184 protein-coding genes and 3 tRNA genes (2 of these 187 only partly in view) are annotated in these 230686 nt (G+C 45.4%); 92 read left to right on the top strand and 95 right to left on the bottom strand.

The features are described from left to right. Positions 1–928: the final stretch of a DUF7133 domain-containing protein gene (locus tag CPIN_RS23400; protein ID WP_012792321.1), read on the top strand. 1352 nt of this gene lie to the left of the window's left edge; only the last 928 of its 2280 coding nucleotides appear in the window; its start codon lies beyond the left edge, outside the window; the stop codon is at positions 926–928. A gap of 60 nt (positions 929–988) precedes the next feature. Here CPIN_RS23400 and CPIN_RS23395 read toward each other — a convergent pair whose 3' ends face one another. From CPIN_RS23395 to CPIN_RS23380, 4 genes are all read right to left on the bottom strand, one after another. Next, a complete protein-coding gene (locus tag CPIN_RS23395) occupies positions 989–2389 on the bottom strand; it encodes a sigma-54-dependent transcriptional regulator (RefSeq protein ID WP_012792320.1) in 1401 nt (466 codons plus the stop codon). Positions 2390–2952: 563 nt separating this feature from the next. Further along, positions 2953–3489 carry a DUF192 domain-containing protein gene (locus CPIN_RS23390; protein WP_012792319.1) on the bottom strand — a complete coding sequence of 179 codons (537 nt, stop codon included), beginning with the start codon at positions 3487–3489 and terminating at the stop codon, positions 2953–2955. A gap of 13 nt (positions 3490–3502) precedes the next feature. Continuing rightward, complete coding sequence (gene mqnE / locus CPIN_RS23385; RefSeq protein WP_012792318.1) at positions 3503–4684, bottom strand: aminofutalosine synthase MqnE; 1182 nt, start codon at positions 4682–4684, stop codon at positions 3503–3505. A gap of 5 nt (positions 4685–4689) precedes the next feature. Continuing rightward, positions 4690–6828 (bottom strand): M43 family zinc metalloprotease, encoded by a 2139-nt coding sequence (locus CPIN_RS23380; RefSeq protein ID WP_012792317.1) that lies wholly within the window; start codon positions 6826–6828, stop codon positions 4690–4692. A 672-nt stretch (positions 6829–7500) separates the two neighbouring features. On the opposite strand from CPIN_RS23380, the gene CPIN_RS23375 reads away from it, so the two are divergent. Further along, complete coding sequence (locus tag CPIN_RS23375) at positions 7501–10173, top strand: T9SS type B sorting domain-containing protein (RefSeq protein WP_012792316.1); 2673 nt, start codon at positions 7501–7503, stop codon at positions 10171–10173. A gap of 192 nt (positions 10174–10365) precedes the next feature. Here CPIN_RS23375 and trxA read toward each other — a convergent pair whose 3' ends face one another. Both trxA and dnaE read right to left on the bottom strand, forming a co-directional pair. Continuing rightward, positions 10366–10683 carry a thioredoxin gene (gene trxA / locus CPIN_RS23370; RefSeq protein WP_012792315.1) on the bottom strand — a complete coding sequence of 106 codons (318 nt, stop codon included), beginning with the start codon at positions 10681–10683 and terminating at the stop codon, positions 10366–10368. Positions 10684–10853: 170 nt separating this feature from the next. After that, positions 10854–14498 (bottom strand): DNA polymerase III subunit alpha, encoded by a 3645-nt coding sequence (dnaE, locus tag CPIN_RS23365; protein WP_012792314.1) that lies wholly within the window; start codon positions 14496–14498, stop codon positions 10854–10856. 234 nt (positions 14499–14732) lie between these two features. Between dnaE and CPIN_RS23360 the strand changes: the two genes are divergently transcribed. The 4 genes from CPIN_RS23360 to CPIN_RS23345 are packed head-to-tail and all read left to right on the top strand — an operon-like array spanning position 14733 to position 18633. Then, on the top strand, positions 14733–15377 hold the full coding sequence (locus CPIN_RS23360) for a C40 family peptidase (protein WP_012792313.1): 645 nt from the start codon (positions 14733–14735) through the stop codon (positions 15375–15377). 56 nt (positions 15378–15433) lie between these two features. Further along, a complete protein-coding gene (locus CPIN_RS23355; RefSeq protein ID WP_012792312.1) occupies positions 15434–16570 on the top strand; it encodes a glycosyltransferase family 4 protein in 1137 nt (378 codons plus the stop codon). A gap of 10 nt (positions 16571–16580) precedes the next feature. Beyond that, positions 16581–17696 (top strand): non-hydrolyzing UDP-N-acetylglucosamine 2-epimerase, encoded by a 1116-nt coding sequence (wecB, locus tag CPIN_RS23350; RefSeq protein ID WP_012792311.1) that lies wholly within the window; start codon positions 16581–16583, stop codon positions 17694–17696. Position 17697: 1 nt separating this feature from the next. Next, positions 17698–18633 (top strand): glycosyltransferase family 2 protein, encoded by a 936-nt coding sequence (locus CPIN_RS23345; RefSeq protein WP_012792310.1) that lies wholly within the window; start codon positions 17698–17700, stop codon positions 18631–18633. A gap of 87 nt (positions 18634–18720) precedes the next feature. On the opposite strand, the gene CPIN_RS23340 is transcribed toward CPIN_RS23345, so the two are convergent. After that, entirely contained in the window at positions 18721–20217 is a 1497-nt protein-coding gene (locus tag CPIN_RS23340) for a lipopolysaccharide biosynthesis protein (protein ID WP_012792309.1), read from the bottom strand. 119 nt (positions 20218–20336) lie between these two features. Between CPIN_RS23340 and CPIN_RS23335 the strand changes: the two genes are divergently transcribed. From CPIN_RS23335 to CPIN_RS23320, 4 genes are all read left to right on the top strand, one after another. Next, complete coding sequence (locus tag CPIN_RS23335) at positions 20337–21341, top strand: glycosyltransferase family 2 protein (protein ID WP_012792308.1); 1005 nt, start codon at positions 20337–20339, stop codon at positions 21339–21341. Between the two features lie 120 nt (positions 21342–21461). Further along, positions 21462–22280, top strand: a complete 819-nt coding sequence (locus CPIN_RS23330) for an SDR family oxidoreductase (RefSeq protein ID WP_012792307.1) — start codon at positions 21462–21464, stop codon at positions 22278–22280. Between the two features lie 88 nt (positions 22281–22368). Continuing rightward, a complete protein-coding gene (locus tag CPIN_RS23325; protein WP_012792306.1) occupies positions 22369–23262 on the top strand; it encodes a helix-turn-helix domain-containing protein in 894 nt (297 codons plus the stop codon). 77 nt (positions 23263–23339) lie between these two features. Continuing rightward, on the top strand, positions 23340–23648 hold the full coding sequence (locus CPIN_RS23320) for a hypothetical protein (RefSeq protein ID WP_012792305.1): 309 nt from the start codon (positions 23340–23342) through the stop codon (positions 23646–23648). Positions 23649–23770: 122 nt separating this feature from the next. Here CPIN_RS23320 and CPIN_RS23315 read toward each other — a convergent pair whose 3' ends face one another. Next, the gene (locus CPIN_RS23315) at positions 23771–24697 is read right to left on the bottom strand and encodes a glycosyltransferase family 2 protein (protein ID WP_012792304.1); all 927 of its coding nucleotides are present in this window, start codon (positions 24695–24697) and stop codon (positions 23771–23773) included. 75 nt (positions 24698–24772) lie between these two features. On the opposite strand from CPIN_RS23315, the gene CPIN_RS23310 reads away from it, so the two are divergent. Then, positions 24773–25057 (top strand): hypothetical protein, encoded by a 285-nt coding sequence (locus tag CPIN_RS23310; RefSeq protein ID WP_012792303.1) that lies wholly within the window; start codon positions 24773–24775, stop codon positions 25055–25057. Beyond that, positions 25054–25854, top strand: a complete 801-nt coding sequence (locus tag CPIN_RS23305) for a queuosine precursor transporter (RefSeq protein WP_012792302.1) — start codon at positions 25054–25056, stop codon at positions 25852–25854. Before CPIN_RS23310 ends, CPIN_RS23305 begins: the two co-directional genes overlap by 4 nt. Before the next feature lie 4 nt (positions 25855–25858). Here CPIN_RS23305 and CPIN_RS23300 read toward each other — a convergent pair whose 3' ends face one another. The 4 genes from CPIN_RS23300 to CPIN_RS23285 all read right to left on the bottom strand — a co-directional run bounded on the left by CPIN_RS23300 (position 25859) and on the right by CPIN_RS23285 (position 29233). Continuing rightward, complete coding sequence (locus CPIN_RS23300; protein ID WP_012792301.1) at positions 25859–26308, bottom strand: NUDIX hydrolase; 450 nt, start codon at positions 26306–26308, stop codon at positions 25859–25861. A 22-nt stretch (positions 26309–26330) separates the two neighbouring features. Further along, a complete protein-coding gene (locus CPIN_RS23295) occupies positions 26331–27269 on the bottom strand; it encodes a magnesium transporter CorA family protein (RefSeq protein ID WP_012792300.1) in 939 nt (312 codons plus the stop codon). A 27-nt stretch (positions 27270–27296) separates the two neighbouring features. Continuing rightward, the gene (gene dapF / locus CPIN_RS23290) at positions 27297–28082 is read right to left on the bottom strand and encodes a diaminopimelate epimerase (protein ID WP_012792299.1); all 786 of its coding nucleotides are present in this window, start codon (positions 28080–28082) and stop codon (positions 27297–27299) included. A 272-nt stretch (positions 28083–28354) separates the two neighbouring features. Continuing rightward, the gene (locus CPIN_RS23285; RefSeq protein WP_012792298.1) at positions 28355–29233 is read right to left on the bottom strand and encodes a nucleoside phosphorylase; all 879 of its coding nucleotides are present in this window, start codon (positions 29231–29233) and stop codon (positions 28355–28357) included. Positions 29234–29321: 88 nt separating this feature from the next. On the opposite strand from CPIN_RS23285, the gene CPIN_RS23280 reads away from it, so the two are divergent. Together CPIN_RS23280 and CPIN_RS23275 are read left to right on the top strand one after the other, a co-directional pair. Next, positions 29322–29392: transfer RNA gene (locus CPIN_RS23280), tRNA-Cys, on the top strand. Between the two features lie 236 nt (positions 29393–29628). Then, positions 29629–29699, top strand: a tRNA-Cys gene (locus tag CPIN_RS23275). A gap of 120 nt (positions 29700–29819) precedes the next feature. Here CPIN_RS23275 and CPIN_RS23270 read toward each other — a convergent pair. Continuing rightward, complete coding sequence (locus tag CPIN_RS23270; protein ID WP_012792297.1) at positions 29820–30419, bottom strand: Crp/Fnr family transcriptional regulator; 600 nt, start codon at positions 30417–30419, stop codon at positions 29820–29822. A gap of 35 nt (positions 30420–30454) precedes the next feature. Here CPIN_RS23270 and CPIN_RS23265 point away from each other — a divergent pair, with 35 nt between their 5' ends. The 4 genes from CPIN_RS23265 (at position 30455) to CPIN_RS23250 (ending at position 35979) form a co-directional block, all read left to right on the top strand. After that, positions 30455–30916: a MauE/DoxX family redox-associated membrane protein gene (locus tag CPIN_RS23265; protein ID WP_012792296.1), complete on the top strand. Its 462-nt coding sequence runs from the start codon at positions 30455–30457 to the stop codon at positions 30914–30916. Beyond that, entirely contained in the window at positions 30913–31227 is a 315-nt protein-coding gene (locus tag CPIN_RS23260; protein ID WP_012792295.1) for a hypothetical protein, read from the top strand. The genes CPIN_RS23265 and CPIN_RS23260 overlap by 4 nt, the downstream gene beginning before the upstream one ends. Positions 31228–31494: 267 nt before the next feature. Beyond that, a complete protein-coding gene (locus tag CPIN_RS23255; RefSeq protein ID WP_012792294.1) occupies positions 31495–33045 on the top strand; it encodes an MFS transporter in 1551 nt (516 codons plus the stop codon). Positions 33046–33411: 366 nt separating this feature from the next. Further along, positions 33412–35979, top strand: coding sequence for a BamA/TamA family outer membrane protein (locus CPIN_RS23250; protein ID WP_012792293.1), 2568 nt, complete (start codon positions 33412–33414; stop codon positions 35977–35979). 135 nt (positions 35980–36114) lie between these two features. Here CPIN_RS23250 and CPIN_RS23245 read toward each other — a convergent pair whose 3' ends face one another. Both CPIN_RS23245 and CPIN_RS23240 read right to left on the bottom strand, forming a co-directional pair. Further along, complete coding sequence (locus CPIN_RS23245) at positions 36115–36690, bottom strand: GNAT family N-acetyltransferase (protein ID WP_044222263.1); 576 nt, start codon at positions 36688–36690, stop codon at positions 36115–36117. 93 nt (positions 36691–36783) lie between these two features. Beyond that, a complete protein-coding gene (locus tag CPIN_RS23240; RefSeq protein ID WP_012792291.1) occupies positions 36784–37527 on the bottom strand; it encodes a DUF92 domain-containing protein in 744 nt (247 codons plus the stop codon). Between the two features lie 51 nt (positions 37528–37578). On the opposite strand from CPIN_RS23240, the gene CPIN_RS36950 reads away from it, so the two are divergent. Further along, positions 37579–38193 carry a TetR/AcrR family transcriptional regulator gene (locus CPIN_RS36950; RefSeq protein WP_052306865.1) on the top strand — a complete coding sequence of 205 codons (615 nt, stop codon included), beginning with the start codon at positions 37579–37581 and terminating at the stop codon, positions 38191–38193. An 84-nt stretch (positions 38194–38277) separates the two neighbouring features. After that, the gene (locus CPIN_RS23230; protein WP_012792289.1) at positions 38278–39153 is read left to right on the top strand and encodes an SDR family NAD(P)-dependent oxidoreductase; all 876 of its coding nucleotides are present in this window, start codon (positions 38278–38280) and stop codon (positions 39151–39153) included. 131 nt (positions 39154–39284) lie between these two features. Here the strand turns inward: CPIN_RS23230 and CPIN_RS23225 are convergent, their stop codons facing one another. The 3 genes from CPIN_RS23225 to CPIN_RS23215 all read right to left on the bottom strand — a co-directional run bounded on the left by CPIN_RS23225 (position 39285) and on the right by CPIN_RS23215 (position 41647). Next, the gene (locus CPIN_RS23225; RefSeq protein WP_012792288.1) at positions 39285–39890 is read right to left on the bottom strand and encodes a YjaG family protein; all 606 of its coding nucleotides are present in this window, start codon (positions 39888–39890) and stop codon (positions 39285–39287) included. A gap of 98 nt (positions 39891–39988) precedes the next feature. Continuing rightward, positions 39989–40699: an enhanced serine sensitivity protein SseB C-terminal domain-containing protein gene (locus tag CPIN_RS23220; protein WP_012792287.1), complete on the bottom strand. Its 711-nt coding sequence runs from the start codon at positions 40697–40699 to the stop codon at positions 39989–39991. A gap of 114 nt (positions 40700–40813) precedes the next feature. Next, positions 40814–41647 (bottom strand): AraC family transcriptional regulator, encoded by an 834-nt coding sequence (locus CPIN_RS23215; RefSeq protein ID WP_012792286.1) that lies wholly within the window; start codon positions 41645–41647, stop codon positions 40814–40816. Positions 41648–41732: 85 nt separating this feature from the next. Here CPIN_RS23215 and CPIN_RS23210 point away from each other — a divergent pair, with 85 nt between their 5' ends. The 8 genes from CPIN_RS23210 (at position 41733) to CPIN_RS23175 (ending at position 47923) form a co-directional block, all read left to right on the top strand. Beyond that, positions 41733–42791: an SDR family oxidoreductase gene (locus CPIN_RS23210; protein ID WP_012792285.1), complete on the top strand. Its 1059-nt coding sequence runs from the start codon at positions 41733–41735 to the stop codon at positions 42789–42791. A gap of 24 nt (positions 42792–42815) precedes the next feature. Further along, complete coding sequence (locus CPIN_RS23205; protein WP_012792284.1) at positions 42816–43697, top strand: helix-turn-helix domain-containing protein; 882 nt, start codon at positions 42816–42818, stop codon at positions 43695–43697. 69 nt (positions 43698–43766) lie between these two features. Continuing rightward, on the top strand, positions 43767–44192 hold the full coding sequence (locus CPIN_RS23200; RefSeq protein WP_012792283.1) for an ester cyclase: 426 nt from the start codon (positions 43767–43769) through the stop codon (positions 44190–44192). 237 nt (positions 44193–44429) lie between these two features. Further along, positions 44430–44936 carry a GNAT family N-acetyltransferase gene (locus CPIN_RS23195; protein WP_012792282.1) on the top strand — a complete coding sequence of 169 codons (507 nt, stop codon included), beginning with the start codon at positions 44430–44432 and terminating at the stop codon, positions 44934–44936. A gap of 101 nt (positions 44937–45037) precedes the next feature. Continuing rightward, positions 45038–45343 (top strand): hypothetical protein, encoded by a 306-nt coding sequence (locus tag CPIN_RS23190; protein WP_148230625.1) that lies wholly within the window; start codon positions 45038–45040, stop codon positions 45341–45343. Beyond that, entirely contained in the window at positions 45343–46011 is a 669-nt protein-coding gene (locus tag CPIN_RS23185) for an ATP-binding cassette domain-containing protein (RefSeq protein WP_012792280.1), read from the top strand. Before CPIN_RS23190 ends, CPIN_RS23185 begins: the two co-directional genes overlap by 1 nt. Before the next feature lie 94 nt (positions 46012–46105). Continuing rightward, positions 46106–47017 carry a metallophosphoesterase family protein gene (locus CPIN_RS23180; protein ID WP_012792279.1) on the top strand — a complete coding sequence of 304 codons (912 nt, stop codon included), beginning with the start codon at positions 46106–46108 and terminating at the stop codon, positions 47015–47017. 417 nt (positions 47018–47434) lie between these two features. Next, complete coding sequence (locus CPIN_RS23175) at positions 47435–47923, top strand: ankyrin repeat domain-containing protein (RefSeq protein ID WP_012792278.1); 489 nt, start codon at positions 47435–47437, stop codon at positions 47921–47923. Between the two features lie 68 nt (positions 47924–47991). On the opposite strand, the gene CPIN_RS23170 is transcribed toward CPIN_RS23175, so the two are convergent. The 3 genes from CPIN_RS23170 to CPIN_RS23160 form a co-directional block, all read right to left on the bottom strand. Then, complete coding sequence (locus CPIN_RS23170; protein WP_012792277.1) at positions 47992–49302, bottom strand: Gfo/Idh/MocA family protein; 1311 nt, start codon at positions 49300–49302, stop codon at positions 47992–47994. 152 nt (positions 49303–49454) lie between these two features. After that, positions 49455–50954, bottom strand: coding sequence for a MoxR family ATPase (locus CPIN_RS23165; protein WP_012792276.1), 1500 nt, complete (start codon positions 50952–50954; stop codon positions 49455–49457). A 47-nt stretch (positions 50955–51001) separates the two neighbouring features. Continuing rightward, positions 51002–52102, bottom strand: coding sequence for a vWA domain-containing protein (locus tag CPIN_RS23160; RefSeq protein WP_012792275.1), 1101 nt, complete (start codon positions 52100–52102; stop codon positions 51002–51004). Positions 52103–52458: 356 nt separating this feature from the next. Between CPIN_RS23160 and CPIN_RS23155 the strand changes: the two genes are divergently transcribed. Next, positions 52459–53313 (top strand): sugar phosphate isomerase/epimerase family protein, encoded by an 855-nt coding sequence (locus CPIN_RS23155; RefSeq protein WP_012792274.1) that lies wholly within the window; start codon positions 52459–52461, stop codon positions 53311–53313. A 175-nt stretch (positions 53314–53488) separates the two neighbouring features. Beyond that, entirely contained in the window at positions 53489–54244 is a 756-nt protein-coding gene (locus CPIN_RS36945) for a Zn-ribbon-containing protein (protein WP_012792273.1), read from the top strand. A gap of 273 nt (positions 54245–54517) precedes the next feature. Here the strand turns inward: CPIN_RS36945 and CPIN_RS23145 are convergent, their stop codons facing one another. From CPIN_RS23145 to CPIN_RS23135, 3 genes are all read right to left on the bottom strand, one after another. Then, positions 54518–57748 carry a glycosyltransferase family 117 protein gene (locus CPIN_RS23145; RefSeq protein WP_012792272.1) on the bottom strand — a complete coding sequence of 1077 codons (3231 nt, stop codon included), beginning with the start codon at positions 57746–57748 and terminating at the stop codon, positions 54518–54520. A gap of 190 nt (positions 57749–57938) precedes the next feature. Then, on the bottom strand, positions 57939–58760 hold the full coding sequence (locus CPIN_RS23140; protein WP_012792271.1) for an SAM hydrolase/SAM-dependent halogenase family protein: 822 nt from the start codon (positions 58758–58760) through the stop codon (positions 57939–57941). A 266-nt stretch (positions 58761–59026) separates the two neighbouring features. Then, a complete protein-coding gene (locus CPIN_RS23135; RefSeq protein WP_012792270.1) occupies positions 59027–59827 on the bottom strand; it encodes an SDR family oxidoreductase in 801 nt (266 codons plus the stop codon). Between the two features lie 160 nt (positions 59828–59987). On the opposite strand from CPIN_RS23135, the gene CPIN_RS23130 reads away from it, so the two are divergent. Continuing rightward, positions 59988–60060 (top strand) — tRNA-Lys (locus CPIN_RS23130). Between the two features lie 124 nt (positions 60061–60184). Here the strand turns inward: CPIN_RS23130 and CPIN_RS23125 are convergent. From CPIN_RS23125 to CPIN_RS38195, 11 genes are all read right to left on the bottom strand, one after another. Beyond that, entirely contained in the window at positions 60185–61507 is a 1323-nt protein-coding gene (locus CPIN_RS23125; RefSeq protein ID WP_012792269.1) for a TIGR00341 family protein, read from the bottom strand. A gap of 645 nt (positions 61508–62152) precedes the next feature. Next, positions 62153–63469, bottom strand: coding sequence for a Na+/H+ antiporter NhaA (gene nhaA / locus CPIN_RS23115; RefSeq protein ID WP_012792267.1), 1317 nt, complete (start codon positions 63467–63469; stop codon positions 62153–62155). Between the two features lie 418 nt (positions 63470–63887). Beyond that, positions 63888–64859, bottom strand: coding sequence for a transposase (locus CPIN_RS23110; RefSeq protein ID WP_052306864.1), 972 nt, complete (start codon positions 64857–64859; stop codon positions 63888–63890). Beyond that, the gene (locus CPIN_RS23105) at positions 64852–67536 is read right to left on the bottom strand and encodes a SusC/RagA family TonB-linked outer membrane protein (protein WP_012792266.1); all 2685 of its coding nucleotides are present in this window, start codon (positions 67534–67536) and stop codon (positions 64852–64854) included. Before CPIN_RS23105 ends, CPIN_RS23110 begins: the two co-directional genes overlap by 8 nt. A 145-nt stretch (positions 67537–67681) precedes the next feature. Next, positions 67682–68974, bottom strand: a complete 1293-nt coding sequence (locus tag CPIN_RS23100) for a FecR family protein (protein WP_012792265.1) — start codon at positions 68972–68974, stop codon at positions 67682–67684. A 463-nt stretch (positions 68975–69437) separates the two neighbouring features. Next, complete coding sequence (locus CPIN_RS23090; protein ID WP_012792263.1) at positions 69438–69644, bottom strand: hypothetical protein; 207 nt, start codon at positions 69642–69644, stop codon at positions 69438–69440. Positions 69645–69709: 65 nt separating this feature from the next. Further along, the gene (locus tag CPIN_RS39670) at positions 69710–69844 is read right to left on the bottom strand and encodes a sigma factor-like helix-turn-helix DNA-binding protein (RefSeq protein ID WP_187294682.1); all 135 of its coding nucleotides are present in this window, start codon (positions 69842–69844) and stop codon (positions 69710–69712) included. After that, on the bottom strand, positions 69828–70268 hold the full coding sequence (locus tag CPIN_RS23085) for an RNA polymerase sigma factor (protein WP_012792262.1): 441 nt from the start codon (positions 70266–70268) through the stop codon (positions 69828–69830). The genes CPIN_RS39670 and CPIN_RS23085 overlap by 17 nt, the downstream gene beginning before the upstream one ends. 364 nt (positions 70269–70632) lie before the next feature. Then, entirely contained in the window at positions 70633–71055 is a 423-nt protein-coding gene (locus CPIN_RS23080; protein WP_012792261.1) for a response regulator, read from the bottom strand. Positions 71056–71170: 115 nt separating this feature from the next. Beyond that, positions 71171–71740: a chemotaxis protein CheB gene (locus CPIN_RS23075; RefSeq protein ID WP_012792260.1), complete on the bottom strand. Its 570-nt coding sequence runs from the start codon at positions 71738–71740 to the stop codon at positions 71171–71173. A gap of 138 nt (positions 71741–71878) precedes the next feature. Continuing rightward, complete coding sequence (locus CPIN_RS38195) at positions 71879–72313, bottom strand: response regulator (protein ID WP_083781136.1); 435 nt, start codon at positions 72311–72313, stop codon at positions 71879–71881. Between the two features lie 667 nt (positions 72314–72980). Between CPIN_RS38195 and CPIN_RS23060 the strand changes: the two genes are divergently transcribed. From CPIN_RS23060 to CPIN_RS23045, 4 genes are all read left to right on the top strand, one after another. Further along, on the top strand, positions 72981–73574 hold the full coding sequence (locus CPIN_RS23060) for a hypothetical protein (protein ID WP_012792258.1): 594 nt from the start codon (positions 72981–72983) through the stop codon (positions 73572–73574). A gap of 236 nt (positions 73575–73810) precedes the next feature. Next, positions 73811–74080 (top strand): hypothetical protein, encoded by a 270-nt coding sequence (locus CPIN_RS23055; RefSeq protein WP_148230624.1) that lies wholly within the window; start codon positions 73811–73813, stop codon positions 74078–74080. 230 nt (positions 74081–74310) lie between these two features. After that, positions 74311–74655 (top strand): hypothetical protein, encoded by a 345-nt coding sequence (locus CPIN_RS23050; RefSeq protein ID WP_012792256.1) that lies wholly within the window; start codon positions 74311–74313, stop codon positions 74653–74655. 18 nt (positions 74656–74673) lie between these two features. Next, a complete protein-coding gene (locus tag CPIN_RS23045) occupies positions 74674–75498 on the top strand; it encodes an SOS response-associated peptidase (protein WP_044219522.1) in 825 nt (274 codons plus the stop codon). A 363-nt stretch (positions 75499–75861) separates the two neighbouring features. On the opposite strand, the gene CPIN_RS23040 is transcribed toward CPIN_RS23045, so the two are convergent. From CPIN_RS23040 to CPIN_RS23030, 3 genes are all read right to left on the bottom strand, one after another. After that, entirely contained in the window at positions 75862–76095 is a 234-nt protein-coding gene (locus tag CPIN_RS23040) for a helix-turn-helix domain-containing protein (RefSeq protein WP_012792253.1), read from the bottom strand. 592 nt (positions 76096–76687) lie between these two features. Further along, a complete protein-coding gene (locus CPIN_RS23035) occupies positions 76688–77179 on the bottom strand; it encodes a hypothetical protein (RefSeq protein ID WP_044219519.1) in 492 nt (163 codons plus the stop codon). Beyond that, entirely contained in the window at positions 77176–78084 is a 909-nt protein-coding gene (locus CPIN_RS23030) for an RHS repeat-associated core domain-containing protein (RefSeq protein ID WP_044219516.1), read from the bottom strand. Before CPIN_RS23030 ends, CPIN_RS23035 begins: the two co-directional genes overlap by 4 nt. Before the next feature lie 141 nt (positions 78085–78225). Between CPIN_RS23030 and CPIN_RS23025 the strand changes: the two genes are divergently transcribed. After that, positions 78226–78456, top strand: a complete 231-nt coding sequence (locus CPIN_RS23025; protein WP_245552029.1) for a Fic family protein — start codon at positions 78226–78228, stop codon at positions 78454–78456. 742 nt (positions 78457–79198) lie between these two features. Here CPIN_RS23025 and CPIN_RS23015 read toward each other — a convergent pair. The 3 genes from CPIN_RS23015 to CPIN_RS36935 all read right to left on the bottom strand — a co-directional run bounded on the left by CPIN_RS23015 (position 79199) and on the right by CPIN_RS36935 (position 88722). Next, positions 79199–83584, bottom strand: a complete 4386-nt coding sequence (locus CPIN_RS23015; protein ID WP_012792250.1) for a DUF6443 domain-containing protein — start codon at positions 83582–83584, stop codon at positions 79199–79201. Positions 83585–83677: 93 nt separating this feature from the next. Beyond that, the gene (locus CPIN_RS23010; protein WP_012792249.1) at positions 83678–87646 is read right to left on the bottom strand and encodes a hypothetical protein; all 3969 of its coding nucleotides are present in this window, start codon (positions 87644–87646) and stop codon (positions 83678–83680) included. A 101-nt stretch (positions 87647–87747) separates the two neighbouring features. Further along, positions 87748–88722, bottom strand: coding sequence for a hypothetical protein (locus CPIN_RS36935; protein ID WP_012792248.1), 975 nt, complete (start codon positions 88720–88722; stop codon positions 87748–87750). Between the two features lie 1818 nt (positions 88723–90540). On the opposite strand from CPIN_RS36935, the gene CPIN_RS23000 reads away from it, so the two are divergent. Continuing rightward, positions 90541–93726: a SusC/RagA family TonB-linked outer membrane protein gene (locus tag CPIN_RS23000; RefSeq protein WP_012792246.1), complete on the top strand. Its 3186-nt coding sequence runs from the start codon at positions 90541–90543 to the stop codon at positions 93724–93726. 23 nt (positions 93727–93749) lie between these two features. Continuing rightward, the gene (locus CPIN_RS22995; protein WP_012792245.1) at positions 93750–95531 is read left to right on the top strand and encodes a RagB/SusD family nutrient uptake outer membrane protein; all 1782 of its coding nucleotides are present in this window, start codon (positions 93750–93752) and stop codon (positions 95529–95531) included. A 131-nt stretch (positions 95532–95662) separates the two neighbouring features. On the opposite strand, the gene CPIN_RS22990 is transcribed toward CPIN_RS22995, so the two are convergent. The 4 genes from CPIN_RS22990 to CPIN_RS22975 all read right to left on the bottom strand — a co-directional run bounded on the left by CPIN_RS22990 (position 95663) and on the right by CPIN_RS22975 (position 98852). Further along, the gene (locus tag CPIN_RS22990) at positions 95663–96943 is read right to left on the bottom strand and encodes an MFS transporter (protein ID WP_012792244.1); all 1281 of its coding nucleotides are present in this window, start codon (positions 96941–96943) and stop codon (positions 95663–95665) included. A gap of 379 nt (positions 96944–97322) precedes the next feature. After that, positions 97323–97712 carry a hypothetical protein gene (locus CPIN_RS22985; protein ID WP_012792243.1) on the bottom strand — a complete coding sequence of 130 codons (390 nt, stop codon included), beginning with the start codon at positions 97710–97712 and terminating at the stop codon, positions 97323–97325. Between the two features lie 150 nt (positions 97713–97862). Next, a complete protein-coding gene (locus CPIN_RS22980; RefSeq protein ID WP_012792242.1) occupies positions 97863–98291 on the bottom strand; it encodes a VOC family protein in 429 nt (142 codons plus the stop codon). Between the two features lie 9 nt (positions 98292–98300). Next, positions 98301–98852 (bottom strand): dihydrofolate reductase family protein, encoded by a 552-nt coding sequence (locus tag CPIN_RS22975; protein ID WP_012792241.1) that lies wholly within the window; start codon positions 98850–98852, stop codon positions 98301–98303. A gap of 616 nt (positions 98853–99468) precedes the next feature. On the opposite strand from CPIN_RS22975, the gene CPIN_RS22970 reads away from it, so the two are divergent. Continuing rightward, positions 99469–99771, top strand: a complete 303-nt coding sequence (locus CPIN_RS22970; RefSeq protein WP_012792240.1) for a DUF805 domain-containing protein — start codon at positions 99469–99471, stop codon at positions 99769–99771. 135 nt (positions 99772–99906) lie between these two features. After that, a complete protein-coding gene (locus CPIN_RS22965; protein WP_012792239.1) occupies positions 99907–100287 on the top strand; it encodes an ester cyclase in 381 nt (126 codons plus the stop codon). A gap of 212 nt (positions 100288–100499) precedes the next feature. Here CPIN_RS22965 and CPIN_RS22960 read toward each other — a convergent pair whose 3' ends face one another. Next, positions 100500–101084, bottom strand: coding sequence for a Crp/Fnr family transcriptional regulator (locus tag CPIN_RS22960; RefSeq protein ID WP_012792238.1), 585 nt, complete (start codon positions 101082–101084; stop codon positions 100500–100502). A gap of 122 nt (positions 101085–101206) precedes the next feature. Here CPIN_RS22960 and CPIN_RS22955 point away from each other — a divergent pair, with 122 nt between their 5' ends. Next, on the top strand, positions 101207–102025 hold the full coding sequence (locus CPIN_RS22955) for an alpha/beta hydrolase (RefSeq protein ID WP_012792237.1): 819 nt from the start codon (positions 101207–101209) through the stop codon (positions 102023–102025). Between the two features lie 67 nt (positions 102026–102092). Here CPIN_RS22955 and CPIN_RS22950 read toward each other — a convergent pair whose 3' ends face one another. Next, positions 102093–103919: a T9SS type A sorting domain-containing protein gene (locus CPIN_RS22950; RefSeq protein WP_012792236.1), complete on the bottom strand. Its 1827-nt coding sequence runs from the start codon at positions 103917–103919 to the stop codon at positions 102093–102095. Positions 103920–104370: 451 nt separating this feature from the next. Between CPIN_RS22950 and CPIN_RS22945 the strand changes: the two genes are divergently transcribed. Both CPIN_RS22945 and CPIN_RS22940 read left to right on the top strand, forming a co-directional pair. After that, complete coding sequence (locus CPIN_RS22945) at positions 104371–105462, top strand: ankyrin repeat domain-containing protein (RefSeq protein WP_012792235.1); 1092 nt, start codon at positions 104371–104373, stop codon at positions 105460–105462. A 182-nt stretch (positions 105463–105644) separates the two neighbouring features. Then, entirely contained in the window at positions 105645–107354 is a 1710-nt protein-coding gene (locus CPIN_RS22940; protein ID WP_012792234.1) for a leucine-rich repeat domain-containing protein, read from the top strand. Positions 107355–107485: 131 nt separating this feature from the next. Here CPIN_RS22940 and CPIN_RS22935 read toward each other — a convergent pair whose 3' ends face one another. After that, entirely contained in the window at positions 107486–109402 is a 1917-nt protein-coding gene (locus CPIN_RS22935; protein ID WP_012792233.1) for a helix-turn-helix transcriptional regulator, read from the bottom strand. Positions 109403–109558: 156 nt separating this feature from the next. Between CPIN_RS22935 and CPIN_RS39040 the strand changes: the two genes are divergently transcribed. Beyond that, on the top strand, positions 109559–109729 hold the full coding sequence (locus tag CPIN_RS39040; protein ID WP_187294681.1) for a hypothetical protein: 171 nt from the start codon (positions 109559–109561) through the stop codon (positions 109727–109729). 167 nt (positions 109730–109896) lie between these two features. On the opposite strand, the gene pdxR is transcribed toward CPIN_RS39040, so the two are convergent. Beyond that, the gene (gene pdxR / locus CPIN_RS22930; protein ID WP_012792232.1) at positions 109897–111366 is read right to left on the bottom strand and encodes a biotin biosynthesis transcriptional regulator BioL; all 1470 of its coding nucleotides are present in this window, start codon (positions 111364–111366) and stop codon (positions 109897–109899) included. Between the two features lie 95 nt (positions 111367–111461). Between pdxR and bioB the strand changes: the two genes are divergently transcribed. The 5 genes from bioB (at position 111462) to CPIN_RS22905 (ending at position 116472) form a co-directional block, all read left to right on the top strand. After that, entirely contained in the window at positions 111462–112460 is a 999-nt protein-coding gene (gene bioB / locus CPIN_RS22925) for a biotin synthase BioB (protein WP_012792231.1), read from the top strand. 276 nt (positions 112461–112736) lie between these two features. After that, on the top strand, positions 112737–113654 hold the full coding sequence (locus CPIN_RS22920) for a PNPOx family protein (RefSeq protein WP_012792230.1): 918 nt from the start codon (positions 112737–112739) through the stop codon (positions 113652–113654). 165 nt (positions 113655–113819) lie between these two features. After that, entirely contained in the window at positions 113820–114701 is an 882-nt protein-coding gene (locus tag CPIN_RS22915; RefSeq protein WP_012792229.1) for a helix-turn-helix domain-containing protein, read from the top strand. Positions 114702–114786: 85 nt separating this feature from the next. Next, positions 114787–115668 (top strand): helix-turn-helix domain-containing protein, encoded by an 882-nt coding sequence (locus CPIN_RS22910; protein WP_012792228.1) that lies wholly within the window; start codon positions 114787–114789, stop codon positions 115666–115668. Between the two features lie 66 nt (positions 115669–115734). Then, a complete protein-coding gene (locus CPIN_RS22905; protein ID WP_012792227.1) occupies positions 115735–116472 on the top strand; it encodes an SDR family oxidoreductase in 738 nt (245 codons plus the stop codon). Between the two features lie 27 nt (positions 116473–116499). On the opposite strand, the gene CPIN_RS22900 is transcribed toward CPIN_RS22905, so the two are convergent. Both CPIN_RS22900 and CPIN_RS22895 read right to left on the bottom strand, forming a co-directional pair. Further along, complete coding sequence (locus CPIN_RS22900) at positions 116500–119559, bottom strand: beta-L-arabinofuranosidase domain-containing protein (protein ID WP_044222230.1); 3060 nt, start codon at positions 119557–119559, stop codon at positions 116500–116502. 564 nt (positions 119560–120123) lie between these two features. Further along, on the bottom strand, positions 120124–120468 hold the full coding sequence (locus CPIN_RS22895) for a winged helix-turn-helix transcriptional regulator (RefSeq protein ID WP_012792225.1): 345 nt from the start codon (positions 120466–120468) through the stop codon (positions 120124–120126). Between the two features lie 96 nt (positions 120469–120564). Here CPIN_RS22895 and CPIN_RS22890 point away from each other — a divergent pair, with 96 nt between their 5' ends. From CPIN_RS22890 to CPIN_RS22880, 3 genes are all read left to right on the top strand, one after another. Then, on the top strand, positions 120565–121308 hold the full coding sequence (locus CPIN_RS22890) for an SDR family oxidoreductase (protein ID WP_012792224.1): 744 nt from the start codon (positions 120565–120567) through the stop codon (positions 121306–121308). Between the two features lie 21 nt (positions 121309–121329). Further along, positions 121330–121707 carry a DoxX family protein gene (locus CPIN_RS22885; RefSeq protein WP_012792223.1) on the top strand — a complete coding sequence of 126 codons (378 nt, stop codon included), beginning with the start codon at positions 121330–121332 and terminating at the stop codon, positions 121705–121707. Between the two features lie 318 nt (positions 121708–122025). After that, entirely contained in the window at positions 122026–122265 is a 240-nt protein-coding gene (locus CPIN_RS22880) for a hypothetical protein (protein ID WP_012792222.1), read from the top strand. Positions 122266–122310: 45 nt separating this feature from the next. Here the strand turns inward: CPIN_RS22880 and CPIN_RS22875 are convergent, their stop codons facing one another. From CPIN_RS22875 to CPIN_RS22850, 6 genes are all read right to left on the bottom strand, one after another. Further along, positions 122311–124923 carry an alpha/beta hydrolase family protein gene (locus CPIN_RS22875; protein ID WP_012792221.1) on the bottom strand — a complete coding sequence of 871 codons (2613 nt, stop codon included), beginning with the start codon at positions 124921–124923 and terminating at the stop codon, positions 122311–122313. An 83-nt stretch (positions 124924–125006) separates the two neighbouring features. Further along, positions 125007–125927 (bottom strand): hypothetical protein, encoded by a 921-nt coding sequence (locus CPIN_RS22870; RefSeq protein ID WP_012792220.1) that lies wholly within the window; start codon positions 125925–125927, stop codon positions 125007–125009. A 68-nt stretch (positions 125928–125995) separates the two neighbouring features. Continuing rightward, a complete protein-coding gene (locus CPIN_RS22865) occupies positions 125996–127480 on the bottom strand; it encodes a RagB/SusD family nutrient uptake outer membrane protein (protein ID WP_012792219.1) in 1485 nt (494 codons plus the stop codon). Between the two features lie 10 nt (positions 127481–127490). Further along, positions 127491–130760: a SusC/RagA family TonB-linked outer membrane protein gene (locus CPIN_RS22860; RefSeq protein ID WP_012792218.1), complete on the bottom strand. Its 3270-nt coding sequence runs from the start codon at positions 130758–130760 to the stop codon at positions 127491–127493. Between the two features lie 247 nt (positions 130761–131007). Beyond that, the gene (locus CPIN_RS22855; protein WP_012792217.1) at positions 131008–132159 is read right to left on the bottom strand and encodes a FecR domain-containing protein; all 1152 of its coding nucleotides are present in this window, start codon (positions 132157–132159) and stop codon (positions 131008–131010) included. 111 nt (positions 132160–132270) lie between these two features. Continuing rightward, positions 132271–132831 carry an RNA polymerase sigma factor gene (locus CPIN_RS22850; protein ID WP_012792216.1) on the bottom strand — a complete coding sequence of 187 codons (561 nt, stop codon included), beginning with the start codon at positions 132829–132831 and terminating at the stop codon, positions 132271–132273. A 273-nt stretch (positions 132832–133104) separates the two neighbouring features. Between CPIN_RS22850 and CPIN_RS39205 the strand changes: the two genes are divergently transcribed. From CPIN_RS39205 to CPIN_RS22815, 5 genes are all read left to right on the top strand, one after another. After that, positions 133105–135132, top strand: coding sequence for a family 43 glycosylhydrolase (locus CPIN_RS39205; protein WP_012792215.1), 2028 nt, complete (start codon positions 133105–133107; stop codon positions 135130–135132). A 169-nt stretch (positions 135133–135301) separates the two neighbouring features. Further along, positions 135302–136069: an SDR family NAD(P)-dependent oxidoreductase gene (locus CPIN_RS22830; protein WP_012792214.1), complete on the top strand. Its 768-nt coding sequence runs from the start codon at positions 135302–135304 to the stop codon at positions 136067–136069. Between the two features lie 149 nt (positions 136070–136218). Beyond that, positions 136219–136803: a Crp/Fnr family transcriptional regulator gene (locus tag CPIN_RS22825; RefSeq protein ID WP_012792213.1), complete on the top strand. Its 585-nt coding sequence runs from the start codon at positions 136219–136221 to the stop codon at positions 136801–136803. Between the two features lie 142 nt (positions 136804–136945). Beyond that, positions 136946–137209, top strand: coding sequence for a helix-turn-helix domain-containing protein (locus CPIN_RS22820; protein WP_012792212.1), 264 nt, complete (start codon positions 136946–136948; stop codon positions 137207–137209). A 105-nt stretch (positions 137210–137314) separates the two neighbouring features. Further along, positions 137315–137641 (top strand): helix-turn-helix domain-containing protein, encoded by a 327-nt coding sequence (locus tag CPIN_RS22815; protein ID WP_012792211.1) that lies wholly within the window; start codon positions 137315–137317, stop codon positions 137639–137641. A 4-nt stretch (positions 137642–137645) separates the two neighbouring features. On the opposite strand, the gene CPIN_RS22810 is transcribed toward CPIN_RS22815, so the two are convergent. After that, on the bottom strand, positions 137646–137855 hold the full coding sequence (locus CPIN_RS22810) for a hypothetical protein (RefSeq protein ID WP_012792210.1): 210 nt from the start codon (positions 137853–137855) through the stop codon (positions 137646–137648). 275 nt (positions 137856–138130) lie between these two features. Here CPIN_RS22810 and CPIN_RS22805 point away from each other — a divergent pair, with 275 nt between their 5' ends. Together CPIN_RS22805 and CPIN_RS22800 are read left to right on the top strand one after the other, a co-directional pair. Then, positions 138131–138469: a DUF3140 domain-containing protein gene (locus CPIN_RS22805; protein WP_012792209.1), complete on the top strand. Its 339-nt coding sequence runs from the start codon at positions 138131–138133 to the stop codon at positions 138467–138469. Positions 138470–138537: 68 nt separating this feature from the next. Further along, positions 138538–139110, top strand: coding sequence for a hypothetical protein (locus CPIN_RS22800; protein WP_012792208.1), 573 nt, complete (start codon positions 138538–138540; stop codon positions 139108–139110). Between the two features lie 26 nt (positions 139111–139136). Here CPIN_RS22800 and CPIN_RS22795 read toward each other — a convergent pair whose 3' ends face one another. Then, positions 139137–139568: a VOC family protein gene (locus tag CPIN_RS22795; protein WP_012792207.1), complete on the bottom strand. Its 432-nt coding sequence runs from the start codon at positions 139566–139568 to the stop codon at positions 139137–139139. Between the two features lie 183 nt (positions 139569–139751). Here CPIN_RS22795 and CPIN_RS22790 point away from each other — a divergent pair, with 183 nt between their 5' ends. Then, positions 139752–141596, top strand: coding sequence for a sulfatase family protein (locus tag CPIN_RS22790; protein WP_012792206.1), 1845 nt, complete (start codon positions 139752–139754; stop codon positions 141594–141596). A gap of 107 nt (positions 141597–141703) precedes the next feature. Here CPIN_RS22790 and CPIN_RS22785 read toward each other — a convergent pair whose 3' ends face one another. Both CPIN_RS22785 and CPIN_RS22780 read right to left on the bottom strand, forming a co-directional pair. Next, complete coding sequence (locus CPIN_RS22785) at positions 141704–142588, bottom strand: hypothetical protein (RefSeq protein WP_044219488.1); 885 nt, start codon at positions 142586–142588, stop codon at positions 141704–141706. A gap of 157 nt (positions 142589–142745) precedes the next feature. Continuing rightward, complete coding sequence (locus tag CPIN_RS22780) at positions 142746–143126, bottom strand: DoxX family protein (RefSeq protein WP_012792204.1); 381 nt, start codon at positions 143124–143126, stop codon at positions 142746–142748. 103 nt (positions 143127–143229) lie between these two features. On the opposite strand from CPIN_RS22780, the gene CPIN_RS22775 reads away from it, so the two are divergent. The 4 genes from CPIN_RS22775 to CPIN_RS22765 all read left to right on the top strand — a co-directional run bounded on the left by CPIN_RS22775 (position 143230) and on the right by CPIN_RS22765 (position 144692). Further along, complete coding sequence (locus tag CPIN_RS22775; protein WP_012792203.1) at positions 143230–143571, top strand: winged helix-turn-helix transcriptional regulator; 342 nt, start codon at positions 143230–143232, stop codon at positions 143569–143571. An 85-nt stretch (positions 143572–143656) separates the two neighbouring features. Then, positions 143657–143791 carry a hypothetical protein gene (locus CPIN_RS39480; RefSeq protein WP_272867901.1) on the top strand — a complete coding sequence of 45 codons (135 nt, stop codon included), beginning with the start codon at positions 143657–143659 and terminating at the stop codon, positions 143789–143791. Positions 143792–143858: 67 nt separating this feature from the next. After that, a complete protein-coding gene (locus CPIN_RS22770; RefSeq protein WP_012792202.1) occupies positions 143859–144383 on the top strand; it encodes a GNAT family N-acetyltransferase in 525 nt (174 codons plus the stop codon). A 78-nt stretch (positions 144384–144461) separates the two neighbouring features. Next, the gene (locus tag CPIN_RS22765; RefSeq protein WP_012792201.1) at positions 144462–144692 is read left to right on the top strand and encodes a DUF4287 domain-containing protein; all 231 of its coding nucleotides are present in this window, start codon (positions 144462–144464) and stop codon (positions 144690–144692) included. A 27-nt stretch (positions 144693–144719) separates the two neighbouring features. Here the strand turns inward: CPIN_RS22765 and CPIN_RS22760 are convergent, their stop codons facing one another. From CPIN_RS22760 to CPIN_RS39035, 5 genes are all read right to left on the bottom strand, one after another. Next, complete coding sequence (locus tag CPIN_RS22760; protein ID WP_012792200.1) at positions 144720–146747, bottom strand: serine hydrolase; 2028 nt, start codon at positions 146745–146747, stop codon at positions 144720–144722. Positions 146748–146879: 132 nt separating this feature from the next. Beyond that, positions 146880–147350 carry a MarR family winged helix-turn-helix transcriptional regulator gene (locus tag CPIN_RS22755; RefSeq protein WP_012792199.1) on the bottom strand — a complete coding sequence of 157 codons (471 nt, stop codon included), beginning with the start codon at positions 147348–147350 and terminating at the stop codon, positions 146880–146882. Next, positions 147347–147850, bottom strand: a complete 504-nt coding sequence (locus tag CPIN_RS22750; protein ID WP_012792198.1) for a GNAT family N-acetyltransferase — start codon at positions 147848–147850, stop codon at positions 147347–147349. Before CPIN_RS22750 ends, CPIN_RS22755 begins: the two co-directional genes overlap by 4 nt. 83 nt (positions 147851–147933) lie before the next feature. Next, a complete protein-coding gene (locus CPIN_RS39665) occupies positions 147934–147996 on the bottom strand; it encodes a BBE domain-containing protein (RefSeq protein ID WP_369126337.1) in 63 nt (20 codons plus the stop codon). After that, positions 147993–148130: a hypothetical protein gene (locus CPIN_RS39035; protein WP_187294680.1), complete on the bottom strand. Its 138-nt coding sequence runs from the start codon at positions 148128–148130 to the stop codon at positions 147993–147995. The genes CPIN_RS39665 and CPIN_RS39035 overlap by 4 nt, the downstream gene beginning before the upstream one ends. Before the next feature lie 182 nt (positions 148131–148312). Here CPIN_RS39035 and rpiA point away from each other — a divergent pair, with 182 nt between their 5' ends. Then, a complete protein-coding gene (gene rpiA / locus CPIN_RS22745; protein WP_012792197.1) occupies positions 148313–149020 on the top strand; it encodes a ribose 5-phosphate isomerase A in 708 nt (235 codons plus the stop codon). Positions 149021–149046: 26 nt separating this feature from the next. On the opposite strand, the gene CPIN_RS22740 is transcribed toward rpiA, so the two are convergent. Further along, entirely contained in the window at positions 149047–150090 is a 1044-nt protein-coding gene (locus CPIN_RS22740; RefSeq protein ID WP_012792196.1) for an NAD(P)-dependent alcohol dehydrogenase, read from the bottom strand. 287 nt (positions 150091–150377) lie between these two features. On the opposite strand from CPIN_RS22740, the gene CPIN_RS22735 reads away from it, so the two are divergent. Further along, positions 150378–151253, top strand: a complete 876-nt coding sequence (locus CPIN_RS22735; RefSeq protein WP_012792195.1) for a helix-turn-helix domain-containing protein — start codon at positions 150378–150380, stop codon at positions 151251–151253. Positions 151254–151460: 207 nt separating this feature from the next. On the opposite strand, the gene CPIN_RS22730 is transcribed toward CPIN_RS22735, so the two are convergent. Further along, positions 151461–153080, bottom strand: a complete 1620-nt coding sequence (locus CPIN_RS22730) for a dihydroxyacetone kinase subunit DhaK (RefSeq protein ID WP_012792194.1) — start codon at positions 153078–153080, stop codon at positions 151461–151463. 179 nt (positions 153081–153259) lie between these two features. Here CPIN_RS22730 and CPIN_RS22725 point away from each other — a divergent pair, with 179 nt between their 5' ends. Next, positions 153260–154048 carry a M90 family metallopeptidase gene (locus CPIN_RS22725; protein ID WP_222838145.1) on the top strand — a complete coding sequence of 263 codons (789 nt, stop codon included), beginning with the start codon at positions 153260–153262 and terminating at the stop codon, positions 154046–154048. Between the two features lie 83 nt (positions 154049–154131). Here the strand turns inward: CPIN_RS22725 and CPIN_RS22720 are convergent, their stop codons facing one another. The 3 genes from CPIN_RS22720 to CPIN_RS22710 are packed head-to-tail and all read right to left on the bottom strand — an operon-like array spanning position 154132 to position 159070. Next, entirely contained in the window at positions 154132–154446 is a 315-nt protein-coding gene (locus CPIN_RS22720; RefSeq protein ID WP_012792192.1) for an MGMT family protein, read from the bottom strand. Positions 154447–154473: 27 nt separating this feature from the next. After that, a complete protein-coding gene (locus tag CPIN_RS22715) occupies positions 154474–154863 on the bottom strand; it encodes a hypothetical protein (RefSeq protein WP_012792191.1) in 390 nt (129 codons plus the stop codon). Between the two features lies 1 nt (position 154864). Then, on the bottom strand, positions 154865–159070 hold the full coding sequence (locus CPIN_RS22710; RefSeq protein ID WP_012792190.1) for a DUF6531 domain-containing protein: 4206 nt from the start codon (positions 159068–159070) through the stop codon (positions 154865–154867). Between the two features lie 158 nt (positions 159071–159228). Between CPIN_RS22710 and CPIN_RS22705 the strand changes: the two genes are divergently transcribed. The 7 genes from CPIN_RS22705 (at position 159229) to CPIN_RS22675 (ending at position 164049) form a co-directional block, all read left to right on the top strand. Further along, on the top strand, positions 159229–159816 hold the full coding sequence (locus CPIN_RS22705) for a Crp/Fnr family transcriptional regulator (RefSeq protein ID WP_012792189.1): 588 nt from the start codon (positions 159229–159231) through the stop codon (positions 159814–159816). Between the two features lie 104 nt (positions 159817–159920). Then, positions 159921–160439, top strand: coding sequence for a YceI family protein (locus CPIN_RS22700; protein WP_012792188.1), 519 nt, complete (start codon positions 159921–159923; stop codon positions 160437–160439). A 26-nt stretch (positions 160440–160465) separates the two neighbouring features. Beyond that, a complete protein-coding gene (locus CPIN_RS22695) occupies positions 160466–160684 on the top strand; it encodes a tautomerase family protein (RefSeq protein WP_012792187.1) in 219 nt (72 codons plus the stop codon). A gap of 37 nt (positions 160685–160721) precedes the next feature. Further along, positions 160722–161456, top strand: a complete 735-nt coding sequence (locus CPIN_RS22690) for an SDR family NAD(P)-dependent oxidoreductase (RefSeq protein WP_012792186.1) — start codon at positions 160722–160724, stop codon at positions 161454–161456. A gap of 2 nt (positions 161457–161458) precedes the next feature. Further along, positions 161459–161911 carry a nuclear transport factor 2 family protein gene (locus CPIN_RS22685; RefSeq protein WP_012792185.1) on the top strand — a complete coding sequence of 151 codons (453 nt, stop codon included), beginning with the start codon at positions 161459–161461 and terminating at the stop codon, positions 161909–161911. A 7-nt stretch (positions 161912–161918) separates the two neighbouring features. After that, positions 161919–163001: an NAD(P)H-dependent flavin oxidoreductase gene (locus CPIN_RS22680; protein WP_012792184.1), complete on the top strand. Its 1083-nt coding sequence runs from the start codon at positions 161919–161921 to the stop codon at positions 162999–163001. Between the two features lie 205 nt (positions 163002–163206). Then, positions 163207–164049: an SDR family NAD(P)-dependent oxidoreductase gene (locus CPIN_RS22675; protein WP_012792183.1), complete on the top strand. Its 843-nt coding sequence runs from the start codon at positions 163207–163209 to the stop codon at positions 164047–164049. Between the two features lie 114 nt (positions 164050–164163). Here CPIN_RS22675 and bla read toward each other — a convergent pair whose 3' ends face one another. The 3 genes from bla to CPIN_RS22660 form a co-directional block, all read right to left on the bottom strand. Continuing rightward, positions 164164–165048, bottom strand: a complete 885-nt coding sequence (gene bla / locus CPIN_RS22670; RefSeq protein WP_012792182.1) for a subclass B3 metallo-beta-lactamase — start codon at positions 165046–165048, stop codon at positions 164164–164166. An 89-nt stretch (positions 165049–165137) separates the two neighbouring features. Then, positions 165138–166106 carry an SRPBCC domain-containing protein gene (locus tag CPIN_RS39405; RefSeq protein ID WP_012792181.1) on the bottom strand — a complete coding sequence of 323 codons (969 nt, stop codon included), beginning with the start codon at positions 166104–166106 and terminating at the stop codon, positions 165138–165140. Further along, positions 166103–166423: an ArsR/SmtB family transcription factor gene (locus CPIN_RS22660; protein WP_012792180.1), complete on the bottom strand. Its 321-nt coding sequence runs from the start codon at positions 166421–166423 to the stop codon at positions 166103–166105. Before CPIN_RS22660 ends, CPIN_RS39405 begins: the two co-directional genes overlap by 4 nt. Before the next feature lie 237 nt (positions 166424–166660). Between CPIN_RS22660 and CPIN_RS22655 the strand changes: the two genes are divergently transcribed. Together CPIN_RS22655 and CPIN_RS22650 are read left to right on the top strand one after the other, a co-directional pair. Then, positions 166661–167251, top strand: a complete 591-nt coding sequence (locus CPIN_RS22655; protein ID WP_012792179.1) for a hypothetical protein — start codon at positions 166661–166663, stop codon at positions 167249–167251. A 52-nt stretch (positions 167252–167303) separates the two neighbouring features. Beyond that, positions 167304–168239 carry an alpha/beta fold hydrolase gene (locus CPIN_RS22650; RefSeq protein ID WP_012792178.1) on the top strand — a complete coding sequence of 312 codons (936 nt, stop codon included), beginning with the start codon at positions 167304–167306 and terminating at the stop codon, positions 168237–168239. A gap of 1 nt (position 168240) precedes the next feature. Here CPIN_RS22650 and CPIN_RS22645 read toward each other — a convergent pair whose 3' ends face one another. Further along, complete coding sequence (locus CPIN_RS22645) at positions 168241–168771, bottom strand: hypothetical protein (protein WP_012792177.1); 531 nt, start codon at positions 168769–168771, stop codon at positions 168241–168243. Between the two features lie 47 nt (positions 168772–168818). Beyond that, positions 168819–170015, bottom strand: coding sequence for an acyltransferase family protein (locus tag CPIN_RS22640; RefSeq protein WP_012792176.1), 1197 nt, complete (start codon positions 170013–170015; stop codon positions 168819–168821). Positions 170016–170064: 49 nt separating this feature from the next. On the opposite strand from CPIN_RS22640, the gene CPIN_RS22635 reads away from it, so the two are divergent. From CPIN_RS22635 to CPIN_RS22625, 3 genes are all read left to right on the top strand, one after another. Beyond that, a complete protein-coding gene (locus CPIN_RS22635; RefSeq protein ID WP_012792175.1) occupies positions 170065–170658 on the top strand; it encodes a Crp/Fnr family transcriptional regulator in 594 nt (197 codons plus the stop codon). Between the two features lie 86 nt (positions 170659–170744). Continuing rightward, a complete protein-coding gene (locus tag CPIN_RS22630) occupies positions 170745–171497 on the top strand; it encodes an SDR family oxidoreductase (RefSeq protein ID WP_012792174.1) in 753 nt (250 codons plus the stop codon). Between the two features lie 170 nt (positions 171498–171667). Further along, entirely contained in the window at positions 171668–172420 is a 753-nt protein-coding gene (locus CPIN_RS22625) for an SDR family NAD(P)-dependent oxidoreductase (protein WP_012792173.1), read from the top strand. Between the two features lie 82 nt (positions 172421–172502). Here CPIN_RS22625 and CPIN_RS22620 read toward each other — a convergent pair whose 3' ends face one another. Further along, positions 172503–173396, bottom strand: coding sequence for a dienelactone hydrolase family protein (locus CPIN_RS22620; RefSeq protein WP_012792172.1), 894 nt, complete (start codon positions 173394–173396; stop codon positions 172503–172505). A 221-nt stretch (positions 173397–173617) separates the two neighbouring features. Here CPIN_RS22620 and CPIN_RS36930 point away from each other — a divergent pair, with 221 nt between their 5' ends. The 6 genes from CPIN_RS36930 to CPIN_RS22590 all read left to right on the top strand — a co-directional run bounded on the left by CPIN_RS36930 (position 173618) and on the right by CPIN_RS22590 (position 187806). Further along, positions 173618–175489 (top strand): acyltransferase family protein, encoded by a 1872-nt coding sequence (locus CPIN_RS36930; protein WP_187294679.1) that lies wholly within the window; start codon positions 173618–173620, stop codon positions 175487–175489. 151 nt (positions 175490–175640) lie between these two features. Continuing rightward, entirely contained in the window at positions 175641–179546 is a 3906-nt protein-coding gene (locus CPIN_RS22610) for a hybrid sensor histidine kinase/response regulator transcription factor (RefSeq protein WP_245552028.1), read from the top strand. A 143-nt stretch (positions 179547–179689) separates the two neighbouring features. Continuing rightward, entirely contained in the window at positions 179690–182791 is a 3102-nt protein-coding gene (locus CPIN_RS22605; RefSeq protein WP_012792169.1) for a SusC/RagA family TonB-linked outer membrane protein, read from the top strand. A gap of 18 nt (positions 182792–182809) precedes the next feature. Continuing rightward, positions 182810–184477 carry a RagB/SusD family nutrient uptake outer membrane protein gene (locus CPIN_RS22600; RefSeq protein ID WP_012792168.1) on the top strand — a complete coding sequence of 556 codons (1668 nt, stop codon included), beginning with the start codon at positions 182810–182812 and terminating at the stop codon, positions 184475–184477. Position 184478: 1 nt separating this feature from the next. Continuing rightward, positions 184479–185963, top strand: a complete 1485-nt coding sequence (locus tag CPIN_RS22595) for a glycoside hydrolase (protein WP_012792167.1) — start codon at positions 184479–184481, stop codon at positions 185961–185963. A gap of 10 nt (positions 185964–185973) precedes the next feature. Continuing rightward, complete coding sequence (locus CPIN_RS22590) at positions 185974–187806, top strand: glycoside hydrolase family 35 protein (RefSeq protein ID WP_012792166.1); 1833 nt, start codon at positions 185974–185976, stop codon at positions 187804–187806. A 228-nt stretch (positions 187807–188034) separates the two neighbouring features. Here CPIN_RS22590 and CPIN_RS22585 read toward each other — a convergent pair whose 3' ends face one another. From CPIN_RS22585 to CPIN_RS22575, 3 genes are all read right to left on the bottom strand, one after another. Further along, positions 188035–189918, bottom strand: coding sequence for a hypothetical protein (locus tag CPIN_RS22585; RefSeq protein WP_012792165.1), 1884 nt, complete (start codon positions 189916–189918; stop codon positions 188035–188037). A 1-nt stretch (position 189919) separates the two neighbouring features. Beyond that, entirely contained in the window at positions 189920–190597 is a 678-nt protein-coding gene (locus tag CPIN_RS22580) for a hypothetical protein (protein WP_012792164.1), read from the bottom strand. A 160-nt stretch (positions 190598–190757) separates the two neighbouring features. Beyond that, entirely contained in the window at positions 190758–191414 is a 657-nt protein-coding gene (locus tag CPIN_RS22575; RefSeq protein ID WP_012792163.1) for a DUF1266 domain-containing protein, read from the bottom strand. 137 nt (positions 191415–191551) lie between these two features. Between CPIN_RS22575 and CPIN_RS22570 the strand changes: the two genes are divergently transcribed. Both CPIN_RS22570 and CPIN_RS22565 read left to right on the top strand, forming a co-directional pair. Beyond that, positions 191552–193768: a sensor histidine kinase gene (locus tag CPIN_RS22570; protein WP_012792162.1), complete on the top strand. Its 2217-nt coding sequence runs from the start codon at positions 191552–191554 to the stop codon at positions 193766–193768. Positions 193769–193772: 4 nt separating this feature from the next. Further along, positions 193773–194399, top strand: coding sequence for a response regulator (locus CPIN_RS22565; RefSeq protein ID WP_012792161.1), 627 nt, complete (start codon positions 193773–193775; stop codon positions 194397–194399). A 66-nt stretch (positions 194400–194465) separates the two neighbouring features. Here the strand turns inward: CPIN_RS22565 and CPIN_RS22560 are convergent, their stop codons facing one another. The 5 genes from CPIN_RS22560 to CPIN_RS22540 all read right to left on the bottom strand — a co-directional run bounded on the left by CPIN_RS22560 (position 194466) and on the right by CPIN_RS22540 (position 202662). Continuing rightward, on the bottom strand, positions 194466–195929 hold the full coding sequence (locus CPIN_RS22560; RefSeq protein ID WP_012792160.1) for a redoxin domain-containing protein: 1464 nt from the start codon (positions 195927–195929) through the stop codon (positions 194466–194468). 24 nt (positions 195930–195953) lie between these two features. After that, positions 195954–197384 (bottom strand): RagB/SusD family nutrient uptake outer membrane protein, encoded by a 1431-nt coding sequence (locus CPIN_RS22555; RefSeq protein ID WP_012792159.1) that lies wholly within the window; start codon positions 197382–197384, stop codon positions 195954–195956. An 11-nt stretch (positions 197385–197395) separates the two neighbouring features. Then, positions 197396–200800, bottom strand: a complete 3405-nt coding sequence (locus CPIN_RS22550; RefSeq protein ID WP_148230621.1) for a TonB-dependent receptor — start codon at positions 200798–200800, stop codon at positions 197396–197398. Positions 200801–200848: 48 nt separating this feature from the next. After that, entirely contained in the window at positions 200849–201982 is a 1134-nt protein-coding gene (locus tag CPIN_RS22545) for a FecR family protein (RefSeq protein WP_012792157.1), read from the bottom strand. Between the two features lie 83 nt (positions 201983–202065). Then, on the bottom strand, positions 202066–202662 hold the full coding sequence (locus CPIN_RS22540; RefSeq protein WP_012792156.1) for an RNA polymerase sigma-70 factor: 597 nt from the start codon (positions 202660–202662) through the stop codon (positions 202066–202068). Between the two features lie 346 nt (positions 202663–203008). Here CPIN_RS22540 and CPIN_RS36925 point away from each other — a divergent pair, with 346 nt between their 5' ends. Beyond that, entirely contained in the window at positions 203009–205327 is a 2319-nt protein-coding gene (locus CPIN_RS36925) for a T9SS type A sorting domain-containing protein (protein ID WP_012792155.1), read from the top strand. 80 nt (positions 205328–205407) lie between these two features. Here CPIN_RS36925 and CPIN_RS22530 read toward each other — a convergent pair whose 3' ends face one another. The 5 genes from CPIN_RS22530 to CPIN_RS22510 form a co-directional block, all read right to left on the bottom strand. Further along, positions 205408–211500: a papain-like cysteine protease family protein gene (locus CPIN_RS22530; RefSeq protein WP_012792154.1), complete on the bottom strand. Its 6093-nt coding sequence runs from the start codon at positions 211498–211500 to the stop codon at positions 205408–205410. A gap of 192 nt (positions 211501–211692) precedes the next feature. Then, positions 211693–212868, bottom strand: coding sequence for an aminotransferase class V-fold PLP-dependent enzyme (locus CPIN_RS22525; RefSeq protein ID WP_012792153.1), 1176 nt, complete (start codon positions 212866–212868; stop codon positions 211693–211695). Positions 212869–212929: 61 nt separating this feature from the next. Beyond that, a complete protein-coding gene (locus CPIN_RS22520; protein WP_012792152.1) occupies positions 212930–214723 on the bottom strand; it encodes a hypothetical protein in 1794 nt (597 codons plus the stop codon). 8 nt (positions 214724–214731) lie between these two features. Beyond that, positions 214732–215262 carry an RNA polymerase sigma factor gene (locus tag CPIN_RS22515; protein WP_245552027.1) on the bottom strand — a complete coding sequence of 177 codons (531 nt, stop codon included), beginning with the start codon at positions 215260–215262 and terminating at the stop codon, positions 214732–214734. Between the two features lie 203 nt (positions 215263–215465). Then, positions 215466–215981 carry a hypothetical protein gene (locus CPIN_RS22510; RefSeq protein WP_012792150.1) on the bottom strand — a complete coding sequence of 172 codons (516 nt, stop codon included), beginning with the start codon at positions 215979–215981 and terminating at the stop codon, positions 215466–215468. 125 nt (positions 215982–216106) lie between these two features. On the opposite strand from CPIN_RS22510, the gene CPIN_RS36920 reads away from it, so the two are divergent. Further along, positions 216107–219217 (top strand): AsmA family protein, encoded by a 3111-nt coding sequence (locus CPIN_RS36920; RefSeq protein ID WP_148230620.1) that lies wholly within the window; start codon positions 216107–216109, stop codon positions 219215–219217. A 91-nt stretch (positions 219218–219308) separates the two neighbouring features. On the opposite strand, the gene CPIN_RS22500 is transcribed toward CPIN_RS36920, so the two are convergent. After that, positions 219309–220163: an alpha/beta fold hydrolase gene (locus CPIN_RS22500; RefSeq protein ID WP_012792148.1), complete on the bottom strand. Its 855-nt coding sequence runs from the start codon at positions 220161–220163 to the stop codon at positions 219309–219311. A 286-nt stretch (positions 220164–220449) separates the two neighbouring features. Between CPIN_RS22500 and CPIN_RS22495 the strand changes: the two genes are divergently transcribed. Then, positions 220450–221043: a TetR/AcrR family transcriptional regulator gene (locus CPIN_RS22495; RefSeq protein WP_012792147.1), complete on the top strand. Its 594-nt coding sequence runs from the start codon at positions 220450–220452 to the stop codon at positions 221041–221043. 630 nt (positions 221044–221673) lie between these two features. Here CPIN_RS22495 and CPIN_RS22490 read toward each other — a convergent pair. The 4 genes from CPIN_RS22490 to CPIN_RS22475 all read right to left on the bottom strand — a co-directional run bounded on the left by CPIN_RS22490 (position 221674) and on the right by CPIN_RS22475 (position 225909). After that, positions 221674–222513: an alpha/beta fold hydrolase gene (locus CPIN_RS22490; protein WP_012792146.1), complete on the bottom strand. Its 840-nt coding sequence runs from the start codon at positions 222511–222513 to the stop codon at positions 221674–221676. A 104-nt stretch (positions 222514–222617) separates the two neighbouring features. Continuing rightward, on the bottom strand, positions 222618–224096 hold the full coding sequence (locus tag CPIN_RS22485; RefSeq protein ID WP_012792145.1) for a carboxylesterase/lipase family protein: 1479 nt from the start codon (positions 224094–224096) through the stop codon (positions 222618–222620). Between the two features lie 109 nt (positions 224097–224205). After that, positions 224206–225246, bottom strand: a complete 1041-nt coding sequence (locus CPIN_RS22480; RefSeq protein ID WP_012792144.1) for an aldo/keto reductase — start codon at positions 225244–225246, stop codon at positions 224206–224208. A gap of 66 nt (positions 225247–225312) precedes the next feature. Further along, positions 225313–225909, bottom strand: coding sequence for a TetR/AcrR family transcriptional regulator (locus tag CPIN_RS22475; protein WP_012792143.1), 597 nt, complete (start codon positions 225907–225909; stop codon positions 225313–225315). 1547 nt (positions 225910–227456) lie between these two features. On the opposite strand from CPIN_RS22475, the gene CPIN_RS22470 reads away from it, so the two are divergent. Both CPIN_RS22470 and CPIN_RS22465 read left to right on the top strand, forming a co-directional pair. Then, entirely contained in the window at positions 227457–230618 is a 3162-nt protein-coding gene (locus tag CPIN_RS22470) for a SusC/RagA family TonB-linked outer membrane protein (protein ID WP_012792142.1), read from the top strand. A gap of 11 nt (positions 230619–230629) precedes the next feature. Beyond that, positions 230630–230686, top strand: partial view of a RagB/SusD family nutrient uptake outer membrane protein gene (locus CPIN_RS22465; protein ID WP_012792141.1) — the 5' portion only. 1788 nt of this gene lie beyond the right edge of the window; only the first 57 of its 1845 coding nucleotides appear in the window; it begins with the start codon at positions 230630–230632; its stop codon lies beyond the right edge, outside the window.

Raw genomic sequence — 230686 nt, 5'->3', positions numbered from 1 at the left:
GATCATCGACCATCATTATACCACACTGGTCCCTGCTTTAAGAGCATTGTTACAGCAGAAAGACAGTCTGTATACACAGGCACATGCCCTTTGGACACTGGAAGGTCTGGGCGCTTTGCAAATCACAGATGTGATGGTTTTACTGCACCAGGCCAACCCATATGCGCAGGTACAGGGACTGGCGGCTTTGCCCGCTGTGATCAATGCGGCTAATGGTAAAGCAGTGTTAAGTGAACTGGCGCTTATGCAGAAGAATGTGTTCCTGGCGCCTTACGTGGCATTATTACTGCCGGCACTGCCTACCCAGTTACATACGGAAGTGGAGCAACTGAAAATGCAGCTCGTGGAAGCGTATGCCAACGATCCCTATGTGGCGGATGCGGTGATCAATAGTATGGCCGGAAAAGAGATTGAGTTACAGCAACGGCTGAAGAACTGGAACCCCGACACAACACTGGTGCTGGCTAAACGCCTGAAAAGGGTGATAAAGGATATCGAAAACCACCGGAAGGCCAGTATGGATGAAAGTTTACAAAAGACTTACCCAAGAGGCGCTGTTCTGTTCAAAACAGTTTGTCAGACCTGCCATGGTGCAGATGGTGATGGTATTCAATCTCTTGCGCCGCCATTGAACCAGTCGGAGATTGTAACCGGCGATAAACATAAACTGGCAGCGATTGTGTTGTTCGGACTGACCGGACCTGTAACGGTAGCGGGTAAACAATATAAAGCGCCTGAGATCAGTGGTGATATGCCGGGTATTGGCAGCAATGACGAGTTTTCGGATAAAGACATTGCGGAAGTACTGAGTTATATCCGTGGCGCCTGGAGCAACCGGGCGGCTAAAGTGGTAGAGAAAGATATCCAGGAGGTAAGGAAACAATACAAGGGCAGACAGAAGTCATTTACCATCGGTGAACTGAAATAAGCCTTTTCTATGAGAGCATATTGTAAAAAGAGCGCCGGTCCGGCGCTCTTTTTTATTAATTCACAGGACAATATTCAGTGTATGTAATTTATTGTAAAGTGTTTTCCGGTCAATGTTCATCAGGCGGGCAGCTTCCGATTTATTAAAGCGAACCTGCTGAAGGACGTCTAATATCTTTTTGTATTCGGCCTGCCGGGACACATTTTTCAGATTCTCGTCGCTACCCGGGGGGAGACCCGGCTCTACATCCTGGGGTAATAATTCTTCCGGCAGATTGGCGCTGGTGATCAGAGAATTGTCCGTTGCCAGAAGACAGATCCTCCGCATGACATTCTTGAGTTCCCGGATATTCCCCGGCCAGCAGTAATTATAAAAAGCATGGTAAACCTCCTCCGTGATCTCTCCGCATTCCCTGCCGAGTTCTGCTTCGATGGTTTGTTTGAATGTGGCGATAAACAGTGGTAAATCGTCTTTACGGGCCCTCAGGGGCGGCACATTTACCGTAAATTCATTCAGGCGGTAATAGAGGTCATCCCGGAAACGCCCATTCAAAACAGCGTGTTGGAGGTCTTCATTAGAGGCCACAATCAGCCGGATATCCACCTTTGTTTCCTTGGTGCTGCCTACGGGTCTGACCACCCTTTCCTGTATGACCCGCAGCAGGGCGGTCTGCACTTCATAAGAGAGATTCCCGATTTCATCAAGGAACAGGGTACCGCCATGTGCTTCATGGAATGCGCCTGTTTTGGCCTGTATCGCCCCGGTAAAGGCGCCCTTTTCATGTCCGAATAATTCGCTGCAGGCCAGTTCGGGTGACAGGCTGCCACAATCTATCGCGACAAACGGTTGATCCTTCCGCTTACTCTGACTATGGATCAGGTGGGCAACGGATTCTTTTCCGGTACCGGTTTCTCCCAGGATGACCACACTATAGTTGGTGGGTGCAATCAGTTTGATCTGTACATGGAGTTCCTTGGAAGAATTCCCATTACCGTATACAAACTGACTAAGCCTTCCTTTGGGAGAGACCAGGGTAGAGACAGGTGTTTCGGAAGCAATCGTTGCCGCCGGCAACTGTTCTTTAGAATGTAGTGACTGATGGAGCAGTACTTTCTGTACGAGCAGGATCGCCTGTTCGGCATTCAGCGGTTTGACCACATAATCATAGATACCGCCTTTGATCAGTTGAATAGCAACCCGCACATCGGGGTAACCTGTCATCACAATAATGCCGGTAGCAGGACTGATTTCCCTGATTTTAAGAGAAAGTACGCTGCCGTCGATTTCTTTATCTTTTAAACGGTAGTCGCAGAAGATCACATCGTAGTGTTTCTCTTTTACCATTTTCAATGCGGAGGAACCGGATACGCTGTGGGAAACGTCATATCCTTCTTTAGTCAGGATCTTAGTCAGCAAGGTGCAGATCTGGATCTCATCATCAACGATCAGGATAGTTTTCACATGTTAAAATTAAGAGGTGAATAATATAACGTTTCAGCTAGAGAAACACGAACATTATTACTTGACTTAATAGCGATTGTTGGCCAGGAGATAAATAAGAAGATGGTATTGATTGCTGAGGTTTGTTTCAAATGTTATGGCTGGTATAAAGGTATCGAAATATTGTATTCAACCAAAAATAAAGATCGTTCAGCCAGGCATGGCTTCACCTGTAACAACATACCACCGGATAGATATCCGGTGGTATGTTGTTACAGGAAAGTCTACCCATAAAGTAAAACGCTCCGACAGGTAACGGCACGATCTTGGTAATGTAAAGATGAAAGCATTTATTCCAAATGAACTGAAAATCAGTGTATAGGGACGGATGCTTTCAACGCGGGGATTATTACCGCTTTTTTGACTGTTTTTGAGGTAAAATAGCTAAGGTGATATTGTAAATAACTAACCGTAATTGTATAATAATGAGGGATATATAACATTTAACTTCAAATCTTCGTAAGTGCAAAAAAAGCCGTACACCTTGGATGTACGGCTTCTTTATTCTGACGATAAAAAGTGCTTTATTTGATCTCTTTATAGGCGATTTTATCGCCATACGCGATGTGGTATTTATCGCAAAATCCGGCATTCACTTCAAGCACATACTGTGCTTTTTTGAAGGACGGAAGACTCTCTTCTGAAAGTGGTGTCGTATACTTTTGTACGGACACGATCTCTTTTTTCTCATTCAGATAGACGATGTCAAGAGAGATATAAGTGTCTTTCATCCAGAAGGACTGTTCTTCCGCATGAGGGAAAATGAACAGCATACCCTGGGTGTCCAGCATCGACTTACGGTACATTAATCCCTGCGCTCTTTCCTGATCATCAGTCGCCAGTTCGATATCGATCTGCCGGAGCGTATCGTTATTGACCTTACTGAGAAAATAAAGAACACCTTCTTTCCTGAATGGCGGTCCGCTGTCTGTCCTTGTGCTGATGGTCGCATCCGCAGACGATACATTACTGTTAAAAGCCTGATTGCCATTTCTGTTCTGACAGGAGGCTATATAAATAAGAAGTCCTGCATTGAATAGCAGCCATCGGGAAGCTGACATAAAGCGGTGTTTTTTAACGTGCCATCAATTCCTCTTCTGAGAACACCACATCGGTGTAGTCCTTGATCTCGTTATAAACGGTATCTCTTTCTACCGGTCTTCTGCCTGCCTGTTTGATCAGCATGGCCAGTTGAGCGGTATTCATAGATGGATTCTGTTCTTCTGCACCTGCCATAGAGTAGATTTTGGTGGTATCATCGATGGTACCATCCAGGTCATTTACACCAAAGGACAGGGTCAATTGAGCGGTATTTCTACCCAGCATCGGCCAGTAGGCTTTCAGGTGGGGGAAGTTGTCCATATACAAACGGGCGATCGCATACAGTCTCAGATCTTCCACTACAGATGTTTCTGCAACATGGGCCATTTCATTGTCCTTATTGCGGAATTTCAGCGGAATAAAGGTATTGAAACCTCTGGTCTGATCCTGGAGCTTACGGAGCTGTTCCATGTGGTCTACACGGTGCCAGAACTGCTCTACGTGACCGTACAGCATGGTGGCATTGGTATGCATACCCAGCAGGTGCGCCGTTTTATGGATGTGTAACCAACCTTCAGCGTCTACTTTATCATGGCAGATCTGTGCACGGATATCCGAATGGAATATTTCAGCTCCGCCGCCCGGCATGGACTGGAGACCAGCATCATGCAGGATGCGCATACCTTCCTCTACACTTACTTTCGCCTTGCGGAACATGTAATCCAGTTCCACGGCAGTAAAGCCTTTAAGGTGCAGGTCAGGACGGTGTGCCCTTATTTTCTGCAGCAGCTCAACGAAGAAGTCGAGGTTCATCTTTGGATGTACGCCACCCACGATGTGTACTTCTGTAACAGGTTGACCGTCATATTTTTTCACAATATCCAGCATCTGATCGATGCTCAGTTCCCAACCTTCCTCACGGTTTTTATACAGCTTGGAGTAGGAACAGAATCTGCAGGTAAAGATGCAGACGTTGGTTGGTTCAATGTGAAAGTTACGATTGAAATAGGTTTTGTCACCGTGCAGACGCACTCTGACAGCATTGGCAAGGGCGCCCAGGAAACCAAGTTCTCCTTTTTCAAATAAAAGAAGACCGTCTTCCGTCGTCAGCCTTTCTGCTGACATTACCTTTTCTACGATGGTTTTCAACCCTTTGTCCAATCTTGTATCCTGCAGTAACAATTCTACTGCCGGATGGTCATTTCTGGTCGTCATCTCGCTTAATTCACTTTAGTTATCTTAATAGTCTTGACGTTATTCCTGTATATTAATTTTACAAAATAAATACCATTTGGCTCATTTACCAAATCAAAGATAAAACGGTTACTATTGTTGATTGACGAGCCTGGCTGCTTCGACACCAATTGTCCTAAAGTATTATAGATTCCGATCCATTCCAGATCATTCGGTACTTCCAGGAAGGTGATATACAATTGGTTGGATGTTGGAACAGGTCCGATCACCATCCCTTTTTCCTTGAGATAAGGCAGGGTATTCTTCGTAACGATATTGATATTATCCAGGTAGATATTGTTCTCCGCATTGCTGATATTTCTGAATACCACCCTGAATGCCCCTTTCTTAATGATCGGCGTCAGGTTGATAGAGTCTCTGCGCCATTCTGAAGCCATTGGTACAAATTCGGTCGTTACCGGTACCCTGCGGGTGAGGAGGGAAGAACCGCCTTGTTTATACAGACTGTCGAACGTCTCCCCACAATCAGAAGTGGTGAGCACCTGTAAACTATCCCAGGTCGTATTCGTACCATTCAGACTGGAATATGCTGCCGCAGCCACATCAAAGAACAGGAATACAGAATCTTTGCCTGTCGGATCGAATACCGGCGTCAGGATATCATCCACTGCGCCATTGGTATTATAGGCGAGGTTATGGATAACGATCGATTTGGTGCCTGATTTAGCGGCATCAGCACTCAATTCCCAGCTAAAGCTGTTGTCATAGTTCTTGATCTCCCAGCCGGCCGGCGGGAAGGTATTGCCTTCGAAGCCTTCCAATAACGGGAAGGTCGCATTCGCATAATATTGGAAAGGAGACCAGGCGGTATCGTTGGATCCATCGCCATCTGTCGGATTATTATTGGGTAAAGCCGTATAAACTTTGAGCAGGTGCAGGCCTTCTCCCGGAATACTGCTGTCCAGATCTACCGTATCGCTCTTCAGTGCTGCCAGGTTGCCCGTCCAGTTGTAACTGACCGTGGTGCCTTCGTCTACTACATAATTGATCTTCACAGAGGTCAGTGCATTTTTACCCTGATTTTTCAGTACTACGCGTGGTACGATATTGTTTTCACAGATCTGGTTGTAAGGAGAGATGATGTTCAGTATGGAAGCATCGTTTTCCTGGAGGTTTAACGGCAGACAGGCTTCTGATACCATCAGGGAAGCCCGGTCGTTTTCCAGGGTAAGGCGCATCCTGTCTACCTGGTCAGAGGTAAACAACAGCATACACACATCATCGGAATAGTCCATGAAGTTGTTGAACATGATACCCGGAGAGTCTACCGTACATCTGTCGGTCAGCGGGAAGCGCGGACAGTTATAGGTATAGTTTCCCTGTAAAGGCGTATCGTCAATGCCATCATCTGCTCCACAACCAGATTCATCGCCCCAGATATGACGCAGGGAAAAGAAGTGGCCTACTTCATGCACGGTAGTACGACCTGCATTATAAGGTGAAACAGCAGTACCTGTAGTACCAAAGGCGGTATAGGTGATCACCACACCTTGTTCATCTGCAGGATAACCCTGCGGAAAGGTGGCGATACCCAGATAATTTTCGGCGAGGTTACAAACCCATATATTCAGATAGTTATCGCTGTTCCATACATCAGCGCCACCGGTAGCGACATGTTTTACTGCCGATGCGGAATTGGAGGAAGAGAAAGATGTACGCGTCGTGGTAACCCGGTTAATGCCATTGGTTGGATTATTATCGGGGGTACGCTGCGCCAGACAGAACTGTATATTCGCCTGACCAATCCGGGATTGCCATGCTGCCGGTACACTGGTAATATCAGGTGCCGCGGCGGCGTAATCACGGTTGAGGGCATCGATCTGGGATTGCACCTGTTCATCAGTTACCTGGTCAGGGTTTCTCATCACAATGTGTACAACAACGGGAATGGTAATGGTCGGGTAGATGGTTCTCATCTGTGCCCGGGATTGTTTCACTGAGCGGGTCATCTCCTGCAGGCGCGCTTCTTTGCGTTCACGCACTTTCTGTAAAGCTGGGTTGGAGGCAATGAGTTGCTGCATTGCTTCTTCGGTACCGCATTTACGCTGTGCAAGCGCTGGTATGACATAGAGGACGGCGAGGATAAGAAGGGTAAAATTGCGCAAGGTTCTAGTTTGAGTAGTTAAAATACAGCTTGTCAGCCTATTTTTATTAAAAAGTTACGACGATATCGTTATTTACATGTTATCAATCTTTCAAAGACGAAGTTCGCTATTAAATTAGATTCTTTTATATGGATTGCTTTCAGTATCTTCCTTTAACCATTTTCTCAACTTTTCTATCAGTAAACGCAGTTTAAAGATTTTTCTTATTAACTGTTAGACCCAAACCACTTTATCAGGTTTATTTTCTTTTACAGGTTTTTCCCAATTTTCTATTCAACCAAACCTTATAACAGGTCTGTGTATCGTTTACCCTATTGCCCGGTTTACCTGCACTGGCACAACAAGCAAGTTTCGCAGCCCCTGATACCGTTTGTGTTAATGAACCCGTTAATCGCACGAATACCAACGAGGGTAATTGAAGGGAATGGGAGCATACTTATATATTATATAGACAAGTTACAGTCCGCAGGCAGCTATGTTTAAGGGTAACGTATATCTTTTACGGTGAGACGGAAAAGGTATATCAGCAGAACAGAGCTAATACGCTGGTGAGGTAAAGTACTCATTGGGGTTCATCTATCAAATTAGATATCATTATATTAGCTTCATTCGGTAATTTAGCGACCGAACTGGGACAATCCGCAACGTGTGTATCCCTTACACAAGATATCTATGAGATCATTCATTCTGTCGACCTGTCTAGCCGTACTATTTACTGGCTATTCTGCTTTGGCACAGCAAGCTAGTTTTACTGCTCCGGACACAGTATGTGTCGATGAGCCAATTACCCTCACCAATACATCTACGGGAGGATCGGCGTTTTATTGGAATTTCTGTGCAGGTAACCTCTATCAGACGCCAACTGCCGTCAATTTTGGTAATATAAACGGCGCTTTTGCCACCCCTGTATTCCTGGATATGGCCCAGGAGGGAGCGAACTATTTTGCTTTTGTGACCAATAATGCCGAAAGCCTGGTACGGCTTTCTTTCGGAAATAGCCTGTTAAATACACCAGCAGCAGAGAATCTCGGGAGTTTCGGTGGCCAGATTCCCCGTCAGACGGAAGGACTGAGAATCGTGCAGGACGCAAACGGCTGGCATGTGCTGATTGTCGGTGGGGGGAATGCCACTACGCCCAGTATCGCCATTGTTGATTTTGGAGCAAGTCTGGCAAATACGCCTACTTGTACCAATTGGGGTAATATCGGCAACCTGGCTTATCCTACTGACCTGTTTACATTTCAGGAAGGAGGTAACTCGTACGGCTTTACCCTGAACTCGGATAATAATAGTCTTACCCGCTTCAATTTCGGAACTTCCTTTGCCGCACCGCCTACGGGTGTCAACCTGGGCAACCAGGGTAACCTGGATTTTCCGACAGGTATGTTCATTATCAATGTCAGTGGCAATTGGTTTATGTTTGTAACGAATGGGGAAGGACAGACTATTACGCGAATGGATTTTGGTAATTCTTTGCTGAATACACCTACAGCCGTTAACCTGGGTAACCCGGGCGGTATCCTGAATCATCCCCGTGATATCTATGTCTTTAATGATTGTGGAGGCGTATTTGCACTTGTTGCAAATGGCGATGGGGATGACCTGGTACGGCTGGATTTTGACGGAGGGGTTATCACGGGTAATATCACCGCTTCTTCTTACGGTAATATCGGCGGTTTCCGCTATCCTCATTCTCTTTCGGCAGTCTTCAGGGTACAGGATGATCTGTATACCTTTGTTGCCAATGCATTCAATAATACATTATCCAGGGTAAAATTCAGTGCCTGTACCAGCAGTTCTGTACCATCTTCAACGCAGGCGACTCCGCCTTCTTTTACCTATTCGCAACCGGGTACTTACACCGTTAATATGATCATGGATGAAGGCTTGCCTACCCAGCAATCCACCTGCAGAAATATCGTAGTGGTACCGCTGCCTACGGTGGATCTTGGCACTGATCAGATTTACAGCTGTAACAGTACGCCGGTTACATTGAACGCCGGTACGGACAATACGCATTATTTATGGTCAGATAATAGCACCGCCAATACGCTGGTTGTCCGCTCAGGTGGTACGTATAGTATAGTCGTAAGTAACGGCGGCGCGTGTACGGCAGGTGATCAGGTAGAAGTAATGATCAGTCCTGCGATAGACGCGACGATTCATGTAACGCATATTGACTGTATCAATGCGACGGGTGCTATTACCGTGACGCCTTCCGGCGGACTGGCACCCTTCTCTTATCGTGTGAATAATACAGACATGGGTACACAGCATATTTATACTAACCTGGTAGCAGGTACTTATCATATAGAGATCACAGATGCCATTGGCTGTACTGCTACACGCATAGTAGATGTAAGGGTAGCACCGAATGCTTCCTTTTCTATCACCGCCACACCAGTCGCGCCAACCTGTAGTGGCCTGACAGATGGTGCGATTAATATTACTGTCAACAGCGGACAAGCACCTTTCGAATTTGCTTTGGATGATCAGCCTTATCAGAACATTCCCGCATATGACAATCTTGGTGTAGGTAGCTATAAAGTATATGGGCGTGCAGGCGCTTGTCTGGATAGTGCAATTGTGGCAATTATTGCACCTCCGGTGATCGACCTTGCTGTGACGCCGGCAGATGAAACCTGTAGCAGACAGGATGGCGCTTTGGAAATTAATGCCAGTGGTGGTACCCTGCCTTATACCTATGAACTGAACGGCGCACCCATCACCACGCCGGATATTGAGAATATGGTAGCGGGTGATTATGCTGTAAAGATTATCGATGCGAATGGTTGTGAAGCGACAGCCGATGTTACATTGAATAACCTGGATGTTGCACCTGTAACAATTACAAACAGTGATACCACTATTTCCATCGGTGATAAAGTAGAACTGTATGCAGTCAATGCGGTGGATTACAGCTGGACACCTGCATCTGTTTTAAGCTGCGCGGATTGTGCCACAACAATCGTACAGCCATTAAAGACTACTACCTACGTTGTAACCACACCTTCCGGCAGGAATTGTATTGCCAGCGATTCTGTAACAATCTATGTAGATACAAGACAATCACTTTTCATACCTACTGCTTTTACACCTAATAAAGACGGCGTCAATGATGTATTCAGAGTAAAGGCAAAAGCAGTCGCTGTTTTCAGTATGATGATCTACAATCGTTGGGGGGAAGTGATATTCAGGTCCGCGGATGTTGGCAAAGGATGGGATGGAATTTACCTGGAGCAATTACAGCCAAAGGGTGCTTATGTATATATGATTGAATATGCATTCTATGACAATGTAAAGAAAGTATATCGTCAGCAAGGGACAGTCACGCTGATAAGATAAGCAGACAGGGGGCTCTTTTGAGTGGTTGCTGTTGAAGGTATGCCATAGTTGTCAATGATACATACGCGTGCGTATATTAATTAATCCGCTTGTCTTCTGCAACAAAGCGGGTGCTTATTTGATGACCGGTATAAATGATAAAGCCGGTTCGCTACAAGCGAACCGGCTTCTTTATGCAGTACATACCACCTACTAGAGGTTAGTCTGAATTTTCTTTTCCAGAATGGCTCTTGGAGCAGCACCTACCTGTTTGTCAACTACCTGACCATTTTTAATGAAAAGGATAGCAGGGATGCTTGTGATACCGTAGTTGATAGACAACTGAGGATTCTGGTCCACGTTTACTTTACCCACGTTAACCTTACCCGCATAGTCTTTAGACAAGTCTTCGATAACCGGACCGATAGCGCGACAAGGACCACACCATTCTGCCCAGAAATCTATCACACTCAATTTATCGGAGTCCAACACTTCTGTCTGGAAGTTTGAATCTGTGAATTCTAATGCCATGATATTAAAATTTATGAATTATAGTAAATCAAAGTTCTGTAATAAATTTATAAATGCAAATATATTCATTCAATTTTCGAACCGGATGCAAATTACTGCTTTTTTGACAGCCGGTATTTGTTTGTTAAAAGGCGCCGTTTGACCATGCAAATTAGAGCAATTTAAGACCACTACTTATTGATTGTATCTATATAGGTATCGATGTCTGGTTGCTTCGACAGGAAGTGTGCCAATTCATCGTTCATCTCGATATGTTTATTAAATGTATGCAATTTCACCTGCATGGCATCATCACGATCAATGAGTTGTAAAAACAGCTCACTCGCTCCCGGGTATTTGTTAATGTTGTCAACAAGGAAGTCTACGAGCTCACGTGTGATGAACTTAGGCATGGTTACCAGTGTTACCTTCTTCGTATGCGTCTTCTTCACTTCCTGTAACAGCTGTATACCGTTCACCTTGAACTCATATTCTGCATCATTAAAACGCTTGGCCTTGAAACCACCATTAATAAACAGACAAAGCCCTGTTTTCAGATATGGCGCAAAGCGGATGAAGTCCTCACTCCATAAAGCGAACTCAAACTTACCGGAATAGTCTTCTATCGTCATTATGCCAAACTGGCGGTTGTTTCGCGAAATACGCTCCTGTGCACCGGTCACATAGACAGCCAGTCTGAAGTTACGTTCACGGCCGGATTTAGCATTCCCAGGCGCCTGGAGATCTGCCTGATATTCAACCAATTCCTGTACCGTGTTCATGTTATAATAACGTGATTCGAAACGGTAGTCGTCCAGCGGGTGACCAGAAATATAAATACCCGTCACCTCACGCTCGTTGTTAAGCTTCAGGATCAGTGGCCATGGATCGCAAGGTGGGATCTTTGGTGGTTCTACCTCCGGCATATCATCTGCACCGAACAGGCTGCTCATGGTAGTGGCAGCTCCAGCCGATACCTGCTGACCGAACTTCACGATCTTATCAAGACCGGTGGTATTGTCATTATCCGGTTTATGGAAATATTGTGCACGGTGTAACTCAGGGAAACAATCGAAAGCGCCTGACATGGCCAGGGCTTCCAGTGATTTCTTATTCACTGCACGCTGGTTCACACGTTTAATCATTTCAAAGATGTTCTTGTAGTTACTTCCCTTTTGTCTTTCTTCCAGGATGTTTTCTACCGCTGCTTCACCCACACCTTTCAGACCGGCCAGACCAAAACGGATCTGACCTTGTTTGTTCACCGCAAAGCCTTTGAATGACTCGTTCACATCAGGTGGCAATACGTCGATACCCATGCGTTTCGCTTCTTCCATGAAGAAGGTGATCTTTTCAATGTTACTGGCGTTGTTCAGTACTGCCGCCATGTACTCCGCCGGATAGTGCGCTTTCAGGTAAGCGGTCTGATAAGCTACAAAGGCGTAACAGGTAGAGTGGGATTTGTTGAACGCGTAGGATGCGAATGCCTCCCAGTCCGTCCATACTTTATCACAGACTTTCAGGTCATGGCCGTTAGCGGCGCAACCTTCCATGAACTGTTTCTTCATTTTATCCAGTACCGCTTTCTGTTTCTTACCCATCGCTTTACGGAGTACGTCCGCATCACCTTTGGAGAAGTTGGCCAGTTTCTGGCTCAGTAGCATTACCTGCTCCTGGTATACCGTAATACCATAGGTATCATTCAGGTATTCTTCCATTTCCGCCAGGTCATACACCGTCTCTTCCAATCCGTGTTTACGACGGATGAACAAAGGAATGTACTCCAATGGTCCCGGACGGTACAAGGCGTTCATCGCAATAAGGTCGTCGAATCGGTCAGGTTTCAGTTCGCGCAGGTATTTCTGCATACCGGCGGACTCGAACTGGAACGTGGCGTTCGTTTCTCCCTTCTGATAAAGCTCATATGTTTTGGCATCATCGAGTGGAATATCGTCGATGCTGATATCTATACCGTGGTTGGTTCTGATCAGTTCAAGGGCGCCCTTGATAATGGTGAGGGTCTTCAGACCCAGGAAGTCCATTTTGATTACACCGGCGCTCTCGATGATACTACCTTCAAACTGTGTGACCAGCAGGTCAGAGTCCTTGGCGGTAGATACAGGGATCAGGTCGTACAGGTCTTTCGGCGCAATGATGATACCTGCCGCGTGGATACCGGTGTTACGTACGGATCCTTCCAGTACGCAGGCTTCCCGCAATACTTCACCCTGTAGATCCTGTCCTTTGATCAGTTCACGGAGTCGCTTCACATTTTCAAGGTCTTCAGGACCCAGCCCTTCTTTCTCCGCAAGGCTCTTTTCGCCTTCATCAATAGGGGCGTTGAAAATGCGGTCCAGCTGAATCCCTGGTTTATCAGGTACCATTTTGGCCAGCATGTTGGATTCAACCAGTGGCAGGTCCATTACACGGGCCACGTCCTTGATACTCATCTTGGCGGCCATGGTACCGTAAGTAATGATCTGTGCTACCTGGTTTTTACCATATTTATTTACAACATAGTCAATTACCTTCTGACGGCCTTCATCATCGAAGTCCGTATCAATATCGGGCATGCTCTTACGTTCCGGATTCAGGAAACGCTCAAACAGCAGGTTATACTTGATCGGGTCAATATTGGTGATACCAATACAGTAAGCTACCGCCGAACCTGCCGCCGAACCACGGCCCGGACCGATGAATACGCCCAGATCGCGGCCTGCCTTGATAAAGTCAGATACGATCAGGAAGTAGCCCGCAAATCCCATGTTCTCAATTACACTCAGCTCAAAATTGATACGTTCTTCCACCTCAGCCGTCACTTCTGCGTATTTCTTATGCGCACCCTCCATGGTAATATGACGCAGGTACTGGTCCTGTGTCAGGAATGGCGGTGGAATAGGGAAGTTGGGCAGGAGGATGTCCCGCTTCAGATCCAGCAGTTCCACCTTGTCCACGATCTCATTGGTGTTATCAATAGCCTGTGGCAGATCTTGGAAGAGCGCCGTCATTTCTTCCGTCGTCTTAAAGTAGAACTGGTCGTTATAGAAAGCGAAACGCTTGTTCTTCATGGACACGTCGTCATCAGAGAAATCCTTCATGGTAGGAGTGCTCTTCTTCTCACCGGTGTTGATACAAAGGAGAATGTCGTGTGCGTTCGCATCTGCCTGGTCTACATAGTGGGAGTCATTAGAGGCGATGATCTTTACGTTGTGTTTGCTCGCAAATTTGATCAGGGACTCATTCACTTTCTCCTGTTCGGGAATGCCATGTCGCTGTAATTCAACATAATAGTCCTCCCCGAAGATGTCCAGCCACCATTTGAATTCTTCTTCGCCGGCTTCTTCTCCTTTTTTGAGAATCGCCCTGGGTACGGAGGCGCCCAGACAACAGGTCGTGGCGATCAGTCCTTTATGATACTGAAGAATGAGTTCTTTGTCAATACGGGGGTATTTACCGTACAGTCCCTCGATATAACCAAGGGAACACAGCTTAATAAGGTTACGGTAACCTTCATCGTTTTTCGCCAGTAAGACCTGGTGATTACGGATATCTTTCTCTTCACGGGTAAAAGCGCGTTTGAAGCGGTTTTCTACTACATAGAACTCGCAGCCGACAATAGGTTTTACCTTCAGCCTTTTATCCTTCGGATCTTCGGGATTCAGTCTGTTGTTATAAGCTTCTGCCACAAACTGGAAAGCGCCGAACATATTACCATGGTCCGTGATGGCCAGCGCCGGCTGATTGCTGGCCATGGCTTTCTTGTACAATGATTTGATGTCTGCCGCACCATCCAGCAGAGAATATTGTGTATGAACGTGTAAGTGGGAAAAGATCATTCTACAAAAATCCGACTCTTCGTCCAATTTTGGAACATGTGAGGGTGAAATTTATCCACAAGGGCTGCGTTTAAGACATATACCAGACAAAAGCGCAAAACCGGGCTAACGGGGGACTATACGAGAATTTTCAGGTAAGTCCCTACAAATACGGCTTCCGCCATAAAAGTGAAAACACTTTAAAAACAATTATTATTAGTAACTTAGCTAAAAATTATTTAATCTGAGAGGCTTATGAAAGTAAGAAAGGAGGTCCTTTGGGTAACTGTTGTAATGTGCGCTTTGGGGGCAGTATCCTGTAATTCTACTAAAAAATCTGCCACAAAGAAAAGCAGCAGCGATTCAAGATTTATTGAAGGCATGGTGATCTCCAGGGCTGCGCTGTCAAGTAATGTTGCCAATACCGGATCTATGAAGATTAAGAATTTTACCCCTGCCAGTTCCAACTTGGAAAATGCCGCACTCTGGCAGTTCAAATATGCACAATTGCTGGATGTACGTGTAGAAACCGTATTGAATACTGACCTTTTCCGTTTTATTGAAGATTGGTGGGGTACGCCTTATGTATATGGCGGTAAGAACAAGAATGGGGTAGATTGCTCCGGTTTTGCCAACAGTCTGCTGAATACAGTATTTAAAGTCTCTTCGGGTGGTAGTTCCGCTCAGTTATATGATAAATCTAAAAAGGTAAACAACGGTCAGATGCGTGAAGGCGATCTGGTGTTTTTTAAGACCAACGGTACTTCCGTGTCGCACGTAGGTGTTTATCTTGTGAATGATAAATTTGTGCACGCCTCCACCAGTTCAGGGGTTATGATCAGCGACCTCAATGAAAGTTACTGGAAAAAGTATTACGTAGGCGGCGGCAGGGTAGAATAAATAACTATATCTTCGCCCGGAATTATTTTTGCGATTGAAAAATCCGGTGATTATACATGAAGATAGGTATTGTATCCATTATTAAAGAGCCATGGGGCGGGAGCGAAGAGCTCTGGGCCGATATGGCGGCAGAAGCGCTGAAGGAAGGGCATGAGGTGTTTGTATCCGCCCTGAAATGTGGTCCTCCGCATCCCAAAACCGTCAACCTGCTGAAAAATGGAGCCAAACTTTTCTATCGCCGTGGATTTGTACAACCGGGAATCCCATTCCTGCAACGCATCTTCCGCAAGGGCCTGATCATTCTCGCCAATAAATTACAGAATCCTTTTCATCGTCTCTTCAAAGAGCGTCCTGACGTGATCTTTTACGTGGGTACTTCCTATTCCATCGGAGAAGACGTCCTCCTGCTCAAAGCACTGGACAAAACACCCGCAGCCCTTTATATCAACTGTAACCTGAACCATGACGTACGTGGTTTCGGCGGTACGCGCTATGACCTGATCAAGGCCGCTTATCAGCGTGCAAGGAAGGTCCTGTTTGTATCCGAAGGGAATCTGGAAATAGCCCGCAGACATCTCTGTTCCAACATCGACAATGCAATGGTGATCCGGAATCCGGTGAACCTCGCCAATATCGGTATACTGCCCTTCCCCGAGGAGGAAACCGTGAATTTTGCAATGGTAGGTATACTGGTAACCGATCATAAAGGACAGGACCTGGTACTGGGCGCCCTGCACCAGGAACAATGGCGCGCCCGTAAATGGCATCTGAACATCTACGGTGCCGGTCTGGATGAAGGATATCTCAAACAGCTGACCGCCTTCTACGGACTGAATGACCGCGTTACCTTTCACGGTAAAGTCAACGATATCAAGGAAGTGTGGAAAAAAAACAGCCTTTTATTGATGCCCTCCCGCCAAGAAGGCATGCCGCTTGCTGTAGTGGAGGCCATGGTGTGTGGACGCCCCTCCGTACTGACGGATGTTGGCGGACACCGGGAATGGGTAACAGAAGGACAGCAGGGTTTTATAAGCCCCGGCGCTACCGTCAGGTCTATGGCGGATGCCATGGAAAGAGCCTGGGAGCAACGCGCTGACTGGAAGCAAATGGGTATTGCTGCCAACACTGCCGCCATGGAACGATATAATCCCGTACCTGGTAAAACGATACTGAAACTATTATTAACTGCATAAAGAGCGACACTTGAAGAAGATATTTTTCCTCTTTGGTACCAGACCTGAAGCCATTAAAATGATACCGCTGATCAAAGCATGTGAACAGCAACCCGATAAATGGCAGCCATATATATGTGTGACCGGTCAGCATAGACAGATGCTGGCACAGGTACTGGACTTTTTTGGTGTCACTCCGCATGAGGACCTGGCCCTGATGAAACCTGGACAAACCCTTTTCGATATCACCGCAGATGGTCTGAAACGACTCGATGAAGTGCTGGAAAGAGAAAAACCAGACGTACTTGTGGTTCAGGGTGATACTACCTCCGCTTTCACCGGCGCATTAGCCGCCTACTATAAAAAGATCAAAATAGCGCATATCGAAGCCGGACTGCGCAGCGGTAATAAATATTCTCCCTTCCCGGAAGAAATGAACCGTAAGATGACCGGCAACCTGGCTGATTTTCATTTTGCACCTACTGTTAATTCGCAGCAAAACCTGCACGCAGAAAATATACATGAACATGTGTACGTGACTGGCAACACCGTGATCGATGCATTGCTCATGACAGCAGATATCATCAAAGATGCCGCTGCCTACAAAGAATATTTCAGCTTCCTTGATCCTTCTAAAAAAACGATCCTGGTAACCGGCCACCGTCGCGAGAGCTTCGGACAACCATTCGAAGAGATCTGTATGGCGGTGCGTGATATCGCTATCCGTTACGAAGGAAAAGTACAGATCGTTTATCCTGTACACCTGAATCCACAGGTGCAGGAACCTGTACAGCGTCTGCTGACCGGCGTACCGGGCGTACACCTGATTGAACCGCTGGATTATCCATACCTGGTATGGCTTATGAAACAGAGTTACCTCGTACTGACCGACTCCGGTGGTATTCAGGAAGAAGCGCCTGCATTGGGTAAACCCGTACTGGTTATGCGCGATGTAACAGAACGTACAGAAGGTATTGACGCAGGTACGGCCCGCTTAGTAGGTACCAGCCGCCATGCAATCGTTGAGAACTGCTTTGCACTGATGGACGATGAACAATTGTATCAGCAGATGGCACAGGCCGTAAACCCTTACGGAGACGGTACCAGCTCAACACAGATCATTGATATTTTACACAAAGTATTATAATATGAACGGACCACTGGTCACGATTGTTTTACCTACTTACAACGGCTCCCGTTATCTGAGACAGTCGCTGGATAGCTGTCTCATACAGAGCTATACCAACTTTGAACTGCTGATCGTCAATGACTGTTCAACTGACAATACCGCTGAAATTGCAGCTGAATATGCGGCAAAAGATGCACGTGTACGCCTGATCAATAATGCTGTTAACAAACGCCTGCCCGCTTCACTGAACACGGGTTTTGATGAAGCAAAAGGCACTTATTTCACCTGGACTTCAGATGACAACTACTATGCACCCGATGCACTGGAGCGCATGGTGAAGATATTGGTAGAGAAACCGGAAATTGACCTGGTATACTGCGATTATATCCAGATCGATGATGATAATAAAGAAGTGGGTATCATGCGATTCAATGATATCAACCAGAGCATCATCACCTGGGAAGGTTGTGGCGCCTGCTTCTTATATAAAAAAGAAGTACACCTGCGTAATAAAGGCTACAACGTGTCAGCCTTTATGATCGAAGATTACGATTTCTTCCTGCGTGCTTTTATGCATAGCAAGTTTTACTACCTGCCGGAACATAATGTTTACTATTACCGCGTACATGCGGCTTCGCTGACGGGCACCATGTCTACAGCCGTACAGGACCTGCAGAAAATAGTCGTAGAGAAACAGTTGCCGACACTTGTAGCGCATATCAGTAAGCGGGATGAAATGTTGTACTATAGAAAGTTTGCCGTGTTTTATGCCGTCTTCAAGGAGAATCAGCCGAAGATGAAATTCTATCTTCAAAAGTTATATAAGATGTCGCCTAAACAGGCATTCATTGCATTAGCTTATATTACTTTTAGAAAAACAAAAGGCTCAATTGTTATTCCTTTCTCTTTTGCATTTGCTTTACTGAAGATCATATTTTCCGGCAGCAAAGACTAGTAAGCCTGAACTTGTATATAATGTAACATCCACCTCGTGTAGCGATATAAAAGCTATAAGAGGTGGGTGTAATATTATATCCATATTTTATTCGGGTTTGCCGATGCCCAGTCGCTTTTTCACGGTACGGAATACACCTGTTGCATCTTCAGAAATCTCTAACAGGAGTGTGGTGGAAATAAAACCGACAACGAAAATGACGCTGCGCAAAATGATGTTCAGCAGGGGAGAAGAGAAGTTGATCAGTGTAGTGGTGATCAGCACCAGTACCACCGGTAACAAAATACCATAGACCGTTTTCAGATTAAACGGCTGCATCTTGTAGTTATACCACAGATAAGCAAAACGGATACCATTGAACACTACTACCAGAATGAGGTTGGCCCAACCTGCACCAGGAATACCCATATGTTTGATCAGATAGTAATTCACCGGTACAGATGCTGCCAGTAAAATCATATTGGAATAAGACTCAAACTTCCACCTGCGGGAAGAGATGATAATCTGTCCGCTGGCGCCGGTACCTAATTCTACGATCTTCGCAATGGCCAGCAACAACAATGTGGTCTTACCCATTCTGTAGATCTCCGGCAGTTTCAGGAAGGTCAGCACATCATCAAAATTGATCCATACCAGGCCGAAAAGAAAGGTTGATATCAATAACAGCGTGATGGAAGTTTTTGTATAAACATCCGCCAGTTTGCCCATGTTTTTTTCTTTCCATGCTCTCGCGATGATCGGGAACGCAATACTTACCACACTTCTTTGCGGTACACCGATGGATGTGACCAGGTAGTTGACCAGTACAAATACGGCCGCATATTCCAGTCCATGCATACTGGAGATGGCGAGTCCGTCAAAACTGTCTTTGAATATCAATACGACATTGCTCGCCAGCATGAAAAACACATAAGGCAGCATTTTCGTCCAGAGACGTCTGGTCAGTTTACTGATGTTGAATGTGATATTCATCTCACCGATAGAGATCATGTAGATCAGCAATCCAAGGAAGGAAACACCATATAATAAACTGAACAACATAATGAAGGTCTCGAAGGAGATCCAGTTCAGTATATATACTGCCAGCAGCAGGAGATTGGCGATACGGAAAGCGACTTCCTTGAAGAAATTTGAAATGACCGTCTTGAACAGGTTCCAGGCATGTGCTTCCAGTATATTCAGATAAGTCAGGAAAAAGGTGATCGGCAATGCGAGATAGTAGTAATCTACCAGCAAGGGTGATTTGCCGGAAAACTTGCGACTGATAAAAGGTTTGAGAAAATAAACACCTGTCGAAAGCAGGATGAATCCTATCGTGGTAATGACCAGTGCCAATGTCAGCAGATCGGAGTGTTTTTTCTCCATCCGGTCCTTATAATAAGGATAAAACTTTCCAAGCAGGGTAGGGACACCGAAAGTAGCAAAGGAAGAGAAGAGTACCCCCATTTCCAGGATTACCCGGGTCAGACCGTTATACTCCGGCAGGAGATATCTTGCAGATAAGAATACGTTTATAGCACCGAAAATAAATCCAACATATGTCCATACGATAGAAACTATACTCTTTTTCCGCAGTTCGCTCATATTGCTTAAAAAATAACAGTTGTTGTAAAGCTAAAGGTATTTATTAATTTGCGATTTCAGATGGTACTTTACCATTTTTTCATCATCTGCCCCGGCAGAATTATTGCATAAAATCAGGCATGGATTTATCGATCATCATTGTAAATTATAAGAGCAGCCGCCTCATTCTGGATTGTATCAGTACCATTGTGGCGGAAACAACAAACATCAGTTATGAGGTGATCGTGGTGGACAATGCATCCGGGGATGACAGTGAACAGCAGCTCAAAACGGCTTATCCCTTTGTACAGTTTTTACAGATGGGATACAATGCGGGCTTTTCCCGCGCCAATAATGCCGGCCTCCGTGTAGCACAGGGCGAACAGCTCTTATTATTGAATCCTGATACACTCATACTTGATAAGGCACTGGACCGCTGTGTACAACGCTTTGCGCAGAGTAACCTGATCGCCTGCGGTGTGCAGCAGCTCAATGCTGACCGTACCCTGCAAATATCGGGCAACTATTTCATGAAAGGCGGTCTGAACCACCTGCTGCCTTTACCGTACTGGGGAAAGGTCATCCGCTGGGTGGGGTACCAGCTCAAAACTAAGGTACCCAATGTACAGGAAGCCAGTACAGAACATCATGTGGACTGGATCAGCGGCGCATATCTCATGGTAAAACGCAGTTCTATTGAGAAAGCAGGCTATATGGACGAGGACTTTTTCCTTTATGCGGAAGAAGTAGAATGGTGCAGCCGTCTGCGCCGGCAGGGCGAGTTAGCCATCTACGGCGATATCAATATCATTCATTTACAGGGAGAAACAACCGGCGACGCTTTTGATTCTGATGAAAAAGGCTACTACGGATTATATGACCGTAAAGGGCTGCAACTTATGCTCTCCAATCACGTGAGAGTGCGGAAACAGTTCGGCATTTTGTGGTATTTAACATTACTCCTCAATTACAGCTTCGCCATACCCGTATTCTTTATCGGCAGCATCTTCGAAAATATCTTCAAAGGCCGTAATCCTTTCCGCTTTATGCCACAGGTATGGGGGCTGACCAAAAATGTTTGCCGCTTATGGTGGCTGACGCCAACAATCCTGCGGAATAAACCGCATTTTTATAAAGTACTGTAACCGCCGGTACTCCATTCTTTGAATTATACAAGCAATTATTTGTTACTCCCAAATCCGCGGAGCGCAGCCATGGTACTTTTGAATCGTCAAAAACAATGACAGTATTCAAAAGTTAAAGCCATGAAAAAAACTGTTTTTATTACCGGTGCTTCACAGGGATTGGGAAAGACCACCGCGAAGAGATTTGCCGCTGCAGGCTGGAATGTGATCGCTACCATGCGTTCTCCGGAAAAAGAAAATGAACTGACATTACTGGATAATGTACTGGTTCTCAAGGTGGATGTACAGGATAAAGCGAGCATTGAAGCTGGTATTGCCACTACGATCGCGAAATACGGGAAGATAGATACCTTTATCAATAACGCTGGTTACGGCCTTTTCGGCCCATTTGAACTTGCTACCGAAGAGCAGATCCGTACACAGTTTGATGTAAATGTATTCGGACTGATGGCCGCTACCAAAGCCATTCTGCCTCACTTCCGCGCCAACAAGGCAGGTACCATTATCAATATCTCCTCTATGGGCGGACGGGTATCTTTTCCGATTATCAGCCTGTATAATGCCACCAAATTTGCCGTAGAAGGATTTACAGAGTCCCTGCGCTATGAGCTGGCGAACTTCAACATCCATGTAAAACTGATCGAACCAGGCGTGACGGCCACCAATTTTGATAATGCAGCCAATTTCACCGGCAGCAATGACATCACCGACTATAATGCCTATGTCAACGCCTTCCTGGGACACTGGATGGCCCTCAATGCCAATCCCGCTACCAGCGAAGACGTCGTTGATGTGATCTATACCGCTGCTACTGATGGTAAAGACAAGTTACGTTACATTGCTACGCCTGATGCGCAATTGCTGATCAATGCACGCAACACTAAAACCGAAGAGGAATATCTCCAGCTGATGAAGGACAGGCACGTTCCGCAGTCTTAGTGCAAAACCGGACAGGCTACCGGGACCGCCAGATACCGCCGGCCCCGGTAGGTCATGCCGGATATCGCGAAATCAATATCTTTATAGTATGGAAAAGATGGAATCACTGGAAGGTTTTTACCAGGATAAATTCAATCGCCCGCCTGAGGGATTGAAGCATGACAACATGCACTTCAATCTCTTCAGTTTTGATGATTGCGAAGGAACCGCCACTATCAAATACCGTCGTCGTGATTTCTATAAGGTAACGCTCTCATGGGGCAGGAATATCCTGCATTACGGAGATACCAGTCTGGAAGTCAATGGTCCGGCGCTCGCTTTTTTCAGTCCGGACGTACCCTATACCATCGATCTGCCGGATGGTATGATGATGGGCGACTATTTCATCTTTACCGAAGCCTATTTCAATGCGCAATATCGCAACAGTATCCGCGAACTGCCCGTATTTGCAGCAGGGGCGCGGCCCGTATTCCTGTTGAATAAGACACAGGAGAAGACGGCTAGGGGCATTTTTAAGAAGATGAAACAGGAGCTGGCAACGGATTATGAGTTTAAGCACGACCTTATCCGGAACTATATCGTTGAGCTGATCCATTTTGCCCTGAAACTGAAACCTGTTGATACGGTGTATCAGCAGATGGATGCCAATACGCGTATTACAGCGGTCTTTAATGAATTGCTGGACCGGCAGTTTCCCATAGAGTCCCTGGCACAACGTTTTGAACTACGCTCTGCGCGTGACTTTGCAGATCGCCTGGCGGTACATGTCAATCACCTGAACTATGCCTTGAAACATACAACAGGGAAGACCACCACAGCACATATCCTCAACCGCCTGGCCAGTGAAGCCATGGTGTTACTCAAACATACTGACTGGAGTATCTCTGAGATCAGCTATACGCTGGGTTTTGAAGATGCTGCACACTTTACGCACTTCTTTAAGAAACACACGAATCAGACGCCTACTGCATACAGAAGCTAAGCGTCCTTGCGATTACCGTACATCACTCACCTGTCCCGTCAAGGGACGCTGGCTGCTGCCAGTAAAAATAGCACGATATGCTCCGGATCTGTTTTGTAAATCAGTACTATGTACTGTTGTATGTGCCTGTGCGTGGAGGAGCGGAATGTGTCTTTACATTCCGGAATGATTTTTTACCGGCAGGTATGTTCCGCTATAGTGGACTCTTTCCTTCCACTATCAGCGAACGGCGTTCCTATACGCTCAATGCACGGGAGAATGCCACCGCCAGTGCCATTTTCAGAAAACTGGAAGAAGAAGACCATTCTGATTATCCGTATGCGAAGGAATTACAACGTACCTACCTGATTGAGTTAATGCACCTGTTGTTAAAAATTAGGAATTAGGAATTAAGAATTGGATGTAATAGTCTCCCATATAAACTTGAAGGCGTCCATCATGGACGCCTTCAAGTTCAATATTCATATACAGCGATCTTTGCTGCATTCTAATTCCTAATTGACCATTTCTAATTGTCTTTATGTACCGGTTCCCAGTACCCCTTCAGCACATCGATCCTGAACTGTATCACCGGCCATGTTTTAGCCGGCTTTCCCTGTAATAAGTAGTAACCGCCGATGACAAAGGATGCGCCCAGTTTAAACAGGTATTCCAGGCTTTTCTTATGTACCGCGCCGCTGCCTTTGGTGGTCATACGTACCTTTTCTCCACGGCCGATACCGGAAGCCACCCGGTACATATATTCGGATGTCAGTTTCTTTACTTCTACCACATGGTGTACGATTACCGTAGGATCATAGTAAATGATACCGCCTCTTTCAATCAGTTTATAGAAGAATTCCTTGCCTTCACCACCTACGCGAAGGGTACCCTTTACACCCGGCAGACTGGTATTAAAACCGCCTACGGCGAAGAAGTCATCTCTCCGTACAATCATATTGGATTCCAGCGGATAACGGCCGTTTTCAAATGGTTTGGCCTCCGGACTGTAATCGAAGTTACCTACCAGGGATGACACGTAGTGCGACATCCATTTGGGTTCTGAGGGGATGTACCGTGGGATGATACGTCCACCCAGACCAGTCGCATCCGGATGCTGGTCAAAGAAAGTAATGATGTTCTGCAGATAGCCCGGCATAGCTACTGCATCGTCGTCCATACAACAGATCAATTTACCATGTGACTTTTCAGCGCCAGTATTACGTGCATAGGAAGCGCCCTGGCGGGTCTCCAGGTAGTAAGAGATCTGCATGTCAGGATGTGACTGGATATATTCGGCTACCTTTGCAGCCGTATTATCCTTGCTGTTATTATCCACCACGATCACTTCATAGCATTTTTTATCAATATCCTGTTTATACAGACTATCAATGGCCTCGATAATATAGGCTTCTCTGTTATATGAACAAATGACAACTGATATCGCTATTTCCATGATTTATACAATCCTTTTGTTTAAAATTCTGACCAGGGAAAGCAAAATAACTGTAATTTATCCGAAATTTCAATAATGGGGCGCTTACGATTCTTTTTAAAGCTGGCATTTATCTGTAACATTTGCTTCCTGGCGGCGGAAGCATCTTATTATATTGACTTCAAGGGCCAGGCGCCGGAATTATTGAAATTCATTCTGCCAATGGGTATTATGTTTGCATTCCCGTTGAATCTGCTGGTATTGTTGTTCGCCGTTTTAGCCCTGGGGCGTCGCAGGATCGCCTGGGCAGAACTTCCTCCGTTTGTTTTTATAATGAATATCATAATTTTACTGGTGCAATTTTATTTCCTCTTCAGATGATAAACAACATTCTAAAAGACAGACCAACTAAACTTTTCATCTTCTTCTGTTCCTTTTTCGTGGCCAATGCATTGATCGCGGAGTGTATCGGAGGTAAGATCTTTTCGCTGGAGAAACTGTTCGGCATTCCCGTACATACCTTCGCGCTGTTTGGTCAGGACAATCTATCCTTCAACCTCACCTGCGGCGTTATACTCTGGCCGCTGGAGTTTGTAATGACGGATATCGTCAATGAGTATTACGGTCCGAAAGCCGTAAGACGTATTTCCTACATCGCAGTATCGCTGATCGCGTATGCATTCGTGATGTTTTATGTAGCTATGGGCGTACCTCCGGCTGATTTCTGGATCGGTTCCGGCGTCGATGATGGCATCCCGGATATGACGAAAGCCTTCAATGGTATCTTTGGTCAGGGTATGTGGATCATTATGGGTAGTATCGCCGCTTTCCTGGTCAGCCAGATCGTAGACGTGACCGTCTTCCACCGTATTAAAAGGGCGACAGGGGATAAACACATGTGGCTCAGGGCTACAGGGTCTACGCTGGTATCCCAGCTGGTAGACAGCTTTATCGTACTGTTTATTGCGTTTAAACTGGGCAAGGGATGGAGCTGGCAGCTGGTATTGGCAGTATGCGTGGTAAACTATATCTACAAGTTTACAGTAGCGATCCTGCTGACGCCGGTGATCTATTATGCAGAAAGATTAATTGAAAAGTATCTGGGTCATAAGACAGCTGCCGGTATGAAGGCGGTTGCGATGGGCAAAGAAGAAGAACCCGTGCTGGTGAATGAATAAATAATCAGTAACGGACTTTTACCAGATCTGCCACTACTTTATCAATGGGAAGGGTGACTGCTTCGGCGGAGAATTCTTCCCAGTTGATCCACCTGGCGCCTTCTACTTCCAGTGCGCCTTCCGGTACGTCAAATCCGAAAGGTTTGTCCAGCAGGGGGAAATTAAACGGCGCCAATGGTTTCACCAGGTAATAGATAGAGATGATCTGTGAACCGTCGCCAAAGGCAGATATCTGAAAGAAATCAGTGGTATAGATATGTTCCACTACTTCTACATCCAGTCCCAGTTCTTCCTGAAACTCCCTTACCACACACTGTAAAGTGCCTTCCCCGAATTCCAATCCGCCGCCGGGAAACTTCGTAAAGTATCCTCCTTTAATGAATTCATCTGTCACGAGCACTTGTTTCTGCTCATTGAACATTATACCATATACGCGTACATTGAAACCTTGCATCAGGAAAACGGGTTTAGTAGTATCAGAACCATTTCTTCTTCATAAAGTACCAGCTCATGATCACAGAGATCACGATCGACAGTATGACGGGAATATAGAACGCATGTGTTGAATGCGCAAAAGGTATTTCCACGTTCATACCATAGATACTGGCTACAAGCACCGGGAAGGTGAGTACGATGGTAATGGACGTGAGGCGTTTCATTACCAGGTTCAGGTTATTGGAAATGATGCTGGCAAAGGCATCCATCGAACTGCTAAGTATGTTGGTGTAGACGTTCGCCATTTCAAGCGCCTGAGAGGTATCTACGATCAGGTCATGCAGGAATTCCTTTTCGTCTTCGTTCAGGCCCAGGAAGTTAGTACGTTCCAGTTTCATGAGCAGCAGTTCATTGCTGCGCAATGCGGTCAGGAAGTATACCAGGCTTTTCTGGATACGCATGATGTACAGCAGTTCCTCGTTACGGTTACTGTCATACAGCTTTTGTTCCAGTATATTTCTGCGCTGATTGATCTCTTTAAGGTAATCCAGGAAGTTCATGGTTACCTTTTCGAAGATCTTCAGCACCATCATATTTCTTTTCTCGGGATGACGGTTATGGAAGGTATTCAGGAAGCGGTTAATAGCCGCGTTATCGAATGAGTTAACCGTCAGGATCTGATTATGCGTGAGGATGATTACAATCGGGATCGTGATATAATACGCATCGCTCTCATTGATGGAATTGTTTTCCGTCGGAGTTTTGATGACGATCAGTTTCACATTATCTTCCAGCTCATAGCGGGATTTCTCGTCTATATCGAGCGAGTCGGTCAGGAAGTCCAGCGGAATGTCCAGCTCTTCGGAGAGCTGGGCAAATTCTGCCTGTTTCAGGGGAGGGGTAATATTTACCCAGGCCCCATTCTCAGGTCCCGAAATTTCTACCGTGCGCGAGTCTATATTTTTGAAATATTGAATCATCCGGCCGCAAAGGTAGAACAATTAAAGTTATGGCAATGTGATATTTCCCTCGAATACAAGGGTAGCGGGTCCGCAAAGCCAGATATTGTTGTAGGCTTTTTCACCGATGCGGGTAAAGCGTACTTCCAGTTTACCGCCCAGCGTCTGTACAGGTACGATGTATTCTTTTGTTTCTGCACCGGCAGTCATCAGTGCTGCTGCTGTTACGCCTGTACCACAGGAGTAGGTTTCGTCTTCGACACCGCGTTCATAGGTACGTACGAAGATGCCTTTATCGAGCGATTGTACAAAGTTTACGTTAGTGCCTTCTTTGGCAAAGCGGTCGTTGTAGCGGATCTGTTTACCTTCGTTGTATACATCTACCGCTTTCACATCTGCTACAAATTTCACATAATGTGGAGAACCGGTATTCAGGTAAGAATGAAGGGAATTGATCTCAACACCGCTCACGTCCTGCATTTTCAGGTTCACCCAATCATCGCCTTTTAAGGTCGCTTCATGTGGACCATCCACTGCGAGGAAGCTCAGTTTTTCGTCTGTCAGTCCCATTTTACGGGCAAAAGCTACCAGGCAACGGCCACCATTACCACACATGCTGCTTTCACGACCATCGGCATTGTAATACTTCATACCGAAGTCATATCCTTCCTGTTTATTCAGCAGCATCAAACCATCCGCTCCGATACCGAAACGTCTGTCACAAAGAAAGTGCACCTGTTCTTCTGTAAGAAAATTGTATTCTCCGTTCCGGTTGTCCATGATCACGAAATCATTGCCGGTACCCTGGTATTTGTAAAAATGTATTGCTGACATAAGGAACGAAATTAAGAAATTTCAATAAGGAAAATACCAATTAGGAATCTGGAATTAAGAATTAGGAATTTTGTATCAAAAGACGGCTGAAGAGAAACATCAGGTGACCGGCGTTAAGCAGGAAAGGCTGCATGGGAGAGGGCAAAATACAAGGATGCAGATAACACTGTATCAAACAGCTAGACAAAACCTGATAAGTTCATTTATAAAAGAAAAGAGGCGATTCAGCTACTGAACCGCCTCTTATATCAGGTATTCCTAATTATTAATTCCTAATTCTCTGCTATGATCGCTACTGATTGCTTAATCAGATTGGCCACGGCTGCCGCGCCATCCTTTGTAAACTGCTGACCGATTCTATTGGCGACAATGGCGCTGATGGAAAGGCAATCATGTCCCAGTACACGGCCCAGTCCGTAGATACCCGCCGTTTCCATTTCGAAATTGGAGATATAATGATCGCCATGTCTGAACGCTGTAAGATGTTCTAACAGCTGTGGATGGGAGAGTGGTCCTCTTAATGCGCGACCCTGTGGGGCATAGAAACCCGGACAGGTCACCGTGATACCACTGATATATCCTGCTGTAAATCTCGCTGCCAGGGCAGGTGCTGCGCTGATCAGATAAGGATTGGCACAGCCGGGACGCAGTTCCACCTGCTGATGAAATGCTTCCAGCAGGGATTTTTCTTCCGGTGTATTTTCAAATGCATACCAGGGCAGGAGGTTGTCCAGTCCGACGCCATGAGACGATACCACAAAACTATCCACCGGCACATTCCCCTGTAAAGCGCCAGAGGTACCCAAGCGGACGATCTGTAAACGGGTGAGGGTAGGTTTTACCGTACGGCTTGCAAAATCGATATTAACCAGTGCATCCAGTTCATTCAACACGATGTCTATATTGTCAGTGCCAATGCCCGTAGATACAACGGTCAGTCGTTTTTGTCCGATATATCCCGTGTGACTTACAAACTCCCTGTGCTGGCGTTTTACTTCCACTTTGTCAAAATGCCTGCTGACTTCCGGTACACGATCAGGGTCGCCCACCGTGATAATCGTGCTGGAGAGCTCATCTGGTGTGAGATCCAGGTGGTATACGGCCCCCCGGCTATTCAATATCAGTTCTGATTCTGCAATGCGTGTATTCATCTTTTTTGATATTTTTTTAAAATATATTTGGCAAATATCTAAAATTTCCTACTTTTGCAATCCCATCAAACAATGGGACGAACAAAAAGGTTTCGTGGCCGAGTGGCTAGGCTGAGCTCTGCAAAAGCTCCTACAGCGGTTCGAATCCGCTCGAAACCTCGAAAAGGATTACAGCAATGTAATCCTTTTTTGTTTTATAGCCGGTCCGGAAGATATCTTTTTCATATCGCTTCCCACACTCATTTAGCGGCATCGTTTTTACCAATGCTGATGCTACTAACGCAAACAGATATACGTATATGTCTCATATTTTTTAATCTTATTTTATTTCTCTCTTTGTAGATATCTAAAATTTACTACATTTGTGATGCCATCAGCCCGATGGAATCACAGATGGTTTCGTGGCCGAGTGGCTAGGCTGAGCTCTGCAAAAGCTCCTACAGCGGTTCGAATCCGCTCGAGACCTCAAAAAGGATTACAGCAATGTGATCCTTTTTTGTTTTATAGCTTTAGGAGTATTCCCATTCCCGATGCTATTACCTGACATACGTCAGATTTCTCAATCCCCTCCGCCATTAACTTCGCATTACCCTTTCGGCCGGATCATCTTTCTGATACGACTCAGACTGTCCTGATGGATACACAAAAAGGAGGCGATATACTTCAGCGGAACAGCTCTGATCACTTCAGGCTGTTCTTCTATCAGCTTCAGATAACGCTCTTCCGCACTAAGGCAAATGGCGTCGATCTGCAGGCTTTGCAACCAGCTGAGTAAACGGTCCATAATAGATAATTCCAGCTCATAACCCTGATGGAATTCCTGTTTGAGTGTCTGCATATCAGCTTTGTTCCATTCAAGAAGGTCCACATCGGTCAGCGTTTCAAGCGCACAGGTGGAGGGTACGCCGTTGGCCAGGTACAATGGGGTCGAAATAAAATCGTTGCTTGATATAAGCCCCAGCGTATAATCAACATTGTTATGAATACGGTATAGGCGAACGATGCCCGCATTCAGGAAATAAAGACTTTCCACAGGTTTCCCCTGTTCCATAATAACCGTGTGCTTAGGAATGATCCTGTGTCTGGTCACGGACCGCACAGTAGCCTGTTCAGCCTCATTGATGAAGATACGCCGGGCTTCCAGATACCGGCATATTTTACTGTATGCAGTGTCCTGTTTTTTCATCGGGAATTTCAATGGATCAATAAATATAAAAAATTATGTCAGAAAAACCCTTAAAGGAAGGCTTAACCGCTTTGCTGGTGTCCTTATTTGCTTATGCCGGCGTATCCATACTGCTCGACTATGAGCTTTTCAGAAACCACCTGATATTGTCGCCGTGGCCACTGTTATCGTATACAGCCCCTTATATGGCAGGTACATTACCGGTGATAGAATTGCTGATTGCCATCATGCTTATCATGCCGCGGACACGGATCAGCGGATTATGGATGGCGTTTATGACGATGCTGGCCTTTACCGCCTATGTAGCTGTGTTTTTATTGTCTGACAGGAAACTCCCCTGCAGCTGTAGTGGCGTGTTCAGTTTCATGGACTGGGAATGGCACCTCTTGTTCAATATTATTTTTACCATGCTCGCAGAAACTGCGCTTTTTCTTCATATACCGCTTCCTATAGATTTCACATCCATTTTTAAACATAAAAAACAATATCTCCAATGAAAAAGATTCCCTTTTCCCTGATTGCACTGATCATCGCCTGTACCGGCGCTTTCGCTACCAAAGCCGGCGGGAAAGTCGCATTTGACAGATCTTTTGTCCCTATTGATGAGGATATCACTGTCGCAGCCAATTATATTTATGCCCCTATAGGTACATGTAACGGTTTCGGTACAAGCTTCTGTGGTATTAAAGCGCCAGACATGCAAGGAACTCCTGATATCGGACCAGCATTGCTGCGTGACCTGATCGCAATTAAAAACGGCTCTAACCCTGTATCCAATACTTCAGGACAGGTAAGGTTCTATCAGTAAATCAGTTTTACAGCAGAGGCGTCCTTAAGTAGGGCGTCTCTGTCTGTTTATCCTGTCGTCAACCTGAAGAGAACGTGCGGCTGACAGTCTCTTGTGGAAATGATCACCACCAGCGAAAATATACATATGAAAGCCTACAGCCAACGAACGAGGATAGATTTTTTAATGCTGTTAATCCGCTGCCGGAATCATCGGAACACATGCCGAAATCCACGTTTGCCTGCTGATGCCGCCTCAGGCCAGCTGAATTTTAACTAAATTGCTGTAATGGCAACAGTACCCCTTTCCAGTGCCGCCGGCAGATGGATCATGATCTCCGCAATTATGGCTTCCGCTATGGCTTTTATTGACGGCACCGCGCTCAATGTCGTATTACCCTCTATTCAGAAAAGTATGCACGCCTCCGGTACAGATCTCTTCTGGATCCTGAATGCTTATTTACTGATGCTGGCAGCACTGATGTTGATCGGAGGTTCGCTGGGTGACAGACTGGGCCGCAAAAGAGTCTTTATTGCCGGTATCCTGATCTTTATCGCCGGTTCTGCTGCCTGTGGTATCGCTGGTGATGTTACCTTACTGATATTGTTCAGAATGTTACAGGGTATCGGAGGCGCCCTGATGATACCCGGTAGCCTGTCGCTCATATCTTCTTCCATACATGAAAAGGAGCGGGGTAAGGCAATCGGTACCTGGTCGGCCTTTACGACTGTAGTGACTATTGGCGGTCCCGTATTAGGCGGCGCACTCGCAGATGCCGGCTACTGGCGTTATATCTTTTTTATCAATGTACCCATCGGTATTGTCGCTGTGCTGATCTTATGGCGAAAGGTAAAAGAGAGCGTTGATGATACACAGGATAAGACACTCGATTTTGCAGGCGCATTTTCAATTGCCGCCGGACTGGCAGCAGTGACCTTTGGTTTTCTGCGCATTCCCGATACCGGTTTCAATAACTGGCAGGTCCTGCTTTCATTGGGCCTGGGTGTATTATTGCTGATCATCTTCGTTATTATTGAACGCAGGAGTCCACATCCCATGATGCCTTTATCCCTGTTTAAGAATATGACCTTCTCAGGAGCCAATCTGCTGACTTTCTTCCTGTATGCAGGGTTAAGCGCAGGCATGTTGTTCCTCTCACTGAACCTGGTTCAGGTACAGGGTTATGATCAGTTGCAATCCGGACTGACCTTTTTACCCTTCACCATTCTGATGGTACTGGTAGCCCGTTTTGCAGGTACGCTGGCAGACAGGTATGGTCCGCGTTTGCTGCTGACCATCGGACCAGCTATTGCCGGCGCGGGATTACTGATCTTATCCTTTATCAAACAAACCCCTGGACCTGGGGCCTATTTTACCACCTTCTTTCCAGGGATTGTCGTCTTTGGTTTAGGTATGTCTTTTACCGTAGCGCCGTTGACAGCAACCGTGATGGGCGCTGTGAGTGATCATTATTCAGGCACGGCATCAGGTATCAACAATGCATTGTCCCGTATTGCAGGCGTCTTTGCCAATGCTATTTTCGGTGCGATGGCCGTATTGTTCTTTTCCGGCTTTCTACAAAGAGAACTACCGGCTTTATCCTTGAAAGAACAGGACAGGAAGGAAGTGGTACAACAGGCGGCTGAACTGGGAAATGCCCGCCCGCCTGCTGTATTAAATGAAGCAGATAGCAAAAAAGTAAGGCAACTGTATCACGATAGTTTTATTGACGCTTATGGTAAGATCATGCGCATCTCCGGTGTGCTGGGCTTTCTGGGTGCATTGATGGCGGTATTGTTTGTAAGGAACAGTGCCGTCACAACAACAAAACAGGACTAATCTTTCCCTGTGAGCTAATAACCTACACGGTTGAGTGCAGGTGCTGAGTATCAATCCTACGGCTCAGTGTTCCGCTTTCTAAACATACTAAAAAAGGCATAACAGCTGCTTTTCCTTTAACTGACCGATCTGAAACGGCAGACCGGTACGCCCTTTGTATCAGAGAAACCATGTTTGCCGGACTTGTTTTACTTTGTAAATACAGGCGGCGGCATAAAAGCATAGCGAGGCGAAGAACAATGTTTCTTCTCTTCCTGTTTTTGATAAGTGAATGACCCCGGAGGTGAAAATGGGCTAACTATCCGTTTTTTTTCGTTTCTTCCGTGCAAAATAAGGAAGTACAGCAAAATTTTACAATACAACTGCATGAGCCTATATAGACTTTTTACCACGCTGGCTGTTCTGGCAATTTCCACGGTGCAGGCACAAAGCCCTGCCGGCGACAGTATTACGGTCGCTATTTCTCCTGCCTATGACAGTGTGAGTGGCTTACACCGGACGCTGTTTGGTGAGAGCTATCGTAAATTATGGGCCGCGCCGGTGAAGATGAAAGTCTTTTACCTGGAGAAAGAAAAAGGTGGACTGATCATCGAACAGAGAGGTGGAGGTCTGCAAACCAAGTCACTTCGTTTAAAGGACAAGGAAGGGCATGAATGGGTGCTCCGTACGATTCAGAAATACCCGGAAAGAGGATTGCCCCCCAATCTGCGGGCAACCATCACCAAAGACATCCTCCAGGACCAGGTAGTCACCGCACATCCCTATTCCTCGCTGACAGTACCTCCGCTGGCAGCTGCCCTGGGGATTCCTCATGCCAATCCACAGATCGTATATATTCCTGATGATCCTGCGTTGGGCGAATACAGGAAAGACTTTGCCAATGCGGTTTTCCTCTTTGAAGAAAGAGAGCCTGAAGATGCCGAGCGTACAGACAATACCGAAAAAACACAGCGCAAGCTGGAAGAAGATAATGACGTGCATGTCTATCAGCAGATCGTGTTAAGAGCCCGTTTGCTGGATATGTTGCTGGGTGACTGGGACCGTCACGAAGACCAGTGGCGCTGGGAAAGAGTAAAGGAAGATAAACGCGTGGATTACACACCTGTACCGCGTGACAGGGACCAGGTATACTACAATACCACCGGTCTTTTTCCCTGGATCATTTCTCACCAATGGCTGAAATCCAAGTTCCAGGGCTATCATGATCATATCAGGGATATCAAGGGTTTTAATTTCAACGCCCGTTACTTTGACCGCTACTTCCTGAATGGCCTCAGCGAAGACGACTGGCGGGAGCAGATCCATAATATACAGGTTACGCTGACGGACAGTCTGATAAGACAATCCGTCCGCCTGATGCCGGACACGATCTTCGCACTCTCCGGAGAAAAGATCATCAGTGCTTTTATTGCCCGTCGTGATGCACTGGAAAAGGAAGCGGTCAGCTACTATAAATTCCTGTCTATATATACAGATGTACCGGCTTCCGATAAACATGAGTTTTTTGATATCCAGCGACAAGCAAATGGGCATGTGCTGGTGACCATCAACAAAATGAAGAAAGAAGGCACACTGGATGGTGTTATCTATAAACGTGATTTTGATCCGGCTGTCACCAAAGAGGTCAGGTTGTACGGGATGGATGGACACGATATCTTTTCGGTAAGCGGACAGGAATCTTCTCCTATCCGTATCCGTATGATTGGCGGGGATGGTGTGGATAGTTTTGCTGTCGCAGATAATGTGCCCCGTAAAGGCCGGCTTTATGTCTATGACCGTTCTGACGAAGTGAATCATCTTCCTCCGAGAGGAGATGCAAAGATCCGTACCGGGAAGGATACAGTGGTAAATAGCTACAACAGGCGCAGCTTTCTGTTCGACCGCTTCGGACCCTTACCCTCTATACAATATAACCCTGACCAGGGCTTTATGTTGCGCGTAAATACCATGTATGAAAAGCAGGGATTCCGGAAGGTACCTTATGCGCAACAACATCAGCTGATCGTCAGTTATGTTACCGGCAGACAGGCTTTCCTGTTGCAATACCTGGCGGACTATAAACAACTGATCGGCAAAAATGACCTGCGGATCAATATCCTGTCCCGCGGTCCGCATAACCTGAGCAATTTCTTCGGATTAGGGAATCAGTCTGTTTTTGTCAATGATGACGAAATGGATATTACGTACTATCGTAACCGATATGACCTGGTAAATGGTGATGTGCGATTGTATCGTACGATTGCTCCGCACCTGACCGTCAGTGCAGGTATCGCCGGACAGTATTACACCAGCAGAGAAGCAAATAATAGCCGGAAATTCCTGGGTGCGTACAACAGTGCAGTCCCGGATGCACATGTATTTGACGACAGACTGTATGCCGGTCTGGTGACTGCTATAGAAGCAGATACCCGCAACGGCGTAATGATGCCGCGCAGAGGCATCAACTGGCACGCAGAATTAACAGGTATGCAGCAGACGAACCGTGAGCATAAACGATATGGTAAACTGACGACAGACTTTAGTTTCTATGTACCCCTGATCGGAGATTCTACACTGGTGATGGCGAACCGTATTGCGGCAGGAACCACCTTCGGGGATCCGGCGTATTTTCAGATGATGGCGCTTGGTGGTACACAGGTATTACGCGGGTTTCATACCAACCGTTTTATCGGTAAGACGGCCGTGTATCATAATTTTGAACTGCGGCTGAAACTCTTTGATTTCACATCTTATCTGATTCCTGGTACCGTGGGACTGATTGGCTTCAATGACCTGGGAAGGGTATGGATGCCGGGAGAGACGTCTCACAGGTGGCATGATGGTTATGGCGGCGGCTTGTATATCATGCCGGTAGATCTGTTTTTAATACAGGCCGCAGTGGGCTTTTCGGAAGAAGGAGCGCTGCCTTATATAACTGCCGGCTTCAGATTTTAATTCGCAGCCCCTTTTGTATTGCTGACAAGTGAATGTCTCAGCCAGTCATCAGTATTTTGGCGCCCAGACGTTTGGCAGGCACTATTGTGCGAAAGTAAAATCCCCTGACAACGCCGGAGAATGCAGTGAAAAGGATCATTGATGTGGATCGGAGCGTAGCAGGGAAAACATCAGCATATCATAATGCCTGTTATTCCAATACATCCAATCCCTCAAGGTACCTTCGTGTTTAAACCCTATTTTATGCATCAGGTGGATAGAAGAGGCATTTCCTTCCATAACTTCTGATTCAATACGATTGATATTAAGCGCATGAAAGCCAAAGCTGATGATAGCATGTAAGGCTTCTGTACAGATCCCCCTGTTCCAGTAAGCATATTGCAGGTCATAACCGATATTGGCGCGGTGTTTTGGTGTGAAGTTGTTAAAGCCTACAGTACCGATGATATCCTTCCGGTCGTTCAAACGAATACCCCAGCGGATAGCGGCTTTGGATTCGAAACGCTTCCGGAAATGATCGATCAGCCGGTGAGCGTCATCCGGGCATTCCAGTGGTGTGAGATTATAGAAGCGGGTGACATTGCTGTCGCCGAATAGTTTGTACAGATCTTCCGCATGCGCCTCTGTAATCTGAATCAGTTCCAGATGCGGTGTTCGTATCGTAGGAAATTTGTCAAACACAAGGTCTCTGTTTTCAGTAACGCGGGACATGATGATAAGCTGTTTGATGTAAGGTAACTTGCCGGTAATGAATATAAAGAAAATCACGGACAAAAACCAGCAGCTTATACAGGTTGTCAGGGCTTATCCTGCGTAGAGGATACAGCCATACAGCAGTGCAGCCACTAATGCGGCAAATAAAGTGTTCAGAAAATTCACGGTGTTGTTACCGATCAGGTGCTTACGTTCGAATGCAGCGCCCAGCAGTGAATCGGCCAGATTACCCAGGACGCCGGCTATCAGTACGATCAGACTCAGCTGGCTGAAACCATCATAGATAAGAGAGATAATTGCGGCACCTGCGGCGCCTATCAGGGTACCTTCCAGGCTGATGACGCCATCGAGTCCTTTGGGTTCTTTTTTAAAGCTGAGGATATTGAAGAAATTACGGCCGTATACCATGCCCAGTTCGGAAGAGAGGGTATCGGCGAGTGCTGATGCCAGACTGGCAGCCAGCATCAGTTGATATAAGTGAGCAGGGCCGGGAGCGAACAGGCTCAATAACGCCACAATTGCGGCTACACCGCCGTTCGCGAATACCTGTCCGGCAGTCCTTCCCTGGGGATGGTCGCCTTCCGTACTTATTTTTGCTTTCAGATCTTTCCGGTGAGACGTGGCCCATACACCCAGTACAAAGAAGGTAAACAGTAAAAAGACGCCTTTAGCGCCATCACCAACTGCTATAAATACACCAATCAGCAGGGCTGCAATAGCCGCCGGAAAGGTCAGTTTACCGATACGCAGGCAATAAATGATTACGCCGGCGATAACAAAGTAAAAAAACAGGGTGGCGAAGAAGAGGCCGCTGTCTGGCGTTGGTAATTCCATAGGGCGGCAAATCTATTAAAATAATTCTCAAAGAAAAATTTGGCTACCTACATGCAAGTAGGTATGTTTGCATTGTCAAACAGAGATGATATTATCATGAGCACAGCGCTGAATACGAAAGAACGGATCGTTGAACTGGGAAGGGGGCATATGCAAAGGATTGGCTACCATTCCTTTAATTATAAACAGATCGCGCTGGAGCTGAAGATCAAAAATGCTTCCATACATCACTATTATCCATCCAAGGAAGACCTGGGTATGGCAGTGATAGAGAAGGACAGACAGGATTTCCTGGATTTTATCCAGCGAACGAAGAAAGCAGCCCCTATGGACAAACTGGATGCTCTTATCTGTGCCTATGAGGAATACTTTAAAGGCGGTCAGAAACTCTGTGTGATCAGTACCTTCAGCGCCTCCTTTAACGAAATAACAGAACGGATGCAGCTGGCTATCCGGCAATATTCGGAGATAGTCTCCTCCTGGCTGGCGGCTGTATTGAAAGAAGGCCTGGAATCAGGCGATTTTCACTTCACATCGCCCATTGAAGAAATGACGAATCACTGGATGGCCACCCTGCCTGGCGCATTGCTGGTCGGACGAAGCCGGGGAAAGGAATACTTCGACATGGCACTCCATTCACTCAAAAAAGCAATACAATCCTCCTGAGAGGATTTTTTTTAGACCATGTTACCTACCTGTATGTAGGTAGGTTTTGTAAAGAGTACACTCACCTTAAATAGCAAACAAATAATGAAACAGATTATTCTGACAGGAAGCAGCAGCGGTTTCGGGCTGACTGCCGTGAAGACACTTGCCCTCAAGGGCCACACTGTATACGCTACCATGCGTAATGTCAACGGCGTCAACGCTGCTGTTGCAAAGGAATTGACAGACTGGGCAAAGACGCAACAGGTAAAAGTGATCGTCGTAGAACTGGATGTGACCAGCACGACTTCCGTTAACAATGCCATCGCGGACATCGCAAAACAATCGGGTGGCAGGATCGATGTGCTGATCAACAATGCCGGTATTTCTTTTATGGGTATAGGAGAGGCCCTGTCTATCGAACAGACGGAACTGCTGTACCAGGTGAACACCATCGGACCGGAACGTACCATGAAAGCAGTGTTGCCGTACATGCACCAACAAAAAGAAGGACTGATCATCAACGTTACCAGTGTACAGAGCAGACAGTATTTCCCTATCCTGAGTACGTACAACGGTACGAAAGCCGCATTGGATGCGGTGACCATGGGATATCACTACGAACTGAAGTCATCCGGTATTGACGTGGTAAGCATACAGCCAGGCGCTTATCAGACCACCGATATCACTACCAAAAGTATCAGTGGTAACAATGCAGCGGTAGAAAGTCAGTATGGTGCAGATGTACTCGATTTCAAACGTGCACTGTTTAAATTCTTCGAACCAACTCCTGCAAGTCCTGATCCGAAAGAAGTAGCTGATGTGATGCTGAAACTGGTGGAATTACCACAGGGTCAAAGACCTGTTTCTAATGTAGTCGGCGGTGGTGGCAATACCGACAAGATTGAAGTAATGAATGAGACGATGCGACAGATTGTAGAGGGAACAGTGGAGTTTTTGCCGAAAGCGTTCCCGGCGTGAGATGCCAATTAGGAATTAAGAATTAACAATTAGGAATTATGGCATAATGTTCCTTCAATAAATAGAAAAGCGTCCACAATTCAGTTGCAGGACGCTTTTCCTATAAATTCTTAATTCCTAATTCCTAATTGTCAATTGTCAATTCCTAATTCATTCAGCTGCATCAGCTGCACAAACTCCTGCCTGAACGTAGCGATCTTACCACTCTTCAAGGCTCGTACAGCTTCTATCTGTCTTTGCAGTTCATCCTGATACAGGGCGTGCGATTCGATCTCTTCTTCTTCAGCTATGTAGTCATTTCCTTTCTCTTCACTTAATTGAGTGCTTATCAGGATATCAAGCGTATTACGGATAATATCTATTACTTCGAAAGAGGTATCGATCGGATCTTCTGCGAGTCCGCTGACCGCCATCCATACAGCTGTAGCAGCGTTTTGTGCGGAAGATGCCAGGGTAGAACGCCACACTGATTCGAAGATCTCCATATGATTGTCGAGGTTCGGGATCTGGTCCTGCGCCATTGTATCTAACTCTTCAGCAGTCGTGTCTTTCAGTTGACCGGCTACCAGTAACCATGCCTTATCAAAAATGACGTCTGTCTTTGCGAGATCACCGTCAAATTCTTTTTCGTAGATCTTTTTAAAGGTCAGCCATAAAGTCTCTGCAGCTGCGAGGCTGAAGCGGGAAATATCGTTGGGAGAAAGTGATTCGAGTTGCTCCTCCAGTTGTTCTGTCATGTGTCGTTGCTACTATTTTAAAGTTTTTTACAGTCAGTGATCCTGTAAGGCTATTGTAAAAGAACCCGATAGCAGCTGCAAGATAAACAATTACACTACTAGATCCTCATTTCCGCCTCAAACGGCGTAGCAGGGTTAAGGATGAACAGTTGTCCGGGATTGATCCCATTCAGGATACGCTGAAAGGTCATCTTTACAATCACCCTGTCATCCGGAACATTAACCATCCCACTTCTGGCAATCATTTCTGCATTTGCGAACAGCGGAATAAACTCACCATGCTCCCGCACATAAGTAGCCAGCATCAGGTCTTTGCTATCTTCCATTTTGTGTGCGAGGGTAAAGACCTCACAGTCTTTCATCGTTTCGATCAACTCCTGACGGAACCGCTTTTCGTCAAACCATTGTTTCATGACCTTCTGTTGCAGTCGGGCGGAATTGTCTTTGTGATAGAAGGGAAGATTATGCTGACGAACGTAATCGGTCAGTTCCGGATTCGTCACACCGGAGGTATAATAGATCTCGGTATCGCTCATAAACTGGGACTTGATCATCCAGGTAATCTCCTGTATGGAGTCTTCGTCTCCCTGGTGGTCGATCGCCAGTACCAATATATGTGCCTTGGATGTGTTGTTGTAAGCAAAGCCGAAATAAGCGGCTGTCACAGCAGCTTCTGAACTGAAGTAGCTGACCAGGTCATCTACAAAATTTCTGTCCGCTGATAGTGGTGTAGGCGTGGTCGCGCTTGTTGCTGGTACAGTTGTTTCGGATTCAGTAGGTTTTTTCCTGAAACGGTCAAATAATTTCATACGGATAGGGATTTAGAATAGTCGCCGGCATATGTCAATGCCAATAGTCACAGGCGAGAACATATCGTATACAAATATAATATTTAAAGATACATATCCGAAAAAAAGCCCGCTTTATTTATTCCGGTAGGCGGATGGGTTGGTCTGGTGGTAGCTCCGGAAGAACTTATTAAAGTGACTCAGGTCGGTAAAGCCTAATTCCTGGCTGATTTCTTTGAGTGATAATGAACTGTATTTCAGCCGGTTTTCGATGATGTGCAGTTTATAGCGGTTGATATAATCCCGTAGGGCCACGCCGGTATGCTCACGGAAGAAAGCGCCCAGGTGTCTTTTGGAAAGACCGAATAAGGCGGACAGGTGTTCCTGGCGTACCAGTTCCGTTTCGTAGATATGCTGGTGTATATAATGGAGCATGGCGGTCAGTTTTTCATCCTGCTTCACGACTGTTTCCAGTGGTTCGTGTACATTTCTGCGAAGGATGGACGTGACCGTCTGTAAAAGAAAGAAGATGGTTTCGCTGGTTTCATTCTTTGTTTCCTGCCATTCTGCGACCAGCAATCGTATCAGTGCATCTGTTTTATCTGCATCGGCGGCTGATTTCAATACGGGGAACTGCTGTCTGCGGCTACAGATCAGGAGTTCGTCGATATGCCTGTTCCAGCGATGTTCTTCCGGTAAATGTCCAACCTGTGTGACATAGACATTGGTAAACTTGATAAAGGTAAAAGTAGTGGGCGTGGTGATTTCAAAACTGTGGTAATCGGCAGGCGCCAGCAGGAAAATAGACTTTTCCGTATAGGGGTGACGGATACCGGAGAGACAATGAAAGCCGCTGCCTTCGTGTATGAAGATCAGTTCGAAATGGTTGTGGTTATGCAATGGGTGTTGCCATTCCGTCGTCGTGAAGTGAGAAACTTTAAGAAATTCGTGTTGAACATACCGCTGCATACGACACAAAATACAAATAATCCCTGCCAATATACAAATGCCGGACCTGCCGCTACAAGTAATTTTGAGACATAAATCAACACATATGAACGGACACCGTAAAGTAGCGCTGATAGCGGGCGCACAGGGAGTAATAGGCAGGAATCTCGCAGATCACCTGGATGCAGCAGGGGATTGGGATATTATCGGACTTTCCCGCAGGGGTGGTGAAGCCCAAGGAAATATCAGGCATATAGCGGTCGATTTACTGGATAAAAAAGATACAACTGATAAACTGGGCGGTCTGACTACTGTGACGCATATTTTTTATGCCGCCTATGTAGATGCGCCAACCTGGGCCGCATTGGTACCACCTAATATGGCGATGCTGGAAAACCTGGTCAATGTGGCAGAACCTGTTGCAAAAGGCTTACAGCATATCAGTCTGATGCAGGGATACAAGGTATATGGTGCACATCTCGGATCTTTCAAAACACCGGCCAGAGAGTCTGACGCTGGTCATATGCCGCCTGAATTCAATGTAGATCAGCAGGTATTCCTGGAAAAGCGACAAGCGGGTAAGTCATGGAGCTGGTCCGCTATCCGGCCGTCTGTAGTCGGTGGGTTTGCCCTGGGAAATCCCATGAACCTGGTGCTGGCTATCGCTATATACGCGTCCATTTCAAAGCAACTGGGACTGCCTTTGCGCTTTCCCGGCAAATCAGGGGCTTATGATAAACTGATAGAGATGACAGATGCTGGTCTGCTGGCAAAGGCAACTACCTGGGCCGCAGAGAGTCCCAAGGGCGCGAATGAGGCATTTAATATCAACAATGGGGACTTATTCCGCTGGAATGAAATGTGGCCGGAAATAGCCCGTTATTTTGAGCTGGAAGTGGCGCCACCCTTACCAATGACCCTCAATGTGATCATGGCAGATAAGGCTGCGCTGTGGCAACAGATACAGGAACAATACCAGCTGGCCGCTATTCCTTATGAGCAGTTATCATCCTGGGGTTTTGCAGATTTTGTGTTTTCCTGGGATTATGACATGTTTGCGGATGGCAGTAAGGCCCGCAGGGCAGGATTTCATGAATACGTCGATACGAAGGAAATGTTTTTCCGCATCTTTGACGATTTCAGGCAGCGTCGTATCATTCCCTGATCCTTTTTTGTGATCTTTGCAGGAATGAATGTCATCAATCTTCCTCAGGATCTCAATCCGGCGCAATACCGCGCGGAAGACCGGATACTGATCCGGCCATATACTTCTCCCTGCAATACTAAAAAGAATCGTGTGATCCTGCACAGGAACATGATTAATTTACTGATAGAAGGACGTAAGACGGTTATTTACGGCGGACAAACAACCACCGTCAATGACAATGCGATCTTATTCCTGGCAGCCGGTAGTTGTCTGACGACAAACGTAAAATCGGATAACGGCAATTTTCAGTCCGTACTCCTGTATTTCAGCGATGACGCCCTCCTGGATTTTTACATGAAATACGACCGCCTGGTACAGGCACAACAGCAGGATAAGCAATTACCGGCTGCTTCATTCATCACTTTTGAAAAAGATGTTTTTCTCCGGAACTATATAGAGTCAGTCAGACATTTATTACAATTGGGACAGCCATTGCCCCAGGAAATCTGTATCCTGAAGTTTGAAGAGCTATTGCTGTATCTGTTACAGACTGCACCGGAGACGCTATTACAACTGAAGGCCAATGCGACGGGGAGTATGCAGGATTTTGAGATCAGGAAGGCGGTGGAAGGGAATATCACCAGACCGGTGACTGTGGAGGAACTGGCTTTTCTGTGCAGTATGTCGCTGTCTACTTTTAAACGCAGGTTTACGAAGATCTATGGCACTTCTCCGCAGCGCTGGTTACTGGAGCAGAAAATGCAGGTGGCCGCCCGTTTGCTGCTGGATCAGCAAGCCAAACCAGGCGATGTATATGACCAGGTGGGATATGAAAGTCATTCCAGTTTCACGAAAGCCTTCCGCCAGGTATTTGGTATGACACCATCGGCTTACCAGGAACAAAATATGAACGTCCAGGCATAAATTCTGGACGGTGAGGACTAACAGGAAGGGCCTGCTGCGGACTACTTTTGCTGTATAAAATCAAAGTATATGACAGCACAGAACAAGGCCGTGGTAAGGCGATTTAACAAGGAAATCATTGAGGAAAATAACCTGGAGAGCTTCAAAGAAATCATGGATCCTGCGTTTATCAATCATACCGCTATGCCGGGGATGGATAAAGGAGCAGCCGGTATGTTACACACCTTCAACAATATACTGCGCCCTGCATTTCCCGACCTTAAAGTAACGATCTATGAGCAGGTGGCAGAAGGGGATAAGGTGACCACTTTCAAGATTATTTCAGGCACCCACAAAGGTACTTTTATGGGTATACCGGCTACGCATCAGCCTGTAAGTATCAGGGTGATGGATATGGTCACGGTACGTGACGGAAAGTACTATGAACACTGGGGCGTAAACACAATGGCAGCGCTGGTAGCGGAATTAAAGGCAATAAATAGCGCAGAAAAATAGTATCCAAAGTATTTCTTCCAACCCTGTTTTTTTTGACTAAATTTTATTATATTTGTTACCCCCCCTAACTGAAGAGGGTGGTGAGCAGAAGGCTGACCTGGTGATGTTGAGAATGCTGACAATGAGTTAATTTATTAATTATATCGTTTACAGTAGGAGTTCTCCGGAACTCAGAATTAAAAGCCTTCTGATGCTCAGGAGGCTTTTGTGTTTTCTATAAACAAAAATAAACGAGGTATGTTGGAAATTGTAGCAGTAAAAAAAGAAGATGTTAAGACGCTGGAACAGGTGAAGTCCCTTTTCCGCGAGTACGCCAACTGGTTGAGTGTAGATCTTAGTTTTCAGGGCTTCGAAGAAGAACTGATCAGTTTACCTGAACCCAATTATGTAGCGCCCGCGGGAGCATTGTTTATTGCCCTGGTTGACGGACATCCGGCGGGTTGCGTCGGCATAAGACCGTTTGAAAACGCTACCTGCGAAATGAAACGGCTCTTTGTACGCGATGCTTTCAAAGGACATGGCGTAGGCAGAGCGCTGGCCATCAAAGCTATTGAAGCCGGAAAGGAACTGGGCTATAAACGTATGTTGCTGGATACGCTGGCACATATGCGCCCCGCTATTGAATTGTATACCAGCCTGGGTTTCCAGCCTATTGCTGCGTACTACGACAACCCTATCAGCGACGCTGTATACCTTTCAATGATGTTAGAAAAGGAAAGTGAAAATGCCGGTACGGCTATTTAAGCACTGATTTTAACAATTATTTGGCAGTGCGGCTGGTGATAACCAGCAATAAATATTGATAAATTGTAATGAAGGATGGCCAATCATCCTGTGTACAGTTTATGGCAAGAATACGCGGTTTGTTCCTCTATTACCGTTCGTTTTTCCTGGTTCCCGGAATACTGCTGATCCTTTGTGCCTGCTGGGTGTATCATAGCAATGCTACGAAGCACCTCGGCATATTGCCTGCGATCCTTAGTCTGAAAGCCATTGCTTTTGGCATGACCGCCTATGTTGCCCATCAGCGGAAAGAAAGATATTATTTCTTCAATCTTGGTCTCGGCCCTTACCTGCTGACAGGGACTGCCTTTGTGATAGATTTCCTGTTGTTGTTTACTGCGCTAACCCTCACTTCATTTTATAGTTAATGGATATACTGGAAACGGATAGCGTGACGCTATCTTATGGAACAAAGATGGTTATCAGTGGCGGCTATATGAAGATGATCAGTGGTCGTATTCATATACTGGTAGGCCGGAACGGCTCGGGTAAGTCCAGTTTGATGCGCGTGATGTTTGGTGCACAGACTGCGGAATTCAGTTTTGTGCAATACAACGGTAAGAAGTTAAGCAGGGCTGCATACAAAGTACCGGGACTGGTCAGGTATCTGCCACAGTTCCCTTTTGTACCGGCTCCGCTGAAAGCAGGCGCATTTGCCCGGTCTTATGATGTACCCTGGGAACGGGTAACGGCCTGTTTCCCGGAGTTTGAAGGAAAAGAGCAGGCAGCGGTGAAATCGCTTTCCGGCGGACAAATACGTATGCTGACCACTATTGTGCTGATCTGTTCTCCGGTAAAATTTGTGATGCTGGATGAACCATTTACGCACATCATGCCATTGCATATTGATACGATCAAAGACCTGATACGCGAGGAAGCTGCGAAAGGAAAAGGCTTCCTGATCACGGATCATATGTATGATCATGTACTGGATCTGGCGGATGCGTATTATTATATGGAATGGGGCGTGACGATTACGATGAACCGGGCAGAGTTGCTGGAGAAGGATTATTTTCTGCGGATGCGGTGCGAGTGAGAAGAACATATTGTTAAATCTGCTGAATGGGGCGGAAATACGCCCGGAATATGCAAATTTCGCGCCTTGTCCTGTGGGCATTAAAGCGTGTTTTATGCAAAGAAGATCATTGTTCAAACGATTTGGCGGTTTACTATTAGCTCCGGCTGTATCACTGCCATCTTTCGCAGCTGATGCGGAGAAGAAGCCTGTATTACGTGTAGCGCATATTACAGATGTGCACCTGTATGATAAAGCAGGCGCGCCTGATTTTTTCAGGAAATGTCTGCATCATATTCAGTCGCAGCAGCCGAAGGTAGATATGATACTGAACGGTGGCGACATTGTGTTTGATATGAACAAAGAGAACCTTTCGACCATCGATGTACAATGGAAATTACTGCATACGATCATGAAGGAGGAGTGTAGTCTGCCGGTACATTATGCCCTGGGTAATCACGACATCTGGTGGAGTGAAAACAACAAAGGGCAGGCGGTGTACGGTAAGCAATATTCGCTGGATCAGTTACAGCTGAATTCACCTTATTACAGTTTTACGAAAGGCGGCTGGAAGTTTATCGTACTGGACAGTGTACACCTGGATGTAGACGATACCTGGTATATCGGTAAACTGGGAGAGGCACAGATGATATGGCTGTCAGATGAACTGAAAGCAACGGATGCACAGACGCCGGTATGTGTGTTGTCACATATTCCGATCCTGACGGCCACCCTGATGGTACAGGATAATATTGTGAACAGGTGGGAAATGCTGGGTGGCGATATGCATACGGATACGGCGGATATTATCCGGTTGTTTTACCAGTATCCGAATGTGAAATTATGTCTGAGCGGGCATATACACCTGAAGGATAAAGTGGTATATAACAATGTGGCGTATCTGTGTGATGGAGCGGTGAGTGGCGCGTGGTGGAAAGGAAATAACAGGGAGACGGCGCCTGGTTATGGATTACTGGAATTGTTCGCAGATGGCAGTTTTACTGAAAAGTACGTGCATTATCAATAAAGGGAACATTTGATGATATGTTTCCCGAAGGAGAGGAGGGATATGTTGATTGATTTCACACCTTCTTATATATATTCTACATTAGGTAGATGAAGGGAAGCAAGCAGAAGAAATTGCCGCCACTGATGAAATAATTGCTGCTGGACAGGGAAAGAAGTTATAAGACATTTGGCAGTAACAGGTTTATTGATTGATTTTCAATTTGATACAGCTGTTTAATACTTTGGCGCGCGTCTGAATAGCACAGAATGATAGTAGGATTAGTGATGCTTGAGTGCATTAACGCTGGCACGTGTGTATGGTTTGATAAAGCGGCATTGATATTGAATAGCTAAAATAAAGCGCCGCATTGTGTGCCTGGCAGGCAGTGCAGGATGCTTTATCATTCAAAGCGATAAACCCAATTAATCTATTCCCATGAGTGCAATTGTCAATGAATTTTTTAATGCGGCAAGAACCGGCGACATCACTTTTTTGCAGGAAAACATCAGTAAAATAGAGGATCTGAATGTTCGCGACAGTCGTGGATATACACCCCTGATCATTGCCACCTATAATAACCAGATCGAGGCAGCTGCATTATTGCTCGAAGCAGGTGCAGATGTAAATGCGGCAGACTATGGTGGAAACACTTCTCTGATGGGCGTAAGTTTCAAAGGTTATCCGGAAATAGCAACGTTGCTGATTGGTTATGGCGCTGATCTGAACTTGCAACATGGCAATGGCGGTACTGCGTTGATGTTTGCCGCGATGTTTGGAAGGAATGATATGATAAAGCTATTGCTTGATTTTGGTGCGGACATCAATATCCGGGAGAATAGAGGGATGACTGCCGCTGATCTGGCAGCACAACAGGGAAATGCAGCAGGAGTGGAAATGCTGGAGGCAGCAGGAATTGAAAAGTAGTAAACTATAGTGTTAGGTTGATAAATGACAAAAGGCGTTCTGCTTCCAGCGGAACGCCTTTTATCGTATTACTTCATGGTTGACTTAGGCAGTTTATAACCATTGTGATATTCAGGTGTGAGGTATTTGTTGGCCTCTTTTTCAGTGAATCCACCGGTAGCGCCATTCCAGTGTAGCTTCTGGCTTGTTTTGTAAGCGATATTTCCCAACTGGGCAATAGTAGCGACGTGTGCGCCGGCTGACAGTGGCGTGTTCAGGTCTTCCAGTTTGCGGGACTTAATTACTTCCAGGAAGTTGGTGGCATGTTTGTCCAGGCCATTGTCCACGGACTTCTGACGTGGCACTGCTTCCATTTTATCTTTTTCAGGGATCACTTCCCATCCGCCACGATCCAGTACCAGTGTACCGTTATTGCCGATGAAGGCAATACCGTGATCACGGCCGTAAGGACCGCCGTCTATGCCGATAGCGTGTTCCCATTGTATATTGAAGCCGTCGAACTGATAAACTGTTGTCAGTGTATCCGGTGTTTCAGCCGCATCATCAGGATAAGCGAATTTGCCGCCGGCAGCCATTACTGACTGCGGGTGCTGTGCCTTCATGCCTAACAATGCATAATCGAGCAGGTGTACGCCCCAGTCGGTCATCAGTCCGCCAGCATAATCCCAATACCAGCGGAAATTGAAATGGAAGCGATTAGGATTAAAAGGGCGCTTTTGCGCAGGACCTAGCCAGGCAGCGTAATCTACACCTGCAGGGGGATTACCATCTGGTTGTTTTGGAATGGAGTGCATCCAGCCCATATAGGCCCAGGCTTTGACCAGGCGGACTTGTCCGAGTTTACCGGAATGTACGAAAGCGATGGCGTCTTTAAAGTGTTGCTGACTACGTTGCCACTGACCTACCTGTACGACACGTTTGGTGTTTTCCTGGGCATACAGCATGGCTTTAATCTCTGCAATAGAGTTACCGATGGGCTTTTCGACGTAAACGTCTTTCCCTGCGGATACGGCGTCAGTCATCTGGAGGCAGTGCCAGTGATCGGGCGTACCGATGATCACGGCATCGATGGATTTGTCCTCCAGTAATTTACGGTAGTCGCCATAGGTCTTTACTTTCTGGCCCTTCTTGTCCAGTTCTGCGGCCCGTTTATCGAGTACATTTTTGTCAACATCACAGAGGGCGACGCATTGTGCGTACGGGTTTTTGAGAATAGCGGTGAGGTCTGACCAGCCCATTCCGTTGATGCCGATAGCGGCGACATTGATCTTATCACTGGGGGCAACTGCGCGGAGAGCGGAGGGCAACGCACCGACTAATCCAGCTCCTGCGACAAGGGTAGAGGCAGAGCGGATAAAGTGTCTTCTTGAGTTGTTCATAACTGTAGTTGATAGTTGTTTTCAATAAACGCGGCATATATAATGCAAAACGCGGAATACTGAAAGATAGATACTTCGGCTGTAAGATGCAACAGCAATTTGAGTATATATCGTCCAATATTCCGCGTTTCCGTTACGGAAGGAAGTATGGTTTAGAATTCGTCGTTTTCTTCTTCTGTACCGGAACCGAAGTTCATCATGGTACCAAGGAGATCACTGAAGCGGGTCTCGTTTTCCACCACCTTTTTACTGATGAGGGAGTAGGAAGCGAGGCCGTGTAATACGAATTCCATGAGCAGTAACTGTTCTTTGTTATTGGCATGTGGGAATTTCCCTTTGATCAGCTCTTTCAGACCATCTACCTTCTGAAGGGATGTCTCGTATTGCTTATCATTTACATCCTGCAATAACTGTACGGCATTGCCTTTATCAAACCATTGGATAACCGCCCTGTAAGGATTCTCGCCAGCAGCGCTCTGTTTACGTTTTTTGAAGGAATCCGGGTTCGGGAAGTACTGGGAGAAGACGCTGCGGATGGCCTTGTCGAGGAGATTTACGGCCACCTGTAACGGCCCTTCCTGTTCGCCTTCATATACCAGCTCTATTTTACCGGTAATGGCCGGAATAATACCCTGGAGGTCGGCTATACGTACGTAAGTTTCTTTTTCCTTGTTGATGATGGCTCTGCGTTCGCCTGCGCTCACTGCGTTTTCATAAGCGGCGATGGTCAGACGGGCAGATACACCGCTCTTTTTGTCAACGTACTCACTGTTACGCGCTTCAAAAGCCACCTGTTCGATAAGGCGCTTGATCATATCGCTGATATGTACATGGCGTTGTTCATCATGTACATTGGCTTCCTGTTCGGTAATGAGCAGGGAGTTTTCGATATTCTTCGGATAGTGTGTAATGATCTGGCTTTCTATACGGTCTTTGAGTGGCGTTACGATGGAACCACGATTGGTATAGTCTTCCGGATTTGCAGTGAACACGAAGAGAATATCCAGTGGCATACGTACTTTAAAACCACGGATCTGGATATCGCCTTCCTGGAGGATGTTGAACAGGGATACCTGTATACGGGCCTGCAGGTCGGGCAATTCGTTGATCACGAAGATGCCTCTGTTGGAGCGTGGAATGATACCGAAGTGGATCACACGCTCGTCTGCATAGTTCAGTTTCATGTTAGCAGCCTTGATCGGGTCGATATCACCGACGAGGTCAGCTACGGATACATCCGGCGTAGCGAGTTTTTCGCTGTAACGCTGGTCACGGTGTACCCATGAGATAGGCGTGGCGTCACCCAGTTCGGCAACGATATCACGTGCGTGACGGGAGAGTGGTTCGAAGGGACTATCGTTCACTTCAGAACCTTCCACGATGGGAATGTATTCGTCCAGCAGGGAAACCATCTGCCGGGCCATACGAGTTTTTGCCTGTCCGCGGAGACCGAGGAACAGGATATTATGACGGGAGAGCAGGGCTCTTTCCGTATCAGGAATAACGGTGTCTTCGTAGCCGATGATACCGGGGAATGCGTTTTCTTTTTGCTGGAGTTTACGGATCAGGTTTTGTCTGATCTCTTCTTTAACGGATTTAGGTTTATATCCACTCTTCTTTAATTCACCTAACGTACTTATGTTGATATTCATGTTTGTATTAATGGATTATTCTATCAATGATATGATTGCGATGCCTGTTAAAGCATTTTTCTTTTTCCGTTCTCGAAGTCGAAGAAAAGGAATTGTCCCAGTTTGTCCAGACCAGAGAAGAAGGCTTTCCCGTTGTTGGTTTCTGTAAACTCTGTTACGAATTTTTGCAACCACGGGTCGGTAGCTACCATAAAGGTGGTGATCGGAATTTTTAGTTTCTTGCATTGAGCAGCAAGATTGAGCGTACGGTTGAGGATTTTGCGGTCCAGTCCGAAGCTGTTTTTATAGTACTCTTTCCCGTTCTTGAGGCAGGTTGGCTTACCGTCGGTGATCATGAAGATCTGTTTATTCGGGTTGCGTCTGCGTCTGAGAATATCCATGGCCAGTTCCAGACCCGCAACAGTATTGGTATGGAAAGGGCCGACCTGCAGATAAGGGAGATCTTTAATCTCTATCTGCCAGGCGTCGTTACCAAATACAATAATGTCGAGCGTGTCTTTCGGGTAGCGGGTTGTGATAAGTTCACTAAGGGCCATGGCTACTTTTTTGGCCGGCGTGATACGGTCTTCGCCGTAGAGGATCATGGAGTGGGAGATATCGATCATCAGGGCGGTGGACGTCTGGGTTTTGAAGTCTGTTTCCTGGATTTCCAGGTCGTCCTGATGGATGGAGAAGCTGTCAATACCGTGATTGATCTGGGCGTTGCGGATGGAAGCTGTCATATCGATCTGTTCCAGTGCGTCTCCAAACTGATAAGGACGGCTATCAGCATTCAGTTCGTCTCCCTGACCGGATTTGCGGGTATTGTGATTACCGACGTTGTTTGATTTCTTCAGTTTTCCGAAGATCTCTTCCAGTGCTCTTTTGCGGATACTCTGTTCTGTCTTGCCGGTTATCTGGATGTTTCCGTTTTCTTCATTTTCACGGATATATCCTTTTTCTCTCAGTTCCTGTATAAAATCTCCGATGCCGTAATCTTCATTGGTAAGTTGGTACTCTTTGTCCAGTTCGGTCAGCCATTGTAATGCTTCACTGACATCTCCGCTGGTGTAAGTCAGCAGTTGAGTGAATACATCCAGTAACTTCTCAAAGGGCGATTTTCCCTGCTGCTCATCGGGTTCAAATTTGGAAAAATGTATGCCTCTCATAATATTTAAAATTAGGCAATTTAGTGGTATGATGTATATACATACTCTATAGCCGGTAATTTCATAAAAACATAACGAAGAATGTCGATATGATATAGTTGGTTATGTATGTGGTATATTTTAATATAAGAAAACAGGTTTATTTTTTAACAGGTTATAATATCTTGTCCTATCATCAGGGAGTCTGAAAGTCGGGAAAATGTGGTGATTGGGTGAAGTGTTTGGATGGAAACCGCTGATTGTGGGTCCGCTAACAGGCAGATGTGACCGGTCAGCCCTGATTGTTTGTATTGTTCGTAGAAACGAGGTATTTTTCACACAGGTCTTTACTGATTACCAAATTAAAACTATTGCAGATGATTAAAAAATTGAGCAGCGTGCTGTTCCTGGCCGGTGTATTGGCCGGAGCGACGATGACATCCACGTTAAGTTTTGCGCAGGGAAAAGCCGCCGATAAGCTGGGCTGGAAATTAGGAGCACAAGCTTATACCTTTAACCGTTTTACATTGGGACAAGCCCTTGAAAAGATGGATAGCGCGGGTATTGAGTATGTGGAGTGTTATAACGGTCAGACGATCGGGGATGGCATTGATGGCAAATTCGACTGGAGAATGGATGCCGCAAAGCAGGCGGAAGTAAAAGCTATGTTTAAGGCAAAAAAGAAGAAACTGGTGGCTTATGGCGTAGTATCGCCGGCCAGCGAACTGGAATGGGAGCAGGTGTTTAAATTCGCGAAATCTATGGGCATCCAGGTGATCACTGCGGAGCCTAAACGCGAGCATTGGGATGCAGTATCTGCATTGTGTGATAAATACAAGATTAAGGTAGCAATTCACGACCATCCGAAACCAAGTCATTACTGGCATCCCGATAGCGTACTGGTCGCGATTCAGGGACGCAGTAAGTACATGGGCGCCTGTGCGGATATCGGTCACTGGGTACGTTCTGGCATGGAGCCGGTTGATTGTATTAAACAGCTGAAGGGGCATGTATTGCACCTGCATTTCAAAGACCTGAATGAGAAATCCCGCGATGCGCATGACGTGATCTGGGGTAATGGTGTTTGTAATATGCCTGCTGTACTGGCTGAGCTGAAAGCACAGGGCTTTAAGGGCATGTTCTCTGTAGAATATGAGTATAACTGGGATAACAGCGTACCGGATGTGAAAGAGAGCGTAAAGTTCTGGTGGGACCAGGTAGGAAAATTATAATAGTGTTCAGATGTTTGATAAGGAAACTCCTGCATTTGCAGGAGTTTCTTCATTTATAGGGATCACTGCGGTGCTATGTCATTAATAACCAGGTGGCAAGGTGCAAAAAGAGACACTTTTTTTAGTGAAAGTATTTAGGTATATTTAATATATCCTATTATGAATACTATATCCTATGTTCATCTATCAGATCCTGTTTGCAAGGGCTATATGGCCTCAGGCGGAAAGGGAGGCATTTCTCCATGACGCCGACTTCTTTATCCGTTCCCTCCGTTCCAATGGTCAGTTAGTATCCCGAAATCATGTATTTCTTTTCCAGGAAGATGCGGTGTCCCTGCATGTGCAGTGTCTAAAAAAGGACTCGCTGGAAGAGCGTTATAACAGCGATTATGTCAATCAATGGATTTCTGTGCTGATGGAACGATATGGCGTGACGGTATCCTATCAATACCTGGGTGAGCATCTGGTGCCGGTACCAACGGCGGAAGTGGGTGCGTCCAGTTCGTTTATTCTTTACTGGGGCGGGCCTTCTCCTGTAAGATCGGGAGATACCTTTGACCAGATACCGCTTTATCATTTGCCGTATACGAGTGTATGGCAGCGGAATTATGAGGACATCAATTCCTGGTCGAATAGTTACGCGGAGATTGACGGACTATGGTTCCGTGGATCGATGGGAGAAAAACACTTTCATCATTTTTTATCGGATATTAATAGTCCGCTGACGACGCAGGGACGTAGTATCTGTAACCGGCTGGAGCAATTGACGGGTAAACCGAGTTATTACTACCTTTTTAATGCTGATAATAAGGACTCAGGGCATCATTGTCCGTCATGTGGCGGAGAATGGCAGCTGGAGAGTAAGTTACTGGCGAAATTTGACCTGAAGTGTGATCATTGCAGGCTGGTGTCGGGGAGAATTAGGAATTAAGAATTAAGAATTGGGGATAAGTGCTTTTCTCTTAACTAATTGTCCTTATGCAGTTTTGTCTTATACTTATATCTGCTTCATCTTACGTTAAAGCTGTACGTTTTTAGCGTAGGATTAACCTAAGATGAGGACAAGATGACTACAGAAAAAGGCTTCGAACATTCACGAAGGACTTTTTCTATAAATTCTTAATTCCTAATTCTTAATTCATGATAATGCAGAAGGGCGATCACTGTGCAGTGATCGCCCTTCTTATTTTATACCATTTGTCGGTTATTTTGTTTGTGCACCATCAGCTTCCGGCTCAACAGTGTCAATATTGACACCACCCGGTTGCTCCAGTGACTGGCGGCGTTCAGGATGTGTAAAATCTTCCTTCATACGCTGCAGCAGGGTGATGAACTGTTCAGCCATCTGCATATCACGCTGCAAACCATTCATTTTAGAAGGTGGCAGGCAGCGATAGTATTGTAACTGCTGTGTACAATCTTTGATGATCAGCTGAGAGATCTCGTCTGCTTTCTTCGCATCGCCAGCCAGGTAGTAAGCGTATACAGTCTGCATAGAGCTGTAGTTGTGCATCTGTCCTGGCGTGGTCATTGCGTAAGGGAAGTTACCCTGCAGGAGGTTTTTATCGCTCTTATTCAGTACTGCGAGTGCGGAATCTTTGTCACCGGCCAGGGCCATAGCGGTACCCAGTTTAGTGTAAGCGTTACGCAGGTATTGCAGCAGTTTACGGTTAGGTTCGTCGAAGTAAGTACCTGGAACGTTAGCACCACCGAAAGCGAATTTTTCCATCAGGTTTTTGTACATCACAGGGATGTTAACGTTATTGTCGGCACCCATCGGATCGTTGCTTTCTGTCTTAGCCAGCGGCACGAGGCGGTAGGTCAGACCATCCGGACGGAGGTAGTCGTTCAGACCGAGATCGGTTGGGCTGGTGAAGTAGATAGGACGTTTCCAGTCGTTAGCGGCGATGATGTCGTATACCGCCAGGTCATTTTTCAGCAGGTAAGATTTGCTGATCTGGAATGGCAGCTGTGGCATTACACGTGCGCTATCGTGGATATCAACGGTACCGTTTTTCAGCACTTCTGCTACGTTTACCGGTACGAAGAGTTTTTTAGCAGGCAGGTAGTTGATCTGTGAACCGTCGGTAGTAGACAGTTTAGCACGAGGATCATCAGAACCCATGAATGCCATTACTTCTCTCAGGTTATAGAATTTATCCTGCGGGAAGCTACCGCCATCATAGTATTGGATGTAGTTGCGGTTTTCGCCCTGGTATTTATCAGGAGTCCAGGACATTGGAACGCCTGCGCTCTTGTTAACCATATGACGTTGCTGATCGATATACCAGTCTACACCGAGGAGGCTGAGGTTGATCACACGAACATCAGGACGGATACCTTCTACTTCCTGTGCATACCACAGCGGGTAGGTATCGTTATCGCCGACGGTGAACAGGATTGCATTTTCAGCACAGGAGTTCAGGTAGTCAGCAGCAACATCACGGGCGATGGTTTTGGTAGAACGGTCGTGGTCATCCCATTCCTGGAAGCCCATCAGGACAGGCACTGCCAGCAGACAAACGAGTGCAGCTGCCGGAGCGGAGATCGCTGATTTAGTCTTTTTCTTCAGGAATTCAGCCACAGACAGTACACCCAGACCGATCCAGATGGCGAATGCATAGAAGGAACCTACGTATGCATAGTCACGTTCACGTGGCTGGTTACCCGCCTGGTTCAGGTAGAGCACGATGGCAAAACCGGTGAAGAAGAACAGGAGGGAAGCGACCAGTGTATCTTTACGGTGATTGTTATACTGATAGAAGAAACCAATCACACCCAGTACGAACGGCAGGAGGAACAGGGTATTGTGTCCTTTGTTGTTCTTTAAGCTGTCCGGCATCATGGATTGGTCGCCGTACATAATATTATCTATAAAGGAGATACCAGTGATCCAGTTACCGTCACGTTTGTTACCGTAACCTTGTGTATCGTTTTGTTTACCGGAGAAGTTCCACATAAAGTAGCGGAAGTACATGAAGTAAACCTGGTATGTCACGAAGAAGCTGACGTTATCTTTAAAGCTAGGACGTGCGTTGGCATCGAGCCCCAGCCAGTCGCGGTAGTAATCCGCATGCCCCTGATCGTTGCTGGCGTCCCAGACACGCGGGAACAGCATTTTATCTTCAGCAGCGTAAACAGGAACCTGTTTTTTACCAGCGATCTCATATTTGTCTTTACCACGTGCGTAGATGTTTCCTGCATCTTCATAAGAAGTAGGGCGGGCAGTGAATACCTGACCATAGATCAGCGGGAAATCACCATACTGTTCACGACCCAGGTAACCTACCAGGGAGATCGGGTTGTCCACGTTGTACATATCTACAGATGGATTCGCGGTAGAGCGGATCATTGTAGTAATATAAGTGGAGTAACCGAGCAGCAGGAAGATGATAGAGTAGATGGTTACTTTGATAGCGTGAGTAAAGCTGGATGATTCGATTTTAACATCGAACAGTTTTACCAGATAAGGTATAAATACGATTGCGGCTGAGATGATCAGCTTTAATATTTTGATACCAGCACCTGAAGCGTCGTTAAAGGCAGGGATGACGATAACGGAAGCGATCAGGATCAGTGGCGCGTAGAGACCGAATTTAGGATTTTTCAATCCGTATAACAGGACTGCAGCCAGTGCGAGGAAGTAGAAAGCGAAGCCACTGTAGAATGGCAGGCCGAGGCTATTCACGAAGAATACGTCCATCAGACCGGAAGCCTTAACGGTATCCTGGATAACGAACTTCTGCACGAGACCGGTGATAGCGCAACCAATGATAAATGCCCAGAAAGTACCGATAGGCGTTACTTTAGGAGAGCGTTTGAAGTAGTACACCATTACGATAGCCGGGATGGTGAGGAGGTTCAGCAGATGGACACCGATAGAGAGACCCATTGTGAAAGCGATGAAAACGATCCAGCGGTCAGCATATGCTTCATCTGATTCGTGTTCCCATTTCAGGATCGCCCAGAATACGATGGCGGTGAAGAGGGAGGACATTGCGTACACCTCGCCTTCAACGGCAGAGAACCAGAAAGAGTCAGAGAAGGTGTAAGCTAATGCACCTACTGTGCCGGCGCCCATGATGGCGATCATTTTTTCGCTGGAAATAACTTCTCCGGCTTTCACCATCAGACGACGAGCGAAGTGTGTGATGGTCCAGAAGAGGAAGAGGATAGTGAATCCGCTTGACAGTGCAGACATCAGGTTTACGCCGATAGCTGCCTGAGAGGGCGGAAACGGAATGGTAAACAATCTACCCAACAGCACAAATAAAGGAGCTCCCGGAGGGTGCGGAACCTGTACCTTGTAGGCACTAGAAATAAACTCGCCGCAGTCCCACAGACTTCCGGTGGCCTCCATAGTCATAATGTAGACAGTGCAGGCAATGATACAGACAACCCAACCTACAATATTGTTGGTCCTTTTAAAATTCATAAGGATGTTTTAGGTCCGACAAAAATAGAAAAAGTAGCAAATTATGATAATTAGCGATAACAGTTTTAACTTTTTCTTTAATAAGAGGAAATATTTAAAGATGCCAGGGTGAAAAGTCGCTATAGGAAAGGAATTGATTAACAAACAAATATGTTGGGATTTAGGCATGGGGAGCCTTGTTCCGGCGGAATCAGCCGAAGATGATACGTATTGTCTGATAAAATGCCAGTTTCTGGAAGCCGGATACCAGTTGATCGCGGCTGAAGCCCTGAAGACCAAACAGGCCGGCGGCGTTACCTTTATTAATTGCGATTTCGAGATAGCCGGCGGCGTTAAAGAGGGCCAGTTTATGGCCTTCGGGTACATCGGCGTAGGTTTCACAAAGTTGTGTAATCACCTCGTCGCGGCGGAAGAAGATGGAGAAGGGTCTGCCTTGTCTGTGTTCTTCGAACTGCTGGCGGGTGATATTTACGACTACGTTCTCGAAGTTATCGATATGAATGATCTGGCCATCAATATAATCCTGACCGGTCATTGGTTGCAGGTTATTCTTGATGACGAAGTCATTAGCGGGTTCGCCGATCTGTTCGAGTGTTTTACCACTCTGAAGATCTTTATAAGCTTCTGCGAATCGTCTCAGGATGGTAAAGGTATCCTGGGGTTGGTCTTTATATAATTGTAATCTTACGACTTTATCGGGAGTACCGTTTGCTATCATCGTCACCAGTCCGTTATCAGCGCAGGCGATATATTGTCCGTTATGTTCTGCCAGTAATACATGATTTGCTTTTCTGTCGAAAAGGTTGATCAGTACAATATGGAATGTACGTGGCGGGTAGTAAGAGAAAGCGCTCTTACATATATATGTAGCCTGTGGGAGGTTGAAGGGGGAGATCTGGTGAGTGATATCCATGACGGGGGCACCAGGACAGTGTTGCCACAGCTGCCCTTTGATGGCGCCTACCAGGTAGTCCTGCAAGCCGATGTCGGATGTCAGTGTAATTATGGACATGTTATCAATGAATACCACTTTCCCAAAAAGAATGCCATTGAGCTATTGACGGCATTTTGTCTGCAAAGAAATATAAAATATATATGTTGCTGTATTGAATTTGTCAATAACTTGTTCAGATGTGCATAACTATAAATAGGCCGGGGTAGGGGCTTTGGGGCGTATAACATCGGCAAGAAAGGTGACAAAACCTGAAAGATAAACGTTAAGCCGTTCATGCTAATACCTTTGTAATCAATCATTGACGATGAACGGCCTGACGTTATTTACTGAAGTGGTGAACCTGGTTCTTTCTTAAAATGGTTATACACCAGTCCATCGAGCAGTCCGGGGAAAAGTTTACTGAGGAAAACTGTCAGTTTGCCCTGCCCTGTAAGCACCAATGTGCGTTTCCGTTTTGTGACAGCTTTGAGTATTTCATCTGCCACAGTTTCAGCGCTCATTAATTTTCCTTCATCCAGCGGTGTTTCTGCCTGTGCACGACCCTGTTCATTGAGGGCGGTGTTTCGGATATTCGATGAGGTGAAGCCTGGACTTACCCACATTACGTTAATGCCTGTATGCAGATTTTCGGTGCGTAGTGCTTCGAGGAAACCCTGCATAGCAAATTTGGAGGCAGAATAACCGGTACGACCGGGTAAGCCTCTGTAACCTGCTATAGAAGATACACCTACGACGGTACCTTTGTTCGCCAGCAATGACGGTAAAGCATATTTTGTGCAATATACAGTTCCCCAGAAGTTGATATCCATCAATTGCTTAAGTACTGTCAGATCAGCATCTTTGAACAAAGCGCGCATGGAAATACCAGCGTTATTGATCAGAACATCTATTCTACCGAGTCGGGCAATTACCTGGTCGATGAAGTGTTTGCAATCATCTTCCTTGCTGACGTCAGCGGTATAGGTGTACAGGTTATCGGTAGCGAGTTCTTTTTCAAGTGCTTGGAGTGTATCTGCCTTTCTGCCACACACGGCGACTTTCGCTCCGCCGCGGAGGGCAGCTATTGCCAGTGCCTTTCCAATACCGGATGTACCCCCGGTGATGACTACGACCTTATTTTGCATTAGAAATTTTTTTCAGATGCAAAAATAGGGGTAAATGATATATGTTGTTTCTTTTTGTCTGTAGCGGGTTTTGTAAAGTTGTTTGAAAAAAAGTTGCTAAAAAGTTGGAAGGAATGATTTTTTGTATACCTTTGCAATCCCAATCACGAAAAAAGGGAATGATTCCGTAGCTCAGTTGGTAGAGCAATACACTTTTAATGTATGGGTCCTGGGTTCGAGTCCCAGCGGGATCACAGGAAAATGAAGCGCTTCAAGTTTAATGACTTGGAGCGTTTGTTTTTTATAACACTTTTTCAATAAATTTATTATCAATCAATTTAAGTTAGAGTCGTGGGTGGTTGTTTCAAATAATTATCGTTATTCGATCACCACTTTAACACTATCTGCTTGTATTCTTTCTTTCAGCCATCTACTAATTTTATTTCGTTCCGAATTTTTAACTCTATCAGAAAAACGACCTACAAATAAAAACAGTGTATCTCTTTTGATAGAATCGAGACGTGTAAAAACACTTGACTCAAGCGTATAATGTATCAAAGATGGATAAAGCGCTTTTAACTCAAGACTTATGTCTGGAACTTCTGTAATGTTTCCTGGGGTTGGGCGCTTCAAGGTATCTGAAACTAATTCTGCAGCAAATACTTCCTCCAGAACACTTGCTTTAATGGCAGATAAATCAATTTGCTGTTTAGCGTCAAGTCCTTGTCTAATATTTAGCGCTGTATTACTTAAATGATAAAGCGACAGCCGTTTTTGCAAAGAATCGATTATTGCCTGGTCAAGAGGTTGGCCAACCAACAGGAGATCTATTTCTCCTCCTTTGTTATTATACTTGTAAGTATGGGTGACAACCTGAGTTTTTGTAAAATGGAATTCTGTCTGAACAAACTTGTTAGCATTGTTCTCAAATATACTTCGCTGAACTATCCTATATCCAAGATAAACGCTAGGTAGCAACGTCAATATGACGGCTAGAAGAATGTACCTGGAAACCCGCTTCTCCGTTTCAGCAGTCGCGAATTCTTTCTTGCGAAATTTTAGATGTTTAACTATTAAAAAAGTTGCGAGGCATATGAAAACGCTATTTATAAAGAATAGATATGCAGCGCCTAAAAAATAATACAATTTGCCAGTAGCAATACCAAATCCAGCTGTACACAAAGGTGGCATCAAAGCGGTTGCAATCGCAACACCAGGAATGACATTACTCTTTTCCCTTCTCGTCCCAGCCACGATACCCGCTAGTCCACCTAACAGCGCAATAAATACGTCCCATATTGATGGATTTGTTCTTGCCAGCAGCTCGGAGCTGGCATCATGGAGAGGTGTCACAGAGAAGTAAATAGAAGAGGTAGCTACACTTATGATGACCGCAATGGCAAGATTTTTTATGCCTTTCTTTAGTAGATCAAAATCATTTATTGCTATCGCAAGCCCTATGCCCATAATCGGCCCCATCAATGGAGAAATAAGCATTGCGCCAATAATAACAGCAGTAGAGTTCACATTGAGACCAATAGAGGCAATGAAAATTGCAAAAATAAGTGTCCATAAATTTGTACCCTTGAAATGAACATTGCGGGTTATTTCCGCAACAATTCTTTGCTCATCCGCCTTATCCTCATTGAGATTAAATCGTTCCTGAAGAAAATATTTAATTGTTCTTAATCCTTTTGACATGCTCTATATACTTTAAATCGATGAAATTCCCTCTACGATATACTTAAAATAGGCTTGTTCAGATTTAATAACCGCATGATAAGCAATCTGATCTATCAAGTTGGGAATGATTTTAGTGTTGATGATGTAGGTGGACTTTATAATCATACATACGGCAGATAAATTCAGAAAAAATGATGAATAAAAATAATTATTGGAAGCTCCTGATATCTTGCGTAATATCTTTTTTTGTAATGTACGGGGTCATGTTTTTAAATGTAGATGCTGCTGATCACATATATTTAAGTCTTACCCGATTTTACATGTCATTATTAATGGTGTGTCCTATGGCACTTATTATGTTAGCAATAATGCGGGACATGTATATGAATAGAAGTAAAAATGGTTTAATTATAGTATCTAGTATCTTACTCTTCTCCGTATCGCTTATTTTATTAAGAAGCCAGACACCAGTTACTGATGTCCAATATATGAAAGCAATGATTCCACATCATTCATCAGCAATTATGACCAGCAAACTGCAAAACTAAAAGATCCACAAGTCCGGCAACTTGCAGATAGCATTATCCAATCTCAGGAGCGAGAGATTCGATTAATGAAATCGATGCTGAAAAATTTCTAATAGCAGCATGTGAAATCTTCAAATTAATTATCTGATTTATATCGTGTAGTTCTTAAAATTATAATGCCAAGCGATCCCGCAATAATTGATGATATCAGGATTCCATATTTAGACTGATCAACCATTTCAGGATCTGAAAAGGCTAATCCTGTTATAAATAAGGACATTGTAAACCCAACGCCTGCAAGTACAGAGACTCCTAGTATATGCCTCCATGTAGCATATTGAGGTAGATCCGCGATTTTTAATTTCACCATCAACCATGTAAATGAAAAGACTCCAATAAACTTACCTGCTAGTAACCCAATGGCGACGCCCAGGCTAACCGGGTTTAGCAATGCAGTAAAAAAGCTGCTATTAATGAGCATTCCTGAATTGGCAAGTGCGAAAAGCGGCATGATAACAAACGCAACCCACGGATGCAGACCATATTCGATTTTTTGAAGAGGGGTCTCTGCATCAAGAGAAAGTTGTTTAATTCTTTCAATTGTTTGATGTTGCTCGGCAGTCGTTAATGATCCCTTTAATGGAATAGCTTCTCTGAACTGATTTGTGTAAGCATTTAGGCAACTGACATATTCATCTTCGTCTATCTTTGTGCGTGCGGGAATAGTAAACGCTACTAGTACTCCAGCAATAGTGGCATGAACCCCTGAGGAAAGAAAGCAGCCCCATACACAAATTCCTATCAATAAATAAAATAATGTGCTTCGTATGCCAAGTGCATTCCCTAGCGTTAGTAGTAGTAATAGCCCAACACCTATGATTAGCGGGAAATAGGCAATTTTAGCGGTATAGAATAGCGCAATTACTATAACTGCCCCAAGGTCATCTGCAACCGCCAGTGCTGACAGAAACACTTTTACAGATGATGGTATTCTCTTGCCGGCAAGCGATAGCAACGCTAGTGCAAATGCGATATCAGTAGCCATTGGTATTCCCCAACCACCAGAGGAAGGCCGACTAGCATTTAAAAGAAAATATATAAATGCTGGCACCAGCATTCCGCCTAATGCTGCTACCATTGGCAAAGAAGCCTTTTTGATCGAAGAAAGTTCCCCCGCAATAAACTCGCGCTTCAATTCCAATCCAATGACAAAAAAGAATAATGCCATTAAACCATCATTAATCCATATATGCAGTGGCTGATCTAAGCCCATCCCCGAAAATGAGACAGCCAGGTTTTTCTCCCACAGGTGATGATATGATTCGTGCCAAGGTGAGTTAGCCCAGGTAATTGCAATTATGACACTAATAAAAAGTACGATTCCTCCAGTAAATTCCTGATGAATGAATCTATGTATAGGTCTAAGTATTTTTTCAATAGGAGTTTTGGCCATGCAGTTCAATTTCGACAGTAAAACGGGTAAATTAAAAAAAAAATCTCCATTATCTCGGATAATTAGTTAGGTAAAGTCCGCTTTAAGTCATATAACTTAGTAAGTTTTGTCGCTGATCCGGCCTGATTTTGAATTTCTGCAGTATAGTACCCGAAGGATACGGCTCGAACTTTCTTTATACTTTATTGACAGAACTAAATAATATTTTATTTAGTTCGGTTAATTCTTGCATAATCTGGTTCGAGTTTCCTATACTTGGGATCACGAAGAAGCCGTCTCAATAGTAATTGAGGCGGTTTTTTCTTTTTGTATAGCACTGGGCATCTTGCCATATATGCGATACTTTGATTTTATTCAATAAAGGTTATAGTGGTTTTAGGAAGGTGGGAACAATTTTTCGGACTATTTCTGCCGTTTTTCATGCAGTTCTCTTTCTTAGATTATGTGCCAGTGCTAATAATCCGGCCTCAATAGTTACTTTTTCGATGCCTCGTAGCATAAAACGTTTAAAATGATGATTGTGCTTTATATTACCGAATACAGGTTCTACATTATAGCAACGTTGTTTACGTTTAGCGATTCCTCGTCTGGTCTTCAAACGCTTATCGACCTTATTTCGTAGATGATTTAGATGATGATTAATTGTTATGACGCGGTTGCCCTTTCCCTGATGGCATTGTTCTTTTAATGGGCAGCCTTTGCATTTGCTGGCTTTATAACGTGTAAGTGTTTGTTCAAAACCTGTTGATGTCCTCGATGTAAAAGTGCCGATATTCTTCATTCTTTTCCCGGAGGGGCATATATAATGATCTTTTGCTTCATTGTATGTCAGTTTATCAGCCCTGTAGGGGTTCTTGTTTCTTGTACGTTTATGTTGGTCCCTGTCAAAGTTTTGATGCTTTACATATGCAGTAATTTGTTTGCTTTTCAACCACTCATAATTCTGTTCGCTGCCGTATCCAGCGTCTGCCGTTACATTATTAGGCTTGATTTTAACCTGCTTTATATGTTCGCTTAAATGATTTATTAGCGTATTGGTATCGGTAGTGTTTTGATGGATACTATAATGAGCAATGTATTGGCTGTTAGTACTTATCTGTAAATTGTAAGCAGGCTTTAGCTGTCCATTTTTTATATGATCTTCTTTCATACGCATGAACGTAGCATCCGGATCTGTTTTGCTGTAGCTGCTTCGCTGACTGCCTATAATTGCCTCTTGCTGCTCATATCTGTCTAGCGCAGCTGGCCAATGTTTACGCCCGTAATTTAGCTTCTGCTTAACCTCCTTACTAACTGGCTTATCCTTCAATGCTTCGTTTATTTTATCGATAGTGGCATTGACTTTCTCTTTATCGATTTTATCAAAACCGGAAGGGTCCGTGTCATCCATCTCTGCTGCTGCTACCGATTGAGACCAGTTTATTGGTAGGTATACTTAAATTTGCACTGGTTGTCCATCTGAAGTGTCCACCCTGAAAATTTTGTGTTGTCAACTCAAATTCTGTTCCCCTGTTTTGTAGTATTGCTGGCAAATTTGCCTGTACTGAAGTAAAACCAGTAATTCCGGGCAACGCATAGGCAACTAGTTGGTTACCTGTTCTGTTTTGATACCAGCTTACATTAGGAAGAATGCGATCTTTAAAAAATCCTAGATCTAATCCAGCCTCCAATTTTTTTACAGTTTCCCATCCGTAATCCGGGTTTGTAAGGGCAGTTGGGCTAATGCCACCTGTACCCTGATAAGAAAATCCTGTTGCAGAATATGTACTCAAAAACTTATAGTCTGAAATCTGATCATTTCCAGTCAGGCCGTAACTTGCTCTAAGCTTTCCAAAGGAAAGTACTGGTAATTTCTCAGTCACAAACTGTTGTTTACTAAATATCCAGGCTGCTCCAATGGCACCAAAATTGGCAAACTGTTTACCCGGACCAAATCTGCTACTGGCATCACGTCGACCTGTGAAATTTATTAAGTATTGGTCCTGATAATTATAGCCCAAGCGGGCATATAACGCATTATAACGATATCGGGAAGCTGTATAGCTGAAAACCTGTACCGAGGTCGCTGCAGCAATGTTGGTTACCATTGAAGGGGAAGAAAAGCCGGACGCAAACTGTGAAATGAAATTCTGATCTGTTTGCTGCAATGTACCACCCAGCACTGCTTCAATTTTTCCACCGGCCAACGACTTCTCGTAATTCAAATATGGCTCTAAGATCCAGGTCTTAACACTTCCTGCACTAAATGAATTTGTTCTTTGAGTCGGTTGAATAACTACAGCTGGATTATAATTCGTGAACGGATTAATAGACGAGGTGCTTGTTTTTATATCGGTATATCCAAACCTACCGTTAATTGTTAATCCATTTATTATCTCATAACCTACAGTTGCTGATCCGTTTAAATTATCAGTAATCGCTGTTGAAGACTGAGTGGTGGGCCATATTGGATTGACCCAGGTACCATTTTGCCAATTTAACGTACCATCGGCATTATAAACCATTGGCGCATTAGGAGACAGTCCGATGTTTGTCGTGAAATCAGCTGAAGGCAGCAAGTTATTATCATTCAAATAACTGAAGGAAATAGAGCTACGAAACCTCTGATTATCACTTTTGTGATTAATACTTAAATGTGTTGAAGCCTTTTGGTCGTGATAGTCCCCCGGAAAGACCGTTGATTCTCTTCTGAAAGCACCGCCAAAAATAAATTGTGTATTGGCGTTGCCCCCGGATACTGAAGTCTGTGCGTTCGTAAAATGTGCAGTTCCACCGATCAGTAAGTCTTGCCAGTCTGTATACTGGTTTATATCTCCCCACTTTCCATTGAGGTCATAATCTGATGCCGCAGGCGTTGTAACGCCATCATTTGCCAAAGCAAGCCTGCGCATGGCCAGGTATTGATCTGTCTTCATCAAATGGATTCTATTAGACGTTACGCCAACTCCGTTACCTACATCAAAGGATACACGTGTGCCTCCGTTAACACCTTTTTTAGTGGTAATGAGGATAACGCCGTTTGCACCTCGTGAACCATAGATCGCCGTGGCATCGGCATCTTTTAAGACTTCTATTTTTTCGATATCATTTAAAGCAAGATTTGCAAACGGGCTAAGTTCACCAGCAGCGCCAGCACCGGAGGTCGTTACAATAACAGGAAAGGGAACTCCATCAATGATATATAATGGGTTATTGGCATCAAAACGTAGACTATTCTGGCCACGCAACCTCACATTAACTTTCGATCCGGAAACGCCCGATGTTTGAGAGATGAAAAGTCCGGGTACTTGTGCCTGCAATGCAATTAATGGGTTTGAGACAGGATTTCTAGCTAGGTCTTTCGCCTCAACCATACTTACGTTTCCTGTATTTAGCGCTTTGGTGGTTTGGTAGTATCCCTTATTGATCACCACTTCCTGCAGGTCGGATGAATTTAGAGATAATCTAATGGCCATGAATTCAACTGAGGCAACCATTGAGATAGTTCGATAACCGATATAAGATACCTCTACAGTCGAACTTTCATTAATCCCGGTAAGTTCAAAATTGCCTTCACTGTTCGTTATCGCTACTTTACCGTTTGCCTTGACCGATGCTCCGGGGAGGGGTGCTCCATTTTCATCAGTTACCCTGCCGCGGATAACGATGTCCGAAAAAAAATCCTTTATTTTTTCAGAGAGGTTTTGAGGCTTCGGATTTACAAGGATCGCATTGTCCTGGATAGTGTAAGTAAATGGTTGGTTTTTGAATATTTCTTTTAGTGCATCATCCAGACTTGCTTGTTTTAGCGTTACAGTTACGGGGTGTGCATCTTTGAGCAGGGAGGTGGCAAACAGAAAATAATGCCCCGTTTGCTGTCGTATCTGTGTCATCACGTCCCGCAAGGGGGCATTGGTAACCGAAATGTTTACCTTCTGGGAGTATACATTAGCCGATACATTCACAGTAATCAGTAAGATGGCTAGGAACAACTTCATTGCTAAAAGGTACTTAAAGGTCTGGCTGTGGTACCCCTTGCCGCCTCCGTCGGGCAAGGGCATGCCATTGATATGAATGAATAAATTCATAAATTTGGTTGGTTGGTTTAAGATTAATGGTTGATAACTCACTGTTATAAAAAAACTAACTGCTTACCGGGTAGTGTGACCGCACTTCCCGGTTTTTAGTTTCTTATACTTTTTGTTGTGCTTTTTAAGATAACCTGGTTCGTACTTATTTTGGCATAATCCTCCTTCCTTCTAGTTTAAGTGACACATTGCTCGAAGCCGCTATGAGTTGTAAAACCCTCAGCAGGCTCACATTTCGGGGCAGTTCACCTTCAATGCTTATCGCAGGAATTGAATTGTAATCGACCTCGACATCATACCATCTGGCCAGCTGTCTCAATACATCTTTCAATTCCGTATTCCTGAAAATGAAAAGCCCATCTTTCCAGGCAATAGCTTCCTCTGGGTTCACGCTGGTAATCTGAAATTTACCTTCTCTGCCGTTGGTATTTCTCCCAGAGGCAGAGAGAATTGCTTGTTGGCCGGGCTTCAGGATAAAGCTCTTTCCGTCATTGCGAGGTTGGGCAGCTTCCGAAGCAATCTCGCCAGAGGGTAGCTTCGTACTTTGATATGACGAGCTGAAGGTTGTGATTTTTACCTGGCCTTCGGCTAGGGTAGTAGTGGTAGGTTCAGCATCATAACTGGACACATTGAAATGTGTTCCCAGGACTTCAATAGTTTGCTTATCGCTATAAACTCTAAAGGGTTTATCAGGATTCTTTGTAATCTCAAAATAGCCTTCACCCTTAAGTTCAACACGGCGTTCCGTACCGTTGAACTTAACAGGGTATTTCAGGCTGCTGGCTGCATTCAAAAACACCATACTGCTATCCGGCAAGTAAATCTGGTACTGCCCACCATTAGGCGTAGAAATGGTATTATACGCCACTCTGTTTCTCTCTCCCTCTGGGAGAGATCCCCCTTGCGGGGAGAGAGGGGTGTTACCCCCAGGCAGGCCAGGATCACCTACAGTATACACCAACTGCCCCTTACTATTCTTCCTGATCGTCACGCCGCTTTCCTCAGCCAGCGTTCCGTCAGCCGCATCATCAAGCGCAATCCGCCGTCCATTAGCCAAAGTCAGAATCGCCTTATTCGTACCTGCAGGCGCATCTTCGACTACGTTCTTCGCTACAGGAGCAGGCTGCTTTTGCTGATGTCTGTTAAAATAGAATGTAGCCACAGCAGCAACCAGACACGCAGCAGCCACCGCAGGCCCGAAACGCCTGAACAGCGTAACCCTCTTATGGCCCTCCAACTCCTGGATTTCAGCCACCTGAGAAGTTTCCCTTACACGCTCCCAAATACGTTGCTGTACCATATCACAAGCCGCAGTGCCAGGATCAGGCAAACTACCCTCCAACTCAAGATACCAGCTCTCAACAAGAGCCTGCTCTTCAGGAGTACATTCACCGTTCCTGTATTTTTTCAATAAGCTGTTAAATTCCTGATCAGTCATAAGTCTGTCCACTCTATATTTTCCGGCATAGGTAATACAACTAATGTCAGTTTAATATTGCCTTTATAATGGTATGACGGCTAAAATGGACAACATATATACAACCCCAAAAAAAATATTTTGGGACGGTAGCAATGAGGGACAGATGGGAATTACTTAGAACCTCTGTTCCACGATGCGGGGCTCAAACTCGTATGATAGAAACCATAAACATGGACTTGGTCATTTTCAGCATCAATCCAATAATGCACCATAAAGGGGAAATCTTTTAGAAGCATGCACCTTACATCTTGGTAACGGTGAGCATATAACAGCGCATTTTTTCCTAAAGTTTGAATCTGTGCTTTAGCCTGTTTTTTGAATCGGCTACCGAGACCTTCAGACTGGTTTTCGTACCAAGCGGCAGCATTTCTAATGTCTACCCGTACATCTGCATAAATCTTGATTTTATACACGGCTAATATTAATCCTCAAATGCAGCCTCAAAATCTATCAATAAATCTGGATTGGCTTTTGCCATCTTCATTCGCTCCAGTACTTCCTGTTGTTGTTCCAGCGGAATGCTCATGTCATCATTCCAGATAACCTCGTTAAGCTTCAGCTTTTCTTTAGGGGAAAGTTGCCTGACGGCATCTACTAATTGGGAGAAAGATAATTGAACGGCTATCATAGGATTATTAATCAAGGGTAACTCTTATTACAAATATGTGGGAAAAATAAATTATATGCAAACGCCTACAGCGTAAACAGCAACGTCAGCTTCGATTTTAAAATTTTAATTGCCCGGTTCAGCTGCGTATTCACCGTCCCCTCAGTAACATTAGTAGCCCTGGCAATCTCCTTCCGGGACAGATCACCCGACCGGCTCATTAAAAATACCTCCTTCATTAGGCGGGAACGCCTCTACTGCATCCTCTATACGCTTCTTCATCTCATTCTCACGGATAGTTTCATCCGTCACATACTCACCCCTCTCATAAATCGCCTTAATCGAATTGACATAGCGCTGCCTGTTGCTGTCCTTATCCAGGCAATCAATGACACGGTTCCGCACCGCCCTGTACAAATAAGAAGAAAGAGACGTACTAATAGAAAGCCTGCCCAAATTATTCATCAGATACACAAAAATATCCTGCACAATATCTTCAGCCTGTGCATCGTCCCGGAGCATTTTACGGGCATGCTGGTACAACAAACCCCAATAACGAAGATACACCTCCTCAACCGCAGCCGTGTCTACCGCAGCCAGCCTGCCAGCCAGTTCACTATCAGAAAGAGACCTCAAAGCTCCCATCAGTTTTATAATTAGCCAGTTACTACAGTAGGGATAAACCAAATCTAATTACAATAAAAACCAATATCAAGAAAATGTAATGAAAAAGTTAAGCGGCACTACCGCAGTCAAATTCAACACAAACCAGTAATATTAAGGGAAAAGCAGTTTTAATTTAAGACTTTCAATGCAATCCCGGCGTTAACGGCCAGTTAACAAAAGCAAATGAATTTCATGAGGAAGTCATGCGATCGCCACATTCCGTCGTCGTGCCGAAGGAGAGGAACCTGCCCCCAATACTTGTAAAGATCAGATCAATAACATAAATCAATGCCCGGGCATAAAAAAAGAGGCAAAAGCCTCTCAAACAAAAGATTAAACAACATCAAAAAGAAAACGGATGTTTGCTCAAAGACCAATAGTCAATAATCAGCTGTACATCCCGGACAATAGCGTCAAAACTATGGCTCTTCAGAAAATAGCCCTGTACCGACAGCGCACTGGCCTCCCTGATGAAGTCGGCCCGTTCGCTCGTTGAGAAAAATACAAACGGAGTACCCCGATCCCGCAATTTTTCATTGGTAAGCAATTGCCTCCTAAATTCCAGGCCAGTCATCTTAGGCAAATTAATATCACAAAAAATCAAAAACGGATGCGCAGCCACCTCCAGCAGATATTTCATAGCAGCGATAGCATCTGCGAATGTGACAATTTCATTGTGAAGGCCCGTAGTAGCAATAGCATTACTTAAAAACTCCTGGTCATCAATGTCATCCTCAATGATAAGAATAGGTCCGTGCTTCGCCATGGGTTAATGCTTTGGGTCGTTGTCAATAAAGATTGTGCGACGAAGGTAAGCTAACGAAGCGAACAGTAAGCTGCAGCTTCAAGCTTGTGAGTATCAATATGATCTTCACGCGAAATCAAACTCGCTGGCTCGAAAGCCACATCAAATGATTTGAAATCTCCTCCAAAGGCAGTATCGCATTCGGGGTATCATACTCAATTACGTTTTTAGTCATTTCGCTATTCGAATGGAAATCAGGTTCCTTAGTCACTACATACCCGCCCATATCCCCGATCATCGTAGCGCCAAAAGTTGCAGAATCTCCCATGCCGCCTAAAACAACTGCAATGGTCCTATTTTTCAAGGTCATCGCCATAGAATAAAATAGATCCTTTATCGCCGTATTGATCAACTCATATTTTTCCCGTTTCCTTACATGCAGGCACCCATCCTCAACCAACATCAAACTATTCTCAGCAATCACATAAACATTTCCCGGATAAATCGCTACAGTCTCTGTAGCCTTAATGACCGGCAAGGCACTATACCTGGCAACAATGTCAGCCAATTTACTTTCCCGGTCGCGTTGCACCGGAGCAACAACAATAAAGGCCATATCGCAATCTGCAGGTATTCCACTAAACAAAACCTTCAAATCCTCAATACCGCCACCCGAAACAGCCACAGCAACTACTAAAAAATTCATGATTAACAAGTTATCACCATATCTGGCGAAAATTATGCCGTTGAACCAAGCATCACACTACTCGAAAAACAAAACGGGCCACTAACAAGCGGCCCGCTGAAGTTGGCATAAATATAAATCTAACAAAGCTGCTGATTGTTACGCAACTCTATTGTCAGCCACAACCTGCGTGCTGGTTTTGCCAGCGGACTGTTCACTTATCTTCCAATTGTTGATAACAGTCTCCACATAGGTGACCAACTTAGAGAAGGTATTGCACTTGACAAAATACCCCTGAATAGATAGCTTGAACGTCTCATTAACAATATTAGCCTCCCCGCTGGTAGAAAAAAAGACAAAAGGCGTCAGTTCATTTCTCAGTTTAGGATGATCCGAAATGCTTCTCCTGAAATCCAGTCCGTTCATGTTAGGCAGATTGATATCACTGAAAATCAGAAAAGGGGGTACGTCAGCAGAAATGAGATAAGAAAGTGCCGAGACAGGATCTCCAAAAGTGAGAATTTTATTCGTTGTTCTTGTCGTCCTAATCGCACTAATTAGAAAGTCCTGGTCATCCAGATCATCCTCAACGATGGATTATGGGTCCATGCTTTGTCATAGTATCTTCGTAATGGTTTTGAGTGTTCACTAATGGAATAGCACAAATTTATGGTATCAAAACAAAACAAACACATCACATTATTTTCAATAGCTAAGACGTTAAAAATCAAAAAAAATCTGTTAGTCTTTATGCTGGTTGGATAACTCGACCACCTTCACCCCTCCGGGGAGAAGCGACTTTATAAAAGGAGAAGACCAGAGCGGAGGATGAACCATTCGCTCACGTCTTCGGTAGTCATGACGACCCTCTTTCCCTTCGGGCATTTCTCCCAAGGAAGAAAGACGCCACCGCGCCATAGAAGCGTCATAATAGTATTTCGTCCCCTCTGGGGAGAAATAAAAAATGAAAGGCAGAAAGGTCAAATTTTAATATGAACGACATAGCCATAAAAATCTTAAACTCATAGCCATTTATAACCCCAAAACGCTCACAACATGAAAAGAGGACTGTTGACCATAATGTCAATCTTACTCATTCTGTATGGAATCATCGTGTTCTATTACACCTTCCATATTATAGTTGAATTACTCACCAACTTTTCCAATGTAACCGGACATGAGACAGTTTTACTCATTCGGCCCACGCTAGCAATAGCTATTGGAATCCTCATTCTCAAGTACGCCTCAAAAAAAGAAAAACATGAAAAAGTTTAACATTTCCCTACTAGTCTTCTCCCTGTTCCTTACCACCAAATTATGTGGTCAGCCTTCTAGTAATTCAAGCGATGCAACTTCTGCAATTCCTGGGTTCATCAAGAGTTACTTTTCAATAACTGCAATTCTGGAAGCTGTCGAAGAGTCCTTCATTACATTAATTTCAAAAGAAGAAAAGAAACAAGTCATATCTAAGGCAAAACTTATAAGAAATGAAATGGTAACATTGAGGGAAATCAAAGCAGGCATGTACAATTGCTCTATTTCACCACCCTGCCGCAACATTAATAGAAAGATAAAATCAATGCGCCAGTCATTTACAAGACTTAATACAAGACTGCACGAGTTAGATAGTCTATACGGTAGGCGGTATTCTGATCGCATAACTTCGATTAAAGATAATCTGACAACTGAATTGGATCGGAAAAGGAAAAAAATGGAGATGGTCGTGATGGACCTCTATGGCACACAACAAATCAGTAACGCTACCATGCAGCAGCAACAAAAGCAGACATTGGCTTTGGCCGATAGCTGTATTTTTCAGATGACCCGTATAATCACAAAGATGAAACTACACTAAATACTAGTATTTATGTTCCCTCTTTCCCTTCGGGCATTTCTCCCAGAGGGAGAAAGAACCCTCCCGCGCCATACGAAGCGCATAAAAGCCATTCCACCCCCTCCCGAGAGAAGCAACTTTATAAACGGAGAAGACGGGAGCGGAGGATGAACCATCCGCTCCCGTCTTCGGAAGTCATCACGATGCCTCTTTGCAAAATTCCCTACCTTCGCCGTCCTAACATGCCAATCTCAGTAATGGACCGAATCATACCGCATAACTTTACAGCAAGCATAGAAGTAAACGGACACGCCACAGAATTCGAATTCACTGCAATGAACATCAAAATCCTGCAACTATTTCAGGTGCATGTAAAGCTGCCAGAACAGAAGCGCATTAGATTTCACATGCAAAGAAACGCAGATGGCCAGTTTAAAATCACCGACAGGCACCGCCTGCCACAAGAGATTAACATGCCGGAAGAGCAACTGGCCAACGCCATCCAGGCGGAGCATCCGGGGCTTTAGTCGCAAACTACCGGCCTCTACAACCCATTAAATATCAAACTGTCACTGCTACTATTTACTAAATTATTTAGTAAATTTAAGCAAAGGGGGGTAAAATCAAGCCAGCACAGCCATACAATCCATTTGAAAGGATCAGACCAGCGTTCGTAGATATACTGGTCAATGCCGGGCGCTACCACGTAGTAGCCCAGCGCTTTCAATGGCCCGGAGTGCCGGAAAATAAAGGCTTCATGCTCACCGCATACCCCCATTCAGATCTCGCAGCAAACCACCATCGCCTGTTGCAAGCAGGAGAAGGCAAAGTGCTCGATCTGCATAAAGAGGAATCAATAAAACGTTTAAAAGATCTAACAAAGCCCAACTCAGGCTACCAGTTCTTTTACAGCGCCACCAGAGATAAAGACGCCCGTCAGAAGCTAGTTAGAGAATACGGAACCAGCATAAAAGAATATTCAAAAACACACTACGGTGGTAATTTTGTTTTCGGCATCAGGGTAGAAGCAGGCCAGCTGTACGGCACCTTCAGTTACGAAAAACAAACCAGCGGAGTACTTTTTTACAACATCATCAAATAAATACAGGCTATGTGCAGAATGATATCGCAGCAAGGAGAAATAGACCTCATTACAGACATATTCCCGCAACTGGAAAACGTCAAAAAACTTCCTTTTGATCAGGGAGATCGCACCCTCATTAACGGCAACGCCTTCCAGCCCGCCGATGTCATCGTGCGCCATCACGAACGGCTATTACTCGGCGAAATGGAGTGGGGGGTACACCCAATCTTCGAAACCGACAAAGCCGCCTACCATAAACGCAGGCTCAGCATGGTCAATGCTCGGCGCGATAAGCTCCTGGATACAAATTCCTACTGGAATAGCAAAGGACTGATCAGAAACCCGGCACTCATACCCGTAAACAAAATTTACGAACACCGGCACATCGAAACCTGGGATACCCCAGTTCCATACGCAATTAGCACCAACCACCAGCCAGAAGACGAATATTTCTACATACCCGGCGTCTATCAGGTATACGACACCAAACAGCCAGACGGTCAAACCCGAAAACACACCAGCTTCGCCATCATCACCACCGAAGCCAACACCACCATGCAGAACATCCACAACCATGGTGAAAACAAACACCGTATGCCCCTGTACGTACCCCTGGAAATGGCAAAGCAATGGATATCACCCAAACGGACCCTCGGCGATTTCAAAGAAATCATCAACTACCAACTCCCATCAGAAGACCTCAATTACTACACCGTCCACCCACTCACGGGCAAAAAGCAACGTGCAGATGGCAAAAGTAAAGACAGCCCCTGGACCTGGCCAGGACTGCCAACACTCGGAAACGACACACCGATCGACATCAGTAACCTGTTCGATCCATGCCTGCAAAAGGCATCATAAGTATATCACTACTAAAGCTCAACATGCCCATGTATCACCCCGCCCATGTAATTAGATGACGACGGAAGTGCTGACCCCTCTGCGGGCAATGGATCATTGATGCTCCAAAGGGCAGAGCATAAATTACCGCCAGTGACGCAAAGATCACCACTGTAATACACATATCCTCTGTAATCACTTGCATTGGGATAAGTCATATCAACCTTGTAATACCTGTAAACTGTATAAGGCCTATGGTTATTGAACGAGCTGAAGCCAAAAGCAAAAACAGCAGTAAGCAGGCAGAACGCCAATTTTTTCGCGCGATTCATTTTTTATAGATTAAGTGAGGGAACCAGGTTAACAGGGAAACAAACAACACTCTCACAACGCCTTCTCCGGCCAGAAATCCCTTGGCGAGCAATCCAGCGCCTTTGCAATCTCATTAATCATAAAGGCACTATAACGTCTGCCAGTTTTGTAAGACTCAAACTGAGAAATATATTTGTCAGACTTTTCCAGCCGCAAAGACAGATCCACCTGAGTAATATTCAACTCCAGGCGGCGCTCACGAACCTTATCAATTATATACCTGTCAATTTTAGAAATCTCAGCCATACCGAATTTATGGCGAAGCAAAACCATCCACACCATATCGTTTATGCGCAGCACTTTCTTGCCTCTGTCGTCATCCTGACTTATGTCAGGATCTCCTCAACCCTATCCGATACCAAGGTTGAAGAACAATTGTAAAGAAGATTATTTCTCCTTTAAAGAGAAAAGCCGCATTTTTTACTCCATGTTCACACCGCAAAAAAGCAGATAAAAACTTACAACCGCAACAAAAACTTAACTATAAATTATTTTGAAAAACCATTAAGAAAATTGGATAATCTATCAATAAATTGGATAGGGCATATCGTCATCATCATCACTTAACGTCATCCTGATTTCATCTCAGGGTCTGGCATCACAAAGGCTACCTTGCAGTTATGGGATGCCGGCCTTCCCCGGCATGACGAAATTCCTTAAACACAACTGGATCACCATCACACCATCCCGAGTTATCTCAGCATCCTATACAAGAAAGTTCTTTTAGGAATTAAAAAAACTGATATTAAACTCAGGATGACAACCATATTAGAAAAAGTAAAAAGGCGCAGCTAAACTGCACCTTTTTCGTTATAATTGTTAACATCTTTTAAGGTTATTACTTCCGATCCAATTTGGATATAACACCAACTACTTGGTAAACCTGTAAATAACGATTGGCGTAGGCTGTAAAGGAATAGAGTTTATCTTGAAAATCAAATCGAATTTCAGCTTTCTCATTTGACAAGCTTTTTTTGTTTTCTGTGTAAACCACCTTAACTCTCACCAAATGAACCTTCTCACTCAATATCGCATCGGACTTACTTTTTGAATCTAAATAATGTAAATTCAATACAGCGCTATCTCCCTGAGCATATTTAGCATCGTCATAGCCTGGTGCCTGGTATATTCGGTATCCTTTTTTATTTGTAATCTGGCTAAAAAAATCAAAATTTATATCAAGCGGAACAAAGATCATTTGATTTTTTTGCTCAAAGATATATCCATCTTGCTCATGAAGAATAGTTGCTTTGTCAGCGAAAAAAACCTTGTTGCACGAAGAACAACCTAATATCAAAATTGTAGCAATCAAATATTTTTTTATTTTCATGGGAGTAATTCTTGTGTTTTAGGATTTCTATCCACATTTACGTTTATAATTGATCCAGAAGGTAATTTATTGTTCAGAATATAATTCCCCCAGTTTTGGAAGTGACTTTTATGCATTGTTAGTTTGCTCGCAGGGTAATTAGCTGGTACTCCCATAACGTCTCCATCATAACCGCTATGAGCGCCTGCAAATTCCCTTTGTGAGGTTAGGAAATATCTATCTTCAAGCCCAAACAAATGCAAACTTTCATGGAAACCGGTCAACCCGTTTGAAAATGCAGAATTGTGGTTTTGTCCAATTCCGATAACTGTTCGTCGACCGATGCCATTGTATCGCGCAATTATTCTGCTATATGGATCATTTGGATCAGCCCGAACGAATTTTCCTTCGGGAGTTCGACCGTCGATGCTCTCAGCTCGAGCAAAGTTACCATGAGCCTCTAGATCTAAAATGTTATCACCATTTGGGTTGTCGGCGATTCTCTTTTTGTCCTCCTGAGTTCCCTCTTGGTACTTTATATCTAATGAGATGCTCCATTCGTTTCCTTCATCATCATTAAACGTGCCACTTAATAGTCTTGCGTTATCTGCAAGAAATTGATTATACTTTTCAGTTTGTTCTTTTGCTCCTGCGCCTATCACAAAGATGTTCGACGATAGTATAATCATACGTTTTTCGTTGTCAATGCTTATACGAACATCCTTCCCATCGGGATCAATAAATTTGATAGGATCGTTTAACGCATAATTATACGGGGAAATATAGTTATACTTTTCAGATTTAGGATCCACCACATGCCATCTCCCAATCTGCTGGTCATACATCCTCGCTCCGTAATCATACCATTCCAGCCCACTTCCGTCTGCAAATTCTCTGCGCTGCAATTCCTTTCCATTATACTTCACTCTGTTTTCCGCATAATGCGCACCCTACAACGCATTCGTCGATATCCTCGCCATCGTCAGTCCAAACGGATAATAATGCGTTTCCTCCGGTAGCGGGCCGCTACTCAATCCCAGCACAACATTATCAAACAACACCTCCTGTTGGCTTTCGTTGTAAAGAATCATTCCTTTTCAGATGGTAATAAAAGAATTGCGGCTTATCTTTTTGTTTGGTTTATGGATAAAAACGCCATCTTATATACAAAGCATGGTGCCAAGCGGATTGCAGATAACGCACTCGTTGCACTTACATTAATGATTGCAGAGAGTAAGTCTGAAGAGAAAGACACCATGATCAAAGTAATCGTAAACCTCATCAATTCAAACAACTAGTCAAAAAATGAATACCCTAATTATCTACCCGGTTACTGAAGAACAGGAAATAGTGGTAATGGCAGTCCTTGAATATTTGAAATTATCGATGAAAATTTGATTGAAGAAATGCCTTAAATAGGACGCCATCCAAACCGCATGATGTGATGCCTCTTACAGTCATCTTAGCCATCACGTCATCCTGAGTTCATCTCAGGATCTCAAAATCGCTTGACTGGTAGTAAAAATTGACATTCACGGACGTGAAAAAGGGGCTTCAAACTGATTCGATCCGGTTCCTGAGGCATGTTTGTATCTATAGAAAAACAATACGAGATGAACAAGGCGGAGCAAAAGCGCCGCCTTGTCTTTACCAAGCATCATAGTGTCTTGCGATATAGAGACCTGGGAATTTTTAATGATGCGGTATAGTAGTCACTATCAAATAAGCTAAGAGTATATCGACTAATATAACTCCTATAACGAGTCCGTTAAATTTCCTTTTTATTAGGTTTATATCATCTTGTTCTACACGTTTGCAAAATAAAATATAAAACAGAGTATATCCTATATTAAGAAGCAATAAGTAAAATAAAAGAAAGGGGGCCATAAAGAAATTGACGGAAGCCCGATTTAATAACCTCATTGTTATTAAACAAAGAAGTCCACTTAAAATAATATAAACGTTAAATACTAACCTTCTGGTTTCCCACCACTTTTTCATACTTTTATTCATTTTTGATCCAAATAAGAAATTAACAATTTATTTGTCCTCTACTTCTCTAGGTAAACCATTAAATGGTCCAGCAGCTATTTTCGATGTGCGTACTTTATAATGGAATCCTTTTCTTATTGCTTGTTGATCGGCCTTCGTATCACCAAATAACTCGTTCGCTTGAGAACCGAATTTTGCACTAAAGTATCCGAAACCCATTCGCTGCATAGAGTTTCCCCATAAAAATTGCCCTGCATCATTTAAATTATATGCATTTGTACTTGCACCCGAAAATAACATAAATCCGCCAATGCCATCGTAGTCAGACATATCATGGGAGTTAGGAAGTACCCCCTGACTTGGTAACGTATAGTTCCAATTAAAGTCCATTCGGTCTTCGCTTTCTCTAAAAGCAAAAAACCATCGCGAAATCATAGATCTGTGTTTGCTATCTGATCTATCCATCACATAATTAATGTTTTCGTCTGAAACTATTACTAATCCTTTTAGTCCAACTGTCATGGTAGCCAATTGTTCTGCATCATTTTCTGGATCGTTGAAACCAAAATAGGTAATTGCATTATATGTTGTTTTCTCGTTACCCTTCCCATCTTTAGACGTAGAATTCGATCCGAATGCACCCACCATTCCTGCTTGGTCGGTGTCAAACATCCCTAAATAAATTCCCTTGGTATCAAATCTATAGGTGGTATCGCCAAGAGGATCAGAGTATAGAATGGGATTTCCTGCCATGGCAACATAAGGACTAAACATCTCATGAGGTCTAGGATCAACCTGCGCCCATCTCCCAATCTGCGGATCTAATGTCCTATAAAAAGCATCGTATTGATTAAGATCAAGATCGGTAGTATGCTCAATTCCATTAAACTCCTTTCTGTTCTTAGCATAATTCACACCCTTCAACGCATTTGTCGATATCCCCGCCATCGTCAAGCCAAACGGATAATAATGCGTTTCTTCCAATAGAGGTCCGCTACTCAATCCCAACACAACATTATCAAAGAACACATCCTGCTGACTTTCGTTGCTCGTATAAACGTACAAGAAACCACTTTTGGCAACCGCCATCTTATCCACACCAAGCTCTTGCAGCTCGTTCGGGTCAGCCTTGATCTGCCTTACCCCGCTGTTATCCTTCACTAATTTAAAATCATCGTCGAATAAAACAAAGTTTAAATAAGCCTTAGGGCGGTTAGACTCTTCATTTGCCTGACTTTTCTCTTTTAAACGTTGATAATCATTATTATAGAAATCTGCGTTAAAAGGAGTATTATTCGAAACGACTTCTGAAGCATGCAAATCACTTTCCCCAACACTACTACCAAAAGCCTGTACCAATCCAGCAATCATATCCTCTACAGCAGCCTTGGCCGTATTGTCCGTTGGTCCCTGAGATTTATAGAAAGCCTTCGCATTGATCTGAACCGTATCGCCAGCCATTACCCGCAATACCAATGAAGGCCCGATCTTCTTACCGCCCTGTTTGGCATTCAGCTTCGCTACCGATTTGTTCTCCTCTGTGGTCTGGTCTTCCGGATAGCCCGATGGTTTTTCAGCCCGTGTTTCCTCCACATTGCTAAACAATGCAGCCTCCTGAGGCGCCGCCTCAGTCTCCATAGTCGCCGCATACATCGTAAAATCAGTCTGATCGGTCAGCACCGTGCGCACATTGCCCAGGTGATCTTTCTCGAAATAATCGTAAGCATACACTATCGGTTGCCCGCTTTTATAAATCGGACGGATACGACCTTCTTCATGGCCGATTAGCTCCAGGCTATCTTGCCTGTACACAAAGGCACCAGCATAATCTGTAACTGTAGTTTTAGGTGAACTCCCGCTGTTATCCAAAACCGTCTTAGATAGTTTGTTTCCTGAAGCATCATATTGGTAGGTTATCGTTCCTTTACCCGTAATGGTGATCACAGACGGAAGATTCAGATGGTTGTAACTGATTGAAGTAATCCTCTTATTCAAATCCGAGATCAGGTTGCCATTGCCATCATAACCATAATCAGTTGCACCTGTGTTTCCATCTATAAAATCACCCAGCTGCGCCGACTTCGTAATCGATGAGTCAATGTCACGCACCCCGGCCAGTTTATTACTGTTCGCAGAATATGAATAGATAAGGCTATCTATCGTTTTGCTGGTGGTGCCTACCATGCCCTTCTGCAACATGGTTTTGATATTGCTATTGGCATCATAACTCAGATTGCTGACAGAAAAATTCTTCTTGTCCTGAGCCCAGCTGCCACCATTTTTCTGGGTAAAATACGCCCCAGCCAGACGGTTTGCTTTGTCATAGTTATAACCATACGCCCAGGCACTGTCAGCACGCGTTTTCCATTTCACCCCTGATATATTCCCATTATACTGGGCGGAATCAAAGCCATAATCATAACTCAGTTCCTGTCCAAACCAGTTAGATGTACTGGTTCCGCTGTTCACGAAGTTTTTGTTGATACCCTGCAACCAGCCACGGATATTATAGGTATAATTCAAACTGTCAATCATACTTCCTGAAGATGTCACTCCTAAACGCTTCAGTCTAAGCTGTCCAAGTTCATCATAACTATTGGAGGCAATCAGCTTCTCTTGATTAACATCATCATTTAGCCTTTTTCTTACCGTCAATAACCGTCCGCCATGATCATAAGTCATAGTGGTCAATAAGGTACTTTGTGACATACTGCTTTTAGGGTTCTGATGGCGCAGATAAGTGCCCAATACAAGTCCCTTAAAGCTGTAAAGTGTGTTGAATACATCCTTCCCACCAAGATTATTCTCACTTACCACCTGAATCGCCCTGGCCTTGTCATCATAATAGGTGGTAGTCGTCAGCCATTTTTCCGTACCCAATACCCTTATCTTACTACCGGTCACAAGGCCTTGCGTCACATTTGTTATTGGAAGCCGCTCAGGATAGAGGGTATCTGCCGCCAGGAGCTTTCCCGTATCTGTACCCACAAAGGCCAACTTCCCGGAATAATTATAATTATCATAGAATGTATAGGAGAGGGGTGTTAAAGCAGAAGCAGGGATGTTGGGCAAAGGATTGCTGGCTGTGATTATATTCGTATCTCCTGTGACCGAACCATCTATTTTGGCCTCAGTATCACCGGATCCATTTGTATCGAATCCATCCAATAGCTCGATGCTGTTGGTCGCAGTATATAAAGGTGTACCATCATGGCTGTACAACGCCAGATCTGCCTTTGCCGCCTGCACATAAGATACACTCTGATATGTCGGAGCCCGGTTCGTTCTCGCTTGTAGGGTATCCCTTGTCGCCGTTGCCTTATAAATTGCCGTCATCGTAGGCCGGTTGATGTCATCATAAAAGGTCACCAACCATTCCATCGGAGATTTCGCACGCTGAACTGAGTCTTGCGTAAACACCAGCCTGTCCCGCACATCATACACCATCAAAAGCGCACCTGCTCCAGGAACCTGTTTAAGGGTCATCCTTTGTCTGGTGTCATACTGATATTGAAAACACAACTCATTGGCCACAACAGTACTTATCGTCCACCCCCCTTTGATCGCTTCCACGGCTAACGGGGGGATGACGAAGCGAAGCATCCCCAAATTATCATATACATAGTAAGTACACAGCCATCCGATATGTCCGGTACCGGGATTATTCGCAATTTGTACTTTCTTCAAAACAACCCGGTCTTCTTTGTCCTTAAACTCAACTACCTGACTACCATGTTCATCGATACTTACATTCTTCTGTAACTGCCCGGCACCATAGTTAGAATTGCTCGTAGGTACAACAGTTCCCATATTCCAAATCCGAACAGAGTCGCTCACCGTATTAACCAGATAGCGGGTTTCTGCAGGTTTGGCCGCCCAGCTGCTCCCTGGAGCATAACCCTTCAATGGCCTGTTCAGTGGAGAAGACTCATATTGCGTCCGGCTATAGTAAATGCTGTCTTCCGCAACTCCCGGATTGAGTACCCCGTTCTTATAAAAATCCCTTTGAGCAGAAAAAGGAGCCATTTTAAATTTACCGTCACTGGCTGTTTGTTGCACATAAGGAAGGTATTTGAACTCTTCCCTGCCATAAGCATCATAAACAACTGGCACAACAATATCCCGGCCATTGGGACTTGTAGCTTTCGAAACAGTTTGCAAAGGCCTGCCCAAACCATCCAAATACTGAGTAGTCTGTTTTACCTCCCTCGCTTTCCGAGCCGCCGACACGACAGCAGCAGGATCTGTTAAAGGCATATCTGGCTCCCAGGTCCTGACATAATTCGTTTGCGTATTTGTATATGCCGCCGGAACAGCTACAGGCGTCGCTGTTGTGCGTATTCCTCCAGGCTTGTTTTGTGCCGCCAAAAAAACTGGTACAATCAGGAAAGCACCCAGTGTTATAGGATGAATTACATTTTTATTAAACTCCATAGGTTTATTACTTTAATAATGATAGTCTTATACTGATGATCGCGAGATTTGAAAGCATATTCTTTCAGATCCATATTGTCTATTCAGTTAAGTTTACCAGTCGCTACAACTTAAATTAATTGTACATGGTGTTGCATTATTCTCGGTGAAGTCAGCACTCTTGCTGCAATCACTCCATTCAAAATGATAAGTACATTTATACAGCACCCCTCCACCTGGCTGCAAAACAGCCTGAGAAGAACTATTCACCCTGTTTCCTGTCTGACAAACACCCCCGATTACCTTCTTATCAACACCGATACAAGCAACACAAACGGTATTAGGTACACCAACAATCACCCATCGTTTGGTATTATAGGTAGGACTGCAGGGATTTGCGTCTATCTGTTCCTGCTCCTGGTTACCATTTGGTTGTCCTCCAGTTGTCAACTGGCAGCGTGCTGGTGTTGAAGTGTTAGTCCATCCGGCTACAATGGGACAAGTGGTAGACTTGCCCGCGTCCTCCCACTTTAGAGACTTCCAGGTAGTGCTTTTGGGGTTATAGTCCGCATACAACAATTGCAGCGTGTCAGTCGTATATGCAGCATTTGCTGGACACGGCTTACATCTTGATTGACCTGTGGAACGCCATATAGGGGCTGTGGTATTAAACCCAACAGCGTAATACTCTGTTTCCTTAATAACATTTTTATAGGCATCCCTGGTAGTTGTTAACCCATAAAGTGTATCGTATTCATAGTAAGTTGTTTGGTTGTCGGGCGAAACACCAGACGTCAGTCCCAATATAGGATCATAGTTATAGGTTGTTACAAGACTTCCTGCTGGGTACATTCTAAGTTCATCAATGTTGGCATTGCCACTTACAGTCACAGTAGTTGTTGTTTCAGGCAGAAGATGCTCGTAATAAGTCCAGCCATTTCTCATCGGACCGCCTGTAACTGAAATTCCATTAACTTGTGAAGTGCCACCCATTGCCCAATAGGAAACAACGACTTTTTTGTTAGTTGGAATCCTGTTAAAAGTGATATTTCCGGCAGCCAAAACATATGATTTCGAACCTGTAAAAAACAGATTACTTCTCGTTGCAGAGGGTATTGTCCAGTTGCCTTTATCGCTACCCTCAAATCCTGTGAAAGCAATCTCTCCTATGCCTACATTTGTCACATCAGCTATCAGCAGTGTATTGTTATATCCCCATATAAGCCCTCGCACCTCCTGATCTTTCGTGACCAGCTGTATGGGGTTATTATCATTGTCATAACTCAAAGCGGCCTGCCGCTGAAACAGCGTAGATGGAAAATTTAGTATTTTAGGATATGTACTACTAAGGTTAAGTGCCAATGGAGCCACTCCGGTACTTGTGGTTAGTTTAAATTCCTCTCTTTTTAAAATACTCTTAGTATCCTGTGGAGATGTTCTTTTGTACAAAATATATCCACCACTGTAAACCAGATTATTCCGTTTCGTAAAAGAAGCTACAGGTATATTCAAAGATGCATTGCGCATCTGTAACCCCAACGAATCTGTTCCATTAACATCCTTCAGATCCATGGAGAAAATTGTTTCAGTGCGAAGCGTATCACCATTACTTGCGATTGTTTTAGAGGTCGTTGGATTGATATGATATGGGCTTTCATAGTACAAGGTTGTCGTATCCGTCATCTTATTACCATTGACGTCATAGACATCTGTTGTTATTTTTCGCGTCAATACCGACATCTTGCCAATTGCATACGTCCTGAAGAATGTATATGAATCTTCTGGTCTATTCATGTAATGAACACCTGGATGATTACCATAATCATAGGTTGGGAGCGGTGGGCGATCACATATCTTTGTATTTAGTAAGCTGCTTAGCTCAATTATCCTTGCCATAACGGGATATCTGACAGCCTCATAGGTCATCTTTTCCTCCTTTAATAGCTGTCCCGCGCTATTATAAGTTCTTGTACTTTTAACAGAACCTGCCAATAAGTTTTCAAACGGTTTACGTACCTGCCAGTTCGGCAATACATCGTAACTACCGGGGAAACAGTAATTTGTATTCGTGCATATATTGAAATAAAACGATGAATCTGTATTTGTATCGTCATAATATTCATACTGCGTATTACCATTCTGCACACCCCGGCGCTCCTGAGCGACGCTGACATTTTTATAGGAGATATATGGCCCCGCGCCAGCACCAGACTGCTGATTTTGGGTACTGACCAGGTATTTAGGCTTACTTATCGTATTACCGCAATACTGGAAATTACTCACATCGGTCACTATTGAAGGAGTACTGTTTAAAAATCCGGAGGACAATGCAGATCCAAAAATATTGTACTTAAATGTTTTAATCAGGGTATCATTGTTAACAGGATCAATCTGTTCAATTCTTTTTATCCTTAATCCACCGATGGTATCGGTAATAGAAAAATTGTGATGAGCATCGCAGAAAAACGTCTCATAGTCTCCCACCAAACCGTTCATAAGTCTACCACCCGATGCGCTATGGGGTTCATAAATGAGCCTCACTTTTCCACCTGTCGGATATAATATTTCAGTCAACGCGTCTCTTTGCATCTGTGGCCAGGCAGCCTTCCTGGACACCATACCCTCACCGTTACAACCATTTATATACAATGTCGTTTTCAGATCATTGCGTGCATCGTTGTAGTACCCCCAGTAGTCCTGAGCGTAGTAGCTAAAAAATGGTATCGAATCTGAATTTACCCTCACTTTTCTGAATGCCGTGTCATAATAATTGAAAGTGTAAGGCATGATTTGGGTACGCTGATAGTTCATTACCAGTACTTCCATTAATTTAAGTTTTTTAGATAGAAAACTGCCATATGTAAATTGAATTTTTTTATAAGGCACAGCACTATTTACGTTCTTTACAATAAAAGAATCGAGCCGGTTAAAACGCGTTGTAACTGTTTGCTCATGATAGTAATTACTGTCAGTAGTAGAATAATAAAAGTTCAATTGTTCATTTCTGGTAGTGATAGTAGCAAGCTGACACTCCTCCATACCATTTACCTCAACAGCTTTTGTAAAAGATGGCCAGTTGCATGAATCCAATTGTTGTTGTGTCACAAAATCCTCCTTATTAAAAGTACCTGTGTGAGAAGAAATTGCTTTATCATAGGTAAACAACACACTGTCTTTTGTGAGATTGTTTACTACTTTAGTCAATGCCCAGGCATTGGGGCGACGTCCACCCTGAAACGTAGCGTAACTTTTTGAGTTATCTGTTTCGCCGAAGAAATAGGTAACCCCGTCAGGAGTAGTAATAGACCAGGTGTCAAAATAATAATTAGTCCAGCCATTCAGGTTTTGTTGGGAGAAAACAGGCGTGATTTTGATATCCTTATTATAAGGAACAAGTACCGGCTCCCTGTTATTACCAAAAAAGAATTTTCCTGAGTAGTTCCCAAAATCATAATAAAATAGATCTGGGGAAGCGTCATTTAGTCCATAAAAAGTCCAGTCCATATCTGAAGGTGAGGGAACCTGTCCATTTTTAATGGCATCATTATGTTGCTGCATAACAGTCGATAAAACCGGAATATCTAGTGAATTGCCATTATCTACATAAAACCCACCATGTTTGCCTTTCATGTCGACATACTCCTCCACCTTACTGTGATAGCGAATTGTGGTGTCACGCCTGGTTCCAACTACTGTAACAATTGTATCCTTCCATATTTTAGTAATCAAACCCTCGTCAGGATTTCCCCTAACCGTACGCGAAATCATTCCTCCGCCTTTAAACTCCCAGCCCAGACCAACCATTGTAGCATCCTGGTCTACTTTTATACCACCTGCCTGATATACTATCGTTATAGGTACAGTTATATCCTTTGATCGGGCTGTATGCAGTGGAATCGCAAAACTACCCGAACCTGTAAAATGACTTACCGGAACATCAATCGCCTGTTGCATCGCTCCAACGGCTGGCGTTTTCGGTGAATAGTCAAACTGTGGATCTCCAATATTTGACTGTGCGGATGTATTAAACACAAAACACATCAAAAAGCACAAACATTGAAGTCCGAAAAGCTGCCTTCTCATATTGTGTAGTTATTTGTAATATTTATATTCTAAACGCGCTATGGTTACATATGCATTAAGTGCACTGGAATAATAAAAGTACACTTGTAACAACATTGTATTTAATGATTATCAATACTGCTCTTGAGCTTTTTAATCTCCTCTCTCATTGATCTGATACAATCATCTTGCATTGCGCTGCGTTTTTCCTGCTCTATCAAATGCAAAGTCAGCTCTTCAATCTTCTGCAACAGGATCTTATTCATCTCTCCAAGATCAACGCCCTCCTTTGTCACCTCTTTCGCAGACGGTACATCCGGCAGATGCTTATTAGCCTTGATATAAGTTTCCACCTCGGCCAATGACGGCAATTGATACTCCGGCTCAAACACAAAATCAGCCCAGTTTGCCTGTTCAACCTTTACTCTTTTCGATTTGAAATCGCCGTTAACAGCTAACTTATACTGCCCGGTAGCCCGAGTTCCGATCCCCAGACTTCCGCCAAAATAATTTGTACCAACACCATTGAAGTATGCCGTATTGCCATAGGTCATGCCATACATGTTTACACTATTGTCTACTGCCGATTTAACGCCAAAGGTCGTTCCTCCGGCAACGGGGGTATAACTGACAGGATTCTGTACCCCATCATAAACAACCGGTGCCGTTATGTAATTGGAGTAATATTTATAGGTTGTCTTTCCACGCATCCATACAACCATATTTGCAGAACCATTATTAAAAGAGGCATCAGCCCAGCCTGCGATGAAAGAGCCGTAGGCCGGTACACGACTGTTGGCTTCTCTGATATCTGCGTCAATAAATTCAGCACCCGATCCCCAGTTGTTAACGTGATATCTGAATTTTGCAATTAAAGCGCCTCTCCATGAGCTGTCCTGATGAACGTTAGATCTGCCTATTTCCAATTCCGTGGCCAGATTTGAAGAGGAAGCACCATCTATGAATGTAACTACGTAATACTTATCAATATCCCCATTAACCGTAATGGTACCGGAATACTGTGCTGTCGCTGTCTTTACATTTAAAAATCCAACAATACTTAAGGAAACACCAATTAATCTTAACAACTTCTTCATGTTATTTATTTTTAGTCTAAAAATTATATCCTGATCTTAACTTAGCGATGCTTGTGGCGCTTGTTCCCTTTGGTCAGAAAATCATGCAACAGCATGATATTACCTTTCAGCTTGGAGCCTACCTTATATTTCTTCGAGATACCCGCTTTTCTCCTGTATTAGTAGCCGACTCATAACTTATCGGTACAGTTATTCAGTTGGCTTCTTATGTAAGCCGACTTCTGTTTACTCGTGAAAGGTATTTGGCAGGCAATTGAGATACTTTTACAAAACTGCTATCCCGGGCTGGCTACGTGATATCTTCACGCGGGAGTCAACAGAACTGTGCAGAGTTATCATAAGAAGCCTTACAATAATCTAACTACTCATAAGTATAAGGTCAATAACTAAACTGAAAATGCTAACATTCCATGAACAAAGTATAGGTAACCACAAAGGTTATTGGGAAACACAAAACTTTTACCGGGCTCAAAGGTCAAAAAACCTACTGAAAAAACACATAACATCTTTGTTGTAGGGCCTTTTTCCCATTACCACTCACCATTTTAAACAAAGGACGGAGCAGGATACGCAGCGTACATGCGTAGCAAAAAAAGATTTATCAAGCAGGAAGGAGGAGAGGGGAATTTCGTTGAAATGTTTTGTAGTTCAGAGTTAGTTGTGGAATGATCTTTTAACGATGTTAGCGATGATAGGCTCAATCTTTCATATCATGAGATTAATCAGCGTTATAAAAGTAAAGCTACACAGCGGCAGCGTTACTTTTCAAATTTGGATATAGGTTAGATGCAAAATCACTTTATTTGTGTAAAACAGGTTTTCTCTGGACTATATATTGATTTAACAGAGAATCCTTTAGATACTTTTCAAATTGTTCAAAACTCTCAGCACCAATTCCAAAATTAACCGCGGTTGTTGAGTTGTGTACCAAATAGTAAGTTGGGCAGTCAAAACAGCCGCTATACGATTGTCCTTTATCCTTTTTCTGACTCAAAAGTGCATCTGCTCTTAATTTTAGCTTACTCCAACGGGTAGCGTCAGTTATGAAACTGTAACCCCCAAAAAAAGTAGCTGATCCTTTTCATCTGCAAAATCATTTAAGTTGCGATCTTTCACCAGTTTGCCATAATGGGCGCTCTGTACCAGAAATAACAGACGATGTGCCAACTGCCGATACATTTCTTTCGTTAGGCATATCGTTTAAAGTTATCTCTTTATTCATTCCTATACAACCAGCAAATGTCCCTTCTTTCTTATTGTTCTCGGTAACACCTGTTAGACACTGAATATCAGAGACAGTGTTTTCACCAATAAAAACGATTGAAACACTTCAGCACCTGTTTTAAGTCCTTATACGGCCTTCGCTCTTGTATTCTCAAAAGGAATCGATTACGCAAATTTTAATACATGTATGGATGACAATTATCTGATTTAATGACTTATATTAGCTATCAGAAGTGCATACTGTTTGTAATAAATAGTATAACATGCACCCTCTAAACTGGTTCAAATTTTATAATAGAACGCTGGTATCCGGTTTAACCTAAAAAAAGACATTCAAAGACCCGACGAAGAGAACAACCCGTAATAGGCCCGTGAGGCATATTCTATACTACGCACCCTGATGCCGATACCGGTTATTTAATAATTCATCAACCAAATCAATGTCATGACTTAAAGTGATATTACTTAACCAATTCCACATTTTGAAGGGAATTCCCTTACTCGCATTATCCGGACCCGAATCCGAACCCGAAACAACATCTGACAGGCTGTAAGGCTACCAGGTGTATTATTCCATCGTTTAATGAAAAACATATGAAACCAGGAAACTGGAGAGCCGCCCTGCGCAAGGGCCTCTCCACACTTCTCGTGTCCTTATTGCTGACCGGCGAAGGACTGCCGGCATTTGCCTGGTACAATGCGACCAACCTCTCGCAACAGCAGGCATCCACGTTAAAAGGCATCATCAAAAACGCAAAAGGTGAATTCCTTGCAGGTGTAACAGTTAAAGTCAAAGGTGCCAGTACTGGCACTGTTTCCAGAGAGGACGGCAGTTTTCAATTGCAGGTATCAGGAGCGGATAAAGCCGTGCTTGAGGTCAGTTACATGGGATACCAGTCACAGGAAATTGCAGTCGGGGGCCGCAGTACCCTGGAGATCACCCTTGCAGAGAGCTCCAGTGGGCTAAATGAAGTACTGGTGATCGGATATGGCACACAAAAAAAGGTGTCTTCCACAGCTGCCATATCATCAGTAGGCGGTAAAGAACTGGCGAAAGCAACGGTTCCCAACATTTCAAACTCATTAGCGGGCAGAGTCGCCGGAGTAAGTATGCGACCTGATGGTGGTCAGCCGGGCGCTGATAATCCGGACATTCATATCCGGGGCATCGCCACGACCGGTAATAACGGCGCACTTATCGTTGTCGATGGTATTATCCGTAATAATATCAACGAAATACCTGCCACTTCCATTGCATCCGTAACTGTGCTGAAAGATGCTGCTGCCGTCGCCCCTTATGGTCTCGGGGGCGCCAACGGAGTATTGCTGATCACTACGAAAAAAGGACTGACCGGCCCGCCGCAACTTTCTTTGAATGCCTATTACGGTGTGCAGACACCCACGTATTATCCTGATATGCTGAACGCTCAGGACTACATGCGTCTCCACAATGAAGCCTATCTCAATGAGAATCCAGGCGGTACACAATTGCCTTACGCCCAGAGCCTGATCGACGACTATCCGGCACTGCATGCCAAAGATCCGGACCGGTATCCGATCAGCAATACGAAAGATCTCGTGCAGCTGCACGCACCTATGCAAAATTACGCCCTTCAGCTGACCGGCGGCTCACAATCAGTGAAGTATTTCGTTGCATTGGGCTATTTAAACCAGACGGGTATGTTTGATCCGGTTAAATATCAGCGGTATGACTATACTGTCAATTTGGATGTACAGGCTACAAAAACTACTACTGTGAATGTTTCATTGATCGGTGCCTGGCAAAAGACAAGTTCCGTGGATGCCGGCACAACAGTCGGCAACCTGTTCCGCAGTGGCTATAAATTTGTCCCTATCGCGAACCTGCAATACAGCAATGGTCTATGGGGCGAATTTGCAGGAAACTCTCCAATTGGCGTTCTCAAGGCTGGCTACCAGCGTGATAACAAGAGCACCATGCTATCAACGCTTGCCGTCAACCAGGAACTGCCATTCATACCAGGGTTGAGTCTCAAGGCTACTTTCAGCTTCGACCCGATGCAAACCACCAGTAAAGGATGGCATACGCCGTTTTATTTCTACTCGCAGAATCTGTCCACCACACCATATAGCTATACCAGACAGATCTCCACTTCCGAAGGCAGTGCCGCTACATATACATGGCTGGAACAGGAATATGCACAACAGCGAACATATACCTACCAGGGATATCTGAATTATAAACGCTCATTTGGCAAACATGATGTCACCGGGTTGCTGGTAGCAGAAGCACGAGACAGTGACTCAAGTGCTTTCTCTGCCCGCAGAAACAATTTCGGCGTAAATATCGATGAGCTCAGCATGGGTAGTTCCAATAAGAATGACTTTGATAACAGCGGGTCTTCGTCTACCGGTAGCCAGATCGGATTTGTATACAGGGTCGGCTATAGTTATGCTAACAAATACCTGGTGGAAGCATCCGGCCGTTATGATGGCCACTATTATTTTGCACCGGGCAAACGCTGGGGATATTTCCCAGCATTGTCTCTTGGATGGGTGATGTCAGGTGAGCCGTTCATGCAGAGAATGCCCTTTATAAGTTACTTGAAACTAAGAGGATCATGGGGTAAATCGGGTAATCTTGCCGGAACATCCTTCCAGTATTTACAGGGTTATTCATTGTATGGTAATGCATATGCCTGGGGCAATGGATCTATGGTACAGGGATCCTTTGTACCCCGTGAAGCCAACCGCAACATCACATGGGAGATCTCAACGAAAACAGATATCGGGTTTGAAGCCTCATTATGGAAAGGATTACTGGATCTGGAAGTAGATTATTTCCGTGAAAGAAGGACCGGGATGCTGCTGCCGCCAGCAGTAACTATCCCCATTGAATATGGCCTCAATCTATCGGATGAGAACGAAGGCATCATGCAAAACCATGGCATCGAGATCACGGTGGGTACGACACATCAATTGGCAAACGGGCTCCGTATTGGCCTGAATGGAAATTTCAGTTATGCACGCAATAAAATGCTACAGATCTTTGAAACATCCGCTACGCGCAATAATCCTAACAGAAGCCGTACAGGGAGGGCCCTCGGTACGCCATTCGGCTATCACGCGTTGGGACTGTTCAGTACTGCTGATGATAAGAATAATGATGGGATCATCAATCCTGCAGACGGATACAATGTGGTACAGTTTGGCAATTTGCATCCTGGCGATATAAAATACGCCGATCTCAACGGACCTGATGGAAAACCGGATGGAAAGATCGATGCCAATGATGAAACGCATATTGGTTATCCAAACTATCCATTGATCACCTACGGGTTCACTCCATCAGCTTCCTGGAAAGGCCTGGATCTTAGTCTGTTATTTCAGGGTTCTTCCTTGTCCAGCTTTAACATTGCAGGTTTCCAGACGATCCCCTTCAATAACAACAACAGTAATTCAGCGTATGAATACTATGATAACCGCTGGACGCCCGGCAATCAGCAGGCAAAGTATCCAAGGGCTAACCAGTCTCCCTACGCCAATAATACACAGACCTCCGATTTCTGGATGGCAAATACCGGACTGCTGCGCCTGAAAACAGCGGTACTGGGTTATACTTTACCCGCCACGCTCACGCAACGCTGGAAGATGCAATCCCTCCGTGTATATGTATCAGGCCAGAATGTATTCACCATCAGCAAATTGAATTTTATGGACCCCGAAGTGGGTTATACAGACGGTGAAACAGCTTATCCTAATCAGAAAGTGTTTGTGATGGGATTGAATGTAACTTTTTAGTTCACGCTTAAACAGGACCTATTATGAAACGTATTATATACATCATGCTGCTCGCCGGATACGTACCTTTTTTTTCCTGCACAAAGGATTTTCTGGACAATACGGACAAGACACAATTAACGGATGAAATGCAATGGTCGACAGAAGGAGACGCCGATATCTTCCTCAATGATATTTATGGCAGTTTGCCAAATTACTGGAATCAACCAGAGAACCTGGATAATTTCACCGACGACAATGATGCCGGGTTCTATTACACCTCTTACAACTGGAAACAGGGAATCGTATCTCCTGCCGGCACAGATTATACGGTATGGGGGGGCATTACCGGATCAGGCGATCTTACCAATTGGCCCGCCACTTTCACCGCCGTCAGAAAATGCAACACCTTTATGGCGAAGGTCCAGGCATATGCCGCCAACTTTTCGGATGCCTGGAGAGAAAGACGTCTGGACGAGGTCCGCTTCCTTCGGGCTTTCTTCTATAGTGAACTCTGGATGCACCTCGGTGGACTTCCCATTATTACTAATGTACCCGACCGTAACACCGGTGACAGCAGCCAGCTGTATTATCCAAGGAGCACGTTTGCCCAAACGGTCGACTTTATTACCAACGACCTCGATACGGTCATTTTAAATGCACATTTGGCTGTTAAGTATAACAGGGGTGATGCTGACGCAGGTAGGGCGACGTTAGGGGCTGCATTGGCTTTAAAAGGCTGGATACAGTTATACGCTGCCAGTCCTGCCTTTAATGCAGCACAACCAGCTGCGGGCGCAGATCCTCATCATGTGGCCGGCTACGGGCAATTTGACGGAAACAGATGGGCCGCCGCCGCAGCCACCTTCAGACAATTCCTGGATCAATTTGGCAACGGTCACCCTTATGGATTGTTTTCCGACTTGTCAGCTCTATGGTATGAAGCGAATGAGTACAATAGCGAAATGATCTGGGACCGCCAGGTAGTAGCTGTCACTATGGGATCTTCCTTTGAACAATATGGCGGACCGGTATGGATCAATGGCGCCTATTATACCTGGGGCAATTATAATCCTACGCAGGAACTGATAGATCAGTTTCAGATGGCAAATGGCAAAAGTATACAGGATCCTGCATCTGGCTATAACCCCCAGCGCCCTTATATTGGCAGGGAACCAAGGTTCTATCAGTGGATCGTCTATGACGGTGCGCCTTACAAAATGGATTGGATGGACAAGCAGGATACTATTTACACACGTATAGATAAAGTGCGGCCCTCCAAAAATCAGATAGATTTCGGTACGGATGATGTCAGTAATACAGGATATTACTTCAAGAAACGATTGAATCCACTCGTGAGACCTGGCGGAGGAACCATCAGTGGTGCAAATTTCATTTATTACCGCTATGCAGAAGTCCTGCTTGGATACGCCGAAGCTCAGAATGAAGCTGTAGGTCCGGATGCCTCCGTATATAGTGCAATGAACCAGTTACGTGCCCGTGCAGGACTTCCGGATTTGCCAGCAGCACTCAACCAGGATGGTATGCGTACTGCTATCCACCAGGAGCGGCGCGTGGAGTTGTGCTTTGAAAACAAACGGTTTTATGATCTCATACGTTGGAAAACAGCGGAACAATTGCTGATCCATGACAGACATGGTATGAAGATTTCCAACAGTATTCCCGCGAATAACAGCGGCGTATGGCAATATGAAGTTGTACCATTAAACCATCCGCATGTGTTCCTGCAAAAAATGTATCTGAATCCTATTCCGCAGGATGTCATAGACCGCAATTCACGGATCGTTCAGAATCCAGGGTATTGACATACGGCAGAACCAGAGAATGTGTGTAAAAGAATTTTTGACATGCCCCTGAACGTATCAGAATAATAAGTATACAAAAGCCCGGCTTCAGTTCGAAGCCGGGCTTTTGTATATATCAGCTATCAGCTATTTTAAATAGTTTGCGCGCCGGTCAGTTGTCTTGACCTTCTGGATCTCATGTAAACTACCAGGAAAGTAAATGCGACAATCAGGATAATTGGCAGCACTAAAGTAATCTTTAATACTTCAGGGCCTGCAAGGTTTTTCGCCTCGTTTAACATGGCGGCTTCGGGGGTACCTTCCGTTGCAGCCGCATAGGTGGCCAGGGTGCTACCTGCCGGAAGATGTTTAACAATCAAACCATCATAAAATCCTCCCATAAACATCGTATATATGGATACGGCGAACATCCCGGCCCCGCCCAGCAGGTTAAGCCCCAGTGCTCCTGATTGTGGAATGTTTTCGGCAACAAAACCGATCATGGTTGGCCAGAAGTAACATACGCCAATACCGAAGATCAGGGCGGCGAGGAATACCGAGCTGCCTGTAAATGTACTCAGCATATAAAGACCTGCCGCAGCGAAGATGGCAGAAAACAATAGTACACCCTGTGGTTCCAGCTTCTTAACGATTGGCTTGGCGAAGGCTCTCCCCACAACCATAATACCAGTCGTTAGCGTCAGCAGTAAAAGTGCATTGTCTGTGACGTTTTTCAGCAGCAGACCTATCCACTGACCAGTGAAAAGCTCGGTGATGGCAGTCATCAACATGCAGACGAACATAAAGATAAAAAGCGGTGTAAATACTGCCGAGTACATGTCACCGCTGGAATAACCGGATGAAACTCTTTCCGTAGGCGGAAAATCCAGCCTCGAAAACAGATATCCATAGATCAGGGTAGGTATCAGCATCGTAGCCACCTGCAATTGCCAGCCCAGGTGCAGATTAACAAACAAAGTAACCACCAGCGTACCGATCACGATACCACCCGGAAACCAAAGGTGAAAGTAGTTCAACCTGGTTGTCTTTTCCTTCGGATAAAGAGTAGCCACCAGCGGATTACAGGCTGCCTCTACTGTGCCATTGGCAATACCGATCAGTAACGTTGAGAAAAACAGCGTCCAGTAACCCTGCGCAAAAATAGTAAGTGCTATGCCGGCCAGGTGAAAAACAAAAGCGAGCACGAGCAGGCGTTTCATCCCTATGACGTCGACTATAAAACCTCCGACGACCATAGCCAGCGGAAACCCCCAAAAGGCGGTAGCCGTAATAGTACCCAGCTGAGTCGCATTTAACTTAAAATCGACCCCTAACTGGTTCATCATTCCTGCGCGGATACCAAAGGAAAGTGAGGTCACTAATAATGCCAGGCAACTTGCCCAGAATAACTTATTGCTTTGAATGTTTTGCATATACGTGGTGTTTAGGACAGTAATATCGGTTAGGTATCGAGTTCTTTAACATATAGGATTTGTCGCTGCATCAAGACTCAATCTCCGGACAAGAGAAGCGGCACAGGTTTAAATTACAAAAAACAAATCATATTATATACTAAATCAGTCCAAATTTGGACCTCCGGATAAAGGCAGCCGACGAGATACCAGGTTTTGATACACCCCGCATAGTAAAACCGACATTTTACGGACTTTTTTGGTAATTACCGGGCAAAGGCAACGGCGGACAGAAAGGACCGTGGCAAATCAGGTTAATGGTAGGACGGAATAATTTAAGTCCAGATGGGTATCATCATGCTCATTCATGAGCAGGCGGTATGTGCAATTACAGCAAAGGTTAACTTTTATAATTATCGATACCGATTTGCATGGCCTTCTTTCTGCATTCCTCTGACGCTTCCTGGTTATACCAGTTTATATCTAAATGATCAATAGTAAATCCCCTGGGTAAATCTTCCTCCTGATAAGTGATTGGATTTCTTCCAACACAAATGGCATTACCAAAGAATGGGAATGCTGCCATCAGCCCCGAATGAAACCCTGGAATACCTGCCTGAGCAAAGGCAAGTGGATCAAAAAAAATGGTAAGCAGTTGATTAGGATGTATCGTGTCAATTGCCTCCGTATTAAGAAGTTGTTTTATATGCCGATGAAATATCGCTGCTTCTGCTGGCAGGACGATTTCTTCCATCTTTTGATGATAAGCGTCGATTAAAATTGCGCGCATGGAGGTGTTTATAGTTTACCACAATGAAGGTAGTTAATTTTGAGCAGGTAGGGATTTGTGCCGTCATCCCCAGATATCGGGAACTTCTTCAACTGGGCTAAGCAAGATTGCTCTCACGATGTTCGGGGATGACGGTCTCCTGTCTGTCTGCTAAAAATTCGGGTCAAATTCCACAATCCATTCAATGCCGTATTTATCCCTGAACATTCCCGCATAGGTACCCCAGGGCGTATCACCAATGCCGCCTTCAACTTCACCGCCTGCTGATAATCCGTTAAATGCTTTGTCGGCTTCTTCACGGCTTTCGGCACTTACAACTATTTTAGACCTGTTTTCCTTTTCGTTTACCTTACCCATAAACTCCGGCACATCATTGGCGATTAACACGTTTTGCCTGCCTATCGGTAAAGCGATGTACATGATCTTATCCGCTTCATTTTCGGGAACCTTAAATTCGTCACTTGCCAGGTCCTTAAAGCGGACGATCTTGCTGAATTCGCCGCCAAAAATTGATTTGTAAAAAGTAAATGCCTCTTCGGCGTTGCCGTTGAAGTTGATCCATGGATTGATTGCTCTCATAATAATATTTTATTGCTTTAGATAATGATGCGCCACACAGCCGTTTTGGAAAGTTTTGGTCTCTGTCAATTTAAGTTGCACTAGTTCATGCAGACTTCCGGCAGGAAACAAGTGTCTTCCCTGGCCTGCAATGACCGGGTGGATAACCAGATAAAACTCGTCAATAAGTCCCGCTTTCACCAATTCAGGTAACATACTTACGGTATCAATAGCTATTTTCTTACCTGATTGTTGTTTTAATTTTAGCAGTTCTTCTGCGGGATTGCTACGAACAATGCGCGTTTTGGCGTCCTCGCTATCCAAAGTTGTAGATGCCACGACGCGATCAATTGCAGATAACCGCTCTGCAAACCTGTTCTCTGCTGCTGAACCAGATTTGTCCCTTGCCACATCTGACCAATAAGGAAACATCATCTGATACATGACACGTCCAAAAAATAGCAGATCTACGTCGTCCATCATGGCTGTGAAATAGTCCATCAACTCTTCGCTGGGATTACCGATGGTGTGGTCACAATAGCCGTCCAGGCTAATGTTCATGCCAAATTTTACTGTCCTCATGAAACCAAAGGTAAGTGAGGATAAACTATTTCATAGGGGGGATTCGCGACAAATACGGGGGCTTTTAAGCCAGAAAAACTGCGCCGCAGATAGTATCGTCAAAACAACTTACGACGTTGTATATTAGCCCTGGGCATCCTATACCCGATATACTAAGCATTGAGCTGTTTGACCGGTGATGATTTCGTTACGACAAACATTCCCTTAATATCAGTAAAGAATACATCACGTCTGATGCCTCTCTTTACTATACAACCGTCTTCTTCGCCCATACCATAGTGAGGTGTCCGGTCAATAATGAGCTGATGGCGTTTTTTTCCATTGTATCATAGCTGTGCAATCTCATCCTTGGCCTGGGCGTTACAGATTGATATTGAAAATGAGAAGAGGAGGAAAGCAAGAACGGATTTAACAAAGCAGGCATGTTGGGACCTTTCAGCGAAGGTAATGTTTTTAGTACTCCTGGCGACAGGCCATATTTATTAAAATTTTACGTGAAAACGATGTTTTATAGCATAGGTAGTATTACTTAATTGTCTCTATTGCAAGGTATCGCTTAAACATTTCCGTTTCCCCGCCGTTAGAGTGATTTTATAACCCCTAAAAACCGCTATTTATGTTTGTAGATCCTTTTTCTTTTAATTGGAGGATTACGAGACTGGAATACTTCATGTCCTTCGTTATTTATCTGCTGGCATTGGGCCTGATTGGTACGCTGGCTAATCTTTATTTTCAATGGCTGCTGATTCTTTTTATCCCGGTCATATGGTTTTTGCTGGCGCAGGGCGCCAAACGGTGTCATGACCTGGACAGAAATATGTTATGGCAGCTTATTCCATTTTATATTCTTTGGATGATATTCGCATCCGGTACTTCCGGGGCGAATAAATATGGTGTGAGTCCGGAGGATTCAGAATAAGGATAAACCACCCGTTAGTCAGGATGAATATGGGATTTATGCTAAGCCCGGTAGAAAGTCGTTTCCAACCGCATCTTTAAACTGGTGTTATAATTGCTGCTACAAGCCGTTATCTATTAGTCTTAACTTTTTCCCATGGACAATTTAACAGAAATATATCTGAATTACTTAGGCTGCTTAAATGACAAAGATTGGCGGCAATTAGCGGATTTTGTCAGTGCTGATGTAATTCACAATGGCAGACGGCTTGGTATAGATGGTTATCGCGAAATGCTTATTGGTAATTATAGAGACATTCCTGACTTACGTTTCGAACCGGAATTATTGGTTGTTCAGGATACCTATGTTGCGTGCAGGTTGTCTTTTAGATGTACGCCCACGGGCGAATTCCTGGGTCTTCCGGTAAACGGTAAGAAAATTCGATTTGCGGAAAATGTGTTTTATGAGTTTCAGGAGGGGAAAATTACGGAAGTATGGTCTGTAGTAGACAAAGCGGCTATCGAAAAGCAGCTTTAAATCACTGATGAATGTGACTTATAAGCTGTTCAACGCCGCAAATACCCATTCCATCCGGCAGGCAGATGATGTTCAAAACTTTTGTCCGCAAATATGCTCAATTCAAGGAAGCTAATAGGCTCCGGTGTAACTACCTCATTGCCGGAATGTAAGTGCTTGGTTTGATCGCTCTTGAAAATCGGTGCATACAGCATGTGGGAGCAGCCTGCTATCTATTTTGAACGTAGCACTTTTGCATGTATAGTATTAAAAAACTGAGGTGTCAGCCCCAGAAAGCTGGCGATATGCTTTTGCGGAATACGGTTGGCAAGCGCCGGGAAGCGTTCCCGGAAGTATACATAACGTTCCTCAGCACTCATATATAGCATCTGAAGGTTCTTGAGATGCTGACTAACCATTGATTGCTCATAAGAAAGCCGGAAGAAACGTTCCATTGCAGGAACCTGCGTCATGAATTTTTCCAATGACTGATGATTGATTTTCACAAGCACTGAATCTTCAAGCGCAATAATATTACAATAGGACGGCGCCATCTGTGTACGGCTATATAAGTCGGATATCCACCAATCTTCTATGGCGAAATAGAGGTTGTGTTCCAGTCCTTTTTTATCTATAAAATATTGCCTCAGACAACCTTTGTTAACGAAATATTCATCTGTACAAACATCCCCCTCCCTCAGCAGCAATTCCTTCCTTTTGATTGTCTCAATGGTCAGTAAATCACAGAAAGCTTCTTCCTGCGCGGGTGTCAGGAGGACGTAACGTCTGATATTCCGTAGGATATTGTCGTACTGCATATGTGAAATGATTAAAGTGCTGATTCCCAAAAGTTACCTCCTGGCCGCTGGAAAAAATTAAGATATCTTATTTTTTTCCAGTGCCGGACTCCTGATTTTTGCGTCATTAAATCTTGATGCCAATGAACAAATTTAAGGAAGAACGGGAAGGTTTTGAAGCTATTGGGAACAGTTATGCTGTTGCGCAAGGCATCAACAGGAGAGATGTAAATATTGAAGGGGTTCCTTGTGCCTGGTTCTCGCCGGATGACGCTTCTGAAGATGATATTATATTTTACATCCATGGTGGCGCTTTTATCTATGGTTCGCTGAGGTCACATGCACCCCTGGTCAGTCATATTGCCCGGGCCATGAATAAACGGGTACTGGCGATTGACTACCGCCTGGCTCCTGAATATCCATTTCCTGCCGGTATTGAAGATTGTGTAGCGGTAATAACCACACTTGCTGCTGGTAATCCTAACCTTACTTTTGGTATCATAGGAGATAGTGCAGGGGGCAATATCAGTATGTCCGTACAACTTTTCCTGCGGGAAGCTGGCGGACCAGCCGCAAGATACACGATCGTTATTTCCCCCTGGGTGGATCTTACCTGCTCCAATGCCAGCTATGAACACAAGGAAAAACTGGATACAATATTATCACAGGCTTATCTGAGGCAATGTGCCGCTATGTATGCTGCTGGTGGTGATTTGTCAAACCCTTACCTGTCGCCTGTAAATGGGGAATTTCATGGGCTGGCGCCGGTATTGATATTATGTGGTACTTATGAGATCCTGGAAGATGACGCTGTCAACTTGTATAAACGCTTACTTGAATGTCAGGTGAGGGCGGAAATAATGTTGTTTGAAGGTCAATTACACGTCTGGCCGTTCACAGAGATCAGCAGTGAAGCCTCGCAGCGGGCATTGAGGGAAATGGCGGTTTTTAGCTGCATTTAGATTTTGTAGTATAAAAGCGGGCCTGCGATTATATCGTAGGCCCGCTTTTATTTTAATCAGGAGCACCTTATTGTTTCAAGACTTTAAAGGTTTCGTTTTTACTACGGTCGCCCACCTGTATGAAGTACATGCCGGAGGGCAGGCCATCGAGTGACAATGTTTGTCTGCTGTTGTCCTTTATTTCCACTGTTTTCAGCAAGCGCATATCAGCACCGAATACTTTCACCTGCACTCTGGTGATGATAGGTTTACCATATTCGATGAACACATAATTGCTGGCTGGGTTAGGATAGACGTTGACGGTTTCATGCTTGGTTGCCGGCTCCAGTTTGTCGGGTGTTATGGCTGGTGCGGCTACCCGTTGCTCTATTACGCCGCTATTGAGTGCATCGTATGGATTCACAAAGAACTGACCACAGAGCAGTTTGGGATATACTTTCTGGAACAGGGTATATTTCTCTGCATACGGTTTGAAAGAGAGTGCGATCGGCGATACCGAGAGCTGTTTAGGACTTAAATTGATAATACTCACCGGTGGCTGATGCAACTTGATACACTGCTGGTTGGTGGTGCTGAGATCACGGATAAGCACGTTGGTAAACGTACTGGTATTGCTCGTGCTGTTGATAATGTAGTTGGCATTGGCCAGTATCGCGAATTTGTCCTTGCCGGCAGCCTTTATTTCCAGGCCATACCTTTCGGTGTAGTTGGCGGTCTGCGGGAAGGTACTAAACTCTACAAGGCCCAGAGAACCGGGTACATAACGCAGTTGCAGGAAAAATACCTCTTTACTCACGGCAGTGTAATAGCTGGTGGTAAAGCCCGTGAGATAGAGCAGGTAGTTTTCGTTGCCCAGGTTGCGGATGACGAGGTCATTGGATTCTTCTATCCCGGCATCGCCAACATGGAAAGAACCGGTGATAGCGCCTGTTTCTCTTACATCCAGGATCAATACCTGTCTGTTAACCGCGCCGGTGGCAGCTGTCACATCGGTGAAGCCGGAGATAAAGAACGCATCATTACCGAGGACGTTGGTACGTTTCACAATCTTGGTACCCGCAGATTCAGTTGTAGCGCCAAGATAAGCGAAGCCAGTCACCGGAATACCGCTGGACTGGAGACGGAGAAACAGTACCTGGCGTGGTCCGCTAAAGCCGCTGGTACACAGCTCAACGTAGCCTGTCAGGATAATGTTGTTGTCGGTGGCCTCTGTCAGGGCCAGCGCGTTGGCGTTACAGGTAGAGTTGGTGGAGTACTGGTAGTTCCACACAATCGCGCCTGCGCTGGTGAGGCGTGTTGTGAGTATGTTGATCTGCTGGCCAGCCGGAGTCGGACTGTACCTGCCTGCAATGATCACATCGCCGTTAACGGCTTCGATAAGATCATTGTACTCAATGAGCGCGTTGGCATTGGCTGTGCTAACGGCAGAGAAGTGCAACTTTTGTACCCAGACTGGGTTCAACAGCTGGTCCAGGCGCAGAAGTACCGGCGTAGAATACACAGGGATGCCATTGATCAGGTTAGGGGACTGGATCACATAGCCTAAGAGATAGTAGCCCTTGCCGCTTTTCATGCGGAAGATTTTCTTTGGCAACAGTGACGGTAGCAGTTTGCCGGGTTGTGGTACGATGTGCTCGGAGATGAAGTTACCGCTGGCATCAAACTGGTCAAGCGATAAAGAACTTCTTGTGGAATCCTGGTACACGTTGGCGCTCCATAACAGAAAGGCTTGTGGAGCAGAAGCGACAAATTGCGTGTCTACAACAAAACTTGTTGCCTTGTAGTGGAATTTTAATGCGACTGTATTGTAATACTGTTGATCCGCATTTTGTGCCTGGGTCGTGCTCAAACAAATAAGGCAGGCGATAATAGACAGGTAGAAGTGTTTCTTCATTTAGGGAATTTTAAAAGGGTTAAAGGTGTGACAGACTCCCTGCAAAGGTAAACAGACAGGGCTGTAACGAACATGCAGTGACTAGTAGATAGTAATTTCCGGGCGTATATAGGTCAGAGGTGGGGCTCGTTAAATAGTAACCCAAATGCATATATAAGTGGCCTTTCTCTTCCTTAACGAATCTGTTCTCCTATCCGTAAAGGAGATCTCCACTACCCCGATGTTTTATTATTATAAATAAAGCGTATTTGTATACTTTTGTTATTTATATTTTTGAACTCGTGTAGATGATTTGTAGTAGTGCCGTAGTGACTAGACTCGCAGCGGAATTATATTTTTGACAGCGGTTAAAAGATAACACTTCAGCGCCTCCCTCCCAGACCAAACACGAGGACTGCACGAATACCACCGGGGAGGACAACTACTTATAATAATAAACAAGAAAACCTATATGACCGAGCAGGAGATGATAGAAAAACAATGGGAATTGGCCAGATTGATTCAACGCATGGAGGTAATATTCATTGGACATCAATTCAATAAGTACGAGCAAAATGAAGAAATCCGCCTCAATAAGTCGAATAAAGTACACGAAGAGAACCTGCAGTTACTGGCTGCTATAAAAATGCTGATAGAAGAGGGGGTAGATCTTAATTTTAAGAACAAATCAGTGATGGAAAGAGCTGTTGCCACGGATAGCATTGAACTCATTCAAATGTTTTTGTCGGCGGGCTTGCCCATTAATGAAGTAAATGGAAAAGGACTGCTATATCATGCAGCAGAAAAGGGCGCTGCGCAGATAGTCCGCTTCCTGATTGAAGAAAAGGGCGTGAATCCCAGGAGAAGATCTCAACGTGATTTTTCAGTGTTGGCTGCAGCCCGGTCATCACGTTATAGCAGGGAAGTGCTTCCATATCTTATGGACGTAATGGGAAAAACAAAATCAGAAAGGATGCCTGTCCCTAAGAAACTGCATGAGCTTACGGAGGAAAATATGCTGAAATACTTACCGCAGGTATCCATTTCGGCAAACCAACAACAAAAACTGCACAACATTATCGAGAGCCTGTTTATAGAGGAGTATTCCGTAAAACTGGCCAATTTCTATGAAATCATAGCCGTACAGGATCCAGAACTGGTTTTTGCCTGTATCTCGCTGATTACAAATGCGATTACAAAGGCGCCTGCCCAGAAGACAGTGAAGAGCATCGCTGCAGAGCACTATGTGCATCATGGCAACCTGGAAGTTACAGGGAGTCTGAAAATCCGTTCGCTGATGGTAACAGGCAATTGTACCGTGAAGGGACATGCTTCCAATGTACAAGGTTGTCAGTTATTTGTAGGGGGCGACTTCGAATGTGCAAGCATGTATACCGAGGGACCGGTGATCATCGGAGGGAATTTAAAAGCTGCAAAGGTAGAAACATATTATAATGACTATGCCCTGGAGGTGAAACAAACCCTGCAGACTGACACATTGATCATCGATCATCACCAGGTAATAGCCGGTCAGTTCGACGTAAAGGAACGGATCGAAAAATAAGTTTAAACTCAGGAAGTAAACGATCTATTATCGCCATAACCACAAAATGAACCCTTACTGTATACCCTTGCCGATCGCTACGATGATGTGATGATCAGGCAATGGCTAAAGAAAGAATGAAATCCCTACCTTTGACCACCTGAATATACCCTGATAAACATAAACTATAAATAAAGCGCACTATGCCGGTCCTTCTTACAAAAGAGGCAATTCATCAGCAGTTTGATATGAAACTTTATGATCCCATTAGCAGGCTGGATCATAACAGGATCATTTACTTTGACGGAGATACCACCATTAATGGTAATCTTAGTTCAGACTGGGCAACAACCATACTGGAAACATTAAATGAAGACACTGATCTGGGTAATGTGCTGATCATGGTCAACGGTAATCTGACCGTAAAGGGAAATATTAATATCGGCGACTATCATCCACTTTTACTGGTATTAGGCGATGTACATTGCGATGTGCTGAAGAGTGGTGACGATACGATCCACATTGCCGGTGATGCACATATCAGATATGCCTTCTTTGGGAATTATAATGATGGCAGTATCAGAATTGAAGGAACAACCTATGTTCCATACGTACTGAACTCCGATCATGATTCCAGCATAAACCCGCGGGGCGCTATTCTTATCAATACCTACAGCGATCACAATGATTTCTTTGAGTATGATTATACGCAGGAGGTATTGCCACAGGTAATGGTACCTGCTACATTTAACGAACATAATGAGTTCGACGAGTGGCAGTTTATTGCGCTTGTTAAAGCTGGTCAGTCGCCTTTTGTGGAAGGGGCAAAACCGACAAGATTAGTGCATCAGGAGGAACTGGAAAAGCTGATTGCAGGCAATATTGATGAAATAGTGGAGTTGGATTTATCAGAGAAGAAAATGAAGGTGTTTCCTACAGCTATCACAAAGCTAAGGCACCTTAAAAAACTGATCCTCTCAAAGAACAATATCAGCGAAATACCCGCCGCCATTGGTGAATTGCAGCAGCTGGAAGAGCTATATATGTACAATAGTGGCATTAAAACTATTCACGAAGCCATTGGTCAATTAAAGCAACTGCGGGTGTTGGATCTGGGGGGCAATTACGACCTGGATGCATACCCCGATGCTATTGGTGCATTGAGCAATTTGCAGGTCCTGAAGAACGATTATATGGCAATACCATTGCCCGATAGTCTGGCCAGCTTGGAAAAGCTGGAAGAACTGAGCATGTATGGGTGTTATAACCATGTGAATGCGCCGGCTCCGTTCCCGGAAGTGATAACCAGACTGAAAAACCTCAAACGATTTGATTTCCGGGAGAATAATATCCAGGAGCTGCCGTCAGGTCTGCTGAATGTTCAGACCTTAGAGGAGTTTCAATGGACGGGTAGTCGCACGCATTCGCCCAATTTTCCCAATTTCACCGGGTTTAAACAGCTTAAAAAACTGGTGATCAGTAAGAAGTTCCTTGGCTGGAAAGCCGAAGTCTTTGACATCACTACATTAGAACACCTGGCAATTGATAGAAACAAGGAAGAGAAAGAATTCATTACCCAGGATACCCTCGACCTGATGAACGAAATGGCAGCTGATGAAAACGAAGATTTTCGCGAGCACCTGGAATGGATTAAACAGGTCAAACAACCGGAATCCGGCGGACGTTTCTCCTATATCCTTCATGAAGGGATGAAGCCGGAAGACCTGCAGGATATTCATAAACTACAGCGGTTGAAATACCTTGATCTCTCTTTTAATGGTCTGGCCTGGCTACCTGAAACATTCTTTGAACTGCAACACCTGGAACACCTTAACCTGAAGTATAATAATTTTCCGGATGAGGTGAAAGAAAGAATCAATACCACATTTTCCGGTACTACAATAAACTGGTAGCATCTAATACATCTACTTACAAAGTTGCGACGATCCCCGCCCGCATGTTGCCTTTCTATACTAAGTAGCCCATTGTACAGAAGCGTCTCATAGAATTTTTATTTACAGGCGGAAACTGTTTACAATATTGATTAACTGAGTGTTCTGATGAAGCCATCAAGATCGTCATCCTTACCTAAACCCAGTTTTAATTTAATGCGATAACGGGCCATTAGAATGCTTTTAGGAGCAACGCCAAAACGCTGGGCGATTTCTTTATTCGTCAGACCAAGGGAGATATAGATGCAATGTTTAAGATCCAATCGCGATAACGTATCGCCGGATTTTTCTTTAAGCTGTTGGAAGAACTCGGGACGGATGGTGTCGAAATCAGCTTTATTGGTGGCGAAGGTTTCATCCGATTTTTTGTTCTGATCGATAATGTTATTGATCTTGTTGACAACAAAACTCTTATCCGTGCTTTCTTCGATCTTTTTTTGAATGGTTTGCAGTAATTCATCCTTCTGCTCTATCTGCAAATTGACTGCCAGCAGGTCTTTTTGTAGTCTGTCCTCACGTTCCTGCAACAGCTTTTGCTCGGCCAGTAAACGCCGTGTTTCTTCCTCTTTCACCCTTGCTGTCAGCGCGGCTTCCTGTTTTTCCAGTTCGAGTTGCTTTACCTCCTGTTGTTTGAGGCGGGCCAGCAGGTCGGCATCTTCCTTCTCCTGTTGCAACAGCTGCTTTTGCTGTTTGCTGGCTTTTAGCTGGAAGTGATACGACCTGAAAATATATACCCCGGCCACTACCATCAGCAGTCCGATAAAGCCATAGAGGTATTTCATTTTACGGTTCATAGCGTTTTGCTGACTCAGCGTTTTTATAGCCTGTTCTTTTTTCTCAGACTGATACTTTTCTTCCAGGTTTTTGGTCGCCTTTAATTTCTCGGCATCAAAAAAGCCGTCATATACTTTGTGATAGTCTTTGTAGTATTGAAGGGCTTTCTGATAATTCCCTGTTTTTTCATAAAGGCTGATAAGTCCTTCCAGCAACTGTAACCTGTTCCTGGTATGGTCGATACCGTCTATGAGCAGGGAAGATAAGCCCTGTAATAATAAAGACTCTGCTTTTGCATAATGCCCGTTTTCGATTTCAATATCGCTCATAATACCATAACAGGTGCCCAATACGGCTGCCTGTTTGGTCTCATGCGCCGTTTTTATAGCAAAGTTGAGGTAGGGAAGAACAGAATCTTTATATGATCCGATCTTGTATTGCATATACAAACCGGCGACATTCAGGGCAATTACCCCTACGCTGCTTTTAAAAACCACTTTGTCAGGCGCTGATTTGTAAACGTCGATGCCTCTGTGATAGTAATAGAAAGTAGAATCGAGCAGATGCCTGTCCGTACCATTATTCTGGAAACTGTAATGATAATAGGTACCCATCGCCTGATTAGCAGAAATGAGGTTGTCGGGATCTCCGCATTTTTCGGCCGCAGCTAGGCACAGGCGGGCATATTTTTCCTGCTGGGGCTTGTCTCGCCATTCCGCATAGGCGCCGCCAATGATATAATATAAGCTGGCTTCATAGGTATATCCATCGGTGCCTTCCAGGTTTTTCAGACCTTCCAGGGCAAAATCTACCGTTTCTTTGTAATTCCCCTGTAAGTTTTGCGACCATGCTTTGCGGTACCAGGCAATACCCAGCGCCAGTTTATCATGTGACTGACGGGCATAGAACAGGGCGCTGTCCGCCGATATACAAGCTTTAGGTATATCTCTGTGATGATAATAATCCAGCAACACCATAATTGACCAGATATAGGCGGTCGTGGCTGGCTTGTTCAATTGCCTGCAGAGCTGCATGGCTTCTTTTTCAAGGCGTAGCGCCCCGTCAATATCTGTTACACATTTAGCCCTTGCCAGGAATCCCATGGTGGTGATGCGATTTTCCAGGGATATGTCTTTACGTGCCAGCACTTTATTAAGGGAATCAACAAGTCCTTCGGCGTGTACAAACTGGGTGATACATATCAATAACGCTACTAGTCTGATTTTCTGATACATAGGTATGGTTAATAATGCCGCAAGTTACATGATGTAGTTGGTTTGTTCCAATAATAGCTGAGGGATGTAGATGTTTTGTAGTAGTCGGATTGTAGTTATATACATTTAAATAATCCAAATTTGAAGGGAAACCATGCTTAAACCCACCCATTGACAATGAGGAAGTCACTGCCATGTGCGATCTTCGAAATAGAGCAAAAAAGATTACCTGCTAAAGCACTATATTACCTATACGACAAAGGAGCTGATCCAAGGGAGTACTTTGAATCGGCAGATGATGATCTTTGTCCTTTGTTTGATTACGCCTGTAATAAAAACTGCCTGTAGCGATATGGCAGAAATGGCAAAGCGCATAGGGATAAACTGGATATCAGAAGATAGTTGAATATCTATACTCAGACTATACTTACTCTCCGTTAATGCTCCCTTTTTATCGTAGCGCTAACGTTGAGTAAGTATAGTCTGACCCTTTTACGATCAAATTACAGCGACATTTATAACTCGCTTATCGACTGCCTCAGAATATCCACCGTTTTATTCATTTCTTCCTGATCCAGATGCCCGAAACCAATCCGCAAAGCAGTTACGTCTTTATTCTGATAAAGCAGTGTTCTCGGAATAAAGAGATTATTTTTCTCACACAGTTTTTTTAGCCGCATCAGGTTAACCGGTTGCCGGAAAGAGAGCCAGAAGGCGAGTCCACCCGTGGGCTTCTGAAAGGAGAGCCATTCGCCGAGGTGTTTTTCCAGCAATTCAGACATATAATCCCTGCGTTCTTTGTAGATCTTCAGGGATCGTTTCATATGCCGCTGAATAGCGCCTTCTTCAATCATTTCTCCTAAAGCCTGCTCGATCATCACATCTCCCTGACGGTCTATGATACCCAGGTATTTACGCATTTCTACCATCAGATTTTCCGGCGCTACGACAAATCCGGTACGGAAGCCCGGTGCAAGAGACTTCCCAAACGAACTTACATAGATCACCATACCTGCGGTATCTACTGTTGCCAGTGGGAGTAGTGGTTGTTTGTCATAGTGAAAGTCATAATCATGATCATCTTCCACAATGACAAATCCAAATTTCTTTGACAGTTGTAACAAGGCCATACGTCTCCGGGCGCTTAAACTAACCGTAGTAGGATAGTGATGCTGTGGGGTAACATATACCAGTCTGATAAGATGTTTATTGCATAATTCTTCCAGGGCGTCAGTATTCAGTCCTTCATCATCAGTAGGTATAGTTAATACCCGGTTGCTGGATTTCTGGAAGATCATATTGGCGGCAAAATAACTGGGCGCACCGACTACCACATAATCTCCCTGTCGCAGAATGATTTCGGAAATGATGAACAGGCTCATTTCAATACTCCGCGTGATCAGCAGGTTATTGATAGATATTTTGAATCCACGGGAAAGCCGGAGATACTGAGATAACTGCTCCTTAAAATACCTGCTGCCTTCCTGGTTATAATAACTCATTTTCTTCTGGTTGCTTTTGCGCTTCATATTGGCGCTATACAAACGGGAGAGGTCATCGATCTGCGTGAGCCGGATGTCAGGTACGCCATCGTTAAATACATAGTCACAGGGGGCATAGTCAAACGGATTATCCAGAAGCGGGGTTGTTATAAAGGAAAAGCCGGTCGTTGCCGGATAACCATGACTTTCTGTCGTTCGCCCCTTTATTTTGGGCAAACGCGGCATCACTACTGCTCCCCGGTTGGGTTTAACGTCTATCCAGCCCTGGGCATACAATTCCTCGTATACCGAGGTGATCGTATTCCGATGTACCTGTAAAAGCTCGCTTAAAGTCCTGGCGCCGGGCAGTTTGGTACCAGGTAAGAGGGTCCCGGACTGTATCGCCTGCGTCAGATGATTCGCTATTTGTATATAAATAGGAATGTGAGAAGCACGTTCTATCTGGATAAAGCTTTTAAATGGTATCTCAACCGGACTATTCATAATATTAAAACTGGCACCTATGAACCTACCGGCAAGATATTACTTTTGGATGGAAACGGGATAATAGGGGCTCTATCACCCAAAATAAATGTAAAATGAGTAAAACAACCGCATTACGCCACGACTGGACAAAAGAGGAGCTGCTGGCTATATATAATAAGCCACTGCTGACGCTGATATACGAAGCTGCATCCGTACACAGGGAGTGGCACAAAGCCGATGAGGTGCAGATATCGACGTTATTATCGGTAAAAACCGGCGGTTGTCCTGAGGATTGTTCGTATTGTGGTCAGGCTGCCCGGTATCAGACCGGCATCAAAGTACAGGCCTTGTTGCCTACTGAAACAGTGCTTGCGCACGCACGCAAAGCCAAAGAAAATGGCGCTTCCCGCTTCTGTATGGCAGCTGCCTGGAGAGAAGTGCGCGATAACAGTGATTTTGATCGCATTATTGACATGGTAAAAGGTGTCAATGACATGGATCTGGAGGTATGCTGTACCCTGGGCATGTTGACAGAAAGCCAGGCAGAACGTTTAAAAGACGCTGGTTTATATGCTTATAATCACAACCTGGATACTTCCGAGGCTTATTATAATGAGATTATCTCTACCCGAAAATTCGATAACCGTATTAAAACGATCGATAACGTTCGCAAAGCAGGTATCACGGTTTGTTCCGGCGGTATCATCGGCCTGGGTGAGTCGCATGAAGACCGTATCTCTATGCTGCTGACACTGTCCGGTATGGAAAAACACCCGGAATCAGTGCCTATTAATGCCCTGGCAAGGGTGAAGGGTACGCCGCTTGAAAACAACCCTAAAGTAGATATCTGGGACATGGTACGTATGATCGCTACAGCGCGTATCGCCATGCCAGCTTCCATGGTACGCCTGAGTGCAGGCCGTATCGAGATGACTGAAGTAGAGCAGGCCTGGTGTTTCATGGCAGGCGCTAACTCCATCTTTACGGGTGAACGGGAAACCCTGTTAGTGACCCCTAATCCGGGTGTATCTGACGACTTACAGATGTTACAGAACCTGGGCTTAAAGCCACTGGTAAAAGAACCAGCTGTTGCAGAAGCAGTAAAAGCATAAGATTGAAAATCCCATACCAGTAAAAGACACAACACACCTAACCAGACATGCCTTTGGGCATTGTAAGATCAAAGACAGGGGTGCTGCCGAAAGGTGGCTCCCTTTTTCATTTTAGCCCTCCCGGCAAATTCCTCCATTAAATAATACGATTTCTCCATTCTCCAATCCCTGATACCGGGGCATCTTTGCAGAATCAGGCAGACAGCCGTCGTCGTCTTTTCCGGGCCGAGACAGGTGCCGAAAAAGCCGCTGCACAGATACCTTAATACTTCGCATATGACAGACGTATTTCATCAGGGGGAAAGAACCGTCCAGACCTGGGCGGGTGAAACTGCAATAGCAGAAGGCAACAGCCGCATGATTGCACATTCGATCGCAAAAGGAGCCATCAGTTTTGTCGAGAAACAGCCAATGGCTATTGTTGGTAGCAGCAATGGGGAACAGGAACTCTGGGCATCCCTGCTGATCGGCAGTGTCGGATTCGTAAAAGTACCCGATCCAGACACGATTATTTTTGATACACAACGCTTAATCAGCAATCCGGCCGATATCTTCTATTCAAATATCACACATAACAGCCAGATAGGCGGTCTTTTCATCGAACTGGATTCCCGTAAACGCCTGCGGGTAAACGGAACCTGCAGGGTCGAAAATTCGAAAATTGAATGCACCGTACACCAGGCTTTTCCTAATTGTCCGAGATATATACAGCGCAGGGTAATGGAGCTGCCGGAATATTTTGAAAGAACACCCTCCAGGTCAACTGAAGGAACTGTCTTGACAGCATCGTTTATTAACTGGATACAAGGCGCAGATACCTTGTTTGTAGCCAGCGCCGGTCCGGACGGACACCTTGATGCATCTCACCGGGGAGGCAATCCCGGTTTCGTGGAAATAACAGCAGACGGAGCGCTGAAGATACCAGACTATCCCGGTAACAGTCTGTTCAGCACGTTTGGCAATCTTCTTCAGCATCCCAGGGCAGGATTGTTATTTATTGATTTTGAGAACCGGCAGACTTTACAGCTGACAGGCACCACCAGCCTGCTTTTTGACCAGACAGCAGCAAGCGATCTTTTAAAAACAAAAGGGACAGGCCGTTACTGGTTCTTCCATCCCACACGCTGGATACATACGGTTGACCATCATCGCGTGGGATGGAACTTTTTAGAATACTCACGGTTCAATCCTTGAAGACCTCCGGGGATTACTGTTAATCAGGTGTTTTTTGCCTACTTTGGGAAGGCATACGCAGGGAGTGAAAGCACTCATTGTGAATACCGCCCTGAAAAAAACCGATCGGATCAAGCCTGGTGAAATCCAATCAGGAAGTCCTTTATAAGTAAAACATAAAAGCGAATGTCAAATCAGGCTGTTTATACTCTCATCAATCAACAAAATGGCAACCTTTCCTTTAAGGTATTCGAATTCGATAATAACAGTTACTTTGATCATATCCAGCGTAATAATTACTTTACCATCATTATCGTTACTTCAGGAGAAGGGGTTGCAAAAGTAGATTTCTGCGAATATCCTTTTCAGGAAAATAGCATGTTCGCTTTTTATCCCTACCAACCCTTCCTGCTGCAGGTAAAAGGACCTTTGGTCGGATTTTGTATTCAGTTTCACCACGACTTTTTCTGCATATACAGACATCACAAAGAGATTGCCACCAATGGTATTCTGTTCAATAATATCTATCAGCAACCGTTTATCTCGCTGGAGGAGAGTGCAAAGGCAACCCTGCTTAACTTCATCAAAGAGATCATCGGTGAACTGAAAATAGATGCACTGAGAAGAGATGAAGTGATCGTTTCCTATCTGAAGATATTCCTGGTAATCGCTACCCGGATAAAACTGGAACAACAATCCGTGCAGGAAGGCGAAGCCGTTAATGCCAAACAGCTGTTGCTCGTGCAGCGCCTAAGAAATGCAATAGAAGACAATTTCAGGGTCAAACATGCACCTAGTGATTACGCCGATTTATTACATCTGACGTCACCGGTATTATCAAAGATTGCTAAAACCCATTTTAAGAAACCTCTTTCTGAACTGATCTCTGAGCGTATTATTATTGAGGCAAAAAGAGAATTGTACCTCACACCAAAAACGATCAAAGAGATCGCCTATGAGCTTGGCTATGAAGATGAATACTATTTTAGCAGGTTCTTTAAGAGTAAAACAGCGATCTCTCCACAGTCTTACCGGGAGACAGTCGGTTTTAACCGGCAAGCAGGTTGATCACAATAGACGCCGGTAAAATCCCCCGAAATCATCTTCGCATTACTTTAAATGATAGCTTTGCAGAAATGTGAAGGGATTCTACATGGAAGAAACAACAGGATTACTGGACAAGATCCGGCATCACGATAAATTGTCGATCGCACTGAATGAGAATTGTGCGATACCCCTGCCGGATGACGTAATGCAGATATTACTCAAACCGCATCGCCTTTCTTTTTACTACTTTCAATACATTGAAAGCGGGTCTGCCACTTTTATCGCCGACCTGCAGAAATTCAATGTAGGTGACGGAGAACTGGCCTTCGGTTTACCCAATCAGATTTTTACCAAACTGCCTTATGACAAGCACCAGCGACAGTATGCACTTTCTTTTGATGAAGATACACTAAAACTGTTGCCAGGTACCTACCAGTTCCTTGTCAATCCATTTAACGTCAATTCCATCGCTTTTGATCCGGCTACACAGCAAAGGGTCAAAAACCTGCTTTCAGGTCTTTTTCAGCTGTTGCACGCCCCCGGAAGACAGCGAAAGGTAGAAGTCATACTGGCACATTTACATACCGTGCTGACCGAGTTTAATACTGCTTATTTTGAGCAATACAAAGCACCGGAAATAGTAGCAGGATCTAAACTGTCAAAGTATATTGCTTTTAAACTGGCAGTAGAAGAAAACCTGACAGAGCAGCATGATGTACAAAGCATTGCAGAGCAATTAGCGCTGACGTCTAATACCCTTTATGGTATCGTGAAAGAATTCGGCGGTGTTTCTCCGAAAGAATGGATCATCAACCGCCTGATGCTGGAAGCACAACGCAAATTGCAATACTCCACATTGTCAGTGAAAGAGCTGGCTTACGAACTGGGATTCAACGACCCAGGTTACTTCTCCCGTCTTTTCAAAAAGAGTACAGGCAAGAGTATCAGCCGCTATCTGGCTGACTTGCAGGATTTGTCCCACGATTAAAATGATTTGTCCCTGTCGTTCTTTTTTCTGCTGACTACCTTCGTTGCATCAACAAAAGAAAACAACATGAAGTCAGCATTAGTTACAGGCGCCAACAAAGGGATTGGCTTTGAAGTGGCCAAGATACTCGCACAGAAAGGTTTTTTCGTTTATTTAGGTAGCCGCACAATTGAAAATGGATTGTCCGCAGTAGAAAAACTACGCGCTAAAGGACTAAATAATATAGCCGCCGTACAACTGGATGTTAGCAGTCAGACCTCTGTCGATGCTGCACGCAGGGAGATCGGTGAGAAAACCGATGTACTGGATGTGCTGGTCAATAATGCAGGTATTGCCGGTGGATTTGAGCAATCGGCACTTACCTCCTCAGCGGATCAATATCTGTCCGTATTTGATACAAATTTATTCGGCGTTGTAAGAACGACGCAGGCATTTATTGATCTGCTTAGAAAGTCATCCGAACCAAGGATCGTAAACGTAAGCACCGCTATGGCATCCCTGTCAATGGCCGCAGATATTCAAAATAGTAATTACCCGAAACGGTATGTCATTTACCAGTCTTCTAAAGCTGCACTGAATATGTACACGGTACAACTGGCGTATGAATTGCGCGATACCGCATTTAAGGTGAATGCAGTTTGCCCGGGATGGACACAAACTGATTTTACCATGCAACAAGGCACCAACACACCGGAACAAGCAGGTGAACGTATTGCTAAATATGCACTGATCGGCGCAGATGGACCAACCGCGCAATATATCAGTGAAGAATACTTCCCTGAACCAGCGACTTGTCCCTGGTAACCGCGTGGGAGACTGTGAACCGGAAGCCTATTTCAACTGTACATCCAGGTAAACAGAGTGACGGCCATATGTTTCATAAAACGGTTTAAACACCACATCATCAATTGTAAATTCCAATTGTTGCGGATCTCCTTTGATGGACTTGCTGATATCGTCTGCATTCAGGGTTATTTTGCGCCAATCCTTTCTGGCTTCCCCTTCCTGTGCTGCCAGCAGGATCGGTCCGTAAAAAAGGCTCGCAATGTTCTGCTGATCCATTACCGGATCAAGGTGGAACCGGAAAGGCATTTTTAGGTCTATGATATCGCCGTCTTTCCATTGCCGGCGGATGGTCAGGTAAGTACCCGGCTTAGCGGTAAGTGCCTGTTCTTTACCATTAATCTTCACAAAAAATCCTTTTGTCGCCCAGCCAGGCACACGTACATTGATATCAAATTGTCCATTGCCTTTGATCGTAAGACGGGTATCGTCTTCTTTCGGGAAATCTGTTGTTTGTTCTATGGTTACATTCCGCTCTGTCCATTGTAAAGTAGAGGGAATATACAGATTGACATAGAGCGCCTGATTATCCCTGCTCTTAAAATAGATGGTATTCTGCAACTTGGTATTGCTCTCGATAGCTGTACCGTTACAACAGGTAAAACCTGTCATATCCGGATTGCCAAACTGTTTGATTGCACCAGGCCGGAGTGGCACGTGATAGGTATTGGCAGGGTTATCTTTGGCAACGGAAGCAAGAATGTGGTTGTATAACGCCCGCTCATAATAGTCCATGAATTCCGCCCGTTGATCGAAGAGGAACAGGTCACTGGTTAGCTTCAGCATATTGTAGGTGGCACAGGTTTCGTTCTGTCCTCCAGAAGAGAAACCGTTCTCATACAAGGTAGCAGGCTGACTGATAAAACATTCCGCGTTAGCGGGATTACGTGCACCTGCGACGCCTCCGATACTGTACATATAATCATTGACTGCCTTGTACCAGAAGTTATCGGCTATTTTATAATACTCCGGATTATTGGAAGCACGGTACATTTCTATACTTCCTACGATCTGGGGGATATGCTGATTGGCATGTAATCCACGGAAAATATCCACATTTTTAGCCAGTCCATGTGAATGTGCAGTATCGCCAAAGAAGACCCTGATATTGTCAAACAACTGCGCCGTCTGCAGGTATTGCTGTTTGCCGGTAATCAGGTAAAGACGGGCCATGGCCTCATTCATGCCGCCGAATTCACCGGCGATATAGGTGTTCCACATCTTTATGAGTGTATCCTGTGGCACATGACTCAACCGGGCATATACCCAGTCTCCCATACCTGTAGCTACCGTAAGCGCTTTTTGATTACCACTTACTTCATAAACATCCATCAGGCCAGCCAGTATCTTATGCAGGGTGTAGTAGGGCGCCCATATCTGGTTCTTTTGTCCGCCGTACTTAGCGCCCTTCTCCAGCATGATAAACTGATCCGGAGGATAAGCACTGATGAATCCTTTACCCCAGTTCCAGTAATCATTGCGGATACCTTCATTACTCAGATCTGAGTCATATCCTGACTTGCCGGGACCATAAGGCACCGCGGTAGGATCGGATACGGCGACTCCGCCTGTTTCCTTAGGGTTTCCTGATAACAGGGACAACTCATAGAGCGTGTTGACCATGTACGCCATTTTCTGTTCGAAATTCTGCTGTAAGGTCTTGTCATATCCCGTACTCGCATAAGCTTGCGCAATGGCTGTCAGGTAATGTCCTGTAGCATGTCCTCTCAACTTGGTATCCTGACTGTCCCACACATCTAAAGGTTTAGCGCCTTCAGGCTGCTGCCGACCAAAAGCATGACGGAACATATAGAGAAAGGAGTTCGGATCGGTAGTGGCTAATGTCCGTATGAACTTATCACGGTTTTCGACGAATTGGGTCTCATGCCCATGTGCATCATTTTTCAGTGCAACCTGTCCCAGCTTAAACGGCTCCAGCTTTAAAGTAGCTGCGGGGGATTGAGTGACACTTTTTACGGTAACAAGTGCCTTTGGCTGAAAATTCGTGCCTGGTACACGTCCTGTAAGGGTGTATTGCCCGGTTTTCAGTACCGCAGTGTTGTCGACAGGTGAAGGCCAGATCACCCGTACCTGCGGCCCTTTCTTATTATGCTGATAGGTACCCTGTACATAAGCGGGCAAGCGTGGTAAGTTTCCGACTGAGGTCTCCACTTTAACATCCGCCACACGTATTAAATAAGTATTGTATAACCGGGCTTCTGTCGGCGGGAAGTGAGGGAGATCATCCTCCTGTTTGCCTGTCGTATTGACCACTTCTTCATTCAATCCCCGTCGTGCGTGATTATAAATGCCGGCAACCTGTCTGTTACTCAGTGCAACACGGTAAATGCGGAAATCATGTATCATGGCATTCAGATTGGGATCGCCGGGGACTAATGACTTCCCGATATAGAGCTGCTTTTTTCCAGGACTGAATAAGGCCAATACGCCGGAAGGAATATCCTTTGTTTCGCCTACTGGTTTACTATCAACATAGGTGAGCATGGATTTCGAAGGAATATCTATGACGATGACCATATGTACCCATTTATTTATGGCGATGGCAGGCGCAACAGCGCTGCGCTGATTACTTTTGTCCGCAGCTATTACTACCTGATAGCCTTCCTGTGTGCTTGTTCCGGTAGGAGCTGCAAAAAGATGCTGACCGGCATCTTTTCCAAAGTCAAAAAAACATTGCCCCGTCTGGCTGGAATGCAGGTATATCCATCCTGATATGCTAAGCGATTCTATGTCTGACAATGTTTCCGCGGGAAGTGTAATGAAAGCATTGTTATTGCCGGAAAGGGATAATACCTTTCCAAAACGGTCGTCATTGACAAAAAACACTTCATTTCCCTGGGATTTACCGTGCAGGGTATTCCGGGACCAATCTTTCAGATCTCCGTTAAAAACATAACGCGCTATCATCCCCGTTTCACCGATGCCGTCCAGTATCTGGTCTCCATTTTGTGCCTGAGCGCTATGAATACCCTGGCTCCAGAAGGCCATAAACAGGATGACATGCACGAATCTTTTGTACAATTTCATATAAGCATAAATTTCCATCAATAACAGTATGTATATCTTGTTGGTCAATCAAATCGTCGCCGTCTGCTACGTTAGACAGGTCCGGAATGTACCATTACATCGGCATTACGCCGTCATCAGGCCGTTATCTGTCCGTTCCCGAACGAACAAATAAGGGTCTGATGACGGTGTTATATGGTTATACATCGAATATCGAACTAATGTCCGGATGATATGAACCGATAATTCACTATTCTATAATGCGCTATGAAGCTATAAAGAATAGCCGCGTTTCTGTATGTATATTTTAGCTGATAATTAAACGATTTTAACAAGTATCTGTAAATACGGGCTTTTCTGGTGAGGGATGCTTTATTCAGTCTGTCAGCATACGAAAAAACGCTTCAGGGGTGTGCCTTGAAAATGCGTATGCAGTACCATCAAAAAGCAATCAACAAGGAATGTTGACCACTTACCCGCTAAATGCGACCAGTTGGTAATTCATACTTTGGGGGAATGTGTGATAATAATTACATTAATGGGATGCCGCTTTTACATCACTCCGTCAAATAAGCGTCATTCTGGTTATTGTCCGGTGATTGTCTTCCGGTGGTTTTGTCCCCAGCGGATCATTGCATCAATGACTTCTTTCAGTGTTTCTGCATAGGGTGTAGACGAGTATTCAACAGTGACCGGTTTGGTATTGCAGACGGTCCGGCTGATTAATTGATTCATCTCCAGTTCCTGTAGTTCCTTTGTCAGTATTCTCGGAGAAATCCCAGACTCCCGCGAGAGTTCTCCGAAGCGCTTCTTTCCCTGGTTTACCAATATTGAAAGGATAAACAGTTTCCATTTCCCGTTCACTACATACAGTGTATCCTGAATAGCGGAATGTACATTTTCGCATGCCACATCCTGATTGTCTTTCATATACTATCCTTTTTGTAACTACTTACATCTCTGTAACCAACTACAAAGCTACTGCTTTAATGAATAACCTTTGTGCTTCATTTAAAACAATAGAAAATGGGAACATTTGATGGTAAAGTAGTCGTTATTACAGGCGGGAATAGCGGTATAGGGTATGCCACTGCCAGGGCGTTTAAAGAGCTGGGAGCATCCGTCATTATAACAGGAAAACGGGAAGATGCTTTGAAAAAGGCAGCAGCCGAATTGGACGTAACCGGTAAATTAACGGATCAGGCTAGTCTGGAGGATATTGATACGCTGGTCGCAGAGCTGCAGCATACTTCGGGTAAAGTAGACGTACTGTTTATTAATGCGGGCGTCGCTTTCTTTGCGCCGATTGAATATACTTCCGAGGAACAGTTTGATACAATGATCGACGTCAATTTTAAAGGGAGCTTCTTCACCCTGCAAAAGTTCATTCCTATACTGAATGACGGTGCTGCTGTCATCTTTTTAACTTCCGGGAATACAGCACTGGTAATGGAGAATAGCGCTGTTTATTCAGCGAGCAAATCTGCTGTCGGCCATCTGGCCAGAATAGCAGCAAAGGAACTGGCTCCAAGAAAGATAAGAGTGAATACTGTGAACCCTGGTCCTACAGAAACGGAGATGCAACAGAAATTTGGATTTGATGAAGCGACCCTGGCAGCAATGAAAGGACAGATACTCACACAGGTACCTTTAGCAAAGATGGGCAGACCGGAAGATGTAGCCAGTATGGTTGTTTATCTGGCTGATAATACCATTTCTTCATTTATCACAGGAGCGGAGTTTTTCATTGATGGCGGCATGGCTTTATAATACAATTAAAACAGAATAAAAATGACAACAAGAGCAAGAAATATTACGGGATGGGTATTGAGCGGGATAGCAGGTCTTATGCTGGGGGCTTCCGCTATTGATAAGATTGTTCAAAGCGGACATGCATTGCAAATGAGCGCTTCCTTCGGATTATCAGGAGGGGTATATTCACTGTTAGGGATCATTGAAATTTTATCCGTGGCTTTATTTCTCTATACCAGGACGGGAGTGCTTGGAACATTATTATTGTCTTCGTACCTGGGAGGCGCTATTGCTACCCATCTGCAACATCAGCAGGATGTTTTATTTCCGGTGTTTTTTGAAGTGCTGATATGGGTTACAGCCGTGATCCGTTTCCCGGAAATGACACGAAGGATATCAGGTAAACCAATCATGTAACTGAGTTGAGTGTACAGTGAGCGGTTATCATTTCATAGAAGCCGACTTTTTTGATAAGTGATTTATTTGGATTTAAACCGAATAGTACACTAACTTAGTAGGGTAATAAAGCAGAAAGATTAGTTTAACCCAAAAATCCACCAAAGCTTAATCGCGTGTTATTTGCTTTTTTCATTTACCTGGCATGGCGGGGATAACCCGGCAGCTGCCGGGCAGGTGAAAAACTCAGGATATTTCTTTGGCCAAAAAATAAGGGCGTACCCGAAAACCCTAAGAACAGAGTAGGGAACTACAAATTAAAAACCAAAAAACTATTTTATGAAAAAGGCTAGAATCGCACTTGCTGCTATCGCAATTTTCGCCGTTGCTGGCGGAGCACTGGCATTCAAATCAAAAGCACTGGATTTCGTATATGTAGCCGGCGCTAACGGTCAGTTTACCAGCAAACTGTATGGTTACACTTTTGCTCCTGGTCAGACAACAGTTACAGGTAGAGCAACTACTATTTCTACTACCGCAACTACTATTCCAACCACCACTTATTATGTTGGTAACTGATGAATACAAGAAAGGTATGGTTGCTGCCATACCTTTCTTATATCACTATCTATTTGTGCCGTCCATCCAGGATGGCATCTTTTTGTTTTTAAGATAATGGTCGAAGAATGCTGATAAGCGTGTGTAATAATCCACCTGGTTCTCCTCGCTCACTACGTGCCGGTCGCCCCGATATGTTAACATCCACACCTTTTTTCTAAGTCTTTTTAGTTCTGCGAAGAAAGATAGTCCCTGAGAAAATAAAACATTTCCGTCCTCGGTATTGTGCATCATCAACAAAGGCGTATTGACATTTTTTGCAAAGAATATAGGGGAATTTTGCACATACAGGTTCACACTGTCGCTTAAGGCGCTGACGACTTTTGGAGGACCGTCCTTGAGATAGCCGTCCCACATGGTACCTGCTGTTCCAACCGGCGTACTATAGGATTCGATAATACTTGCTACACCGGCAGCGGATAACGCCGCCGCAAAAATATTGGAATGTGTGATGATATAGTTTACCTCATATCCGCCAAAGCTATGTCCTGTTATCGCCATCTTTGAAGGGTCTATCCATTTGTACTTTTTCAAATGATCGACAGCGGCTAATACAGAAGCCAGTGCACCTTCACCAGGTTTCTTATGTTCGGTCACAATGTTGCCTTTAAATACAAGGTAGCCATTGCTGACCAATCTGCTTAGATCTATATCTCCTCCTGAACCGTTGCCCGGCGCCTCATATTTGTTGAGTTCAATGCTTTTCTGTTCATAAATATTTATGATCAGCGGATATACTTTTGTTGAATCAAAATTTTCAGGCTTGTATAGAACACCTTCAACATCATAACCTCTGGCGTCGCGATACTTGTGCAATTCTGATGTGAGCCAGTTGTAGTTCTTCTGTGGATGGATGTCTGAAAGCTGTTTGAAATGCTCGAAGTCTTCAGTAAAATACAGATTGGGTGCTTCACCGGCGCTTTCCATCCGCACCAGATAACTGTTCCGATCAACTGCCTTGTGAATGTCCCGGTTAAGCTGAGGATAGAAAAGCTTTAGATTTCCTATGTACACAGATTGAAAATGCATGTTCCGGGGATCTACAACAGATCCTGGTTTCCATCTTTGCAAGGCTATCTTTTTATTATTTAGATCTAAAGCGGATAATAAGAAAGTTCCGTCTTTTTCTGGCTGAAGTCTGTACCTGGAAAGTGGTAAGTGATAGATGATATGCCTGTTTTGCTGCAAACCTGCGGTCAGGTTTACAGTTTGTTGTCTGGCTTCCGGATCTACAAGATAAATATTGCAGGTTGTACTGATCAGTACATGCCGGTCTTCAGAAAGCCAGCCGGTGATGCCAACCGGATGTTGTGCTTTCGGATAATCCTTCAGCCTGAAATCCAGTAAACTTTCAGTTTCGCTGCTTAATATCTTCACACGCTGCAGATCTGAAAGAGAAACGCTGTAATAAGCACTGAATGCAGGATCATAATACACCAGGTATTTACCCCCTGGCGAGATCTGGATACTTTTTAATCCTGTCTGGCTGTTTAATTTAACGGGGAAACGCTTCCCTGATGCTGTCGAACAGAGGTAGTAGTTATAGGCATCAGTATACGTTTGGTCGGTACTGTCTTGTGTCCGGCATCTGATGATAATATAATTATCTGGGGTTTCCTCCCTTGGTGTTTCCAATATAATCTCTTCATTCGCTTGTGTAAGCTGTATAAGCTCTTTATTATTCAAGTTGATGCTCGCCAGTAAATGAGTGATTGTGTCATTTATATTTGTTCCTTCGAAGTCAGCTGTTTTAAGAATAGGATCCTGATAACTGGAGATAACGAGATTTGGATTATTTACTGCTGACTTTATTGGCTGCTGCAATGTAAGGAACAGGTGTTGTCCGTTACTGCTGAATTTGAATGAACATCCGGCACACACATGGACATTGTTAGCACTACCTCGCTGTTTTTCAGTATAAAGACAGGTAGCTCCGGCGATATTTGTTTTGCCGACCCATAGCTGTGTAAGCTGGCTACTATCAGTCCAGAATGCAAATTGCTGGTCTGTGTTATCGAAGATGATATTATTTATTCCGGATCCATTGAATACTGTCGTGTAAACAGCCTCCTTTAAATTCAAAAGGACTAATCTTCCTGTGTCGTTGTTAAGTTGTTGGAGCAGCAGATACTGCTGGTTATGACTAACCACAAAATCCGATATACTATCCAGGGCAATCTTTTTATTGTCCCGAAGTCTGATGATAGAAAGCGCGTTACTTTTTACCGATCTTTGGAGTAGCCACTGATCCAGACCTGTTTTAAGTAACCTGAAACTGCTGACGTCAGGAACATAACTCACTTTCCGGGAAGTCAAATCCAGTTTTAACAGTGTATCCTTACATATTGCGAACAGGATATTACTCCGGTCGTTAAATGTGGGATCTGTTAATTCATCGAATTGTGTTTGCCAGTCAGTTTGCGTGGCCCTGACCACTGTCTTTGTTTCTCCTTCATGCGCCGTTTGCATATTGTAGTAGACGAAGCGACCATTATTACTAATATTTCCATATCCGATGGATGGCCATGATTTGAAGCTGTCTATCCTAAGTGGTGGCTTTTGAGCGTGGGCAGTAATGACTAGATAGAGGAAGCAATGTATAAAAATCAGAGTCTTCATTTTGGTTAAACGAGCTTAATACCAGTTATTTGTTAATCATTGAATTTAAGTAACAATCCTGCAGTGTTAAAGCAGCTATATGGTTATAACCAGGTTGGCTGATCATTTTTCATTTTCTGAATTTTTTCTTCATATTCTTTAACGCTGGCCCAATCGTTTTTATCCTTGGCCAGGGTCACCGCTTTTTCTTCAACCGCAATCGCTTTATCCTTTTTTCCCAGTTTATACAGAATACAGGAATAGGTATCTATCCTGGTATAGCGATTAGGGTCAGCGTTCACCACTTTCTCCATATAGTCCGCACACTTGTTCAGCACATTTTTGTCACTTGAATGATAGAATACGGTCCCGTAAATGAAGTCATTCAAGAAGGCTGCGCCGTTTCCGGTTGTTTCTACGCCTTCTCGTTCCAGTCTGTCCATATGACCGCTAATGTAATTTGTCCAGTCCCCGGTATCTTTGTACCAACTGGATTTTGCTTCGAAAATAAGTTTCGGAATTCTGTCTGCGCCATATTTGTCAGACAATTGCTTTTCTAAAGCATTCCAATCTGCCGGTTGCTGCAAGGGCTTGCCATTTATAAAAGCCTGGGGGCGGATGAGGTCATAAAAAATGACCCTGCCTGTAAACCACCTGGAAAAGCCAGGATCGCCAATGAGGCTATCAGACTGTGCTGAGTTCGTTTCCATATAGCCGAATAAAGGATCTTTCGTCGTGAATATTTTATTGAAAAAAGCAAGATAGAGGCGTAATCCGGGACTGACTGCTTCTTTAGGATTGGTGTGGTCTATGTACCGGGATTTGTATGCTTTCGCCAGACTAAGCGCCGAACTATCTTTTCTCAATTCATTCTCTTTAAGCACTAATGATAGTAACGCCTCTTTCCCAATGGTACCCTTCCGGTATTCCTGTTGCAAGGATTGGTATTCGATCTCATTTATCGTTGACTGAGCGAAGCCGAATAAAGGGAAAAATTGTAGTAATCCGATCAATAGTCTTTTCATGTCTAAGTATGTATTTTAACATTGTTTGATATTGAAGCAAAAGCACGTTTTTATATAACCGGAGTTTATTAGTTATACCCGGGATTTTGTTTCAGTAGCGGGCTTAATAATATATCTGAAAGAGGAATAGGATAAAGTGCTTTAAAAGACTGCCAGTTGCCGTTTTTCGTAGCCGACACTTTAGTCATTATTTCATCGATTTTTCCCGCCCTTCGAATATCAAACCACCGATGACCTCCTTCGATGAATAGTTCTACGCGTCGTTCGTTCAGTATACGGGTTCTAATCGCTGTTTGTGTAAGCCCTGCCGGGAGGTCGGGTAATGGGTTGGGTACTTGCGGGGAAGCAGCTGCGCGCGATCTTGTGTGTAGTACATTTAAATCAGCAATCGCACCGACTGTATTATTTTGCTCATTCCGTGCTTCTGCACGAATGAGATATTGCTCTGCCAGGCGTAACAGAATGGTGTATTCGCTGACGGTTTCCTCACCAAACCTGGCTTTATATTTGGCCGGATATGGATAATCTTTATTGTCGGCATTTATATGGCCGATCCACGCTGCCTTACGTTGATCTCCCGGTTCAAAGCTATTGAGCAGGTCATCCGAGATGTACAGTGGATGTACATCATTCGGGCCTCCATCAGGTAAAACAAATAGTTCACCCTCGTCGGTATTAAACTGATTTTTTACAGGTTGTAGCGACCATATTGTTTCTTTGCTGTTCTTTTTAAATATCTCAGTGAGCGGGATGTCTGAAGTATACATCGCAGTTTCCGAAATGACCTTCGTAGCGGCATCTTCTGCCTCAGGGTAGCGCTTCATATATAGATAGACTCTTGCACTGAGGGCATTTACTGCAGCTATATTAGGGCGTATCCGTTCACTGGTTGCATTAAGCAGTGTTTCGTCTACATAAAGATTGTTGAGTTGCTTCCGCGCGATATCCAGGTCAGCCAGTATTTCTGCATAGATTTCATTGGTTGCCGTCCTGGGTACTTTAATACTTTCCTGGTAGATGCTGCTTGTTAAAAGTGGTACGTCTCCATAAAGATTGACCAGGTAGAAATAATGATAGGCACGGAGGAAATAGAGTTCTCCCAGTAACCTGTCACGAATCACAGTATTCAGATTCACTGATCCGCTGAGCCCTTCTATAGCTGCATTAATGGAATATATAATTGAATACAGCGTGTTCCAGAAGGGCACGTTGATGTATCGCTGGTCAAGTTCATTCTGATAATGCCTGGTATAATTTAGGTTCGCATTTACACTAAACAATCTCAGGTTATCAGCGGAAAGTTCAGGGTAAAGGGAGATAGCGGTTGGGCCCTGATCATAAAAAGTGTTACTCATTCTGGCATAAATAGCTGTTACTACTGCGATTGCCGTTGAATTGTCGTTATAGACATTTGAGGCATTGACGCTGGTTGCCGGAGGATCTAATTCCAGGTATTTTCTGCAACTGTATTGAGAAAGCACTATACAGATGCAACAAAAACAGCGCAACGGATTGTTGTAAAGAAATCGCTTTTTATATTGTTGAATGCTCATTTCCGGGAGATTATAAGGTGAGTTGAAAGCCTATTGTGAAAAGTTTAAGTGGTGGGAGGGTAGCGCTCAGTTGTGATTCCGGATCTGACCCATAATAATTGGTAAACGTCAGCAGGTTTTGTCCCTGGACGAAAATGCGGGCCTGCGAGAGGTGTGATGTCTTCATCCAATGTGCTGGCAGATTATAAGAAAAAGACACATTTTTAAGACGGATATAAGAGGCGTCAGAATAGGCCGCATCGCTTGATCCAATGGCAAGTAAAGGATCGAGTATCTCCCCGAAATTGGTCGAGACCTTCTGGAACAAAGCATGGTCTCCGGTACTATGCCATCTGTCAAGCAGACTTGAAGGTTGATTCAGCATCTGAACACCAGGGGCTCTGCCAAACTTGTAGTTAACTCCCGTTTGCTTCACAAACTGAAAGAGGAAACTGATATTTAGTCCCTTATAGGTGATTGAATTGTAAAAACCGCCATAAAATTTTGGATTTACATCTACCAGTGCGGTTTTATCAGTCGGATCTGCCGGACTGGATGTAGGTTTACCGTCGCTACCCAGGTATTCAAACAACCCTGTTTCCGGGTTTACACCGATAAGATGAAAGGTTCTGATAATGTTTGTCGGCTGTCCGATAATGAATTGATTGAAGTTGTTACTTTCCTGCAAATTGGGGTAGTCAACAAGCTTGTTCCTGGGAATCGTCAGGTTAAGTGAAGTGTTCCATTGTATGGCTCTGGCTTTAAAGGGAGCCGCCGCTAACAGCAACTCCCATCCGGCGTTTTGTACAGTGGCCGGTAAGTTCCTGCGGAATATCGGAAACCCGGTGTAAGCAGGTACATTATCATTTAGGAGTTGATTGGAGGACCGGTTCCTGAAGAAATTGGCTGTTAAGGTAATGGCATCGTCGAAAATACCCAGGTCCAGTCCGAAGTTTAATTTCCTGGTCTCTTCCCATTGCAAATAGGGGTTAGAGAATCCATTTACGATCAGGCCGCTGGTATTTTGATAGGGGATGTCATTATAGTAGACGTCATACAAATTGAGAAAACCGTATTCTCCGATCTGATCATTTCCGGTGGTGCCATAGCTGACGCGTAGTTTACCAGTGCTGAGCGAGGGTACGAGTTTACGGATGAAATGTTCTTTATTGAACAACCATGCACCACCGATAGCGTAAAAACTATTAAACAGACTCTCCGGTCCGAAACGGCTGCTGCCATCCCGACGGGCGGTTAAATTGATCACATATCTGTCGCTATAACGATAGTTTAATCTGCCGAAAATTGCAGAATACCGGTATTTGAATGCCGTGTTTCCAGTCAGTGTAATAGTAGTGGCTGATTGTACATTTTTCAGTTGTTCATCTGTACTGAATCCTGTTGCATTATATGTTTGCCGGGTATTGTCGTTGTCCTGGAAAGTGCTACCGAGTAATACATCAAAATGTCCGTTGAATAACTTGCCTACATATGTCAGCTGTGGTTCGATAATATAGGAGGAGATAGCCCCGCTTCCATAACTCACACTCCTTCTGAGAAATGTTTTGTCTGGTCTGAAGGAACTCTGAGGACTAACATTTGTTTCGTCGCTTGTAATTCTGTTATATCCGAATGTGGATTTTATTTCAAGCCCTGGTATTATTTCGTAACCGATCATGGCATTGCCAAGTAGATTGTAGGTTCTGGCATTATACTTCATATTCATGGCTGCCAGTGGATTGTCAAAGCTGTAGGCTGTGGAATTACCAGGTACTTTCTCCCAGTTCAATGTGCCATCGTCGTTATATAGTTTGGGGGCATTCGGCGACAGGGTTACTGCCGCTGTCATCAGGTCCATGGCATACAAGCGGTTATTATCATGTAAATAGGTGCCGGAGAGATTAAAATGCAGCTTTTGATTGGTGGACAAATGATTAATGTTGAATGTCAGGTTGATTTTCTTATCATTCAGATCACCTGGATATACCGTCGTTTGCCGGTTAAATCCCATTGCGGTTCTGAATTGTGTATTGGCGTTCCCTCCGGAAACGGATGCCTGTATATCTGAAAACTCAGCAGTCCCGCCTACAAGCACATTTTGCCAGTCGGTATAACGGTTTTGATCCCATACGCCGTTAATATCATAATCGCCGCCGCCGGGGGTATTTCCACCGTTTTTATACGCCTCTTTGCGAAGGGCGATATATTGTGGTGTATTGAGCAGGTCGAGTTTACGTGTGATCTTACCCCATCCGGTTTGTGAGCGGATATCGATCACTGTTTTTCCTGACTTTCCTTTTTTGGTAGTAATCAGGATAGCGCCATTGGCAGCTCTTGATCCGTAAATAGCGGTGGCATCGGCATCCTTTAGTATCTCAATGCTTTCAATGTCGGCAGGGTTAATGTAGCTGAAATTGTTGCCTCCACCATATCCGTAAGCTGTTCCTGATATTGTACCCAGGTTATTTGCCGGATAAGGCATTCCGTCTATGACATAAAAGGGGCCATTACCGTTTGATATACTGTTATATCCCTGGATAACCACGTTAAGCGCGCTTCCGGGTGCGCCGCCTGTTTGTTGTACGATCAGACCAGGTACTCTCCCTGTTAAGGCAAGAATAGGATCATTCACAGGTTGCGTCGAAATTTCCGCAGCACTGATACCATTAATATTACTGGTAGCGTATTCTTTGGCTACTTTTCCATATGCCACAATTTGTATTTCCTTCAGATCGGCGTCGGTTTCTTTGAGTACGATTGTCAAAGAAACGGCATCCTCATACATTACTTCTTTTGTTTCACGGCCAATCATTCTGAATAGTAACGTCCCCTTATCCGGCGCCCCATCCAATGAAAACTTCCCCTGCTGATCCGTAACCGCCATCTTCCCATTTTGCTCCTTCAATATCACGGACACACCCGGCAAAGGATTCCCTTCTTCATCCATGACCCTTCCCCTTACCGTAATCACCGAAAGAGCCATCGCTCCTTTATCTGCAAAAGATTGCTCCATTGGCCTTATCGTAATCATTTTCCCCTTCACCGCATATTCAAACGGCTGTCCTTTAAACACGACCGCCAATGTGTGTTCCAGTGTCGCATCTGTAACGGATACGGATACCGGCGCTGCTTTGTCCAGATATTCCGACGAAAAGAAGAAGTAATACCCCGTTTGTTTACGGATGCTCTGCAAGACTTCCCGCAGGGGCGCGTTTTTATAGTTCAGCGTAACTTGCTGTGCAAAAGATGCCGCTGTTATTTGCAGACTGATGACGGTACAGAGTACGAAAAGTTTCATCATAAGTAAATACTTAATTAGTTTGGTTGTTCGGACATTTTGCCGGAAGGGAGAAAACGGTTTGCCCTCATTGCATTGGTAGCAATAATTCATAGTTTTGCATTGTTAGTGGTGAACTAATGTTTAATTACGTTGGTGTAGTTGATCCTTAGTAAGCGCTATACTTCTCCCAGTTCCCGCTGCAATCGGGAACTGGTTACTTTTACTCCTTCAGATGCTTTAGCTGTTTAGTTTGGTTGGTGTTGTCCGTTTATTGTCTGATGATTTTTTTGCCCGCTATTTTAAATTTCACATGACTGTTTTCGGCAATGACATTCAATAGCTCTGATAATGGCTGGTCTTTGGGGATCTCTCCATCAAAAGTGATATCCGGTAATGCGATATCTGCTGTTTCCATATCGTACCAACGGCACAATTGCCTGAGCACGGTTTTAACCGGTGTCTTCCGGAAAATAAACAATCCGTCTTTCCAGGCGCTTGCTTCGTCGGCATCTATCGTGACGACCTGCAGGCCGCTGGCGGTCTGAATAGCCTGTTGACCAGGTTTTAATGTTTTTGAGGGAAGGTGTGGGCCTGTCAGCAGGATACTGCCTTCGGCAAGTGTTGTTTTAATGTTTTCATCAGGATAACAGCTGATGTTGAAATGGGTGCCCAGTACCTTTACTGTTTGTGTACTGGAGACGACCAGGAAGGGCCGACGCACATCCTGTGTGATCTCAAAATAGGCTTCGCCGCTGAGTTCGACCGAACGGTTATTGCTGTTGAATGTAACCGGATAACGAAGACTACTGGCCGCATTTAGTATCACCAGACTGCCATCCGGGAGATAGACCTGATACTGCCCTCCGTTAGGCGTGCGAATGGTATTGTAACTTTTGCCATCTGTCCCGGTGGAGTTCGCAGCAGGAGCGTGGTTGTCTATTGTGTAGGTCAGCTGTCCTTTTGCGTTCTTTGTGATGATCATACCACTTTGCTGTGCAATCGTACCTTTAGTGCTGTCATTCAGAAGTATCTCCTCCCCATTGGCTAACGTAAGCACCGCCTTACTGGATCCAGGTAGCCGGTCGTGCACCTTGTTATAAGCATATAGCTCTTCGGAACTTTGCGGAGAATGTCCGGATCTTCCTGTATTGAAGTACAAGATGCCAGTTGCCAGCAGGATCGTAATGGTAGCGGCGGCTGCCCATATATAAGCAGTGTTCTTTTTCGGGTGCATTAACGCGTGCCTGGCCAATGCCTCCTGCCATACCTTTTCATGGGCTTCCGCAGAATGTGGATATGTCAGATCAGGGGCGTTTTGCTCCAGGTCAGCATACCAGCGTTCCATGAATGCCAGTTCCTCCGGACTGCACTCACCGGATCTGTACTTCCTTAGTAATTCAGCTACTTCCTTTTCCGTCATTATAATTGCACTCTAAAGTCTTTATCACAAGTTTTATGAATACCCTTACTGTGATTAAGACAGCCGGATAAAGCAATATGTATACAAGGATGAAAAATATTTTTTGAAAACCTACCAGATGAAGAACAGGGTGAGTTTTGAGCGGAGAATTTTTAGTGCTCTGTTGATCTGGGTGTTAACGGTTCCTTCTGTTACGCAGGTAGCTTGGGCTATTTGTCTGCGGGTGAGATGGGCCTTTCTGCTTAAATCGAATATTTCTTTCATCTTCGGAGGAAAGGATGCGACGGCATCTTCTATGCGGCGTCTCAGGTCGCGCTCAAGCACCAGTTCATCGGTGGCGTACTCGCCTTTCTGATAAAATTCCCGGATCGAATTAATATATTGCTGCCGGTGCTGGTCTTTGTCAAACTGATTGAGGATGCTGTTTTTGACTGATTTGTAGAGATAGGATTGAAGGGATGTGTCGATTTTGATGGCTTCCCGTTTAGTGAGTAAATTGGCAAATACATCGGATACAGTATCTTCCGCCAGATCATCATCTCCCAACATCTTTTTTGCATAGTTGAGCAGTAATTCTCTGTACCGTATATAGACTTCTTTTACGGCAGCTTTGTCTGCGTGTGGCAGTCGGTCAGCAAGTTCTGCATCTGTAAGAGACGCTACAATACCCATAGTTTACTATTAGCCAGTTTAATAATTACCATAGGGATAAATTCATTTGATTACAATAATGCCCGGTGGCGACACTACTATAATGAGCCTGTTAATACAGTATATGATGTACTGTTTGATTCATATGATTAGTAAAACGAAGGGAAAACTTGCGGTAAATGTAGTCGATCTGAAATCGTTTTTTGTTAATGGCAGGTTAATGAAATTCATTTTCACAGGTCCTCCATTTTTGCCGATCCAATAAAAACCGAAAAAATCATTTAAATAGTCACTATGTTTAGTGAACCGAACAAACCCGATAAAAAAATGCAGTTTCGTTATTTCATGACGGCCGTTGCCGTTCTGCTGCTCTGGACAGAAAATCTATCCGCGCAGCACATTCCACGTATGTATTTCACGGATACATCCTCCGGGAAACCTATTGCCAAGGACCCTAAGATCGTACATTTCAAAGAAGCTTACTGGATGTACTACTCCATACCCGGTAAAGCGGGTGCGGGCTGGCATATAGGTATCGCACGGAGTACAAACCTGAAGGACTGGCAAAAAACAGGCGAACTAAACGCTACGGAAGCATATGAGAAGAATGGCCTGTGTGCACCTGGTGCACTCGTACGTAATGATACCATACATCTCTTTTATCAGACATACGGCAATGGCCCTAAAGATGCCATCTGCCACGCTTATTCTACCGATGGGATCCATTTTCAGAAGAATGCAAGTAATCCCGTATTCCATCCTTCCGGTGACTGGAACAACGGTCGTGCGATAGATGCTGAAGTCACCTTCTATAAAGGACAATATTTCCTTTATTTCGCTTCGCGTGATCCGAAAGGAGAAATACAGTTGCAGGGTGTGGCAACAGCCCCTGCCGGTACAGATTTCTCCAGGGAATCCTGGAAACAGGCGAGCGATGCTTCCATATTAAAACCCGAACTACCATGGGAAGGCAAATGTATTGAAGCTGCTTCCGTGATGGAAAAAGACGGTGTATTGTACATGTTTTATGCAGGTAGCTATAATAACGTTCCTCAGCAGATCGGTCTCGCACAGAGTAATGATGGCGTTCACTGGACGCGTACTTCCTCCGTACCCTTCCTCGCAAATGGGAAAGCAGGTGAGTGGAATCATAGCGAGTCCGGCCACCCCGATATTTTCAAAGCAAAGGATGGGGAATACTATCTGTTTTTCCAAGGGAACAATACCGGTGACGGACAATCCTGGTACTTGTCCAACCTGGAACTGAACTGGGATAAGACACTGCCTGTCATCGCTGCGCAGGATGCTACTGTACAATCGTCTGAAGGAAAGGCGGTTCCTGAAGACTTCAAACTTGAAAAGGGCAAAGACGTATGGCTGTTGACTTATTTCCGGCAACGTTATCCCACCCGCATAGAAATTGATGCAAAAGGAAATACAATAGAAGTGCCATTACCCAATCCCATGTTACTGGAAAAAATGCACATGGCATTGTCCAATGATGGCCGTCACTGGACGCCTTTGAATGATAATAAGCCTGTATGGGACCAGCACGTACGTGATCCTTATGTTCGCCGCGGACCAGACGGTTTATGGCGGATATTATCCACAGGTGGCGGGAGTAAGGACCGTGAGAAGGTAGGTCCCGGTTGTCTTTACCTTACCTCACCGGATCTGATTCACTGGAAAGTAGAAGGTACATTGCCTTTGATGAAAGACGTACGTAACGACGCCGGTGCTATATCGGCCCGGAATATCTGGGCGCCTGAGTGGTTTTATGATAAGAAGACCAAAGAATATATCCTGATCTGGTCTTCTTCCTTTGAAGATGCCGGCTGGAAGAACAGCCGCCTGTGGTATTGTACTACCCGCGACTGGAAAACCTTCTCTCCGGCGAAAGTGTTTTTTGAACCGCCTTATTCGGTCATAGACGGCACCTTGCTGGAACAGCAGGGTAAGTATTACCTGTTTCATAAAGAAGAAGAATTTGGCGCTAAAACCGGTGAAAGAAGGGCTATCAGGGTAGCCGTCGCTTCTAATGTATATGGTCCTTATAAGATCATCGATGGCGCTTTAAATAATGGCCAGATCGTACCCGTTATTACCGAAGGCCCTACGGCTATAAAAGAGCCACAGAAAAAAGGATGGTTACTGTTATATGATTACTGTATGACAGATCGCTTTGGCGCTTCTTATTCGCCGGATCTCTATCATTGGACTGTCGAGGAAGATGTAAGGTTTCCGGATGCCGCACGTCATGGTTGCGTATCACTTATCAAACCGGAAGAAGCGAAAGCCCTGATTGATGCATTCGGTATGTAACAGTGTTTCAGGTTTGATGTGAACTGTAACGTATAAAATGTCCTTCATACAAAATATGGAACGCCATCAGATATTAAGACCGTGATATTTATCACATTTCTTATTTGATAAATGTCCTTGGCCACAGGCGCCTGCCGACCGAAATTTGCCATGATAAAAAACAAATATCATGAAGTTAAAGAATAAGGTAGCAGTTATCACGGGAGGCAATAGCGGTATAGGGTTTGGCATTGCGGAGGCATTCAGGAACGAAGGCGCATCAGGTACCATCGTAGGTAGAAACCAGGAAACACTCGATCGCTCAGTAACAGCGTTAGGGAGTGATTTCATCGGGATCAATGCCGATGTAACAAAGTTTGAAGACCTGGAGCGTATATTTAAAAATACAGCTGAAAAGTTTGGTCTGATAGATACGATTGTGGTAAACGCAGGCGGCGCGGTAGAAGGCGCTCAGATGGCCTCTATCGCTGTTACCACGGAATCGGATTATGACCATTATATGAACCTCAATCTGAAGAGCGTTTATTTCACCATCCAGAAAGCATTGCCTTACCTGAAAGACGGCGCTTCGATCGTATTGATCGGTTCTATCGCCGGACACAGAGCATTTCCGGGTCAGTCAGTGTATGCAGCCGCCAAGGCAGCTGTGATTTCCTTTGCACGTGGATTCTCGCTCGATCTGCTGGACAGAAAGATCAGGGTCAATGTACTTTCTCCGGGAACAATAGATACGCCTGTGTTTGGTAAATTCCTGGCGCCTGAACATATTGACCATGTAAAAAATTTGTGGGTAGATATCATTCCGGCAGGCAGAATCGGACAACCTTCAGATATTGGCAACGCCGCCGTATTCCTGGCTTCAGATGAATCGTCTTTTGTAGTAGGAACCGAGATCATATCCGATGGTGGTGCACTGAGTATGACCATCCTGAAATAGTACAAAACAGCACAAACATAGAAACCCCGTCAATAGCGGGTTTTCTATGTTAGACACACATTTTGAAGTACATTTTCCGGCACCGGCACAAGACCGGTATTGCATTTTAACGTGATTATTCAGTTATTTTGCTATAAATAAGCTGGCAAATGTTTGAAGTCTTCGAGCAATATTTAAAGGAAAGGTCTGCACTTACAGATGAAGAAATAGCACAGATACGTGCGGTGACCGTACCCAAACGGCTTCGTAAGAAACAATACCTGTTACAGGAGGGAGATATATCTCATTACAATGCCTTTGTTGTAAAAGGATGTCTGCGCCTATACCATGTCGGAGATAATGGTTTCGAACACATCCTGAGGTTTGCCATAGAAACCTGGTGGATGAGCGACTATGAAAGTTATAACTGTGGAAGTCAGTCGAAGAATAATATTGATGCACTGGAAGACAGTGACTTACTGCTGATTGACAAGAAAGATTTTGATATGCTGGTGGAAACAGTGGCCAACTTCAGAATTTTAAAAGACAAGCTGGAAGCAAAGAGTTATAATGCCAGTCAGGCACGTATATTAAGTAATATCAGTGATACTGCGGAAAAGCGCTATGAAAACTTCATTAAAACCTATCCTGATATATATAACCGTGTTCCATTACATATGGTAGCTTCCTATCTGGGCCTGACCCGGGAAACACTGAGCCGCATCCGGAGCCAGTATACCAAAACAGAGAAGTAGATGGGGTAATAAAGCCCTATTTCGCTGTTGTTCCTATATTTTGTAAATCAGTACTAAAGTAATGTAAATACTTATACTCCGGTATTTACAGCGTTGCGTAGAGCTTAGAACATCGTTCAATCAACCAAATGAGCTTCCTGATGTGAAGTATTTTGCTACTGAATTGTGTCTGTCTCCTAACTATCTTTCCGATCTGCTCAAAAGAAATACCGGCAAAACGACCCAGGAACATATTCACCTGCAACTCATAGACAAAGCCAAAATGATGCTATGGAGTACAGACAAACCCGTTAGTGGCATTGCTTATGACCTCGGCTTCGAACATGCCACCCACTTCAATAAAATCTTCAAAGCGAAAGTAGGGATATCGCCCAAAGCATTCCGGGCATCGAATGAACATTTATAGTCAGGAAGGCCCTATATCCAAAGTATCAGAGAGATCTCCAAAGTACAGTATTTTACTACTCTATTAAATTTGTGGACTAAATACTATTACTGTTAACCTTATCTGATGCCAGTAAAGAAAACCAGCCAGGACACAATCAGGTCAGTAGGAGCATACATCGCCGCGCATCCTGAACGTCGTTTTACCATCGTCGAATTGAGCCTGCATTTTCATATCAGGACAACTGCATTAAAAGCTGCATTTAAGGCTGAATTTGGCGTAACGATTCACCAGTATCACCTGCAGGTGAGTATGCAAAAAGCCCGGCAGCATTTAGAAGCTGGTCAGCAGGTAAAAGAAACGGCCCTTCAGTTCGGATACCGGCATATCGGCAATTTCTCCCGTGCATTTAAAAAGGTACATAATACGCCGCCGGAAGCACATAAACAGTGAGTATTTATCGTAACAGAAAGTCTCCGTAAAAGTCCGGTATATCGCTGTTATAAATAGCCTCAGCTACCTGTTGGATAGGATAAGCAACTTTTACTATCTCTGCATGTAATGCATCTTCGTTGATATTTAACAGCTTTAAAAAAATGGTGGGGATGGCGCCGCTTTCGACCCCATTATCTGACGTTACGTACACACGTTTTTGCGTCCTGTGCATATGTTTTTGCGTCCTGTGCACATTGGCCGGACATGGACCGGTATTCTTGCTAATATTGTATAGACAATCAGGATCAGCGGGTAAAACAGGCGCTAATTTTCTCGTACCGCCTGATCGTTCAGCTGAGCGTTTAGTTCTTTGACAGGTACATTTTCGATTATTTAACTATATCACCGATAATAAGCTTCTGCTTTATATCGGACCTATCCGTAGTTGAAGGAAGTGTGAGGTTGATAAATGAGGTACCGTATTTGCTTGACTTTTTGAAAAAGCTTATGGAACAGCAGGAAATGCAGGAAATCTATGAGGAGTTCAAAGAGCTCGTCAATATGACACCTTCAAAGCTTGAAAAATGGCTGACGACGGAAGAGTCGAAGTCGGTCGGCTGGGATAGTGGAGATGGTGAGTCAATAGGACATAAATCCGGTGAAAAGATCATCCACATCTTGCATAAAAAGAAAGCAGATCTTACTACGGGTGATTACAAACACATGCAGAAGGTAAACGGGTACATCAAACGTCATAGTGCGCAGCAACCTGAAGGGGATGTGTCGACGTCCAATTGGAACTATTCTCTAAAGAACTGGGGCCATGATTACCAGGTGAAAAAATAAATCAGTCTCCCGCATTTACGGGCACTGCCGAAAATTCCCTTTCTTTGCAGCATTAACGCGTAAAGATCATGGAACAAATAGAAAGCCTCATAAAGGCAGGAAAGATAGCAGAAGCCATTAAAGAGGCGGAAACGGCATTAGGTCAGTTGCCACGGACGGATTTTCACCAGGTACTAGGAAAGGATCTGTTGCACCTGCAACCGATCCTGGGGAAGTTCCTCAGTAATTTCTACGAGACAATGGAAGAAGAGGAGGAGGATATTAAAGCAATTTACGTTGAAATGAACAGCTTCTCCGTGCAATACGAGCGTTGGTTCATTCACCTGTTAAGCTATGAGATGGTGCCTGATATCGGCAATCCGGATTGGCTGAAAGAGTTCACCGGTGAGTCGGAAAAGAATCTGACCATTACAGGTTATGAAGCTTTACAGGCGGCCAATAAGGAGTATATGCAATCGGAAGGATACAGGGATAATGAGCGCAGACGGGCTTGTGAATTGCATGAGTATATTGTGATCCTGCGTTTTCAGGAACTGGTGAAAAATACGGTAAACGCTCAAAAAGGTAAAGCTGCCTGGGCGTCTGTTCCGATTTTCGTAGCCGCACATGATTTCGAAGACCTGATGTATGTAGTGGAATAATCCGCTACATACACCAGGAGATGATATTAATGTTGAGGGATTGGTTCGTATTGGTAATTCACCGCCCAGGTAATGCCATACTGGTCCTTCAGCTGACCAAATAAAGCGCCCCAGGGCGCTTTATCCAGCGGCATATCAACAATACCGCCTGCACCAAGCGCATCAAATAACCTGCGGGCCTCTTCTTCAGATCCGGCAGAGATAGCCAGTGAGAAGTCGTTGCCTTTTTTAAACTCGCCCATCGAATCGGGGAAGTCACTACCCATTATCGTATTCCCACCTGGAATAGTCAGCGCCACATGCATCACCAGGTTTTCGTCTCCTGGTTTGCAATGCTCCGGCATATTGCTGAACCGCATGATGCCATTCATGAATTCGCCGTTAAACACAGATTTGTAGAAATTAAAGGCAGCTTCGCAGGTGCCATTGAAATTGAGATAAGGACTAACGTGTGCCATTTATTAAAGTTTTTTGTTAAACTGTCTGGAAGTACAACAGCATAGCTGGTGAAGGACGACAATACAAAAGTAAATGCAACGTGTTTAGAGGAAGAGGGCTGGAAGCGTCAAAGTACAGGGGGGAATGGGACATTTTGTATATTTATGCTGATATCTTATTAACCCAATTAAAAATTCCGCCGTTTGAGAATCCTCTTTGCCATCATTAGCTGTGTTTTCGGTTTGCTTTACAATATACTTACAGCAGCTGCCCAGCGGCAACCCAACATCGTGATTTTTATTGCAGATGACCTGAACCAGCAGGATGTTGGCTGTTATGGCAATAGAGATGTCAGGACGCCCAATATGGATAAGCTGGCAGCAGAAGGGATGCAATTTAAAAGTGCCTATGCCGCTTCGCCGATGTGCGCACCTTCCAGGAGTGTGATGTTTACCGGATTGTATCCTTTCCGGAATGGTTCCCAGATGAATCACTTCACAGTAAGGCCCAATACCAGGAACCTGCCGCAGTTCCTGCAAAAACTGGGATACCGGGTCGTGATCTCTGGGAAGACAGATATCTTTCCGTTACATAACTTCCCCTTTGAGCATATCGGAGAAGAGTTCGGCAAATATGCGCCTATTGAAAACAGGACTGATCGTAAAAAGGAAACAGTTAATATGATCCGCACACATTTTCAGGATCATCCGGAGCAGCCTATCTGTCTGATTGTAGCGCCCTGGATACCACACGTACCGTGGTTCCCGAATACAGACTTCGATCCGCAGCAGATAAAACTCCCCGATTATCTTGCTGATACAAAAGAGACGCGCAAAGCGCTGACTGCCTATTACCAGAGTATCGGTGTGGCAGATAAGATGCTGGGAGAGGTAATGCAGGCAATAGAAGGCGCAGGAGTGAAGGACAATACAGTCACGATGTTTATTGCAGACCAGGGCGCACAATTTCCTTCCGCCAAATGGTCGGTATACGATCAGGGATTACGGATTCCGATGATTGTCAGATGGCCGGGGAAAGTGATGCCAGGTACCGTGTCAGATGCATTGGTGTCACTGGCGGATCTCACACCGACACTGGTAGATCTTGCAGGCGGTAAGGCCATTGATGATTTAGACGGTACATCGTTTAAAGACGTGTTGCTCAATAAAAAGAAAGAACATCATCAGTATATCTTTGCGGAGACGTCCATGGAACCGCATTTCTGGTATAACTATACACCCTCCAGGACGGTCATTACGAAAGACGGCTTTCATTATATCAGGAATTATCATCCGGGCGTGCGTTTTATTACGCATATCGACAAGGTTGAACAGAATGAGTTTTATTTTGACAGCTGGATTGCTGGCGCAGCTACTGACCCCAAAACAAAGTTCCTGCTTGACCGTTATAGCTATCATCCACCGGAAGAATTATATGATCTGAATCGTGATCGCAAAGAATTCAGTAATCTGATTGCGAATCCTGCTTATTACAGCCGGACCAACGAACTGAAAAAATTACTGGATAAAGAACTAAGCCGACAGGGAGAAACGGCTGCAATGATCCTGGAAGGACCGCTTCCGCAATTCTTTGACCGTAGCTATACTATCCGGCAAAACGCGAGTGCGGCAGATCTGTCGTTTAATAAAAAAGTATGGAATCCGCATGTATTGGTTGTTACCGCTTACCTGGATAAAATAGACAAAGGCGGGGTGATCTGTGACTACTTCAATAACTTTAAACTATACGCTTATCATGATCAGATAGGGATTGTACTGGCAGATGGTAAGACGATCAATAGTGAGCAATTACCTGCAAACAAAGGACAGTTGTACATGACTTTGTCAGAAAAAGGGGAGCTTGTCGTACAATTCAATCAACAGACGATCATCACACAGCAATTAGAAAAAGACCTTACAAAGATAAAAGGTGGTTATGTGAGCTGTGGGATGATTCAGGGAGAGGAGATGACAGGTCATTTGCAAAGTTATCAGGGCAATATTACTGATCTGCGGTTTACAATGAATGAATTATCAGGAGAACCCTGACATATCTTTATCTGAATTCCTAACGATTACTGTAAACAACAAGCTTCGCATACCGGTTTTTATTTGAAAAAACATTGAAATAAAACTTTTACAGGAATGGTACCGGATTAGCTACGTATGATGAAAAGCAGTCCCCAATAAGCAAACAGCAGCAAGGCCACCAGGTAAATGATGGTATTAAGCATAAAGACCCTGCGGGTGAAAGTGGTAACAGATGCCCGGTGGACAGTCCTGATATTTGCCAGTCCAACCGGAATGATCAATCCCAGTAGTACGACAGGAAGATAGGCACTGACATTTAATATCGTTTTACCCGGTACATAATAGGGCGCATCATAATAGAAAAGCGGTTGGTTATTTTGCAGGATGAACAGGTAGCTGCCAAGGCCGATGTTCAGGATCAGCAGTAAACACATGCCATAATGGGCCTTTATATTAATTCTTCCGTTGAATAAAACACCCAGGATATATATAGCCCAGTATAAAGTGAGCAGGGCTAAAAGCAGTTCCATCACGTACAGCAGCAGTTTGATAAAAGAGCTGTTGAAGGGCGTCTTAAAATGGACAAAACGAAGGTATTCGTGATTGGGCGGAAACAGGTCAGGAATATTGAGCAGATGATTCCCCTTTTTTAGCTCCGCTATCAGATTAAAGCGCACTACATGCTTGAAATCGTGGTAGAAATACAGGTTGATCATCCGTTCTTTCAGATCGTATATAGCTGTGTAAGTGGTGCCATCGCCCATCTTATTCATGCATTCATGCATGGTGTCCATCATGGAAGTACAGAAAGCCAATGTGGTATCTGAGTGCTGTGACGGGAATTGCTGTCCTCTCTGGTACCCTCCCTGTGGGAACAGATCACTATGACCAACGTAAGCAGCTCCATATTGACTATCCGCTCCTTTTTCAAACCAGATCTTAGAGTTGATCTTCCAGGCGTCTTCATTATTACCAGCCATCGTTTTGTCATGCAGTGTGATCTTAAACATACTACAGGAAGTGGCTGAAAAATAAGAAAGCGTTATAATGATGGTAAGAAGAACGGACAGGGAACGTATCATATATCGGCTTAACGTAAATCTTATAGATTTATTTTACATTATATATAAAATTGGTCCTGCCGTTCTTCATGATAAAATAGTGCGATTATCTTCTCCAGGCGATAAATGCAGCTATTGCTGCAAATACGATATTAATACCAATCAGGTTGGCTTCGCCTCTGCTGATATGAAAAACACTGGCGGCAATCATCAACAGCAGAATACCATATGCGGCGTACCTGGTCAGCCGGGGCCATATTCGCAGTATGCCAGGTAGTACTAACCCAAGTGCGCCCAGGAAGTCTAGTATACCCGTAAAAACGACCAGGCCACGGTGTTCAGCTGTCCATGGCCACATGGCTGCCAGCTCAGCGGCGGGCTTAAATAATTTGGTGGCGGAAGCCCAGAGCAGGGTGGCGGATAAAAGTCCTTGTGCTACCCATAGTAAGATGTGCAGGATTTTCGATGGAGATTGTTTACTTGTCATATCGTTTTAATAACTAATGACGAAATTACCCTAGCTTTACTATCCAACGGATATTACTATCCCATTGGATAGCGCTATCCGGAAGGAAAGTAAAGCGAATTTTATGTTAGCAAAAGGTGGTTGTCCGAAGACAATGTTATCTATCAGCGATGCATTACAGGCATTGGAAGGTAAATGGAAGCTGTTAATCCTGTTTGCGTTATCTGATGGCGGACCCAAACGTTTTAAAGCGATCGCCAGAACAGTGAACGGTATTACCGATAAAACCCTTTCCAGGGAGTTAAAAAGCCTGGAAGCGAATAAGCTGATCAAAAGAGAAGTATATGATACCTTCCCGCCTGCTGTAGAATATACCATTACGCCGCATGGTTTATCCCTGGAGAAAGTGCTGGACGAATTACATTTCTGGGGATTGTCACATCGCCAGGAAGTGATTGGTAAATAGCCCATCTGACTACTTCAGGACCTTATCTGTCCACTTCCCCTGATCCGGTATTCCTGTTTTTCTTTACAGGAGTTAATTTACTGGTATGAAAAAGATAAAGGAATACGGGAAAATAGCGGTTGCAGTGATATTACTTACCGCGCTTTTAATAGCAGTTTTACTGGAGTTTACATCCGCCGGACAAAGTGCCGCTGCCAGCTGTATTGTCGGGGCGCCCTGACGGCTTGTGTTATCAGTAACTTTTACGCATGATTGTAGGATACAGCAGAAATAACTAGCATTGTAGTATGACAGACAAACCACTATCCGGGATAATGCTGGAGACAGAAAGGCTTGTGTTGCTGCAATATACAGCTGATTATAAACAGTCACTGCAAGCTATTCTTTCCAATGAAAGCATCATGCGATATGTGCTGAAAGGGCCCGTTTCAGCAGCTGATTATGATAGATTTATACAGTCTTATTTCGGGCACACGGCAGACACATTTGGGATGGGTGTTTTACTCCATAAAACCACGCAGGAAGTGATTGGCTTTGCGGGTATTCATCTTATAGAAATGAATGGCCGCGAGCAGGCAGAAATAGGCTTTGTGATTGAGCCTTCTTTTCAGGGGAAAGGTTATGCCAAAGAGATCGGCGAAGGGCAGATTCAGGCTGCCATTCGCAGTAACTATCCACAGGTATATGCCACTGTGCATCCGGAGAATACTGCTTCTAAGGCAGTGATCCGGAAACTGAATATGCACCTTGTTAATCCGGCCCTGCATATTCCTGACAGGGGTATCAGGGAACTTTATTGCTATGAGTCATAAAAGCCCCTCTTAAATGTCCGATCTGCCCATTCATTAAGTAACATCTTCCGGATATCTTTGAGGCATAAAGTTAAACGTATGTCATTTCAGGCTTATCTCGACAATATACAGGCAAAAACAGGCAAGACGCCTGCTGATTTCAAAAAGCTGGCGGAGCAGAAAGGGTTTCTTACAAAGGGCCAACTGGCTGGTGGTGTAAAAGCAGGCGAGATCGTACAATGGCTGAAAGATGATTTTGAACTGGGGCATGGTCATGCAATGGCGCTTTTTGCCCTGTTCAAAGGCACTAAAAAAGAAGGGGATAAATAGGTCATTATATACACCTGAAACACCTGCTTACTGAGCAGACGTATCAGGATCTTTGCCCTCTATCATGAACTTACGCATGTCGCGGAGCAGTTCATCAGAGGTATTGGAATTGGTGAAAAATACATAGCCTGCTTTAAGGTCTTTGTAGACTTCAAACAGGCATTTGAAATCACCGTTATTCCCTCCATGACCAAATGATTTACCCCAGGGCGTTTCCCTGATTTCAAGACTCATACCCATATAGGTAGGGAAGCGGGGCTGCTCCTTAGGATCATCAAATTTAAACTCTGAGTGTTTAGAAAGGATGGTATTGTAAGTTTCCGGTTTTAATCCTTTCTGTTCCATTAAGTAAAGCATAAAGCGGGTAAAGATCAGCGCTTCCGTATGCATAGAATAGGCCATACCCGGACTTTCCGGCAGATCCGCACTACTTGGGCGCAGGTTATAATGACCATTAGCGACTACCCGTTGCAGCGAATCATTTTTAGAGAAAAAGGTATGATATAATCCGATAGGTGTAACCACTTCTTCCTGCAGCACCTGTTCTACTTTCTTCCCGGTGATCTTTTCTACTACCATTTTGAGATATTCAAATCCTTCTCCGGAATAACCAAATGCAGTTCCGGGTATAAACTTCAGATCCAGTTTACCGTCACTATTCATAGACCGCCAGTTGGGAAAGCCTGTCCGGTGTGTGAGTACATGTCTGGCCGTAATCAGTTTGTATCGTTCATCATAGGCGATGTCCGGATAAGGCAGATATTCATACAAGGGCTTATCAAGATCGATAACCCCACGATCTGCCAGTCGTTCTACCGCAAAAGCAAAAACAGGTTTCGTAACAGAGGCCGCTTCAAACAAGGTGCTGTCATTGACTTTGTCACCTGTCATGGCATTACGCACTCCATAGGTTTTGTGATAGACTACCTTACCATCTTTTATCAGGGCGAGGGAAACGCCGGGAATACGGTAATATTCGCGGTAAGTTTCAATAAAGCGGTCTATCTGAGCAGCGGTAGAAGGGGTGAAATCAGCCAGTAAAACGCCCTTTTCAGGAATGATATCCGGCATAGGGGCAATGGAAAGGGTGAGATCAGGCGCTTTTACGTTATTGCCTGCCTTACTGGTAACGCTAACGGGTGTTTGCTGTGTGGCCACATACAATTTATCGTCCTGGAAAAGGTGATCATCTCCCAGTAATACCTCGTATTTACCAGGAGGCACGTTGGCGGAATAATTCCCCAGACTATCTACTTCCGCAGCTAACCACAGCTTTGGATCATTCGCGGATTGAAGGCGGATGACGGAAGGAAGTTGTACTTTACCAGGCGTATCCCACTGGATTTTGCCCATGATCTTCGACAATTTTGCACCGGCAGGGAGGAAAACTATGTCCCCCAGACTGTTTGGTTCCATGTATTTGGCAGCGCCCTTTCCCCAGGCTGACCAGGAGAAACTGCCATCCGGGTCTTTGTCGAATACGTGGAAGTCAAAACCGACGGTTTTACCTGTCGTCAGTTCACTGCCCAGCTGGATCCGCCATTCGTAGAAACGGGTATTCCCTTTTCTGACCATGGCTACCTGCACTTTATCCCAGTTAAGGGCACTGGCAAAAGGATCATAAAATGCATTATTGGTATTACGTAATTTTTTGCTGTACATGAAGGAGGCTACTCCCGAGCCGGAGAGCAGATGGCGGCCATCGATACTTACTTCCAGACCATCCTGTGTATTCCAGCGTACATTTGCGCTGGTGTCTTCCATAAAGTCATTGTCGGTAATAGTAAATGCCAGGTAAAGGGACTGATTATCCAGGCTGTAGCCGATCTGGAAGAAACCGGAGAAATCGGCATCATCCTTTGGTTTGGTATCCGAGAGGTGCATCGCGACGGGATACTTTTCGCTATTTTTCGGCCAGTCGGAAAAGTCACCGTCTACTATAATTTTGCCAAGGGGATAGGCATATGCAATACTACCATTGTGGGCGTACAGTTGTACGTTGAAAAGCAGGCATAAAAAGCAGATGCAGCTTGCTTTAACAGAGGTGAATAACATGATTGATAATTTATTGGTTTAATCCGGGGCAGCGTCAGTTGTCTTGTGTAAAGACGAAATAGTGCCCGGAAAGTTGCACGATACCAATAAATTATCCATGTTTTAGCGGGGGAGATACCCGTACCGGCGGACTTACATCTTCCTTTTTACCCGCTCATAAAAGCCTTTCATGGTAAATTGCTCTTCCACTTCGTCAATGGCCTTCATCAGGTTATGTTGTGTGTCGGTCAGTTCTTTTAAAGCTTCGGTCATTGCCTGCCAGACAGGCTGCATACGGGTAACGAGTGCCTTGCCTTTTGTACTTAGTCGCAAGAGGCGTTTACGCTCATCATGCGCATCCTTTTTACTCTCTATTAATTTCTCTTTTTCCAGCTCTTTTAAAAGGCTGATCGTAGAAGGATGCGCATAGCCTATTTCCGCTGCCAGTTCAACAACGCTGATCTCCGGCTTATGGTGTAAGGTATAGATGACAGGGAACCATTTGGGTTCAAAATCAATATTAAAGGCTTTATATATCAGCGCCCCGTCTTTACGGAGCTGATCACTTAAACGCTGTAATCTGGTCGAAATAGCGAGTATCCCTGATTCGTCGATAATATTCATGACTGAATGCTTAGATGGTAAAAAATCTCATCCGCGGCCATGCGGGGAAAATAGACAGGTAAATCATGGATGGCAATCTGGGCAAATCCGTTCCGCTCATAAAAGCGTTGTGCTGCTTTTAACACATTTACAGTGCCAAGATAAACATCTTTTATCCCTTTTTCCCGGCAATAGGCTATAAGAGTCTCTAAGAGGCGCTGTGCAATACCAAAATCCTTTCCCCGGTATTCCTTTTTTACAAACATCTTGCGGATGGCAGCGGCAGCATGTCCGGTGTCAATCAGGGCAATAGTACCAACGAGTTCATCATCCTTTAAAGCGCCCCAGAAATGGCCGCCCGGACGGGTATAAAATCCCTCGATATCGAGGAGGTCCGGCTGATCTTTCAACGTAACAGGAACGTTAAATTCGATCTGCTGTATAGGTAGTATGAGATCGATGATCTGCTGAGAATGCCCGTTAGACAGGGATTCAACGGTAAAAAGTGTAGCTGTTGTCATAAGTCAAATATATATGTACAAAACTACGTAGTTTTGTACATATATAGCTATTTAAATTAAAAAAGTAGGGGAGGGAGGTGTAATCACCCTGCCTGTATGGACAGGGCATGATGAAAGATATTCAATGGATCCCATGTCGCTTTTATTTTTTGCAGACGGGGATAGTTTTCACGGTAGAAGAAGGGATACGGATATAGGCCGGTTTGCCTTCAAAGCGTTTGTTGAATCTCTTTCCCGCAAGGTCCGCATAGCGTATATCGTCAGGTGTGATCTTTTCCACTGGCGTAACTTTTATAAGATGATGAGTTGCTTTTTTCTGATGCAGTAATGTGAAGGAGCTATCTTATCTTGTAAGCATAGCGTAGGTTTCGTAGGTAGTAAGTTACCTGTTTTATCTGAAAATTATGAACCCTGTAAGCGCCTGACGGAAAATGATTAATATTATCAAAACATTCAGTACTGATGACAGACTATAAACTGGAAGCAGCGAAAGCAGCAGCATTAATGATCAGCGCCGGACAAACGATCGGTCTCGGAGGGGGTAAAACAATTGCGTACCTGGTAGAGCAACTGGCAGCTCAGCCGGCCTTACAGGCATCGCTGACGGTTACCTCTTCGTCATTTGATACGACCGCATTATTGCATGAAAAAGGATTTAAACTGGTAGCGCCCGCGTTTGTCGGCAGACTGGATATTTACTTCGACGGATGCGATGTATTTGATGCGAACCTGAACGCATTGAAGAGCGGAGGAGGTATTCATGTGATGGAGAAATTACTGGCTTCAGCAGCAGATAAGTTTGTATTACTGGGAGATGAAAGTAAAGCACAGCCGAAACTGGATACGAAATATCCAATGGTTGTAGAATTGCTGCCACAGGCCCTGGAGATCGTCAAACAGGCAATAACGGCACGGTATCCGCAAACGCGGTTTGTGCAACGTATGAGCACTGGTAAGATAGGAGCGTTGATTTCTGATAATGGTAATCTGCTGGCGGACGTATATTTTGAAGCATTCCCTGATCTGGAACAGCTGGATATACAGGTGAAAATGCTGCCGGGAGTGGTGGGACATTCCCTGTTCTTTCAAATGGCACAGCAGGCCGTGATAGCAGGAGAAGAAGGTGTGAAGTATATATATCCTGCTGTTAACCACCAGGTCAACGGCTAACAGCAGGATAAGTATGTTTAGTCAGCTTACAAGGTAGCCATATCGATCACAAAACGATATTTTACATCGCCTTTTATCATCCTTTCATAAGAAGGTGTGATATCCCTTATATCGATGATCTCAATGTCTGACACGATATTGTGTTCAGCACAATAGTCAAGCATTTCCTGCGTTTCAGGAAGACCGCCGATGGAAGAACCAGCCAGGCTCTTACGTCCGCCGATGATGCTGAATGCAGCAATCGGAGATGGCTCAGACGGCACGCCTACACAGATCATCACACCATTTGTCTTCAGCAGACCCAGGTAGTCATTGATGTCGTGTTTGGCAGATACGGTATCCAGGATGAAATCGAAAGTACCCATTTGCGCTTTGAACTGTGCTTCATCTTTTGTTACAACAAAGTGATGTGCGCCCAGTGCTTTTGCATCTGCTTCTTTAGCAGCAGAAGTGCTCAGTACAGTTACTTCCGCGCCGAAGGATACGCCGAATTTAACTGCCATGTGTCCAAGACCCCCCAGACCAACAACGGCCAGTTTGTGACCTTTACCTACTTTCCAGTATTTCAGCGGAGAGTAAGTCGTGATACCGGCACACAGTAATGGCGCTACGGCAGCCAGGTTGAGCTTTTCGCTGATTTTCAGTACAAAGTCTTCGTTGACTACAATCGTATTGGAATAACCACCATAAGTAGGTGTTTTGTGGTCCTGTTCGGTACCGTTATAAGTCTGGGAGTGACCATTGGTACAGTATTGTTCCAGTCCGTCTTTACAGTTGTCGCAGCTACGGCAGCTGTCTACCAGGCAACCAACACCTACCAGGTCGCCTACTTTATATTTCTTAACATGAGGGCCTACTTTTGATACCTTACCTACAATCTCGTGACCAGGCACCATCGGGAAAATACCGGGGAACCATTCATTTTTTATCTGATGCAGGTCAGAGTGGCAAACGCCGCAGTACAGGATATCAAATTGTACATCGTGATTGCCAACATCCCTTCTTTCAAAGTTCCAGGGTGCTAAATCGGACTCAGGGGTCTGTGCTGCATACGCTTTCGCTTGAATCATGGTAGTAATGTTTTTAAGTATAACTGCACCTGGCAATTAAATGTTTACGTGTTCTGTTTACAGAGGCAAAATTCAGTTATTAAGAGAATTATCATAGCACTTTACGGTCCATGTTTTTTGACTTTTACGTCCAATGCATTTTTTTATACGGGGCAAATGGCTTGACAAAAAAGGTCAGCGTCGTACATAAAGACAGATCTGGACGTTTTTGCAAATAAATATGGACTAATTAGTCATAAAATCAGCTACTTGTATTGTAACTTCGTAGCTATCAAATTTTTATAGGATTGAACACAAAAGTATTGAAGATTCCGTTTGGATTGATCTCTGCCCCGCATTATCATAACGCATTGAAACTGGATGGATTGTCTATTGTAGAGTCCTGCTCGCATACCAATTCAACCAGCAAGAAAGGGAGTCAGTACCTGGAAGAAGCGATGCTGCTGGTGGTATTGGAAGGGACAAACGTGATCACGCACGGGAAGATGGAATATGTGATCAGGAAGAATGAGATGATCCTGATGAAGAAGGCTTCACAGATCAACTACGACAAGATCGGTAATCCCGAAATGGGCTATCTGTATGAAAGTATGATGTTCTTCCTGAAGGAGGAATTCATTATCGATTTTATAAAAATGGCCAGGATAGAATCTGTGGAAACAGCAGAAGCAGCCAGGATCTGTCCGAAGCCTGTGAACGACCGCCTATTGAAATTCTTTGAGTCAGTAAAGCCTTACTTTCATGACCAGGAACAGATCGATGGTGGACTGATCAGACTGAAAATGCTGGAGCTGCTATATGACCTGACGAGTACAGACAGGAATCTGTTACAGCAGTTATTACAGCTGAAACAACAGGTTTATGCAGATATACCCACTGTTGTAGAGGAAAATTATGCTAATCCCATATCGCTGAATGATCTGGCTTATCTGTGCGGCAGAAGCCTGAGTAGTTTTAAGCGCGATTTCCATGCTATTTATCATACGACGCCTGCTGCCTGGATCCGTCAGAAACGCCTGACAAAAGCAAGGGAAATGCTGGCAACGGGTATGAGCGTAAAGAATGTGTGTTATTCCCTTGGATTTGAAAGCAGCGCACACTTTTCACGTTTATTTAAGGCACACTTTGGTCAGTCACCTTCTGCGAGCAAGCAACTGATATAGACGAAGTTTTATCTGCTTCGTTGAGTAGGATACGGCCTCCTGGCGTTGACACAGGTACATTTCTAAGGATATGCCGCCGAGTATTTCCTGACGTAATTTAGTTCGCCATACTTCCTGACCGTCATTGGTCCGGGATAGCTGCCACAGAGCCGTTGCAGCCGATAATCAGTGTGTCTTGTTGCATAGATATAAATCAGGAAATGAGTTTTACTGTGCAGCAACATACTCAAAAACCCTGGCAATCACCTCTGCTCCCGGATCGGGAATATCTCTCAGCGTATTTTCAGCCAGGTAAGAAGAACGGCCGAATTTTGTATTGAGTATTCTTCTGGTGCTTTCTGCCCCTTCACGTGCTTGTAAGGCAGCTTGTGCCAGCGAGGTATCTAAAGCGGCAAAAGCAGGTTCCAGGGCATCTATCATGGTTCTGTCGCCAACTTTTGCACCCCCGAAATGTTTGACGCTTTGTAGTCCTGCGGATAAGGCTTTCCCAAGATCTGCCTCTTCTGCATAAGCACTGCCTGCAGCCGTGAAGAGAATAGACAATAGTACGCCGCTGGATCCACCGGCTTGTCTTGCCATCAGGCGACCAATAGTCGTCAGGAGTTTATCCGTCTCATTCAAGGGTAGCTGGTCAAGATGGGAGAGTATCAGTTTACCCGCCAGCGCAAAAGTAGAACCGGCGTCTCCGTCTCCTACTTTCGCATCCAGCATATTGATCTCTGTTTCGATGCTCACCAGCAGACTGGCAATACCTTGTATCAGCGCTCTCACCGTTGCATTGGCGGAAGCAGGATATTGAATGGTAGGCGGCAATACCGGACTTTCTACCGTTATTGGCGTTTTAAAGCGGTGCAGCTGCCAGGCGGAAGGCTCCGCATAAGATAGCAGTAAACGCTCAAGTTCATCAGATAACTGCAAGACGGATATGGAGAAACCGTTCATATTGATGGAAGACATCATCGGAGAGGGACCAATGAGATAATCCACCTGTGCGGCAAAAGTGCTCTTCCGGAAAGAATTGACCAGGAGGCCCATTTCCACCGGACTGACACCGCCCATATTATTAAAGAGCAGTGCATAGCGGCTATCGGGAACTGCTAAACTTTCCAGTAACTTTTTTACAACGATCTCCATCAGCTTATCTGCCTTATCATAAGGAATGATATCGATGCCTGGTTCACCATGTATGCCTAAGCCCAGCTCTACCTGGTCATCCCGCAAACGGGAGTGGAATGCCTGTCCCAATTGCCGGTATTCTGATAAGGATAGACCGATCGAAGCAATCTGTCCTGCAACAGTATGAGCAACACGGCTTACTTCTGCAAGCGAACCACCTTCTTCTGCCAGTTGTCCGGCTATTTTATGGACAAACAGTGTTCCCGCAAGTCCTCTTCTGTGTACTTCCTTACCAAGCGCAATATCGTCTCCCACGATCAGCGTTTCAACGTTATAACCTAAGGCGCGGGCCTGTTCAGCGGCCAGACCGAAATTCAGTCTGTCGCCGGTATAATTCTTAATGACAAGCAAACATCCCGCTGGTCCGGTGACTGCCAGAATAGCCGACAATACCGCATCCACAGAAGGAGAAGCGAATATATCGCCACAGATAGCCGCAGTCAGCATTCCCTTACCCACAAAACCCGCATGGGCAGGTTCATGCCCGGAGCCTCCACCTGAAATAACGGCTACTTTAGACTTATCCCAATCTTTTCGCACGACCACGCGTACCTGAGGGAAACTATCCAGTTTGGCCAACCTGGGATTGGTTAACAGGCCATCAATTGATTCATTTACGATCTGGTCAACTTCGTTTATAAAGAACTTCATAATATTTCTTTTCAGCGGGTTATGTCCTGTAATCTTATCTTAAAATAAGCATAAAATTACCGATTACAATGCATTAGGGCATTGTAATAATTATGGATTCTCTTTCCTGTTTGCCAGTCCCTGCTTTGGAACCTGGCAAAGTGCGGTGGCTGCTGGTGTATTTTACTTACATTTAATGCATGATGTTCTATACAATCGGTTTATTATTATTTTGCCTGGTCATCGTACTCTACATGCGCCGTAAGAAGGAAAAGCAGGCAAAGGATCAGACCCTGGCAGGTATTTATAAAACTTTACTGAATGACCATATCCGTTATTACCAGCTCCTGGATGATAAAGAAAAGGGGAGGTTTGAAGCACTGGTCAATGAGTTTTTACAATACGTGCGTATTGAAGGTGTTGGTACGGAAGTCACTGATCTGGACAAAGTGTACGTTGCTGCGAGTGCTGTAGTCCCCATCTTTGGTTTTCCCGACTGGAAATATCGTAATCTCACCAACGTGATACTTTATCCGGATACCTTTGATCACAATTTTCAGTTTGAAGGAGATGAACGGAATATACTGGGCATGGTAGGCTCCGGTTATATGAACGGACAGATGTTATTGTCCAGAGCAGCTTTGACAAAGGCATTTTCCGGCTCACCCGGTACAGAGCATACGGCCATTCACGAATTTGTTCATTTGCTGGATATGTCAGACGGTGCGACAGATGGTATACCTGAGAATCTGATGCGACATGAATATACTGTACCCTGGTTGAAAATGATGCATGAGGAAATGCGTCGCATCGAGCAGGGACGATCAGATATCAATCCGTATGCATTGACAAATGAGGCGGAATTTCTGGCAGTGGCTTCGGAGTATTTCTTTCAGAAACCGGAACGATTCAAACAACATCATCCTGAAATGTATGCGCAAATGAGCCGGATTTTTGGTCAGAAGCCACCAACAACAACAGATAACTGATGTTTTGCAAAAAATAAAGCCCTGGGGAAGTCTGTTTCCCCAGGGCCTTCAGCTGTTATATGGAGGATCAGCAGTAAGGCTGCTTATAGTTCGCTGGATGGATCCCAGAACAACTTTCTGAAGTTAACTATTTTATCGTTTTTTACCTCAACACCTTCTTTCTCCAGTAGCTTTTTGCGGGCTGCAATGCCGCCGGGTTCTCCTGTCAGTCGTCCCTGACTGTTTACCACGCGTTGAGCAGGCACTTTTTTTCCGCAGACGCCCATTGCATGACCGACCATACGGGAGTAGTTCGCCATTCCCAAAGCTTTGGCGATTGCGCCATAAGAAGTGACACGTCCTTTGGGTACCAGGCTGGCGATTTCGTAGACGAGTTTATTGAAGTCCGGGTCTGTCATAAACGGGCTGTTTTTAAAGACATAAAGTTAGTCTTCTTCTCCCTCATCTTCATCTTCGCCCTCATACAAGATGTAATCCGGATTCAGCTCATTTTTCTGAATGAAATCTTCCTCCCAGTCAAGGTAAGTATCCATAGGAAGGACGGCATAGCTGCTTAACGAAGGATCCGGCAGGTCCCGCAGCATATTATAGGCAAAGTCAAAGATGGTCAGATGGTCCAGTAATGCCATCTGGTTGAAGTCTTTCGGCGGGAAGTTCTCAAGGCTGAGATGCCCGCTTTGTCCGATGATATCACTGGCGGATTCCTCTGATTTACCAAAGAATTCCTGCAGACATGCCTTCAGAATTGCCAGGTACGTTTCCGGGTCGAAGAGGATGATATCGCCTGATTCATTACTGTATGTTATACTACTCATTTTATACGCAACCTTTTAAGAATTTATCAAAGAGTTTTGCTGCCTTATCGGTGAAGATGGCCAGCTGATGTCCGAGTCTGCCGTCCGGCTGTAATTTAACAGGTTTCGGCTTACCTGCTTTTTTACTGGCTTTGAGAGCGATCATTGGCCCTTCGACACCGTCAAAGTCATGCGCCAGGGTACCCGCTCTTCCCTGTTTAACATAGTCTGCCCATTCATCTGAAGCGCTGTCAAATGTTTTAATACTCAGCTTGGCCAGTTCGCTTTCCGGTATATCATAATGGATCACAGAACCGCCATTTTTCACCCAGCTACGTGCCTGTTCCAGGTCATTGGTGACATAAAAACCGCCCTGTCCAGATGGGTTGAAATCGAGGTTAGGCCGTCCTGTTGAAGGATCGACCCCGCCTAATACACCCTTTGTGGCGCCCGGACTGGAAGTAGCGTGATAGAAGTCTACCAGACCAAATGGATCCAGTATCAGGGTCGGGCACCTGGAATATTCATAGAACCGGCTGCCGCCTTCCAGTCGGATCGGATCCTGACTGATATACAGTCCTTCCAGCGGACTATAATATCGGAAACGGTTATAGTATAAGCCCGTTTCGACATCTTCATATTGTCCCTGCCGGCGGAATGGAATAAAATCGCTGGCGCCGGCTAACTTACGCAGCTTTCCATAAATATCCAATTCCCCTTCCCATACCTTTTCCCCGGAGGCATCGTAGGCTTCCGCCGGTGTACCCAGGTAATCGGAGAGGATAGCATATCTGGCGTCTTGGGTCAGCTTAGCGACCGGTATCAGCGTACCTTCTTCAAATACCCAGGTGATCAGATTTTCAGCAGGCACAGGTTCCGGATGATGCTGCCTTATATCTCCCAGTTCGTCAATTTCAATTGCAGGCCGTTCACTGGCAGGATAATGCCATTGATGGAGTGTGATATTACCATCCCATACAAAGCGCGTAATCTGTCCCTTATATTGCTTTTCTATGCGTCGTCCCAATGCGTCGTAACGGAACTCCACGACCTTGTTGTCAGGACGGGTCACTTTCTTCAACATGCCGTTGCCATACCACTCGTATTGCCATACTGCATCGGCAGCTTTCAGATCGATCTTTTTCACCAGGAAGCCTTCCTCGTCATAAATGAAACGGGCCTCTGTACTTTCGGCCAGTTTACCACCGGGGCCGTATTTGCGATCATTCCTTGCCTGTGTACGGTAAATATTACCTGTTTTATCAGGCAGGCGATAGTCATACTGACCATCTTCATATTGCGCCCAGGTCAGATTACCGGTATCGTCATGACTGTATTTAACGACTCCATGGGTAATGCCATTGACAATCTGTTTCAGTTGCTGGGCCGCATCCCAGCTATAATGTCTGCGGCGGATGCTGTTGCCACCGATAGTAGCGACATAGCTTTCCGGCAAGCCCAGTGGGTTGTAGGTGCAGGTACTTTCTATTCCGGCGGGTAGTATACGCCCGATTTCCAGTCCTTGTATATTCCGGAGGATCTCCGTATGCCATGGCTGAGCAGATCCTGCCACATCTGCCTGCATACCGGTGACTTCACCCAATGCATTGCGCTGTATAAGCAGATCAGCTCCCAGACTGCTTTGCACCTGCTGACGGCGATTGTGTTTGTCATAGGTACTGCTGACGGTAAACTCATTCTGATATTCCTGCACAATACGTCCCATGGCATCGCGTTGCAGTCTGACCGTGCTATGCTCATTCATCGCTTCTATCAGCTGACCGTTCCGGTCGTAGCTATAGGTTTCCCAGCTGCCGTCACTATGTTCTGCCCGGGTCACGCGACCATTGAAATCATATTCATATTCCGTCCAGCGGTGGCCGGGACGTTCGGTCCTGACTACTTTGCCTGCCGCATCCCGGTGGTAATGTCTCTGTATACCGTCAAAGCCGGTTTCATGGATAATATCTCCACGGCCATTACGACCCAGGCGGTACATTTCTCCTTTTTCGTTGATCAGACTGGTCAGCTGTTCTGCATTGTTATACAGGAAATGGAGCTTAGCGCCATTCTCTTCACGCATCCTGACACTGCCCAGTGGGGTGTATGCAAAGCGGAGATGCCGGTTCCTGTCTTTTGCCTCTACTACCTCGTTATAGGCATTGTATCGTAGTTGCAGCTGATTGCCGTCGGCGTATAAGATCTCCGTAGCACGGCCCAGCAGATCATAACGGAAATGCTGCTCCTGCTGGAGGGAATTGACTGTATGGATACATTGTCCCCAGGCATCGTATTGCCAGCTGCTATGGCCTCCATTTTGCAGGATAAGTGCTGAAATATTGTGGTCTTCATCATATTCCAGCAGGGTACTGTTGCGCTGTCTGTCTTCTACTTTTACCAGCAGTTTCTTTTCATTGTAACTGAAAATGCTCATTCTGCCGTCCGCTTCTGTAAAGCTGTGCAGGAGTCCCTTCAATGGTCCCTCTTCATAATACACATAAGAGCGGCTGCCGCCCTGTGCGCCTACGCTGAGTAAGAGCCGGTCTTCATCATCATAGTTGAAGAATATTGTACTGCCATCCGGGTGTATAATTTGAGTGCGGTTGCCTTTTTCGTCATAGGCATAACCGGTTACATTGGCTTCTTCATCTATTTCCCGGTAGATCTCCGCATCTTCTGTATATGCTGTGAACTGCGAGTTGCCCAGCGGATCTTTTATCTGTGTCACCAGGAAGTCTGGTGTGTAGTAGTAAGTGGTGGTCTGACCGAGGGCATTCGTTACCAGGTTATAGCCTTCCTGTGGATTGTATTCGATCCGTCCTTCCAGCAGCCCTTCATCTCCCCAGGTATGCACACAACGTCCTTTGCCGTCATATTCCCAGTAAAAGCTTTGTCCGTTACGGTCTGTTTTCTTCATCATCAGGTGCTGATGATATTGCATCCGGGTTGTCTGTTCCAGTGCGTCAATAATGGCGGTCATATCACCAGCGGTATTATATTCATAGCGGACCAGCTGTTTCTGTTGTCCACGGTGATGCGCACGGACGCCCGTAATACGTCCTTTGGAGTCATTTTCTATATGCAGGTGTCGTCCTGCACTGTCGACGATACGGATCAGAGCTCCCTTGTTATTGTAGTGAAAACTGATCATGAATCCGGCTTCATCACTGATGGAATAAAGCCGGTATTCGGTATCGCCAGGTTGTAGTGAGCGGAAATGATAAAAGAGTCGTTCCTGGTGATTGAACAGCAGGTATTCATCCAGGTCGGTCCGGGTGAGTGTCATCCTTTCAGAACGGTCAAACTCACTGTCACCAGGGTAGGGGAGTCTGTCGAATATAACACGGCGGCCATCTCCCAATAATAAGCAGGTCGCTTCTTCTTCCGCGAAATCCAGCACCCGCATGTCATAGCTTAAATGAGTACCATGACCTAGTGGTCCCTGATAAGTACTGTCACTGTTCCAGCAGCGTTCCCAGCTAAGCGGGATGGGACCGGGCAATTCAAAGTCCGTACCCTCATATACCACAATGCCCTGCACGAGATCAACCGGTTCAAAACCCATCTTACAAAGCAGTCCGCTGAGTTTGTTACTACCCAGGCTATTCTGCCGTGCCAGGTTGAAATCAGTGATTTTCCTTTTAGCTTTTTTAGCCGCTTTGCCCAGTTTCTTTAAGCCTTTTCCCAATCCTTTCATCAATGCGCCAAAGCCAAAAGACATGACCAGGTTCAGTAATGCACCTGCCCAATCCGGTATATAAGGACCGCCGACCATTACAGGTTTGCCAAAGGACAGCGGAATAGAAAAGGAGGTTGGCAGATATATGCTGGGAATCGGCTTCAACTTCTTTCCGGGCTGCAGGGAAAGCGGGATACCAATGTCATTGCAGGTCATCAGCATGTGTCCGGAAGGCGTCATGAGATTGCCTTCTACTTTGACGGTCTTACTACCGAAGAAGTTGACAGAATCGTGTCCGATCATAGGAGCCAGCAGAAAAGGGCCGCCCATTGGAATATGAAATAATATGATGATAAGACCGGAGGTGTCGCTTTTACCCCTGGGCACATGATTTACTTTGGTGGTGGCCCCGATAAAGGGGATATAGTCCATGGGATCAATCACCAGACCGATATATGGATGTGGCAATGGAATGGGAAAACCGAGCAGTATTACAATGTGAATATCGAGTCCTATAACAGGCGTAAAGTGTTTGTTACTGACGAGCATACACGAACTGATTTTTGGGTCACTATGGCGTATTCAGCGGGTTAACGTCTGAATGAGTTAATAAACGGTTGTAATATAAGACTTTTGCCTTAAAAAAGGCGCATGACATCATGCGCAAATAATCCCTACCTTTAGCCTCGTAAAGCGACAGCCGGCATATGAATATCACAGATGCAAAAGCACTCTTAAAGACACATATCAGCAAAGTAACAACGCTCACAGATGAGCAATTTGACTATATCTTCTCTCATTTCCAATACCAGCAATATAAGAAAGGACAAACCATCGTTACAGAAGGGAGACCGATAGACTGTGAATACTTCGTATTGTCCGGTTGCCTGAAGTCTTTCTTTATTAACGACGAACTGAAAATGTTCATCCTCCAGTTTGCCATGCCGACCTGGTGGACTTCCGACTATAATGCATTGTATAGCCATAATAAGGCGACTATCAATGTAGACTGTATTACGGACGCTGAAGTACTTTGTCTTAGTAATGAAGACAGGGAAAAACTATGCCGGGAAATACACAATGTAGAATACTTCTTTCGTTGGAGAACCAATAAAGGCTACGTCGCCAGCCAGAAAAGGCTGTTATCGTTTATGAATAACAATGTTAAATACCGCTACGAGGAGCTGTTGGCACTCTATCCGGAGCTGTATAATATTGTTCCGAAAAACCTCATTGCCGCTTACCTGGGTGTATCCCGGGAAACCCTCAGCCGCCTGTATACCCCTGAAAAGTGATCTGAATCACATATTTCCAGATGTGATGTAGGTCACATGACGGCCCCGATTTTCCGACGGACATTTGTGTTGTAATCAAAACGCAAACACAAAACACGAATAAAATGGAAAATCAAACATTTCACATTATCAATGCGCAAAGCAATATTGATTGGGTTGGTAAAAAAGTAACCGGCGCTCATAATGGTACAATTGCCATCAAAGAAGGCCAGCTAAGCGTCAGTGGTAACCAGCTGACCGGCGGTACCTTTGTAGTAGACACTACCTCTATCAAAATACTGGATATCGCTGATCTGGCCACTAATGCGCAGTTCCTGGGCCACCTTGTTTCTGACGATTTCTTCTCTACACAACAGTATCCGGAAGCTACGCTGGTCATCAGATCCGTGTCAGGTACACATATCAACGGAGACCTTACGATCAAAGGTATCACACATCCTGTGAGCTTTGATGCAGCTATAACCGTCAATGGTACGCAGCTGAGCGCCAGCGGTAAGATCATCATCGACCGTACTAAATATGACATGCGCTTCCGCTCGGGCAATTTCTTCAAAGATCTGGGCGATACCCTGATCTACAACGACTTCGAATTATCTATCACCTTAACCGCTAAAGCTGCCTAAGCAGCTTTGGCTCAAAACTTATCATCATGCCTTACGTAAAGATCGAAGTAACCCGTGAAGGTGTTACCAGAGAACAGAAACAGGCCCTGATCAAAGGGGTGACAGACCTGATTACCGATGTCCTGAATAAAGATCCTCAGTTGACACACGTAGTGATCCAGGAAATAGAACTGGATGACTGGGGTTTTGCCGGAGAGCAGGTATCGGTACTGAGAGAAAAAGGGATTACAGCAGATAAAAAGTAAACAGACAAACATTACATCATTCATAAAAAATATTCAAATGAAAAAGCAAACAGTGATTGTAACCGGCGCTTCCTCAGGTATAGGTAAAGAAGTAGCGCGTTACTTTTTAGATAAAGGCGATAATGTGGTCATCAACTCCTCCACCGCCGAAAAACTGGAACAGGTATATCAGGAGCTGGGCGCAGGTACAAATCTGGCCATGGTAGCTGGTAACGTAAAAGATAAAAGTACCGGTGAACGCCTGCTGGCAGTAGCACTGGAAAGGTTCGGCGGTGTGGATGTCCTGGTGAACAATGCCGGTATTTATGAAACAAAACCTTTCCTGGAAGTAGACGAAGCTTATCTTGATCGTTTCCTGAACACAAATCTGAAAGGAACCTTCTTTACCACCCAGGCGCTGCTGCCACAGATGCTCAAACAGAAAGACGGTACCATCATCAATATCGGTACGCCGCTGGTATATCATGCATTAGGCGGAGCGCCATCTACCGCGCCGATATCTTCCAAAGGCGCGATCCACTCGCTGACCCTGCAACTGGCCGCTGAATTTGGTAAACAGAATATCCGTGTCAATACCATCGCTCCCGGTGTGATCCGCACACCGATGCATGGTGAGGATGCAGACCAGAGCGCAGGTATTCATCTGCTGAACAGGGTAGGGGAAGTAGAACATGTAGCACAGATGGTATATGCAGTAGCAAAAAATGACTTCATCAGCGGTACCATTATAAATGTAGATGGTGGTATGGGCGCTGGTCATAACCTGAATTGATCATGAAAAAGCTTTTATTGGCCGCTTTGTTGTTCGGGCTGATTCCCGTACTGAAAGCACAAAAATCTGTGAAGATGGAAAACAATAAGCAGGACTCCCTCGCTATTGCCGGGGTACTGGAGAATGATTACTTTAAGGCCATTTATGAGGGCGATACAGACCGCCTGGGCAATATACTGTATCCCGGTACCCTGCTTTTCGGAGACGTAAAGGGACAACCTTACGCTAAAAACAGGGAAGAATACCTGACAGGCGTTAAAAACCGTCAGAGTCCGAAGGATTCCGGTAAGCCTTTCGAATGGAAGATCATATCCGTTGACACAATCAATTCGATCGCGGTAGCAAGGGTCATGGTAAAAATGTATGACTTTCTTTACGACGAATTCCTTTCTTTTCATAAAATTGAGGGTCGTTGGGTGATTGTCAACAAAATGATAAGCGACATCAGTAAATAAACGCGCTATGTGGTATCAGACAAAAGCATCGGAATTATTAGGCATTACGTATCCTGTTTTACAGGGGCCTTTTGGCGGTAATCTGTCCTCGGTGGAATTGGTGGCTACAGTGTCAAATGCAGGCGGATTAGGCGGCTTTGGAGCCTATTCTATGAGTCCGCAGGAGATCGCAGCCCTGGATGAGCAGATCAGAAACGCCACTGATAAACCGTATAATATCAATCTGTGGGTGAATGATACAGATGCGGTTGATGGCACGGTTACAGACGAACAGTTTAGACACACGCAGGACGTCTTCCGGCCTTATTTCGATCAACTGGGTATTGCATTACCTGAGAAGCCAGGACCATTCCGCTCACGGTTTGAAGACCAGGTAGCCGTGATCCTGGACCGGAAACCACCGGTATTCAGCTTTATGTTTGGTATTCCATCCGCAGATATACTGGAACAATGTCGTAAGGCCGGTATTGTCACAATCGGCGCCGCTACCACACCGGATGAAGCGATCGCGTTGGAAGCAGCAGGCGTAGATCTGATCGTGGCTTCCGGGTTTGAGTCTGGTGGACACCGTCCTTCCTTCCTCCAATCTGCAGAAGCTTCTACAACCGGTACTTTCGTCCTGGTGCAACTGATCAGAGAAAAGGTAAAGACCCCGGTGATCGCGGCAGGAGGCATTGCCAATGGAAAGGGAATTGCTGCGGCACTGACACTGGGAGCAGATGCGGTGCAGATAGGTACGGCCTTCCTGGCCTGTGAGGAATCAAATGCGACGCCTTTACACAGGGAAATGCTGTTCTCTGATGCAGCCCGACAAACCACATTGACCCGCGCCTTTACCGGTAGGTTGGGCCGGGGAATCGCCAACAGGATTACTTCAACGCTGGCGCCCGATACAAAGAACTTTCTGCCCTTTCCTTTACAGACTACCTTCCTGTCATCTCTACGTAAAGCGGCGCTTGAAAAGGAACAGTGGGACATGATCTATTTCTGGGGTGGTCAGATTGCCCCGTTATTAAAACATAGAAAAGCCGCCGGATTGATGCAATCGCTGCTGGAAGAAACAACAGCGTATTTCGGAGGTAGAAAATAATAGTCGCGGAGTGCTGCAACAGGCTTCAGCGCCCCGGGAAAAGAATCTTGGTGTGGAACCGGGTGCACAATGATCATCTGTCATATTTACGGTAAGTAGGTTTTGCCGGGAGTACCCGGACAGATAATCATATGCCCGGAAAGGAAATACTGCATGGATGGGTTGTTGTCAGTAGCTGTTGAGTGTAATTGTAAAACATAGTAAGATGAACAATTCAAAAGTATGGTATGTGACGGGAGCTTCCCAGGGACTGGGACTGACCCTTGTAAAAGCATTGCTTGCCAATGGTTACAGGGTAGCAGCCACCTCCCGCGATGCACATAAAATGAGTAAGGCCGTGGGCCTCATAGATAATGAACGGTTTCTGCCGCTGGTGGTCGATCTGAATAATGCAGACTGTATAGACGACTCCGTAGAACGGACACTGGCCGCCTTTGGCAGGATCGATGTGCTGGTGAATAATGCCGGTTATGGCATGACCGGCACAGTAGAAGAGACAACTGCGGAAGAGATCAGTCAGCTCTTTGCGGTGAATGTATTGGCCGGTATAGCAGTTGTGAAACGTATACTGCCGGTAATGCGTACCCAGCAATCGGGGCATATTATAAATATTGGTTCCGTGGCAGGTTTTGTAGGTGCGCCCGGATGGGCTATCTATTCCGCCACGAAAGCAGCCATTGCTGCATTCTCGGAAGTATTGGCCAAAGAAGTCAGCGAATTTGGAATAAAGGTAACAGTCGTAGCACCCTCGGGATTCCGCACAGGCTTCCTGACGCCTGACTCGCTTTCAAAGATCGCTTCGGGTATAGCAGGATATGAACTGGTAAAAAGAACACAACAACAGTACCTGGCGATGGATGGACAACAGGCCGGTGATCCCGATCGGGCTGCTGCTATACTGATCGCATTGGTCGGACAACCAGCGCCGCCGCTACATCTTTTCCTGGGAAGGGATGCTTATGTCAGGGCCGCCAGAAAACTGAGCACTATGAAAGAGGAGCTGGAGCAACTGAAGGATATTTCCGTCAGCGCGGATTTCGATCAATAAGTCTTTGTCTGCTCTTTTCGTGATTAGCTTTTTTCGGAAGGCCACTATATCTTTAGCTCCAGAAACTATATAAACGAATAATGCCTGACAGTACCACTGCCAGGCATTATTCGTTTATTCTTCTTTTACTCGTTTATCATATATCTGCTGCCATTCATCCAGCACGTCGTCATATCCGGCACGGTCACTAAAAGCGGCGGGATTATAGGCATCCCCCGGTTGGTGTTTTTTATGCAGTTCATACTGACCGGCATGAGGGGCCAGCCACAGGTCAAATTTCAGTGCTTTCATAGCCTTCAGCGTATACGCATAATCTTTACCTACTTCCGGGTACAAAGGCATGCCGCTTAGTTTCGTATCATTCAGTATAGAAGGAATGTTGGCGATCAATACCTTGTAAGTACGTACAGCGTCTTTTACATCAAACAGGAAACTGTTAGCGCCGGGCGTATGACCCGGATGCTGCCGCATTACGATCTTCATGCCGCCAAGTTGTATGCTGTCGCCGTCGTGTAGCAGCCTGTCTGCTTTGACGGGTAAGAACATACTGCCTTTGCCTCCCATGACATAATCAGAATTGCCGCCATCTGCCAGTAAAGCGGCATCTTTCTCGTTGACCATCATTTTGGCATGTGTCTGTTGTTTAACGGCTGCCATGGCCCCAACATGATCGTAGTGCGCGTGTGTGGTCAGCAGGATGCGGATATCTTTAAATTTGAACCCCAGCGTCTTCATGTGCGCTTTGATCAGTGTATCAGAACCGGCTACTCCTGTATTGATCAGGATATGCCCTTTAGGTGTTGTGATAAGGAACATACCCAGGTCATATGTACCGATATAGTAGAGATTTCCTGCAATGCGGAACGGCTGGTAATCTGCCGACCATTCTTTATCGACATACAGGTCTTTTATCAGTTTTTGTGCCTGACTCCGGGGTGTCATTCCTCCGATCAGGGCCGCTATTAAGGCAATGGGTAACAATTTTTTAGGCAATGTCATGCGTAAGATATTTGAAGACTGCGAATGTAGGAAAAAAGAAAGCCACTGAGAACAGTGGCTTTGGAATGGCGTGATATATGTTGAATAAATTAGTTGGCCTGCTGGTAGTTGACCATCCAGTTGATGCCGTATTTATCCTTAAAACTACCGTAGTAAGCACCCCAGAACATGTCCTGCAGCGGCATGGTGATTTCGCCACCTTCTGACAGTGCCTCAAAGATCCGTAGCGCTTCTTCTCTGCTTTCAGGTTCCAGGTTAATATGCATATTGTTGCCTTGTGTCAGGTTGAAGCCCATTTCTTTCGGGGCATCCGTCGCCATCAGGATGGCGCCGCCTATTAAAGGCAATTCCGCATGTAAGACCATTTTCTTTATTGGTTCTGCTATCGGAGGATTTCCTGCGTCAGCGGGTATATCGCCAAAGCGCTGTATGCCATTCACGAAGTCCGTCTTAAAAACGGATTTATAGAAAAAAAGCGCTTCTTCCGTATTACCAGGAAAATTAAGGTAAAAGGAGACCCTGGCTTTGTTGCCCGGTTTCTTTTGTTTTCTCAGGTAAAACTGGGCACTGATATAGGCATCCAGGTTTTCCAGTCCCATGGAGAAGCCTTCCTTGAAGCCCATCTGAAGGATGGTTTCCAGGTCGGACAGCTGATTAAAGCGTACCTCTATATTCACGACAGTCGTATTATCCGGTCGCTCATTAAAGCGGTTATTCCAGCGCATACGGGGCTGATCCGGATTCAATATGCCGTTTTCATCGCAGAATGCATCGATACCTGAATAGCTTTGCTCGGGTTGAATGGTTTCGTAATCAAACAGGCACCATTGTTTATCGCCCTCAGGGCCTACCATGGCATAATGCCATCTGCCACCTTCACGGAAATCCATCGATTTTGTTTCAGCACGGTAGGGCTTGGGCGCCCACCACTGGTCAAGGATCTCAGCATCCGTCCAGGCGGTCCATACCAGATCCAGCGGGGCATCAAATGACCGGTCTACTTTGATCCTGTTGTTTTCCTTGTCTACCACAAAATCAAAAAGAATTGCTTTACTCATTTCTTATTTTTTTTGAGGTTGGATAATACATTGTCAAGTTGATCAAATCGTATCTCCCAGAGCTTACGGAATTGTTCGAGCCATTTGTCTATCTCTTTCATCTTCTGAATTTCAAGGTGATAGTAAATCTCTCTACCCTGGTGTTCCTGTTTAACAAGTTCACATTCTGTCAGAATACGCAGATGCTTTGATATGGCCTGGCGGGTCGAATCAAAGTGCTCTGCAATGCCGTTCGGAGTCATGGCCTGTAACGCTAACAGCGCTATAATAGCCCGTCTTGTCGGGTCTGCAATGGCCTGGAATATATCGCGTCTCATTTTCGCCTTGGATTTTAAGAAACCAGTTGGTTGCAAATATATATGCAACCATTTGTTTTCTCAAAAATATTTTTTTAAAAGTTGTCTTGGTAGTGGATGACATTGCTATCTTTATCCGCTACAGGCCGATCTTTAAGTAATAGGGGTGGATTGAGTCTCGCTACTCATAAAAGCCCGCCAGCCGGGGAATTGCCATTTTTAAATCCTATTTTAGGGTAGCCTGCCAAACGATACCTCATGAAAAAAATCATCCATTTTTTTAAAAAATATAGTTTCAGCATACTATTCGTCTGCTTTTTGTTGGTGTTATCACAGTTTGTGCTACCGGCGCTCCAGCAGGACTACACCCGTGCCAGCATACGTGCTTTTAAAAGCGAATACGGATTACCTGCGCTTCTGGTCGTATTTATCGGGAACTTCCTGTATCAGTGTGTCGCTTTATGGTGGAGGTTCAGGCACAATATTAACATTATCAGGCGTCGGTGGGTCCGTATTGTACTGGGCGGATTTTTGCCCAAGTCAATCACCGTGACGATGCTGGTTTTTTGTATCCGGGATGTGTTTATTGCACCGGTGCTGTTCATCAACGGACTGTATACCCATGGCGCCTCTGAAAGAACATATGTGGTGCACTTCCTGCGGGATACCACCAGGGCGCAATCGGCCATATTTCTTTCTGACATCGCTTCAAAAGAGCATACCGACGAGAAGGTGCTGCAGCAATATGTTTACAATACCGCATTAAAGGAGTCCGACACCGTACGTATCAGGTATAAAACAGGCTTACTGGGCATCTCTTTGCCCGATATTAACCATACAAAAAAATAGTGAGGAGAAAAGGACATTTTGGAATAACTTAGCCCGTACAATAGAGCTTTAGATGAAACGTTTTTTAGTGACGCTGTCCTTTCTGGTACTGTTTTTTGTCAATTTTACACACGCACAGCCTTCCTATATCAAAACCTTTGGTGATCCAAAGGATAAACCACTGATCTTTTTGCATGGAGGACCAGGCAGTAATGCCGGTTCTTTTGAAATCACCACCGCAGAGAAAATCTCCGCTATGGGGTATTTTGTCGTGGTGTATGACAGAAGGGGAGAAGGACGTTCTGCTGATCCGAAGGCCAAATATACTTTTCGTCAGACCTTCGACGATCTGAATGCTGTTTATAAACGTTTTGCGCTTAAAAAGGCGACGCTGATAGGATATAGTTTCGGAGGATTAGTAGCCACACAATTTGCGGACAAGTTCAGTGATAAAGTATCTTCCCTGGTATTAGTCAGTTCTTTGCTTTCTTTACAGGATACTTACGCCGCCATTCTGGAGAAGTCCGGACTTATTTTCCGGGAGAACAGCGATACGGCCGGTTTAAGACGATTAAGTACAGTTGCATCAATGGACAGAAGCTCACTTGAATTCAGGGCCAATTGCTTTTCATTTGCCACAAAGAATGCATTCTTTGCTACCCCGCATCCAAATGAACTATCTGTCTCCCTGAATGAAATAATAAAGTCGGATTCCATACTGATGCACTTACGCGCAGATACCAGCAGTGTTGCCGGCAGAGGATTCTGGCGGAATGAAAAATATACCACCCTCGATATCTCGCCTAAATTTGAGCTGCTCAAAAACAAGCATATCAATATCTTCGCTTTCTACGGTAAGGACGATGGTCTCTTTTCTCCGGCACAGCTGGAACGTTTAAAATCCCAGTTGGGTAGTGATCATGTCTGGTACCTGGATGATTGCTCCCATGCGGCTTTTATCGATCAGCAGACGCTTTTTATGGAAGCCATCGCCTCCTGGATCCGCTAAGCTATTCGCACAGTGCTTTTGCAAACTCTTTCGTGGTGTACGCATTGCGTATTTTCTCCGCGACACGCACGCCGCGTTCTGCTTCACTGTCAGGTTTGATCTCTTTCTGATCTTCCAGATAACGGAGGATCTTACCATCTTTCACATAAAGACGATGCTCGATCTTGGAGTCCTGTCCATCGGCAGAACTACCTACGGCCACTTCATAGCTGAAGATAAATTTGCCTGACTGGTAGTAATATTCCTTGGTCCAGCTGCCATCTCCGATCGCACCGGTTTCAATGATCTTTACGATCTCTTTTCCATTGAAGAAATATTGCACAGCACCATCGTCCGTACAGCCGGCTGCTTCATAGGTAAACTTCTCATTGCGTAATGTCAGCCCGTTAATGCGCTTAAATTCGCTTCTGATGGAGTTAATGTCAGCCTGACCGGCTGCTGGTGTCTGGGCTTTCTGCTGTGCACTGACTTTTGCAAAAGGCAGGCTGCACAACAATGTCATCAGGGGTAGGATGTTAATCTTACGGTTCATTTCAAGTAAAGAATATTTGAAATATGAAGATAGGGCTAATTATTTAATTAGCCCTGCCTGTTTAACTTCCTTCTCTCTGTCAGATACTTACGTATCGGAATATCGTACAGTACCATTGCCAGATATGCAAATCCGATCAGTGAAACGACGCCGATACCTACGACCCATGCCAGCTGCGACGGCGCAGGCTTATATTGGTTATAATAGGCGGCAAATATCCAGATCACCATATAGTGCGTCATATAAAGCGGATAGGAGATCTTTCCGGCAAAATCACATACGCTGTGTATTGCCTTGTTGCTCACCTGCGCACCTGCGCCCAATGCCACCAGTAAAGGGAAATACACCATCACCAGGGCCAGTTCTATCAGCCAGGGTTCTTTTGTGCAGGGTGTCAGCAACGCCAGCAACAGCAGTATTGCCATACCCGGAAAACCCAGTTTATTTTTGATAATGAAATTGTAACGGTATACCAGTAGGCCAGCCAGGAAAGAGTAACTGAGACGGGCGCCGCCATCCGGAAAAGTGCCGCCGGACCATCCGCCTAAAAGATTGCCGGCTTTATATGCTGTATAGATCAGCCATATTGCTGCAACGACAGCTAATCCCAGGAGCACTTTCTTAGAAAATCTCCACAGAATGGTGCCATAAATAATATTAGCGATATACTCCCAGAAAAGTGACCAGGAAGGCGCGTTCAGTCCGAATAAATTGAAATACGTTTCACCCATTACCGGCAAAGGGATCATGAGCATGGAAGCCAGCACAATCAGTGCAATTCTCCCAAAAGTATACGTCTCCGGTACCGGCGCGAACGGATTAAAGAGGAAGGCCAGCAAGCCGAGTACCGTACCCAATACCACTAGTGGATGCAGGCGGATGATCCTTGATTTGAAGAACTCCATAGTCCCCATTTTTTCAATACGGTTGTCATAAGCATATGCAATGACAAATCCGCTCAGACAAAAGAAGAAATCAACCGCCAGGAATCCATGTCCGGCAAAATTCTTTGTGGCATCTGTAAAGATCACCTCCATAAAGTGGAAGAACACGACGAACACGGCGGCAACGCCTCTTAGTCCGTCGAGTATCTCAAAATGTTGTCTGGTCTGTAGTAACGCGGCCTGTCCTGTTGGCGCTGTCGTGGTAGCTGTTTCGGTCATATGCATGCTAAAGGTAAAGCGTGGAAGATAGTTATCCCCGGTTACATATGCAAGCAAATTGCCAGTAATGGCACTTAACATTGTTAAATGGTTAGTGATTACCTTTGGGGACAGTCGTTAAATAAGGTACATGCAAAACATCAGTGCAACGGAGACGCTCAGGGCTTATTTTTTAAAACGTATAGCAACGGCGGAAGAGGATGCCACCATCTTTGCCGGTTATTTTGAGGAAGTAAGGGTAAAAAAAGGCCAGTATATCGTGCAACCCGGATTTACAGCCCGTTATAAGATCTTCGTGCTGGAAGGCGCCGTGCGGGCCTTCGTATTGGATAAGGAAGGGAATGATCATACGATCTCCCTGGCTATTGAGGAGTGGTGGATCACCGATGTAAACAGCTTCGTCTACCAGCAACCTGCTACCATGTATGTGGTGGCGCTGGAGGATAGCCGGCTGTTGCAGATATCTCACGAAAAAGAAGCGGAAATGAGACAAGTCAATCCTTTATATGAGGCTTTTTTCCGAATGCAATATGAGAGAAGCCTTGCTTTCCTGCAACGGCGAATTATTACAAACCTGACCCTTTCCGCAGAAGAAAGATACCTTCAGTTTCAGCAGGCGTATCCCTCTATCGCCGCCAGGGTGCCGCTTTATGCTTTGGCCTCCTATCTGGGGATGACCCGGCAGTTCCTGTCTCGTATCAGGAATAAGCAGGCAAAAAGGTAAACTAGTTTACGCTGATTTTGTCAACTGGTTTGTTTTTTGGCAGTCGCCGGAATGCCACCTTTGTCATGTAAATAAAACAAAAAAACATGGCTAAGAAATTAAACAACAAAGTGGCACTGGTAACCGGTGGTAGCGCAGGAATAGGACTGGCAATAGCTAAATTATTTGTTGCAGAAGGCGCAAAAGTAATCATCACCGGCCGTCGGGAAACGGTGCTTAACAAGGCAGTAGCTGAAATAGGCAACGACGCACTGGGTATACAGGCGGATTCTTCCAGTCTGTCAGACCTCGATAGCTTGTACAAAACCATCGGTGAAAAAGTGGGTAAAATAGATATCCTCGTCGTTAATGCAGCTGTATATGTACTCGCACCGCTGGCGGCTTTTACAGAGGAAATGTTTGACAAACAAAGTAATATCAATTTCAAGGGAACATTTTTCACTGTTCAGAAATCTCTGAATTACCTGAATGACGGCGCCTCAGTTATATTATTATCCTCCATCGCCAATGAGATAGGTGTACCCAATCACGCTTCCTATTCTGCGACCAAAGCAGCTATCCGCTCTTTAGGCAGAAGCTTTGCCGCCGAACTGGTAGACAGAGGTATCCGTGTCAATGTACTGACGCCTGGTCCTGTTGATACCACGGTATTTGAACAGGTAGCATCTTCACAGGCAGAAATAGACATGATGAAGTCCGGTATGGCTGCTATGACAGCTGTAAAAAGGATCGGTAAACCGGAAGAAATTGCCGCAGGTGCGCTTTTCCTGGCTTCCGACGAAGCCTCTTTTATGCTCGGGGCTGAACTCACGATCGACGGTGGTATCAAATCACTGTAGATTGTTTACGATAGCAACGGAATCTCTGAAAGCGAAGGCGCCCGCCTTCGCTTTTTTGTTATTTATCATGTCCGCCTAACATTTTTGTTTGTCTCCTACAATTGATTGTCGCCTATCATTATTCTCCCGCGCCATTTTACATTTGATCCGTCAAATCAAAAAACGGAATCATGGATCTGTATTTAAAAGGAAAAACAGCAGTGGTGACCGGGGCCAGTCAGGGTATTGGCCGCGCTATCGTGAAGGAATTGTCTATAGAAGGCGTGAAGGTATTTGCTACCGCAAGAAATGCATCGTTACTGGATAATCTGAAAGAAGAAATAGCTGCCGCTGGCGGTATTCCCCCCATCACTTTTGTACAGGATTTTGTTGCTCCCGGAGGGCCACAGGCGATTGCAGATGCTGTCCTGGCTACCTTGGGACATGTTGATATCCTGGTGAATAATGCGGGCCGCAGCCGTCCGCTGGATGTAATCGGGGAGGAGGATGCCTGGAATGCTTCCCTGACGCTCGATTTCGGACATCATCGTCAGCTGACACAGGCACTATTGCCGCAATTGATGGAACGCAGACAAGGGGCTATTCTCAATATCGCCAGTACCTATGAACTGCGTAGTGTCAATGCCTCAGCCGTTGCCAAAGCAGCCCTGGTGGTCTGGTCTAAACAACTGGCGGCCCAGCTGGGACCATATGGTATCCGGGTAAATTGTCTGCAGCCCGGATTGATCGATACAGAAAATATCCGCCCTTTTTTCCGGGGAGATGCCCGGCAGCAATTTGCATCACAGGAAATCCCTTTGGGTGATTTTGGTGAACCTCAGGATATGGCCAATATGGCGACATTCCTGGTTTCTCCCCGTGCGAAGTATATCACGGGTACGGTCGCTGTGGTAGATGGTGGTATGCGCCATCATCCTTTCTGATCGCTTTTATATCGCTATACTAAAACCAGGAAGGGCTGTACCGCGAATAGCGGACAGCCCTTCGCTTATCGCTACAATACGATCAGCTAAGTTTCTCTCTGAAAAAGTCAATCGTCCGTTTCCAGGCCAGTTCCGCTGCTGCCTTATCATAACGGGGCGTCGTATCATTATGAAATCCATGGTTCACGCCCGGATAGATAAATGCGGTATATTCCTTATGGTTTGCCTTCAGCGCCGCTTCATATGCCGGCCAACCCTCATTGACACGGGTGTCCAGTTCGCCATAATGCAGTAAGAGCGGTGCTTTGATCAGCGGTACCAGTTCCGCTGGTGGTTGTCCGCCGTAGAACGGTACAGCAGCCGCTAATTCCGGTATTCGTACGGCCATCATATTGGCGATCCATCCCCCGAAACAGAATCCGACTACCCCAATCTTTCCATTACAGTCCTTGTGATTTTTGAGATAGGTATACGCTGCTATAAAATCCTCCAGCATTTCATCTCTGTTCCGCTTACTCTGCAGTTCTCTGCCCTGATCATCCGTACCCGGATAACCACCCAGTGGGGTCAATGCATCCGGAGCAACGGAGATAAACCCTGCCAGTGCCGCTCTTCTGGCTACGTCTTCTATATGCGGGTTCAACCCCCGGTTCTCATGCACCACGATGATACCGCCGAGTTTCCCCTTGGCCTCCGCTGGTTGGGATAATAACGCCTTGATATCTCCGCCGCCCTTATCAGAATTGTAATGGATATATTCCGATTTCAGCCGTGGATCGTCCGCCTTCACCTGTATAGCGTGGACGTAATCCGGCATCAGAAAACTCATCAGTGCCGGTAAGGTGATGCTGCCTACTGCATAGACAGACAACTTTTCCATGAATTCGCGCCTGTTCACCCTGTTATGGGCATAGTCGTCATACAGGTCAAACACCTCCTGTTTGATTTCCTCCTTTTTTATTGCTCCGTTGTTCATGTAAATATGGGTTTGTCTTAAAGATAAGTAATACTTCGGAGGGCATCAGGAGGGAGCAGGACGGACGGATCGACAACTTTATGAGTGTTCCGGCCTATATGGATTGGGTAAATATTTTATATTACATATATTTGTCAGCTTAATAGTGTGATTAACAATCAAAAAGGCACCGGTTCTGCTATTTGCGGGTATTTTTCAGGACTGTATGCTGCATGTTTTATATGAAATTTAGGTACGATATCAATGCACTGCGTGCTATTGCAGTTTTGTCAGTAATGCTTTTTCATTTCGGAGTAACGCGTTTCGAAGGAGGTTTTTCCGGAGTAGACGTTTTCTTCGTTATTTCAGGTTATCTGATGACCCGTATTATTGCAGGCGGTCTTGATAATAATACCTTTTCCCTGGTGGATTTCTATGGAAAGCGATTAAAGCGAATCGTGCCCGCTTTACTGGTGCTGGTGGGCGTATTAATGCTCGTTAACTTTTTTGTTACCTTCCCCGTTGATTACCATGTAACATCGAAGAATGGACTCAGTAGCCTCCTGTTTGTGTCGAATATTGTCTATTGGAGGAACTCAAGTTACTTTGCGCCCGCATCAGATACCAATATCTTTTTACATACCTGGTCCCTGTCAGTAGAATGGCAGTTTTACCTTTTATACCCCATCTTCCTGAGATGGTTCAATAAGACAATTAGTGATAAAAAAAGAAACTTCAGCATCTTCACGGGTCTGACACTCGTGTTGGCACTTGGCTCTTTTCTGTTTACTAAAATGGATGCAACCGCCTCTTTCTACCTCCTGCCATCCCGTGCATGGGAAATGATGGCGGGGGGCGTAGCATTTTACCTGGAAGGACGTGTGAGTGACCGCAGGAAACAAATCGGGCTTGCACTGGCCGGATACGGTATTATCTTTTTTTCTATCCTGTTCATCAAAAGAGGTACGACCTGGCCGGGTGTTTATACCTTATTACCGGTAGTTGGTACATTCATGGTCATCATTGCGAACTGGAATGATTTGAAACTGATCAAACTGGGTGTTGTACAGTTCTTTGGAAAGATATCCTATTCGCTTTATCTGTGGCATTGGCCGGTCGTGGTAATGGCCACTTATTTTGGTATTACCAGGAATAAAACCTCCCTGCTGGCTTTTATCGCCATCGCTATTGTACTGGCATTGCTGTCTTATAAGTTCATTGAAGCGCTTAAATATGAGAGCAATAAGAAGATCCTGGTAGCCGTATCTGCGATGTCTGCCGTTGTGCTGGTATTGATGCTGAGTAACGCGAATGCCTTTCTGTTCACAGAAAAGAGTAAACAACTGTCTGCCTATGAACAGGCGCATGAAATGGAAAAAAGTCAGATGTTCAGACAGGATACCTGCTTTATTATGATCGGCACAGATAAGAAATTTGACAGGGAACACTGCCTGTGTCTGAAAGACTCCGTCAAAAACGTATTGCTCATTGGCGATAGCCATGCTGCACAGCTTTGGGGACCTTTGTCTGCCAGTCTGCGTAACCGCGGTATTCTTTTGAGTCAGGCTACAGGCAGCAGCTGTGTCCCTGTCATGAAAAGTAATGTACCGGGCCATTGTGATGACGTCATCAATTACATATACAACGAGTATATTGAAAAACATGCAGCAGAAATAGACGGCGTGATATTGACGGCCAACTGGGTCAATGAAGTCAATAACAGTCCGGCCTTGCTGAAAGACCTGCAGAAAACATTACAGTTCCTCGATAAGTACCATTTCAATGTCATGCTGATAGGGCAGACGGAAACCTATACCATGAGTTATCCATACATAGCTGCCTGGGAAAGCGAACTGAATATGCCGCTGACCGCTAAGTTCCGTACGCCGCAATCGGAACAGATGGATCAGTTCCTGAAGAAGAATTTCTCCTCTCTTTATATCGACGTTTATAATAAGGATTCTGTTCCTGTGGTCTCTGATCAGAATGTGCCTTACATGTTCGATGAACACCACGTTACGCCTTATGGTGCAACATTGCTCGTTGATCGTGTATTTGCAGATCCGATCGGCGCCAGCTTCCTCAACAAGGTGTTAAACCATAAACGTATATAAGACACTTATTGTGGCGTAATATGACGTCTGTCCGCTGGTAGCTGTTTTATTTAGTCGTGGAAGAAGTTTTTTCTAAGGAAAAAATCTTATTTTGACGCACAAATGATACAGTACAATGCGGTGGACAATGATGTTATGGCTATGCCTTGCAATGAACACCCTGTTCGCTGCCGGTGAGCCACTGAAGAATCTCAATATAGAGAATGGCCTATCCAACAACGCTGTATTAAACGTTTACCAGGATTCCAAAGGTTTCATGTGGATTGGCACCTATGATGGGCTGAATCGTTATGATGGATACAAATTCAAGATCTACAGAAACAGGATAGGAGATTCCACGTCTCTCATAGATAACGGTATTTATACAATTGATGGAGATACTGAGCACCGCTTATGGATCGGTGGCAGGAAAGGCATTAGTGTGTTTAACCCGGTAAATGAACATTTTTCCGCAGCAACATTTGCCAACGGAAAACCTGTACAGGGGAACATCCATATCATCAAAGCGGGTAACGACGGACTTGTGCTTGTAGGCTCTGAAAATAATGGCCTCCTGCAATTCAACCGCCTGCCCGGTACGGGCAGACAGATCCCTCTTGAAAACAGTACCAGTTACGAAGTTACCGCTATTGACTTCACACCTGATAAAAGCGCCGCATACATATTTGTACAACATATAGGGCTTTGCCGCTATGACTGCAGTACCGCAAAGATTACAGTAATCAGCCGTATAATGACACAGGCCAATTGCCTGAAATCTGATAAAAACGGGATGCTCTGGATAGGCACAGACCAGGGGTTATTCAGCTATAGTAATGGCGTATTCTCTGCTAACTATCTTGAAGAAAACAGTAAAATAGTCAATCTCTGTGCTGATCAGCAAGGCGCTATGTGGGCAGGCTCTGATGGACACGGTATTTTTATTGCCAGAGATGGTAAAGCAACGCATAGTAGCCAGACCCTGAACAGTAATGCCGTCTATTCCATCTGTGAAGACAGGGACGGTCGTAAATGGATCGGTACTTTGAGAGGAGGGATTAATATCATTGATGCGCGTAAGCGACTGTTTGAGCAATACGCATTTACAGGTACTGTAGACAATTTCATCCTGTCCTTCTGCGAAGATGGGCATAAAGGCGTATGGGTGGGAACAGATGGTGGCGGCCTGAAATACTGGGATCGTGAAAAAAATACCTTTAAGATATATAAATACAGTCCTTCCGCTCCGGGTGCTATCAGCAGTAATTTCATAACCAGTATGGTGCAGGACGCACAAGGCGATCTCTGGATCGCTACCTGGTTCGGAGCACTGAACAGGTACAATCGCCAGCGGGATGCGTTTGAACATTTCTCCTGCTTCAATCCCGTTACAAAGTCGGAGGAAAATAATGTCTGGGGCATTTATAAGGACGCCGGAAACCAACTCTGGGCCAGCACTACCAACAATGGTACCCTATATCTTTTTAACCGGGAGAAAAATAACTTCGAACTCTTTGATAAAACACTGGTCAATATCCAGTGTCTTGCAGAAGACCATCATGGTAATATGTGGGGTGGTAACTATTCTTCCCTCATAAAAATCGACCGGGATCACCGGCAGCATCAGATCTTCTCCATCGGTAATACGGTACGTGTCATCCATGAAGATAAAAAAGGACAACTATGGGTTGGTACAGAAGGTGGCGGATTGCTGTTGGTAGACCGTACCACCGGGAAATTTACCCGTTTTACAGAGGCCAACGGTTTGCCCAGTAATACCATCCTGCGCCTGCTGGAAGATGATAAAGGCTTTCTCTGGTTAAGTACCTTCAACGGATTGGCAAAATTTGATCCTGTACAACACACTGTGCGTAACTTTTCCCGTTCTGACGGATTGCAAAGCAACCAGTTTGCCTATAACGCCGCCCTGAAGTTACAGTCAGGCGAATTCCTTTTTGGGGGGATCAAAGGCTTCAATATTTTTCATCCGGATAGTATCTATGAACGCAGTAGTTTTGCCCCGGTATTCCTGACGGGTATCCGCATTAATAATAACTCAGTAGAACAGCAAACGGACCTCATTTCCGCCCGTTCGCAGGATAATATAGAAGAAGTCACCATTCCTTATAATAAAGCCGCTATCTCCCTGGATTTCGTCTCACTGGAATATACTTCCCCTGATAAGATAAGTTACACCTATCTCCTGGAAGGCTGGGATAAGAACTGGAACGATGGCGGGGAAGCCAGGACGGCGAATTATACCCGTTTGCAGGAGGGACGCTATATATTTAAGGTACGGGTGACCAACGCGGATGGTAAATGGGGCCAGGAATTGCAATTACTAAAAGTAATCGTATTGCCCCCCTGGTACAGAACCCCCTGGGCCTATATGGCTTACCTGATATTGGTCTCCATGCTGATCTATGCATATATTCAATACAAGTCCCGACAGGAAAGACTGAAATATGAAATCAAACTGGCGCACCTGGAGAGCGAAAAAGAAAAAGAGATCAATGAAAAGAAACTCTCTTTCTTTACCAATGTCTCCCATGAATTCAGAACACCGCTGACGCTGATCATCAATCCGCTGAAAGAACTGAAAGACAATGAAAACCTGGGTGTTGTATATAGAAATGCCCGGCGTTTGCTGAGTCTTGTCGATCAGTTGCTGCTGTTCCGCAAAGCCGGTAATGACGAAGAACTGAAAGTCGCCCGCCTTGATATTATCGCACTCTGTAATGAGGTCTTCCTCTGTTTCACCCAGCAGGCAGAAACACGTCATATTGCCTATGAATTTATTACTGCGAATGAGACTGCTGACATTTACGCCAACTACGAACAGATAGAGATCGCACTTTTTAACCTGCTCTCCAATGCTTTTAAGTTTACACCAGATGGGGGAAAAATAAGTTGTACCGTAATATGTACCGATCTGGAAGTGACGATCACCGTAACAGATTCTGGTTCAGGTATACCTGAACATCTGCAGAGCAGGATCTTCGATAAATTCCAGCAGGGAGACAGTAAACAGTCCGGATTCGGAATCGGTCTGTATCTTGTCAGGCAGTTCATAGAGAACCATCGGGGCAGCGTTACGTTTAAAAGTACCCTCCATCAGGGAACGGCTTTTTCTATCTACCTGCAGACAGGCGCCGCCCATTTTGAGCCGTCTCAACTGATGGAAGAGCCGGTGAAGAAATCAGCTATACTGGATGAATTAATGGAAGAAGTCTATAGCAAGCCGGCAAAAACAGCTGTATCTGAGGAATTGATCACAGAAAAGAGATCAATGCTGCTGATTGACGATAATGCGGAAATAAGGGGCTACCTCCACCAGCTGTTCTCAGATAAATATATTGTATACGAGGCCGAAAACGGGGCAGACGGATTTGCCGCTATCGAAAAATATATGCCTGATCTGGTGATCAGTGATGTACAGATGGATGGTATGGACGGGCTCGCCCTCTGCCGGAAAATAAAGGAAACAGAAGCACTCTGCCATATTCCGGTTATTCTCCTGACAGCCGCGTCTTCTCCTGCGTCCCGACTGGAAGGTATTGAAGGCGGGGCAGACGATTATATTACCAAACCTTTTGACAACGACCTCTTACTGGTAAAAGTGCAGACCATCATCAGAAACAGGAACCTCCTCAGAGAATATTTTCTTGACCGGATCACCCTGAAGCGAACGGATCTGAAAGTACCCGCCGAATACCAGGACTTTCTAAAGAAGTGCATCGAGATCGTAGAAGACAACCTTGGAAATGAAGATTTCACCATTAAAACCTTCACACAGGCTATCGGTATGAGCCACTCCAGTCTGTATAAGAAGGTAAAATCCATCTCCGGACAAACCATTAATGCCTTTATCCGGTCTATCCGTTTGCGGAAAGCAGCCGTTTTAATGCTACGGGAGAACTATACCGTCAATCAGGCCGCTTTCCAGGTCGGAATAGGCGATATCAAGTACTTCCGGGAGCAGTTTTTCAAATTGTTCGGGATGAATCCGTCCGAATATGTAAAGAAATACCGGCACTCCTTTAATGAAGACCTGAACATTGTCAGAACAGACAATTAATGGGGGGTAAAATATGAATATACCCCCTTTTTTAAGTGATTTACCCCCTCAATGAGTCACTTTTATCCCCCTAATTTAGGCATACAAATACCACGTAAACATAGTATAACCAACTATCTGTCAATTTTAAAGGAAAGTACGTTATGAAAAAATGCTTATCTAGGGTAGTGACGTCTGTTTCACTACAGCAATGGCTCCTTATCCTCCTTTTTTCCCTGTCCCATATCCCTGTATTGCAGGCACAGAAGACCAGTGTGGCAGGAAGGGTGACTGAAGGGAAAGACGCTTTACCCGGCGTAAGTGTGCGGGTAAAGGGGACAAACCAGGGAGCACTGACAAATGAACAGGGGCGTTTCACCCTGACAGCAGCACCGGGCGATACCCTGGTCTTCAATCACATGGGCTATTCTCCACAGGAAATTATTGTAAAAGGCGGAGCCGCTGTTAATGTCTCCCTTGTTACCAGTTCTCAGAATGTAAATGAAGTGGTAGTCGTTGGATACGGTACCCAGAAAAAAGCAACCCTGACAGGGTCTATTTCTGTGGTTAAGGGGTCCGATATTATCAAAAGTCCGCAGCCAAACGTATCCAATGCACTGGCCGGTCGTTTCTCCGGAGTGATCACCAACAACCGCTCCGGTGAACCGGGCTATGACGGTTCTAATATCACCATACGTGGTCTGGCTACTCCGGGTAGCAACGACGTCCTGATCGTGGTAGATGGTGTGCCGGGACAGATCGGCGGACTGGATCGACTGGATCCGAATGATATCGAAAGCATCAGCGTACTGAAAGACGCTTCCGCAGCTGTATATGGTAGCCGTGCAGCAAACGGGGTGATCCTCGTGACCACCAAACGGGGTAAAACCGGTAAGCCTGCCATCAGCTACAGTTTTAACCAGGGTTTTTCTTCTCCGACCAGACTGCCTAAAATGGCAGATGCAGCCACCTATGCAGAGATCACTAATGAGATCCGTTATTATGGTAGTCCTGCAGGCGGTATGAACCAGCTCTATTCTGCCGCAGAAATCCAGAAATTCAGGGATGGTTCCGATCCCCTGAATTACCCTAATACAGACTGGCAGAAAGAGGCACTGAAAAGTGTCGCGCTGCAGAACCAGCATAACCTGTCAGTAAGCGGCGGCACCGACAACGTAAGATATTACGCTTCTCTCGGTATGATCAAACAGGATGGCATTTACAGGGAAGGGGTGACCGACTATCATCAGTATAACTTCCGGTCTAATATCGATGCCGATGTTACCAAACGACTGAAAGTAGGTATTTATCTCTCCGGTCGTCAGGAAGACCGCCTTTATCCTCAAACAGGCGCCGGAGACATTTTCCGTTCGATCTACCGTGCTTATCCGACCGTAGCTGCCCGTTACCCGAATGGCCTCCCTACTTCCGGTATCGAAAATAATAACCCGGTATTACAGGTAACAGACATCGGTGGTACCAATCGTAATCCGACACAGGTGTTCAATGGTATCCTGAAAGGTAGCTACGCCATACCAGGTGTGGATGGTCTATCCCTGGATGGTTTCTTCTCCGTGGATAAATCCTGGAGCTTTGCCAAATCATTCAGCAAACCTTACGCTGTTTACCTGTATGATAAAACTGCCAATACTTATAACAAGACGATTGTAGGTGGCGCCGCGGGAGCCGCAACTTTATCACAGGGACAGCTGAACCGCTCTCTGATTGTTTCAAATATTAAACTGAACTACGCCAGGAAATTCGGTAAACATGATGTAAACGCCTTCATCGCTTATGAGCAAAGCAAAACTGCACAGGATAGCATGGGCGCATACAGAATGAATTTCCCGACTTCTGCAACGCCGGAGCTTTCTCAGGGTGGTGCAGCCGCTACTGATAAGAACAACTCCGGTAACAGCTATAATTTCACCAGGAAAAGTTACTTCGGCCGTATCGCTTATAACTACGAAGAGAAGTACCTGCTGGAAGCACAGGCCCGTATCGATGGTTCCTCCACCTTCCCTAAAGGGAATCAGTACGGTTTCTTCCCTTCCATATCGGCCGGATGGCGCGTATCACAGGAAGAATGGTTCAAATCAGTAGGCTTTATCAATGACCTGAAACTGAGAGGTTCCTATGGCACCCTGGGTAATGATAACGTGGGCCTGTTCCAGTATTATGATAACTACTCCTTCAACAACCAGTATGTGATCGGTAGTGCTATTCAGCCGGGTATAGACCTGATCAAACTGGGAAATCCTAATATTACCTGGGAAACAGCGAAAAAACTGGATGTAGGTTTCAATGCACAGGTGTTGAACCATTTCAACCTGGAGTTTATCTACTTCCAGCAGAAACGTTCCGACATTCTCGCCATGAGAAATGCGTCAATCCCGCAGCTGTCTGGTATTGTGAACCCGAATGGCGGTCAGCCGCTGGTACCTTCCGAGAATCTCGGTAAAGTGAACAGCAAGGGTATTGAAGCTACCCTGGGCTATAATAACAAAACCAATAATGGTATTCATTATAATATCGGTGGTAACATTACTTACGCCAAGAGTGAAATCATCTTCCTGGATGAAGCGCCTGGCACCCTGGCTTACCAGCGTATTACCGGCAGACCGCTGAATACTTATCTGCTGTACAATGCCATCGGTATTTTCAGAACAGAAGATGACCTGAATAAACATCCGCACCTGACCGGCGCTAAACCGGGTGATCTGATATATGAAGATTATAACCAGGACGGTAAGATCAATGCAGATGATGCGACCAGGACAAAATATGGCAACATTCCTGAGATTACCTACGGTATCGTAATGGGCGCTGATTATAAAGGCATCGACCTGTCTATCGTATTTTCCGGACAGACGCACGTAAGTCAGTACGTATTACCGGAGTCGGGTACTATTGGTAACTTCTATAGCAGCTGGGCGGACAATCGCTGGAGTCCAGGCAATCCAAACGGCTCCTATCCAAGAGTAGATGAAAGAGCTTCTTCTTCTGTCAATGGTGGTTTATATCAGAATAATTTCTGGCTGAATAATGCTTCTTTCCTCCGTTTGAAAAACGTGGAACTGGGCTATAACCTGAATGCTAATTTGCTCTCCAGACTGAGACTGGCTGGCGTGCGGATCTATGCCAATGCATTTAACCTGTTCACCATTACCAAAGTGAAAGACTATGATCCGGAAGGTAGTAGCGGCAGCGGACAATTCTATCCACAGCAGCGTATCGTGAATGCAGGCGTGAACGTTAAATTTTAATCCGTAAAAATTCCATCGATGAAAACTAAGCACATTTTTTATTCCATTATAGCGCTTGCCGGCGCAACCTTCGCCTCCTGTAAAAAAGATTATCTGGATGTGGTTCCGACCGACAGGGTGGCTGATGTAACGATCTTATCTGACTCGTCTCTATTCAATGATTATGTGATCAACCGGTATATGAGCATCAAGCTCCAGGATAAGGAAGGAGAGGGTACGAACCCGGGTTTTGGCAGAGGTTTTGAATACGCCATGTGGTGTTCTGCCAGTGACGAGGCGATCTATAACAATGATGATAATACCTGGCTGATGCAGCGTGGTCTGCTGGCGCCGGAGAATACAGGTATTGCCGGCACCATCTGGGGAAGAAGTTACCGGAGTATCCGCGAGTGTAACTACGGACTGAATAACATTATGCAGGTGCAGATGAGTGAAGGACTGAGAAACAAACTGAGAGGGGAACTGCATTTTATACGCGCTTTCCGTTATCATGACCTGATCAGGAACTACGGTAAGGTCGTACTGGTGGGAGATAAAGTATATAATCTGAGTGATAATATGGCAGAAGCCAATTATACCAGGTCATCCATAAAAGAAGGCATTGACTATGCAGTAGCCGAACTGGATTCTGCGGTACAATACCTGCCTGCTGCCAACGATGATAAATGGCAGCTGGGTCGTGCTACAAGAGGCGCCGCACTGGCTTTGAAAGCACGTTTGTTATTGTATGCGGCAAGTCCGTTATATAATACAGGCACCTGGGAAGCGGCAGCAGCTGCTGCTAAAGCAGTAATGGACCTTATGCAATATTCAATCGCACCGGATTACGCTAAATTGTTCCTCAACGTGAACAACAATGAGATCATTTTTTGTCGTCAGTATGCGATCGGTGCACGTCACGTGTGTATGGAAATCGCAAATGGTCCTAATGGTTACAACGGCTGGGCAGGTAATTCACCGCTGCAAAACCTGGTGGATGCCTATGAGATGAAAAGCGGTAAGCCAATCACGGATGCTACTTCCGGATACGATGCGGCTAATCCGTATGCCAACAGGGATGCCCGCTTTTACGCCAGTATCCTTTACAATGGCGCCAGCTACAGAGGCTCTACCATTCAGGGATATACACCTGGTGGAAAGGATAGTAAAGATGGTCCTTCCAACTGGAATAGCACCAAAACAGGTTACTATCTGCGTAAATTCATGGATGATAACAATCCGATCGACAACCCGTGGGAAGTGGCTGGGCTGCAACCCTGGATCTATCTCCGCTATGCAGAAGTACTGCTGAATTATGCAGAAGCACAGAACGAAGCAGTAGGGCCGGATGCAACAGTCTATGCCGCTATCAATCAGATCAGGCAGCGTGAAAGTGTAAAACAACCCGTGCTGGCAGCAGGTATTTCCCAGTCACAGATGCGTGATGTAATCAGAAGAGAACGTCAGGTAGAACTGGCCTTCGAAGAGCATCGTTTCTACGACGTACGTCGCTGGAAAATAGCCATGCAGACAGAAAATGTGCCTGCCTATGGTGTAGATATTACTATCGCAAATGGTAAAACAGTATATACAAGAAAAGAAGCCCTGAGCGGACGCCTCTTCGCTGAAAAGAATTACTGGTTACCAATTCCAAGAACAGAAATCCTGGCTACCAATAACAAGCTGGAACAAACCACCGGATATTAGCATGAACAGAATTTTTATGCCGGTGTTGATGGTCATTACTTTCATGAAAACTGCGGTGGCTCAGACCACCGCAGTTCATGTCAGCATCGACCCCGGTACGACATATCAGACAATAGACAACTTCAGCGCATCTGATGCATGGTCTGTACAGTTTGTCGGCAACTGGCCGGAGCAGAAGAAGAACGCAATGGCGGACTGGCTTTTCAGTATGGATACTACTTCATCCGGCACTCCCCGGGGTATCGGGTTGTCCATGTGGCGTTATAATATTGGCGCCGGAAGCACAGAACAGGGAGATAGCAGCGATATCCGCGATGAATGGAGACGAGCCAGTGAGTGGCAGCATCAGTCCGGCCAGCAATGGTTCCTGGAAGCCGCCAGGAAAAGAAAGGTATACCGGTTCCTGGGATTCCTGAATAGTCCGCCGGTACGGCTGACTACCAACGGAAAAGCATTCGCTCATAAAGGTCTCAGCAATATTACTGCAGATAAGTATGATGCAATGGCGGCATATGTCGCCGATGCGGTCAATGGTATCTATAAAACGACAGGTGTACGTTTCGATTTTATCAGTCCGGTCAACGAACCGCAATGGGACTGGAGTGATGGCAACCAGGAAGGTTGTCCCTACGATAATGAGCAGATCAGCGGCGTGGCGAAAAGTCTCAGCAAGGTACTGACAGCGAGGAAGATCAATACAAAAATATTAATCGGGGAAGCGGGTAAACTGGACTATCTGTTCAGTACTGCGGATAAACCGGCCAAAGGTAAACAGGTCTCAGCATTCTTTGATCCCTCCTCTCCATATTATGTAGGCGACCTTTCCAATATCAGCCGCAACATTGCAGGACATAGTTATTTCACGACCTCTCCGGCACAAGTGGCGGTGAGTACAAGAGAAGCACTGGCGAAAGCGGTAGGAGCGGTACCCGGGTTGGGTTTCTGGCAATCGGAGTATTGCATCCTGGGTGACAATGCCGGCGAGATCAATGGCAGCAAAAGAGATTATGGCATGGATGCGGCCTTATACCTGGCGACGGTCATACATCGTGACCTGGTTATTGCCAATGCAAAAGCGTGGCAATACTGGCTGGCCATCTCTCCATATGATTATAAAGACGGGCTGATATACATCGATAAACACAAAACGGACGGCGATTATCACGACAGCAAAATGCTGTGGGCGATGGGCAATTTCAGTCGCTTTATCCGTCCGGGTGCACAGCGTATTAAAGCCGGGCTGGATAGAGATAGCAGCCTGCTGATATCTGCCTATAAGAACACAGACAATAGCGTTTGCCTCGTTATCGTAAACCCTTCACAACAGGAAATACAAATGGACGCAAGTACTAAAAAAGGAAAGATCAGCCGGCTGCGTACCTATGTTACTTCCGATGCCGGTAATCTGCAACCTGTACCGGTACAAAACAAGATCATCATTCCTGCACGTGCCGTAGTTACAGTGACAGGCAGTATCAAACTCTAAAAGAACCGGCATGAAAAAGACTGGCTTTATTACATTACTCATTGTTTTTTCCTACTTGTTTTCCATCGCACAGCAACAGCATACTTTTACCCTTGGTGATACAGCTTTTCTGCTGGATGGAAAACCTTTGCAGATGATTTCCGGGGAAATTCACTATCCCCGTGTACCCAGAGAATGCTGGCGGGACCGGATGAAGATGGCCAAAGCGATGGGGTTAAATACAATAGGCACCTACGTATTCTGGAATGTACACGAACCTGAAAAAGGGCAATATGATTTCTCGGGGAATAATGATATCGCGGCTTTTGTAAAAATGGCGAAAGAGGAAGATTTATGGGTTGTACTAAGACCCAGCCCTTACGTTTGCGCAGAATGGGAATTCGGAGGCTATCCTTACTGGCTGCAGGAGATAAAAGGGCTGAAAGTACGCAGTAAAGAGCCGCAATATCTTGAAGCCTACAGGAACTATATTATGGCGGTGGGTAAACAGTTATCTCCATTACTGGTCACCCACGGCGGCAATATCCTGATGGTGCAGATAGAAAATGAATACGGGTCTTATTCCGATGATAAAGATTATCTCGATATTAACCGGAAAATGTTTGTCGAAGCAGGCTTCGACGGACTGCTATATACCTGTGACCCGAAGGCGGCTATCAAAAATGGCCATTTACCCGGCTTATTACCCGCTATTAATGGGGTCGATGATCCCTTACAGGTAAAACAACTGATCAATGAAAATCATAGCGGAAAAGGGCCTTATTATATTGCTGAATGGTATCCCGCCTGGTTCGACTGGTGGGGCACAAAACATCATACCGTTCCATACCGGCAATACCTGGGTAAACTGGATAGCGTACTGGCCGCAGGAATTTCTATTAATATGTACATGTTCCATGGCGGTACGACGCGTGGTTTTATGAACGGCGCCAATGCCAATGACGCCGATCCATATGAACCACAGATCAGCAGTTATGACTATGATGCACCGCTCGACGAAGCAGGTAACGCAACAGAGAAGTTTATGCAGTTCCGTAATGTAATCGCTAAACACCTGCCTGCGGGAACTTCCTTACCGGAGGTGCCTGCGAAAAGACCTGTTATCAGTATTCCCGAGATCCACCTTCCTGCGGCAACCCGTATTTTTGATCTGTTGCCAAAACCTGTTGGCAGTGCCAAGCCGCGTACATTTGAAGACCTGGGTCAGGCATATGGCTGGGTGATGTATAGTACCACGCTGACGGGAGGTAGGAAAGGGCTTTTACAGTTAAAGGAATTACGCGATTATTGTGTGGTAATGGTGAATGGAAAAAGAGCAGGTGTACTGGACAGAAGATCAAAGAGGGATAGTATCGCGCTGGATTTACCCGCCGGAAAAGTGAAACTGGACCTGCTGGTAGAGAACCTGGGACGTATTAATTTCGGCCCATATCTTTTATCCAACCGGAAAGGCATCACCGAAAAAGTACTTTTTGACAGGCAGGAGCTGAAAGGCTGGCAGCAATATGGTTTACCATTCGATAAGCTGCCTGCTGTAGCCGCGAAAGGGATCAAGGCAGGGGCAAATGTACCTACCTACAGACAGGGTACTTTTACCTTGGATAAAACCGGTGATACCTGGCTGGATATGAGTAACTGGGGTAAGGGCGCTGTATGGATCAATGGTCATCACCTGGGAAGGTACTGGCAGGTTGGTCCGCAACAGACGATCTATGTACCTGCCGAGTGGCTGAAGAAAGGAATGAACGATATTGTCATTATGGAATTAATAAAGCCGGAAATGGAGATGCTGTCGGGTATCGATCATCCGATACTGGATGTATTACATCCTGAGGCGCTGTAATTATAGTTCCAGCTCTGTTATCAATCTGCTAAGACTTATGTATTTATTATCCTTCATTGATCCTTCGTTGATGAATGAAGGATCAATGAAGGATAGTAAATACATAATCACAAACCGGACATTGAACAATAAGAAAGGACATCCGAAAGGGTGTCCTTGCCTGTTAAAAGAAACCCCCGCACCAGGAATGGCCGCGGGGGGATACTATAAAACCATTAAAAGACACAACTATTTAAGGTTTCCCATCTCTTCTATGAGATCAAGGAAATATTGTAAAGCGTTTTCTTTCTCTTTTGGTACATCAGCAACCATATCAACACCCACATAACCGTCTTTGATACCAGTGGAGGTCATATAGAGGTTACCAGCGCTACCGAGCAGTGTACGCATTTTCTCAGCACCGTCGCCCAGTTCGCTTGCAGGAATGCCGGCGCTCATTGTTTTCGGGTTGAAGAACAGTGAGAAATTGTTTTTGCTCAGCAGGGCTTTTTGCTCTTTGCTGATATTGCCTTTGAAAGAACCGCTCTGGATCTGACGGATATCCTTTATAGACGTACCGATAAATACGATACCGTCTTTGATCAGGAAATGCAGGTTGAAAGGCATTTTCCTTGATTGTTCAAGGGAGTAAACTCCGTTATCCTGCAATATTTTTTCTTTTTTGATGCCATATTGCAACAGGCGTTCTATGATACGCGGATCATCGGAAGAGAACATGCAAAGGAAATCAGGCAGGGTTTCCGTTTTAGTTTTAACGGTATCCCTGTATTCGAAGGTTTCCGGGTCATAGTTATAAGAACTGTAACTGACCTGTTGCTGATTGAGTCCGGACAACAGGAACAGGGCATCTCCTTTAACTACTTTAGCGATGGCTTTTTCGTCGAGGGCAATGGATAAGAATTCCCCGAAAATGTTCATTTCCTCGTCATACCTTCCATATATACCTTTAAACAGCGACGGTATTTCATTCACGTAGGCTTCGGTGTTAAAAGCGATGCTCATAAAACCTATCAGGCTATCGCTATTAACATATTTCAGGAACTTTTTGTTCAGTTGCTGGTTGCTGATCTTTTCGTAGCTGGCTGCTTTCTGCGGGTCCAGGCCGATTTCGCTGGTCAGGCGCATCTGTTCTTTATCCAGGTACAGTCTGGCATTATAGGAGCCATATCCGCGCATCAGGTAACCGTACTTCATCAGCGTATAAGGCAGGAAGGAAGAGTAGACGCTCTGCATGTCTGTCATCCAGAAAGAGGCTACTGCCTCCGGATCTGCGCTACGTTTATAACCAGGCGTGTTGAGGATAGAAGGTGTGTTTTCTTTTTTCTCAAATACCTGTAAGGCGTTATCGGACAACCATAACATCGTCACACTGTCTATGATCAGCCTACGTTCTTCATAACTTTGTCCTTCTTCATAGTTGTCGTTATAATTGAAATCAACAACCGGTGGCGGCGGAGCGTCATCGGGTACGGTTGTCGGGATCGTATCCGGCACAGGTGAGGGGGCTTCTACGATGACAGGTTCATCATAAGTCGCTGTTGCTGCAGAATCTGTGATGGCGATAGGCTCAGCTGCATCCACATAAGGATCAGCGGCCAGTTCGATACCATATCTCGCAGCGCGGGCAGAATCAGCGAAGAAGTTGTCTTTTGCACGACCATAGGTCAGGAACACAAACTGTTTATTCCAGGCCACCACGCTTTTCGCGCTCGGACGCATTGATATATTGATGCTGTTCTGCTCCAGCACTGGTTCCTGGCTGGTACGGAACAAAGCGTCTACTTTATTGGGATCTGCAATCGGGATCAGTACACAGGTATAATCGATACTGTCAGTCAGCTGGGAATAGTAGTAACTATTCGCAGTGAGACTGAAACCCAGGTCCTCGATGCTTTTATAATCCTGCCGGGTGCTTTGGGCGATTGATTCCAGTAGTTTTTTTCCCAGCAGGGACTTGTTGACATCCTTCACTGTGGTCAGGCGGAATAATTGTCCGCTTTTAATAGAAGCGACCGTAAATGCTTTTTCGGGGATTTTATAGGCTAAGTCCTGCGCGGAAGCTGTTAATCCGGTGCAGGTAGCAAGCGCTATCAATTGCAAAACTCGTTTCATGCTATTTTGATAATTGTATTTGATTGGAAATGTCCGCCTTACCACTTACCAGGTCATACAGGGGGAGACGCTGCATGACTGCCTGCTGGTTTTTGGCCAGTCTGGCTGCCTGGTTACTGTAACTGCTGATGACGTTCTCGAACCGGAAGATGCTGATATAGGAGGCTGCTTTGAGCACTTCTTTGTCCTTCTCCTTCATTTTACTGAATTGCTCTCTTACTTCGTTGGAGTATTTATAGTCCCTGGTAAACTTCGCCTTTTCCTGATCGTAGGAATAGGTGGCGGCTATATTGGTGTTAACTTCATATTCGTCCAGCAGCTTTTTCGTCAGGTTGTTAATATCGGAAGTATTTCTGAAAGAAAAGCTGATAGTGGCAATATAATTGTTAAAATCCGTTTGTTGGGTCACATTGGTGATCCCTTTCATGGTTTTCAGCTTCGCGGCTGCTTCCTGCATCTTTTCTTCAATCTCAGGGCGTCCGGGTACTTTATGTCCACGGATGCTGTCCATCATCAGGAGGGTGGCGATCTTTGTCTTACTCTGGCTGAAATTCAGGGTTAGTTTCATGTTTCCGGAGCCGTCTTTCTTCACCGTCACATCTTCAATCACTTCAAAACAGGAGCTACAAAAGACGGCCAATAAAAAAAGACAGATAATAAAGGGCTGTTTACTAAACATATGGCAAAATTAAGGCAGATGCGAACAAATAAGAATACCGGGATACCGGTATTTTCGACTGCGCTGCCAGGAACAGGTGAATCAGGTAGAAACCCGGTATAAAGCCGGAAAGGCTCTATACCGGTCTATTGGGGCAAAACAAAGGATCAAAGGAATAATGTTACAACGGATGAGAGATCACGAAGAAATCGTCTTTATAGAAGGAGCCCAGGGCAAAGATGTAGTCCAGTGCATGATCTATGGAAGGATCAAAGATGATGGTCCGGCCTTTCAGATAGCCCAGGTAATAATCCAGCCAGTTGGTATAATGCTGTTTAGCCAGTTTGTGCAGGGCTTTCAGGGCATCCAGGGCTTCCTCCTGCGTTAACCAGCCGGTGTTGAAAGCATAACGGGTAATCAGGCCGGCCCGTTCAATATCCCAGGCTGCCAGGTCCTGTACGCCGTCAAAATACGCTTTACTGAAATAGAGGTTGTGCTGCGCAAAAGCCTTCTCACAGTTGTCCTTAATACGCTGATAGAGCCCATCATCTGTCAGCTGTTCGGCCGATATAAAAGCCTGTTTCTGCGTCACGGGTAAGGTCAGCAGGTCGCTGATCAGGGCTTTGGTATCCGCACTGTTATGGATACCCCAGGCGCCCTGTAACAATGGAGTCAATTGTTTGGAAGCCAGTCTTGACTGTAATGTCAGGGAATCACGGCGGAGGTTGCCCTCTGTCAGTAATGCACCTATGTTCAGGTAGGGTTCCCATCCGTCAGCCAGTTTATGCTGCTGATAGAACTCGTCGCGTACAGGTTTCGTCTTAAAGAATCCAAACATACAAAAGGGTTTTTGTTTTCGTTGATAGGTCAAAGGTAGCGGCAGACGAGGATGCCTTTTCTCCCTAAATTCAACTAATTTTCGTAAAAACGTTTTGTCCTATATTTACGCCATCTATTTAGAATAAAAGCGGCGCATTGATTCGTATATATATCATCCTGACGTTATGCCATATCTTTTTCTTTGGTAATACCTACGCACAGCGGGGTGCTGATACATTGGAAGCAGCCCTGAAACGTCCCGGACTGGAAAAAGGCGAACGTATTTTCCTGATGACAAAATATGGTTCTGTCCTGTTCTTCAGAGACGAGAAAGCTGCGGCTTTCCGCGTTTTCCAGGAACAGTTGTTACAGGCGCGTAATATGCCGGATGGCAGATATGCAGCCTATACATACGGTATCCGTGCCATGAGTCGTCGTATCGATGACCAGATCAATGCCGCTCACAAAGACCTGGACAGCGCCACCATGTACATCGCACATACCAAGGATATGCGTATGAAAGGCTACATAGAATATTGCAGGGGATGGATGCAGAACCGCGATAACCAGGCAGGAGAAGCCGTGAAGAGCTTTATCAGCGGACTCAGATTACTGGAAGCAGCAGAAACAGACGATTATAAAGGGGCGATCTATAACGAACTGTATAGCATCTACGCAGAATGGAATGACTATAAGACACAGGAGAAATACGCGCGTCTGAACCTTGTACTGGCAGCAAAGACCCGTAATCCCAATACGATCTTCAACGCTTACCGGATGATGGGAACCACCTTTGAATCCCTGTACCGGCTGGATACGACTTCCACAAGACCACTGGACTCCGCTTATCACTATTATACCCGCGCCCTGCATGTCTATGAGAAGAACAGGCCCAATATGGAGTCCGCTTCTGATTATGCCTTCATTGCCATGAATCTGGCGAATATATTCACACAGTTTATCGATTATCAGCAGCGGGATAGCGCACTGCTTTATACCCGGAAGGGGCTGGAAGATGCGTTGAAGAGCAAGCAATACACCTTTGCGGCAGATGCGTATACGATCCTGTCTCAATTCGCAGAAGAGGATCAGGACTATAAAAGTGCACAGCAGCTGATGGTACAGGCGCTCTCTTACATCCAGCAGGAAACCCTGTATGATAACCGGACACTTTTCACCATCTTCAGGAGATTATCCGGTCTGGCAGAACGGGATAACAACTATGTGGACGCCCTGCACTATTACCGGGAATACCTGAAAGTCTACCAGGATGTCTACGACGCAGAGAAGATGTCTACCGGTAAACGCCTGGAAGCCCAGTACGAAGCCGAGAAGAAAGAAAAACTACTGGCCTTTATGCAGCTGGATGCCGCGCGGAAGGCGGGAGAAATAGACAGACTGCATTTCCAGGATGAACAAAGAGCGCAGCAACTGGCTTTTATGGAATTGCAGGGCGAAAAGAACCGCCAGCAGTTATCACTGGCACAACTACGCGCCCAACAGAAAGAACAGGAATTGTCTATCGCGCATATGAGAGCCCGGCAACGTGACCAGGAACTCAAATCCATTCAGCAGAAAATGTTGTACAACCGTCGTCTTAATACCGTATATACATTGCTGATTCTAGCCAGTCTGGCCGCTCTCGGCCTGATGATATACGCCTACCGGGAACGCTCTAAAAGTATGCGTCAGCAGAGCAGGATGCATCACCTGGAAATACAACGGATCAATAAGGATAATGAGATTACTACTTTATCCGCTATGTTGGACGGACAGGAGAATGAACGCGCCAGACTGGCGAGGGATTTACATGATGGTCTCGGCGGACTCCTATCCGGTACTAAAATAGAGTTGTCCGGTATGTTGCCGATGCTGGGACAGGACAGCCAGAAAAGTCTGCTCAGAAAGACCCTGGGAAGGATCGATTCCGCCGTGTCGGAACTCCGCCTGGTAGCACATAACCTTACACCGGAACTGCTGGCCAGACAGGGATTGGCAGCTGCACTATGTAATTACTGCGAAAACCTGAGTAACGACAAACTGGAGATCACTGCCCAGATTGTAGGCGTACACGCTAAAATGGACCATGTAAAGGAGATTGTGGTTTACCGTATCGTACAGGAACTGGTTAATAACGTCATCAAACACGCTGCTGCTTCTACTATGCTGGTGCAATTGCAGCAGAACGGTCAGCAGCTGTTCCTGACGGTGGAAGACGATGGAAAAGGATTTGATATCACGAAGGCGGGAAACTCACGTTCCGCCGGATTGCTCAATATACGCTCCCGCGTAGCTTACCTGAAGGGAGACATTCAGTTTCATGCTGCACCGGGTGAGGGAACGGCTGTAGAGATCAATTTTCCGATTAATTAAGCATATGGTAAGGATATTTATCACCGATGATCACCCGATCGTACGGGAAGGACTGAAGAATGTATTGAATGCCACGGAAGGATTTGCTGTAACGGGTACCTGCTCCACCGGGAAAGAGACACTGGAAGCCTTCGAGAAGAAAGAACCTGATATTTTACTGCTGGATATTAATCTGCCGGATATCAATGGCGTAGAGTTGTGTGCAGCGGTAAAGAAGAAACACCCGGACGTATATGTGATTGCCCTGAGTGTGCATAATGAAGCGCCTATCATTAACAGTATTCTCCGGCAGGGGGCCAGTGGCTATATCCAGAAAAACGCTCTCAGCGAGATCATTGTGGAGGCTATACAGGATGTGCTAAAAGGAGGGAGTTATGTTTGTGAACAATCCAGGGAGATCCTGCGGCGTCAGCGTGGTAAAGGCGGACTGACACAACTGCCCAAAATGACCCGCAGGGAAAAGGAGATCCTGAAACTGGCGGCGGAAGGACTGACCATAGCACAGATAGCAGAGAAGCTGTTTATAAGTCCGTATACGGTGGAAAGTCACCGGAAGAACCTGATGGACAAGTTTGAAGTCAATAGTGTGGCGGCAGCTATCAAGCTGGCCGGGCAATATGGGTTTCTGTGAGCTTATAATGATGAGAAAAGCCTTCCGCTGATACGGAAGGCTTTTCTCATTTGTCATTGTTCACTTTTACTTATTCGCCAAATTAATCATCGCTGCAACCTCACTCACCGCCGCATCTTCTCCGGCGGTAAATCCGGTAAAGCGGAAACGGATATCTCCGTTTTTGTCAATCACGAACTTGGTAGGAATGCCCTTTACCTCGTAACTGCTTACCACTTTGTTTTCTCCTGTATTCGGGTCTTTCAGGTCCATCAGTACCTGAAACGGATAGTTATTCTGTGTGATAAATTTCTTTGCGCTGACAGCCGCATTTTCTTCTTTCTCCCAGGTATGCACAAAGAGGAATTTTACATTCGGATCATCCTTGTACTTCTCCATGGCTTTTTTCATAGAAGGGAAGGAGGCTTTGCAGGGACCACACCAGGTAGCCCAGAAGTCGAGGACAACAGTTTTCCCTTTCAGGTCAGCCAGCGAAACGGTATTACCATCTACATCTTTGAGCGTAAAATTAGGTGCTGGCTGTTTGATGATCTGTTTAGCCATTTCTTCTTCTATATTACTGTTCAGATGTCCTTTCAGGGAATCCAGGTAGGGCTGAAAGCCGCTCACACCCCTTACTTTGGTATAGGCTTCTTCCAGTTGTTTTCTGGTGATCGGGTTAAGTAAACCGCGGCCTGCCAGGTTACTGAGTTTGGTATAAGCGGTGTCATAATCGCCTTTGCTCAGCAGGATCTTTGCATACATCTCAATGACGGAAGGCCGAACCGGATCTTCTGCTTTCTCAGCACGCCTGATGTAGATCAGGGCAGAGTCATATTGTTTCTCCTCATACAGACATGCCACATAGGAGCTCAGATATCCCGGATAGCCTATAGCAGCAAATCCGGCGCCTGTTTCATTTTTCCTGGTCGTTTTAAACTCCCAGGCATTATCCACCGCTTTTCTCAGCAGCGTTTTAGCCTCCGCATAATGTCCCTGCTTGATGAGTATTCCGGCGGTACCAGCCCATGCCTGTCCTTTCCAGAAAGGGGATTCTATGCTGTTGGCGTATTCCAGCGCCTTCGGAAGATTACCGGCTTCAGTGTAGGCCATACCTACGGCATTGCGGGCATAGTCATATATGATCCTGTCCGGACCGAACTTCTTAGGCGGATACTTTTTGATCCAGGCGGATAAGAGCTGTTCTTTATTGACCGGGTCTTTCTCATCATAAATGGACTGCACCGCGTTATTACGCTCAAGAATACCCCCTGGGAAGCGTTTTTCAGCTGCTTTACGGATAGAGTCGGATACATTAGCCTTTTTCAGCTGATAGACGAAATTTGAGGCTGTAATCCAGTTTTCTTCCTTTTTTGTTTTTAGCAGGGCGTACATCTCGCTTTCCAGTTGGGAGCGATCAGCGTCATTGCCTTTCAGCAAGGTCTGGTAATGCTTTGTAAGTGTGTCTGCTGCGGGTTTTTTCTGGGCATAGGCGCTTTGTATGCCTGTAGCCAGTACAGCACTGAGTAATACGGGAATTGTTTTTCTCATATACATCTGTTTTAAGGGTCAGGTTTAGTATCCCAGGTTTTGTGTTAATGCAGGATTGGCCGTGCGCTGTGCATCCGGTATCGGGTACAGGATGTCTGTCACGTTCCAGGTGGCAGGACGCATACCTCCGATGACATCGTCTGCACGGGTTTTATCCGCCGGACTGACAACACTCGGTGTACGTTTCAGGTCAAACCATCTGTGTCCCCATTCTCCGAAGAGTTCTGCTTTTCTTTCCTTTTCGATGGCCAGCAGTACCTGCTGCTGGGAGAGGTTATCGTCCAGCATCGGCAAACCTGCTCTTCTGCGGATCGTATCAGCATCTGCAATAGCGCCACCCAGGTTACTGAGCTGTGCACGCGCTTCTGCCCTGATCAGGTATTGCTCGGCAAGACGGAGTACAACGTTGAACTCATTACCGGTAGTAGTGCCGGATGGCAATACGCGGAGCTTATACTTGGTCATCACTTTGTAGTTAGTACCTCCGATGACGGTAGGAGTTACCCAGCTGGTTTTACGCAGGTCGCCTTCTTCCAGACTGTTGTACAGGGTGTCTGTCAGACTGAATGCTGGTACGGTACCACTGGCAGCTGCAAAACTTCCGCCGGCAGCATCCGTATTGCTCGTATAGATTGAAACGCCGGTCAGGGTGGCCAGCTGCCAGATAATTTCATTACTTGTATTGACAAACGCTGCATTCACATCAGGACTCAGGCTGTAGATACCGGAACCTATCACCGCACTGGCAGTCACTTCAGCATTCTGCCAGTCTTTTGTATAGAGATAAGCCCTTGCCAGTAAAGCGTTGGCCGTCTGACGGTTTATGCGTGCTCTCAGTACACTTGGATAGGTATCACTTAATAGGGCAACCGCGTCTTTAAGGTCCGTAATGATACGTTGCCATACCTGTGTGGCAGGCGTCCTTGCCAGCGTGGCGTTACCAATAGGATCGTCAGTCAGTGGCAGCGGAACGGCTCCGTAATAGTTTACCAGGTGAAAGAGAACAAAAGCTCTCCAGGTTTTCGCTTCTCCCAGCAGCTGGTTCTTCACAGCGGGTGAGAGTGAACCACTTCTTTCTATACCCTCCATCATCGCATTGGTCTGTGAGACGGTATAGTAAGGGTAATACCAGAGCAGATTGGCAATATTGCTGTTGGTGATCGTGATGGCATTTTGCTTAAACTCGTCATAAGCAGGGGAAGACACGTTATTCTGGACCTCATTGGCAGATAATCCTGGCAATACGGTGGCTGGTAAAATAAAGGAGCGTGTATTGCTCGCATTGTAGATACCGAGTACGGCACTGGTCGCGGTTGCATCAGATTCAAAGCTCTGGTCAAGACCTACCTGGTTTACCGGCGGACCAATCTCCACCAGTTTACGGCAGGCGCTGAATGTACATCCGGTCAGTAACAGACCGGCAATAATTTTCTTATGTATTGAAAGCTGTAGCATGAAAATTCGGTTTAAAATGAACAGTTAACACCCAGTACGATCGTTCTCAGCGGAGGCAGGGCAATAGCGCCGGTTCCCAGTCCGGGAGCACCACCAGATACACTTGTTTCAGGATCGAAGATGTATTTGTTCTTCGACCAGGTGAACAGGTTCTGTGCCTCTGCATACACTTTAATATTGCTGGCTTTTATTTTCCTCAGCCATTCAGAAGGCAGGTTGTAAGCCAGACTGGCAGAACGCAGTTTCAGGTAACTCGCATCTCCCCACATCGCCGTAGAACTGCTGTACTGGGTATATGCCAGGTAGATCGGTGTACCGGAAGTAGACGTAGCAGCAGGGTAGGTGGCTGCATCGCCCGGATTTCTCCATCTGTCCAGCAGGGAAATATTCTGATTGCTTCTGCTGCTGCCGACCGGCGTACTGAAACTGTTGGTCGATCCGTTCCGGTGGTTGAACTGGAAGAAGAAAGAGACATCGAACTGGTGGATCGTAAAGGAGTTATTCAATCCTCCGAAGAAAGGTGTACCCGGATGGATGACCTGTCTGTCGTTGGTAAAGTCAATCGCACCATCCTTGTTCAGGTCCGCATATTGCGGGATACCCGTTGCAGGATCATAACCTGTATATACATACCTTCTTACCAGGTCGATCGGTTCTCCAATAAGATAGCTGCTTGCATAGAATGACTTTTCAATACCAGGGAATGAGACAAGTTTATTTTTCGGGAAAGTCACATTGAAGGAGGTCGTCCAGCTGAAATGCTTACGCTTGAAATTAGTGGTGTTCAGTTCAAGTTCGAGACCGCTGTTCTGTACCACGGCCGGTAAGTTCACAGTATAACTGTTATAACCGGCCTGTGTTGGCAAAGCGGCTGATAAAAGCTGATCGCTGGAACGGTTACGGTAATAATCAGCTACCAGCATGATCCTGTCTTTCAGAAAACCAAGTTCCAGGGCCAGGTCCAGTTTGCGGGTAGTTTCCCACTTTACACCCGGATTTGGTAAGGTTCCACGCGCCAGGGCAGTTTGTCCCTGGTAGGTGCCTGCGGAAGAAAGTAATGGCAGGTAGATGTAGTTAACGATCTGGTCGTTACCGGTGGTACCATAGCTGACCCTTAGTTTACCAAAACTCAGCCAGTCGATATTATCAGCTACAAAGTTTTCCTGTGTAAATAACCATCCTGCACCGATTGCGCCGAAATTGGCGATTGCATTATCCGGGCCAAACCTGGAAGAGGCGTCGCGGCGGAAAGTCGCATTGAGCAGGTATTTCTTCCGATAGTCGTAATTGATACGACCGAAGAGGGAAGCATATTTATAGTCGAAGTAGTTGTTATAGCTCACGGTGGTGAGACCTGCGCCGATCAACGTATGAAGCAGGGCTTCACTGCTATAGTTCGTACCTGATATATAGTTACCATTGGACAGACTGCGCTGTATTGTACCGCCGACCATCACGTTCAGTTTACCCTGACCAAGATCACGGGTATAGTCTACGGTCGGTTCTACGATATAGTTCTGCGTTTTATTGGTGGTAAAGTTGGCAGAACTGGTCGGGTTATTGGCCGGGTTCTGACTGGATGCCGGTAGCGTAGTATTCTGCTCTAACTGTGTGGTCGTGTAACCGAGGTTCACTTTCACATTCAGATCCTTGATAATCGTATAGCGGAGATTGGCATTGGCAATAAAATTGGTAGTATTACCATTGTATTCCCTTTTGAGCAATGCCAGCGGATTACTAAAACCCTGTGACCAGGCTAATTTACCCTGGTTGTCGTACAGCGGCATATTAGGCGGCAGGTTATACAGGGAGGTCAGGTCTGAACCAGGTAAGAAAGTCTTGTCATAAGAATAGTTACCTGTAATGGCGGCATAGAATTTATTATCCGCAGAGGTATGGTCAGCAGAGAGCCTGCCGGTCAGACGGGTGTTATTAAAATCGCTGTCATATACAGTCGTCTCTCTATGGTAGCCCCCGCTGAACAGGAAATGTGTTTTCGCATCTCCTCCGGAAATAGATGCCTCTGCATTGGTATTGTGCGCGGTGCCGCCCAGCAGGAATTTCTGCCAGTCAGTATATGCGTTCTGGTCCCAAACGGTCAGTTCAGGCGCATTGACTGTGTTAGGCGTAAGGCCATCATTTTTAAATGCTTCTTTACGTAGGTCAAGATATTCCTGCGTATTCATCATCGGGATGAAACGGCCGACTTTCCCCGTACCGGTATAGACATTGGCATTGAATCTTGTTTTGCCTGCTTTTCCTTTTTTCGTGGTAATCAGGATAACGCCATTTGCACCACGCGCACCATAGATAGCGGTCGCATCGGCGTCTTTCAGGATGTCCATACGTTCGATATCATCCGGATTGATCATACTGAAGGGACTGATACCGCCATTAGCCCCACTGGTACCCCAGGAATTGAGGTTATCAGTTACTGGTTGTGCGCCGCTGAAGTTGGTGAAGGGTACACCATCTATTACATACAGCGGAAGGTTACCATAACTGAGGGAGCCCTGGCCACGGATCTGTACGACTGCTGCGCTACCTGGTAAACCGTTCTGTTGTGTGATCTGTACACCCGGAACACGACCAGGCAGTGCTGCCAGCGGATTCGCTACCGGCTGTATACCGATTTCTTTAGCCGTAATACTGCTTACCGCCCCGGTGTTCAGTCTTTTGGTAGTAGTTCCATAACCGATAATGACTGCTTCATCCAGCGCCCTTACCTGCTCCAGTAACACTGTATTGATCGTGTTTCTGCCTCTTACCGCCACTTCCTGCGGCTGATAGGATATATAAGAGAAAAGGAGGTAGGCATTGGCCGGTACACGGGGAATGGTGTATTCGCCTTTCTCATTGGTCATAGCGCCAAAAGGCGTACCTGGTACTACGACAGACACAGAGGGAAGCGGTCTGCCACTGGCATCTTTTACGACACCGCTTACGGTAATGTCGTTAATAGCGGCATTGGCTTCCGTCTGTGCTTCTTTAGCCCGCACGGCAATGAAATTACCGGAACGGGAATAAGTGAATGGTTGGTTATTGAATAGTTGTTTTAAAACCTGGTCGAGATCCTGTTGCTGCGTACTGATGTTCACAGGAGCCGCTTGTTTCAGCTGACTTTTTGTGTAGATAAAACTTTGTCCGGTTTGTTTTTCGATCTGCCGGAACGCTTGTTCCAGGGTACCGGACTTAATCGTCATAGTGACTTTCTGTGCATAGGATTGTCCCACTAGTAACAGGCATCCCACCAGGATGCTAAGGTGTAAACATTTTTTACGAACATGTCTGACGGCTGACGAGCGTAGACTAGGCTGTTTCCATGACTTCTTTTCAGGCATAGACTCTGGTTGATTGTTGATGAATAAAGCCACCGTCCGGGGTGGTTGATAATAGACAAATCTTTCCCTGCTCATAAAATCGCATAGATTTTATAAGGATAAATATCGCAGTGGTGCATGATCCTATCTGATCACGATAACCTTTCGGCCTTCGATCCTGAAGTGCACGAGATTTGTCATCTCCAGCAGGTTCAGTAGTTGAGACACCGGGACGTCTCTCGGAATACTGGCGATGAATTCATCGTTTACGTTTGTCTGATACTCAACTTCTATATCATAATAGCGTTGCAGTTCAGTCATGATAGCCGGAATATCTTTCCCATTGAAATAGAAAATGCCTTCCTTCCATGCCAGTACTTCTTTCATGTCTGCTCCAGTCGTAATTTGTATAGCACCCTCATTGTTCACGACTGCCCGTTCACCCGGATGAAGCAGTTGCCTTGCATTGGTGGTGGAGATGGCAACAGCTCCGCTGAACAGGTTTGTTTCTGTTTGTTTATCAGGCCCGAAGGCTTTTATGTTAAAACTCGTACCCAGTACTTCTATGGTCGATTGATCTATGCCATTCTTTACTTTAAACGGCTTCCTGCTGTTGGGGGCTACTTCAAAATAAGCCTGACCGATAATGTTCACTGTTCTATCGTTGCCGCTGAATGCGGTCGGATAAGTCAGGGTGGATGCCGCATCTATCCATACTTTTGTGCCATCTGAGAGTACAATCGCTAACGGCTGACTGCCAGGCGGCACTTCGATGGTGTTGGTGGCGTTTGTATTGTCTTCGCCATTATATACGATCTGTCCGTTGGCATTCATGCTGACATTTATACTACCCTGCATAGCGAGGGTGCCTTTGCCGGCACTGTCCAATAGTATTTTGGTACCATTGCTCAGCGTCAGTACGGCATGATGGCCCGCAGGGGCCGCTACGTCATTTTTAAATCTTTCTGCCTGAGGTGCCAGTACAGGATGTTGGAGGGTACGGTAATAAAAGTAACCGCCGCTTAACAATACCGCTATGCTGGCGGCAATCATCCACCTGCGCCAGGGTACTATGCGGACTGCAGGTCTTTCTATAACAACCTGTATCCTTTCCCGGATCGTGTCGCCGATCATCTGCCGGTTGCCAAGTAGGGTCTCATCCCATTCCGCTGCTAGCCGGAAGGCGTCAAACAAACGGTTAAACTGCATCAGCTCCTCGTCAGTAGCGGTACCTGATGCGATTTTTTCCGTTAGTAATAAGAGTTCCTCTCTGGTCATGACAAATGCATTCACATAACTAGGCAATTGAAAATGCCCTTACCCCTAAAGCGGGGGGAAATATTTTTTAAAAAGGCTGTTTCTTAATGGTAACAGGTCACAAAGGGGATGATCAGCAAGGCCAGCAGATGTGGCTCTACTGCTGCGCGGATGCGCTTTAACGCGATGGTTTTCTGTGCTTCGACCGTTTTAACGGAGATATTGAGTACCTCGGCTATCTGTTGATTACTTAACTGGCCGTCCCGGCTGAGCAGGAATATCTCCCTGCACTTTTCAGGTAAACCGGTTACCGCCTGCTGGATGATCGTTTTGAGATCAGTCAGTTCCAGCAATTCCTGAGGACCAGGAAGCGTGGCTATTGTGAGTTTGGATAATTCCTCGTAAAAATCTTCCCTGATGTTCCCTGATCTGATATAATTGGCCACCTTAAACTTCACTGCCGTGCGCAGATATGATGGGACCGTCTGTATATCCAGTTGATCACGCTTCTCCCATAACCAGGCGAAAATGTCCTGTACTATGTCCATACATGCACTCTGATCGCGCAAAAGGTAATAAGCTGACTGATACATAGCTGACCAGTGTCGGGTATACAGTATGTCAAATGCATCCATATCACCTCTCTTGAGCATCGTTATCAGCTCCAGGTCACTATAAGTATTATTGCTGTTACCTCTCAAAATTTCCCTCTTTCTGCTGCTAAAATATACAAACAGCAGAAGAATCCGAAAACATACGATAAAATATTATATCGCTCCGCTTTTTAAAATTGCGTTTCAGATAAAATGCTATCCGAAACGGTTAAAATCCTGACAGTGCTTTCGGCGGGGACATCCTACATTTACAACCGTAGCGAAAGTTTTGTGTGTTAAATTGACACTATAAATATATTTATTGTCCCATATCATGTAAGTAAAACCCGTATTGATTCTATGTTGTGAACTTTCAGACCGGCTTTTCTATACTGTTTAAATTTTACCCTAATAAGTTTTTTTAATTCTCTCAGATAATCAAACCCATAACCGTATGCTCAAGTTTACATGGACATCTGTCCTGTCGCTGTTCACTGTGCTTACTGCTTTCGCGCAAACGAACATCGCGCCACAGGCTACAGCAAGTACGTCTTACGTTTCCTCCTGGGAAACGATTACAGCCCTTAACGACAATTATACGCCGGCCAACTCCAATGACAAGAGTCATGGCGCGTATGGCAACTGGAATAATCCCAATTCCATTCAATGGGTACAGTATGACTGGTCGCAGGCATTCTCTGTGACATCTGTACAGGTCTACTGGTTTGACGATGCAGGTGGCGTACTCACACCCACAACTGCCTACCTGGAATCATGGAATGGTACTGCCTGGGTAACCCTGGGTAATATCCCGCTACAGAAAGACGCGTTTAATACGCTTAATTTTACAACTACTTCCACCTCAAGACTGCGCGTATCCATGCGTAATACTTCGCAGTCCACCGGCGTGCTGGAATGGCGTGTAACCGGCACCCCTGTGTCTACCGGCGGTAATGGCAGCGCATACACATGGCCTGTTTATGCGCCCACCATCAGTTATGATTTCCGGAGTGAATATCCGAATCTGCCTACGCCTTCGCAGATCCTGAATGATTGTCCGCAGGTAGTAGGTACACAGTCTTCCGACTGGTGGACATTCCGCTGGGGACCAAAGAAAAGGTCTGTCGTTACTGCTGCTGCTATCACTCCCATGCTGGCACGTCTCAATAAAGACTTCCGCTATTTCCGCGATACAATGGGATGGCCTGCGGATATCAGGGCAAGAAATGGCTATAAAAGCGCCGTATACCTCTATGGCTCCGGTCTCTGTACCGACAATGCCGATAGTACTGCTTTAGGTGGCTGGCAGAGCGCTGTTTATTACAATGGACAGAACTGGCCGATCATCCTGGCATCCTACTATCCTGTATATGCGTTTGACCCTGCATATACCGGCACCGATGCTGCTTATCAGCAAAGCGCTATGACGCATGAAGGTATTCATGCGATGTTAGCAGATCTGCCGGGCGTGAAGAATTCAGCCTGGTTCCATGAAGGTGGTAACGTATGGTTCCAGCAAACCGCCGATGCCAAACGCTCCGGTAATTTCAGTTCACTGGGCTTTCTGAACGGTACGGATTTCATCGCACCTTTTATGCCGATAGAATGTTATTCCGGCTGGTTACAGGACGGTAGCTTTGGCGGTCCTGCAGCAGAAGGGGTGAACATGTTCAATGGCAGTCAGCAGATCTGTACCTGGAAGACCTATTTAGGCGGTCATCAGTATAGTTCGTCTTTCCCTACCTTCCTGGGCAATACCCTGGGTGATAATGCCGTGCCATGGATCTGGAGATATGCTTCCTCCCGTGTGCTGGAAGGTATTGCCAGCGGCATCGGTGAAGCACAGACCCGTCGGCTGATCACTGAATACAGGGCTAAACAGGCACTGGTAGATTTTGGTAAATGGAAGAACGCCTGCGTGGCATTGCTCAACAATGTATTCGGTAATGCTATTGGCGCTGAATGGCAGCCTTCCTGGCTGAATCCTGCACCATGGATCGCAACGCCTTATGCAAAAACGACAAACAACAATGGTACCCTGACGCCCGATACCACTACTTTACCGGGATGGTCAGGCGCTAACCAGATTCCGCTGACAGTAAACGGTGGCACCGTTACGGTGAACTTCCAGCCAATCGGCGCAAATATGACCTGTCAGCTGGTATACTGGACCACCAGCGGTCAGCCGGTATACAGCCAGTATGTTTCCTCCGGTAACGTTACACTCAACCTGACAACACCAGCGGCAAACAATGTCGTAATTGCCGTAATCACCAATACCAACTACCTCTACCAGGGTGAAGCGACAAGAAAGACAAAGTATGACTACCGCCTGCAACTCGTATCCGGTATCTCCGGCGCCGCCAGCGTAAATACCAAATGGTACAGCGCGGCATTGCTATCCACTGCCAGAACCAGCGAAGCAATGAATACGGCGGCCGTACAAACAGGTATTGACTGGTCCACCTATTGCAGCCAGCCATTTACCGGTCAGCCAAGACCGGAGGAATACAAACTGATTACTACACAGCCGCAATTTCAGTTGTTCCCTAATCCGGTGGCCACAAGTGAAAGCGTACAGGTACGTTTTAAGAATCCGAAAGGAGAGAGGAGCCTGGTAACGATTTATACCTTATCCGGAAAAGTGGTATTACAAAGAATATCTACCGCTGAACAGTTAACTGTAGATGGTAAATCATTACACCCGGGTATCTATCTTGTGAAGATTGCAAATTCCGCTGTGAACGCAACACAGAAACTTATTGTACATTGATATTAAAGAACAGGAACATAGAAAAGCAGAAAGCCGCAGCACATCAGTGCTGCGGCTTTTCTTTATGGATAGATATCAGTTCACACGTTGGTGTCCGATGGTGTCGCATTGGCTGCCAGTTTGAAAATCTCGTTTTCAAACATCGCTTTCGGTCCGTTGTTATAAGGTACCCTGGCTTTCCAGAAATCGACCAGTTTGATACAATAGTTCACGGAGTTACGTGCACCGATCAGTCCATTGAAGGTCTCCAGACTGCTCACATTCAGCAGATCCGCGTCATAATCATCATACTTGTCGTGTGCGGAATGATCCTGTCCGGCATAACAATGGAAGTTTTCGATCTCGCCATAATCACCCCATTTGCCATCTACAAATTCATCTGTTTTACCCGGTTTAAGATCGCCTGGATTCTTCAGCTTACGTTTGGTATGTCCTTTCGCAAAAGAGTCCTGTATCAGGTGCATAATAGAACCCAATGCTCTCCTTGAATTGTCAAGGAAGATCGAGTTACTGTCATTACTGAGCAGTTTAGTCACCGTATCTGTGTCTTTCGGACTGGTATCCGACGTAAAGAAGCTACTGATGCGGTAAGTATTGTTACCAAACTTGGAAGTCACCGGAATGGCTTTCAGCTGATCTTCGTCTTTTATACCTTCCTCGATAGACAGCTTATACATCGTTTCTACCCACAGCAGGATCTTGGCTTGCGTATCCTTCGGATCTTCTCCTTTTTTTGTACCCATGCCGTGCAGGAACTGCAGGTCCCAGAAGTGGGAGCGACCGATGATATTTTTCAGGTCTGTTTTGCTAGCGCCTTCCGCTGCTTTGAACTTCATCAGCCATACCAGACCGGTTGCAACCGTCCAGCTGGAGTATTTGCTGTCTTCAAACAGGAGGTTAGCCGGATCGTCATTCCAGAAGATACCACGGAAGATCTCATTTGCCTTGTGATCGCCACCTACGCCCACTTTCGTGTTTGCTGGCTGTTTTGCCGTGGAATTCACCAGTGCCGCCATGGTGATTTTTTCGTGAACAGGACTGTTCATGTGTAAAGGGTCCTGGATCTGATAACCTTCACCCGCATCTGCCTCGTCTTTGAAATGTACGATTTGTGTAAACAGTCTGGAAGAAGGATTATCAGTCACCATCTGCTCGTAAGCCGCGAGGAAATCATAGAAAGTCTCCGTTTTCTCTGTGCCGGTAGCCGGATCAATGAATACGAAATTGGTGCCTTTATCAGTACCGGTACCTTCTATTTTGTAGAGGATGCGGGCATGTGGAGAGAACGGACCTTCTGCTACGCTGGAGTCAATCGTGATCCACAGCGGACCATACGTTTTGATCCAGTTCACGTATTGCTGTATCGGGTAGCTGGCCGGACCTTCACCTACCATATTCAGCTGGGTCAGGAAGGCTTCTTTTTCCGCCGCTTTCAGTCCTTTGTTCGTATTGAATTTCTCCAGGTATTCGTCGCCCGCCAGCATCATTACATTTTCGATAGACATGGACTGCTTCATTTTCCAGGAAACCATCATGGTGGCAACGGTCGCCCAGCAAGCCATGGAATTCGGCTGTTTCAGTTTTGGAATAGTTCCGTCTACTTCCGCCAGTACCGTTTTGGAGGCGCCGCTGGTGATCTCTACACTTTCCACATTGCCTTCCGGATCAGTTTTCTGTGCTTTTACGTCCTTGCCCTGGTCAGCTGCTTTTACGGCTGCATCAGTCAAAGAAGGTTTAGCGGCACTCTTATCTTTTTCCATTTCAGCTTTTTTGGTAGCCCCACCGTCAATTACCTGCTGTAAGTGTTCTTTCACCAGTTTGCCATAATCATCATTGCTGATCGCGCCGGAATCCTTGGCCGCTTTCAGCGTATCCATGATCTTGGAAGAGTTGTCGGAGTTATGACTCTGCATGGCCATCGTTTTTGCCATCTCTGCAAAGGCTTTGGCATTTTCCTGGTTGGACAGGTAAGTCTTGATGGCATTCTGCTGATTGGCATCAAGTCCGGTGATATCTTTGAAAATACCCGCTTTACCCATCAGCTCCGACAATCCTGCCAGTCCTGCTCCTGGTTCTGGTGTGGCAGGTGCATTCTGGATATTGACAATCGGTGTTGCGAAATCTTTGAAGGCAGCTTTCCAGTCGGTCACTACCGGTGTCACTGGTGTAATCGTACCAATAGGTGTAGGCTGTTCTGTCTGGAATTTATCCCAGTCCTGAGAAGAGTTCTCCTTCACTTTTTCACAGGCGTCACAAGCGCCCTGTACGGCTTCCATAAATACGCCGCGTGTTGGTACACTGACACGGTAAGGAGGTACAGGCGTCAGTGGCTGATAGTGGTCGAACAGGGTTACTTCCTGTTCCACGCCTTCGTCTGTCTGTTCTGTAATGAAAGACTGGCTTACTTTATAACCAGGAGCTACCGGCAATACCAGGGAGTTACCTACGATACCCACCAGTTCATTTTTTACTACGGAAGCCAGACTTCTGAATCCGGTAGGTATACCGAACTCATTAAAGATCTGGATATTGAAACCATCCAGCAGCATAAAACGACGGTCTGTATCCAGGTTATACCACAGCGCTTTGTTATAATGTTCCAGGTTGCTGTTCAGGTGATCCAGCAGTTTCTGTACAAGGAACTGGTCTTCTTTACGCGGGTCTTTTTTCTCGTCCGCATTTTCCGGAATATACAGGAAGGTATCGTCCAGTATATCATCACCGACATTACCGCTGTAGAGGTAACCGTTGAAATGATCGGTAGAATAGCTGATGCGTACATTCTCTACGTTCAGGGTAACCAGTCCTTTCAGGGATTTGGCTGCCGGACTGTTACAGAACATTTTCAGCGTATCGCCAAAGTCTACTCTGCGTTTGCTGGTAGTACCGTTGAAGTTGACGCGCATGACACGTTCTCCGCCTTTATAACGGGCTGTCGTGCTCATATCGGTAGTAATGCCTTCAAAGCGGATCGCGTCGGTAATACGCTCAAAAACAACCGGTGCGATATCATTGTAATAGATCTCATCCCACTCTGAAATGAGCCTGCCTTTGAAATAATATTCCAGCATATCCAGGGTATCGGTATAACCCAGGATCGATGCATAGGCATCCCAGAGTTTTTTATCTACCTGTGCGCCCTGGAAGAAGTCGATAGGAGCGATGGTAATATTTCCCCATGGCAGTTTGATGGTGAAGTCGCGGAAATTGTTCACGCGGATACAACGGGCAGGCGCGACATATTCGTAATTGGCATCCAGGTGCATGAATCCGTCGAAGATCCTTTCTTTTCCCATTACTTCTTCTGTTTCCGTACGGGTACCGTCAGATCCCAGCAGGAGGGATAAACCGCCGGTCAGCACGCCTAATACCGCACTCTTTGCCACGCTGCGGGCGTCAGTTACCTCTTTGGTTACCGTTTTGGTGATGACAGGCAGTGACTTGATACGGTCGTATTTTGTTTTCGGACGTTCCAGGTTCACACGTGCATTCACCTCGCCTTTTACGAAACGGATCTGGTCTTTGTCATAAGAACCAGTTGGATAATCTACATGCTGGTAATTCGTCAGGATCCTTTCATTGGCATCAAACGCTTTCAGCAAAGGATGTTGCGGTCTGCCTAAATACAAAGCCGGCCGGAGGTAAGTACTGGATGGCATCGGCTTGAGATGTTTCGCCAGCACATCTGCCCATTTCCTGATATTTTCAGGGGTGAAATTGGTCATCAGTAAGGGTACGAACACACATTCTTCCACACTGGCCAGTTCCTGGTAGATAGCAAAATGACGCAGTACTTCGAAGTACATCATTGTCAGCGCATGACAGTGGTTATGGTTAGCTACTACATCAGCGGTAGCGCCATATGTCTGTCCTTCGCGTACAGAAGTTACTACGGATGCATTCAGCTGACGATAGCTTTCGGCATTCTGCATAATACTCTGACGCAGTCTTTCACCAAAGAACTGTGAAATATTACGGGAACTGTTCTGTGAGGCGGATGAATTGGAATTAGAATAACCACCTGCTACACCCAGGGAGGCACCAATCATACCGCCATAGCTTACAGCAGCACCAAGACCTGCACTGACACCGCTGGTGCTGGCAGAACTTCTGCCGCTCATGGCTTCACTGATGTTACCGCCCAGTTGATCGGAGATAGAACGTTCGTTCAGCAGACTGGCCGCCAGACTTTCACCCTGTGCCAGCGATTGTGTTTCTGCTCCGGTGAGAGAATGTTCTGCATCAATGATGACGATCTGCTTCTTCTGACCAGGAGCCAGTGCCAGGGAATACAGCAGATCACCCATAGAATAACCATCTGCTTTGAACTCTGATTTGTAATGCAGAATGTGTCCCGTAGCGACGGTTACTGCCTGATAGAAAGAGAGGTTTTCTTTGGCGTCAGGGGCGTCCTGCCAGCGGATCGGATTATCCAGGTCCACACCGGCACGGGAGATCTTTTTATTGTCGCCTGCGAGCTCATATTTGCCATTGAGTAACTTCCGCAGGGTGTAATTCGCTACATCCGGATCGGAGGTACGTACGATAGCGGAATAGTTATATTCGCGAAGGGTACGGTTAGGCGTGGAGAGGTTCACACAGGAACCTCCGATATCCTGTGAATACTGATCAGAGTTGATCAGGTCTTCCTGACCCGGCAGACGACCTGATTTTTTAACGGAATGACATTCGCAGTCATCGTCGCCATGTGCATGATCATCTTCACAAACAACATCTTTCAGTAACAGGTAGAGGAAATCCTGGGAGATGGACTGGTTGGTCTGGGATTGTGGATTGACTGCAATATCTACCGGACTGTCAGGCGTCAGCGATACCAGTGCCTGTGCGGCGGTAAATACGCCATAGGGGTAAGGCATCGAGAAGTTACCGGCACTATCTGCTTCCGCAGCGCCTACAATCTGCCACAGACTATCTGCGTCTTTTTTAGCCTGAATAAGGACTTTTGCCCCTTTCAGCGGACACTGTTTCGTCAGTTCCACCAATTGACCGCGCAGGCGCTTATTATCGTCTTTTGTGCCGCTTTTATCGCCTGCCGTGATCACGTTAGGACGTTGGAGCGGAACGCTGATTGCCAGCTTTGCCAGCGCCGGATCTTCCGGCTTGTATTGTCTGGACCAGATCACCGCTTTATCAAAGTTTTTTACCTTGATAAGAATGTTGCCGTCTATAGCAGATTGCAACAGCGGATTATCCCTGGTAAAGCTGAATTTGATCTTACCATCTTTGAAATCACCTTTGTGCGCCATCCAGTCAAAGTGCTGTATCTGCACCATAGAAACCGTATCGCTTTCCCTTACGGCATATTCTACAGAAAGATCAAACAGCAGTAAGTCGGTGAAACCGGTATCTGTACCATCTGCGGGAACAATTTCAAAATCACCGCCTATTTCCAGTGACTGTATCTCCGGCATATCCATCGGGAAGTCAATCAGCAGGTTGAAGTTGTCAATGACATAATTGGTGATCTCCTCTGTATTCTCATAGGAAAAGCTGTTCAGAATAGCACCGATACGTTGTTTGATAGTGTCGTCTATTGTCGCTTTCAGTACAGGTGATTTCCCACTGAGATCGATCAGCTGATTGATGACATACAACAGGAAAAATCCACCCGGATCCAGCTCTCTCACCCCGATATGTTCGATCATGGAAAGATAGCCGGTTTTGTTGACCATGTAGAGGTTCTTCCGGATATAGAGTTCTGCATTTCCATCCGCCGCAGGCGCAGTTCTTGCCAGTCGTGCAGAACGTTGCAGGGGAAGCAGGTCTTTCAGGAAGTACAGACCGTCAACAGTGCTGGTCTGGCTGCCACCGGCAAACTGTACCTGGAAGGGACTGCTGATTTGCTCCAGCGTTACATTGGCGGACAAACCTGAGTTGAAATGGAAGTTGAAATACTGAAATAACAGGTCGTAATTGTTGCTGAACATACTTCCTTCCGGCAGCGGAGAAAAGTATTCTTTCGCAGTCAGTTGTTGCTGAAAGCTGATAGAATTACTGTCCACGGCTTCCCGGATGTATATTTCAAATGTAGTGCCGGGAGGCATACTTTTACTGATCTGATATACCGGGTAACCAATGGTCACGGGTACGCTGCTCAAAGGCAGCTTTGAGGGGTCCGCAGCATAGCGGAACGTCTTTTGGAGCGTTAACATGCTTTACGTTTTGGGGTCTACGTTTTCCGTTGTGATGTAGGTTAATCTGAATGCTACACTTTCGGGGTTAGTTGTTGTGGTGCTTATTTATAGCGCTATCTCTTAAGCGGGGACAAAATTAGGGTGCCCGCAGCTAACTGACAATCGTTTTGCTACGGATATTTGGAATCAGGTATTTATACGCATGATAAGTTAAGCGATCGCAGTCAGCAGTTGCATAAACCGGTCGATCTCTGCTTCCGTGTTGTAATAGTGCGGTGATACTCTTGCCACCCATTCAATGCCCTTCTGTGTGAAATCAATGATAGCAGACGACCTGGCAGTGGTGTAAATATTGACGCCGTGTTGTTTGAAATATTGTTTGAAACGCTCCGGTTCCTGGTTCGCTATACTGAAGGTAACGATACTGCAGGGGTGTTTTCCTTTGTCCTGTAACTGTACGCCAGGTACATTGCCTAGCTGATGCCGCAGGTAAGCGGTAAGCGTTTCATTCCGGGTTTGCACCTCCTGTATTCCTATATCCAGCAGGTATTTTATGGCAGCAGTACTTCCCGCCATCAGCGCAAAGGCTGTTTCCCAGTCTTCAAAACGTTTGGCATCTTCCCGGTGTGTATAGGCATGGATACCGGTCCATTCGGCGCCTCTCAGATCCGGGAACAATGGTTCTAATCCGCTTTGTAATGCTTTATCAGAGATATATAAAAAGCCAGCGCCTCTGGGGCCCCGCAGGAATTTACGGAAGGTGCCGCTGATGAAATCAGCGCCTGTAGCAATGGCGTCAACGGCTAGTTGTCCGACGGATTGACACGCATCCAGCAGATACAAAGTATCATAACGTTTAGTGATATTACCGATTGCGGCTACCGGTTGTACGAGTCCGGAACTGGTAGGTACATGTGTGACTGACACAAGGCGTGGTTGAAGTGTGTTGATCTTTTGTTCCAGGTCTTCCAGGTCAGTTTCACCGGAAGGTGTATTTCGCACTGTGACGATCTCTATTCCCAGTCTTTTCTGCAGAGAAATAAAGGCGATAAAATTAGAAGGGTAGTCGTTTTCTGTCGTCAGGATGACGTCTCCCTGTTTGAATGGCACGGCAGACAAGGCACGGTTGAAGCTGTCAGTAGCATTGGTGGTAAAGGCGATGTTTTCGGATCTGCAATGCAACAGTTTGGCCATGTAGGTATAGAACTGATCCAGTTCAGCGCTGTACTTGTCAGCAGTCTCATAACCACCGCCGGTTTCTTCTGCTGAAATATAATCCCTGATACCATTGGCTACCACTGCCGGCATCAGCGCGGCACCTGCATTATTCAAATGAATTAGCTGTTCACAGCCGATAGTATCTCTTCTGATCTTTTGAATATCCATATGGGTACTGTTTCAAATTATATACCGCGATTGGATATGAAGATAGCATTTTTATCAGCTGCTATCGGGTGAACAGTCTTCTCCTGAACAGCAGTTCTACCTGTACCGGTGTTTTTATCGGCCAGTTTTTTTGCAGGCCGGTATTGGTGAATGGAATGATGGTACGCACACCTGTCTGCCATTTACCGAACTCATAATACACTTCAGCGAGTCCGCTGATGCGCCTGTGTACCAGACTGTCCGTTTCTGTTTGCGTAGCAGCGCGGAGTATGGTAGCACCTCTTTTGTTCAGGGTATCTGCCAGCGTCTGTGCTACGGCTGCTTTTCCCAGCAGGGAGAGTTGCGCACCTGCGCTTATTTTCAGGTGTGGGGTGAGGGAATAATGCACCTGCAGGGTAAGACCTGTCCCATGTTGTTTAATCACGGAGCGGATGGTATCATACTGTGGGAATCTGCCGCCTGCTGTTCTGGAATGATGCTCGTTGGAGGGCAGTATGGTGTTGATAGCAGGCATGATATCAGCCGACAATGCGACACTTCCAATGACCCTTTCGATACGAAGAGAAGGGATCAGCAGACGCCAGTATTGTTTCTTTCCATCAGGCCCGGTGAAGTAGTAGGTGTTGCCTTCTAAAGGGATAGCGACAGGTAGTTGTCCGTAGAGATTCCAGGCAGCGCGTATTTCCCGTTTATGAGAGGGAACAGCCGCTGTAGCGATTTTGTTACGGTCTTTGCTGTTATGAAGCAGACTAACATTCCGGCTCTGGTCGGGTTGTTTTACAGGTTCCAGGATCCAGCTGCTGGTCGAAGCTGGTACAGACAGATCGCTGCTTGTCCTGTTCCTGTCCGCCGGAAGAAGAGGATTTTTGGATGTAGGGGTGCCCGTTGCCGATGCATCATTGTTGGCTTCGCCTGTTTCCGGCTTCGCCGCTTTCTGCTGTGGATAGTTGCCGGCAAAAGAGGGCTGCTTAGCCTCATTATTTACACCGCTGGCTGCAGGAGGCTTGCCTGCTCCTGGCAGTTGCGGTGAACCAGCCCGGGGTGTTTGCTGACGACCAGATGGAATGACCGGATCAGTGATGGCTGGTTGTTGATTGGATGACAGACCGGCAGACGTTTTATGGTCGCCATTGCTGGTATTCCTTTGCGTGAGTAGTCTGGATGGACGACTGGTGTTGCCGGTCGTTGATTGTTTTATATAGGCATTTGCTTGTTGCGAAGCATTATTAGTTTTACCAGGAGTAGCAGCAGCGTTATTGCCTGTTTTCGCTGTTCCATCAGATACCCTTGTAGTGGCCACTGCCTGATCACTTTTACTGTCAGCCGTTCCCTGGGCTACCTGCGCGCGTCTACCTGCGCCTGTAACTGTCTGGGATTGTTCTTCCGTGCTATTAGCGATGGCATCCTGTGCCTGATGGGTAGCTGCTGGCTGCGTCTGATCTGTTTCCGGAAGACCCTCCTTCATATGATTACTGTCCGAAAGAGAAGGCGTTATGGCTGAATAACTACTGTCAACTGATAATTGAACAGCATCTGCCGCAGGACTATCAGCAGCCGGCTGTACGATGGCCGGATGCGTATCCTTTGTCTGCCCGGAATGTTTATACAGCCACCAGCCGCTGACGCTCACGGTAACGGCAGTACCGGAAATAAGTACACCTTTCAGTAATCCTTTTATTACAGCAGCACCGGGTTTTGGCGTTGGCTTCGGAGCAGTGGGAGAGGAAGGCGTATGGACAGGCATCGCCTTATCCAGCATATGCTGCATAGCCGACCATCCCTGTTCCACGGGTGGAATGGGAATACCGCTTTCCTCGCTGTTTAAAAACTTATCACTCAAATTTTGCTCAGACACGTTTAACCCTATTTTTTATAATACTGTAATAAAACTGGTTTCAACCGCTTTCTTACCTCGCTCAGATGCCACTTGACGGTGCCTGCACTCAGCTCCAGCTGTGCTGCGATCTCTGGTATCTGACAGCCTTCCAGGTAGAATAAAATGCAGATCGCTCTTGTAGCTGGTGGCAGGACATCCAGTAGCTTATAAATGTCCGACGACTCCAGGGCTGTCAGCGGATTATCATTATCCGGAATGATGATCTCGTCCACTTCCACATGCCTGGGCCATCCGTTGACCTTGAGTTTGTCCAGTGCCGTATTGCGTACGATCGTATAGACCCAGTTAAAGAATTCTCCCTTATCGTCATTGTACCTACCGATGTTCTTAAAAACCTTTAGCATACCATCGTTCAATGCTTCCAATGCGTCTTCCTGTACCGGGAAAAACTTCCGGCACAATAGAAACAACGCGGGATAAAACTTACGGTAAAGTTTCTCCTGACCAAGACGGTCATTAGCGGCACATAATGTTATCAGCTCCTTAATATCTTCCAACTGAAGGACTCCCAATAGGTATTATAAATATTATTTCATGACAGCGCCGTTTCTGACGCAATATACCTGGACCCCCCAAAGGTGGCCCAGGCGTGAGAACAAACTGGCTATAGTATCTTGCTACGCACGGAAACGTAATACTGGAACGATATTTTGTCTTATTAGTTACAATTACAAAATAATTATGCCTGTTGCTGATCGCTTTATCTCAGAGAAATACCGCTGGCTCTCACTCTGCTCACCGGCGAATTATCGCTGCTTGCATTTTTGTATACCCGGTAACCGGTAGAATCCACTGGTGGATAATGCGGGCGTGGGGTATCCGGATGCTGTGGCGGATAATGTGGTCGTGGCGTATCCGGGTGATGGGGTGGATAGTGCGGACGCGGGGTATCCGGGTAATGAGGCGGATAATGCGGACGCGCCGTATCCGGATGCTGTGGCGGATACGGTGGATAAGGTGGATGAACGATCGTATCCGGAGGATGTGGTACCGTGTCATGTGGGAACGGTATCGTATCGTGCGGAATGGTGTCATGCGGGAACGGGATCGTGTCATGTGGTATCGTATCATGCGGAATGCTGTCCGTAGGAATCGAATCCCGGATGTCAGCAACGGAGTTGCGACCCTGGAATTTGAGTACTTCCTCTTTGGAGCACGCCGTGTGTACGAGAATGATTCCCCCTACAAATAGTGTGTAGACGCCGAGTTTTTTCATAGAGTTCGTTTTACTATCATAGTTAACGGTGAGTAATTGCGCAAAGGTTGGGTACCCAGAAAAATTTTTTTCTATCTTTGCGCCCGCAAGTGCAGTGGACAACAAATGCTGCTATCCTATACCTTATGCTTAATGGAAGAATGAAGAGAATCGCGTTGAAAACGCTGAAAATTGTTTCGGCGTCAGTCCTGGGAATATTAATACTGCTTTTTTTATTACCATTATTATTTCCCGGAGCGGTCTCCAAGAAAATAAAGACCTGGGCCAATAACAGCATCAGCACGGAATTGAACTTTTCAAAGGCAAGACTGTCTTTCTTTAATCACTTTCCCTCTCTGACGCTTACTTTGTACGATGTCAGTCTGAAAGGCTCCGCACCCTTCGAACATGACACCCTCGTAACCGCCAATGCGGTTTCCCTGGGAGTGAACCTGGGTAGCGTCTTCTCTAAAACGCTCAGAATCGATGAGATATACCTGACCAAAGGTAATATTCACGTCCTGGTAGATGGAGAAGGGCGTCCCAACTATAACGTCTATCAGTCATCCGCCGGGGCAAAGGAATCGGCCGACAGCAGCGGAGCTTCTTTAAAAATCGAACGCATTCAGCTGGATCATTGCGGCATTATTTACCATGATAAATCCCTCGGACTATATATCCGTGCCCGTGAAGTCAATTACCTGGGTAAAGGTGACCTGGAGTCTTCACAGTTTGACCTGTTCTCCAAGATCAATATTGCCTCCCTAGATCTTTCCTATGGGGAAGTACCTTATATACAGTCTAAAAAGCTAAATGGTGACCTGATCACCCGTATTAATACGAAGTCGCTGAATTTCAGCTTTGAAAGGAATGACCTGAAGATTAACCAATTGCCTGTTAAACTGAACGGTGCGTTCAGCTTCCTCAGAAATGGGTATAAAATGGATTTCAGACTCAGTTCCGGGGCTTCCACATTAGCCGCTTTGTTCAGTGCCCTGCCGGCTGATTATGTATCCTGGATGGAGCAGACTGAAATAAAAGGGGATGCAGAAGTAAGTGCCTCATTGACAGGTAACTATATCGCGAAGACGAATAAAATGCCTGACTTCAGCTTTAATATTAAGGTAAGGGACGGCGTGATCGCACATACCGGCGCTTCCAGTAAAGTACAACAGTTACGACTTGATTTTCAGACGAAACTGCCGCAGATGAATACAGAGAAATTCTATGTGAGTCTTGATTCTCTGTACTTTACACTGGATAAAGGCTTTTTCAGTTCATCGATGAATATGACAGGTCTCTACAGACCTGACATCCACGCCCGCATGGAAGCAGACATTGATATGCAGCAATGGGGGGAAGCGATGGGTTGGGATAAATTCGATCTGAAAGGACAGTTCCATGCACACCTGAAAGCCGATGGCCGCTATATACAATATGCAGTGAATAATGGTCCGGGACATGAATCAGATGTGGCTATCAGCAGCATCCCTGCGTTTGATTTCAGTTCCAGTCTCACGAATGGGTATATCAAGTTTGACAAGGTCAGGGAACCTGTTCACAATATCGCATTTGATGTAAAAGCAAACTGTCCGGATAATAACTATGCCAACATCCGGGTGGACGTTAGCAAGCTGAATGCGGAAGTGCTCAATAACTATATTAAAGGATACCTCTTGCTCGCGAATGGGCAGCAGCCACAGGTAGATGCGAATCTGAAGGCCGTACTGCACATGGCGGATGTGGAGAAATTCTATCCGCTGGATGGTATCGATCTGAGTGGTGATCTGAATATCAATATCTTAAGTAAAGGTATTTATAAACCTGCGGCAAGCCTGTTCCCGGTAACCACGGCAGCACTGCACATGAATAACGGTACCCTGCAAACGAAATACTACAAACATCCTATTGAAAAGATCAATGTGAATGCGGTACTGACAGATACCTCCGGTAGTTTGCAGTCCCTGAAAGTAGATATCAAACCAGTCTCTTTTGCCTTTGAAGGTCAGACATTTACACTGAAAGCAGCCCTGGATAATTTTGACAACTTACGCTATAATATCCTGGCCAGCGGTATCATTGATCTGGGGCGTATTTATAAAGTACTAGGCAAGGAAGGCTATGATGTAGAAGGCATGATCAAAACAGATCTTTCCTTACAGGGTACACAGGCAGATGCCATGAGCGGACAATACGCCAATCTCAATAATAAAGGTTCGCTGACTGTCAGAGATGTCACCATCACGGCTGCCCGTTTCCCTTTACCCTTCCATATCGAAAACGGTGTATTCCGCTTTGAAGAAGACAAGATGTGGTTTGACAAATTCGACCTCCGTTATGGTCAGTCGGATATCCAGTTGAATGGTCATCTGTATAACCTGATCGGCTACGCCACACAGAAGAACCAGCAACTAAGAGGGGCGTTCAGCCTGAAAAGTAATTACCTGCTGGCTGATGAATTAAAATCATATGGTCAGGAGGAATCAGACGGTACACCAGAGCCTCCGCATGTAGTCAATATACCTGCTAATCTCTCATTATCGCTAACGGCAAATGCGGAAAAAGTACGTTTTAGTGGCATAGATATCAGCAAATTCCATGGTCAGTTGCTGGTGGATAATGGTAGTCTGCAACTAAACAAAACCGGCTTTAGTATCATCGGCGCTCCGGTAGCGATGGATGCTGTGTACACACCGCTCAGTGAACAATCAGCTGCTTTTGATTACCGTATCAATGCGAGACAGTTTGATATTAAACGCGCCTACAATGAGATCAGGCTGTTTCATGATATGGCGACTTCAGCAGGTGCGGCAAGTGGTATCGTCGGACTGGATTATCATGTCAACGGCCGGCTGGATGAAAACATGCACATTGTTTATTCTTCCTTGAAAGGAGAGGGGGTGTTGTCGCTGAAGAAAATAAAAGTCAAAGGATTCAGGATGTTGAATGCCGTAGGTAATACCACCAACCGCAAAGACATTAAAGATCCCAGTTTGTCAGAAGTAGATATCCGTTCTTCTATTGCAAACAACATCATTACTATTGAACGCACTAAATTGCGTATTGCTGGTTTCAGGCCGCGTTTTGAAGGACAGGTCAGCTTTGATGGCCGCCTGAATATGAAAGGACGCGTCGGATTACCGCCGTTTGGTATTCTGGGTATTCCTTTCAATGTGACAGGTACACAAAAGAATCCGGTAGTGAAATTGAAACGTGGCAATGCGAAGGATTCGCTGGATAGAGAGGACGCTGAATAAACACTGGTAGCAGGTATTCATCACTGACTATGATAAAAGAACGCGTCCGCCGCTGGGGGGACGCGTTCTTTGTTTTTATAGGATGGTTTTCTCAGGCAATGCCTTTCAGGAAGAGATTCACCTGTATTACAAATAGCTCCGGATATTGATAGATGGAGCCATGATTTGTATCAGGATAAATAATCAGTTGCGCATCCGGAAGGTGTTGCTGGAGGATATAATTGTTGACGGTCGGGAAGATGATATCATCATGACCGCTGACGATCAGCACAGGAACTTTGATCTCCTTGAGGTAATCATAAGAACCTTCGTGTTTAGTGCCCCAGGCGGTGATAGCGGCCAGTTGTGCCGGTACCACCTTATCGCTGATAGCCGGATCCCGGTTTTCTACCCTGGCCCTGATCCTGTCCAGGAAACGGCGGCCTGCCTGTTGACTGGCTTCAGAAGGTGTAAAGAAGGTGTCCAGTAACAGTTCATCAGCCGGGTCATAAGTCCTGCTTAAAATGTCCCATACCAGCGGACTGAATGTATCCAATCCTTCACCGCCCCTTGGACCAGAACCTACCAGTATCAGTTTCCGTACCAGCTCCGGACGATCTAATGTCAGCTGTTGAGCAGCGAAACTTCCCATAGAAAAGCCTAACAGATCTATCTGTTGCAGACCCAGTGCATCGATAAAGGCAGCCGCATCGCTGGCAATAGCTGCGGTGTTGTTTTTAGGTTCACCTTCAGAACTGGAAATGCCGGTGGTATTGAAGATAATGACTTCCCTGTCTTTGGCCAGTGCATCCATCACTGCCGGATCCCAGTTATCCATGGTACCGGTAAAGTGTTGCATAAAGACCATTGGCAGACCTTTACCACTGCCATAACGGCGATAAGCCAGTTTATTACCCTTAACCTGTATGTATTGTGTCGGTGCCGTCACATGCGTATGTGTGCTCATTGTTAGTGATTTTATATTTTATCGGATCATGTACCATCTGACCACCCGTTTTTCTGCCATGAGAAACGACGCTGCGCAGCGATGAACGGGCCTGATCTTTACGATTCCTTTGATAATGCAAATGTAAATGAACGATTGTTCATAATCCAAATCACTAACAGTGTTCTTTATTGTATTTAAGATATAATAATCTGTATTTATATATTTTTCAATTTATAGCGATGAAATAAATTTTCTTAAAAAATGAATGATCGTTCATTGTATATTTGCAGTGTAATTCTTGGCAATGAGTAAGGGTAAAAATACAAGGCAGTTCATTATTGAGCAGACAGCGCCGCTTTTTAATACAAAAGGGGTAGCAGCGACAGCGATCACGGATATTATGGAAGTGACGAATCTGGCAAAAGGCAGTCTTTATGTGCATTTTGCCAACAAGGAAGAACTGGCTTATTGTGCAGTAGATTATAACCTCCAGCAATTCGTAGAGAAAACCGGTGCAGAGGCACAGAAATATAGCGGTGCAAAAGAAAAGTTTTTTGCCTTACTCGACTATCTGGGCGACCCGTTGAACCCTCCTGTAAAAGGTGGTTGTCCGATGATGAATTTTGGGATGGAAGCAGATGATACCAATCCTGTGATCAGGGAGAAAGTATACAACACCATCTGTACGGTACAACAGGCAATGACTGATATCGTAGAACAAGGTATTGCAGAAGGTACATTCAATAAAGACTGGGATGTAAAGGTCTTTGTGACGAAAGCCTATGCGATGATAGAAGGAGGCATCCTGGTATCCAGGGTATCAGGGAACAGCGATCAGATGAACCTGCTGGTGGGTCTGTTAAAGGCTGAAATAGCGGCACAGGTGATTAAAAGCTAAAGTCATATTATTACAAGGTATTAATAGTCAGGCCGGAACAATTTGTTCCGGCCTTTGTTATGCTGTCAATAGGGGGGAGCTGACAGATAATCCCACCGGCTTAAGGTTGTTCTTTTGAGGAAACAGTCATGTGTAAGGAAGCCAGAGGAAAAGCGTATGTATGGAACCTACTGTGTATTAGTCAGATAAGCTACACAACCCATAGATAACCCTTATATACGCTTATCTATGAAATGTCTAGAATATGCAAGCGAGATCAGGTATAGTCTTAGTACAGAAAAACCTTACAATTCACCTATTGAGTGCAGGATTAGCTTTACAGGTGTGAGGTGGTTTCAGCGAGCGCTTTACGGCGTTCTGATATAGGTTGACACAATTCTCAGATAATCCTGTTTGAAGTTTACAAATAGTGCTTTAAATCCTGATGAAGGTTTACAGCGGTTTTCTAATCATATGATTGGTGTACAGGCTTCTTTTTAGTGCGTCCATCTGGCGGGTATTGTTCGAGCGGGCATTTTACAGCAGACAAAAAAAAGCCCTGAGCAGCTGGTGCCAGGTCCGTAGACAAGGATGCTGATCAGGGCATTTTCAGGCATTTTTAAGCCAGTCTAAGCCAGTTTTGACGTAATGTTATTTCTGCAGGAATTCATCGATCATTTCGACCACTAAAAGCGGCATTTTACTGTTTTTATCAGGCGCGCAGATCTCCCCGATATAATCCCCATGACCACCCGGCAGGATCGCGAGTTGTGCATGTGGGAGGGTACGTGATAGCAGCAATACATGTTCACTGGTAATAACGTCACTGTAACCATTGATCACCAATGCAGGCGCCTCTATGCCTTTGATCAAGGTGTCAGGAATGTCTGTGAATGCGAGCATACGCCTGGAATCGCGCATGAACATTGCTTCCAGTCCTTTCGGGTCCGGGTTGATCTTCCGGTAGGCATCTGCGAGCGGCGCCGGCATCTGTGCTAAGGTAGCCTGTGCCATGCCTTCAAAGAAGCCCGGAGACATCCCATCCCTTCTGTACAGCGGAGAGGCCAGTACCAGTTTATTGACCAGGGCAGGGTGACGGATAGCTATCTGTAAGGCAGTGGTAGCGCCATTGCTGAAGCCCATTATATCGGCCTTGCTGATCTGTAATTGTTGCAGCAGCGTAGCCACGTCATCGGCATCCTGTTCGAAGGTCATAGGGCGGTCTATATCCGCGGTATGACCATGGGCCTGTAACTCTATTGCAATTACTTTATGATGTAGGGCCAGTGACGGTAAGACGCGGCCATAGGTTGTTTCAATGGTAGAGCCGCCACCGTGTAAGAGGACCAGGGGCATCCCTGTGCCATGGATCTCATAATACAGTTTGAGGCCGTTGACTGCCGCATAATGACCCGTAGAAGATGTTTGTGCATTCGTCGTTAACTGTGTCATTGTCAGGAGGATTGTGAAGAGAATGATTGTTCTCAGCATGGTAAGGTGAATTTCAGATAACGCAAACTTAGCGCCTGCAACGATAGCAGAAGATGGCCGGATGCGCCAATGTTACCGGGGAATCCGGTCATCTTATAACAGGATCATTTGCCATGCAGGATAAAGCCCATGGTAGGATGCTCCGGATCTTCGTAGTCATCTGGTGTGGTAACATGGCTGTTTTCACCGAAAACCATCCCTGTTTTAGCAGCATCGTAATGCGGCCATAGCTGACGGCCTTTGATGAAATCACACCACTGTTGATGCATCAGTGTCGCCAGGGCCGGATTAGCAGGGGGATGACCTTCACCAGGAATATACCAGATATAGGCCAGTTCGTCGGCATGTGTCGCAGGTGCCCCATTCTTGGGCTGTTGAAACGAATACAACCACACGTTTCTACTAGCGGCAGCCAGTGCTTTTGCCAGCCGGAAAGTATGTAACTGGTACATATAACGGCTTAACGTGATGATGGCAGCAGTATCTTTCGGACGGTCCTGGATGCGTTTCCAGGCGGCATAACTATACTTGTAATTATCACCAAACCAGTCGCTCAGCGAAGCGGAATCCGGTGTATACAGACGACGGTCCATATTCATAAAAAGGATCGCTTCCGCTTTATTGGTACCCAACAGTACCCGTACCTTTTTTTTAGGATGTTTTTTCACATAAGCCAGTGCATCTTCTTTGATGACAAGGCCGTCTGTAACCGGACCAAAGTAATTAGTGCCTTTCGGCCCGCCTAATATCTTCGCCTGTGCCGGTATCAGGGTGGTAGCCGGTAACTGCAGCAGTGCCGCCGGATCACTGATACCTAAGGTATCCATCAGCCGCTGCCGTATGGCTTTTGCGGTGGCAATATCACGGATACAGTTCACGGAGCCGCTTTCCAGTATCAACTGACGAAAACTACCTTTTGCGGCAGGAGCCACCAGTAACGCAGATATTAGTTTTGCCCCGGCGGATTCTCCCATCACACTTACCCTCGAAGGATCGCCGCCGAAAGCACGGATATTTTTCCTGATCCATTGTAAAGCCATCATACAATCCTGCAGACCGTTATTCCCCGATGTTTCATACCCGGGAATATCACCCATATAGAGAAAGCCGAATACACCTAAACGATAATTGATCGTAATACAGATGATGCTGTCTTTATCTGCGAATGCATGGCCATTCATCCCCATACCGCTGCCACCAGTCATACCGCCGCCATGTACCCATACTACGACAGGCATCTTTTTAGCAGGTAGAACGTCAGGCGTATAGAGGTTTAGCGTCAGACAGTTTTCATCGCCTCTTACACCCTGGTTCTCCCCGTTGTATTGAGCGGCGGGAGCACCAAAGCTGGTACAGGATAAGGTATCCTTCCAGGCAGGTGTTTCGACAGGCGCTTTGAAACGTAGTGCACCGACAGGTGGCGCCGCATAAGGAATACCTTTAAAAACCGTGACATCTTTTTCAACAGCACCGCGCACATAACCGCGGCTTGTTTTGATAACAGTGGTGGACTGAGCAGAAAGCGTAAGCGCCGGTAGCAGGCACAAACAGGAAATGAGCGCGCGAAACGAGGAACAATTCATGATAATATCAACAGTTAGTACCGCTCAAAATAAGACATGTTTTGGTAAATAGGAATTAAAAAGCCGCTGTCGGGAATGACAGCGGTTGTCTATGATGAAAGCAGAAAGGTCAGGATTGTGTATGTCCTGACCCCGCGCCAAAGATGAGCTGCTGGGAAGCTGTAATAATTTCATGCGGTGATCCCAATGAGATGGCACTCACGTCGCTGAGTCTTTTGATCTCGTCTTCACTGAGCGTTACCTGTAATGAGTCGAGGTTATCCTGTAATTGCTCCTGGTTACGAGGACCGATAATGGTTACTGTTGACAATTCGTTAGGTTTATAAATCTGACGTAACCATGCCAATGCCACATGGAGCAATTTTGCCTGATGCGTGCCGGCAATATCGGTAAGCGTATCCAGTATAAGCGTCTCTCGGTTGGTTTTTTCGCCTTTAACAAGAAAGTCGCCCCATTTTTCCAGCCGGGAGTCTTTGTTTGTTGCAGGTGTACGATATTTTCCGGTGAGTGTACCTCCGGCGAGCGGTGACCAGAAGGCGACTCCAAGGCCTAATGCTTCTGCCATCGGCAGCAATTCCCTATCAGGCGTACGTTCAATCAGGTTGTATTCTATCTGAATACCTACAATCGGCGCCCAGCCGCGCAGATCGGCCATGAGGGAGGCATTGGCGGTTTTCCAGGCAGGATAGTTTGAAAAGCCTGCATAAACGATCTTTCCGCTTTGTACAAGATCATCTAAACCGCGGACAATTTCCTCTACAGGTGTCTGCCTGTCATCAATATGCGCCCAGTACAAGTCCAGTCTATCCGTATTAAGACGCTTAAGACTTGCTTCAACAGAACGGACGATGTTCTTGCGGCTATTACCTGTAGTCAGCAATGTAGAACCGCCGGTGCTAAATTTAGAAGCTAGTACCAGGTCATTTCTTTTATCAGCAATAAAACCCGACAGGAGCTCTTCAGATTCTCCTACCTGGTACCCGTCAGCTGTATCAATAAAGTTGCCCCCAGCGGCAACATACGCGTCGAATACCTTCTTCGATTCTTCCGGGGTAGCGCCATGTCCCCAGCGCGTACCGAAATTACCAGTTCCTAGTACAAGCTCAGACACACGCAGGCCTGACTTCTTTCCGAAGATCTTATAGTTCATAAATTCGTCTTTTAAGTTTGAATAGTGTTTATATATAACGATCGGTATATGAAAAATCAAAAAAATTTAATGTTGGGAAATGCCCTGGACGGTCTCTTTGGCAGTGGTGAGTATTACATCAAGGAAAACGGGATTCTGCGTGGCTTTACCTATCAGAATAGCGCCTTCTATCAGGGCGATAATGGTGAGTGCTGTTTTTTGTACGTCGGTATCTTTTTTAAATTCATTGGCAGCCATACCTTTTTCAATGACAGCGGTCAAATCCTGCTTCCATCTCAGTAAACCTTCAGCAGCTCTCTTTCTCAGACCTTCATGCGTATCATCTGCTTCAACCGCAGTATTCATCATCGGACAGCCGCCACCGCTGCTATCCATACTACCATAATATACCGCGATATTAGCCAGTAATTTATCCTTATAAGTACCACACTTGTCCATCGCATTGCTGATAGCCTGCCTCAGCCGGAGCAGGTTATAATCAAACACAGCATAAGCAATCTGCTCCTTATTTTCAAAATTACCATAGATACTGCCCTTTGTCAACCCGGTTGCCTTCTCCAGATCCGTAATAGACGTACCGGCATATCCCTGTCTGTTCATCAGGTTAGCGACTGATTCTATAATTAATTGCCTGGTCGTTTCGGATCTGGGAGTGAATTTCATGATGCAAATATAACGATCGGTATATAAAAGTTATGTAATGGAATTGTCATAGTTTGAGGCGAACAGGAAATGAAAATAATGTACAACTGAAAACATTGTCTGAAATCATAGTAAAGACGTCAAATCTACCTTAAAAAGCCGCCTATTTATAAACTTGCACATCAATAAGACACAGATCAAATAGATAGCAATAGGTAGGCAACAACACAAATAGTCGGGCGGAGGTTTCAGATGACCAGGCGAACCTTAGCCCGTCCCCTGCATAAAGCTACCGCCCAGTATAGCTATATCCCTCAGCCATTCTCCCCAAGCTCAATCATGTACTGAACGGGCGTCAGTTCGTTCTGGTCATCTGAAACCAGAGCAAAGACGCCCAATCTACCTTAAAAAGCCGCCTATTTACAAACTTGCACATCAATAAGACACAGATCAAATAGATAGCCAATAGGTAGGTAACAACACAATTAGTCGGGCGGAGGTTTCAGATGACCAGGCGAACCTTAGCCCGTCCCCTGCATAAAGCTACCGCCCAGTATAGCTATATCCCTCAGCCATTCTCCCCAAGCTCAATCATGTACTGAACGGGCGTCAGTTCGTTCTGGTCATCTGAAACCTCCGCAAAGACGCCCAAGCTACCTTAAAAAGCCGCCTATTTACAAACTTGCACATCAATAAGAAACAGATAGCAGCGCATAGAATAAGAAGCATTAAATAACCATAGAACAGTATTGTAAAATGTGAGGCAAGGAGTGAACAATGGAAAGAGAAGAACCACCAAACAGACGTTTATAGCACACCTCGTATATGCCATGAAGTGAATAGGATATCCGCAACACGCTCCCCTGAGAAATGCCAGTCAATTCCCAATTCCCGAAGTGCGGACACAGGAACAGTGAATAAATAACAACCCACTATCACACAACTATTTACCACCCCTCAAAAAAATAAACCGGAACTATTATGTAATTATGAAATCAATTTAATAATTTTAGTTGCAATCGATTGCCTTTTTATTACATTTGTAACTGAAGATCTATTATATATTCTGTAGAAGAGCTATTCCCTGAGACCAAAATCGACATCCAATTAAATCATTCCACGCATCATGACAGATTCAATAAAAATAACAAGTACTAACAGTAGCTCCTGACATGCAAACGTTTGCATTCCCGGGATGGAGTGCTTTGCAGGATGCCGGGTCAACTACCGACACAGGCTTTTTATTGTCTTCACCGTTAAATTATTCCGCGCATTATGACTGATCCGACAAACATAATAAGCATAAATAGCAGCTCCTGATATGCAAACGTTTGCATTCCGGGAGTGGAATGCCTTGCGCTATGCCGGTCCACGATCGGCACAGACCTTTTATTGCCTTCACCAGTTAATTTATTCCACGCATCATGACTAATTCAACAAACACAACAGGCATCAATAGCAGCCCTTAATAGGCAAACACCTGCATTCCCGGGACGGAATGCCTTTGCATGATGCCGGTCTACCGCCGGCACAGGCCTTCTATTGCCTTCACCTAAACACACAATGTGATGATTAATCATTTACCTCCTCCAAAGGGAACGGGGGTACGATGGCTCCATGCCAGAAGTATCCTGCATGCCCTTATCCTCACTGCAGGATCCATTACAAGCGCCACAGCGAACAATGCTCCGGAAACTGTCCTCGTGTATTTCCAGGACAATGGTACACAACAGCAACAAACCATTACCGGACAGGTTACTGACGCCACCAATCAACCTTTGCCAGGTGTCAGCGTATCACTCAAAGGCGCCTCCACAGGTACTGTCACCAACGCCAGCGGGCACTATACCCTGAAAGTGAATACGACAAAAGGGATACTCGTATTTTCCTCTATGGGTTATGCTAAAAAGGAAGTCCCCTTCTCCGGCGCATCCAGCTTAAATATCATCCTGGAATCAGATCAGAAAGCGTTGGGTGAAGTCGTGGTAGTAGGCTACGGTACACAAAAGAAAGTAAACATGGTAGGCGCCGTATCTGCTGTAAAAGTAGATGAAAAGATCACCAGCCGTTCCCTGCCGAATACCTCTTCTGCATTATCGGGTCTGGTGCCCGGACTCTCTGTTACCCAGAATTCCGGTATGGCGGGTAACAATTCCTCCAGCCTCATTATCCGTGGGCTTGGTACGGTTAATAATAGTAGTCCGCTGGTAGTAGTAGACGGTATGCCCGATGTAGACATTAACCGTATCAACATGAACGATATCGAGAGCATCTCCGTACTCAAAGATGCCACCTCGGCTTCTGTATATGGTTCGAGGGCTGCCAACGGCGTTATTCTCATCACCACCAAATCGGGGAAAGGACAAAAAAAGACGACGATTAATTTTTCGGGTGGTTATGGGGTAGAAGTACCGACGCGTTCCTATGAATTTATGGCTGATTATGCCAGGGCATTGACCCTGCACCAGCGTGCCGCAGCTGTCAATACACTCCGCTCCAATTACAACTTTAAAGATGGTACGATCGATCAGTGGATGGCGATGGGTATGATCGATCCTTTACGTTATCCTAATACGGACTGGTGGGATGTGATACTCCGCGAAGGTGTGATACAGAACTATAATCTGTCCGCCTCCGGAGGAACAGAGAATTCCAATTTCTTCATGTCTCTCGGCGTAATGGATGAAAGGGGGCTCCAGATCAATAACGACTATAAACGTTACAATGCCCGCTTCAACTACGATAATAAACTCCGGAAGAACATGAATGCAGGGCTGCGTTTCAATGGTAACTGGTCTAAATACCAGTATGCACTCGCGGATGGTTATACCGATGACGATGCTTCTAATACCGCCGGATTTGACCTGCAATACGCTATTGCCGGTATTACGCCTTATGATCCTGTAAGTGGTTATTATGGTGGTGTAATGGCTTATAATGAAGATCCGCAGGCATATAATCCCTACACCGTTTACCAGAACATGCTGAACCGCCAGAACAGACAGGAAGCCAACGCTACGGCATACCTGGATTGGGAACCGATTAAAGGACTGACGGGTCGTGTGGATTATACCCTGAATTATTACAACCAGTTCCGCTGGAATGCCAATAATCCTAACCGTGCCTATAACTTCCAGACTGTCAGCTATGGCAGCCGTGTATATGTAGGTGACAATGCCGGTATCGGCAACTTTACCAATACAGGATACAAGACCATGCTGAATGGGCGTATCACCTACCACAAGACATTTGGCGTCAACCATGATTTCACCGCTTTAGGCGTATACAGTGAAGAATTCTGGTATGACCGTTACCAGGGTACTTCCAGGAATGACAGACTGTATCCTACACTGCATGAAGTAGATGCTGCTCTCACGGATATACAATCCACAGGTGGTAATTCCAGCACGGAAGGCTTACGTTCCTATATCGGTCGTATCAATTATACCGCTTTCAATAAATATCTCTTCGAAGCCAATTTCCGTTATGACGGTTCCTCCCGCTTCCTGCCCGGTCAGCAGTATGGGTTCTTTCCTTCTGTAGCGGTGGGATGGCGCTTTACAGAAGAGAAATTCGTCAATCGGCTTACCCGTCGCTTCCTGAGTAATGGTAAGTTCCGCGCTTCTTACGGCGGACTGGGTAACAACTCCGGTGTAGGTCGTACAGAGCAACAGGCAACACTGGCTGCCAGTCACTATATGATCGACGGGACTATTGCCAAAGGTTTTGTAAATCAGAAAATGGTAAACAAAGACTTGTCCTGGGAGTCTACCCGCGTACTGAACCTCGGTCTGGATCTGGGCTTTGCAGACAATCACCTGAATGCTGAAATCGACTATTACAACCGTCTTACCACAGGTATGAACCGCCCCTCAGAAATGTCTGTACTGCTGACCGGCGCTTACAATGCACCGCGTAAGAATATCGGCGATCTGCGTAACCAGGGTATTGAATTAAACCTGACCTGGTCTGACAGGGTAGGACAACTCAGTTATGGCATCAACCTGAATGGTTCCTATAACATCACGACACTTGAAAAATGGAATGAATTCCTGAACAGGGGATGGACCTTCCTGAATATGCCTTACCACTTCCTGTATACTTATGAAGATAAAGGGATCGCACAGACCTGGCAGGATGTATATAACAACACGCCGCAGGGTGCTTCCCCAGGTGATCTGATCCGTAAAGACCTGAATGGCGACGGCCGTATTGACGGCAACGACATGAAGGCGTATCCCAATGTACAAAGAGACAGACCTACCACTATTCTTGCCCTGAATACGACTTTCTCCTGGAAAGGTATTGACCTGGGTTTCCTCATAACCGGTGCGACCGGTCGTAAGGACTACTGGATCAACAACTACAATAACATCAACTTTGGGGCACAACGTTATGCGTCTACCTGGGATCACTGGAATAATCCATGGTCAGTGGAAAACCGCAACGGTGAATGGCCCAGACTTAGCGGCAGCAACAACCGTGTGGAGACGACCTTCTGGCTGGATGACCTGAGTTATATCCGTTTCAAAAACATTCAGCTGGGATACAATCTTCCTAAAGAACTGCTGAGCAGGATCGGTTTGAATAACTGTCGTATCTATTGCTCTTCCGAAAACCTCTTCACCATTACCTCTTTCCGTGGTCTTGATCCCGAGCTGAATGGCAACAGGAGCAATGCTTATCCGCTGAACAGGACTTATGGCGCAGGATTGAACATCGGTTTATAAAAGATCTTATTATGAAGCAGACTATTGCAAAAATATATATCGCGGGCGCACTGTTACTGGGTGCTGCC

It is taken from the genome of Chitinophaga pinensis DSM 2588, assembly GCF_000024005.1.
Taxonomy (GTDB): Bacteria; Bacteroidota; Bacteroidia; order Chitinophagales; family Chitinophagaceae; genus Chitinophaga; species Chitinophaga pinensis.
The sequence above is the reverse complement of the archived record's forward strand: the minus strand, read 5'-3'. Positions and strand labels throughout refer to the sequence as shown.

Coding starts and splice junctions, on each gene's coding strand:
- CPIN_RS23390 (WP_012792319.1), bottom strand. CDS start 3,489: ATGTCAGCTTCCCGATGGCTGCTATTCAATGCAGGACTTCTTATTTAT.
- mqnE (WP_012792318.1), bottom strand. CDS start 4,684: ATGACGACCAGAAATGACCATCCGGCAGTAGAATTGTTACTGCAGGAT.
- CPIN_RS23375 (WP_012792316.1), top strand. CDS start 7,501: ATGAGATCATTCATTCTGTCGACCTGTCTAGCCGTACTATTTACTGGC.
- trxA (WP_012792315.1), bottom strand. CDS start 10,683: ATGGCATTAGAATTCACAGATTCAAACTTCCAGACAGAAGTGTTGGAC.
- dnaE (WP_012792314.1), bottom strand. CDS start 14,498: ATGATCTTTTCCCACTTACACGTTCATACACAATATTCTCTGCTGGAT.
- CPIN_RS23360 (WP_012792313.1), top strand. CDS start 14,733: ATGAAAGTAAGAAAGGAGGTCCTTTGGGTAACTGTTGTAATGTGCGCT.
- CPIN_RS23355 (WP_012792312.1), top strand. CDS start 15,434: ATGAAGATAGGTATTGTATCCATTATTAAAGAGCCATGGGGCGGGAGC.
- CPIN_RS23345 (WP_012792310.1), top strand. CDS start 17,698: ATGAACGGACCACTGGTCACGATTGTTTTACCTACTTACAACGGCTCC.
- CPIN_RS23340 (WP_012792309.1), bottom strand. CDS start 20,217: ATGAGCGAACTGCGGAAAAAGAGTATAGTTTCTATCGTATGGACATAT.
- CPIN_RS23335 (WP_012792308.1), top strand. CDS start 20,337: ATGGATTTATCGATCATCATTGTAAATTATAAGAGCAGCCGCCTCATT.
- CPIN_RS23330 (WP_012792307.1), top strand. CDS start 21,462: ATGAAAAAAACTGTTTTTATTACCGGTGCTTCACAGGGATTGGGAAAG.
- CPIN_RS23325 (WP_012792306.1), top strand. CDS start 22,369: ATGGAAAAGATGGAATCACTGGAAGGTTTTTACCAGGATAAATTCAAT.
- CPIN_RS23320 (WP_012792305.1), top strand. CDS start 23,340: ATGCTCCGGATCTGTTTTGTAAATCAGTACTATGTACTGTTGTATGTG.
- CPIN_RS23315 (WP_012792304.1), bottom strand. CDS start 24,697: ATGGAAATAGCGATATCAGTTGTCATTTGTTCATATAACAGAGAAGCC.
- CPIN_RS23310 (WP_012792303.1), top strand. CDS start 24,773: ATGGGGCGCTTACGATTCTTTTTAAAGCTGGCATTTATCTGTAACATT.
- CPIN_RS23305 (WP_012792302.1), top strand. CDS start 25,054: ATGATAAACAACATTCTAAAAGACAGACCAACTAAACTTTTCATCTTC.
- CPIN_RS23300 (WP_012792301.1), bottom strand. CDS start 26,308: ATGCAAGGTTTCAATGTACGCGTATATGGTATAATGTTCAATGAGCAG.
- CPIN_RS23295 (WP_012792300.1), bottom strand. CDS start 27,269: ATGATTCAATATTTCAAAAATATAGACTCGCGCACGGTAGAAATTTCG.
- dapF (WP_012792299.1), bottom strand. CDS start 28,082: ATGTCAGCAATACATTTTTACAAATACCAGGGTACCGGCAATGATTTC.
- CPIN_RS23285 (WP_012792298.1), bottom strand. CDS start 29,233: ATGAATACACGCATTGCAGAATCAGAACTGATATTGAATAGCCGGGGG.
- CPIN_RS23270 (WP_012792297.1), bottom strand. CDS start 30,419: ATGAAAAAACAGGACACTGCATACAGTAAAATATGCCGGTATCTGGAA.
- CPIN_RS23265 (WP_012792296.1), top strand. CDS start 30,455: ATGTCAGAAAAACCCTTAAAGGAAGGCTTAACCGCTTTGCTGGTGTCC.
- CPIN_RS23260 (WP_012792295.1), top strand. CDS start 30,913: ATGAAAAAGATTCCCTTTTCCCTGATTGCACTGATCATCGCCTGTACC.
- CPIN_RS23255 (WP_012792294.1), top strand. CDS start 31,495: ATGGCAACAGTACCCCTTTCCAGTGCCGCCGGCAGATGGATCATGATC.
- CPIN_RS23250 (WP_012792293.1), top strand. CDS start 33,412: ATGAGCCTATATAGACTTTTTACCACGCTGGCTGTTCTGGCAATTTCC.
- CPIN_RS23245 (WP_044222263.1), bottom strand. CDS start 36,690: ATGTCCCGCGTTACTGAAAACAGAGACCTTGTGTTTGACAAATTTCCT.
- CPIN_RS23240 (WP_012792291.1), bottom strand. CDS start 37,527: ATGGAATTACCAACGCCAGACAGCGGCCTCTTCTTCGCCACCCTGTTT.
- CPIN_RS36950 (WP_052306865.1), top strand. CDS start 37,579: ATGCAAGTAGGTATGTTTGCATTGTCAAACAGAGATGATATTATCATG.
- CPIN_RS23230 (WP_012792289.1), top strand. CDS start 38,278: ATGAAACAGATTATTCTGACAGGAAGCAGCAGCGGTTTCGGGCTGACT.
- CPIN_RS23225 (WP_012792288.1), bottom strand. CDS start 39,890: ATGACAGAACAACTGGAGGAGCAACTCGAATCACTTTCTCCCAACGAT.
- CPIN_RS23220 (WP_012792287.1), bottom strand. CDS start 40,699: ATGAAATTATTTGACCGTTTCAGGAAAAAACCTACTGAATCCGAAACA.
- CPIN_RS23215 (WP_012792286.1), bottom strand. CDS start 41,647: ATGCAGCGGTATGTTCAACACGAATTTCTTAAAGTTTCTCACTTCACG.
- CPIN_RS23210 (WP_012792285.1), top strand. CDS start 41,733: ATGAACGGACACCGTAAAGTAGCGCTGATAGCGGGCGCACAGGGAGTA.
- CPIN_RS23205 (WP_012792284.1), top strand. CDS start 42,816: ATGAATGTCATCAATCTTCCTCAGGATCTCAATCCGGCGCAATACCGC.
- CPIN_RS23200 (WP_012792283.1), top strand. CDS start 43,767: ATGACAGCACAGAACAAGGCCGTGGTAAGGCGATTTAACAAGGAAATC.
- CPIN_RS23195 (WP_012792282.1), top strand. CDS start 44,430: ATGTTGGAAATTGTAGCAGTAAAAAAAGAAGATGTTAAGACGCTGGAA.
- CPIN_RS23190 (WP_148230625.1), top strand. CDS start 45,038: ATGGCAAGAATACGCGGTTTGTTCCTCTATTACCGTTCGTTTTTCCTG.
- CPIN_RS23185 (WP_012792280.1), top strand. CDS start 45,343: ATGGATATACTGGAAACGGATAGCGTGACGCTATCTTATGGAACAAAG.
- CPIN_RS23180 (WP_012792279.1), top strand. CDS start 46,106: ATGCAAAGAAGATCATTGTTCAAACGATTTGGCGGTTTACTATTAGCT.
- CPIN_RS23175 (WP_012792278.1), top strand. CDS start 47,435: ATGAGTGCAATTGTCAATGAATTTTTTAATGCGGCAAGAACCGGCGAC.
- CPIN_RS23170 (WP_012792277.1), bottom strand. CDS start 49,302: ATGAACAACTCAAGAAGACACTTTATCCGCTCTGCCTCTACCCTTGTC.
- CPIN_RS23165 (WP_012792276.1), bottom strand. CDS start 50,954: ATGAATATCAACATAAGTACGTTAGGTGAATTAAAGAAGAGTGGATAT.
- CPIN_RS23160 (WP_012792275.1), bottom strand. CDS start 52,102: ATGAGAGGCATACATTTTTCCAAATTTGAACCCGATGAGCAGCAGGGA.
- CPIN_RS23155 (WP_012792274.1), top strand. CDS start 52,459: ATGATTAAAAAATTGAGCAGCGTGCTGTTCCTGGCCGGTGTATTGGCC.
- CPIN_RS36945 (WP_012792273.1), top strand. CDS start 53,489: ATGTTCATCTATCAGATCCTGTTTGCAAGGGCTATATGGCCTCAGGCG.
- CPIN_RS23145 (WP_012792272.1), bottom strand. CDS start 57,748: ATGAATTTTAAAAGGACCAACAATATTGTAGGTTGGGTTGTCTGTATC.
- CPIN_RS23140 (WP_012792271.1), bottom strand. CDS start 58,760: ATGTCCATAATTACACTGACATCCGACATCGGCTTGCAGGACTACCTG.
- CPIN_RS23135 (WP_012792270.1), bottom strand. CDS start 59,827: ATGCAAAATAAGGTCGTAGTCATCACCGGGGGTACATCCGGTATTGGA.
- CPIN_RS23125 (WP_012792269.1), bottom strand. CDS start 61,507: ATGTCAAAAGGATTAAGAACAATTAAATATTTTCTTCAGGAACGATTT.
- nhaA (WP_012792267.1), bottom strand. CDS start 63,469: ATGGCCAAAACTCCTATTGAAAAAATACTTAGACCTATACATAGATTC.
- CPIN_RS23110 (WP_052306864.1), bottom strand. CDS start 64,859: ATGGATGACACGGACCCTTCCGGTTTTGATAAAATCGATAAAGAGAAA.
- CPIN_RS23105 (WP_012792266.1), bottom strand. CDS start 67,536: ATGAATTTATTCATTCATATCAATGGCATGCCCTTGCCCGACGGAGGC.
- CPIN_RS23100 (WP_012792265.1), bottom strand. CDS start 68,974: ATGACTGATCAGGAATTTAACAGCTTATTGAAAAAATACAGGAACGGT.
- CPIN_RS23090 (WP_012792263.1), bottom strand. CDS start 69,644: ATGATAGCCGTTCAATTATCTTTCTCCCAATTAGTAGATGCCGTCAGG.
- CPIN_RS39670 (WP_187294682.1), bottom strand. CDS start 69,844: ATGAGCCGGTCGGGTGATCTGTCCCGGAAGGAGATTGCCAGGGCTACT.
- CPIN_RS23085 (WP_012792262.1), bottom strand. CDS start 70,268: ATGGGAGCTTTGAGGTCTCTTTCTGATAGTGAACTGGCTGGCAGGCTG.
- CPIN_RS23080 (WP_012792261.1), bottom strand. CDS start 71,055: ATGGCGAAGCACGGACCTATTCTTATCATTGAGGATGACATTGATGAC.
- CPIN_RS23075 (WP_012792260.1), bottom strand. CDS start 71,740: ATGAATTTTTTAGTAGTTGCTGTGGCTGTTTCGGGTGGCGGTATTGAG.
- CPIN_RS23060 (WP_012792258.1), top strand. CDS start 72,981: ATGAAAAAGTTTAACATTTCCCTACTAGTCTTCTCCCTGTTCCTTACC.
- CPIN_RS23055 (WP_148230624.1), top strand. CDS start 73,811: ATGGACCGAATCATACCGCATAACTTTACAGCAAGCATAGAAGTAAAC.
- CPIN_RS23050 (WP_012792256.1), top strand. CDS start 74,311: ATGCTCACCGCATACCCCCATTCAGATCTCGCAGCAAACCACCATCGC.
- CPIN_RS23045 (WP_044219522.1), top strand. CDS start 74,674: ATGATATCGCAGCAAGGAGAAATAGACCTCATTACAGACATATTCCCG.
- CPIN_RS23040 (WP_012792253.1), bottom strand. CDS start 76,095: ATGGCTGAGATTTCTAAAATTGACAGGTATATAATTGATAAGGTTCGT.
- CPIN_RS23035 (WP_044219519.1), bottom strand. CDS start 77,179: ATGAAAATAAAAAAATATTTGATTGCTACAATTTTGATATTAGGTTGT.
- CPIN_RS23015 (WP_012792250.1), bottom strand. CDS start 83,584: ATGGAGTTTAATAAAAATGTAATTCATCCTATAACACTGGGTGCTTTC.
- CPIN_RS23010 (WP_012792249.1), bottom strand. CDS start 87,646: ATGAGAAGGCAGCTTTTCGGACTTCAATGTTTGTGCTTTTTGATGTGT.
- CPIN_RS36935 (WP_012792248.1), bottom strand. CDS start 88,722: ATGAAGAAGTTGTTAAGATTAATTGGTGTTTCCTTAAGTATTGTTGGA.
- CPIN_RS23000 (WP_012792246.1), top strand. CDS start 90,541: ATGAAACCAGGAAACTGGAGAGCCGCCCTGCGCAAGGGCCTCTCCACA.
- CPIN_RS22995 (WP_012792245.1), top strand. CDS start 93,750: ATGAAACGTATTATATACATCATGCTGCTCGCCGGATACGTACCTTTT.
- CPIN_RS22990 (WP_012792244.1), bottom strand. CDS start 96,943: ATGCAAAACATTCAAAGCAATAAGTTATTCTGGGCAAGTTGCCTGGCA.
- CPIN_RS22985 (WP_012792243.1), bottom strand. CDS start 97,712: ATGCGCGCAATTTTAATCGACGCTTATCATCAAAAGATGGAAGAAATC.
- CPIN_RS22980 (WP_012792242.1), bottom strand. CDS start 98,291: ATGAGAGCAATCAATCCATGGATCAACTTCAACGGCAACGCCGAAGAG.
- CPIN_RS22975 (WP_012792241.1), bottom strand. CDS start 98,852: ATGAGGACAGTAAAATTTGGCATGAACATTAGCCTGGACGGCTATTGT.
- CPIN_RS22970 (WP_012792240.1), top strand. CDS start 99,469: ATGTTTGTAGATCCTTTTTCTTTTAATTGGAGGATTACGAGACTGGAA.
- CPIN_RS22965 (WP_012792239.1), top strand. CDS start 99,907: ATGGACAATTTAACAGAAATATATCTGAATTACTTAGGCTGCTTAAAT.
- CPIN_RS22960 (WP_012792238.1), bottom strand. CDS start 101,084: ATGCAGTACGACAATATCCTACGGAATATCAGACGTTACGTCCTCCTG.
- CPIN_RS22955 (WP_012792237.1), top strand. CDS start 101,207: ATGAACAAATTTAAGGAAGAACGGGAAGGTTTTGAAGCTATTGGGAAC.
- CPIN_RS22950 (WP_012792236.1), bottom strand. CDS start 103,919: ATGAAGAAACACTTCTACCTGTCTATTATCGCCTGCCTTATTTGTTTG.
- CPIN_RS22945 (WP_012792235.1), top strand. CDS start 104,371: ATGACCGAGCAGGAGATGATAGAAAAACAATGGGAATTGGCCAGATTG.
- CPIN_RS22940 (WP_012792234.1), top strand. CDS start 105,645: ATGCCGGTCCTTCTTACAAAAGAGGCAATTCATCAGCAGTTTGATATG.
- CPIN_RS22935 (WP_012792233.1), bottom strand. CDS start 109,402: ATGTATCAGAAAATCAGACTAGTAGCGTTATTGATATGTATCACCCAG.
- CPIN_RS39040 (WP_187294681.1), top strand. CDS start 109,559: ATGAGGAAGTCACTGCCATGTGCGATCTTCGAAATAGAGCAAAAAAGA.
- pdxR (WP_012792232.1), bottom strand. CDS start 111,366: ATGAATAGTCCGGTTGAGATACCATTTAAAAGCTTTATCCAGATAGAA.
- bioB (WP_012792231.1), top strand. CDS start 111,462: ATGAGTAAAACAACCGCATTACGCCACGACTGGACAAAAGAGGAGCTG.
- CPIN_RS22920 (WP_012792230.1), top strand. CDS start 112,737: ATGACAGACGTATTTCATCAGGGGGAAAGAACCGTCCAGACCTGGGCG.
- CPIN_RS22915 (WP_012792229.1), top strand. CDS start 113,820: ATGTCAAATCAGGCTGTTTATACTCTCATCAATCAACAAAATGGCAAC.
- CPIN_RS22910 (WP_012792228.1), top strand. CDS start 114,787: ATGGAAGAAACAACAGGATTACTGGACAAGATCCGGCATCACGATAAA.
- CPIN_RS22905 (WP_012792227.1), top strand. CDS start 115,735: ATGAAGTCAGCATTAGTTACAGGCGCCAACAAAGGGATTGGCTTTGAA.
- CPIN_RS22900 (WP_044222230.1), bottom strand. CDS start 119,559: ATGAAATTGTACAAAAGATTCGTGCATGTCATCCTGTTTATGGCCTTC.
- CPIN_RS22895 (WP_012792225.1), bottom strand. CDS start 120,468: ATGAAAGACAATCAGGATGTGGCATGCGAAAATGTACATTCCGCTATT.
- CPIN_RS22890 (WP_012792224.1), top strand. CDS start 120,565: ATGGGAACATTTGATGGTAAAGTAGTCGTTATTACAGGCGGGAATAGC.
- CPIN_RS22885 (WP_012792223.1), top strand. CDS start 121,330: ATGACAACAAGAGCAAGAAATATTACGGGATGGGTATTGAGCGGGATA.
- CPIN_RS22880 (WP_012792222.1), top strand. CDS start 122,026: ATGAAAAAGGCTAGAATCGCACTTGCTGCTATCGCAATTTTCGCCGTT.
- CPIN_RS22875 (WP_012792221.1), bottom strand. CDS start 124,923: ATGAAGACTCTGATTTTTATACATTGCTTCCTCTATCTAGTCATTACT.
- CPIN_RS22870 (WP_012792220.1), bottom strand. CDS start 125,927: ATGAAAAGACTATTGATCGGATTACTACAATTTTTCCCTTTATTCGGC.
- CPIN_RS22865 (WP_012792219.1), bottom strand. CDS start 127,480: ATGAGCATTCAACAATATAAAAAGCGATTTCTTTACAACAATCCGTTG.
- CPIN_RS22860 (WP_012792218.1), bottom strand. CDS start 130,760: ATGATGAAACTTTTCGTACTCTGTACCGTCATCAGTCTGCAAATAACA.
- CPIN_RS22855 (WP_012792217.1), bottom strand. CDS start 132,159: ATGACGGAAAAGGAAGTAGCTGAATTACTAAGGAAGTACAGATCCGGT.
- CPIN_RS22850 (WP_012792216.1), bottom strand. CDS start 132,831: ATGGGTATTGTAGCGTCTCTTACAGATGCAGAACTTGCTGACCGACTG.
- CPIN_RS39205 (WP_012792215.1), top strand. CDS start 133,105: ATGTTTAGTGAACCGAACAAACCCGATAAAAAAATGCAGTTTCGTTAT.
- CPIN_RS22830 (WP_012792214.1), top strand. CDS start 135,302: ATGAAGTTAAAGAATAAGGTAGCAGTTATCACGGGAGGCAATAGCGGT.
- CPIN_RS22825 (WP_012792213.1), top strand. CDS start 136,219: ATGTTTGAAGTCTTCGAGCAATATTTAAAGGAAAGGTCTGCACTTACA.
- CPIN_RS22815 (WP_012792211.1), top strand. CDS start 137,315: ATGCCAGTAAAGAAAACCAGCCAGGACACAATCAGGTCAGTAGGAGCA.
- CPIN_RS22810 (WP_012792210.1), bottom strand. CDS start 137,855: ATGCACAGGACGCAAAAACGTGTGTACGTAACGTCAGATAATGGGGTC.
- CPIN_RS22805 (WP_012792209.1), top strand. CDS start 138,131: ATGGAACAGCAGGAAATGCAGGAAATCTATGAGGAGTTCAAAGAGCTC.
- CPIN_RS22800 (WP_012792208.1), top strand. CDS start 138,538: ATGGAACAAATAGAAAGCCTCATAAAGGCAGGAAAGATAGCAGAAGCC.
- CPIN_RS22795 (WP_012792207.1), bottom strand. CDS start 139,568: ATGGCACACGTTAGTCCTTATCTCAATTTCAATGGCACCTGCGAAGCT.
- CPIN_RS22785 (WP_044219488.1), bottom strand. CDS start 142,588: ATGTTTAAGATCACACTGCATGACAAAACGATGGCTGGTAATAATGAA.
- CPIN_RS22780 (WP_012792204.1), bottom strand. CDS start 143,126: ATGACAAGTAAACAATCTCCATCGAAAATCCTGCACATCTTACTATGG.
- CPIN_RS22775 (WP_012792203.1), top strand. CDS start 143,230: ATGTTAGCAAAAGGTGGTTGTCCGAAGACAATGTTATCTATCAGCGAT.
- CPIN_RS39480 (WP_272867901.1), top strand. CDS start 143,657: ATGAAAAAGATAAAGGAATACGGGAAAATAGCGGTTGCAGTGATATTA.
- CPIN_RS22770 (WP_012792202.1), top strand. CDS start 143,859: ATGACAGACAAACCACTATCCGGGATAATGCTGGAGACAGAAAGGCTT.
- CPIN_RS22765 (WP_012792201.1), top strand. CDS start 144,462: ATGTCATTTCAGGCTTATCTCGACAATATACAGGCAAAAACAGGCAAG.
- CPIN_RS22760 (WP_012792200.1), bottom strand. CDS start 146,747: ATGTTATTCACCTCTGTTAAAGCAAGCTGCATCTGCTTTTTATGCCTG.
- CPIN_RS22755 (WP_012792199.1), bottom strand. CDS start 147,350: ATGAATATTATCGACGAATCAGGGATACTCGCTATTTCGACCAGATTA.
- CPIN_RS22750 (WP_012792198.1), bottom strand. CDS start 147,850: ATGACAACAGCTACACTTTTTACCGTTGAATCCCTGTCTAACGGGCAT.
- rpiA (WP_012792197.1), top strand. CDS start 148,313: ATGACAGACTATAAACTGGAAGCAGCGAAAGCAGCAGCATTAATGATC.
- CPIN_RS22740 (WP_012792196.1), bottom strand. CDS start 150,090: ATGATTCAAGCGAAAGCGTATGCAGCACAGACCCCTGAGTCCGATTTA.
- CPIN_RS22730 (WP_012792194.1), bottom strand. CDS start 153,080: ATGAAGTTCTTTATAAACGAAGTTGACCAGATCGTAAATGAATCAATT.
- CPIN_RS22725 (WP_222838145.1), top strand. CDS start 153,260: ATGATGTTCTATACAATCGGTTTATTATTATTTTGCCTGGTCATCGTA.
- CPIN_RS22720 (WP_012792192.1), bottom strand. CDS start 154,446: ATGACAGACCCGGACTTCAATAAACTCGTCTACGAAATCGCCAGCCTG.
- CPIN_RS22715 (WP_012792191.1), bottom strand. CDS start 154,863: ATGAGTAGTATAACATACAGTAATGAATCAGGCGATATCATCCTCTTC.
- CPIN_RS22710 (WP_012792190.1), bottom strand. CDS start 159,070: ATGCTCGTCAGTAACAAACACTTTACGCCTGTTATAGGACTCGATATT.
- CPIN_RS22705 (WP_012792189.1), top strand. CDS start 159,229: ATGAATATCACAGATGCAAAAGCACTCTTAAAGACACATATCAGCAAA.
- CPIN_RS22700 (WP_012792188.1), top strand. CDS start 159,921: ATGGAAAATCAAACATTTCACATTATCAATGCGCAAAGCAATATTGAT.
- CPIN_RS22695 (WP_012792187.1), top strand. CDS start 160,466: ATGCCTTACGTAAAGATCGAAGTAACCCGTGAAGGTGTTACCAGAGAA.
- CPIN_RS22690 (WP_012792186.1), top strand. CDS start 160,722: ATGAAAAAGCAAACAGTGATTGTAACCGGCGCTTCCTCAGGTATAGGT.
- CPIN_RS22685 (WP_012792185.1), top strand. CDS start 161,459: ATGAAAAAGCTTTTATTGGCCGCTTTGTTGTTCGGGCTGATTCCCGTA.
- CPIN_RS22680 (WP_012792184.1), top strand. CDS start 161,919: ATGTGGTATCAGACAAAAGCATCGGAATTATTAGGCATTACGTATCCT.
- CPIN_RS22675 (WP_012792183.1), top strand. CDS start 163,207: ATGAACAATTCAAAAGTATGGTATGTGACGGGAGCTTCCCAGGGACTG.
- bla (WP_012792182.1), bottom strand. CDS start 165,048: ATGACATTGCCTAAAAAATTGTTACCCATTGCCTTAATAGCGGCCCTG.
- CPIN_RS39405 (WP_012792181.1), bottom strand. CDS start 166,106: ATGAGTAAAGCAATTCTTTTTGATTTTGTGGTAGACAAGGAAAACAAC.
- CPIN_RS22660 (WP_012792180.1), bottom strand. CDS start 166,423: ATGAGACGCGATATATTCCAGGCCATTGCAGACCCGACAAGACGGGCT.
- CPIN_RS22655 (WP_012792179.1), top strand. CDS start 166,661: ATGAAAAAAATCATCCATTTTTTTAAAAAATATAGTTTCAGCATACTA.
- CPIN_RS22650 (WP_012792178.1), top strand. CDS start 167,304: ATGAAACGTTTTTTAGTGACGCTGTCCTTTCTGGTACTGTTTTTTGTC.
- CPIN_RS22645 (WP_012792177.1), bottom strand. CDS start 168,771: ATGAACCGTAAGATTAACATCCTACCCCTGATGACATTGTTGTGCAGC.
- CPIN_RS22640 (WP_012792176.1), bottom strand. CDS start 170,015: ATGTTAAGTGCCATTACTGGCAATTTGCTTGCATATGTAACCGGGGAT.
- CPIN_RS22635 (WP_012792175.1), top strand. CDS start 170,065: ATGCAAAACATCAGTGCAACGGAGACGCTCAGGGCTTATTTTTTAAAA.
- CPIN_RS22630 (WP_012792174.1), top strand. CDS start 170,745: ATGGCTAAGAAATTAAACAACAAAGTGGCACTGGTAACCGGTGGTAGC.
- CPIN_RS22625 (WP_012792173.1), top strand. CDS start 171,668: ATGGATCTGTATTTAAAAGGAAAAACAGCAGTGGTGACCGGGGCCAGT.
- CPIN_RS22620 (WP_012792172.1), bottom strand. CDS start 173,396: ATGAACAACGGAGCAATAAAAAAGGAGGAAATCAAACAGGAGGTGTTT.
- CPIN_RS36930 (WP_187294679.1), top strand. CDS start 173,618: ATGAAATTTAGGTACGATATCAATGCACTGCGTGCTATTGCAGTTTTG.
- CPIN_RS22610 (WP_245552028.1), top strand. CDS start 175,641: ATGAACACCCTGTTCGCTGCCGGTGAGCCACTGAAGAATCTCAATATA.
- CPIN_RS22605 (WP_012792169.1), top strand. CDS start 179,690: ATGAAAAAATGCTTATCTAGGGTAGTGACGTCTGTTTCACTACAGCAA.
- CPIN_RS22600 (WP_012792168.1), top strand. CDS start 182,810: ATGAAAACTAAGCACATTTTTTATTCCATTATAGCGCTTGCCGGCGCA.
- CPIN_RS22595 (WP_012792167.1), top strand. CDS start 184,479: ATGAACAGAATTTTTATGCCGGTGTTGATGGTCATTACTTTCATGAAA.
- CPIN_RS22590 (WP_012792166.1), top strand. CDS start 185,974: ATGAAAAAGACTGGCTTTATTACATTACTCATTGTTTTTTCCTACTTG.
- CPIN_RS22585 (WP_012792165.1), bottom strand. CDS start 189,918: ATGAAACGAGTTTTGCAATTGATAGCGCTTGCTACCTGCACCGGATTA.
- CPIN_RS22580 (WP_012792164.1), bottom strand. CDS start 190,597: ATGTTTAGTAAACAGCCCTTTATTATCTGTCTTTTTTTATTGGCCGTC.
- CPIN_RS22575 (WP_012792163.1), bottom strand. CDS start 191,414: ATGTTTGGATTCTTTAAGACGAAACCTGTACGCGACGAGTTCTATCAG.
- CPIN_RS22565 (WP_012792161.1), top strand. CDS start 193,773: ATGGTAAGGATATTTATCACCGATGATCACCCGATCGTACGGGAAGGA.
- CPIN_RS22560 (WP_012792160.1), bottom strand. CDS start 195,929: ATGAGAAAAACAATTCCCGTATTACTCAGTGCTGTACTGGCTACAGGC.
- CPIN_RS22555 (WP_012792159.1), bottom strand. CDS start 197,384: ATGCTACAGCTTTCAATACATAAGAAAATTATTGCCGGTCTGTTACTG.
- CPIN_RS22550 (WP_148230621.1), bottom strand. CDS start 200,800: ATGAGCAGGGAAAGATTTGTCTATTATCAACCACCCCGGACGGTGGCT.
- CPIN_RS22545 (WP_012792157.1), bottom strand. CDS start 201,982: ATGACCAGAGAGGAACTCTTATTACTAACGGAAAAAATCGCATCAGGT.
- CPIN_RS36925 (WP_012792155.1), top strand. CDS start 203,009: ATGCTCAAGTTTACATGGACATCTGTCCTGTCGCTGTTCACTGTGCTT.
- CPIN_RS22530 (WP_012792154.1), bottom strand. CDS start 211,500: ATGTTAACGCTCCAAAAGACGTTCCGCTATGCTGCGGACCCCTCAAAG.
- CPIN_RS22525 (WP_012792153.1), bottom strand. CDS start 212,868: ATGGATATTCAAAAGATCAGAAGAGATACTATCGGCTGTGAACAGCTA.
- CPIN_RS22510 (WP_012792150.1), bottom strand. CDS start 215,981: ATGAAAAAACTCGGCGTCTACACACTATTTGTAGGGGGAATCATTCTC.
- CPIN_RS36920 (WP_148230620.1), top strand. CDS start 216,107: ATGCTTAATGGAAGAATGAAGAGAATCGCGTTGAAAACGCTGAAAATT.
- CPIN_RS22500 (WP_012792148.1), bottom strand. CDS start 220,163: ATGAGCACACATACGCATGTGACGGCACCGACACAATACATACAGGTT.
- CPIN_RS22495 (WP_012792147.1), top strand. CDS start 220,450: ATGAGTAAGGGTAAAAATACAAGGCAGTTCATTATTGAGCAGACAGCG.
- CPIN_RS22490 (WP_012792146.1), bottom strand. CDS start 222,513: ATGCTGAGAACAATCATTCTCTTCACAATCCTCCTGACAATGACACAG.
- CPIN_RS22485 (WP_012792145.1), bottom strand. CDS start 224,096: ATGAATTGTTCCTCGTTTCGCGCGCTCATTTCCTGTTTGTGCCTGCTA.
- CPIN_RS22480 (WP_012792144.1), bottom strand. CDS start 225,246: ATGAACTATAAGATCTTCGGAAAGAAGTCAGGCCTGCGTGTGTCTGAG.
- CPIN_RS22475 (WP_012792143.1), bottom strand. CDS start 225,909: ATGAAATTCACTCCCAGATCCGAAACGACCAGGCAATTAATTATAGAA.
- CPIN_RS22470 (WP_012792142.1), top strand. CDS start 227,457: ATGATTAATCATTTACCTCCTCCAAAGGGAACGGGGGTACGATGGCTC.